General features: G+C 61.1%; 216 protein-coding genes, 11 tRNA genes and 4 pseudogenes (2 of these 231 only partly in view). 117 read left to right on the forward strand and 114 right to left on the reverse strand.

All coding sequences use genetic code 11. The features are described 5' to 3' along the window. Positions 1-63, forward strand: partial view of a LysR family transcriptional regulator gene (locus AB5Y47_RS16375; protein WP_049637266.1) — the final stretch only. Its footprint begins 822 nt before the window's first position; only the last 63 of its 885 coding nucleotides appear in the window; the start codon falls outside the window, past its left edge; the stop codon is at positions 61-63. Between the two features lie 71 nt (positions 64-134). Here the strand turns inward: AB5Y47_RS16375 and AB5Y47_RS16380 are convergent, their stop codons facing one another. Next, positions 135-1307, reverse strand: a complete 1173-nt coding sequence (locus AB5Y47_RS16380) for an MFS transporter (RefSeq protein WP_368220397.1) — start codon at positions 1305-1307, stop codon at positions 135-137. Between the two features lie 161 nt (positions 1308-1468). Here AB5Y47_RS16380 and AB5Y47_RS16385 point away from each other — a divergent pair, with 161 nt between their 5' ends. Together AB5Y47_RS16385 and AB5Y47_RS16390 are read left to right on the forward strand one after the other, a co-directional pair. Next, a complete protein-coding gene (locus tag AB5Y47_RS16385) occupies positions 1469-2608 on the forward strand; it encodes a MalY/PatB family protein (protein WP_049637268.1) in 1140 nt (379 codons plus the stop codon). A 148-nt stretch (positions 2609-2756) separates the two neighbouring features. Further along, positions 2757-4112 carry a TAXI family TRAP transporter solute-binding subunit gene (locus AB5Y47_RS16390; protein ID WP_049637269.1) on the forward strand — a complete coding sequence of 452 codons (1356 nt, stop codon included), beginning with the start codon at positions 2757-2759 and terminating at the stop codon, positions 4110-4112. A gap of 63 nt (positions 4113-4175) precedes the next feature. Here the strand turns inward: AB5Y47_RS16390 and AB5Y47_RS16395 are convergent, their stop codons facing one another. Then, positions 4176-5078: a LysR family transcriptional regulator gene (locus AB5Y47_RS16395; protein WP_041212603.1), complete on the reverse strand. Its 903-nt coding sequence runs from the start codon at positions 5076-5078 to the stop codon at positions 4176-4178. Between the two features lie 191 nt (positions 5079-5269). Here AB5Y47_RS16395 and AB5Y47_RS16400 point away from each other — a divergent pair, with 191 nt between their 5' ends. The 4 genes from AB5Y47_RS16400 (at position 5270) to ygjK (ending at position 10726) form a co-directional block, all read left to right on the forward strand. Continuing rightward, entirely contained in the window at positions 5270-6526 is a 1257-nt protein-coding gene (locus tag AB5Y47_RS16400; protein ID WP_103243546.1) for an adenylosuccinate synthetase, read from the forward strand. A gap of 177 nt (positions 6527-6703) precedes the next feature. Then, entirely contained in the window at positions 6704-7237 is a 534-nt protein-coding gene (locus AB5Y47_RS16405) for a YbhB/YbcL family Raf kinase inhibitor-like protein (protein ID WP_128297037.1), read from the forward strand. A gap of 11 nt (positions 7238-7248) precedes the next feature. After that, complete coding sequence (locus AB5Y47_RS16410; RefSeq protein WP_368220398.1) at positions 7249-8061, forward strand: helix-turn-helix transcriptional regulator; 813 nt, start codon at positions 7249-7251, stop codon at positions 8059-8061. A gap of 184 nt (positions 8062-8245) precedes the next feature. Then, positions 8246-10726: an alpha-glucosidase gene (gene ygjK / locus AB5Y47_RS16415; protein WP_368220399.1), complete on the forward strand. Its 2481-nt coding sequence runs from the start codon at positions 8246-8248 to the stop codon at positions 10724-10726. Between the two features lie 78 nt (positions 10727-10804). On the opposite strand, the gene tyrS is transcribed toward ygjK, so the two are convergent. Beyond that, a complete protein-coding gene (gene tyrS / locus AB5Y47_RS16420; RefSeq protein WP_039040151.1) occupies positions 10805-12004 on the reverse strand; it encodes a tyrosine--tRNA ligase in 1200 nt (399 codons plus the stop codon). A 114-nt stretch (positions 12005-12118) separates the two neighbouring features. Between tyrS and AB5Y47_RS16425 the strand changes: the two genes are divergently transcribed. Together AB5Y47_RS16425 and AB5Y47_RS16430 are read left to right on the forward strand one after the other, a co-directional pair. Further along, the gene (locus AB5Y47_RS16425; RefSeq protein ID WP_124244872.1) at positions 12119-13429 is read left to right on the forward strand and encodes a peptidoglycan DD-metalloendopeptidase family protein; all 1311 of its coding nucleotides are present in this window, start codon (positions 12119-12121) and stop codon (positions 13427-13429) included. A gap of 153 nt (positions 13430-13582) precedes the next feature. Further along, positions 13583-14707: an anhydro-N-acetylmuramic acid kinase gene (locus AB5Y47_RS16430; protein ID WP_368220400.1), complete on the forward strand. Its 1125-nt coding sequence runs from the start codon at positions 13583-13585 to the stop codon at positions 14705-14707. 111 nt (positions 14708-14818) lie between these two features. Here AB5Y47_RS16430 and AB5Y47_RS16435 read toward each other — a convergent pair whose 3' ends face one another. Both AB5Y47_RS16435 and AB5Y47_RS16440 read right to left on the reverse strand, forming a co-directional pair. After that, a complete protein-coding gene (locus AB5Y47_RS16435; RefSeq protein WP_223929890.1) occupies positions 14819-15220 on the reverse strand; it encodes a hypothetical protein in 402 nt (133 codons plus the stop codon). A gap of 376 nt (positions 15221-15596) precedes the next feature. Beyond that, on the reverse strand, positions 15597-16337 hold the full coding sequence (locus AB5Y47_RS16440) for a hypothetical protein (RefSeq protein WP_368220402.1): 741 nt from the start codon (positions 16335-16337) through the stop codon (positions 15597-15599). Positions 16338-17503: 1166 nt separating this feature from the next. Between AB5Y47_RS16440 and AB5Y47_RS16445 the strand changes: the two genes are divergently transcribed. Further along, a complete protein-coding gene (locus tag AB5Y47_RS16445) occupies positions 17504-18769 on the forward strand; it encodes a Rid family detoxifying hydrolase (protein ID WP_368220403.1) in 1266 nt (421 codons plus the stop codon). A gap of 199 nt (positions 18770-18968) precedes the next feature. Here the strand turns inward: AB5Y47_RS16445 and AB5Y47_RS16450 are convergent, their stop codons facing one another. From AB5Y47_RS16450 to tkt, 3 genes are all read right to left on the reverse strand, one after another. Further along, positions 18969-19673: a DUF4276 family protein gene (locus tag AB5Y47_RS16450; protein WP_368220404.1), complete on the reverse strand. Its 705-nt coding sequence runs from the start codon at positions 19671-19673 to the stop codon at positions 18969-18971. Beyond that, on the reverse strand, positions 19670-20788 hold the full coding sequence (locus AB5Y47_RS16455; RefSeq protein ID WP_368220405.1) for an AAA family ATPase: 1119 nt from the start codon (positions 20786-20788) through the stop codon (positions 19670-19672). Before AB5Y47_RS16455 ends, AB5Y47_RS16450 begins: the two co-directional genes overlap by 4 nt. 143 nt (positions 20789-20931) lie before the next feature. Next, entirely contained in the window at positions 20932-22923 is a 1992-nt protein-coding gene (gene tkt, locus AB5Y47_RS16460) for a transketolase (protein WP_039040146.1), read from the reverse strand. 340 nt (positions 22924-23263) lie between these two features. Here tkt and metK point away from each other — a divergent pair, with 340 nt between their 5' ends. The 7 genes from metK (at position 23264) to ruvX (ending at position 28955) form a co-directional block, all read left to right on the forward strand. Then, entirely contained in the window at positions 23264-24415 is a 1152-nt protein-coding gene (gene metK / locus AB5Y47_RS16465) for a methionine adenosyltransferase (protein WP_010673869.1), read from the forward strand. A 67-nt stretch (positions 24416-24482) separates the two neighbouring features. Further along, a complete protein-coding gene (locus tag AB5Y47_RS16470) occupies positions 24483-25022 on the forward strand; it encodes a SprT family zinc-dependent metalloprotease (protein ID WP_323913312.1) in 540 nt (179 codons plus the stop codon). Positions 25023-25095: 73 nt separating this feature from the next. After that, positions 25096-25788 (forward strand): endonuclease, encoded by a 693-nt coding sequence (locus tag AB5Y47_RS16475; RefSeq protein WP_039040144.1) that lies wholly within the window; start codon positions 25096-25098, stop codon positions 25786-25788. A gap of 129 nt (positions 25789-25917) precedes the next feature. Further along, positions 25918-26649 carry a 16S rRNA (uracil(1498)-N(3))-methyltransferase gene (gene rsmE / locus AB5Y47_RS16480; RefSeq protein ID WP_029304178.1) on the forward strand — a complete coding sequence of 244 codons (732 nt, stop codon included), beginning with the start codon at positions 25918-25920 and terminating at the stop codon, positions 26647-26649. Positions 26650-26771: 122 nt separating this feature from the next. After that, positions 26772-27722 carry a glutathione synthase gene (gene gshB, locus AB5Y47_RS16485; protein WP_109113215.1) on the forward strand — a complete coding sequence of 317 codons (951 nt, stop codon included), beginning with the start codon at positions 26772-26774 and terminating at the stop codon, positions 27720-27722. A 154-nt stretch (positions 27723-27876) separates the two neighbouring features. Then, on the forward strand, positions 27877-28431 hold the full coding sequence (locus AB5Y47_RS16490; protein ID WP_103261728.1) for a YqgE/AlgH family protein: 555 nt from the start codon (positions 27877-27879) through the stop codon (positions 28429-28431). A gap of 101 nt (positions 28432-28532) precedes the next feature. Beyond that, entirely contained in the window at positions 28533-28955 is a 423-nt protein-coding gene (ruvX, locus tag AB5Y47_RS16495; protein WP_010673863.1) for a Holliday junction resolvase RuvX, read from the forward strand. On the opposite strand, the gene yidZ is transcribed toward ruvX, so the two are convergent. The 4 genes from yidZ to AB5Y47_RS16515 form a co-directional block, all read right to left on the reverse strand. Next, complete coding sequence (yidZ, locus tag AB5Y47_RS16500; protein ID WP_128296578.1) at positions 28952-29992, reverse strand: HTH-type transcriptional regulator YidZ; 1041 nt, start codon at positions 29990-29992, stop codon at positions 28952-28954. The genes ruvX and yidZ overlap by 4 nt on opposite strands. 10 nt (positions 29993-30002) lie before the next feature. Beyond that, positions 30003-31169, reverse strand: a complete 1167-nt coding sequence (locus tag AB5Y47_RS16505; RefSeq protein ID WP_049636983.1) for an MdtL family multidrug efflux MFS transporter — start codon at positions 31167-31169, stop codon at positions 30003-30005. Between the two features lie 292 nt (positions 31170-31461). Further along, positions 31462-32613 (reverse strand): CMY-1/MOX family class C beta-lactamase, encoded by a 1152-nt coding sequence (blaMOX, locus tag AB5Y47_RS16510; RefSeq protein ID WP_368220406.1) that lies wholly within the window; start codon positions 32611-32613, stop codon positions 31462-31464. Between the two features lie 179 nt (positions 32614-32792). Beyond that, positions 32793-34223 carry a sodium:alanine symporter family protein gene (locus tag AB5Y47_RS16515; protein ID WP_043155782.1) on the reverse strand — a complete coding sequence of 477 codons (1431 nt, stop codon included), beginning with the start codon at positions 34221-34223 and terminating at the stop codon, positions 32793-32795. Positions 34224-34947: 724 nt separating this feature from the next. Between AB5Y47_RS16515 and tal the strand changes: the two genes are divergently transcribed. Together tal and AB5Y47_RS16525 are read left to right on the forward strand one after the other, a co-directional pair. Further along, positions 34948-35898 carry a transaldolase gene (gene tal, locus AB5Y47_RS16520; RefSeq protein WP_010673859.1) on the forward strand — a complete coding sequence of 317 codons (951 nt, stop codon included), beginning with the start codon at positions 34948-34950 and terminating at the stop codon, positions 35896-35898. A 180-nt stretch (positions 35899-36078) separates the two neighbouring features. Beyond that, complete coding sequence (locus AB5Y47_RS16525; protein WP_010673858.1) at positions 36079-36258, forward strand: DUF3545 family protein; 180 nt, start codon at positions 36079-36081, stop codon at positions 36256-36258. Positions 36259-36354: 96 nt separating this feature from the next. Here the strand turns inward: AB5Y47_RS16525 and AB5Y47_RS16530 are convergent, their stop codons facing one another. Both AB5Y47_RS16530 and ung read right to left on the reverse strand, forming a co-directional pair. Beyond that, positions 36355-36900 carry a hemerythrin domain-containing protein gene (locus AB5Y47_RS16530; RefSeq protein ID WP_041212588.1) on the reverse strand — a complete coding sequence of 182 codons (546 nt, stop codon included), beginning with the start codon at positions 36898-36900 and terminating at the stop codon, positions 36355-36357. Between the two features lie 160 nt (positions 36901-37060). Then, on the reverse strand, positions 37061-37741 hold the full coding sequence (gene ung / locus AB5Y47_RS16535; RefSeq protein WP_048207174.1) for a uracil-DNA glycosylase: 681 nt from the start codon (positions 37739-37741) through the stop codon (positions 37061-37063). A 608-nt stretch (positions 37742-38349) separates the two neighbouring features. Between ung and grcA the strand changes: the two genes are divergently transcribed. Continuing rightward, on the forward strand, positions 38350-38730 hold the full coding sequence (grcA, locus tag AB5Y47_RS16540) for an autonomous glycyl radical cofactor GrcA (RefSeq protein ID WP_010673855.1): 381 nt from the start codon (positions 38350-38352) through the stop codon (positions 38728-38730). Between the two features lie 79 nt (positions 38731-38809). Here the strand turns inward: grcA and AB5Y47_RS16545 are convergent, their stop codons facing one another. The 7 genes from AB5Y47_RS16545 to hemA form a co-directional block, all read right to left on the reverse strand. Next, positions 38810-40093: a dicarboxylate/amino acid:cation symporter gene (locus AB5Y47_RS16545; protein WP_041212586.1), complete on the reverse strand. Its 1284-nt coding sequence runs from the start codon at positions 40091-40093 to the stop codon at positions 38810-38812. A 289-nt stretch (positions 40094-40382) separates the two neighbouring features. Continuing rightward, complete coding sequence (gene kdsA / locus AB5Y47_RS16550; protein WP_039039605.1) at positions 40383-41237, reverse strand: 3-deoxy-8-phosphooctulonate synthase; 855 nt, start codon at positions 41235-41237, stop codon at positions 40383-40385. Positions 41238-41248: 11 nt separating this feature from the next. After that, positions 41249-42049 (reverse strand): SirB1 family protein, encoded by an 801-nt coding sequence (locus tag AB5Y47_RS16555; protein WP_041212584.1) that lies wholly within the window; start codon positions 42047-42049, stop codon positions 41249-41251. Between the two features lie 11 nt (positions 42050-42060). Then, the gene (locus AB5Y47_RS16560) at positions 42061-42444 is read right to left on the reverse strand and encodes a SirB2 family protein (RefSeq protein WP_039039603.1); all 384 of its coding nucleotides are present in this window, start codon (positions 42442-42444) and stop codon (positions 42061-42063) included. Positions 42445-42486: 42 nt separating this feature from the next. Then, positions 42487-43320 carry a peptide chain release factor N(5)-glutamine methyltransferase gene (prmC, locus tag AB5Y47_RS16565; RefSeq protein WP_039039602.1) on the reverse strand — a complete coding sequence of 278 codons (834 nt, stop codon included), beginning with the start codon at positions 43318-43320 and terminating at the stop codon, positions 42487-42489. Beyond that, a complete protein-coding gene (gene prfA / locus AB5Y47_RS16570) occupies positions 43320-44408 on the reverse strand; it encodes a peptide chain release factor 1 (protein WP_039039601.1) in 1089 nt (362 codons plus the stop codon). The genes prmC and prfA overlap by 1 nt, the downstream gene beginning before the upstream one ends. Positions 44409-44458: 50 nt before the next feature. Further along, positions 44459-45718, reverse strand: a complete 1260-nt coding sequence (hemA, locus tag AB5Y47_RS16575) for a glutamyl-tRNA reductase (protein ID WP_041212583.1) — start codon at positions 45716-45718, stop codon at positions 44459-44461. A gap of 125 nt (positions 45719-45843) precedes the next feature. Here hemA and lolB point away from each other — a divergent pair, with 125 nt between their 5' ends. From lolB to AB5Y47_RS16645, 14 genes are all read left to right on the forward strand, one after another. Next, positions 45844-46422, forward strand: coding sequence for a lipoprotein insertase outer membrane protein LolB (gene lolB / locus AB5Y47_RS16580; protein WP_039039599.1), 579 nt, complete (start codon positions 45844-45846; stop codon positions 46420-46422). Continuing rightward, positions 46422-47300, forward strand: a complete 879-nt coding sequence (gene ispE / locus AB5Y47_RS16585; protein WP_261999143.1) for a 4-(cytidine 5'-diphospho)-2-C-methyl-D-erythritol kinase — start codon at positions 46422-46424, stop codon at positions 47298-47300. Before lolB ends, ispE begins: the two co-directional genes overlap by 1 nt. Further along, positions 47280-47354 (forward strand) — tRNA-Gln (locus AB5Y47_RS16590). Before ispE ends, AB5Y47_RS16590 begins: the two co-directional genes overlap by 21 nt. A 239-nt stretch (positions 47355-47593) precedes the next feature. Further along, the gene (locus AB5Y47_RS16595) at positions 47594-48541 is read left to right on the forward strand and encodes a ribose-phosphate pyrophosphokinase (RefSeq protein ID WP_010673845.1); all 948 of its coding nucleotides are present in this window, start codon (positions 47594-47596) and stop codon (positions 48539-48541) included. 249 nt (positions 48542-48790) lie between these two features. After that, positions 48791-49387: an aminoacyl-tRNA hydrolase gene (gene pth / locus AB5Y47_RS16600; protein WP_041215615.1), complete on the forward strand. Its 597-nt coding sequence runs from the start codon at positions 48791-48793 to the stop codon at positions 49385-49387. 132 nt (positions 49388-49519) lie between these two features. Beyond that, positions 49520-50611 (forward strand): redox-regulated ATPase YchF, encoded by a 1092-nt coding sequence (ychF, locus tag AB5Y47_RS16605; RefSeq protein WP_010673843.1) that lies wholly within the window; start codon positions 49520-49522, stop codon positions 50609-50611. Between the two features lie 235 nt (positions 50612-50846). After that, positions 50847-50923, forward strand: a tRNA-Met gene (locus AB5Y47_RS16610). Between the two features lie 8 nt (positions 50924-50931). Beyond that, positions 50932-51006, forward strand: a tRNA-Gln gene (locus AB5Y47_RS16615). Between the two features lie 42 nt (positions 51007-51048). Further along, a tRNA-Gln gene (locus tag AB5Y47_RS16620) sits at positions 51049-51123 on the forward strand. 41 nt (positions 51124-51164) lie between these two features. Next, positions 51165-51239, forward strand: a tRNA-Gln gene (locus AB5Y47_RS16625). A 39-nt stretch (positions 51240-51278) separates the two neighbouring features. After that, a tRNA-Met gene (locus AB5Y47_RS16630) sits at positions 51279-51355 on the forward strand. Between the two features lie 46 nt (positions 51356-51401). Beyond that, a tRNA-Gln gene (locus tag AB5Y47_RS16635) sits at positions 51402-51476 on the forward strand. A gap of 36 nt (positions 51477-51512) precedes the next feature. Further along, a tRNA-Met gene (locus tag AB5Y47_RS16640) sits at positions 51513-51589 on the forward strand. 8 nt (positions 51590-51597) lie between these two features. Next, positions 51598-51681 (forward strand) — tRNA-Leu (locus tag AB5Y47_RS16645). Between the two features lie 211 nt (positions 51682-51892). On the opposite strand, the gene AB5Y47_RS16650 is transcribed toward AB5Y47_RS16645, so the two are convergent. Next, entirely contained in the window at positions 51893-53725 is a 1833-nt protein-coding gene (locus AB5Y47_RS16650) for an SLC13 family permease (protein ID WP_319910368.1), read from the reverse strand. 270 nt (positions 53726-53995) lie between these two features. Between AB5Y47_RS16650 and yqfB the strand changes: the two genes are divergently transcribed. From yqfB to AB5Y47_RS16665, 3 genes are all read left to right on the forward strand, one after another. Further along, positions 53996-54328 (forward strand): N(4)-acetylcytidine aminohydrolase, encoded by a 333-nt coding sequence (yqfB, locus tag AB5Y47_RS16655; RefSeq protein ID WP_042014549.1) that lies wholly within the window; start codon positions 53996-53998, stop codon positions 54326-54328. 87 nt (positions 54329-54415) lie between these two features. Continuing rightward, on the forward strand, positions 54416-55336 hold the full coding sequence (locus AB5Y47_RS16660) for an alpha/beta hydrolase (protein WP_319910369.1): 921 nt from the start codon (positions 54416-54418) through the stop codon (positions 55334-55336). Positions 55337-55397: 61 nt separating this feature from the next. Then, a complete protein-coding gene (locus AB5Y47_RS16665) occupies positions 55398-55784 on the forward strand; it encodes a DUF1622 domain-containing protein (protein WP_010673839.1) in 387 nt (128 codons plus the stop codon). Between the two features lie 104 nt (positions 55785-55888). On the opposite strand, the gene AB5Y47_RS16670 is transcribed toward AB5Y47_RS16665, so the two are convergent. After that, positions 55889-57253, reverse strand: a complete 1365-nt coding sequence (locus tag AB5Y47_RS16670) for an MDR family MFS transporter (protein ID WP_319910370.1) — start codon at positions 57251-57253, stop codon at positions 55889-55891. A gap of 164 nt (positions 57254-57417) precedes the next feature. Between AB5Y47_RS16670 and AB5Y47_RS16675 the strand changes: the two genes are divergently transcribed. Further along, entirely contained in the window at positions 57418-58044 is a 627-nt protein-coding gene (locus AB5Y47_RS16675; RefSeq protein ID WP_319910371.1) for a beta-phosphoglucomutase family hydrolase, read from the forward strand. 481 nt (positions 58045-58525) lie between these two features. Here the strand turns inward: AB5Y47_RS16675 and AB5Y47_RS16680 are convergent, their stop codons facing one another. The 4 genes from AB5Y47_RS16680 to AB5Y47_RS16695 all read right to left on the reverse strand — a co-directional run bounded on the left by AB5Y47_RS16680 (position 58526) and on the right by AB5Y47_RS16695 (position 61613). Further along, positions 58526-58876 (reverse strand): hypothetical protein, encoded by a 351-nt coding sequence (locus AB5Y47_RS16680; RefSeq protein ID WP_139737947.1) that lies wholly within the window; start codon positions 58874-58876, stop codon positions 58526-58528. A 292-nt stretch (positions 58877-59168) separates the two neighbouring features. Further along, positions 59169-59816: a hypothetical protein gene (locus AB5Y47_RS16685; protein WP_319910372.1), complete on the reverse strand. Its 648-nt coding sequence runs from the start codon at positions 59814-59816 to the stop codon at positions 59169-59171. A 323-nt stretch (positions 59817-60139) separates the two neighbouring features. Next, positions 60140-60805 carry a hypothetical protein gene (locus tag AB5Y47_RS16690; RefSeq protein WP_319910373.1) on the reverse strand — a complete coding sequence of 222 codons (666 nt, stop codon included), beginning with the start codon at positions 60803-60805 and terminating at the stop codon, positions 60140-60142. A 562-nt stretch (positions 60806-61367) separates the two neighbouring features. After that, positions 61368-61613 carry a hypothetical protein gene (locus tag AB5Y47_RS16695; RefSeq protein ID WP_139737944.1) on the reverse strand — a complete coding sequence of 82 codons (246 nt, stop codon included), beginning with the start codon at positions 61611-61613 and terminating at the stop codon, positions 61368-61370. 335 nt (positions 61614-61948) lie between these two features. On the opposite strand from AB5Y47_RS16695, the gene AB5Y47_RS16700 reads away from it, so the two are divergent. Then, a complete protein-coding gene (locus AB5Y47_RS16700; RefSeq protein WP_042017433.1) occupies positions 61949-62989 on the forward strand; it encodes an IS481-like element ISAs19 family transposase in 1041 nt (346 codons plus the stop codon). Positions 62990-63192: 203 nt separating this feature from the next. Here the strand turns inward: AB5Y47_RS16700 and AB5Y47_RS16705 are convergent, their stop codons facing one another. The 21 genes from AB5Y47_RS16705 to tapM all read right to left on the reverse strand — a co-directional run bounded on the left by AB5Y47_RS16705 (position 63193) and on the right by tapM (position 84227). Continuing rightward, on the reverse strand, positions 63193-63852 hold the full coding sequence (locus AB5Y47_RS16705) for a hypothetical protein (protein WP_324037283.1): 660 nt from the start codon (positions 63850-63852) through the stop codon (positions 63193-63195). A gap of 547 nt (positions 63853-64399) precedes the next feature. Next, on the reverse strand, positions 64400-65221 hold the full coding sequence (locus tag AB5Y47_RS16710; RefSeq protein WP_319910379.1) for a hypothetical protein: 822 nt from the start codon (positions 65219-65221) through the stop codon (positions 64400-64402). A gap of 279 nt (positions 65222-65500) precedes the next feature. Further along, the gene (locus AB5Y47_RS16715; protein ID WP_043155955.1) at positions 65501-65923 is read right to left on the reverse strand and encodes a hypothetical protein; all 423 of its coding nucleotides are present in this window, start codon (positions 65921-65923) and stop codon (positions 65501-65503) included. Between the two features lie 226 nt (positions 65924-66149). Next, positions 66150-66947 carry a DUF1338 domain-containing protein gene (locus AB5Y47_RS16720; RefSeq protein ID WP_039039589.1) on the reverse strand — a complete coding sequence of 266 codons (798 nt, stop codon included), beginning with the start codon at positions 66945-66947 and terminating at the stop codon, positions 66150-66152. 69 nt (positions 66948-67016) lie between these two features. Beyond that, the gene (gene astD / locus AB5Y47_RS16725) at positions 67017-68486 is read right to left on the reverse strand and encodes a succinylglutamate-semialdehyde dehydrogenase (RefSeq protein ID WP_043155956.1); all 1470 of its coding nucleotides are present in this window, start codon (positions 68484-68486) and stop codon (positions 67017-67019) included. 67 nt (positions 68487-68553) lie between these two features. Continuing rightward, positions 68554-69573, reverse strand: a complete 1020-nt coding sequence (gene astA, locus AB5Y47_RS16730) for an arginine N-succinyltransferase (protein ID WP_039039587.1) — start codon at positions 69571-69573, stop codon at positions 68554-68556. 75 nt (positions 69574-69648) lie between these two features. Beyond that, complete coding sequence (locus AB5Y47_RS16735) at positions 69649-70866, reverse strand: aspartate aminotransferase family protein (protein WP_134996615.1); 1218 nt, start codon at positions 70864-70866, stop codon at positions 69649-69651. A 279-nt stretch (positions 70867-71145) separates the two neighbouring features. Next, positions 71146-71727 carry an aminodeoxychorismate synthase component II gene (locus AB5Y47_RS16740; RefSeq protein ID WP_041215622.1) on the reverse strand — a complete coding sequence of 194 codons (582 nt, stop codon included), beginning with the start codon at positions 71725-71727 and terminating at the stop codon, positions 71146-71148. 321 nt (positions 71728-72048) lie between these two features. Beyond that, complete coding sequence (locus tag AB5Y47_RS16745; protein WP_010673831.1) at positions 72049-72264, reverse strand: hypothetical protein; 216 nt, start codon at positions 72262-72264, stop codon at positions 72049-72051. 119 nt (positions 72265-72383) lie between these two features. Then, positions 72384-73388 (reverse strand): tryptophan--tRNA ligase, encoded by a 1005-nt coding sequence (gene trpS / locus AB5Y47_RS16750; protein WP_010673830.1) that lies wholly within the window; start codon positions 73386-73388, stop codon positions 72384-72386. Between the two features lie 39 nt (positions 73389-73427). Further along, complete coding sequence (locus tag AB5Y47_RS16755; protein ID WP_049636543.1) at positions 73428-74093, reverse strand: phosphoglycolate phosphatase; 666 nt, start codon at positions 74091-74093, stop codon at positions 73428-73430. Next, the gene (gene rpe / locus AB5Y47_RS16760) at positions 74080-74754 is read right to left on the reverse strand and encodes a ribulose-phosphate 3-epimerase (RefSeq protein ID WP_041212569.1); all 675 of its coding nucleotides are present in this window, start codon (positions 74752-74754) and stop codon (positions 74080-74082) included. Before rpe ends, AB5Y47_RS16755 begins: the two co-directional genes overlap by 14 nt. A gap of 190 nt (positions 74755-74944) precedes the next feature. Next, a complete protein-coding gene (locus tag AB5Y47_RS16765; RefSeq protein ID WP_049636544.1) occupies positions 74945-75817 on the reverse strand; it encodes a Dam family site-specific DNA-(adenine-N6)-methyltransferase in 873 nt (290 codons plus the stop codon). Between the two features lie 70 nt (positions 75818-75887). Beyond that, positions 75888-77444 (reverse strand): SPOR domain-containing protein, encoded by a 1557-nt coding sequence (locus AB5Y47_RS16770; protein WP_319910381.1) that lies wholly within the window; start codon positions 77442-77444, stop codon positions 75888-75890. After that, complete coding sequence (aroB, locus tag AB5Y47_RS16775) at positions 77434-78516, reverse strand: 3-dehydroquinate synthase (protein ID WP_049636546.1); 1083 nt, start codon at positions 78514-78516, stop codon at positions 77434-77436. Before aroB ends, AB5Y47_RS16770 begins: the two co-directional genes overlap by 11 nt. 17 nt (positions 78517-78533) lie before the next feature. After that, positions 78534-79052, reverse strand: coding sequence for a shikimate kinase AroK (gene aroK / locus AB5Y47_RS16780; protein ID WP_010673824.1), 519 nt, complete (start codon positions 79050-79052; stop codon positions 78534-78536). A gap of 191 nt (positions 79053-79243) precedes the next feature. Further along, positions 79244-81469 carry a type IV pilus secretin PilQ gene (locus AB5Y47_RS16785; RefSeq protein WP_216943953.1) on the reverse strand — a complete coding sequence of 742 codons (2226 nt, stop codon included), beginning with the start codon at positions 81467-81469 and terminating at the stop codon, positions 79244-79246. Positions 81470-81485: 16 nt separating this feature from the next. Further along, positions 81486-82013: a pilus assembly protein PilP gene (locus AB5Y47_RS16790; protein ID WP_029314119.1), complete on the reverse strand. Its 528-nt coding sequence runs from the start codon at positions 82011-82013 to the stop codon at positions 81486-81488. Between the two features lie 2 nt (positions 82014-82015). After that, a complete protein-coding gene (tapO, locus tag AB5Y47_RS16795) occupies positions 82016-82612 on the reverse strand; it encodes a PilO family type IV pilus biogenesis protein TapO (protein WP_041212566.1) in 597 nt (198 codons plus the stop codon). After that, a complete protein-coding gene (gene tapN / locus AB5Y47_RS16800; protein ID WP_010673820.1) occupies positions 82609-83178 on the reverse strand; it encodes a PilN family type IV pilus biogenesis protein TapN in 570 nt (189 codons plus the stop codon). The genes tapO and tapN overlap by 4 nt, the downstream gene beginning before the upstream one ends. Further along, on the reverse strand, positions 83166-84227 hold the full coding sequence (gene tapM, locus AB5Y47_RS16805; protein ID WP_043155967.1) for a PilM family type IVa pilus assembly protein TapM: 1062 nt from the start codon (positions 84225-84227) through the stop codon (positions 83166-83168). Before tapM ends, tapN begins: the two co-directional genes overlap by 13 nt. Before the next feature lie 298 nt (positions 84228-84525). Between tapM and AB5Y47_RS16810 the strand changes: the two genes are divergently transcribed. Further along, entirely contained in the window at positions 84526-87015 is a 2490-nt protein-coding gene (locus tag AB5Y47_RS16810) for a penicillin-binding protein 1A (RefSeq protein WP_010673818.1), read from the forward strand. 70 nt (positions 87016-87085) lie between these two features. On the opposite strand, the gene oxyR is transcribed toward AB5Y47_RS16810, so the two are convergent. From oxyR to AB5Y47_RS16825, 3 genes are all read right to left on the reverse strand, one after another. Continuing rightward, a complete protein-coding gene (gene oxyR, locus AB5Y47_RS16815; protein ID WP_010673817.1) occupies positions 87086-87982 on the reverse strand; it encodes a DNA-binding transcriptional regulator OxyR in 897 nt (298 codons plus the stop codon). A 129-nt stretch (positions 87983-88111) separates the two neighbouring features. After that, positions 88112-88756: a DsbA family protein gene (locus tag AB5Y47_RS16820; RefSeq protein WP_043155970.1), complete on the reverse strand. Its 645-nt coding sequence runs from the start codon at positions 88754-88756 to the stop codon at positions 88112-88114. A 74-nt stretch (positions 88757-88830) separates the two neighbouring features. After that, positions 88831-89688, reverse strand: coding sequence for a Vmh family MBL fold metallo-hydrolase (locus tag AB5Y47_RS16825; RefSeq protein ID WP_010673815.1), 858 nt, complete (start codon positions 89686-89688; stop codon positions 88831-88833). Between the two features lie 120 nt (positions 89689-89808). Between AB5Y47_RS16825 and AB5Y47_RS16830 the strand changes: the two genes are divergently transcribed. Then, positions 89809-90723 (forward strand): LysR family transcriptional regulator, encoded by a 915-nt coding sequence (locus AB5Y47_RS16830; RefSeq protein ID WP_041212561.1) that lies wholly within the window; start codon positions 89809-89811, stop codon positions 90721-90723. 61 nt (positions 90724-90784) lie between these two features. Here AB5Y47_RS16830 and AB5Y47_RS16835 read toward each other — a convergent pair whose 3' ends face one another. Then, entirely contained in the window at positions 90785-91567 is a 783-nt protein-coding gene (locus AB5Y47_RS16835) for a BPSS1780 family membrane protein (RefSeq protein WP_045525644.1), read from the reverse strand. Positions 91568-91765: 198 nt separating this feature from the next. Beyond that, positions 91766-91927, reverse strand: a complete 162-nt coding sequence (locus AB5Y47_RS16840; RefSeq protein ID WP_368220408.1) for a hypothetical protein — start codon at positions 91925-91927, stop codon at positions 91766-91768. A gap of 137 nt (positions 91928-92064) precedes the next feature. On the opposite strand from AB5Y47_RS16840, the gene AB5Y47_RS16845 reads away from it, so the two are divergent. After that, the gene (locus AB5Y47_RS16845) at positions 92065-92892 is read left to right on the forward strand and encodes a M23 family metallopeptidase (protein WP_049636548.1); all 828 of its coding nucleotides are present in this window, start codon (positions 92065-92067) and stop codon (positions 92890-92892) included. An 87-nt stretch (positions 92893-92979) separates the two neighbouring features. On the opposite strand, the gene AB5Y47_RS16850 is transcribed toward AB5Y47_RS16845, so the two are convergent. Continuing rightward, positions 92980-94314, reverse strand: a complete 1335-nt coding sequence (locus tag AB5Y47_RS16850) for an MATE family efflux transporter (protein WP_368220410.1) — start codon at positions 94312-94314, stop codon at positions 92980-92982. Between the two features lie 153 nt (positions 94315-94467). Here AB5Y47_RS16850 and mscM point away from each other — a divergent pair, with 153 nt between their 5' ends. The 7 genes from mscM to frdD all read left to right on the forward strand — a co-directional run bounded on the left by mscM (position 94468) and on the right by frdD (position 104395). Further along, complete coding sequence (mscM, locus tag AB5Y47_RS16855; RefSeq protein WP_368220411.1) at positions 94468-97743, forward strand: miniconductance mechanosensitive channel MscM; 3276 nt, start codon at positions 94468-94470, stop codon at positions 97741-97743. 29 nt (positions 97744-97772) lie between these two features. Then, complete coding sequence (locus AB5Y47_RS16860; protein ID WP_053288722.1) at positions 97773-98450, forward strand: glycerophosphodiester phosphodiesterase; 678 nt, start codon at positions 97773-97775, stop codon at positions 98448-98450. A gap of 156 nt (positions 98451-98606) precedes the next feature. Further along, on the forward strand, positions 98607-100484 hold the full coding sequence (locus AB5Y47_RS16865; protein ID WP_010673807.1) for a methyl-accepting chemotaxis protein: 1878 nt from the start codon (positions 98607-98609) through the stop codon (positions 100482-100484). A 515-nt stretch (positions 100485-100999) separates the two neighbouring features. Then, positions 101000-102784, forward strand: coding sequence for a fumarate reductase (quinol) flavoprotein subunit (gene frdA / locus AB5Y47_RS16870; RefSeq protein WP_010673806.1), 1785 nt, complete (start codon positions 101000-101002; stop codon positions 102782-102784). Then, complete coding sequence (locus AB5Y47_RS16875; RefSeq protein ID WP_042065016.1) at positions 102777-103511, forward strand: succinate dehydrogenase/fumarate reductase iron-sulfur subunit; 735 nt, start codon at positions 102777-102779, stop codon at positions 103509-103511. Before frdA ends, AB5Y47_RS16875 begins: the two co-directional genes overlap by 8 nt. A gap of 16 nt (positions 103512-103527) precedes the next feature. After that, positions 103528-103926: a hypothetical protein gene (locus AB5Y47_RS16880; protein WP_010673804.1), complete on the forward strand. Its 399-nt coding sequence runs from the start codon at positions 103528-103530 to the stop codon at positions 103924-103926. Between the two features lie 112 nt (positions 103927-104038). Further along, positions 104039-104395 carry a fumarate reductase subunit FrdD gene (gene frdD, locus AB5Y47_RS16885; protein WP_010673803.1) on the forward strand — a complete coding sequence of 119 codons (357 nt, stop codon included), beginning with the start codon at positions 104039-104041 and terminating at the stop codon, positions 104393-104395. Between the two features lie 109 nt (positions 104396-104504). On the opposite strand, the gene AB5Y47_RS16890 is transcribed toward frdD, so the two are convergent. Beyond that, positions 104505-105203: a hydrolase gene (locus tag AB5Y47_RS16890; protein WP_319896395.1), complete on the reverse strand. Its 699-nt coding sequence runs from the start codon at positions 105201-105203 to the stop codon at positions 104505-104507. 93 nt (positions 105204-105296) lie between these two features. On the opposite strand from AB5Y47_RS16890, the pseudogene AB5Y47_RS16895 reads away from it, so the two are divergent. After that, positions 105297-105935 (forward strand): annotated as a pseudogene (locus AB5Y47_RS16895) (TetR/AcrR family transcriptional regulator); the annotation flags it as partial. 13 nt (positions 105936-105948) lie between these two features. On the opposite strand, the gene AB5Y47_RS16900 reads toward AB5Y47_RS16895, so the two are convergent. Next, positions 105949-107169: a winged helix-turn-helix domain-containing protein gene (locus tag AB5Y47_RS16900; protein ID WP_368220412.1), complete on the reverse strand. Its 1221-nt coding sequence runs from the start codon at positions 107167-107169 to the stop codon at positions 105949-105951. Positions 107170-107243: 74 nt separating this feature from the next. Then, entirely contained in the window at positions 107244-107885 is a 642-nt protein-coding gene (locus tag AB5Y47_RS16905; RefSeq protein WP_049636553.1) for a class I SAM-dependent methyltransferase, read from the reverse strand. A 187-nt stretch (positions 107886-108072) separates the two neighbouring features. Between AB5Y47_RS16905 and AB5Y47_RS16910 the strand changes: the two genes are divergently transcribed. The 7 genes from AB5Y47_RS16910 to AB5Y47_RS16940 all read left to right on the forward strand — a co-directional run bounded on the left by AB5Y47_RS16910 (position 108073) and on the right by AB5Y47_RS16940 (position 114573). Beyond that, positions 108073-108738 carry a thermostable hemolysin gene (locus AB5Y47_RS16910; RefSeq protein ID WP_042014526.1) on the forward strand — a complete coding sequence of 222 codons (666 nt, stop codon included), beginning with the start codon at positions 108073-108075 and terminating at the stop codon, positions 108736-108738. Next, positions 108735-110216 (forward strand): AMP-binding protein, encoded by a 1482-nt coding sequence (locus tag AB5Y47_RS16915; protein ID WP_368220414.1) that lies wholly within the window; start codon positions 108735-108737, stop codon positions 110214-110216. Before AB5Y47_RS16910 ends, AB5Y47_RS16915 begins: the two co-directional genes overlap by 4 nt. Next, positions 110213-110869, forward strand: a complete 657-nt coding sequence (locus AB5Y47_RS16920; protein WP_039039563.1) for a TenA family transcriptional regulator — start codon at positions 110213-110215, stop codon at positions 110867-110869. Before AB5Y47_RS16915 ends, AB5Y47_RS16920 begins: the two co-directional genes overlap by 4 nt. Beyond that, a complete protein-coding gene (locus AB5Y47_RS16925; RefSeq protein WP_039039562.1) occupies positions 110866-111714 on the forward strand; it encodes an SDR family oxidoreductase in 849 nt (282 codons plus the stop codon). Before AB5Y47_RS16920 ends, AB5Y47_RS16925 begins: the two co-directional genes overlap by 4 nt. Before the next feature lies 1 nt (position 111715). Continuing rightward, positions 111716-112363 carry a hypothetical protein gene (locus AB5Y47_RS16930; protein WP_319910388.1) on the forward strand — a complete coding sequence of 216 codons (648 nt, stop codon included), beginning with the start codon at positions 111716-111718 and terminating at the stop codon, positions 112361-112363. An 81-nt stretch (positions 112364-112444) separates the two neighbouring features. Further along, positions 112445-113137: a response regulator gene (locus tag AB5Y47_RS16935; protein ID WP_041215642.1), complete on the forward strand. Its 693-nt coding sequence runs from the start codon at positions 112445-112447 to the stop codon at positions 113135-113137. Next, complete coding sequence (locus tag AB5Y47_RS16940) at positions 113134-114573, forward strand: ATP-binding protein (RefSeq protein ID WP_049636556.1); 1440 nt, start codon at positions 113134-113136, stop codon at positions 114571-114573. Before AB5Y47_RS16935 ends, AB5Y47_RS16940 begins: the two co-directional genes overlap by 4 nt. A 67-nt stretch (positions 114574-114640) precedes the next feature. On the opposite strand, the gene AB5Y47_RS16945 is transcribed toward AB5Y47_RS16940, so the two are convergent. Beyond that, the gene (locus AB5Y47_RS16945) at positions 114641-115120 is read right to left on the reverse strand and encodes an ATP-dependent zinc protease (protein ID WP_041212542.1); all 480 of its coding nucleotides are present in this window, start codon (positions 115118-115120) and stop codon (positions 114641-114643) included. A gap of 391 nt (positions 115121-115511) precedes the next feature. Here AB5Y47_RS16945 and AB5Y47_RS16950 point away from each other — a divergent pair, with 391 nt between their 5' ends. The 3 genes from AB5Y47_RS16950 to efp all read left to right on the forward strand — a co-directional run bounded on the left by AB5Y47_RS16950 (position 115512) and on the right by efp (position 118459). After that, a complete protein-coding gene (locus AB5Y47_RS16950; protein WP_049636557.1) occupies positions 115512-116555 on the forward strand; it encodes a GMP reductase in 1044 nt (347 codons plus the stop codon). A gap of 95 nt (positions 116556-116650) precedes the next feature. Next, positions 116651-117847, forward strand: a complete 1197-nt coding sequence (gene earP / locus AB5Y47_RS16955) for an elongation factor P maturation arginine rhamnosyltransferase EarP (protein WP_049636558.1) — start codon at positions 116651-116653, stop codon at positions 117845-117847. Between the two features lie 45 nt (positions 117848-117892). Beyond that, the gene (efp, locus tag AB5Y47_RS16960) at positions 117893-118459 is read left to right on the forward strand and encodes an elongation factor P (RefSeq protein ID WP_010673788.1); all 567 of its coding nucleotides are present in this window, start codon (positions 117893-117895) and stop codon (positions 118457-118459) included. A 94-nt stretch (positions 118460-118553) separates the two neighbouring features. On the opposite strand, the gene AB5Y47_RS16965 is transcribed toward efp, so the two are convergent. The 4 genes from AB5Y47_RS16965 to AB5Y47_RS16980 are packed head-to-tail and all read right to left on the reverse strand — an operon-like array spanning position 118554 to position 121875. Beyond that, complete coding sequence (locus tag AB5Y47_RS16965) at positions 118554-119225, reverse strand: methionine ABC transporter permease (protein WP_368220415.1); 672 nt, start codon at positions 119223-119225, stop codon at positions 118554-118556. Further along, positions 119210-120004, reverse strand: a complete 795-nt coding sequence (locus AB5Y47_RS16970) for a methionine ABC transporter ATP-binding protein (protein WP_010673786.1) — start codon at positions 120002-120004, stop codon at positions 119210-119212. The genes AB5Y47_RS16965 and AB5Y47_RS16970 overlap by 16 nt, the downstream gene beginning before the upstream one ends. Further along, positions 120001-120813 carry a MetQ/NlpA family ABC transporter substrate-binding protein gene (locus AB5Y47_RS16975; protein WP_010673785.1) on the reverse strand — a complete coding sequence of 271 codons (813 nt, stop codon included), beginning with the start codon at positions 120811-120813 and terminating at the stop codon, positions 120001-120003. Before AB5Y47_RS16975 ends, AB5Y47_RS16970 begins: the two co-directional genes overlap by 4 nt. A gap of 21 nt (positions 120814-120834) precedes the next feature. After that, positions 120835-121875 carry an isopenicillin N synthase family oxygenase gene (locus AB5Y47_RS16980; RefSeq protein WP_039041093.1) on the reverse strand — a complete coding sequence of 347 codons (1041 nt, stop codon included), beginning with the start codon at positions 121873-121875 and terminating at the stop codon, positions 120835-120837. A gap of 309 nt (positions 121876-122184) precedes the next feature. Here AB5Y47_RS16980 and AB5Y47_RS16985 point away from each other — a divergent pair, with 309 nt between their 5' ends. Both AB5Y47_RS16985 and AB5Y47_RS16990 read left to right on the forward strand, forming a co-directional pair. Then, entirely contained in the window at positions 122185-122955 is a 771-nt protein-coding gene (locus tag AB5Y47_RS16985; RefSeq protein ID WP_039041094.1) for a DUF3530 family protein, read from the forward strand. Positions 122956-123076: 121 nt separating this feature from the next. Continuing rightward, positions 123077-124033, forward strand: a complete 957-nt coding sequence (locus AB5Y47_RS16990; RefSeq protein ID WP_323901932.1) for a D-2-hydroxyacid dehydrogenase — start codon at positions 123077-123079, stop codon at positions 124031-124033. 87 nt (positions 124034-124120) lie between these two features. On the opposite strand, the gene AB5Y47_RS16995 is transcribed toward AB5Y47_RS16990, so the two are convergent. Together AB5Y47_RS16995 and AB5Y47_RS17000 are read right to left on the reverse strand one after the other, a co-directional pair. Beyond that, positions 124121-124594: a YMGG-like glycine zipper-containing protein gene (locus AB5Y47_RS16995; protein ID WP_039041096.1), complete on the reverse strand. Its 474-nt coding sequence runs from the start codon at positions 124592-124594 to the stop codon at positions 124121-124123. Positions 124595-124835: 241 nt separating this feature from the next. Further along, the gene (locus tag AB5Y47_RS17000; RefSeq protein ID WP_319873025.1) at positions 124836-126380 is read right to left on the reverse strand and encodes a diguanylate cyclase; all 1545 of its coding nucleotides are present in this window, start codon (positions 126378-126380) and stop codon (positions 124836-124838) included. A 290-nt stretch (positions 126381-126670) separates the two neighbouring features. On the opposite strand from AB5Y47_RS17000, the gene AB5Y47_RS17005 reads away from it, so the two are divergent. Both AB5Y47_RS17005 and AB5Y47_RS17010 read left to right on the forward strand, forming a co-directional pair. After that, on the forward strand, positions 126671-127273 hold the full coding sequence (locus AB5Y47_RS17005) for a nitroreductase family protein (protein ID WP_010673779.1): 603 nt from the start codon (positions 126671-126673) through the stop codon (positions 127271-127273). A 107-nt stretch (positions 127274-127380) separates the two neighbouring features. Next, positions 127381-128841 carry a diguanylate cyclase gene (locus AB5Y47_RS17010; protein WP_368220416.1) on the forward strand — a complete coding sequence of 487 codons (1461 nt, stop codon included), beginning with the start codon at positions 127381-127383 and terminating at the stop codon, positions 128839-128841. A 21-nt stretch (positions 128842-128862) separates the two neighbouring features. Here AB5Y47_RS17010 and AB5Y47_RS17015 read toward each other — a convergent pair whose 3' ends face one another. Both AB5Y47_RS17015 and AB5Y47_RS17020 read right to left on the reverse strand, forming a co-directional pair. Beyond that, positions 128863-129534, reverse strand: coding sequence for an HAD-IA family hydrolase (locus tag AB5Y47_RS17015; protein WP_041215649.1), 672 nt, complete (start codon positions 129532-129534; stop codon positions 128863-128865). Beyond that, complete coding sequence (locus AB5Y47_RS17020; protein ID WP_010673776.1) at positions 129531-129755, reverse strand: hypothetical protein; 225 nt, start codon at positions 129753-129755, stop codon at positions 129531-129533. Before AB5Y47_RS17020 ends, AB5Y47_RS17015 begins: the two co-directional genes overlap by 4 nt. A gap of 114 nt (positions 129756-129869) precedes the next feature. Between AB5Y47_RS17020 and AB5Y47_RS17025 the strand changes: the two genes are divergently transcribed. After that, positions 129870-130751, forward strand: coding sequence for a LysR family transcriptional regulator (locus AB5Y47_RS17025; protein ID WP_039041099.1), 882 nt, complete (start codon positions 129870-129872; stop codon positions 130749-130751). 45 nt (positions 130752-130796) lie between these two features. Here the strand turns inward: AB5Y47_RS17025 and AB5Y47_RS17030 are convergent, their stop codons facing one another. Beyond that, the gene (locus tag AB5Y47_RS17030) at positions 130797-131372 is read right to left on the reverse strand and encodes a cysteine hydrolase family protein (RefSeq protein WP_042014506.1); all 576 of its coding nucleotides are present in this window, start codon (positions 131370-131372) and stop codon (positions 130797-130799) included. Positions 131373-131511: 139 nt separating this feature from the next. Continuing rightward, positions 131512-132675 carry an FAD-dependent monooxygenase gene (locus AB5Y47_RS17035; protein ID WP_368220418.1) on the reverse strand — a complete coding sequence of 388 codons (1164 nt, stop codon included), beginning with the start codon at positions 132673-132675 and terminating at the stop codon, positions 131512-131514. Between the two features lie 224 nt (positions 132676-132899). Between AB5Y47_RS17035 and miaB the strand changes: the two genes are divergently transcribed. From miaB to lnt, 5 genes are all read left to right on the forward strand, one after another. Continuing rightward, positions 132900-134333 carry a tRNA (N6-isopentenyl adenosine(37)-C2)-methylthiotransferase MiaB gene (gene miaB / locus AB5Y47_RS17040; protein ID WP_010673772.1) on the forward strand — a complete coding sequence of 478 codons (1434 nt, stop codon included), beginning with the start codon at positions 132900-132902 and terminating at the stop codon, positions 134331-134333. A gap of 50 nt (positions 134334-134383) precedes the next feature. Beyond that, complete coding sequence (locus AB5Y47_RS17045; RefSeq protein ID WP_010673771.1) at positions 134384-135442, forward strand: PhoH family protein; 1059 nt, start codon at positions 134384-134386, stop codon at positions 135440-135442. Then, on the forward strand, positions 135439-135903 hold the full coding sequence (gene ybeY, locus AB5Y47_RS17050; protein ID WP_043153196.1) for an rRNA maturation RNase YbeY: 465 nt from the start codon (positions 135439-135441) through the stop codon (positions 135901-135903). Before AB5Y47_RS17045 ends, ybeY begins: the two co-directional genes overlap by 4 nt. Positions 135904-135998: 95 nt before the next feature. Next, positions 135999-136880, forward strand: coding sequence for a CNNM family magnesium/cobalt transport protein CorC (corC, locus tag AB5Y47_RS17055; RefSeq protein ID WP_010673769.1), 882 nt, complete (start codon positions 135999-136001; stop codon positions 136878-136880). A gap of 180 nt (positions 136881-137060) precedes the next feature. Continuing rightward, the gene (lnt, locus tag AB5Y47_RS17060; protein WP_319891646.1) at positions 137061-138590 is read left to right on the forward strand and encodes an apolipoprotein N-acyltransferase; all 1530 of its coding nucleotides are present in this window, start codon (positions 137061-137063) and stop codon (positions 138588-138590) included. 85 nt (positions 138591-138675) lie between these two features. Here lnt and AB5Y47_RS17065 read toward each other — a convergent pair whose 3' ends face one another. Beyond that, positions 138676-139164 (reverse strand): zinc ribbon-containing protein, encoded by a 489-nt coding sequence (locus AB5Y47_RS17065; RefSeq protein WP_160838694.1) that lies wholly within the window; start codon positions 139162-139164, stop codon positions 138676-138678. A 251-nt stretch (positions 139165-139415) separates the two neighbouring features. Between AB5Y47_RS17065 and leuS the strand changes: the two genes are divergently transcribed. The 17 genes and pseudogenes from leuS to AB5Y47_RS17150 all read left to right on the forward strand — a co-directional run bounded on the left by leuS (position 139416) and on the right by AB5Y47_RS17150 (position 154974). Next, on the forward strand, positions 139416-141992 hold the full coding sequence (gene leuS / locus AB5Y47_RS17070; RefSeq protein ID WP_316286414.1) for a leucine--tRNA ligase: 2577 nt from the start codon (positions 139416-139418) through the stop codon (positions 141990-141992). Positions 141993-142104: 112 nt separating this feature from the next. Beyond that, positions 142105-142587 carry an LPS assembly lipoprotein LptE gene (gene lptE, locus AB5Y47_RS17075; protein WP_043153202.1) on the forward strand — a complete coding sequence of 161 codons (483 nt, stop codon included), beginning with the start codon at positions 142105-142107 and terminating at the stop codon, positions 142585-142587. Between the two features lie 27 nt (positions 142588-142614). After that, positions 142615-142722, forward strand: a pseudogene (locus AB5Y47_RS17080) (DNA polymerase III subunit delta); the annotation flags it as partial. A gap of 35 nt (positions 142723-142757) precedes the next feature. Continuing rightward, positions 142758-142865: pseudogene (locus AB5Y47_RS17085) on the forward strand (DNA polymerase III subunit delta); the annotation flags it as partial. A gap of 35 nt (positions 142866-142900) precedes the next feature. Then, on the forward strand, positions 142901-143935 hold the full coding sequence (gene holA, locus AB5Y47_RS17090) for a DNA polymerase III subunit delta (RefSeq protein ID WP_319910400.1): 1035 nt from the start codon (positions 142901-142903) through the stop codon (positions 143933-143935). Beyond that, complete coding sequence (gene nadD / locus AB5Y47_RS17095) at positions 143929-144582, forward strand: nicotinate-nucleotide adenylyltransferase (protein WP_319910401.1); 654 nt, start codon at positions 143929-143931, stop codon at positions 144580-144582. The genes holA and nadD overlap by 7 nt, the downstream gene beginning before the upstream one ends. A 211-nt stretch (positions 144583-144793) precedes the next feature. Next, on the forward strand, positions 144794-145135 hold the full coding sequence (gene rsfS / locus AB5Y47_RS17100; protein WP_010673762.1) for a ribosome silencing factor: 342 nt from the start codon (positions 144794-144796) through the stop codon (positions 145133-145135). A gap of 21 nt (positions 145136-145156) precedes the next feature. Continuing rightward, positions 145157-145624, forward strand: a complete 468-nt coding sequence (rlmH, locus tag AB5Y47_RS17105; RefSeq protein WP_005298242.1) for a 23S rRNA (pseudouridine(1915)-N(3))-methyltransferase RlmH — start codon at positions 145157-145159, stop codon at positions 145622-145624. 64 nt (positions 145625-145688) lie between these two features. Then, entirely contained in the window at positions 145689-147602 is a 1914-nt protein-coding gene (gene mrdA / locus AB5Y47_RS17110) for a penicillin-binding protein 2 (RefSeq protein WP_010673761.1), read from the forward strand. Continuing rightward, positions 147599-148702 (forward strand): rod shape-determining protein RodA, encoded by a 1104-nt coding sequence (rodA, locus tag AB5Y47_RS17115; RefSeq protein WP_010673760.1) that lies wholly within the window; start codon positions 147599-147601, stop codon positions 148700-148702. The genes mrdA and rodA overlap by 4 nt, the downstream gene beginning before the upstream one ends. Then, entirely contained in the window at positions 148702-149700 is a 999-nt protein-coding gene (gene mltB, locus AB5Y47_RS17120; protein ID WP_368220419.1) for a lytic murein transglycosylase B, read from the forward strand. Before rodA ends, mltB begins: the two co-directional genes overlap by 1 nt. Then, the gene (locus AB5Y47_RS17125; protein ID WP_368220420.1) at positions 149642-150565 is read left to right on the forward strand and encodes a septal ring lytic transglycosylase RlpA family protein; all 924 of its coding nucleotides are present in this window, start codon (positions 149642-149644) and stop codon (positions 150563-150565) included. The genes mltB and AB5Y47_RS17125 overlap by 59 nt, the downstream gene beginning before the upstream one ends. Before the next feature lie 165 nt (positions 150566-150730). After that, positions 150731-151960 (forward strand): D-alanyl-D-alanine carboxypeptidase family protein, encoded by a 1230-nt coding sequence (locus AB5Y47_RS17130; RefSeq protein WP_010673757.1) that lies wholly within the window; start codon positions 150731-150733, stop codon positions 151958-151960. A gap of 279 nt (positions 151961-152239) precedes the next feature. After that, complete coding sequence (ybeD, locus tag AB5Y47_RS17135) at positions 152240-152503, forward strand: DUF493 family protein YbeD (RefSeq protein ID WP_010673756.1); 264 nt, start codon at positions 152240-152242, stop codon at positions 152501-152503. Positions 152504-152596: 93 nt separating this feature from the next. Continuing rightward, the gene (gene lipB / locus AB5Y47_RS17140; RefSeq protein WP_010673755.1) at positions 152597-153289 is read left to right on the forward strand and encodes a lipoyl(octanoyl) transferase LipB; all 693 of its coding nucleotides are present in this window, start codon (positions 152597-152599) and stop codon (positions 153287-153289) included. Between the two features lie 85 nt (positions 153290-153374). Continuing rightward, on the forward strand, positions 153375-154340 hold the full coding sequence (lipA, locus tag AB5Y47_RS17145) for a lipoyl synthase (RefSeq protein WP_319862110.1): 966 nt from the start codon (positions 153375-153377) through the stop codon (positions 154338-154340). 145 nt (positions 154341-154485) lie between these two features. After that, positions 154486-154974: a GNAT family N-acetyltransferase gene (locus tag AB5Y47_RS17150; RefSeq protein ID WP_368220422.1), complete on the forward strand. Its 489-nt coding sequence runs from the start codon at positions 154486-154488 to the stop codon at positions 154972-154974. A 33-nt stretch (positions 154975-155007) separates the two neighbouring features. Here AB5Y47_RS17150 and nqrE read toward each other — a convergent pair whose 3' ends face one another. The 6 genes from nqrE to AB5Y47_RS17180 all read right to left on the reverse strand — a co-directional run bounded on the left by nqrE (position 155008) and on the right by AB5Y47_RS17180 (position 160687). Continuing rightward, positions 155008-155607 (reverse strand): NADH:ubiquinone reductase (Na(+)-transporting) subunit E, encoded by a 600-nt coding sequence (nqrE, locus tag AB5Y47_RS17155; protein ID WP_010673752.1) that lies wholly within the window; start codon positions 155605-155607, stop codon positions 155008-155010. Between the two features lie 202 nt (positions 155608-155809). Next, positions 155810-156103 (reverse strand): hypothetical protein, encoded by a 294-nt coding sequence (locus AB5Y47_RS17160; protein WP_010673751.1) that lies wholly within the window; start codon positions 156101-156103, stop codon positions 155810-155812. A 306-nt stretch (positions 156104-156409) separates the two neighbouring features. After that, a complete protein-coding gene (locus AB5Y47_RS17165; RefSeq protein ID WP_368220423.1) occupies positions 156410-156913 on the reverse strand; it encodes a GNAT family N-acetyltransferase in 504 nt (167 codons plus the stop codon). Between the two features lie 40 nt (positions 156914-156953). Continuing rightward, on the reverse strand, positions 156954-158135 hold the full coding sequence (locus AB5Y47_RS17170; RefSeq protein ID WP_368220424.1) for a MerR family transcriptional regulator: 1182 nt from the start codon (positions 158133-158135) through the stop codon (positions 156954-156956). A gap of 151 nt (positions 158136-158286) precedes the next feature. Further along, the gene (gene recJ, locus AB5Y47_RS17175) at positions 158287-160017 is read right to left on the reverse strand and encodes a single-stranded-DNA-specific exonuclease RecJ (RefSeq protein ID WP_113977473.1); all 1731 of its coding nucleotides are present in this window, start codon (positions 160015-160017) and stop codon (positions 158287-158289) included. Continuing rightward, positions 159983-160687, reverse strand: coding sequence for a disulfide isomerase DsbC N-terminal domain-containing protein (locus AB5Y47_RS17180; RefSeq protein WP_039041117.1), 705 nt, complete (start codon positions 160685-160687; stop codon positions 159983-159985). The genes recJ and AB5Y47_RS17180 overlap by 35 nt, the downstream gene beginning before the upstream one ends. A 259-nt stretch (positions 160688-160946) precedes the next feature. Here AB5Y47_RS17180 and mscL point away from each other — a divergent pair, with 259 nt between their 5' ends. Beyond that, positions 160947-161357 (forward strand): large-conductance mechanosensitive channel protein MscL, encoded by a 411-nt coding sequence (mscL, locus tag AB5Y47_RS17185; protein WP_010673746.1) that lies wholly within the window; start codon positions 160947-160949, stop codon positions 161355-161357. Positions 161358-161429: 72 nt separating this feature from the next. Here mscL and xerD read toward each other — a convergent pair whose 3' ends face one another. Continuing rightward, positions 161430-162329: a site-specific tyrosine recombinase XerD gene (gene xerD / locus AB5Y47_RS17190; RefSeq protein ID WP_368220425.1), complete on the reverse strand. Its 900-nt coding sequence runs from the start codon at positions 162327-162329 to the stop codon at positions 161430-161432. 183 nt (positions 162330-162512) lie between these two features. Here xerD and fldB point away from each other — a divergent pair, with 183 nt between their 5' ends. From fldB to AB5Y47_RS17220, 6 genes are all read left to right on the forward strand, one after another. Beyond that, positions 162513-163031, forward strand: a complete 519-nt coding sequence (gene fldB / locus AB5Y47_RS17195) for a flavodoxin FldB (protein WP_049636563.1) — start codon at positions 162513-162515, stop codon at positions 163029-163031. Positions 163032-163541: 510 nt separating this feature from the next. Beyond that, positions 163542-164942 (forward strand): TldD/PmbA family protein, encoded by a 1401-nt coding sequence (locus AB5Y47_RS17200; protein WP_049636564.1) that lies wholly within the window; start codon positions 163542-163544, stop codon positions 164940-164942. Continuing rightward, on the forward strand, positions 164942-165049 hold the full coding sequence (locus tag AB5Y47_RS17205; RefSeq protein ID WP_010673741.1) for a hypothetical protein: 108 nt from the start codon (positions 164942-164944) through the stop codon (positions 165047-165049). The genes AB5Y47_RS17200 and AB5Y47_RS17205 overlap by 1 nt, the downstream gene beginning before the upstream one ends. Beyond that, the gene (locus AB5Y47_RS17210; RefSeq protein ID WP_049636565.1) at positions 165049-166389 is read left to right on the forward strand and encodes a TldD/PmbA family protein; all 1341 of its coding nucleotides are present in this window, start codon (positions 165049-165051) and stop codon (positions 166387-166389) included. The genes AB5Y47_RS17205 and AB5Y47_RS17210 overlap by 1 nt, the downstream gene beginning before the upstream one ends. A gap of 141 nt (positions 166390-166530) precedes the next feature. Beyond that, positions 166531-166908, forward strand: coding sequence for a VOC family protein (locus AB5Y47_RS17215; protein WP_043153219.1), 378 nt, complete (start codon positions 166531-166533; stop codon positions 166906-166908). A gap of 223 nt (positions 166909-167131) precedes the next feature. Beyond that, positions 167132-167437 carry a type 1 fimbrial protein gene (locus AB5Y47_RS17220; RefSeq protein ID WP_174219044.1) on the forward strand — a complete coding sequence of 102 codons (306 nt, stop codon included), beginning with the start codon at positions 167132-167134 and terminating at the stop codon, positions 167435-167437. A gap of 72 nt (positions 167438-167509) precedes the next feature. On the opposite strand, the gene AB5Y47_RS17225 is transcribed toward AB5Y47_RS17220, so the two are convergent. Further along, entirely contained in the window at positions 167510-168436 is a 927-nt protein-coding gene (locus AB5Y47_RS17225) for a L,D-transpeptidase family protein (protein ID WP_041212511.1), read from the reverse strand. 443 nt (positions 168437-168879) lie between these two features. Here AB5Y47_RS17225 and yegQ point away from each other — a divergent pair, with 443 nt between their 5' ends. From yegQ to AB5Y47_RS17240, 3 genes and pseudogenes are all read left to right on the forward strand, one after another. Then, positions 168880-170244, forward strand: a complete 1365-nt coding sequence (yegQ, locus tag AB5Y47_RS17230; RefSeq protein WP_010675357.1) for a tRNA 5-hydroxyuridine modification protein YegQ — start codon at positions 168880-168882, stop codon at positions 170242-170244. 1 nt (position 170245) lies between these two features. Next, positions 170246-170494, forward strand: a complete 249-nt coding sequence (locus AB5Y47_RS17235) for a YfhL family 4Fe-4S dicluster ferredoxin (protein ID WP_010675358.1) — start codon at positions 170246-170248, stop codon at positions 170492-170494. 21 nt (positions 170495-170515) lie between these two features. After that, positions 170516-170611, forward strand: a pseudogene (locus tag AB5Y47_RS17240) (ferredoxin); the annotation flags it as partial. A gap of 191 nt (positions 170612-170802) precedes the next feature. Here AB5Y47_RS17240 and AB5Y47_RS17245 read toward each other — a convergent pair. Then, the gene (locus tag AB5Y47_RS17245; RefSeq protein ID WP_039041125.1) at positions 170803-171195 is read right to left on the reverse strand and encodes a DUF1090 domain-containing protein; all 393 of its coding nucleotides are present in this window, start codon (positions 171193-171195) and stop codon (positions 170803-170805) included. Positions 171196-171355: 160 nt separating this feature from the next. Between AB5Y47_RS17245 and AB5Y47_RS17250 the strand changes: the two genes are divergently transcribed. Further along, positions 171356-171709, forward strand: a complete 354-nt coding sequence (locus tag AB5Y47_RS17250) for a DsrE/DsrF/TusD sulfur relay family protein (RefSeq protein WP_043153224.1) — start codon at positions 171356-171358, stop codon at positions 171707-171709. Between the two features lie 3 nt (positions 171710-171712). Here AB5Y47_RS17250 and AB5Y47_RS17255 read toward each other — a convergent pair whose 3' ends face one another. The 16 genes from AB5Y47_RS17255 to rlmE form a co-directional block, all read right to left on the reverse strand. Then, entirely contained in the window at positions 171713-172924 is a 1212-nt protein-coding gene (locus AB5Y47_RS17255) for an MFS transporter (RefSeq protein ID WP_043153227.1), read from the reverse strand. A 142-nt stretch (positions 172925-173066) separates the two neighbouring features. Beyond that, complete coding sequence (pnp, locus tag AB5Y47_RS17260) at positions 173067-175205, reverse strand: polyribonucleotide nucleotidyltransferase (RefSeq protein ID WP_029314766.1); 2139 nt, start codon at positions 175203-175205, stop codon at positions 173067-173069. A 180-nt stretch (positions 175206-175385) separates the two neighbouring features. After that, positions 175386-175655: a 30S ribosomal protein S15 gene (gene rpsO, locus AB5Y47_RS17265; protein ID WP_010675364.1), complete on the reverse strand. Its 270-nt coding sequence runs from the start codon at positions 175653-175655 to the stop codon at positions 175386-175388. Positions 175656-175790: 135 nt separating this feature from the next. Then, the gene (truB, locus tag AB5Y47_RS17270; RefSeq protein WP_041215670.1) at positions 175791-176741 is read right to left on the reverse strand and encodes a tRNA pseudouridine(55) synthase TruB; all 951 of its coding nucleotides are present in this window, start codon (positions 176739-176741) and stop codon (positions 175791-175793) included. Position 176742: 1 nt separating this feature from the next. Further along, positions 176743-177177, reverse strand: coding sequence for a 30S ribosome-binding factor RbfA (gene rbfA / locus AB5Y47_RS17275; protein ID WP_010675366.1), 435 nt, complete (start codon positions 177175-177177; stop codon positions 176743-176745). Between the two features lie 55 nt (positions 177178-177232). Then, complete coding sequence (gene infB / locus AB5Y47_RS17280; RefSeq protein ID WP_041212506.1) at positions 177233-179935, reverse strand: translation initiation factor IF-2; 2703 nt, start codon at positions 179933-179935, stop codon at positions 177233-177235. Between the two features lie 20 nt (positions 179936-179955). After that, complete coding sequence (gene nusA, locus AB5Y47_RS17285; RefSeq protein WP_368220426.1) at positions 179956-181458, reverse strand: transcription termination factor NusA; 1503 nt, start codon at positions 181456-181458, stop codon at positions 179956-179958. A gap of 14 nt (positions 181459-181472) precedes the next feature. Continuing rightward, positions 181473-181931: a ribosome maturation factor RimP gene (gene rimP, locus AB5Y47_RS17290; RefSeq protein ID WP_048207078.1), complete on the reverse strand. Its 459-nt coding sequence runs from the start codon at positions 181929-181931 to the stop codon at positions 181473-181475. Between the two features lie 166 nt (positions 181932-182097). After that, a tRNA-Met gene (locus tag AB5Y47_RS17295) sits at positions 182098-182174 on the reverse strand. A gap of 91 nt (positions 182175-182265) precedes the next feature. After that, a tRNA-Leu gene (locus AB5Y47_RS17300) sits at positions 182266-182350 on the reverse strand. A 7-nt stretch (positions 182351-182357) separates the two neighbouring features. After that, a complete protein-coding gene (gene secG, locus AB5Y47_RS17305; RefSeq protein ID WP_010633113.1) occupies positions 182358-182684 on the reverse strand; it encodes a preprotein translocase subunit SecG in 327 nt (108 codons plus the stop codon). After that, positions 182685-183449, reverse strand: a complete 765-nt coding sequence (gene tpiA / locus AB5Y47_RS17310) for a triose-phosphate isomerase (RefSeq protein ID WP_368220427.1) — start codon at positions 183447-183449, stop codon at positions 182685-182687. A gap of 131 nt (positions 183450-183580) precedes the next feature. Beyond that, a complete protein-coding gene (glmM, locus tag AB5Y47_RS17315; RefSeq protein WP_039040289.1) occupies positions 183581-184915 on the reverse strand; it encodes a phosphoglucosamine mutase in 1335 nt (444 codons plus the stop codon). Positions 184916-184933: 18 nt separating this feature from the next. Then, positions 184934-185779: a dihydropteroate synthase gene (gene folP / locus AB5Y47_RS17320; RefSeq protein ID WP_029314768.1), complete on the reverse strand. Its 846-nt coding sequence runs from the start codon at positions 185777-185779 to the stop codon at positions 184934-184936. 84 nt (positions 185780-185863) lie between these two features. Next, positions 185864-187816: an ATP-dependent zinc metalloprotease FtsH gene (gene ftsH, locus AB5Y47_RS17325; RefSeq protein WP_041212504.1), complete on the reverse strand. Its 1953-nt coding sequence runs from the start codon at positions 187814-187816 to the stop codon at positions 185864-185866. Positions 187817-187861: 45 nt separating this feature from the next. Continuing rightward, entirely contained in the window at positions 187862-188491 is a 630-nt protein-coding gene (rlmE, locus tag AB5Y47_RS17330) for a 23S rRNA (uridine(2552)-2'-O)-methyltransferase RlmE (protein WP_010675375.1), read from the reverse strand. Positions 188492-188588: 97 nt separating this feature from the next. On the opposite strand from rlmE, the gene yhbY reads away from it, so the two are divergent. Further along, on the forward strand, positions 188589-188885 hold the full coding sequence (yhbY, locus tag AB5Y47_RS17335) for a ribosome assembly RNA-binding protein YhbY (RefSeq protein ID WP_010675376.1): 297 nt from the start codon (positions 188589-188591) through the stop codon (positions 188883-188885). 105 nt (positions 188886-188990) lie between these two features. Next, positions 188991-189584 (forward strand): PilZ domain-containing protein, encoded by a 594-nt coding sequence (locus tag AB5Y47_RS17340; protein WP_043153235.1) that lies wholly within the window; start codon positions 188991-188993, stop codon positions 189582-189584. A 47-nt stretch (positions 189585-189631) separates the two neighbouring features. Here the strand turns inward: AB5Y47_RS17340 and greA are convergent, their stop codons facing one another. The 3 genes from greA to pomA form a co-directional block, all read right to left on the reverse strand. Continuing rightward, positions 189632-190108, reverse strand: coding sequence for a transcription elongation factor GreA (gene greA / locus AB5Y47_RS17345; protein WP_010675378.1), 477 nt, complete (start codon positions 190106-190108; stop codon positions 189632-189634). 145 nt (positions 190109-190253) lie between these two features. Further along, complete coding sequence (locus AB5Y47_RS17350; RefSeq protein ID WP_042878323.1) at positions 190254-191147, reverse strand: flagellar motor protein MotB; 894 nt, start codon at positions 191145-191147, stop codon at positions 190254-190256. Between the two features lie 10 nt (positions 191148-191157). Beyond that, entirely contained in the window at positions 191158-191916 is a 759-nt protein-coding gene (gene pomA / locus AB5Y47_RS17355) for a flagellar motor protein PomA (RefSeq protein ID WP_029314770.1), read from the reverse strand. Positions 191917-192150: 234 nt separating this feature from the next. On the opposite strand from pomA, the gene xseB reads away from it, so the two are divergent. The 3 genes from xseB to dxs are packed head-to-tail and all read left to right on the forward strand — an operon-like array spanning position 192151 to position 195180. Continuing rightward, complete coding sequence (gene xseB, locus AB5Y47_RS17360; protein ID WP_010675381.1) at positions 192151-192402, forward strand: exodeoxyribonuclease VII small subunit; 252 nt, start codon at positions 192151-192153, stop codon at positions 192400-192402. After that, a complete protein-coding gene (ispA, locus tag AB5Y47_RS17365) occupies positions 192403-193293 on the forward strand; it encodes a (2E,6E)-farnesyl diphosphate synthase (protein WP_043153237.1) in 891 nt (296 codons plus the stop codon). A gap of 21 nt (positions 193294-193314) precedes the next feature. Continuing rightward, the gene (dxs, locus tag AB5Y47_RS17370) at positions 193315-195180 is read left to right on the forward strand and encodes a 1-deoxy-D-xylulose-5-phosphate synthase (RefSeq protein WP_043153238.1); all 1866 of its coding nucleotides are present in this window, start codon (positions 193315-193317) and stop codon (positions 195178-195180) included. A 220-nt stretch (positions 195181-195400) separates the two neighbouring features. Here dxs and AB5Y47_RS17375 read toward each other — a convergent pair whose 3' ends face one another. The 14 genes from AB5Y47_RS17375 to glyA all read right to left on the reverse strand — a co-directional run bounded on the left by AB5Y47_RS17375 (position 195401) and on the right by glyA (position 209641). Then, the gene (locus tag AB5Y47_RS17375; protein ID WP_043153239.1) at positions 195401-196342 is read right to left on the reverse strand and encodes an ABC transporter permease; all 942 of its coding nucleotides are present in this window, start codon (positions 196340-196342) and stop codon (positions 195401-195403) included. 4 nt (positions 196343-196346) lie between these two features. Beyond that, positions 196347-197321, reverse strand: coding sequence for an ABC transporter permease (locus AB5Y47_RS17380; protein WP_039040297.1), 975 nt, complete (start codon positions 197319-197321; stop codon positions 196347-196349). Between the two features lie 96 nt (positions 197322-197417). After that, complete coding sequence (locus AB5Y47_RS17385; protein ID WP_043153242.1) at positions 197418-198974, reverse strand: ABC transporter substrate-binding protein; 1557 nt, start codon at positions 198972-198974, stop codon at positions 197418-197420. Between the two features lie 58 nt (positions 198975-199032). Continuing rightward, the gene (locus AB5Y47_RS17390) at positions 199033-200757 is read right to left on the reverse strand and encodes an ABC transporter ATP-binding protein (RefSeq protein ID WP_010675387.1); all 1725 of its coding nucleotides are present in this window, start codon (positions 200755-200757) and stop codon (positions 199033-199035) included. Between the two features lie 647 nt (positions 200758-201404). Further along, positions 201405-201893 carry a phosphatidylglycerophosphatase A gene (locus AB5Y47_RS17395; protein ID WP_043153244.1) on the reverse strand — a complete coding sequence of 163 codons (489 nt, stop codon included), beginning with the start codon at positions 201891-201893 and terminating at the stop codon, positions 201405-201407. Beyond that, positions 201890-202849, reverse strand: coding sequence for a thiamine-phosphate kinase (thiL, locus tag AB5Y47_RS17400; RefSeq protein WP_043153245.1), 960 nt, complete (start codon positions 202847-202849; stop codon positions 201890-201892). The genes AB5Y47_RS17395 and thiL overlap by 4 nt, the downstream gene beginning before the upstream one ends. 57 nt (positions 202850-202906) lie before the next feature. After that, positions 202907-203320 carry a transcription antitermination factor NusB gene (gene nusB, locus AB5Y47_RS17405; RefSeq protein ID WP_010675390.1) on the reverse strand — a complete coding sequence of 138 codons (414 nt, stop codon included), beginning with the start codon at positions 203318-203320 and terminating at the stop codon, positions 202907-202909. A 14-nt stretch (positions 203321-203334) separates the two neighbouring features. Further along, entirely contained in the window at positions 203335-203805 is a 471-nt protein-coding gene (ribE, locus tag AB5Y47_RS17410) for a 6,7-dimethyl-8-ribityllumazine synthase (protein WP_010675391.1), read from the reverse strand. A 133-nt stretch (positions 203806-203938) separates the two neighbouring features. Next, positions 203939-205048, reverse strand: coding sequence for a bifunctional 3,4-dihydroxy-2-butanone-4-phosphate synthase/GTP cyclohydrolase II (ribBA, locus tag AB5Y47_RS17415; RefSeq protein ID WP_039040299.1), 1110 nt, complete (start codon positions 205046-205048; stop codon positions 203939-203941). 137 nt (positions 205049-205185) lie between these two features. Further along, a complete protein-coding gene (locus AB5Y47_RS17420; RefSeq protein WP_039040359.1) occupies positions 205186-205839 on the reverse strand; it encodes a riboflavin synthase in 654 nt (217 codons plus the stop codon). A gap of 55 nt (positions 205840-205894) precedes the next feature. Continuing rightward, entirely contained in the window at positions 205895-207004 is a 1110-nt protein-coding gene (gene ribD, locus AB5Y47_RS17425) for a bifunctional diaminohydroxyphosphoribosylaminopyrimidine deaminase/5-amino-6-(5-phosphoribosylamino)uracil reductase RibD (RefSeq protein ID WP_039040300.1), read from the reverse strand. 277 nt (positions 207005-207281) lie between these two features. After that, positions 207282-207731: a transcriptional regulator NrdR gene (gene nrdR, locus AB5Y47_RS17430; protein WP_010675395.1), complete on the reverse strand. Its 450-nt coding sequence runs from the start codon at positions 207729-207731 to the stop codon at positions 207282-207284. 134 nt (positions 207732-207865) lie between these two features. After that, on the reverse strand, positions 207866-208300 hold the full coding sequence (locus AB5Y47_RS17435) for a hypothetical protein (protein ID WP_045525814.1): 435 nt from the start codon (positions 208298-208300) through the stop codon (positions 207866-207868). A gap of 87 nt (positions 208301-208387) precedes the next feature. Continuing rightward, on the reverse strand, positions 208388-209641 hold the full coding sequence (glyA, locus tag AB5Y47_RS17440; protein ID WP_010675397.1) for a serine hydroxymethyltransferase: 1254 nt from the start codon (positions 209639-209641) through the stop codon (positions 208388-208390). A 341-nt stretch (positions 209642-209982) separates the two neighbouring features. On the opposite strand from glyA, the gene AB5Y47_RS17445 reads away from it, so the two are divergent. The 11 genes from AB5Y47_RS17445 (at position 209983) to AB5Y47_RS17495 (ending at position 221469) form a co-directional block, all read left to right on the forward strand. Continuing rightward, complete coding sequence (locus tag AB5Y47_RS17445) at positions 209983-210270, forward strand: hypothetical protein (RefSeq protein ID WP_069652090.1); 288 nt, start codon at positions 209983-209985, stop codon at positions 210268-210270. Between the two features lie 150 nt (positions 210271-210420). Next, positions 210421-211089 carry a molecular chaperone TorD gene (torD, locus tag AB5Y47_RS17450; RefSeq protein WP_039040303.1) on the forward strand — a complete coding sequence of 223 codons (669 nt, stop codon included), beginning with the start codon at positions 210421-210423 and terminating at the stop codon, positions 211087-211089. 7 nt (positions 211090-211096) lie between these two features. Continuing rightward, entirely contained in the window at positions 211097-211465 is a 369-nt protein-coding gene (locus AB5Y47_RS17455; protein ID WP_045525778.1) for a hypothetical protein, read from the forward strand. 106 nt (positions 211466-211571) lie between these two features. Further along, positions 211572-213359, forward strand: coding sequence for an EAL domain-containing protein (locus AB5Y47_RS17460; RefSeq protein WP_368220429.1), 1788 nt, complete (start codon positions 211572-211574; stop codon positions 213357-213359). Positions 213360-213534: 175 nt separating this feature from the next. Beyond that, positions 213535-215481, forward strand: coding sequence for an acetate--CoA ligase (gene acs / locus AB5Y47_RS17465; RefSeq protein WP_180911416.1), 1947 nt, complete (start codon positions 213535-213537; stop codon positions 215479-215481). 283 nt (positions 215482-215764) lie between these two features. Further along, positions 215765-216214 (forward strand): type II 3-dehydroquinate dehydratase, encoded by a 450-nt coding sequence (gene aroQ / locus AB5Y47_RS17470; RefSeq protein WP_039040307.1) that lies wholly within the window; start codon positions 215765-215767, stop codon positions 216212-216214. Between the two features lie 36 nt (positions 216215-216250). Continuing rightward, entirely contained in the window at positions 216251-216712 is a 462-nt protein-coding gene (accB, locus tag AB5Y47_RS17475; RefSeq protein WP_010675405.1) for an acetyl-CoA carboxylase biotin carboxyl carrier protein, read from the forward strand. Positions 216713-216727: 15 nt separating this feature from the next. Continuing rightward, a complete protein-coding gene (gene accC / locus AB5Y47_RS17480; protein WP_039040308.1) occupies positions 216728-218068 on the forward strand; it encodes an acetyl-CoA carboxylase biotin carboxylase subunit in 1341 nt (446 codons plus the stop codon). Between the two features lie 193 nt (positions 218069-218261). Beyond that, entirely contained in the window at positions 218262-218510 is a 249-nt protein-coding gene (locus tag AB5Y47_RS17485) for a YhdT family protein (RefSeq protein ID WP_039040309.1), read from the forward strand. Continuing rightward, a complete protein-coding gene (gene panF / locus AB5Y47_RS17490; RefSeq protein WP_368220430.1) occupies positions 218500-219957 on the forward strand; it encodes a sodium/pantothenate symporter in 1458 nt (485 codons plus the stop codon). Before AB5Y47_RS17485 ends, panF begins: the two co-directional genes overlap by 11 nt. A gap of 87 nt (positions 219958-220044) precedes the next feature. Further along, positions 220045-221469, forward strand: a complete 1425-nt coding sequence (locus AB5Y47_RS17495) for a PTS transporter subunit EIIC (protein ID WP_368220431.1) — start codon at positions 220045-220047, stop codon at positions 221467-221469. Here the strand turns inward: AB5Y47_RS17495 and AB5Y47_RS17500 are convergent, their stop codons facing one another. After that, positions 221470-222342, reverse strand: a complete 873-nt coding sequence (locus AB5Y47_RS17500) for a LysR family transcriptional regulator (RefSeq protein ID WP_042014452.1) — start codon at positions 222340-222342, stop codon at positions 221470-221472. It abuts the gene before it with no gap. A 100-nt stretch (positions 222343-222442) separates the two neighbouring features. Here AB5Y47_RS17500 and AB5Y47_RS17505 point away from each other — a divergent pair, with 100 nt between their 5' ends. The 3 genes from AB5Y47_RS17505 (at position 222443) to AB5Y47_RS17515 (ending at position 225848) form a co-directional block, all read left to right on the forward strand. Next, positions 222443-223459: a zinc-binding alcohol dehydrogenase family protein gene (locus AB5Y47_RS17505; RefSeq protein ID WP_368220432.1), complete on the forward strand. Its 1017-nt coding sequence runs from the start codon at positions 222443-222445 to the stop codon at positions 223457-223459. A gap of 531 nt (positions 223460-223990) precedes the next feature. Continuing rightward, the gene (gene prmA / locus AB5Y47_RS17510; protein ID WP_010675412.1) at positions 223991-224869 is read left to right on the forward strand and encodes a 50S ribosomal protein L11 methyltransferase; all 879 of its coding nucleotides are present in this window, start codon (positions 223991-223993) and stop codon (positions 224867-224869) included. A 430-nt stretch (positions 224870-225299) separates the two neighbouring features. Beyond that, positions 225300-225848, forward strand: a complete 549-nt coding sequence (locus AB5Y47_RS17515) for a sugar O-acetyltransferase (protein WP_336568136.1) — start codon at positions 225300-225302, stop codon at positions 225846-225848. 20 nt (positions 225849-225868) lie between these two features. Here the strand turns inward: AB5Y47_RS17515 and AB5Y47_RS17520 are convergent, their stop codons facing one another. Next, positions 225869-226948, reverse strand: coding sequence for a methyl-accepting chemotaxis protein (locus AB5Y47_RS17520; RefSeq protein WP_069652083.1), 1080 nt, complete (start codon positions 226946-226948; stop codon positions 225869-225871). Between the two features lie 538 nt (positions 226949-227486). Next, positions 227487-227772, reverse strand: partial view of an NAD(P)H nitroreductase gene (locus AB5Y47_RS17525; protein WP_010675416.1) — the 3' portion only. 263 nt of this gene lie beyond the right edge of the window; the window shows 286 of its 549 coding nt (coding positions 264-549); its start codon lies beyond the right edge, outside the window; its stop codon occupies positions 227487-227489.

The following is a 227772-nucleotide window of genomic DNA, read 5'->3' on the forward strand; positions in this document are numbered from 1 at the left end:
CCGGCGGCCGAGCTGCTGCTGCGCTGCCTGCGCATCGAATACCAGGGAGACAACCCCAGGTAAGGCCGCTTCTTCCCCGCACGACCGGGGCACTGGTGCCGGCACATCCGGGCATCGGCTCCCCTTTGCATCCCCTATACGTTGGGGACCCGCCAGCAGGCGGCCAGCGCCATCAGCGCCAGGGCCGCCGCCACCATGAAGACCCCGTGGAAGCTCCAGAGCTCCGCCACAGTCCCCGCGATGGCCCCCGCCATGATGGAGCCGGTGCGGATGCTGTTGGAAAAGAGCGTGGTCGCCACCCCGGCGCGCCCCGGCATCAAGTCCTGGAAATAGGACATGCCGATGCCGGCCACGATGCCGATGAAGATGGCATTGAGCAGTTGCAGCGCAATGAGGGCATGCTGGCTCGACAGGGTCACGAGACCGCCATAGAAACCGACCCCGGCCAGCACCGCCAGCAGCATCATGGGCCGCTTGCCGAAGCGCCGGGTGTAGTGACCCGCCAGCAGCATGAAGGGGATCTCCAGGGCCGCCGCCGTGCCCATCAGCAAACCGGCCAGCTTCTCCTCCAGCCCCAGCTCGCGGGTGATGTAGAGGGGCATGTTGATGAGGTACATGCTGTTGCAGGTCCACATCAGGGTGGAGGCGATGAAGAGCGCCCGCACCGACGGATCCCGCCAGCTGCTCACTCGCTCCACCTCGCTGTCCATCACCGGCAGCGGCAGGGAGGGAAGCCAGCGCCACACCACGAAGGCGCAGATGACATAGGCCAGCGCCGAGGCCAGATACATCACCTTGAAGCCGTAGCCGATGGCGAGCGCGAAGGCGATGGGTGGCCCTATCACCCAGGCCAGGGAGAACTGGGCCCGCAGCACCGAGCTGAACATGTCGGCCTGTTTGTTGCGGCTGTCGGCGTATTCCCGCGCCAGGGCGAACAGCTGCGGGCTGGCGGTGGCGGTCAGGCTCGCCAGCAGCACCCCCAGGCTCACCAGCAACCAGTACTGCCGGTTCCAGGCAAACAGCAGGGAGAGCACGATGCCGGCAAAGCAGCAGCGCAGGATCAGCTGCTTGCGATCCCCCTTGTTGTCGGAGCGGTGGCCGAGCCACTGGCTGATGAGGATGCCGATCACCGCGTTCACCGTGTAGAAGAGCCCCACCAGGAAGGGGCGCACCTGCACCTCCTCGGCCAGGAACAGGCTCAGGGTGGGCACCTGCAGCGCCACCGCCACCCCGGTCATGAAGGTCACGGCGAGAAACGAGAGAGAGACGGGATCCGGCCTCTTGCGGGCAGCAGTCAACAAGCGCATAGAATTACCACTGATTGGAGGGAAGAAAACTGGCCAAAATTCGGCAAGTGCATGAAATGGCGCCGCTTATTTTATGTCATTATCAAGAGTCACCTCAAGGCTTGCGACCCCGTCGCCGACCCCGTACAGTGAAAGCCCACTGGCCAGCATAAGGATTTCACATGTTTGATTTTGACCGGGAAATAGATCGCAGCGGTACCATGAGCCTGAAATGGGACAAATACAAGGGTCAGGATGTCCTGCCCATGTGGGTCGCAGACACCGACTTCGTCTCTCCCCCCGCCGTACTGGAGGCCCTCACCAAACGGGTCGCCCACGGCATCTTCGGCTATTCGCGCCCCTCTCCCCGGCTCATCGAACTCATCATCACGCGGCTGGCCAGCCGCTATGGCTGGACCATCCAGCCCGAATGGCTCGTCTTCCTGCCCGGGGTGGTGCCGGGCCTCAATCTCGCCTGCAAGGCCTGGAGCCAACACGGGCGCGGCATCATCACCCCCAAGCCGGTCTACTACCCCTTCCTGCAGGCGCCGGGCTTCAATGACCGCCCCCTGCTCACCGTCCCCGTGGTGGAGGAAGAAGGCCGCTGGGTGCTGGATCTCGAAGAGCTTGAGCGTCAGGCCCCCTCGGCGGATCTGCTGCTGCTGTGCAACCCCCACAACCCGGGCGGCACCGTCTTCACCCGGGAAGAGCTGCTGGCCATCGACGCCATCGCCGAGCGCCACAACCTGGTGATCTGCTCCGACGAAATCCACTGCGACCTGCTGCTGGACAAGGATGCCCGCCACATCCCCTATGGTGCCCTGAGCCCGGAGGCGGCCGAGCGCTCCGCCGTCATGATGGCGCCGAGCAAGACCTTCAACATCGCAGGGCTGTGCTGCTCCTTCGCCGTGATCCCCAATGCCCGCCTGCGGCTCAAGCTGCAACAGGCGATGCGCGGCATCAGCGCCGATGTCAATCTGCTGGGGTTCGTGGCGGCCGAGGCGGCCTATGAGGGGGGCGAGCAGTGGCTGAATGAACAGCTCGACTACCTGGCCGGCAACCTGGCCCTGATCGAGCAGGCCGTGGCCCGCTGGCCCGGCGTCAAGCTGGCCCGCAACCAGGCCACCTACCTCGCCTGGATCGACATGAGCGCCCTGGGCCTGGACGATCCCGTCGCCTTCTTCGAACAGGCGGGCGTGGGTCTCTCCCCCGGTGCCCAGTTCGGCAACGGCCAGTTCGTGCGGCTCAACTTTGGCTGCACCCGGGCCCGTCTCACCGAGGCCCTGGCCCGCATGGAGAAAGCCATTCTCCAGACCCGCTAGCGAACCGTCCCGGGCGGCGGCCCCAGGCCGCCCGATGCGCGCAAAAGCGGTAAAATCCGTTCAGCTTCCCGTCTGATACGGATAAGATGAGGCTCATCACCGGATGAGCCCGCCTCCTCCTCATGTTCAGCCACGGTTTCGGTCCACTATGCGCCCATTCGCCTTCTCTGCCCTGTTGCGTCTGTCACGTACCGCCCTGCCCTGGCTTGCGGCCGTGCTGGCGCCCTCCCTCTTCGCCTCCCCCGCCTATGTCACCATCGGCACGGGAGCCCTCAACGGCGTCTACTACCCGACAGGAGGCGCTATCTGCCGCCTGCTCAACGAGGAGAGTGCCCGCCACGGCCTGCACTGCACGGTGCAGAGTACCTCGGGCTCCATCGCCAATCTGGCGGCGCTCGCCAAGGGAGAGGTACAGCTCGCCCTGATGCAGTCGGATGTGCTCTACCATGCGGTGCACGGCAGCGGCCCCTTCGCGGGCCAGGCCCCGGACGATCAGCTGCGCAGCCTCTTGCGGCTCCACAAGGAGTCCCTGACCCTGATTGCCAGCGCCACCAGCAACATCACCACCCTGGCCGACATCAAGGGCAAGCGGGTCGATGTCGGCGCCCCCAACTCCGGGGACAGGGTCACCAGCCGGGCCCTGCTCGATGCCATGGGGTGGCGGATCGCCGACTTCAGCCGCCCGCCCGTGATCTCCCCGGGCAACCGGCTGGAGGGGCTCTGTGACGGCACCCTGGATGCCGCCTTCGTGGTCGCCGGTCACCCCAATCAGGCCATCGGCGATCTCACCGGCCGCTGTCAGGCCCGCCTCATTCCCATCGAGGGGGAACAGGTGGACAAGCTGCTCAAGCAGCACCCCTACTATGATCGCAGCCGCATCGGCGCCAACCTCTATCCGGGGCAGACAAGCAGCGTCAATACCTTCGCCGTCACCGCCGAACTGGTGGCGCTGGCAAGCCTGCCCGAGAGCGAGGTGCGCACCCTGCGGGACGTGCTGAACGAGCGGCTCAAGCAGTTCACCCGGCTGCATCCGGCACTGACCACCCTCACCTGGGAAGGCATGCAGGCGGGCAGCATCGCCCTGCTCCATCCCGGCATGCTGGATGCCGTGCCCACCCTCCCGGCGGACACCCTCACGGCATCCGGGGCAGGGGCGACCTCGGGCGCCCTGCCAACCTTGCCCCCGGCGAACAGCGCGGCCACACCGACCGATGGGACTGGCACGCAGGAAGGCACCGCGCCACTGGAGGGGTCCGACACCTTGCCGGAGCAGCCGGCCGCCGCGACCCTCTCAACCAGTTCGGGGGCGGCCTCCACCAACCAGGCCCCGGCACTGACCGAGCCGCCCACACCGGGCAGCACAACCCTGGCACCAGGCCATCCCCTGACCCCGCCTGAGGCGCCCGCCTCGTCGGCAACGCCGCTGGAGGCGCCATCACCGGAGGCCATGCCGGCCAGCCCGCCCAGCCACGCGGTGGAGACCACAGCCCCCGCCGGGCAATGAACACCAACCAAGAGGCCACCCCAGGGGTGGCCTCTTGGTTATCGGGAACGGGCGCCTGGCCTGTCACGGCGCCAGCAGCAGCGCCGGATTCTGGATCTCCTCCTCCACCCAGTGCAGCAGTTGCTTGATGGCCCGGGACAGCACCTGGTTCTGGCGCACCACGTACCCCAGGCTGGTACCGGGAAAATCGGTGAGCCGGGTCACCGGGGCGGTCAGCTTGAGCCTGGGGTGCAGGGAGAAATCCGGCACGATGGCGACGCCAAAGCCCGCCTCGGCCCAGTCGAGCTGGGCATCCACGCTCCCCACTTCCATGATGCGGCAGCTCGGCAGGCCGAGCAGGGGCAGGGAGGGGTCGATCAATGCCCGGGTCCGGGTGTCGTGCCCCAGCAGGATCAGGGTCGGCTCGTCCAGAGGATCGCTCTCCCCCGAGCTGGCCCGCGCCTGCCAGCGGGCCAGGCCGTGCCCCAGGGCACACCAGGTCACCTGCTGCAACTCGGTGTAGAAGAGCGGCTCGCTGCGCTTTTGTGCCATCACGAAGCCCAGATCCGCCTTGCCCGCCCGCACCAGATCCGCCGCCTGATCCGAGGTGGTGTTGAACAGGGTGAGGTCGATGCCGGGGAAGGCCTGCTTGAAGCGCTGGAACGGCTGGATGAGCAGCAGGCGCGAGATGATGTCGCTGGCGGCGATGGCGAGCGTCCCCTGGCTCAACTGGCTCAGGGCATTGAGATCGGACTGGCAGAGCTGCAACTCGTTGATGGCGCGCTCGGCGCTTTGCAGCAGCCGCTCCCCCGCCTGGGTCAGGCGAAACGGGCTGCGCTCCACCAGCTTGACCCGGGTCGCCTGCTCCAGGTTCTTGAGGTGCAGGCTCACATTGGGTTGCGTCATGTGCAGTTCGGTGGCCGTCTGGCCGAAGTGCTGCAACCGGGCCAGGGTGACGAAGGTGTGCAGCCAGTGAATGTCCAGCATGGGGTTCCTCTTCTCCCGGGTCGATGGCAGGGCCAGCGCCGCCAGGGCACGGGCACTACAAAAGGGAGCGCGGTGGTCGATAATTGCACCGGAATTATATGGCTTCCTTATCGGAATTATAAAGATAATTAATTTTTCTAATCCTCACGGGGCTCCTAGGATGGACGCCTAACGTCTTAGGAGAAAGAGTCATGTCGTCTATCGTAGTCGTAGGTGCTAACTGGGGTGATGAAGGCAAAGGCCGCATCGTCGATTATCTGGCAGGCCAGGCTGGCGCCAGTATTCGTTTCCAGGGCGGCAACAACGCCGGCCACACCGTGGTCAACGATCTGGGCACCTTCAAGCTGCACCAGGTGCCGAGCGGCGTCTTCAACCCGGATTGCCTGGTCGTGCTGGGCCCCGGCATGGTGATCAGCCCCGAGAAGCTCACCGTCGAGCTGGAAGAGGTCAAGGCCTCCGGCGTCATGCCCAAGCTCGCCATCTCTGACCGTGCCACCCTCTGCCTGCCGCTGCACGCGCTGGAAGACACCCTGGAAGAGCAACGCCTGGGTGACGGCGCCTACGGCTCCACCCGTCAGGGCATCGCCCCGGCTTACGGTGATCGGGTCATGAAAAAGGCGATCCTGGTGGGCTGGCTGAAACAGCCGGACGTGCTGGTCGAGCGCATCCAGTTCATGCTGGACTGGAAACTGCCGCAGATGAAGGCTCTCTATCCGGACTTCGAATTCACCCAGACCGCCCAGGAGATGGCCGACTGGCTGCTGGAAGTGTCCGCTCCCTGGCTGGACGCCGTCTGCAACGTCAGCATGCCCCTCAAGGCACTGCAAGCCGAAGGCAAGACCCTGCTGTTCGAAGCCCAACTGGGTGCCGGCCGTGATCTCATCTACGGCGAGTACCCCTGGGTCACCTCCTCCCACGTTTCCGGCGCCTACGCCGGCATCGGTGGCGGTCTGCCGGGCCTGCGCCCGGAGCGCGTCATCGCCGTGGCCAAGGCCTTCAGCTCCTCCGTCGGTACCGGCACCCTGCTGACCGCCATGGAGAACCAGGACGAGTTCCGCAAGATCACCAACGAGTTCGGCGCCACCACCGGCCGTCCCCGTGACGTGGGTTACTTCGATGCCGTTGCCACCAAGAACGGCGTCGAGCTGCAGGCGGCCACCGAAGTGGCCCTGACCAAGCTGGACTGCCTGACCGGTCTGCCGGATCTGAAGATCTGCGTGGCCTACGAAGGTGCCCACACCGAGAACCCGATCTGGCCGCAGACCGCCGCCCTCACCCCCGTCTACGAGAAGATGGAGAGCTGGAGCGAAGACATCAGCGCCTGCCGCACCTTCGCCGAGCTGCCCAAGGCTGCCCAGGACTATGTGCTGCGCATCGAAGCCCTGCTGGGCGTGCCGGTGCCCATGGTCTCCGTCGGCCCGGGCCGTGACGAGATGATCCTGCGCTAAGGCCCCTCGCCTCTCCCAAAAACCGGCATCCCAGGATGCCGGTTTTTTTATGCCTCTCAAAAGCCCCTAACAGCTCACAAAAGCCGTCTCCATGGCATAATTTGAGCCATATGGGCACTCTTTTTTGAGCCAGCCCCCTTAGAGTGAATGCCATATTCACACAAAGGAGTGCCCATCATGAGATCCCCCATTATCCCGCTGCTGCCCCTGTTCTGCCTCGCGGCTCTGCCCGCCGGCGCCATGACCCTCAAGAGTACCGACATCCGCGAGGGTGAATCCATGGACAAGGTCTTCAGCTTCAACGGCTTTGGTTGCAGCGGCGAGAACCGCTCCCCCCAGTTGAGCTGGCAGAGCCTGCCCGCCGGCACCCAGAGCGTCGCCATCACCGCCTATGACCCGGACGCCCCCACCGGCAGCGGCTGGTGGCACTGGCTGGTGGTGAACCTGCCGGCCAGCCAGAGCGAGCTGCCGAGCAATGCCTCCGGCAAGATCAAACAGGGGCTGGAGCTTGGCACCGACTACGGTACCCAGGGTTATGGCGGCCCCTGCCCGCCCGCCGGTCACGGCATGCACCGCTACCAGTTCACCGTCTGGGCCCTGCCCAAGGCGCTGGAGGTGAAGGCCAACACCCCGCCCGCCATGGTAGGCTACATGCTCAACAGCCTGGCCCTTGGCAAGGCCACCCTGACCGCCACCTTCACCACCCCCTAGGAGCCCGCCCGATGAGCACGCCCCTGCTGCAACTGAATCACTACTTCGGGATCCGCCAGCAGCCCCTGCGCCGGGTGCTCATCTACGCGCCGACCCTCATCTGGGTGCAGCAGGGCCGCAAGCAGCTGTGGTGGCGGGAGCAGCGCCTCTCCTTTGACAAGGAGAGCTGGCTGCTGATCCCGGCGGGTCACCGGCTCACCTTCGTCAACCAGCCGGAGCAGGGCACGTTTCGCTCCCAGGCGCTCACCCTGCTGGCCCCGCCACCGGCCGAGTGGCTGGCAGAGAGCACCCTCGATCTCCTCAAGCCACCGGCCATCAGGGTGACGCCGGCCCTCGCCTTCTGCTTCGATCTCGTCACCACCATGGCGCAGCGGCAGCTCTGCGAGACGGCCCAGACCCAGCTGCTGCAAGGGTTTTATGGCGAGCTCAGGGCAGCGGGGGGCCTTGGCCTGCTCTTTCCTGCCACCACCATGACCCTGGGGGAGCGGCTGGCCCGTTACCTCAGCGTGGAGCCTGGTCTTGATCACCGTCTGGAGACGGTAGCGACCCACTTCGCCATGAGCCGCGCCTCCCTGGTCCGCAAACTGGCCGCCGAGGGGCGCAGCTTTCGCCAGGTGCTGACCCAGGTACGCCTGGGGCACGCCCTCACCCTGCTGCAACAGGGGCTCACTCCGCTTCAGACCGCCCTCGCCTGTGGCTACGACTCCCCCGGCCGCTTTGCCGCGCGCTTCAAGGAGGAGTTCGGCCTGACCCCCCACCAATACCTGCGTACCTGCCCCTCCTCTCTCTCACTGACTGCCACCACAAAAGTAAATAATTACTAAAATACAAAGCTATGTAACCTCGTGTAACCGGGTGATCCGGCTCACACTCGCCCCTCCTGCACTGTGACACAGCGCCAATAATCCCGTCAGAATCGCCCTATAATGGCTCTCGCAAACGCTTTCACTAAAACAAATACTAAAAAACACCTTCCTTAACCTACAAAAACTGTCATTGGAGCGAGAGATGTTTCGTAAAAGTTTACTATCCGTCACCCTGAGCGTCGCCCTGTTCGGCCTCACTGCCTGCAACGGCAATGACTCCAGCAGCCCGGCCGCCCCCAGCGCCACCCTGGCGAACCAGTATCAGAACGTGATCGACCGCAGCGGCACCCCGCTCCAGTTCCGTGACTTTGACAGCTACGCCAACCTCAAATACAACCCGCTGCTCGATCTCGGTGCCTGGCACGGCTTCCTGCTGCCCGCCAGCGACAGCGAGTGGGGCGGCTTTACCGGCCCCATGGTCATCGCCGAGGAGTACAGCCTGTTCTTCGCAAGCGAATTGGACAAGCTGACCCTGAGCGACGAGAGCGGCCGCGCCTTTCCGCTCACCAGCGCCAGCAAGCAGGCGCTGTACGCCATCCCGGGGGCGCTGGTGCAACGCTTCGAATTCGACCCCTTCACCCTGGAGCTGGAGCTGCGCTACGGCGATGCCCGCACTGCGCTGGTTCGCACCCGCCTCATCAACCACACTGACGCCCCCCTCACCCTCAAGCTCAACTGGCAGGGGGAGCTGCTCAAGCAGTGGGATGCCAACAAGACGGTCGCCGAGCAGTACCCCGCCTGGACCCGCACCATCAGCCAGACCGAGCGCGGCGTGGCATTCCAGTTTGGCAAACTGCGCAGCACCTGGAACATCATGCAAAGCGGCAGCGCCCGCTATCGCATCGACCGCACCCTGCCCAGTCGCACCACCCTCGACGAGCAGGGGCTCGGCTACGTGAGCGAGGCCAGCCTCACCCTGGCAGCCAAGGGCCAGCAGGATATCTACACCCTGCAGAGCTATGTCCACAGCAGTGCTGACGCGAGTCGCTTCGAGCAGAGCCGCCAGGCGCTGCTGGCCGACCCCGCCAGCCATTTCGACGACGCCATCCGCCGCTGGGAGGATTACCTGGCGCGCGGCCTCTCCAATCAGGGGATCCCGGAGTCGGAGCGGCGCATCGCGGTCAAGGCGATGGAGACACTCAACGGCAACTGGCGCTCGCCGGCCGGTGCCATCCTGCACGACGGGGTGACCCCCTCCAACACCGCCCGCTGGTTCGACGGAGTCTGGGCCTGGGACAGCTGGAAGCACGCCTATGCCATGGCCCACTTCAACCCCGAGGTAGCCAAGAACAACGTGCGCGCCATGTATGACTACCAGATCCAGGCCGATGACCCGGTCCGACCCCAGGACGCCGGCATGGTGATCGACGCCGTCTTCTACAACAAGCTCGCCGATCGCGGCGGCGACGGCGGCAACTGGAACGAGCGCGACACCAAGCCGCCCCTCTCCGCCTGGGCCATCTGGGAGATCTACAGCGCCACCCAGGACAAGGCCTTCATCGCCGAGATGTACCCGAAGATCCAGACCTATCACGACTGGTGGTATCGGGCGCGGGACAACAACCGCAACGGCATCATCGAATATGGCGCCACCCGCCACGTCGAGCACAACGACGAGTTCGGCAACATCACCTTCAAGGTGCAGTACCCGACGGGGGCACCGGTCGGGCTGGATCTGTCGAGCTGTACCAATGAGGGAGATGGCTGGTATGGCTGCGCCGGCATGGCGCTCTATCAGCAGGTATTGAGCGTTGGCGGCTACGCCGACATGGATATCGGCGCCCAGCACGGTGCTGGCTGGGAGTCCGGCATGGACAACGCCGCCCGCTTCGGCTTTATCGAACCGGAGCAGCTCAAGCGCTATGCCGACAAGACCTATGGCGGCGACATGGCCAAGGCTCGCCAGGACTGGAACGTCTTCTTCTTTGAAAACCATCAGGACGATGGCAGCCTCATCGGCTTCTCCATCGATCAGGAGTCGGTGGAGCTCAACGCCTTCCTCGCCAAGGAGAAACGCATCCTGGCCGACATGGCCGAGCTCCTCGGCAAACCGGACGAGGCGAGCCGCTACCGCGAAGGGGCAACCCAGCTGGCCGATTACATCAACAGCTGCCTGTTCGATGAGGCCTCCGGCTTCTATTACGACCGCCAGATAGCCCAGGGGGATCTGCCCGACGCCAACGGCTGCGTCGGCAAGCTGTTGACCGCCCGCGGCCGTGGCCCGGAAGGGTGGAGCCCGCTCTGGGCCGAGGTGGCGGACAAAGAGAAGGCGGCGCGGGTGCGAGAGGTGATGCTCAATGCCCAGGAGTTCAACACCAAGGTGCCGCTCGGCACGGCGGCGCTGACCAACCCGGCCTACGACCCCGACATCTACTGGCGCGGCCGGGTCTGGCTGGATCAGTTCTACTTCGGGGTGAAGGGGCTGGAGAACTACGGCTATCGCAGCGATGCCCAACAGCTCGTCAACAAGCTGTTTAGCAATGCCGAGGGGCTGGCGGGCAGCGGCCCCATCCGCGAGAACTACAACCCGGAGACCGGCGCCATGCAGGGGGCCAGCAACTTCAGCTGGAGCTCGGCCCACCTCTATATGCTCTATCGCAACTTCCTGAAAACCGAGGGTTGATCCCTCTTTGCAGCAATGAGCCAACAAAAAGGCCTCCGCAAGGGAGGCCTTTCTTATGGCAGCGCCGCAGGTGGCGACTTACTTCACGGTCACCCGGGCAAACTTGCGCTTGCCGACCTGGTAGACGGCGGTACCGGCACCGATGAGGGCCTTGCCATCGTCCAGCTTCTCGCCATCAACCTTCACCGCGCCCTGCTTGATCATCCGCAGCGCTTCGGAGGTGGTGGCCACCAGATCGGCGTCTTTGAGCAGGTTGGCAATGGCCAGCCCTTCCCCTTCCAGTGCCAGCTCGACTTCCGGCATGTCGTCCGGAATGGCGTTCTTGGAGAAGCGCTGGGTGAAATCTTCGTGGGCCGCCTCAGCCGCCGCTTCGTCGTGATAACGGGCGATGATCTCCTTGGCCAGCCAGATCTTCACGTCGCGCGGGTTGAGGGTGCCGGCGGCGATACCTGCCTTGAACTCTTCGATTTCAGCCAGCGGACGGAAGGAGAGCAGTTCGTAGTAGTTCCACATCAGATCGTCGGTGATGGACATGATCTTGCCGAACATCTCCCCCGGGGCATCGTGTACGCCGATGTAGTTGGCAGCGGACTTGGACATCTTCTTGACACCGTCCAGGCCTACCAGCAGCGGCATCATCAGCACGCACTGGGTCGCCATGCCCGCATCTTTTTGCAGCTCGCGACCCATCAGCAGGTTGAACTTCTGATCGGTACCGCCGAGCTCGACGTCCGCCTTCAGCGCGACCGAGTCATAGCCTTGCAGCAGCGGATAGAGGAATTCGTGAATGGCGATGGACTGGCCGTTGCTGTAGCGCTTCTTGAAGTCGTCGCGCTCCATCATGCGGGCCACGGTCTGCTTGGCCGCCAGCTTGATCATGCCGGTCGCGCCCAGCTCACTCAGCCAGGTGGAGTTGTACTCGATGCGGGTCTTGGCCGGGTCGAGGATCTTGAACGCCTGCTCGGCATAGGTGAGGGCGTTGTGCTTGATGGCCTCTTCGGAGAGCGGCGGACGGGTGGCGTTCTTGCCGGAGGGGTCACCCACCATGGCGGTGAAGTCACCGATCAGCAGGATCACTTCATGGCCCAGATCCTGGAAGGTCTTCAGCTTGTTGAGGATCACGGTATGACCCAGGTGGATGTCCGGCGCGGTCGGGTCCATCCCCAGCTTGATGCGCAGGGGGCGCCCTTCCTTCAACTTGGCGATCAGTTCTTCTTCAACCAGAATTTCTTCCGCTCCGCGCTTGATCTCGGCTAGCGCCACCTCGAGCTGGGACATTTTTTGACTCTCCAATCACGATTCCACAGGGCCAGACATATTACTGGAATGGCGGGCCAATTGGAAAGGCGGTAAACTCCGACCTTCTTCCGGGTTCAACTTTGTCTGCTTCTCATGGTCCTTTGGCACGCCTTCAACTCTCTCCCTCACTGGCACCGCAAGATGGTGCTGATCCTGAGCATCATGGTGATGATGCTGGCGGCCTGGCCGAGCGAACAGGCAGTCGCCACCCGGGTCGATGACAACGACAACGAACTGGCCGTCGAGCAGCAGGTCGACGAGGAGGCCCAGCTGGCACGGGCCGAGCCCGTCACCCCGCCCAAACCGCGCTATGTCACCAGACAGGTGAAGGTGCGCAGCGGCGACAACATGGGGGTCATCTTCCAGCGCCTCGGCCTCAGTACCACGGATCTGCACCTCATCGACCAGCTCGAGGGCACGGATACCCTGCGCCTGCTCAAGCCCGGTCAGGAGCTCACCTTCAAGCTCACCAAGGGCGGCGAGCTGCACAGCCTCTATTACCCCCACAGCCTGGAGCAGGCGCTCAAGGTGAACCGCCGGGATGACGGCTTCGTGGCCAGGCCGGTGAAGATCGAGCTCGACACCCGCGAACAGGTGGCCCAGGGGGAGATCCGCTCCAGCTTCTGGGGCGCCGCCGTCGAAGCGGGCATGACGGAAGACCAGATCATGGATCTCGCCGCCATCTTCGGCTGGGACATCGACTTTGCCCAGGACCTGCAACCGGGGGACAGCTTCCGGGTGGTCTACCAGGACAAATACCAGGATGACGAGCGGGTTGCTTCCGGCGACATCCTGGCCGCCGAGTTCATCAACCAGGGGGCCATCTACCGCGCCGTGCTGAACACGGATGGCAACTACTACACCCCGGACGGCAAGGCGATGCGCAAGAGCTTCCTGCGCGCACCGGTCAACTTCAAATACATCAGCTCCAACTTCAATCCGCGCCGCCTTCACCCGGTCACCGGCAAGGTGCGTCCCCACAACGGCATCGACTACGTAGCGCCGGTGGGGACCCCCATCATGGCGGCGGGCGGCGGCAGCGTGGTGGCCGCCGGCTACAACCAGTTCAACGGCAACTACGTCTTCATCAAGCATGCCGGCAACTACGTGACCAAGTATCTGCACCTATCCAAGCGCACCGTCAACAAGGGGCAGCGAGTGAAGCAGGGCCAGACCATCGGCCTGCTCGGCGGCACCGGCCGGGTCACAGGCCCGCACCTGCACTATGAGTTCGTGGTGGGCGGCGTACACAAGAACCCGCGCACCCTCAACCTGCCCCAGGCGGAGTCTCTCAGCGGGCGGGCGCTGGCCAGCTTCAAGGCCCAGGCCATGCCCCAACTGGCCAAGCTGGACAGCCCCGAGCTGCAACTGGCCAGAAACAAGGGCAACGGCGACGACAGCTGACCGCTGTCGACCAAGGTGGAACACGGTATCAGACCGTTCCTCTGCATCATTGAAAGGGGGTTGTCATGACTGAGCTCTATATAGGCTGGATGTCCGGTACCAGAGCGGGGCATGGTATCGAACCGTTCCCCCGCATCATTGAAAGGGGTTGTCATGACTGAACGCTATATAGGCTTGATGTCCGGTACCAGCATGGACGGTATCGACGCCGTGCTGGTGCAGCTCGAGGGGGATGCACTGCGGGTCGAGGCGGCGCTGTGCCATCCCTGGCCTGTCGATACGGCTCGCACCCTGCATGAGCTTTGCACCCCGGGGGAGAACGAAATCGACCGCATGGGGGTCGCCGACAACCTGGTGGCCCGCGAGTTTGCCGCCGCCACCCACGCCCTGCTGGCCAAGGCGGGGCTGACTCCCAAGGAGATTCGCGCCATCGGCAGCCACGGCCAGACCATCCGCCACCGCCCCCAGCTCGGCTTTACCCTGCAGATCGGCAACGCGGCCCTGCTGGCGGCCCTGACCGGCATCGACGTGGTGGCCGATTTTCGCACCATGGACATGGCCCTCGGCGGCCAGGGTGCGCCTCTGGTGCCCGCCTTCCATCAGGCGCTCTTTGCCCGCCCCGACGCCCTTCGGGTGGTGCTGAACCTCGGCGGCATTGCCAATATCTCGGTGCTGCCCGGCCAGGCCGACGGGGGGGCGGGTTCAGGGGTATATGGCTTCGATACCGGCCCCGCCAACACCCTGCTCGACGGCTGGTATCGCCGCCACCAGCCCCACGGTGGCAGCTATGATGCCGGTGGCCAGTGGGCCGCCAGCGGCAGGCTTATCCCTGCGCTGCTGGAGCAGTTGCTGGCTCACCCCTACTTCGCCGCCCCCGCCCCCAAGAGCACGGGGCGTGAGATGTTCACCCTCGACTGGCTCGACGGCGAGCTGGACGGCTGCGCATACGCCCCCGCTGATGTGCAGCGTACCCTGCAATCCCTCACCTGCCACAGCATCGCCCGCCAGTTGCCCGCCCACAGTGGCGCGCCAACCCGGCCCGAGCTGTTTGTCTGCGGTGGCGGCGCCCACAACGCCCCGCTGCTGGCGGAGCTTGCTGTCCTGCTGCCCGACTGGCATCTGACCAGTACCGCCCAGCTCGGCCTTGCACCGGACTGGGTGGAAGGGGCCGCCTTTGCCTGGCTGGCACAACGCTTTATCCAGCGAAAGCCGGGCAACCTGCCTGCGGTGACCGGCGCGAGCCGCCCGGCGGTACTGGGCGCCCTCTATCCCGCCTGAGCCGCTCCCCGAGCGCCCTCCCCCTAATGGAACAAGCCCGAACAGGTGCACCTGATCGGGCTTGTTGTTATGCCTGGCGCCAGATGGCGCAGACCCGTCACTCTGTGCTCCCTACCCGAGCCGCTCTTTCAACCTGGCCGCCTGCGCCTTGAAGGTCTCATAATCGGCGACATGCCGACTCCTGGCGGCGGTGATCCACTGCACGCCCGTCTCGTCGGCGTGGGAAAATTCGATGCAAAACTCATATTTCGCGCTGGAGAGCAGCCCCATCAGGGCGCCAGACAGAAAACCCACCAGGGGCAGGAAGAGCACGATGAGCCAGTTGCCCGCCTGCTCGTAGGAAGGGGTGAAGTAAAAGAGCACACTGGAGGTGACCACTCCCAGCAACAAGGTCTTCTTGAGCCTATCCATCCAGCCGAGTGCTTTTACCTGCACGCCGACGATGCGGCCCAGATCGTAGCGATCCTTGTTCACCCTCAGTGTGTTGTCCGACTGTTCAATGGCAATGGCCATCCTGATACTCCGTCCTGTTGGCTATGGCGATAAGGGGTTGCCGTGGCGGCCCCGGATTGTGCATCCCGTGATCATGACGGACCAGCAGCCAGCCACGGGGGCGATGGGCGGCACCTCCCCCAACAGGAACACACGCTGCGCATGGTATCGTATGGCGCCAAACATCAAAAGACGTTCACATCAAAAGGCGAGGTGGATCACCTTCTACCCGCCCCTTGTCCCCCGTGCAGCCGTTGGCTTTTCTGGCCATCCCCTCTTGGGCAAGGTAGCCGGGGAGCAGGGGTCAGTGAGATAACAGCCCCGTGATGACCATCAGCAGGGGCGGGCCGATGGGATGGCACCATGGGCCCGCACCTCGAAAGCACTCCCATGGCCCCTAGAAGGCCCACTTCAGGAAGCGGTTTACCTGGCGCTTGACCGGTGCACAGAGCGGCGGTTTGGGAGGGTCCAGGTTGATCTGTCTGCGGCCCACCCTGGCTTCGCCCCGCAGCAGGATCTGGAGATAGTGGGGGTGATGACGCTGGATGAAACGGGAGATCTCATGGGCCCAGGGTTTGGGCACTCCCCACAGGGTCGAGGCCAGGGCGCCGACGATACAGAAGAAGGCGGGATCGCGCATGCCCATCCTGACGCCATTCTCCAGCGCCTCTTTGAGGGAGCCCGAATGAGCGATGCAGGTCATCACATTGACCATGAAGGCGGCATAGTCATCTTCCCCGCCGTGGCCCACCCTGGCCACCAGCCCGGCCTGCGGTCTGTAGCCGAACTGGTGGCCGATGTGCTCAAGCACTGCATTGCGCTGGCGAATGACCTTGGCATAGAACATCAGCATGGCGGTACAGTCGAGCGCCTGGCTCAAGGCCGCCTGATGGGGATGGGTCTGGGTGGGACGGGGCGTGGTCAGCAGCGCGATCTCCTCCGAGATGGCGAGCAGACCGATGGGCACCGCCGTGCTGATAAAGGCAAGATCGATGGCGATCGCCAGGTCCTGGCCCTCCTCCATCCGGCCAATGACCACCTGCTCGGCAAAGAGGCGACGCTGGCGCTCGATAAAGGCGCCATAGATCAGGGCCCTGAACTTCTTCTGGGGATAGGGGGTATCGAGCAGGGTCTCCATGGTCAGGATGGCGGCACCGGTGCGACCGCGCAGTTGATAGTCGGGGACGAGGGGGAAGTGCTTGCCTAGGCGGGGGGTGGCCGAAACCCGCTGGTGCGGCTGTACATGTCACCCAGAATGAATCCAAGCATAAAACCTCCGAAGTCAGATGACGGGGATCGCGATGCGATCGCATGTGCCACTCCCGGGCAGATGAGTGCCGATCCGTGCTGCTCGTCGGCAGGGTCCCTGATTTCATTATTAATCATACAGTTAATAATCCACCCAAACCCCGACCTAGGTCGCAATAACGGCAGTTGATGACAAAGAACACAAATAAGGGTGGTGCGGGGAAGATGAGCCGGCTGCATCGCAAGGAGTGCGGGATACGTCAGGGCGGCAAAGCAGGGCGGACTCCGGGGCCCCTTCACAGGGAGGGTCATAACAGGAGTGATATGAGGCCCCCTCCCCTTGCTTATGAGCCTTGTTGGCGGGGTGCGTTCGCGCCGCTGAAAAGATATGGCATAGGCGATGTGGCGACCCGCCCATGTCAGCCTCCGCCGCAGGGGCTAAAAAGCGCCCTCTCTTTCTCCCGTATTTATGTCATGACCTGTGGCCATGCAAAGAGGGTGAATGTTATTTCAGTGTGCTCACCGCAGCATATTTTGGCGGCGCTGAACAGGGCGTCGAGAGAGCGATAAATAGATAGCTATGCAAAACCGGGAGAATAAGCTGCAATGTCGCCAAAAGTATTAACGGAGGATTCACAGACTGTAACCCTGATGCGCGACAATATGGTGCTATCTGGTTCCACTTTCATGGTAAAGCGGGATCATCATCACCTTTATTTGCCATGCCCGTCATGAATTGAATCGCAAAATGAATATATTTCACTCTGTTGAGCCACCTCATAGAAACAGGATCCCGGTTTGCATCCCCGGATAACCGCCCCCTAGAATTCTCCCGTCTGAATCACCAGGCCAATTTCTCTCCCTTGTCTGTTGCACGCGCTGTCTGCATCGAAACAGGGCTCGACACTGTGATGATCGTTCTCCTTTTCTCCGTCGCCCTGCGGCGGGAACGGGCAACTGTTGCCGCAATATCACGAGTCATCAGCGTGCCGCATTCGGTCAGGGAAGAACAATGCGGCCCGGACCCTACATCAAAAACGAAAAAGGAGTATCGCCATGAGTGGTACCATCATCAAATCCGCCAGAAATACCCCCAATGCGCCTCAGGATCTGGGGCCCTATACCCAGAGCGTGGCCTTCTCCCACTACAACAATATTGCCGCCCAGCTGCCGGTCGATCCGAAAACGGGCGCGCTGGTCGCAGGGGATATCCAGGCGCAGGCCAGGCAGTGTCTCACCAATATCCAGGCCATCGTCCAGAGCATTGGCCACGGCATGGAGGACATGGTGAAGGTGACCCTGTTCCTCGCGGACATCGCCGACCTCGATGCCGTCAACGCCGTCTATCGGGAATTCTTCCCCCACTCGCTGCCGACCCGCACAGTGCTCGCCGTCGCCGGTCTGCCGCTCGGCGCCAGGGTGCAGATGGACGCCCTGCTCTCCAACGGGGAAGGCACCTGCCCCCAGGCTCCCTGCCCGCTGCTCAAGATCTCCCGCAATAGCGACCACGCCCCGCAGGATCCGCTCTCCAGCCAGAGCGTCGCCTTCTCCCATTACAACAATATCGGTGCCCAGCTGCCCCTCGACCCCGCCTCTGGCGCCCTGGTTGACGGTGGCATCCGCGAGCAGGCGGCCCAGTGCCTGCGCAATATCAAAACCGTGCTGGAGAGCATCGACGTGCCCTTCGACGATATCGTCAAGGTGACTGTCTATCTTACCAATCTGGCGGATCTCGACGCCGTCAACGAGGTCTACACCACCTTCTTCCCGGACTCCGCCATCGCCCGCGCCGTCGCCTATCTGCCCGCCCGCTCTGTGGTCAGTGCCGCCGCCCTGCCCATGGGGGCACGGGTGCAGATGGATGCGGTCATCTCCCACGGTGACGGCACCCCGCCCCAGCTGGTGGAAGACAGGCACAACCTGGTGATCCGTGCCCGCAATACCGACAAAGCGCCACGCAGCCCGCTGCATACCCAGAGCGTCGCCTTCTCCCACTACAACCATATCGCTGGCCAGTTGCCGCTCGACATGACCACAGACAAAGTGCTGACCGGTTGCGTCCGTGAACAGACCGCCCAGTGCCTCGGCCATATCAAGACCATCGTCGAGAGCATCGGCCATGTGATGGACGATATCGTCAAGGTCAATATCCAGCTGAAAAACATCGAGGATCTGGACGCGGTCAATGCCATCTACACCCAATACTTCCCGGGCTACCACCCCGCCCGCACCGTGATCGGCGTCAGCGAGCTGCCCGCCGGCGCCCTGGTGCAGATGGATGCCGTACTCTCCAATGCGGAAAGCACCCCGCCGCAGGGGTAAATGTTGCGTTCAATAATAAAAAGAGACCGGTTATATGCCGGTCTCTTTTTACGTAACGTGATGACATTTTCCTATTAACCCCAAGATTTAAAAACTGCCATATTATTGACTTATCGCAAGACCAGAAAAATAACACACCATCAAAGAAACTATTTAAGGTTAATATTAGACTATAGTATAACCTCACATAAATAAGACTTCACTCTACAAGAAAATCGTCAATTTCACCGATTAAAATCATCAAGGACTTCATATTTTCGCTAAGATTTAAGTATGTATTTTCCATATCTAATGCGTTAACTGTACGCTCAACATGCTTACGAGACTTTTTATAAGCAAAACCAACCAAATTATATATCTCATGTAGCATTGAACTAGGGTGTTCAATTATCTCAGTATTAATTGATGCAAGGTCAATATTCAATTTGTTTTTTATTTCACCTAAATTTAGAGCGTTATGAATTTTTTCATAATGATTAATCTCCGCAAGAAACCATGTTTCAATTTCTCGAACCGCGATCACAATATTAAAATCTATCGAATTCTTAGGTATTACATAGTTAGATGCACCCTCAACATCCTTGAGCTCATCTAAGGCAATCGGATACAAATCTCGCAGACCAATAACCTTCTCAAAACCTTCTTTTTGTAGGTTGTAAATATTATCCTTTACATCAGAGACGACTCTTGAATCACTTGAAGAATCCCTGATCAATACATAGTATTTTGTTTCTTCCTGACTCTTTACAATAATTTCATTAATTGCAGCTCTCGGCGATTGCGCACCACCTTGCAGCCGATCAAGTTGAATGGTTAGGTTCTTTTTCCCTGCAACTTCCTCAATCAACCTTTTAATAAATAACTGTTCTGTCTGCCCTTCAACAAATATAGCTAGCTTTCTCATTCTGCCCCCTGATAAAAATCAGTTGAGAAGAAATCAAAGTTATTTAGACCTGTGTATTTGAATTTCCTAAATATAGACTCAGAATTAAATTTATTTATTGCCCTACATGACTGCCCATTTCTCACCAATACAGACCAATAACTGAGATCAACCTGATTCATAACAAATCGATCATTTGACGTCATAATAATTTGATATTTTGCACTCTCTGCCTTTTCGCATATTTTTTTAATCAATGACGTTGAACGATCGAAATCCAATCCTTCACCTATATCATCAACTAACAAACAACATTTTTTATTATCAAGGATAATATAATTATAATGAACAATGACAGATATTGCTCTAAACATGCCTTGCGACATATTTTCTTGAAACACGGGTACTTTGATATCCTTTTCTTTCACAAAAATCTTGTAGACCTTTTGATTATTCGCAATGCCGGCTTCAACACAACCAATATCGTCTACGTCATAACCTATATATTTCAAATCTGTAATGATTTCAGACTTCAGTTTTTCAAAAATTCCTTTTCGCTCGGCATCTTTTAAATGTGTAGAAACTGCCTCTACATTTTTATAATCAGACAAAAACTCACTGTCAGGCGCAAACAAATATAATGTATTCTGACCAAGAGGCGTACCAAAACGGGTGTGAATAGTATTTAATGCCCAATTAAAAAGTGGTTCAAGATATGGCTTTTGAATAATGTCTCGTTGAGATGCACACAAAAAATTAGGAGTAAACTGGCTTTCCAAGTAGCTTTGTATCGTTTCGAAATAAACCTTCGTTGTGCTATCTGTTGGTCCTTTAATTATTTTATAATTATCTGAGACAATGAGTTTCTCGGTTAGAATAACTCCATTAAATACATCTAACTCATAGGTTGTTTCAAATTCAGAATCAAAAACCACTTTATAATAATAGGTTTGCCCTGGTAATAAAGGAGTGCCAGATATAATATTTGCCAAATGACTTATAATATTTAGCGTTCGTGATTTCCCAGTCGCATTTTTACCAACAATTAGATTTATAGCACCAAGAGATAAGTCTTTCAGTTCCCACTCTGTGGGTTGGCCTTTATTTTCTATGAAATAAATTGATTTCAATCTCATTTCTCACCCCCTTTAAATATTGCCTGAGTCGTAATGATATTGATTAAATGGAAAAAAACAATAAAAAAACGCCCCCCATCTTGCGATGGAGGGCGTTTTATTTTCCAGCTATTGGGCCAAGACGACCCAATAGTCAGCAGCTTTTACAGGGATTCTGCGGTCGCAACCACGTTTTCCACGGTAAAGCCGAATTCCTTGAACAGCAGCTCGGCCGGGGCGGACTCACCGAAGGTGCGCATGCCAATGATCTTGCCGCCAAAGCCCACGTACTTGTACCAGTAGTCGGCGATGCCCGCTTCGATGGCCACGCGCTTGGTGACGGCGGCCGGCAGGACGGACTCCTTGTATTCGGCGGACTGGGCATCGAACACGTCGGTAGACGGGATGGAGACCACGCGCACGGCACGGCCCTTGGCAGTCAGCTGCTCATAGGCGGCAACGGCCAGCTCCACTTCGGAACCGGTGGCGATCAGGATCAGTTCCGGGGTACCGGCGCAATCCTTCAGCACGTAACCACCCTTGGCGGCATCGGCCAGTTGCTGGGCGGTGCGGTCCATCTGGGCCAGGTTCTGACGGGAGAAGATCAGGGAGGTCGGGCCGTCGGTACGCTCGATGGCGTGTTTCCAGGCGATGGCGGACTCTACCTGGTCACACGGGCGCCAGGTGCTCATGTTCGGGGTCAGACGCAGGGAGGCGATCTGCTCCACCGGCTGGTGAGTCGGACCATCTTCACCCAGACCGATGGAGTCGTGGGTGTAGACGAAGATGGCGCGCTGCTTCATCAGGGCGGCCATGCGCAGGGCGTTGCGGGCGTACTCCATGAACATCAGGAAGGTGGCGCCGTAGGGGATGAAACCACCGTGCAGGGCGATGCCGTTCATGATGGCGGACATGCCGAACTCGCGCACGCCGTAGTGGATGTAGTTGCCTGCGGCGCTCTCGGGAGTCAGGGACTTGGAGCCGGACCACATGGTCAGGTTGGACGGCGCGAGATCCGCGGAGCCGCCCATGAATTCCGGCAGCAGCTTGCCGAAAGCTTCCAGGGAGTTCTGGGACGCTTTACGGGTCGCGATCTTGGCCGGGTTGGCCTGCAGGGTTTCGATGATCTTGGCGGATTCAGCAGCCCAGTTGGCCGGCAGCTCGCCAGTGGTACGGCGCTTGAATTCGGCAGCCAAGGCCGGGTGAGCGGCTTCATAGGCGGCGAACTTGGCAGCCCAGTCGGATTCGAGCTTGGCGCCCTTCTCCTGACCGTTCCACTCGGCGGCGATGTCGGACGGGATGACGAACGGCGCGTGGTCCCACTTCAGGAAGGCACGGGCGGCGGCGATCTCGTCGTTGCCCAGCGGTGCGCCGTGGCAGTCGTGGGAGCCGGACTTGTTCGGGGAACCGTAGCCGATGATGGTGCGGCAGCAGATCAGGGTCGGCTTGCCGGTCTCGGCCTTGGCGGCTTCGATGGCGGCGTTGATGGCTTCCGGGTTGTGACCGTCAACGGCCGGGATGACGTGCCAGCCGTAGGCTTCGAAGCGCTTGGGAGTGTCGTCGGTGAACCAGCCTTCTACGTGACCGTCGATGGAGATGCCGTTGTCATCCCAGAACGCGATCAGCTTGCCCAGACCCAGGGTGCCGGCCAGGGAGCAGGCTTCGTGGGAGATACCTTCCATCAGGCAGCCGTCGCCCATGAAGGCGTAGGTGTAGTGGTCAACGATGTCGTGACCCGGCTGGTTGAACTGCTCGGCCATGGCCTTCTCGGCGATCGCCATGCCCACGGCGTTGGTGATGCCCTGACCCAGCGGACCGGTGGTGGTTTCAACGCCCGGCGCATAACCGTACTCCGGGTGACCCGGGGTGCGAGAGTGCAGTTGGCGGAAGTTTTTCAGATCGTCGATGGAGAGGTCATAACCGGAGAGGTGCAGCAGGGAGTACAGCAGCATGGAGCCGTGGCCGTTGGAGAGAATGAAACGGTCGCGGTCGGCCCACTTGGGGTTGTTCGGGTTGTGTTTGAGGTGGCTGCGCCACAGCACTTCAGCGATATCCGCCATTCCCATGGGGGCGCCCGGGTGACCGGAGTTGGCTTTTTGAACGGCATCCATACTCAATGCACGAATGGCATTGGCAAGCTCTTTACGAGAAGGCATCTGTATCTCCTGCGATTGCTTCATTTGATGGCCAAGATTAAGGCGCGTTATTGTCCCAGCAGGGGGCGCGGCGTGCAAATATTATCTGGGCGAATAAAGTGGCTTTGGGAGCACAATCGCTTTTCTGAGCGGGGAAAACGATTCAATCCGCCCCCTGACTTACCTCCATGGAGGTGGATCCCTTCCCCATCCCGCCCCGGGCGGCTCCACCCCCAAATAGTGCTGGCAATCACCGGATGACCTATTTAAAATAGACGTCCAGATGTAGATACCTCTACAGTCATCCTGTCATTATCCGGTTATGGCCAAGGCGATAACCCTTACGAATCGAGAACCAAACATGGCAAAGCTGTTTACTTCCGAGTCGGTCTCCGAAGGCCATCCCGATAAAATCGCCGACCAGATCTCCGATGCGGTACTGGACGCCATCCTGCAGCAGGACACCAAGGCGCGCGTCGCCTGCGAAACCCTGGTCAAGACCGGCATGGTGATGGTAGCCGGCGAAGTGACCACCTCTGCCTGGGTCGACATCGAACAGATCGTGCGCGATACCGTGCGCGAGATTGGTTACACCCACTCCGACATGGGCTTCGACGCCGACTCCTGCGCCGTGCTGAACGCCATCGGCAAACAGTCTCCGGACATCAACCAGGGCGTCGACCGTACCGACCCGCTGGAGCAAGGTGCCGGTGACCAGGGCCTGATGTTCGGCTACGCCACCAACGAAACCGACGTGCTGATGCCCGCGCCCATCACCTACTCCCACCTGCTGGTGAAGCGTCAGGCAGAAGTGCGCAAGAACGGCACCCTGCCGTGGCTGCGTCCGGACGCCAAGAGCCAGCTGACCTTCGCCTACGACGACGCAGGCAAGATCCTGGGTGTCGATGCCGTGGTGCTCTCCACCCAGCATTGCGACTCCATCAGCCACAGCGATCTGGTGGAAGCGGTGCGCGAAGAGATCATCAAGCCGGTGCTGCCCGCCGAGTGGATCAACAAGGACACCAAGTACTTCATCAACCCGACCGGCCGTTTCGTCATCGGCGGCCCCATGGGTGACTGCGGTCTGACCGGTCGCAAGATCATCGTCGACACCTACGGCGGCATGGCCCGTCACGGTGGTGGCGCCTTCTCCGGCAAGGATCCGTCCAAGGTGGACCGCTCCGCCGCCTACGCCGCCCGCTACGTGGCCAAGAACATCGTGGCCGCAGGCCTCGCGGATCGCTGTGAAGTGCAGGTCTCCTACGCCATCGGCGTGGCCGAGCCCACCTCCATCAGCGTCGAAACCTTCGGCACCGGCAAGGTGGCCGAAGCCCTGCTGGTCAAGCTGGTGCGCGAGTTCTTCGAGCTGCGCCCCTATGGTCTCATCGAGATGCTGGATCTGAAGCGCCCGATCTACCAGGCAACCGCCGCTTACGGCCACTTCGGCCGCGACGAGTTCCCCTGGGAGAAGACCGACAAGGCCGAGCTGCTGCGCGCTGCCGCTGGCCTGTAAGGCTCGAGGTTGTGATAAAAGGGGAGCCTGGCTCCCCTTTTGCTTTTGTGTCCGTCCCGAGGATCCCATGCCTGCCACTGCCACCCGGCTTGACCCCGCCCTCATCGAGACGCTGCTCGCGCGCGTCGAAGCCTGCTTTGTGCAGGCCGAAACGCGCCTTGGCCGCACCTTCCCGCGCCCGCAAGTCCACTGCAACATGCGGGGCCGGGCGGCAGGATCGGCGCGGCTGCAAACCTGGGAGCTGCGTTTCAATCCGGCGCTCTATCAGGCCAATCAGCAGGCGTTTCTCAGGGAAGTGGTGCCCCACGAGGTGGCGCACCTGCTGGTCTATGCGCTCTGGGGAGAGGGGCGCGGCAAGAGCCGGGTACTGCCCCACGGTCGCCAGTGGCAGTCGGTGATGCGGGAGCTGTTCGGTCTCGAACCCAGCACCACCCACAGCTTCGATCTGGGGGTGCTGGCCCAGCGCACCTTCGTGTATGCCTGCGCCTGCCAGCAGCATCCCCTCTCGGTGCGCCGCCACAACAAGGTGATGCGCGGCGAGGCCCGCTATCACTGCCGCCGCTGTCGCCAGCCCCTGGTGTTGCAGCGCGACACGACGGCGGATTGAGTCACCCCGTGTCGCGCTCCTGTGATAGGGTGCGCGCTTACTTCATTCAACTGTCTCATTGCCAAGGATATTCATGTTTCGCCCTCTGCTCTCCCTCTGCCTGGCCCTGCTGGTCAGCGCCCCGGCCCATGCCGACAACATCCAGACCTTTCGCGCCGCCAAGCAGGATCTGAACAAGCTCTACCAGAGCCACCCCGTCACCTTCTACTGCGGCTGCAACATCAAGTTCAGCGGCAAGAAGATGGCCCCCGACTGGGAGAGCTGCGGCTACCTGCCGCGCAAGCAGGCCGAGCGGGCCTCCCGCATCGAATGGGAGCACGTGGTGCCCGCCTGGGAGTTCGGCCACCAGCTCCAGTGCTGGCAGGACGGGGGTCGCAAGAATTGCGGCAAGAGCGACGAGTTCAACAGGATGGAGGGAGACATGCACAACCTCTTCCCCGCCATCGGCGAGGTGAACGGTGATCGGGCGAACTTCCGCTTCAGCGACTGGAACGGCAAACCGAACCAGTACGGCAAGTGCCAGATGCTGGTGGACTTCAAGGAGCGCCAGGTGCAGCCGCCCAAGGGGCCGGTGCGTGGCCAGATCGCCCGCGCCTACCTCTACATGAGCCAGCAGTACGGACTGCGTCTGGCGGCCCAGCAGCGCAAGCTTTACGAAGCCTGGGACAGGCAGTATCCGGCTGATCGCTGGGAGTGCGAGCGCAACCGCCGTATCGGCAAGCTGCAGGGCAATACCAATCCCTTCATTGAAAAGCAGTGCCAATAACCCCATTTGACCAGGGAGGGGGAGCGTCCCCCTCCTCCTGAATCCCTTCACTCTCTGTCTCGCGAGCCTTGCTCGCCGCCGTGCAGTAGGGTATTGAAGGGTTTCCAAGCAAGAGACTGACTATCAGCCATGCGCATTCCACGTATCTATGAACCGGCCGCCCTGCAGGTGGGCCAGACCCTCGCCCTGTCGGAAGACGGTGCCAACCACATCGGCCGGGTGCTGCGCATGCAGCCGGGTCAGCAGCTCGAGCTGTTCAACGGCGACGGCAACCAGTACCCCGCCACCATCGCCAATGTGGGCAAGAAGTCGGTGGAAGTGACCATCGACAGCTGCGACACCCGTTCGGTGGAGTCCCCGCTGGCCATCCACCTGGGTCAGGTGATCAGCCGCGGCGACAAGATGGACTTCACCATCCAGAAATCGGTGGAGCTGGGCGTCACCTGCATCACCCCGCTCTTCTCCGAGCGCTGCGGCGTCAAGCTGCCGGCCGATCGACTGGAGAAAAAACGCGAGCAGTGGCAGAAGGTGGTGATCAGCGCCTGCGAGCAGTGCGGCCGCAATACCGTGCCCGAGGTGCGCATGCCAATGGAACTAGACGCCTGGCTGGCGGAAGAGACTCAGGAGCTCAAGCTCAACCTGCACCCGCGCGCCCCTTACAGCATCAACACCCTGCCCATCCCCGAGCACGGCGTGCGCCTGCTGATCGGCCCGGAAGGGGGCTTGTCCAGCGACGAGATCGCCCGTACCGTGCAGGAAGATTTCAAGGAGATGCTGCTGGGGCCGCGGGTGCTGCGCACCGAAACCGCCGCCCTGACGGCGATTACTGCACTTCAGTGCCGCTTTGGCGATCTGGCCTGACAGCCGACCCCACCCCGGCCCTCCCCTTCGCAGGGGAGGGAGCAACAGGCCCCTCCCCCTTGTGAAGGAGGAGGCAGGGAGGGGGTCATCACATCCAATCGAGCCACAAGAAGGATATTCGGATGACCATTAAACTCGGCATCGTGATGGACCCCATCTCGGCCATCAACATCAAGAAGGACTCCAGCTTCGCCATGCTCGAAGAGGCGCAAAAGCGCGGCTACGAGCTGTTCTATCTGGAGATGAAGGATCTCTACATGGAGGCCGGTCGCGCCTTCGGTACCATGCGCCCGCTCACCGTCAAATATGACTATGCCGACTGGTACAGCCTGGGCGAGGTGGTGGATCAGCCGCTCTCCAGCCTGGACGTGATCCTGATGCGCAAGGATCCCCCCTTCGACACCGAGTTCATCTACGCCACCTACATGCTGGAGCGGGCCGAGGATGAGGGTTGCCTCATCGTCAACAAGCCCCAGAGCCTGCGCGACGCCAACGAGAAGCTCTACACCGCCTGGTTTGCCGAGCACACCCCGACCACGCTCGTCACTCGCAGAGCCGACAAGCTGCGCGCCTTCCACGCCAAGCACAAAGACGTCATCCTCAAACCGCTGGACGGCATGGGCGGCGCCTCCATCTTCCGCATGAAGGAGGATGACGCCAACGTCGGCGTCATCATCGAGACCCTCACCGAACACGGTAGCCAGTACTGCATGGCGCAGACCTATCTGCCCGCCATCAAGGATGGCGACAAGCGGGTGCTGGTGGTGGACGGTGAGCCGGTTCCCTACTGCCTGGCCCGGATCCCGGCCCAGGGTGAGACCCGTGGCAACCTGGCGGCCGGTGGCCGTGGTGAGGCCCGCCCCTTGAGTGAAGCGGACTGGGCCATCGCCCGCGCGGTGGGCCCGACGCTGAAAGAGAAGGGGCTCATCTTCGTCGGCCTCGACATCATCGGCGATCGCCTGACCGAGATTAACGTCACCAGCCCGACCTGCATCCGCGAGATTGAGGCGGCCTTCGACGTCTCCATTACCGGCATGCTGATGGACGCCATCGAGCGCCGACTGGGCCGCTGACCCCTTCCCCAGCGACCCGTTGCCGCAGCGAGGAAACACACACAAGGGGCCGTGAAGGCCCCTTTGACTGCCGGCAAAAAGCGGTTTTGCCCGCCGCCATCAACTGCCATAATCACCCCAAATACCTTTGCACGCTAAGAGATACATACGCTCCATGCAAACACTGCAAAATCACTTTCTGCTCGCCATGCCGAGCCTCACGGACGCCTATTTCCAGCGCTCCCTGGTCTATCTGTGCGAACACAGCAGCGAAGGCGCCATGGGACTGGTGGTCAACATTCCGGTCGACATGGCCCTGGACGCCATGCTGACCAAGCTCAACCTCAATCCCCCCGCCACCGCCGAGATGAAACAGCCGGTGTTGCAGGGGGGACCGGTGCACGGGGATCGCGGCTTTGTGCTGCACAGCTTCCGCCCGGGCTTCAACTCCACCCTGCAGGTGAGCGACGAGATGATGGTCACCACCTCCAAGGACATCCTGGAGACCCTGGGCACCGACGAGGCGCCGGACCACTGGCTGGTGGCGCTCGGTTACGCCGGCTGGAGTGCAGGCCAGCTCGAGCAGGAGCTGGTGGATGGCGCCTGGCTGGTGATCCCCCCCAATCCCAAGCTGGTCTTCGACACCCCCATCCACCTGCGCTGGCAGCAAGCCGCAGCGAGCATTGGGGTCAACCCCCTGCACCTCTCCAGCCAGGTGGGCCATAGCTGACACCCGGCCCTCCCCTCCGCGGCACGCTCCCCCCTCACGAGCAGGGGGAGACAAGGAGGGGGCTTCCCCCTTCATTTATCCATCCATTTCGAGGAGACCCCATGTCATCACGCAGCATCATGGGCTTTGACTACGGCACCAAGAGCATCGGTGTCGCCATCGGCCAGGAGCTCACGGGCAGTGCCCGCCCCCTTCGCTCCCTCAAGGCCAACGACGGCATCCCCAACTGGGACGAGATAGAGAAGCTGATCAAGGAGTGGCAACCGGATCTGCTGATCGTCGGTCTGCCGCTCAACATGGATGGCACGGACCAGGAGATCACGGTGCGGGCCCGCAAGTTCGGCAATCGCCTGCACGGTCGCTTCGGCAAGCCGGTGGAGTTCAAGGACGAGCGGCTCACCACCACGGATGCCCGCGCCCGCCTGTTTGAACGTGGCGGCTACAAGGCGCTGGACAAGGGGAGCGTGGACGGCGTCTCCGCCCAGCTCATCGTCGAAGCCTGGATGGAAGAGCAGTACGACTAAACCGGGGTGCCTCCTCCACCTTGCTTCTCTTTCGCCTCCCCGCTCTCCATGGGCCCGCCCCAGGCAAAACGCGTCCTCCCCGCCGCGGCCAGGCCATAGAGCCGCCGGATCTCCCCCCGCAACCACATCACCTTGGCATCCTGATTGTGGCGCTTGTGCCACAGCAGGATGAAGGCGATCTCCAGCTGGGCATAGAGAGACTCTTCCAGCGGCAACGGCATGGGGATGAGGTCGGGGTGATGTCTGGCGGCATAGTCCGCGCAATATGAGGGCACCACGGCGATCAGCTCGTGGCTCTTTTGGGCGGCGATGTGCAGCGCCTGCTCGAAGCTCGCCACCATGATGGGCACCTGCCGCCTGTGGCCTTCGTCCTCCAGCAGATCATCCAGTGCCCAGCTGTCGCTGGCCTCCCACACCACGCTCACCTGGGGGCAGGCCAGAAAGCGGGTCAGCGACCACGTCTGCCCGAGCAAGGGGTGATCCTTGCGCAGGAACACCACGGGACGATCGCAGAACAGCACCTCGTGATCGATGTAATAGGGCAGCCGGTTGACCCTGGCATGGGAGCGGCCGTGGGTCTCCCGGGCGCAGAAGCCGAGATCCGCCTCTCCGTTGACGATGTCGTTGAGGGAGTGGTGATCCCAGCCCAGCATCCTGACCACGGAGTGGGGGTACTTCTGGTAGATGGTCGTGGGCAGCTCGCTCAGGAAGCTGATGCCAAAGGGGGACTCCATCACCAGACTGAAGCGGGCCCCCTCGGGGATCGCCTCGCGGTTGAGGGTGCTGATGCTCTCGGTGAGCTGGAACCAGGTCTTGAGCTCCTCTGCCAGGGTCAGGGAGAGGTTGGTCGGCTGCAAGCCCTGGCGCACGCGCACGAAGAGGGGATCCCCGAACCAGTCCCGCAGCTTGCCGAGCGCCTTGCTCACCGCCGACGGGGTGACACACAGCTTCTTGGCCGCCCCCGCCACGCTGCGCTCCTGCATCAGGTGCCTGAAGACCACCAGCAGGTTCAAATCGAGTTCACCCAGATTGCGCATCGCTTCTCTCCTATCCCCGAGCCCGGACTCGCCGTACCGCACGCCATGGTAGCAGCACCTTCACCACCAGGTAACCGAGCAGCGCCAGCAGGAGTGCCAGGATCAGCATCCAGAGCGCAGGCATCCCCAGATGGCCCATCCCCCAGATGAAGAGCCCGGACAACCCTATCTGCATGATGCAGAGCAGGGCACTGGCCGATGCCACCTGATCCCCGCACACATCCAGCGCCTCCCCCATCGCCACCCCGAACCCGCAGGAAAACCCGATGCAGACCAGGGCACACCCCGCCAGCAGCCAGGACAGGCCGCCTTCGGGCCCGCTGCTGCACAACAGGGCGAGCAAGGCCAGCAGGTAGGCGAGATGGGAGAGCGCCAGCACCCTTGCCTTGCCGAGCCAGCGCAGCAGCAAGGGGGTCAGGAAGGAAGCGGACATGCTCACCCCGGCCATCGCCATCATCAGCCGGGTGTACTGCTCGGGAGGCAGGCCGAACGTGGTCATCAGGACGAGGGGCGAGACGCTCACATAGACCAGGATGGCGGTCACGCTGGCGCTGGTCAGCAAGGCGCGCTGCATGAAGGGGGCCGTGCCCAGCAGGGCCAGCGGCGATGCCCCCGCAGGCTGGCGGGCGGGGCGGGTCTCCTTGAGCAGTCGCAGGTTGACCAGGGCACTGATGGCGGCCACCAGCGCCATGCCCACGAAGATGCCGCGCCACTCGAAGTGCGACAGGATGAGATAACCGAGTACGGGAGCCAGCACCGGAATGACGCAGATCACGCCGTTGATGAGGGAGAGAGCCATCGCGAGGCGCGCCTGGCTCAGCACATCCCGCAGCACGGTGAAGGTCATGATGTAGAGCGCTCCAGCGCCCACCCCTTGCCAGAAACGCCCCAGATAAAACTGGGCGATGCCGGTCGCCTCCGCCGCCACCAGGGAGGCGACCACGAAGATGAGGGCGCCCCCCAGAACCACGGGGCGCCTGCCATGGCGATCCGCCAGCATGCCCCCCGGCAGCACGGTAGCCGCCATGCCCAGCAGATAGATGGAAAAAGCGGTGTGGATCTGCGCCTCGCTCCCCTGCAGGGTTTGCGCAATGCGGGGCACGGCCACCAGATAGAGATCGATCCCGAGGGGATAGAGGATGATCATCAGAAAAGTACACAGCAGAAACATACCCATGAAGGCTCCATAGCAGCAGGTTTCACCATCACAGGTGCGCTGTCAGCGAGATTGACAACTCAATCCTGCAAAAGCAGAGGAAGATGCCGGGCACTATAGAGCGGGCGGCCTGCCGGGGCCTAGTGACGAGATGGCACTCGGTGGATGCCAATCCGGACATCTCCCGCAGGAGAGGTCCGGATTGGCATGCTCATCGACCCGCCCCCTGACAGGTCGCCCTTGAGGGGTCGGGTCCGAGGTAACGGGCACGCCGCGATGCGACGTGCCCTCAAGGCTCAGCGAAGGCGCACCATTACCTGGCCAGTTTCGTCAGGATGGCGTGAGCCGCCTTGATGCGCGCCTCGTTGGGGTAGTTGCGATTGGCCAGCATGACGACGCCGATCCCTTTGGCCGGCACGAAGGCCACATAGGCCCCGAAGCCGTTGGTCGAGCCGGTCTTGTTGAAGAGCACAGGGTGCCCTGCCGCAGCGGGCGCGGGCGCCGCCGGGTTCGCATTATAAATCATCGCCGGGGAGTTGCCCGCCAGCAGCGGCTGCTCGCTGACGGGATAGGCGTAACGCTCCCAGCCCAGTCCCTGGGTCATCTCCCCCACCGCATACTGGCCCTGGTGAGTCAGGTCGATGGCCTGCTGCATGGCCGCATTATCCACCCCGCTGATGTTCGCCTTCACAAAGCGCAGCAGATCCGCCGAGCTGGTCTTGATGCCGTAGGCCTCGTCCGCCAGCATGCCGGGAGTGACGCGGATGGGCTTGTCCTCCTTCGAGTAGCCGTAGGCGTAGTGCCCCATGGCCTGCTCGGGCACATTGAGGTAGGTATGGTACAGGCCAAGCCCCGGCAGGATCGTCTGCTCCATCAGGCGATCGAACGGCTGCTTCATGCTGCTCGCCGCCAGATAGCCAAAGAGCCCGATGCTGGGGTTGGCGTACTGGCGATGGGAACCCGGCGAGTAGGCTGGGGTCCACTGGCGGTAGTAGGCCTGCATCTTCTCGAGCGAATCCACCTCCTCGGGGAATTGCAGCGGCAAGCCGCCTGCGCTGTAGGTAGCCAGCTCCCCCATGGTGATGTTGTCAAAGGCGGATCCCTTGAGCCAGGGGGCGAACAGACTCGCCTTGTCATCGAGCTCGAAGCCCCCCTGCACCACGGCGTAGGCCCCCAGCGTCGCGGTCAGGGTCTTGCTCACGGAGCCTATCTCGAACAGGGTCTGCTCGCTGACACCGACCGCGCGCTCCCGATCGGCCACACCGTAGTTGAAATAGTGGGCCTTGCCATCCTTGAGCACGGCCACCGCCATGCCCGGGATCCTGTGCTCCTTGAGCAGCGGCCGGATGCTGGCATCCACCACGGGGCGCAGGGGATCGGTCGCCGCCTTGTCACCGGCATGAGCCAGGCCGGCCCACATCAGGGTGGCCAGAGCGCCCCACAGGATGGATTGTCGTTGTTGCATTGCATGTCTCCTGACTGTCGTTAGCAAGGTATCGCCATGGCGGCGAGTGATGAGCCCAGCATAGTCCCGCGAGGTGTGCTGCCGATGAGGCTCTGTGAAGTCTGTGTGAAGCCGCCCCCTCTTTTTACCCATGAAAAAGGGGAGCCATGGCTCCCCTTCAATCACCTTGCAATGCGGGCTTATTTCTTTCCCGGGTTGTCCCAGATCCCCTCTTCCAGCTGGCTGCGCAGCTCCGGGTATTTGTTGGCATCGAAGGTCGGCACGCGGCCCACCTTGAGCTGGTCGTTGTAGTCCTTGGCCAGCTTGATGGCGACGCCGGAGAGCAGCAGGATGGCCACCAGGTTGACGATGGCCATCAGCCCCATGGAGACATCCGCCAGAGCCCACACGGTCGGCAGCTCGCCCACGGAGCCGAACATCACCATGCCCAGCACGAACATCCGGAACAGCATCAGGCCGCCCTTGTGGTTGTGCTCGAGGAACACCAGGTTGGTCTCCGCATAGGAGTAGTTCGCCACGATGGAGGTGAAGGCGAAGAAGAAGATGGCCGCTGCGATGAAGATGTTGCCACCACCGCCCACCTGGGAGGAGAGCGCGCGCTGGGTCAGCTCGACACCGGTCACGCCGGAGCCCGGCTCGAACTGGCCGGACATCAGGATGATGGCGGCAGTACAGGTACAGATGACGATGGTATCGAGGAAGACCCCCAGCATCTGCACATACCCCTGGGAGGCCGGGTGCGGCGGATAGGGGGTGGCGGTGGCGGCAGCGTTGGGGGCAGAGCCCATGCCCGCCTCGTTGGAGAAGAGGCCGCGCTTGATGCCGTTGATCATCGCCTGGGAGATGGCATAGCCCATGGCGCCGGAACCTGCCTGCTCGATGCCGAACGCAGACTTGATGATGAGGGCGAAGATACCCGGCAGCTCGCTGATGTTCATGAACACCACGAACAGCGCCATCAGGATATAGGCGATCGCCATGAAGGGCACCACCAGCTCGGCAAAGCGGGCGATGCCGCGAATGCCGCCGAAGATGATGAGACCGGAGAGCACCACCAGGGCCAGACCGCTCACCCAGTCAGGGATGCCGAAGGCGACGTTCATGGCCAGGCTGATGGAGTTGGCCTGCACCGCGTTGAACACCAGACCGAAGGCCAGCAGCAGGCAGAGGGAGAAGACCACCCCCATCCAGCGCATGCCGAGGCCGCGCTCCATGTAGTAGGCGGGGCCACCCCGATAGTTGCCATCCTCATCCTTGACCTTGTAGAGCTGGGCCAGGGTGCTTTCCACGAAGGCGGTGGCCATGCCGATGAAGGCGATCAGCCACATCCAGAAGACGGCGCCAGGGCCACCCAGATAGATGGCGACGGCCACACCGGCCAGATTGCCCGTCCCGACGCGAGCCGCCAGGCTGGTACACAGAGCCTGGAAGGAGGAGATGCCGGCGCTGTCGGATTTGCGACTGTTGCGCAGGACCGAGAACATGTGGCCGAAGTGGCGGATCTGGATAAAGCCCAGGCGGAAGGTAAAGAAGATACCGACCCCGATCAGCAGGTAAATGAGCACGGCTCCCCACATCAGGTCGTTAATCATTGCAATCAAGGTGTCCATAATTCTCTCGTTGTTATCACATCCATGGCCAGTCTGCGCTGACCGCTCTCTGTCAATTTCCGAACCAGCATTGCGCCGAAGGGGCGGAATCTAGCATAGCGAGGGAATTCAGAATAGTGACAGGGCTCACTGGGGAGACAAAAAACGAGCAATTTGATGCAAAAAAGCTTCATTTAGCACGCAATAAATCAACAAAAATTGATGTGCAACCCAGCCCCTCACAAATTAGAGCCAATAGAGAACCATTTTACAACTCATCCCATGGGGGTAAAAACCGCTGAGTGAAACGACATCAGGGAGACAAGCGTTTGCCTCTCATGCCTCATCGGCAAGGGGTTGTAACGCAAAACGTTTTACACGTAATTAAATTTCAAGTAGCTGACAGAACTATTTATGTGACCTCCCGCACAAAATCATGAATCCACCAAAATAATTGCGCTTTTCCATGTCGGAGCCAGCCGCCACACCATGAATAAAACTCGTTTTTTATCAAACACTTTCACTCGACAGCCGGTACCGCTTTCACCACCTGGCTGATTCGCATACAAGCCCCCCTATTGCAGGATGCGCCACATCCGTATTAATTAGGCAGGCAATGACGATGGGGCCTGCCCATCGCCCCTTTCTGAGCCTGAGCCGCCGGGATCTTGTAATTTAATTTCAGAACTGCCGTCTCATGCCCACCACCCTGGGATTGCTCCCTCATAAAGAGATGATATTTGCCATGGCCGATAAATTGACCCAGCTGAAAGCCCTGACCACAGTGGTTGCCGACACCGGCGACATCGAAGCCATCAAGCGCTACCAGCCCATCGATGCCACCACCAACCCCTCTCTGGTACTCAAGGCCTCCGAGATCCCCGAGTACGCAGCCCTGATCCAGGACGCCATTGCCTGGGCCAAATCCCAGAGCCAGGACAAGGCACAGCAAATCATCGACGCAGGCGACAAGCTGGCGGTCAACATCGGCCTCGAAGTGCTGAAAATCGTTCCGGGCCGCATCTCCACCGAAGTGGACGCCCGCCTCTCCTTCGACACCGACGCCAGCATCGCCAAGGCCCGCAAGCTGATCCGCCTCTACAACGAAGCCGGCATCAGCAATGATCGCATCCTGATCAAGCTGGCCTCCACCTGGGAAGGGATCCGTGCCGCCGAGGTGCTGGAGAAAGAGGGTATCCAATGCAACCTGACCCTGCTGTTCTCCTTCGCCCAGGCCCGCGCCTGTGCCGAAGCCGGCGCCTTCCTCATCTCCCCGTTCGTGGGCCGCATCCTCGACTGGTACAAGGCCAAGAACGGCCGTGACTACACCGCCAGTGAAGATCCGGGCGTGGTCTCCGTCACCGCCATCTACAACTACTACAAGCAGCACGACTACCCGACCGTGGTCATGGGCGCGAGCTTCCGCAACACCGGCGAAATCCTGGAACTGGCCGGCTGCGACCGACTGACCATTGGCCCCGCTTTGCTGGAAGAGCTGAGCAAGGCCGAAGGCACCGTGGTGCGCAAGCTGGACTACACCGGCGAGCGCACAGCCAAACCGGCCCCGATGACCGAAGCCGAATTCCGCTGGGAGCTGAACCAGGACGCCATGGCCGTCGAGAAACTGGGGGAAGGTATCCGCCTGTTCGCCATCGACCAGGGCAAGCTGGAAACCATGCTGGCAAGCCACCTGTAAGGCCGCTCGCCACACGGCTCTCACAGAGCGAAGTGGCGCCGCAAAAACCGGGCTCCCGAAAGGGCAGCCCGGTTTTTTTGTGCCTGTTTCCGGTTGTCACAACTTCGTCATAAAAACGTTTTATTTTCAAAGGCGTCGTGTTATACGGATGGTGAAAACCATAAAACCAAGGAGGGAGCCATGGACATGTTCAACTTCGATTTTGACGAGGTCGTTGAGCTGGGTTCACGTAGCCGCGGGACAACGGGAAAAAAACGCAAATGGCGTGAGATTGAGGCGCTTAAAGACAAGCACCGCCTGCAAAAGGAGCTGCAGGCCATCGACATCGCCTATGAAGGATCGGACGACCTGGAGCTCTGATACGCCCACGTCGCCCATGTTTCACTCCAGCGAGTGGAGCCATAAAAACAGCGCCCCGGATTGACCGGGGCGCTGTTTTTATGGGTGAACCTCCTGTCAGGCTGCAGGCAGCGAGAGCTGTTTGGCCAGCGCCTGGAAGTGCTGGCTCACCTCCGCCCCGAACAGGGGATCATTGATGGCCCGGTTCTGCCAGAGCTGTTCGAGATGACGCCAGTCATCCTCGGTCAGGGAGTCGCGCAGATGGGGGAAGATGACCCCTTCCTCATAGTTCATGTGCGCCTCCTGCTGCTCGATGAACTGCTCCAGACGGGCCACGAACTGATCCAGCGGGATGACCGCATCCATCAGGATCATCTCCACCATCTCCTTGAGCTCGGTCCCTGCATCCAGCAGACGGGCGTGCTCCTCGTGCAGCCGGTTGGCCACCTCCCCCTCCACCACCCTGTATTTCAGGTAGTAGTCATAAATCATGTCTTCCTTCGGGTGGTGGTACTTGTCGGATACCTCGCGCAGATAATCCACCACATCCCGCAGCAGGAAGTAGCTCACCGGCTGCTCATTGCGAATGGCCGCCAGCTTTTGCTTGAGCAGCGTCAGCAACCGGGTGATGTTGAGGTGGTCCTTATGCAGACTGGATAACATGGGCACTCCTTGCACTGAAATGAGAAAACGTCTGTCTCGAGTATACGGTCATTTATTGCCTGAACTTTGCACTCAATCAAGTCGGATGCAGACAGCGGCTGCACCAGCCTCTCACCACAGGGGGCACAGGGGGCACCATTTCCCCTGTGCATGCACGGCGTCAGGCCGCCGGATCGGCGCAGACCGAGAGCCAGTCGATGGGACTGCGTCCTTGCTGGACCAGCAGGCGATTGGCCTCGGAGAAGTGGCCGCAACCGATGAAACCGCGATGGGCAGAGAGCGGACTGGGATGGGGGGCGCTCAGCACATGGTGGCGCGACCGGTCGATGAAGCGCCCTTTCTTCTGGGCATGAGCGCCCCACAGCAGGAAGACAACTCCCTGGCAATGGGCATTGATCCGCTCGATGACCCGATCGGTAAAGGTCTCCCACCCCAGGTGGGCGTGAGAATGCGCCATGCCCGCCTGTACCGTCAGCACCGTATTGAGCAGCAGCACTCCCTGTCTGGCCCAGGATTCCAGGAATCCGTGATGGGGTGTGACAAAACCCGGCAGATCCCGCTGCATCTCCTTGTAGATGTTGACGAGGGACGGCGGCGTGCGCACTCCGGGCAAGACGGAGAAACAGAGGCCGTGCGCCTGATCCGGGCCGTGATAGGGATCCTGCCCCAGGATCACCACCTTGACGTCATCCAGCTCGGTCAGTTTGAAGGCATTGAAGACCTCGGTCGCCGGGGGATAGATCACCTTGCCCGCCTCCCGCTCGGCCCTGACGGTGGCCAGGGTGTCCATGAAATACGCCTGCTCTTTCTCCGAACCAATCACATCTTTCCAGGTCAGCACACCCGTCTCCTCTCGTTGTGGATCCACTCCTTCCATCCTGGCTGGCATGCCAACCTCTCCCCACTCCCCGCCTTCTGTCCAGCTTGGCACCGCTATCTCCTCGGTCAATAGAGCAAGGGGCTCAGGATAGGGTCCTCGCCCCCAAGACGCAACCGCATGGAGGTCAGGCTCAGTCTGGCCAGCCTGGGAAGTGGCGGCGGCGTTCACGGGCAATGACCGGGTCTGCGTCGACACAGGAATAACAGGGCGTCCTTCGGACAAACCTCATGGGCAGGTCGGTTTTCGCTGACGCCAGAAATAAATCCTAAAGGTGTAGTTAAATTACTAGATATGAATAATAAAAAATGCATAATTCATATATCTTACAAAAACAGAAAAATGATCTGTTTTTGATTCAACTCAATGATTTAATCCCTTTCAATGCGCGCAAAGTGGGGTTTTATTGATTTGGATCAATTTTCGTAATATTACCATCGTGGTATATATGGCCCCAACGAAGTAAAGGTGTAAGGCAAGGCCCCGTTAAATCATTCCTTCCAAGAGGTGGTTTAAAAACATCAGGGTAATGTGCTTACCGTTGAATCCGCTTTCCTATGAGGAGTCATACCATGATCAAGGGCATCCAAATCACCCAGTCCGCCAACGCCGCTCTGCTGAACTCTTTCTGGCTGCTGGACGAAGAGAAACAACAGGCTCGCTGCATCTGCGCCAAGGGCGACAGCTTTGCCGCCGATCAGGAAGTCAGCCTCTCCGACCTGGGTCAATTCGAATACCGTGAACTGCCGGTTCAGCAAGAGCCTGTGGTCGAAGGGGGTCAGCACCTGAACGTCAACGTACTGCGCCGCGAAACCCTGGAAGACGCCATCGCCAACCCGGAAAAATACCCGCAGCTCACCATCCGCGTCTCCGGTTACGCCGTGCGTTTCAACGCCCTGACCCCGGAGCAGCAGCGTGACGTGGTCACCCGCACCTTCACCCAGAGCCTGTAAGGCGCCCTGCGTAAAGAGATAAAAAAACGGCCCCCTCGGGCCGTTTTTTCATGGGTGATGATCGCCGCCGGAACCTGGCTCAGCTTCGCAGGTCCACCGGCCTTGCCACCACGGGTTTCGCCAGGGCGTCCTGCATGGTGGCCTCGTCGAGCTGATCGCAGTAACGGGCCACCACCAGGGTCGCCACCCCGTTGCCGATGAGGTTGGTCAGGGCGCGCGCCTCCGACATGAAGCGATCAATCCCGAGGATCAGCGCCAGCCCGGCCAGCGGCAGATGCCCTACCGCCGAGATGGTGGCTGCCAGCACGATGAAGCCACTCCCCGTGACTCCGGCCGCCCCCTTGGAGGAGATAAGCAGCACCACCAGCAGGGTGAGCTGATGGAACAGGTCCAGCGGGGTGTTGGTCGCCTGGGCGATGAAGACGGCAGCCATGGTCAGATAGATGGAGGTACCGTCCAGGTTGAATGAGTAACCGGTCGGGATCACCAGACCCACCACCGATTTCTTGCAGCCCAGCGCCTCCATTTTCACCAGCATGCGCGGTAATACGGATTCCGACGAGGATGTTCCGAGCACGATCAACAGCTCTTCCCGGATATAGGCAATAAAGCGCACAATGCTGAAGCCATTGGCTTTGGCGATACTGCCGAGCACCAAGAAAATAAACAGCAGGCAGGTCAGATAGAAGCTAGCAATTAATTGCCCCAGCTGCACCAAAGAACCAATACCGTATTTCCCTATGGTGAATGCCATGGCGCCAAATGCCCCGATCGGCGCCAGTTTCATGATCATGTTGATGATGCCGAAAATAACCTGGGAGAAACCATCGATGATATTGAAGATGGGTTTTCCCTTCTCCCCGATATGATGCAGGGAAAATCCGAACAGGACGGCAAACAGCAACACCTGGAGTATATTGCCGCCGGCAAAGGCACCGATGACGCTGGCCGGTATCACATCCAGCAGGAAGGGAATTATCCCCTGGGACTGGGCCTGATCCGCATAGACGGAGATGGCGCTGGCGTCGAGTGAGGAGGGATCCACATTCATACCGGCCCCTGGCTGCAGCACGTTGACCACGCACAGACCGATGATCAGGGCCAGGGTGCTCACCACTTCAAAATAGATCAGCGCAATGGCACCGGTTTTGCCCACCGCCTTCATGCTTTCCATGCCGGCAATGCCGGTGACCACGGTACAAAAAATGACGGGGGCGATGATCATCTTGATTAATTTAACGAAGCCATCACCAAGGGGTTTCATATCTGCGCCCAGACTCGGATAGACATGTCCCAGACATATTCCGATGGTGATTGCCAATATCACCTGAAAATAGAGGCTACTGACAATTTTCTTGTGCATGCTCAACGTCCTGTTAATAAGTGTGACTCCACTGACAGCAAATAACGCATGCAGCAGTCTGCGGCGAGAAATAGGGTTATCTCACCCGCTTCATACCTTTTTGCCATCCTGACGGTCGCTACTTTTGCATGTCATAAGAAGCAAATAAGAGACATCAATCACACAATATATTTAACATCATTAACACCACGGAAACATGGTCGCAATGGACGCCGAAGAGCACCAAATGAAAATGACGGAAATAAAAATGCCCCGCATGGCGGGGCATTTTTGATAGTAAAAATCGCGATCAGGCGGAGGTATCGAGGGGCTCGAAGCCCTTGACGAGATCGTCGATGGCCTTCATCTGCTTGAGGAAGCCTTCCAGCTTCTCCAGCGGCAGGGCGCTCGGGCCGTCGCAGCGGGCAATTTTCGGATCCGGGTGGGATTCGATAAAGAGACCGGCCAGGCCCACCGCCATGCCGGCACGGGCCAGCTCGGTCACCTGCTCGCGGCGACCGCCGGAGGCCGCTCCCAGGGGATCACGGCACTGCAGGGAGTGGGTGACGTCAAAGATGACCGGATAGCCGCCGGTGCTCTTCTTCATGACGCCCAGGCCCAGCATGTCCACCACCAGGTTGTCATAGCCGAAGTTGGCACCGCGCTCGCAGAGGATCAGGCGATCGTTGCCACACTCCTCGAACTTGTCGGTGATGTTCTTCATCTGGCTTGGGCTCAGGAATTGCGGCTTCTTGATGTTGATGACGTTGCCGGTGCGGGCCATGGCCTCCACCAGATCGGTCTGGCGCGCCAGGAAGGCGGGCAGCTGGATGACGTCGACCACCTCGGCGACCGGTTTGGCCTGATGGGGCTCATGCAGATCGGAGATCACCGGCATGCCGAAGGTCGCTTTCAGCTCCTGGAAGATCTTCATCCCCTCTTCCAGACCCGGGCCGCGATAGGAGTGGATGGAGGAGCGGTTGGCCTTGTCCCAGCTCGCCTTGAACACGAACGGGATGCCGAGCTTGCTGGTCACTTCCACGTACTTCTCGCACACCGCCATCGCCATGTCGCGGGATTCCAGCACGTTCATGCCGCCGAACAGCACGAAAGGTTTGTCGTTGGCGACGTCGATCTGGTTGACCTTGATATTCTTCTGTTCCATCTCAGGGATCCTTAATGGAGGGGTTTGGGACTGAGGTCCAGGGTGGCCAGCTGGGTTTTCAGCACATCGGCCACGGGATCATCAGGGCATTGTTCAATAAAGTATTCGAAATCGTCGGCGGCAAAGCGCGGGCAATCGAGTTGCTCATAGATGAAGCCCCGATCCCGCGTCTCCAGCGGATCGCCGGGCTTCATGCGCAGCAGCAGCTCGCTGCAGCGCAGCGCCTCCGTCATGCGCTCCTCGCGCAGCAGGGCGCCCTTGCTGACATTGAGCAACCGCTCGATGATCTCCCACTGCCCCGATGGCTGCAGATGATCATCGCTCAGACTCGCCAGGTTGCCGAGGGCACCGCGCAGCAGCAGTTCGATGCGGTGCCGGCTCAGTTCATCACCGTTGAAGGGGTCCACATAGACCTCCCCGTCCAGACCGGCAAAACTCAGGAGGAAATGGCCGGGGAAGCAGATCCCCTCCACATCCAGCCCTATCTTGCGACCCAGCTGGATGAGGAGGATGCCGAGACTGACCGGGATCCCCTTGCGCCTTGCCAGCACCTGGTCCAGATCGCAGTTGGCGGACGAGAAGTAATCCTGCCAGTCGCCACGAAAGCCCAGGGTCTGGTAGAAACCCTGCAACAGCTGACGGCGCACCTCGTCGCAGTCTCCCTCGGCAATCGTCTCGTCCAGCCAGGCATCGAGGCGGGCAAGCTCGGCCTCTCCCGTGCCGCCATGGCCCCGGATCTCGTCGCTCACCGACAGCGCCAGCTCGGCCAGATCGTGAGCCTCGAAGTCGGTCCACTCATCCACACGTATCATCGTCATCCTTCCTAGCCGAACAGGCTGGCCTGCTTTTGCACCGCAAGCTTGGCGATAAAGAAGATCCACCCCAGTGCGCCCAGGAAGGCAAACCAGCGGATGCCGTTGCTGCGGGCCAGACGCAGCGCCATCATGGCCAGAAACGCCACCACCAGGATGGACGTCAGCTTCTCGGCCAGCCAGGGAATGGCATTGTTGAGGGGGTTGAGACCCAGCACCATGCAGAGCAGCACACCGGAGAGCACCACCAGGCCGTTGAGCCAGCCGCTGATCTTGAGGGTGCGGGCGCCCCCTGCCAGCGCGGAGCCGGTCTGCAACCAGTAAAAGCGCAGGATAAACATCAGCACGGCCCCGGCAATCAGGGTGAGGTGCAAATGCTTGAGAACAACATACATAAGATTTCCTTGAACAGGGGCAGACCGGGCCCGCCCGTCATATCACTGAGCCAGGCGCCCCAGGGTCACCCGCTCGTTATCGCCGTAATCGCGCACGGTTTCCACCTGGACGTAGCCTTGTTGCAGCAGGAGTTGACGCACCGCCTCCCCCTGATCCCAGCCGTGTTCCAGCAACAGCCAACCACCTGGCACCAGATGGGCGGGCGCCTGAGTGACGATGAGGCGGATATCCGCCAGCCCCTGCTCCTCCGCCACCAGGGCGGAGCGCGGCTCGAAGCGCACGTCCCCCTCGTGAAGATGGGGGTCCGTCCCGTCGATGTAAGGCGGGTTGGAGACGATCATCGCAAAGCGCGGTGCATCCGAGAGCGGCGCAAACCAGCTGCCGTCGCGCACCTCGATGGGCAACCCCAAGGCGGCGCTGTTGGTGCGGGCCAACGCGGCCGCGGCCGGCATCCTGTCCACCGCCCATACATCGGCATCCGGTCGCTCAGACTTGAGTGCAAGGGCGATGGCACCGGTGCCCGTGCCCAGATCCAGCAGGGCGCAGGGGCCGCCCGGCAGGCGGGCCAGCGCCTGTTCCACCAGCACCTCGGTATCGGGGCGCGGGATCAGGGTGGCCGGGCTCACTTTCAGCGGCAGCGACCAGAACTCCCGCTCGCCGATGAGGTGGGCAATGGGCTCACCATTGAGGCGACGGGCAAGCCAGCCCGCCAGGGTCGCCTGCTGGGCGGCATCGAGCTCGTGCTCCGGCCAGGTCATCAGATAGCTGCGCCGACAATCCAGCAGATGACAGAGCAGGGCATCGGCGTCGGCACGGGGGGATTCCCCGGAGGCCAGGGTCGCCATGATATGGGCGCGGGCCTGCTGGATCTGCATCAGTTGCTCTCGGCCAGGGAGGCGAGCTGATCCGCCTGATACTCCTGCACCAGGGGGGTGATCACGCAGTCCAGATCCCCTTCCAGGATGTCGCCCAGACGATAGAGGGTGAGGTTGATCCGGTGCTCGGAGAGACGCCCCTGGGGATAGTTGTAGGTGCGGATGCGCTCGGAGCGATCCCCGGAGCCCACCAGGTTGCGGCGGGTACTCTGCTCGGCGGCGCGGTGGCGTTCGTCCTCGGCCGCCTGCAGGCGAGCGGAGAGCACCGACATCGCCTTGGCGCGGTTCTTGTGCTGGGAGCGCTCGTCCTGGCACTCCACCACCAGCCCGGTGGGCAGGTGGGTGATGCGGATGGCGGAGTCGGTCTTGTTGACGTGCTGGCCGCCGGCACCGGAAGCGCGGAAGGTGTCGATCTTCAGCTCGGAGGGGTTGATCTCCACCTGCTCGGCTTCCGGCACTTCCGGCAGCACGGCCACGGTACAGGCGGAGGTGTGCACCCGGCCCTGGGATTCGGTCTCGGGGACTCGCTGCACCCGGTGGCCGCCGGACTCGAACTTGAGGCGGCCGTAGACGTGCTCGCCGTCCACCTTGGCGATCACCTCCTTGTAGCCACCGTGTTCGCCGTCATTGCAGCTGACGATGGAGACACGCCACCCCTGACGCTCGGCGTAGCGGGAGTACATGCGGAACAGATCCCCCGCGAAAATGGCCGCCTCGTCGCCACCGGCACCGGCGCGGATTTCCAGATAGCAGTTGTTGTCATCCTTGGGGTCGCGCGGCAACAGCATCACCTGAAGCGCCTGCTCCTGCTCCTCGAAGGTCGCCTTGGCGAGCGGCAGTTCCTCCTGTGCCATCTCCCGCAGCTCGGCATCCTCTTCCTCCAGCATCAGCCGGGTGGTGTCGAGGTTCTCTTCGGCCTGGCGGAAACGCTGGAAGGCGTGAACGATATCTTCCAGCTGGGCGTATTCCCGGGTCAGGGCGCGGTATCTGTCCTGATCCGAGGCGACCCCGGGCTCCCCGAGCAGGGCCTGTACTTCTTCATGGCGCTCGATGAGGCCTTCCAGCTTTCTGATCAATGAGGGGTTCATGACTCTTGGATTCTCGATGGAGGACGGGACGGCAAAGGGCCGTCCCAACACTATGATTCTTGTGACAATCCCAGCACCTGGCGCAGTTGGGCCAGCTTGTGGCTGTCCCCCTGGGCGGCGGCCTGGCGCAGGGCCTGGGTCGGTGCGTGGATCAGCTTGTTGGTGAGGCGATGGGCCATGGCCTTGAGCGCCTGCTCGGCATTTTCACCCTGTTGCAGGGCCAGCAGGGCCCGCTGCAACTCTTCGTCGGCGACCTGCTGTGACTGATGGCGATAATCGCGAATGAGATCCACCGAGTGCTGGCTGCGATACCAACCCATGAACTCGTCGCGCTCTTCCTGCACGATGAGTTCCGCCTCGGCGGCCGCCCGCTTGCGGGTCTCCAGGTTCTGCTCGATGATGCCCTGCAGATCGTCCACCGTGTAGAGATAGGCATCGGAAAGCTCGTCTACCTCGGCTTCGATGTCGCGGGGCACGGCGATATCCACCAGGAACATGGGCTTGAAGCGACGCGCCTTGAGCGCCCGCTCCACCATGCCCTTGCCGATGATGGGCAGGGGGCTTGCCGTGGAGCTGATGACGATGTCCGCCTCGTGCAGGTAGTCCGGGATCTCCTCCAGGGTCATTACCTGGGCACCGAACTCCTCTGCCAGCAACTGGGCCCGTTGCAGGGTCCGGTTCGCCACCATCATCCGGGTCACGCTCTGCTCGCGCAGGTGGCGGGCCACCAGTTCGATGGTTTCGCCGGCGCCCACCAGCAGCACCTTGGTCTGGGAGAGGTCGGAGAAGATACGGCGGGCCAGGCTCACGGCGGCGAAGGCTACCGACACCGCGCTGGCGCCGATCTCGGTGTCAGTGCGCACCCGTTTGGCCACCGAGAAGGATTTCTGGAACAGGCGCTCCAGGGATCCTTTCACCGCATCCGCCTGCTGGGCGTGGGCGTAGGATTGCTTGATCTGCCCCAGGATCTGCGGCTCCCCGAGCACCAGGGAGTCGAGGCCGCAGGCCACCCGCATCAGGTGTCGCACCGCCTCCTCGTCCTGGTGCCGGTAGATGGCGGAGAGCACCTCGCTCGCCTCCAGCGCGTGGAACCGCTGCAACCAGTTCAGCACCTGCTCCCCCTGCCCCTGCTCCAGGCTGCAATAGAGCTCGGTGCGGTTGCAGGTGGAGACGATCACCGCCTCGCTGACGCCAGGCTGCTCCACCAGCTCACGCAGGGCGCGATCGATGCGGTCCGGGCCAAAGGCGACCCGCTCCCGCAAGGCGACACTGGCGGTGTTGTGGTTGATTCCGAGGGCAAGCAGACTCATGGGTGGGTGATGATCGTTTCATGCACAGGGTGTAGAGGCCGACAATTGTACGAGAAAGGGTAAGTCTTTAAAAGCAATACGGCCGCCCCTTATACTGTCGCAAACCTCATCTGCGGAGCTCCACCTTGTTGTTGCGTATCTTCTCCCTCGCCTGCCTGCTGGTGCTGGCGGGCTGTACCACCACCCAACCCCAGCGGGATCAGGTCAACTGGCAGCAGGAGCGCGCCCGCCTCGAACGCCTCACACACTGGCAGTTGTCGGGCAAGATGGCCATCATCACCGCCCGCCAGAAGGGCAGCGCCCGCCTCAACTGGCAGCAAAACGGCGACGACTATCGCCTCAACCTCACCAGCCTCATCGGCACCCATATTCTGGAACTCTCCCGCACCGGCGGCGAGGTGACTCTGCTCGACAACGACGGAAAACAGCACCAGAGCCAGGATGCCGAGCTCCTGGTCTATCAGCTCACCGGCTGGCACATTCCGGTGGCCGGGCTGCCTGAGTGGATCAAGGGATTGCCGGGGCAGGCCGAATTCGAGCTCAACCCCGATGCCAGCCTCGCCAGCGTGCGCGACGGCCAGTGGCAGATCGTCTACGGGGACTATCGGGATCAGGACGGCTATCGCCTGCCCCACCTGCTCACCATGACCGGGCAGGAGAGCCGTCTCAAGCTGCAGATCAACGAGTGGACCCTGGCACCATGATGCACGACCAGGCGCCGATCCGCTGGCCCGCCCCGGCCAAGCTCAACCTCTTCCTGCACGTCAACGGCCGCCGCCCCGATGGCTACCACGAACTGCAGACCCTCTTCATCTTTCTCAACCACGGCGACTGGCTCGAATTCGAGCCGATCCCCGGCAGCGACCAGCTCACCTTGAGCCCGGCCATTCCCGGCGTGCCCGATGAACAGAACCTCATCATCCGGGCTGCGCGACTGTTGCAGAGCCGGTTGGCCAGTCCGCAGGGAGCCCATATCCGGCTGGAGAAGGTACTGCCCATGGGCGGTGGCATCGGGGGCGGCTCGTCGGACGCGGCCACCACCCTCGTGGCCTTGAACCACCTCTGGCAAGCCGGCTTGAGTGAAGACGAGCTGGCCGAGCTCGGCGTGCAGCTGGGCGCCGACGTGCCGGTGTTCGTGCGGGGCAAGGCCGCCTTCGCCGAAGGCGTGGGGGAGCGGTTGCAACAGATCGAGGTGCCGGATGCCTGGTACCTGGTACTCAAGCCGGATTGCCATGTGGCCACCGCCGCCGTGTTCCAGGATCCCGACCTGCCCCGCAACACCCCCAAGATGACCCTGGACAATCTGCTGGCAGGAGAGTGGAAAAACGATTGCGAGCTGCTGGTGAAAAAGCGCCACCCCGAGGTTGCCAATGCGCTCGGCTGGTTGCTAGAATACGCGCCGTCAAGAATGACGGGCACTGGCGCCTGCGTCTTTGCTCGATTTGAAGACGAAATGGCTGCTCGGAAGGTGTTGGCAAGAGTGCCGAAAGGCTGGGATGGGTTTGTCGCCAAGGGCGAGAACATATCACCACTCTTCGTCACTTTGCAACAAGTGAGTGATTGGGGTATCGCCAAGCGGTAAGGCAGCGGGTTTTGATCTCGCCATTCCTAGGTTCGAATCCTAGTACCCCAGCCAACTCTCTCCTTGTTGAGGCCGCATCGGGAGGTGTTGACCTCGTCGATGTGTCTTGGGCCAATCTGACGCGATGGCGCTCAAGGTGGATTCCCGTCCACCCACCCTGCGGGTGATGAGACGCCATCCTCGACATCGCCCAGAGACCTTGTCCGTCATCTTGCTAAATCGTTTGCCCCCAAACGATACGGGTCTAAAATCAGACTCCCCACATACTGGATGCAACCCCGAGGTTTCAAACCGTGCCTGACATGAAGCTGTTTGCTGGTAACGCAACGCCGGAACTAGCCCAGAAGATCGCAGATCGCCTGTTTATCAAACTCGGCAATGCTGCCGTAGGTCGCTTTAGCGACGGCGAGATCAGCGTACAGATCAACGAGAATGTACGCGGTGGCGATATCTTCATCATTCAATCCACCTGTGCCCCGACCAACGACAATTTGATGGAATTGATCGTCATGGTGGATGCACTGCGTCGTGCTTCAGCTGGCCGTATCACTGCCGTTATCCCCTACTTTGGTTATGCCCGTCAGGACCGCCGCGTCCGCTCCGCCCGTGTGCCCATCACCGCCAAGGTCGTCGCCGACTTCCTCTCCAGCGTGGGTGTGGACCGTGTGCTGACCGTTGACCTGCATGCCGAGCAGATCCAGGGCTTCTTCGACGTCCCCGTCGACAACGTGTTCGGCAGCCCGGTGCTGCTGGAAGACATGAAGGCCAAGAACCTCGAATCCCCCGTGGTCGTGTCACCGGACATCGGCGGCGTGGTCCGTGCCCGTGCCATCGCCAAGCTGCTGGACGACACCGACATCGCCATCATCGACAAGCGTCGTCCCCGTCCGAACGTCTCCCAGGTCATGCACCTGATCGGCGACGTGGCTGGTCGTGACTGCGTCATCGTCGACGACATGATCGACACCGGCGGCACCCTGTGCAAAGCGGCCGAAGCGCTGAAAGAGCGTGGTGCCAAGCGCGTGTTCGCCTATGCGACCCACCCTGTCTTCTCCGGCACCGCCGTTGAAAACATCAAGAATTCGGTCATCGACGAGCTGATCATCACCGACTCCATCCCGCTCACCCCGGAGATGAAGGCAGTCGGCAAGGTCAAGCAGCTGACCCTCTCCTCCGTGCTGGCCGAAGCGATTCGCCGCATCAGCAACGAAGAGTCCATCTCTGCCATGTTCGAGCATTGATAGACCCTGTCGTGACAAAAACCGCCGAATGGCGGTTTTTGTTTTTTTGGGTGCCTGGTGCCAGCCGCCAGCCTCCACTCGGCAAGAGACGAAAACCTCGGACGAGCCACCCCACCCGAGCCCTTCTGTCCTGCTTTTCCCCGACCTTGCCGCACTTTGGTTGAGTGATCGCCACTCGGCGGCTAGAATATTGCGTCCCATTGCCCCGGGTCATCCGCCCATGGCAAGTAGCGAGTGAAGACATCAAGCGTGACAAGTCAAATCAAACTGATTGTCGGGCTGGGTAATCCCGGCCCCGAATATGCCAAGACCCGCCACAATGCAGGCGCCTGGTATGTGGAGCAACTGGCACGCTGGCACAATGTCAGCCTGCGCGAAGAGCCCAAGTTCTTCGGCCACACCGCCCGCTTCCTGGTGGACGGGCAGGATGTGCGGCTGCTCATCCCGAACACCTACATGAATCTCTCCGGCAAAGCCGTGGCGGCGCTCGCGCGCTTCTACCAGATCGCCCCGGAAGAGATCCTGGTGGCCCACGACGAGCTGGACCTGCCTCCCGGCATCGCCAAGTTCAAGCAAGGGGGTGGTCACGGCGGCCATAACGGCCTCAAGGACATCATCGCCAGGATGGGCAACAACAATAACTTCTTCCGGCTGCGCCTTGGCATCGGCCATCCGGGCGCCAAGGAGCTGGTCGCCGGCTTCGTGCTGACCAAGGCGCCCAGCAGTGAGCAGAGTCTGATCGAGGCCGCGCTGGACGAATCCCTGCGCGCCACCGACATCCTGTTCAAGCAGGACATGACCAAGGCCATGAATCGCCTGCACAGTTTCAAGGCCGAGAAAGTCTAGGCCTTCAGCCTGCATCGCCAGGCAGTTCAAGATGACCGGCCCCTGGCGAGATCCCTCGCCTCGGGGTCAAGCAACACGACACGGGCCGCCCGCGCGGCCCCTTGAAGCATCCATCACGTAAGGTAACAATCCATGGGTTTTAAATGCGGTATCGTGGGCCTGCCCAATGTAGGCAAATCCACCCTGTTCAATGCGCTGACCAAGGCCGGCATCGAAGCCGCCAACTTCCCGTTCTGCACCATTGAGCCGAACACGGGTGTGGTCCCCATGCCGGATCCCCGCCTCGACCAGCTGGCGGCCATCATCAATCCGCAGCGTGTCGTGCCGACCACCATGGAGTTCGTGGACATCGCCGGCCTGGTGGCCGGTGCCTCCAAGGGCGAAGGCCTTGGCAACCAGTTCCTGGCCAATATCCGTGAAACCGAAGCCATCGGTCACGTGGTGCGCTGCTTCGAGGACGAGAACATCGTCCACGTGGCGGGCAAGGTCTCCCCGGCCGACGACATCGAGGTCATCAACACCGAGCTGGCCCTCTCCGACCTGGATGCCTGCGAGCGCGCCATCAATCGCCAGTCCAAGCGTGCCAAGGGCGGCGACAAGGATGCCAAGCTGGAAGTGGAAGTGCTGGAGAAGATCAAGGTTGCCCTGGAAAACGGCCAGATGATCCGCGGCATGAAGCTGGACAAGGATGAGCTGGACGCCGTCAGCCACCTCAACTTCCTGACCCTCAAACCCACCATGTACATCGCCAACGTGGCGGAAGATGGCTTCGAGAACAATCCCTATCTGGATCAGGTCCGTGAGATAGCCGCCGCCGAGAACGCCGTTGTCGTGGTCGTCTGCTGCGCCATCGAGGCGGACATCGCCGAGCTGGACGACGAAGACCGCGCCGAGTTCATGGCGGATCTGGGCATCGAGGAGCCGGGCCTGAACCGGGTGATCCGCTCCGGATACGAGCTGCTCAAGTTGCAGACCTACTTCACCGCCGGTGTGAAAGAAGTGCGCGCCTGGACCATTCCCGTAGGTGCCACCGCCCCGCAGGCCGCTGGCAAGATCCACACCGACTTCGAAAAAGGCTTTATTCGCGCCCAGACCATCGCCTTCGACGACTTTATCACCTACAAGGGTGAGCAAGGCGCCAAGGAAGCAGGCAAGATGCGCGCGGAAGGGAAAGACTACATCGTCAAGGATGGCGATATCATGAACTTCCTGTTCAACGTCTAACCCCATGAGAGGCCAGCATTTGCTGGCCTCTTTTTTATCTGGCCAGAGGCGCGATCTGGGTGCGAATGTCGTAAAAAAAACCAGATTGTTGGGCTTTTGCACGACAGCGGCCAATAACTCGCCAAACGCACCCAAATTCGTTTTTTCAAACAAAAAAAGGGTTGACGCCCCAGAGCCAGATACGCATAATTCCGGCCGCACAGTGACGAGGCAACGACTCACTGGAAGCACGGTTGGCTATGTAGCTCAGTTGGTTAGAGCATCGCACTCATAATGCGGGGGTCACAGGTTCGAATCCCGTCATAGCCACCATTTCTAGTTGGGGTATCGCCAAGCGGTAAGGCAGCGGGTTTTGATCTCGCCATCCCTAGGTTCGAATCCTAGTACCCCAGCCATTTTTTGAATGATGTTTGATGGTCTCTGTCAGGCATCGTCGTTGGGGTATCGCCAAGCGGTAAGGCAGCGGGTTTTGATCTCGCCATCCCTAGGTTCGAATCCTAGTACCCCAGCCATTTTTGAATGATGTTTGATAGTCTCTGTCAGGCATCGCTGTTGGGGTATCGCCAAGCGGTAAGGCAGCGGGTTTTGATCTCGCCATCCCTAGGTTCGAATCCTAGTACCCCAGCCATTTTTATGTTCTCTTCCACCTATGTGGTTGACAACAAACGGCTATGTAGCTCAGTTGGTTAGAGCATCGCACTCATAATGCGGGGGTCACAGGTTCGAATCCCGTCATAGCCACCATGTTTGAAAAACGTTCCTTCAATCATCCGATTGCAAAGAACACTGTTGGGGCATCGCCAAGCGGTAAGGCAGCGGGTTTTGATCTCGCCATACCTAGGTTCGAATCCTAGTGCCCCAGCCATTTTTGCTTGTATTCGACGCAAGTCGTGCACAAGACGGCTATGTAGCTCAGTTGGTTAGAGCATCGCACTCATAATGCGGGGGTCACAGGTTCGAATCCCGTCATAGCCACCATTATTCTTGCGGAAGTGGCGAAATTGGTAGACGCACCAGATTTAGGTTCTGGCGCCCTAGGCGTGAGAGTTCGAGTCTCTCCTTCCGCACCATCGAAAGCAGTACCAAACAGACCAGCTCAGGCTGGTTTTTTTGTATCCGGCGTTTGCCGCTCTTCTTCCCCTCTCCACGCCATCGCACGCCTGCAACGCCACCTCATGACGGCGCAATGCCCTGCTCCGGCGTGATGCCGCCCTTTTCATCTCGCAGAGCGCTGCGGGCAATAAAAAGGCGGCCCGCAGGCCGCCATATCGTTTGCTGTCGTCAGAACGGGAAGAACCAGGGGATGGCGATGACGCTCACCACCATCACCAGCAAGGTGAAGGGCACGCCAATGCGCACGAAGTCCATGAACTTGTAGTTGCCCGGGCCCAGCACCAGGGTGTTGACCGGCGACGAGACCGGCGTCATGAAGGCTGCCGAGGCGGCGATGGCGATGGTCATGGCAAAGGGATAAGGCGATACCCCCATCTGATGGGCCGTCCCCAGCGCGATGGGCGCCATCAGCACCGCCGTCGCCGTGTTGGAGATGAAGAGCCCGATGACGGCACAGAGCGCGAAGAGGCTGGCCAGCATCACCCTGGGGCCCATCTCCCCCACCGCCGAGATGAGCGCGCCGACGATGAGATCCACCCCGCCGGTCTGCTGCAATGCAAGGGCAAAGGGCAACATGCCCACGATGAGGATCAGGGTCGGCCAGTGGATGGACTTGTAGGCACTCTCCAGATCGATACAGCGGAACTTGCCCATCAGCAGGCAGGCGATGAGCGCCGCGATGACGTTGGGCACGGGATCCGTCACCATCAGTACTATCATGACCCCGAGGGCAATCAGGGCGTGGATGGCCTGGCTGCGGGCCGGCGCCATCTCGTCCACTTCCGCAGGCAGGCCCAGCAGCAGAAAATCGCGATGATGGGTCTGCAACTGACGAATGAGGCTCCAGTTCCCCACCACCAGCAGGGTATCCCCCATCTGCAGCGCCTCGTCCACCAGCTTGCCGGTCAGCGCCTCTCCATCCCGGCGGATCCCCACCACGCTCAGGCCGTAACGGGAACGGAAGGTCACCTCGCGGATGCTCTTGCCGAGCAGCCGGGAGCCGGGGATGAGGGAGACCTCCGCCATGCCCACCTCCCGCGCCTGGTCGGAGAAATACTCCCCGCGCAATATCATGGGCTCGAGCCGCGCCTCGCTGCAAAACTCCCGCACGTCCACCTCGGGATCCGACATGTCGATGAGCAGCACATCCTTGGCCTGGAACTCGGTCACCCCGGTGACACTGACCATCACCCGCCTGAACTTGCGCCAGCGCTCCATCCCGATGACGTTGGCCCCGAAGCGGGCACGCAATTGCAGCTCGTCGAGGGTCTGGCCGATCAGGGGGGAGTCGGGCCGGATCGCCAGTCGGCGTGCTCGCCCCGCCAGCCGGTAATCACGGATGAGATCCCGCATGGTGCTGCGTCCCATCTGCTTGCTCTTGCCCTCTTCCCCTTCACGCACCAGACGGTTGCGCATCAGCAGCATGTAGAGGATCCCCATCCCCAGAATGATGACCCCCATGGGAGTGAAGCCGAAGAAGCCGAACCCCTGGATGTCGTGGCGCATCAGTTCACTGTTCACCACCATGTTGGGAGGGGTTGCCACCAGCGTCATCATGCCGCTGATAAGGCCGGCAAAGCCGAGCGGCATCATCAGTCTGCCCGCCGGGATCCCCATCCGGTTCGCCACGCTCAGCACCACGGGGATGAAGATGGCCACCACCCCGGTCGAACTCATCACGGCCCCCAGGGTCGCCACCGCCACCATCAGCAGCACCAGCATGCGGGTTTCGCTGCTGCCGGCCACCTTCACCAGGGCATCTCCCACCTGATAGGCGATGCCGGTGCGCACCAGCCCCTCCCCCACCACGAACAGGGCGGCAATCAGAATGACGTTGGGATCACTGAATCCTGCCAGCGCCTGCGGCAGGGTCAGGGTGCCGCTCAACACGAACAGGATGATGATCAACAAGGCGACCACGTCCATGCGTACCTTGTTGGTAATAAACAGGAGAATGGCACCCACCAGCATGCTGAGCACCCAGATCAACTCGGAATTCACACTTGCTCCTTTTGTTCAACGTCAACCACGGCCGGCCTCGGACGCCATCAGACCACAGAGCCCGTCCCCCTGATTTGTTACATATCAAGAAAGAGGAGGCCGCATCATCTCACATTCAGGTTCAGTTGCGGCCATTTTACCGGACCGTGAACGCAGTCGGTCGCCCTTCACATGTCGGGGTAAAAAGTGCTGCACGCTCCCCCCGCCCCTCCTAAAATGGGCCCGCCGCGGCCTGAGCCGCCCTCTCACTCCTTGCCCTTCGGAGACGACATGACCCAGCACACCCCGGCCTACCCGGCATTCACCTTCTTCAGCCGCTTTGTCGCCGACATCCAGGCTGGCCGAAAGACCATCACCATCCGCGACGAGAGCGAGGCAAACTGGCGGCCCGGCCAGCGCCTGGCCCTGTTCACCAACCCGGAACACCAGCCTTTTGGCACCATTGAAGTCATCTCGGTCAAGGCGGTCGCCTTCGAGGCGCTGAGCGACGAGCACGCCCGTCAGGAGAACATGACCCTCCCCGAGCTTAAAGATGTGATCCGCGATATCTACCCCGCACTGCCGCCCCTCTATGTGATTGAATTCGTGCTGATTGAAGCCTGATTTTGTGAGCTGCCTCAGCTAACGCCGGTTGCGCTCACGGGCCAAAAGCGCACAATGACTGTTTTTATATACAGTCATTGGTGTCTTATGGAAAAACAACTCGAACCGGCCATCGCAGCCATGGTGGCAGACTTCATCGCCGCAGGTCGTCCCAAGGCGAGCCAGCTGAGCTGGCAGGCGCGCCGTGACGGCTACCTTGCCTCTGCCTTGTTGGGCGGTGAGCGGGAAGAGGTGGGCGCCATCGAAGAGTGGCAGGCCGATCACCACGCCATCCGCTGCTATCGGCCCGCAGACAAACCGGCCCCCGCGTATCCGGTGCTGATCTATTTTCACGGCGGCTGTTTTGTCAGCGGGGATTTCGAGACCCACGATCGCCAGATGCGGATGCTGTGCAACCGGGCCAGCGCCCTGATCTTCGCCGTACACACCCGCCTCGCCCCGGAACACACCTATCCTGCGGCTCACGACGATGCGCTGGCCGCCACGCGGGCCATCATGGCCGAGGTGGAGAAATGGCATGGGGATCCGGCACGTCTCGCCATTGCCGGCGACAGTGCAGGGGGTCATCTCGCCCTGATCACCACCTTGCGGCTCAAGGCTGCCAGCGCCCCCTTGCCCAAGGCCCTGCTGCTTCTCTATCCCATGCTGGATGCCCTCTGCGAGAGCCAAAGCTACCGCGATCTCGGTGACGACTACCTCATCACCCGGGACATGCTCGCAAGCGGTTTTCACGCCTACCTGGGCAGCCTGCCCCCCAGCCATCCCGAAGCCAGCCCGCTCCACCATCCCGCCCTGTCAGGATTACCGCCGACCCATATCGTCACGGCGGAATATGATCCGCTGCGCGACGAAGGGGAAGCCCTGTATGGCAAGCTGGTGCAGGCTGGCGTCGATGCCACTTGCCAGCGGCAGCATGGCGTCATTCATGGCTACTTCCAACTGGCGGCCATCAGCCCTGCCGCTCGTCAGCTCATCGACCAGATAGCCATGATGCTCAGAAGACTCTGAGTTGGAACCGGCCCCCATGCCGTGTTAAAAGTGTCTCTTTTGAATCAGAGAGGTAACCCGAGTGTTCGAGATAGCGAGCCTGAAAGAGGGTATGATGCACGGGGTGGAGTTGTTCCAGCTGCTGCTGGAAATCATCTCCATCGCCTGCGTGGTCATCGGCCTTGGCAAGACCCTCTGGCTGGCGGCCAGAGTGCGGGATCACGAGCCCGGCTTTCCCCGTATCCGCCTCTGCTTCGGCAGCTGGCTCATCCTGGCGCTGGAATTCCAGCTCGCTGCCGACATCCTGGCCACCACGGTGGCCCCCAGCAAGGAGGAGCTGGTGCGCCTCGCCATCATCGCGGTCATCCGCACCTTCCTGAACTACTTCCTCGGCAAGGAACTCGATGCTCAGGCCGAGCGCCAGCAACCCGAGCCTGTCAGGTCACCTTCCCGCCCCGACGCCCGATGAGTGGGCTGAGTGGCACAAGGCCACGACACGGAAGGAAAGGCACCTGCCTGATCCCATGAAGAGGGCTCCCCGCGGGGAGCCCTCTTTGTATCCGATAGCAACTATCAGACGTGCTTGCTGGCCAGCTCGTGGCGCTTCAATGCCAGCAAGGTGACCAGCAGGGCGGCGGTGGCGATCAGCGCCATGCCGATATAGGTGGCGCTGAAACCGGGTGCCAGTTCGGCCGGGCTCAGGCTGGCCAGATTGGGGCTGCTGCCTGCCGGCAGGGCGGCATGGAACAACACGGCGCAGATGGCGACACCGACCGCCCCACCCAGCTCCCGGCCGAAGTTGAACAGGGACATGCCGATGCCGCGATCTTCCCGCGGCAGGGCATTTTGCACCACCACCGACAGCGCCGGCAGCACCAGACCCAGCCCCAATCCGGCAAACCCCAGTCCCAGTCTGGCCCAGACGTCGAAGTGGATCTGCCACAGGGCCAGCGCTGCCAGGGCAAAACCTGCCACCACGAAACGCTTGTAGTGACCGGTGCGACCGATGAGCTTGCCGCCGACGAAGGCCCCCGCCGTGATGCAGACCATGAAGATCACCATGATCTCGCCACTGTCACTGGCGCTCATCCCCTTTTGCCACTGCATCTGCAACGGCAGGTAGACCAGCACGGCAAACATCAGCAACTGCGAAGCCAGCGCCAGCAGCACGCTCACCAGATAACCCGGCAGGCGCACCAGGTGGGCCGGCAGTATGGGGTCGTGGGCCCGCAGCTCCACCAGGATCAGCAGCAACAAGGCCGCCCCCAGCGCAGCCGCGAGCCAGACGGCGGGCAAGGCCGCCTCCGGCGAGAGCAGCAACAGGGTGAGGGTGGTGACCGTGATGAGCAGTGCCGCTCCCTTCCAGTCGAAGCGGCTGTAGCGGCGCACATTGAGGTGACCCAGATTGCGGTTCACCAGCCAGAGGGCGATAGCGCCGAGCGGCAGATTGATCCAGAAGATCCAGCGCCAGCTGAGCTGCTCGGTAAAATAGCCACCGAGCAGCGGGCCTGCGATGCTGGAGACCGCATAGACCGCCGAGATATACCCCTGATACTTGCCCACCTCCCGTGGCGGAATACAGTCGGCGATCACGGTAAAGGCGAGTGCGATCAGCCCCCCGCCCCCCAACCCTTGCAGCACGCGGGCGGCCAGTAGGGTTGGCAGATCCTGGGCCAGGGCGCAGGCCACTGATCCCGCCAGAAACAGGCCGATACCGATGTTGAGCATGCGTACCCGGCCGAACATGTCGCTCAACTTGCCATAGATGGGCAGGGCCGCTGTGGCCGCCAGCAGATAGGCGGTCACGACCCAGGTGAGGGCGGCACCGGCGTTCAGCTCAACCCCTATGATGGGCAAGGGGGTGGTGACGATGCTCTTTTCCAGTGAGCCCAGGGCGATCACCAGGGCCACGCTCGAGAAGACGGTTTTGGGGGACATAGGCAGGCTCGCTCATGTGAGATATCGGCACAGGGGGTGCAAGGCACATTATTGTCTCATAAATCATTAGCCGATGGTCAAAACCACTGCCAACCATGATGAAGGTCGCGACATCTGCGAGCCGGATCTGCTAGGGTGAGTCTTTGCCGAAGAGGACGCCCCCCATGCCCCAGTCATCCCCCTGCGATCATCACCAGAGTGAACAGCCCCGATTCGACGAGTACGACGCCCTGATCTTCGACATGGATGGCACCCTGGTGGACTCCATGCCTCTGCACCTGGATGCCTGGGAAATCACCAGTGCCGAGTTCGGCCTGCCGTTTGATCGGGCACAGCTCAACGAGTACGGCGGCATCCCCACCCGCAAGATAGTGGCCATGCTGGCACAGCAGCACGGGATGACCATCGACGTGGAAGCCTTTGCCCGGCGCAAGGTGGCCCTCTACCTGGCACGGATCGACGACGTCCGGGTGTTTCCCGCCATGTGGGAGCTGGTCAGGCAGTACCACGACAAGGTGCCCATGGGCATAGGTACCGGCTCAACCCGGGAACATGCGGCGCACATCCTGCGTCAGACCGGGCTCGATGCCTTCATCTCCGTGCTGGTGAGTGCCGATGATGTGGTCAATCACAAGCCCCACCCGGACACCTTCCTGAAAGTGGCCGAGCAGCTCGGCGCCAACCCGGCCAACTGCCTGGTGTTTGAAGACACCCGGATAGGCATTCAGGCGGGCAAGGCCGCCGGCATGACCACCTTGCTGGTCGATCAGGGCACACTTTACCCGCGCTAGTATGGGTAAACGTTCCTGACCACCAATAGAAACGCCTCTACAAAGGAGGCGCTTCTATATCTCGAATCATTAGCTTGATGTTCTCAAGGCCATGTGATGCGGATGATACCTAGACCTGTGCTCATTGTACCCATACAACTTTTATATAGGTCAATCGACATTTTATTTAAGGCCCTGCTTTCGCGATGATATACCAGTCATCTAAACTGTCATATCTAGGTACGTCTTATACCCCATCCTTCTGGCAGTATTAGTGGGTTAGATAAAAAAATCTATCCAGACTAACTTTCTCCATGACATAGTCACGACCAAAAATAACTTCACACCACCACACGCACTATAAAATGCGTCTAAATCCCTGGGAAATAATGAGTATTTTAATGTTCATCAAACCAGATAACCTCAAAACGTTCCCTTACGTTTTCGTCAACCACTCAGAAAACTGCTTCTCGTTATGAAAGGTTGATGGTTCATCATTCCATCACGAAATTCTATAATACCTAAACAACTCTGCAAGCTTACCTTTTGAGTACTCACCTCTCTGACAAAACTGGCTTTCAATTACTTCCCTATTCTCGACAAGAGCATTCGGCACTTCAGTTGTTTGGCTTTTGCTTGCAAGACCAATAATCGTTTGCAATATTTCGCAAGCGGTAGACTCATCATCTTCCCTGATTAAAAATTCGATAGTTTCACTTATAAAACAAAATGCTTCAGATGGACTCATTTTGCCGATGGCATCATCTCTAAACTTTTCAAAAAACCACTCATCCTCTATAGAGCCTGAGTTCCAATGCTGAATAGCCTCATTCAGTGCATCACGATATGACATAATCAACCCCTAATTTTGACACCACCCAAAAATCCTGACATCACATTTAAGAAGAGTTCAAATTTTCCAAGATCATTATCTATACTTATGAAAATATTAAACCATAAATCAATGCACTTCTGCATACTCTCTTCACAAAATCTCGACTACCCACATGGTCAAGATTTTAGATCTGCCCATATCTCTGTATAAAAACTCGCACATCTGGTACCCACAAAGGTGAAGTCCGTCACCATACCTTTCTTATTTATTATATCAGTACACTGCTCTCGTCCTTGACTCTCTTATAAAGTTACGCAACTAACACCTTCACCATCTCTGGCGTCCCTATTCCGACGAACCCTGACTCTGGATCATCAAAGGCACCAACCATTTTAAGAACCAGACCATTACTTTTAACAATCTCGCACAATAACCTTGTATCTATCAATTCACTAGCATTCCATCCTCTGCATATTAACGCATTAACTTCAAACTCTTCTGGCACAGCAATAAGATAGGAGCATGATTCCTCCTCCATCAAACTCACCACTGATTCAATTGACAACTCAGATAATTGAGCAGCACCAAATAACTTCAACTTTCCATCTGATTCTACTAGCTCTTCCAAAAAGTCAGCTGCGTGGCTTATCTCTACCCCTCGTTCCTTTAATCTCTTAAAAAGTTTATTGTGTCTTATAATCCGTGTATCACTTTGCCAAACTGAGTCACCAACAACACACCACAACTTAAATCCAGGTATTTTTTTAACAAAAAGACTAAAAATAAACCTTAAAACTATAATTCGCGCTTCAAGGCGATTTCGAGAAGAAATCTGCCATCGAACGGCAGCTACCTTCAAATTAACCATTTGAGAAATTTCACTGAGATTGTACGTTTCGTTTTCTCTTGAAACGTCCAACGTGCATACAACATTAATATTAGTCACCAATGTCTTCACCAGCCTTGTCATTCAAGTGGGCCATCTATTGTCATGATCGCCATGGGTCCTGTTCATGACCTACAGTATTATCACTGATTTTACCGTTCTGGTATTTATTCCAGAGCCTAAATCTCATGTTGCAACGCACCTTCTTTGCAACCCTCGTCACCTCCTATGTAATGCTGGCAACGTTAGCAGCACTCGCCGTTGATCCGGTAGCCTTGGTGTTGATTTTGACACTCACATCAACATTAATAGAATATTACTCTATGAGGAATCATATATAAAATCATGATGTATCCGACATTACCAATGTGCACCTATAATATACATAGACCGTATCAAACATTGTTAAATACATCCAGATGATAGTCACCGGTTTCTTCCCAAGCATAAGGGAAAATAGCGTGACTCCCTCGACTCAAAATTACTTTTATGGCATCGACTACATTTAGGTTGAAAGTAGATGTTTTAGTTTCTCTAGATATAAGAGACGACAATTCATCTATCAACAGAGTAAAATCACCATCATGAACGGTCTCTTTAACGATTTCTTTTGAAAACAAAATACCACTTTCACTCTCAGATATAAAATTCAATATGAATTGAGCATTTTCCCGCGTTAGCCTAACGACACCATAAAAGATTACGTAATTATCACTAAAAACTGTTCTCTCGAGAATAAAGCTCAATGGTTGTCCATCAACAAGTTTATTTATCGACCTACTTAGTCCATTGTATCGCACAATACGAGAGTCCAATCTCCAAGAAGGGCTAACGATAAAACAGTATATATCTATTTTTTTAGAAAGATATTTATCCTCTATATAATTAAATATTATAGGTGCAGAGTCTTTCCATGCCGAATAACTCTCACCATTTACATAGATTTTAGTAACACTTACAGTGTCTTTCAGAGACGACTTGTCAAACCGATTAAACTCATAGTCATCATCACTCACCATACAATGATCACAAAAAAGTTTATTCATAGTGTTAATATTCATGATAGTTACTCATTAACCCCTTACCACCATTATTTAAATACGCTTCTTTATATCCACTTACATCGGATAAATTATGGTCTTCGGGATGATATTGAACTTTATAACTGTCACCAAAGTCATACTCTATCGCCGTTCTTCTCGTACCTAACTTATCCGCGGGAAGACCTTTAAATGGGTTAAATGTGTTTGCGATGTCGGTATTTTTGCACCTCTTTTAGTAGCTCGAAAGGTCTGTCTCTTTGGCTTAAGCCGCTTTACATCCTTGGGATGTCGAATTTTTTCCCCCCGCAGCACCTTCTGTCTTGGTGGCAACTTTAGCAGCACTCGCCGTTGATCCGGTAGTCTTGATATCGATGAAACCAATATGAAGCATCTTGGCTCCTGAATCCAGCCTTGGAAGAGGGAAACTCTGCGATATGGCGATATGGATATGAGATTTACGATCAGGGATTACTTGTATTTTTCCATCCCCTCCCTTTACAACAGGATTTTCAGTGAAGTGTGAGAAAGAGTGATTCAGCAAGCTGCATATTAAAAACATCAAAGATATGAGCTTTAATAACTACAGGTTAATATCATCAAGAATTCTTTGAAGCTTATCGGGATCAGCAGCATTACCAAAATAATACTCTTTTCCTCCGTCAGCTTTAAATTCTTCAGGAGTTTTCATTTCATAAAGGACATCATATTTTCCTGACAATAAATCCTCCAACCCATCGGCATCATTCCAAGTTGATACTCTGATGTATGGACCTGAATCATCGTTGATCAATACAACTATTCGCTCACCTGTTTTTGAATCAATCATAGCCTTACCAATCAATACTCTTAAACCAACCTAGTTCTTCCTGGGCTGGGGCTATTTTCGTACTAAAACATCTTAATTCCGTTTAGGTCTTGTACGATCTGGTTTTTAGGAATTTACTTCCGTTTCTTTAACACGAGTTTTTGTCATATCGAACTCAGAGCCATCTTTGTATGTAATCTTAACTCCAAGCTCACCTGGTTGACCACCTAATAGAATTGTATTTTTTGTGTATGGAGATGGTATTCACCTGACAGTTGCCCACAAAAGGGAGTGGTCATACGGCTTCAAACCGGATAACAAAACGGTACCCCTACCGTGTTATCCGGAGTCACCGTATGACCACCAACGAGAAAGTAGCACGTCGTAAACTCAGCTTGCTAGAGCTCGCCAAAGAGCTCAATAACGTCAGCAAAGCCTGCAAGCTCATCGGCTACAGCCGCCAGCAGTTCTACGAGATTCGCCGTAACTACCAGACCTATGGGGCTGAGGGCTTGCTCGACAAACTCCCCGGCTGCAAAGGGGCGCATCCCAACCGGGTCGCTCCCGAGATTGAGCAGGCCATCCTCGATTACTCCCTCACCAGACCAACCCATGGCCCGCTGCGGGTCGCGCAAGAACTGGCTCTGCAAGGCATCAACGTCAGTGCGGGCGGTGTGCGTGGCGTGTGGCAACGTCACGACTTGCTCTCCAAGCATGACCGCTTGTTGCGCCTCGAGAAAACCCACCGGGAGCAGACCATTGAGCTCAATGACGAGCAGATCCGCCTGCTCGAGCGCTTCAGCCCCGAGTTTCGCGAACGCCAAATTGAGGTTCACTACACCGGGGAACTGGTGGCGGTCGACACCTTCTTCGTCGGCGCACTCAAGGGGGTGGGCAAGGTGTATCTGCAAACCGTACTGGACTGCTACAGCCGCCACGCCTGGGGACGGCTCTACACCAGCAAGCTGCCGGTGACCTCGGTCCATGTGCTCAACGAAACGGTCCTGCCGTTCTTCGAGGCTCACGAGGCGCGGGTCTATACCATCCTGTCGGACAACGGGCGCGAGTTCTGCGGGCGCCCTGACCATCACCCCTACGAGCTGTTCCTGCAACTGGAGGGGATTGAGCACCGGACCACCAAGGTACGCAGGCCGCAGAGCAACGGCTTTATCGAGCGGCTACATCGCACCCTGCTGGATGAACACTTCCGTATCAAGGGGAGGACAACCTGGTATGAGTCGGTAGAGCAGATGCAGACAGACCTGGACAGCTATCTGGATCACTACAACACCCAGCGGCCACATCAAGGCAGGATGATGGAAGGACAGACTCCCTACAGCATGTTCAAAAAGGGTCTGAAATTGATACCGAAGGAAGTGCGCACTAAAGTAGCGTAAACAAGACACCGGTTTGAGGCCGGTGTCAGGTGATAACTAGATCTGTACAAACCAGATTTTCAACTACACCCAACCAACTCGATTCTCGCTTCCTAGAATAGGAAACGGAGGCATCTTGCCATAATCGCAGTGATCTTTCTTTTCGTGAACTACTTTAGTGATAGCTATATCTGCACAATCATCGTAACTCTTTACAATGTCATTTAATCGGAGGTTACATCTCCAATATCAAACAGACCTAATTCTTTCTTATCCTTTGATTGATACCGAACAGTCGTTTTGTCACCCCATCTAATATCACCAATACGAGCATTAAATAAAAACTCATCCGGTTCTTCAGAGAAAAGGTGTTCATTAAGAAGCTCTTTACCATCATTATCTTTTATCACAATGAAACAGTTAAACGCTTCTTCATCATGACTTCCCACCAACTCAGCTGACATGCTTTTATTCCGACTTAACTTACGTTTTATTGTGTATAAATTCACAAAATTTTCTCGAACAACCATCTCGTACGCTTCATGAAAGGGGCTCTTCGGCCATCCTTCCATATCGCACAATGAAATAAGTGAGCTGTATAGTGCATCAAGAAGAAACCTTTTCTTGGCGATTATATTCAACCCCTCAAAATAGTCAAAATCGAACGTCTTATAATACTTAATCACTGAGCTACTTAACTCAGTGGTACCAACTCTTTCATCTGGCCCACAAAGTTTTACAACAACCCTATAAACACCATCTGTTTCTATAGGATCAAAGTGGCGCTCAAAATGGGCGCAAACACATCTGCTGAACAGCGTGAACTTTCGTGCCAAACCAAGTTCAAGTTTAAATGCCCACAAACTAAATTCTGTCAGTTTCATATCCATACAAACCTATATTGTTTGGCCTTTTTTGATCTGGCAGTTCATACTCTGGTTGGCGAATGCCTTCTTCAAAGTGGATTTTTCCTTCCTTGGATATTACTCCAAATTCAGTTGATGAGCCATCATCTTCAAGTTGATAATTGACTCCATGGGAAGCACTACTTTCATTAAGTCACTGACCGATGATGTCTTTCTTTTCACTATCGGTGTCCGCATTCTGAATCAGATAGAGAAACTGATTTTAAGTACTCATAATCGCATCTCAGTGTACTTCTTTTCAACTCAGCTGATTTCTCTTCCTTGACTGCAACACTAGTAGCCTCCCCAGCAAGCAGGTACGAAGGGGGCTGGCATCATCACGGTTATTCTTATTTTCCGAACAACGTCATTGACAAGATTTCTGATACCAGTTCGAGTGTTGGCAACATGCTCAGCAGATAATCGGCAAGATAAGATTGTGAGCAATCTTGACATACATAACTTTTCTTCCGGGTTGTAAGCTACCCTCAAAAAAAATGCATGAATATCATTCATGATTGATTACTCAAGATAACACTTCCATCACCTGTTCTCGGGTATGGGTGTAGTGACGTTTATTAGCAAACCACATTTTCTTTAGCGTTGGAATATCCAATAAGGAAGTCAGATCTCCATCTTCAATGGTTGTGTCCCCTATAAAGATGATACTTTCTAATGATTGGCTGTGTGCAAGTGGCCTCAAAGATTTAACTGTCCCACAGTCAGTTAATACAATCTCTTTGAGGTTTTTTAGCTCACTCAAAATAGCTATATCATAAACTCTTTTACAGTTTTCAATTTCTACAATCTCTATCTGCTGACACTTATCTATGCCTGAAAGATCTTCTAGCTTAGGACAGTCGGCCAAATCTAGAATGGATAACGAGCTAAGTTCCTCTATTCCTGACAATGATTTTATTTTTTTGGAGGTTAGTTGTAGACGTCTTAATAAAGACATTCTATTAAGTTTTTTCAAGTTTTCTGAAGGATAGTTAACAATATTTAGCAGATTCAATTCATCACAAGAGAAAATCGTCTTCGCTTTAGGCCTCCAAAAAAGCTTAAGTACTTTTAATTTTTTTAGTTTGGAAAAATCAGGAGCCTTCGTAAACTCACACTGTAATCCTAAATATTCAAGATTACTGATAGACTCTAATGGAGTGATATCCTTGACACCCCAAGAATAAATTTCAACGCCAGAAAGAGAAGGCAAGTAATTTATAAATGAAATGTCACTTCCATTCCAGCCTGCGGATTGACTTAAACGGAGCACTGAAATATTTTCTTTATCGATTATTGATTTAAAACTATCCGACCAAGGAGCTGTCAAGACAAGGCAACGTCCCATTCCATTTTCAACCTCATCGATGAAATATTTTTCATTATTTATCAGGGGATTAGCTCCTATTTATACCAATGGGGTAAATATTGTTTGATACGTTTTGGAGAAATGGGCAAACATACCACCCACGGTTCTTAATTCGATGTTCCTCCGCCTACTCTTCATCTATCTTCCAAGTAAAATTCTGTAACATGAACATATTGATTACAGCCTAGCTAACTTTTACACTTATCTTAATAATCATAGGACTTAACAAATACTTATCGAAATATCAACTGACTCGAATCAATCATAATAGCCATTTTCAAAGACGATAATACTTTCAGCAGGTAATGATGTGTTGTCATCCGCATCAGGAGCGTATGCGCCAATACCCAACACATGGGATGTTAGCGAATCAGACTCTACTTCTAGATCTTTGTCTTTATCTGAAAGATACGTGATCAAGTCCTTGAAATGAATTTTTAGCAAGTCCATTTCTTCGAACTCTGGAACCGCTGGTTCAGTAAACTCTATCGCCTCCAAAACGCCAGAGGCGTTGTAATATGCGAACACGCCTAAATTCTCAAAGTAATCACATGGGAACACATACTCCTCCGTTCTTTTAAAAGAATCAAATACTTCCCCTAATAATAATCTCACTTGGTCAGGAGTCATGCCAAACTTGATTTTCCCTGCCCCCACAAAGGGGGAAATTAAAAATCGCATAAAATACTCTCACTTAAAAATCAGTCACATGCTACAGACACATTTCAGCATTTCGTTCTGGCATCATCTCTTTAATGGAGTATTTCAATGATGTATATCAAATGACTTTATTCATTCTTTTGGGCAAGCGCTTAGCCCGACAGGGCACTACACCACAGCAATAATTTGACCGTATTTAATCCAAAATAAAAACGCCCCAGGCGGGGCGTTGTTTTCATGGCGGCCATTACATGGCGTTGGTGGATTCGAAGATCTTGTCGGCCGACGCTTCGACGAAGCCAGGGTAGAGCACGCCGTCGGCCTGCGGGTAGCGCAGGGCAAACTCGTAAAAGCAGCTCGGGATGGTGCGCACGCCGTCGCTGAAGGGCACCTCGGCCTTGTCTGCCATGGTGGAGGATTGCTCCAGCATCACCTCGGGATCGCCCTTCACCTCGCCGCCAACGGTGTTGAGCACGAAGCCTGCCGCCTTGAGCGCCGCATTCACCTGCTGGATGGTGTCGAAGTCCTTCAGGCGGTTGATGTTGACGGTGAAGTGGTTGGCACGATAACCCCAGGCGGCCATCCAGGCGGCATACTCGCTCTCTGCCAGCAGGGTCTGGTAGTCGGTGTGAGAGACCTGCCAGGGCGCGCCGGCGTAGAGGAAGGCCGGGGTGTCGGTGAGGTGATCGGGTACCTGATCCACCAGCTTGTGGATGATGGCCTGGGCACCTTCGGAGAGCTCTTCCACCTTCAGCTCGCTGATGAACACCTTGGGCGCATCAGGATCTTTATGCTCGAAGTGTTTGGCATAGAGCTTCTTGGCCTTGAACACATACTCGCCCTTCTCTTCGTACCCCAGGGCGCGGAAGTGGGCCGCCAGTTTCTCGAGACCGAGCTTGGGCAGGTTGTAGGTCCGAAACGCCACGTGATCGTTGATGATGGGGGCACCGCCGCCCAGCAGTTGATGAACCTTGTGAGCACTGGGGGTGACCTGAATGTAGTTGTCCCACAGATGGCCAAACAGGGTGTCGATATCCTTTTGCATCTCTCTTTCCTTTGATTGCGGGTACAGACAGGGGCACCTGTTCAGTGCCCCTCTTTTATTTTCTTGTTATCAGAAGGTCAGACCGGGAGACAGCTGATCCGGCATAGCAGCCTTGCTGTCTTCGACGGAGGCGACCGGGTAAGCACAGTAGTCGGCGGCGTAGTAGGCGCTCGCTCTGTGGTTACCAGAGGCACCGATGCCGCCAAAGGGCGCGGCACTGGAGGCACCCGTGATGGGCTTGTTCCAGTTGACGATACCGGCACGGATGCGCTTGAAGAAGTGGTTCCAGTCCGCTTCATTGTCACCGAGCAGGCCGGCCGAGAGACCGAAGCTGGTGGCGTTCGCCTTCTCGATGGCCGCATCGAAGTCGTCGTAGCGAATGAGCTGCAGCAGCGGGCCGAAGTACTCCTCATCCGGCAGCGCGCTGACCGCGGTCACGTCTATGATGCCCGGGGAGACAAAGCCGGTGCCCGCTTCCAAGTGCTTGAGGGCAAGCAGGCTTTCACCACCGAGGCGCTGCAGGTTGGCTTGCGCCTCGACCATGCCGAGTGCGGCCTTCTCGCTGATCATGGCGCCCATGAACGGCTGCTCGGCGGCGTCATAGAGGCCGACCTTGATCTGGCCGACCACCTCCACCAGGCGCTTGACCAAGGCATCGCCCCGCTCGCCGCGCTCGACAAACAGACGGCGCGAGCAGGTGCAGCGCTGACCGGAGGTAATGAAGGCGGACTGCACGATGGCATGGACGGCGCCGTCGATGTCGCTCACATCTTTCACGATCAGCGGGTTGTTACCACCCATCTCCAGTGCCAGGATCTTGCCCGGCTGGCCGGCAAACTGCTGATGCAGGAAGTGGCCGGTACGGGAGGAGCCGGTGAAGAAGAGGCCGTCGATGTCCGTATTGCCCGCCAGCGCCTTGCCGGTGTCGACCTCCCCCTGCACCAGGTTGAGCACCCCCTTGGGCAGCCCCGCCTCCTGCCACACCTTGACCATGGCTTCAGCCACCATGGGGGTCAGCTCGGAAGGCTTGAACACGACCGCATTGCCGGCGATGAGCGCTGGCACAATGTGGCCGTTGGGCAGGTGGCCCGGGAAGTTGTAGGGGCCGAACACGGCCACGACGCCATGGGGCTTGTGGCGCACGAACGCCTTGGCGCCCGGCATGGGGTTTTCCACCGTACCGGTACGCTCGTCATGGGCACGGATGGAGATGGCAATCTTGCCCTGCATGGCCGCCACTTCAGTGCGGGTCTCCCACAGAGGCTTGCCGGTTTCACGGGCGATGGTCAGGGCCAGCGCCTCCTTGTGCTCGCCGAGCAGGTCGGCATAGCGGCGCACGATGGCAAGGCGCTCTTCAAGGACCAGATCGGACCAATGGTAGAAGGCCGTGCGGGCCGCCTTGACGGCAGCATCCACCTGGGACTGGCTTGCCGCCTCACCACGCCAGATCACCTCGTTTTTGGCCGGGTCGATGGATTCGAACGGCTTGCCTTCACCGGCCAGCCACTGGCCATCGATAAACTGGACTAAAGACATCATCAATTCACTCCCTGTGGGTACGCAGGCCGCCTCGGCAGCCTGTCTCAATGCTGTGCTGCGGGGCGGGTCAATCCAGATCGACGACGCGCACCATGTCGCCATTTTCCACCTTGAGGGCGGCCGCCATCTTGGGCGGAATGATGGCTTCGTGCTTGTCCAGATCGACCCGGATGTTGCCGTAGCAGGCGCGGTATTGCTCGAACCTGGTGTTGCAGATGAGGTAGGTATGGCCACCGATGGGCTCACCCACCAGCACCGCCAGCTTCTGGCTGCGGCGCACGCTGCGAATGTTCTTCACCTCGCACTCGACGGTGGGGCCGGCGTCGAAGATGTCGACATAACCGCGATTCACGAACCCCTCATCCTGCAGCATCTTGAGGGCAGGCCGGGTCTTTTCGTGGGTCTTGCCGATGACGGCGCGCGCCTCGTTGCTCAGCAGATTGACGTAGATGGGGTACTTGGGCATCAGCTCGGCGATGAAGCGCTTCTTGCCGATGCCAGTCAGATAGTCGACGGTGGGAAAATCCATCGAGAAGAAATGTTTTTGCAGCCACTCGTAGAAGGGGCTGTGGCCGTTGCCATCGGAGACACCACGCATCTCGGCAAAGACGGTACTGTCAAACAGCTCGGGGTGTTCGGCCATGAACAGGAAACGGTGCTTGGAGAGCAGACGGCCGTTGAGCCCCTCGCGAGCGCATTCACGCAGAAACAGGGTGCAGAGCTCGGAATTGCCGGTGTAGTCGTTGGAGAGGGTGAGGGTTTCCACGACATTGTAGATGCCGAGCTTGGGGGAGGAGTGCACCACCTTGCCGATGTGATAGTTGTAGAACGCCTGGGACAGGCCGACCGCCGCGTCGATGGCGCAGGTACCGACCATCTCCCCGGTCTCCAGATCCTCGGCCACGAAGAAATAGAGGCACTCGCCCTTGCCGGCGGGCTTGTCCAGGAAGGTCTGAGTCGAGGCATCGATCTTGCGTTGCAGCAGCTCGTCGTTGACCGGCAAGGATGTCATGCCGGTGCCGGATTCGATGGCACAGGTCTTGAGGCCGGCGAAGTCGCGCTGCTCGATAGGACGGATAACCAACATAAATGACAACTCCCTTTCATTGACGACAGGTGGGGTCCCGGCTCCTGCCGGGAGGGCTCCCCACCTCAATTTGGATCAGGCGTTGACCACCTGAGCGACCGCTTTCTCGAACCGTGCCAGCCCTTCCTTGATGTCCGCTTCCGGGATCACCAGGGAGGGGGCAAAACGCACCACGTTGGTACCGGCAACCAGCGCCATCAGGCCCTGATCGATGGAGGCGAGCAGGAAGTCTCGGGAGCGGCCCTTGAAGTCATCGTTGAGCACGGCGCCCAGCAGCAGGCCCTTGCCGCGCACTTCGCTGAAGCAGTGGTACTTGGCGTTGATGGCTTCCAGCCCTTCGCGGAACAGCTGCTCGCGCTGCTTGATGCCGCTCAGCACTGCCGGGGTGTTGACCACGTCGATCACCGCCTCGGCCACGGCACACGCCAGCGGGTTGCCGCCGTAGGTGGAGCCGTGAGTGCCCACTTTCAGGTGGGAGGCGATCTCGGTGGTGGTCAGCATGGCCCCGATGGGGAAGCCGCCGCCCAGCGCCTTGGCGCTGGTGAGGATGTCCGGGGTGATGCCCAGACCCATATAGGCAAACAGCTCGCCGGTACGACCGACACCGGATTGCACTTCGTCATAGATCAGCAGGGCATTGTGCTTGTCGCACAACTCGCGCACACCCTTGGCAAACTCGTCGGTGGGGCTGATGATGCCACCCTCGCCCTGCAGCGGCTCCATCACCACGGCGCAGGTGTTGTCGGAGATGACGGCAGCCAGCTCCTCCAGGTTGTTGTAGGCGACGTGGGTGATGTCGGCAGGCTTGGGACCGAAGCCATCGGAGTAGGCAGCCTGGCCACCCACGCTGACGGTAAAGAAGGTACGGCCGTGGAAGCCCTGGTGGAAGGCGATGATCTGGGTCTTGTGGGCCCCGAACTTCTCGATGGCGTAGCGGCGGGCCAGCTTGAGGGCCGCTTCGTTCGCTTCGGCGCCGGAGTTGCAGAAATAGACCTTCTCGGCGAAGGTGGCGGCGACCAGTTTCTTGGCCAGGCGCAGGGCCGGCTCGTTGGTCATCACGTTGGAGAGGTGCCACAGCTTCTCACCCTGGGATTTCAGGGCCTCGACCAGTTTGGGATGGCAATGGCCCAGACCATTGACCGCGATCCCGCCCGCGAAATCCACATACTCGCGGCCTTCCTGATCCCAGACACGTGACCCCTCGCCGCGCACCGGGATGATTTTGGCCGGCGCATAGTTGGGAACCATCACTTCATCAAACACTTCACGTGTCACTGCCAACAACTCTGACATATTGCTCTCCTGCTATCTCGCGGCAGAATAATCCACCGCCCAAAAGTTAAATCCGTGTAAACGTGGCGGAATTATCACAGAAAAAAAGTAAAAAGTCTGTAACTTAACCGCCTATAAGGAACAATGTTCGATTGCCTTTGAGATTTTAGGCAACCGCATTGCATAACGGCTCAGGGGGTGTTGGCAAGAGATAATTTGGACAGGGAGGAGGGTGAATAAAGTCTCAGGGAAATTTTTTTTTGCCTCATGACGGTTTTGAGACAGACATCGCAATTTTTTTCAGGAAACGGCCAAAAAGTTGGCCAGCAACTGGTGCCCCTGTTCGCTCAAGATGCTTTCCGGATGGAACTGCACTCCCTCCAGCGCCAGTGTTTTATGCCGCAGCCCCATGATCTCGTCCTGGCTGCCGTCGGCATGTTCGCTCCAGGCGGTGACCTCGAAACAGTCGGGCAGCGACGCCGCCTCCACCACCAGAGAATGATAGCGGGTCACCCGCAGCGGGTTGTTGAGCCCCTTGAACACCCCCTCCCCTTTGTGACGGATGAGAGAAGTCTTGCCGTGCATCACCTGACGGGCACGCACCACCCGGGCACCAAAGGCCTGTGCCAGCGACTGATGGCCGAGACAGACACCGAGGATGGGGATCTCGCCGGCAAAACGGGAGATGGCGGCCAAAGAGATGCCCGCCTCGTTTGGCGTGCAGGGGCCGGGAGAGATCACCAGATGACGGGGGGCAAGCCGGGCTATCTCCTCCAGGCTCAGCTCATCGTTGCGCCTGACCACCACCTCTTGCCCCAGAGCGCCGAAGTATTGCACCAGGTTCCAGGTAAAGGAGTCGTAGTTGTCGATGAGTAGCAGCATGCAAACACCCTGGGAATAAGACAGAGACGGTGATCGGACAACCCGTTGCGAGCGCGGGCAGACAAACGCCGCGCATTCTGGCATGTCTCTTTGCGTTAATAAACCGGCGATCACCTCACCTGCTGTGCAGTCTGTTCGCTCTTCAATGGCGATCCGGGCCTGTCGACCCCACCCGGCGGTGGGCCTGTCCCCGACCGAGCAGCATCAGCCGCTCCATGTCAGGATGGCTAGGTAAAAGAGACGGGAGGCGACCGGGAAAAGGGCACAGGACGTGACAGGCAAATGGGAAGGAGTCACCTTGGCAAGGGCAGGCAACGGACCTCAGCGGTCCAGATAGCGGCCCTGTTCCAGTTCCCGTTCCCGCTGGCACTCGGCCAGATAGATGGCAGCCGCGATGGCCGGGGTCTTGTGGTGCTTGTCGATGGCGTTGGAGACCATCAACTGCAAGGTATTGAGGCTCTTGGCCTTGCGAAACTTGCGCAGCCAGTGACCCTTGTCACCCAACTCTTCACTCAGGGTTTGTGATTCGACAGACATGCTTTCTCTTGGGGCAAAGCCCGTGTTTGACATTGGGGAGGTTGCGACAAACCGGAAGGTGTAAAACAAAGAAAGCCAGGCATCCACCCAGCTCTCTTCTACTACACCTTCCCAGTATGTCAGGCTCGAGGAACGAAGCCGACGACATCATATACGCTGATCAGGGTTTTTTCAGCCCTTTCACGCGCCTTTTGTGCGCCAGCCGCCAAAATGGCCTGCAGATGGGCCTCATCCTGACGCAGCTCGCGGAAGCGCGCCTGGATGGGTTCCAGCAAGGCGACCACGGCATCGGCCGTTTCACTCTTGAGGTGGCCGTACATCTTGCCTTCGAAGTGTTGCTCCAGCTCCGGGATGGAGCGGCCGGTCACACCGGACATCAGGGTCAGCAGATTGGAGACCCCCGGCTTGTTTTCAGGATCAAAACGCACCACGGCCGGCTCGTCGGAGTCAGTCATCGCCCGCTTGATCTTCTTGACGATCTGCTTGGGATCTTCCAGCAAGCCGATGAAGTTGGCCTCGTTGTCGTCGGACTTGGACATCTTCTTGGTCGGGTCCTGCAGGCTCATCACCCGGGCCCCTTCGGTCGGAATGAAGGGTTCCGGCAGGGTGAAGACTTCGCCATAGAGGTTGTTGAAGCGGGTGCAGATGTCGCGGGTCAGCTCCAGATGCTGCTTCTGGTCATTGCCAACCGGCACCTGATTAGCCTGATAAAGCAGAATGTCGGCCGCCATCAGCACCGGATAACCGAACAGGCCGACGTTGACGTTGTTCTCGAAACGGGCGGACTTGTCCTTGAACTGGGTCATGCGCGACAGCTCGCCCATCTGGGTGTAGCAGTTCAGGATCCAGCCGAGCTCGGCGTGCTGGGGCACGTGGGACTGGATGAAGACGGTGCTCTTGGCCGGGTCGATGCCCACCGCCAGATAGAGGGCGGCTGCGTCGAGGCACGCCTTGCGCAAGGCGGCCGGATCCTGGCGGGTGGTGATGGCGTGCAAATCGACGATGCAATAGAGGCAGTCGAAGTCATCCTGCATGCTGACCCACTGACGCAGGGCGCCCATGTAGTTGCCGATGGTCAGCTGGCCCGAGGGTTGGGCACCGCTCAATACGATTGGTTTAGTCATCAGAGTAGTAATCCTTGTTATCCGCCAGCCCGGTCTGGATCAGACCAGCAGGGCGTCGAGTTCGGCAAACTGCTCGCAAACCCAGTCGGGGCGGGAGTCTGCGATAGGGCGGCCATAGTTGTAGCCATAGGTGAGCCCCACCACCTTCATACCGGCGGCCTGGGCGGCCAGCACGTCATTTTCGGAATCCCCCACCATCAGGGTGCGGGACGGGCTGACACCCAGCTCGTGGCAGGCGTGCAGCAGCGGCTCCGGGCTCGGCTTCTTCACGGGTACGCAGTTGCCCCCGAGCCAGAGTGCGAAACAGTCGCTGATGCCGAGGGCCTCCAGAATGGGCTGCACGAAGTGACTGGGTTTGTTGGTCACCACGGCCTGCTGGTAACCCAGCCCCTGCAGACGGCGCAGGCTCCGGGCCACTCCGTCATACATGGCCAGGCCTTCCAGCAGACAGGCCTGATAGTGACGGTCGAACAGGGGGCGGGCCTTGGCAAACTGCTCCGGGGCGTCGCGGTAATCGAGAGCCCGCTGGATCAGCTTGTCGGCGCCGTTGCCGACCCAGGTACGCACCACGGCCTCGTCGGCCTCGGCCAACCCCAGCTCCGCCAGGGTACGGTTGACCGCCAGCGCCAGTTGCGGGGCGCTGTCAATCAGCGTGCCATCCAGATCGAACAGCACCAGGTCAAAGGGGCGATCAGCGACGGACATGGGCAAGCTCCGCGCGCATCTGGTCGATCACCGCCTTGTAATCCGGCTTGCCGAAGATGGCAGAGCCCGCCACGAACATGTCGGCACCCGCCTCGGCAATCTCGCGAATGTTGTCGACCTTGACCCCACCATCGATTTCCAGGCGAATGTCGCGGCCGCTCTCGTCGATCAGGCGGCGCACCTGGCGCAGCTTGTCGAGGGTGCCGGGGATGAAGCTCTGACCGCCAAAGCCCGGGTTGACAGACATCAGCAGGATCACGTCCAGCTTGTCCATCACGTACTCCAGGCAGCTGAGCGGGGTCGCGGGGTTCAGCACCAGACCGGCCTGGCAACCCTGCTCCTTGATGAGGCCCAGGGTGCGATCCACGTGATCGGAGGCTTCCGGGTGGAAGGTGATCAGGCTGGCACCGGCCTTGGCAAAATCAGGCACGATGCGATCCACCGGCTTGACCATCAGGTGCACGTCGATGAGCGCTTCGATGCCGTAATCGCGCAGCGCCTGACAGACCATGGGGCCGATGGTCAGGTTGGGGACATAATGGTTGTCCATCACATCGAAATGGACCACGTCGGCCCCGGCGGCCAGCACCTTGGCCACATCCTCACCCAGACGGGCAAAGTCGGCGGAGAGGATAGAGGGGGCAATCAGAAAGTCTTTCATCAGCGTCATCCATTGGCAGCGTGGCAGAAAAAACGGCGCAATTTTATCGTAAAAGGGCGATGAAAACGACCCGCATCTACAGAACACGCCGCTCCGGCACCATGGCTGGCACACGATGCCAGGCGCGGCTCACGGAATGCCAGCGGCAGCATCAGAAATGACAACGGCCCCCTCAGGGACCGTTGTTCACTCAGCTGGCGGCAACCAGCTCCGCCTCACCGGGATAATAGCCCTGTTCGGGCTCGATGCCGGGCGGATAGAGCGCCAGCAGCTCGGCCACCTTGTTGCGACCACCGCCGTTGCGGCTGATGGTACGCTTGACCAGGATCTCGTCGAGCCGGGCGCCACGATAGAGCTCGCGGGTCAACTCGATGTCATGGTTGCTGATGAGCACGGGCACCCCTTTATGGGCGGCGGTGTGGCGAGCCAGCCTGGCCAGCAGCGCCTGATCGTCCAGGGTGAAACCGCCTGCCGAATAGGTGGTGAAACTCGCCGTGGTGGAGAGGGGGGCATAGGGCGGATCGCAGTAGATCACCCAGTCTTCCTCTGCACGGGCCATGGCGTCGGCATAGCTTTCGCAGATGAACGTCGCCTTCTGCGCCTTCTCGGCAAACGCCCACAGCTCTTTCTCCGGGAAGTAGGGTTTCTTGTAGGAACCGAAGGGAACGTTGAACCCCCCCTTCTTGTTGTAACGGCACAAGCCGTTGAAACCATGGCGATTCAAAAACAGGAACAACTGAGCCCGTTCAAACCCGGCAGCGGTCTGGTTGAACTGGGTACGCAGCCGATAATAGGCGGTCTTGTGGTTGTGCTCGGCCACGAACAGCTTGCGGGCCTCGCTGATGAAGCTGTCCGGCTGCTGCTTGAGGTGGTTGTAGAGGCCAATAAGATCCGGATTGATGTCGTTGAGCACATAAGCGTCGTAATCCGTGTTGAGAAACACGGATCCCGCCCCGACGAAGGGCTCCAGCAACACACGCCCGGCCGGCAAACGCTCGGCGATCTCTTCGACCAGGGAGTATTTTCCCCCGGCCCATTTTAAAAACGCGCGTGTTTTTTTCATGGAAGTCCGGTGTTGACAAGGCTATGCCCAAAAAAGGGGGGTGATTCTACCCCCTTCTTCGGGTGGCTGGCTATTGCTTCAATTCTTTTTGTATCTGGGCGAATGACTTGGGCCAGGGTTGTCCCTTGAGCAAGGCAGGCGACAGCTTGCGAATGGCCGCCTTGGCCTGGGCACTGCTGGCGTAGTCTCCCTGCACCACTACATACCAGGGACTGCCACGGAAACGGGTCTTGTAAACCCACACCTTGCCCGCCAAGCCATGCTCGGCCACAAAGCTGTCTACCGCCTTGGTGTTGCTCGCCCCCATCAACTGGATGCTGTAGTGATTCTTCGGCTTCTTGTTGAGAGTCGCCACCGGCGTCAACGCCACCTTGGCCGCTGGGGCCGCGACCGGCGCTGTCTGCGCGCCACTGGCCGGTTGAGCCTCTGTCCGGGCGGGGACACTGTTCGGGGCCGGATTCTTGACCTGGGCCGTCGTTCCGGTCGGGACCGCACGGGAACCGCTCCCCACCAGCTCATCCACCACGGCCGTGGGCAAGGCGCCGCTGACGTTCGGCTGGTTCATCAATTTCTCGACCACTTCGTCGGAGATGACGACCCGGCGCCCCTCATAGTTGGTTGACTCCGTGGTGACCGTCTCGCTCTCGACCTTCTTGGGCAAGGGCTTGGCATCGGACTGCCAATCGCGGGCAACCTGATTCCCTGACGGGATGGCAGTGGCGCCACTGCTCGTCTGAGTACTCAAGGCCCCGCTCGCCGCACCGACGTTCACAGGATCGCTTGAGACGGGATCGGGCAACGCCGTCCCCTGGGACGGTGCCTGGGCGGGGTCCTGGCCTGCATTGTCGAACAGGGGCAGATAGCTCAAGGCCAGCAACCCGCCCGCCACCAGGGCAAGCACGATCGCTATCTTCTTGACGGGCAACTCGGCCTGACGTTTCTTGGGCCTTCTGTCGGTCATGGTATCCTCCAGTAACTGCATGATGGCTGACGGATGTCCGCCCGCCCCATTCAGGATCTCTTCCACTTTCGGCTTGGGCAAGAGGGCTGTCGGGATCTTGAGCTCTTTGGCCTTCTCATACAAGAAGATACGTTGCTCAGGAGCGCTCAGTGGCGCGACTTCCAGCTCGAGGGCTGGCATGGCTCGTCCCTTGAGGAGCGCCTTCTGGTTGCGACACCAGGCGTCATCACCCGAGAGCAGGATGGCCAGTTTATGAGGAGATGCCAGGGTATCGTTGTGACGACAGAGCGCCCACAACTCCCCCACCAGCTCGGCAGGCAAGGTATCGGCACGTTCGATGATGAGCAGCAGTCTGGCAGGCTTGTCACCCACCATGCGAAAGAAGCTGTCCGCCAGGGCATCCTGCGCGTTGAACAGGGGACGTACCACTACCTGCTGCAGCAGCAACTGGCGCACATCCGCCATCTTCATGGACGGGCTGCCGATGAGGCTGGCCACCCGCACCGCATCGGGCAGTTGGGCAAGCAGCGACTCGCACAATGTGCCACGGCCACTGCCTGGCTTGCCGGAGAGAAAAACAAAGGGGTGGTTGAACTCGATCAGGTGCAGCAGCCGGTCAACCAACTGCCGCTGAGAAGGCAGTTTGAGCAATTTATTAGTGGTCACGACCAGACTCGATCACCGCCATCAATTGCTCGTCTGTCACATCGGCCACGACCTGGGCCTGTCCGATCCCGATCGGCAGCACCAGCCTCAGTTTGCCTTCCAGCACCTTCTTGTCACGGCGCATATGGCGAATGAAGGCGGCAAAATCCATATCGGACGGTGCCTTGACCGGCAAATCGGCGGCCAACAGCAGCTCGCGGACTCGTGCCACCTCTTTCGCCGTCATGTCGCCACGGGCCAGGGCCGTCTCGGCCGCCAGCATGGTTCCCGCCGCCACGGCTTCACCGTGCAGCCAGTTGCCATAACCCTTCTCCGCCTCGATGGCATGGCCGAAGGTATGTCCCAGGTTCAGCAAGGCGCGCACGCCGTGCTCGGTCTCGTCCTGACCGACCACATCGGCCTTGATCTCGCAGCAGCGGCGAATGGCATAGGAGAGTGCATCACCGTCGAGGCGCTGCAGGCGGGTCATGTTGGTTTCAAGCCAGGAGAAGAAGGCGGCATCCCAGATGATGCCGTATTTGATCACCTCGGCCATGCCGGCGGCAAATTCCCGGGCAGGCAGGGTCTTGAGGCAGTCGGTATCGATGATCACATGCTTGGGCTGATAGAAGGCACCCACCATGTTCTTGCCGAGGGGATGGTTGACGGCGGTCTTGCCGCCGACGGAAGAGTCAACCTGGGAGAGCAGCGTGGTAGGCACCTGAATAAACGGAATGCCTCGTTGGTAGCTTGCCGCAGCAAAGCCGACAACATCGCCTATCACACCGCCCCCCAGAGCGATCAGAGTGGTATCACGACCATGACTGGTTTCCAGCAGAGCAGACATGATCCGCTCGAAGGTCGCCAGGGTTTTGTAGGCCTCGCCATCGGGCAGGATCAGGTGTTCCACCTGAAAACCGGACAGCAACTGAATGACCTGTTCAAGATACAGGGGCGCGACCACGGTATTGGTCACTATCATGACCCGCTTGCCCTTGATCGTCTGCGCCAGTACCTCGGGGCGTTGCAGCAGACCGGCAGCTATCTCTATCGGGTAGCTGCGTTCACCCAGTTCGACCTTCAACCTTTCCATGGACGTCCTCTAATGAATTACATACCAATCAACTTGACGATTTGATTAGCGACAACTTTGGCACTCTGGTCATCCGTCTGGATGACAAAATCGGCAACCTCTTCGTACAGGGCGTTGCGCTCTTGCGCAAGACGCTCAAGCACTTCACGGGGCGGCTCTTCGGTTTGCAGCAAGGGACGACGCTTGTCTCTCTGGGTTCGCGCCAATTGCTTTTCAATGGTGGTTTCGAGGTAGACCACGATGCCGCGTGCGGAGAGTTTGTTGCGGGTTTCACGGCTCTTGATGGCACCGCCACCCGTTGCCAGCACGATACCCTGCTGTTCGGCGAGCTCACCGATCACCTTCTCTTCGCGGATCCGGAAGCCTTCTTCGCCTTCAACATCGAACACCCAGCCGATATCGGCACCACTGCGGCGCTCAATCTCATGATCTGAGTCGAAAAACTCCATGTGCAGTTGTTCTGCCAGATGTCTACCTATGGTGCTCTTGCCCGCACCCATGGGACCTATCAGGAAAATATTGCGTTTCTCAGCCATGTCTTTTCGTTAGTAATTACAAACTGTATGGCCCCGGTAAACACTCGACCGGGGTACCTATGAACCTTATCTTGCGTTGGATCAGGAGGGGGATTATCTCAGTAGAAACCAGGACTGGCAACCGCAGCCCTTACGCCCCAGCCTCATCGGGGCGTAAGGTTATATGTGTTTTACTCTCACAAGTAAAGTTTTCAGAGGGCGTCGGTCACTATCCTCGGGGTCACGAAGATCAGCAGTTCACGCTTCTTGTTTTCACTGGTGGTTTTCTTGAACAGATAGCCCAACCCGGGGATATCCCCCAGCAGCGGCACCTTACTGACATCGCTCTTGATGGTCTGTTGATAGATGCCGCCAAGCACCAGAGTTTCACCGTTGTTGACCAACACCTGGGTGGTGATGGACTGGGCGTTGATGGACACCGCATCCCCGGTTCCGGTCGGCACGGTTTCCCCCTTGGTATCCTGAGTCACGGTCAAGTCCAGGATCACCCTGTTGTCCGGGGTGATCTGCGGCGTGACCTTGAGGCTCAGTACCGCCTTCTTAAAGGTGACCGAGGTCGCCCCGCTGGAAGAGGACTCCACATAGGGGATCTCGGTCCCCTGCTCGATCAGGGCCGGCTTCTGGTTGGCCGTGGTGACACGCGGACTGGCGATGATCTCGGCCTTGCTCTCCTTTTCCAGAGCCGAGAGCTCAAGATCCAAAAGGGTGCCATTGGCAAGACGGGCAACCTGGAACGCCAGCGTGCCGGCCGCGTTGGTCACCGGCAGGTTGACGTTGAGTCTGTCTTCTACGTTGGGGCGAGTGATGGTGGAACTGCCATCATTGTTTCCGGCGCCATCATTACCCTCTATGGTGCCCGAGGTGCCGTTGCCATGACCGTCTGTCTTGGTCACCCCCCAGCGCACCCCCAGAGCCTCATCGAAACCATCATCAATGGTCACCATGCGCGCCTCGATCACCACCTGCTTGACCGGGATATCGAGGATATCCAGCATCCGCTTGACGTTGCTGATGACATCCGCCGTGTCCTTGACCACCAGCACGTTGGTACGTTCATCCACGCTGACCGCCCCTCTGGGGGAGAGCAGCTTGGTACTCTCGGAGGAGAGCAGGGCCGCCACTTCCGATGCCTTGGCATAGTTGATCTGCAGATACTCGGTGTAGAGGGGAGCGAGATCCGCCACCTGGTTGCGGCTCTCCATCTGCTGTTTCTCGCGAGCGGCAATCTCGTCCGCCGGCGCCACCAGCAGGATGTTGTTGTCCAGCCGTTTGTCCAGCCCTCTGACCTTGAGGATGATGTCCAGCGCCTGCTCCCAGGGCACGCCATCGAGACGCAGCGTGATGTTGCCGGAGACCGAGTCCGTGGTCACCAGATTCAGATTGTTGAAATCGGCGATGATCTGCAGCACGGTACGAACAGGAATATCCTGGAAGTTCAATGAGATGGGCTTGCCTTGGTACTGCTTCGCTGCCGTGGTGGCCACCCGTTTTTTCACCTCGATGATGAACATCTTGTCGGCCTGATCGTAACGGTAGTCAAATTGGCCGTTCACCGAGAGCTCGAACAGGGTGTCATTGCCCTGGCGGAACACCTCCACTTGGGAGACCGGGGTAGCAAAGTCCTGCACATTGATGAGGTTGAGCTGATCATCAGGCACCCGGGTACCGTGGAACTTGGCCAGCACTTTCTGACCACGGCTGCTGACATCCACCGCCGCCGAACTGTTGTCCAGCGTCACGAGGAATTCCCCCTGCCCCTCCTTGCCACGGCGAAAATCCACGCCCTTGACCGAGTTGAAGTAGGCGCCACCCATGTTTGCCTGAGGCACGGACAACACCGGCTTGCCGGGGGCAACGGGCGAAGGAGCCACAGTAGGTGTGGAAGCCATGGCCGGCTGAGCCTGATACTGGGACTGGTTCTGGGCAACTCGCTGGGTGTCAATCAGCGCAGATTGGGTCACCGGCTGGCTTCTGACGAGCGCAGACTGGCTGGCTGCAACAGGCGCCGCCGAGGAAGCGACCGGCTGCCCTGCCTTGTCTCCCAGCGCCACCAGCAATTTATTGCCCTGCTGATGGACCTGATAGGGGGTGAGCTGATCGAGGGCGATCTTGATGTCGAGCCCCTGCCCCTTCCCCTCCACCAGGAGGTTGTTCACCCCTTGCTGCTTGATGGGCAGGGGATTGACCGTCAGGGCACCGATGGCCCCGGGTACGTGCAGCAGAAGCTGATTGGGTTCATAGGTCAACCTGTCCGTAAAACCGCTGACCGGTTCGCTGAAGCTGAGCTCCAGCAGGAGTTGATCGGCCAGCAGGGGATTCACCTTGACCTCCTGCAACGCGGGTACTGCCCACACCTGAGTGCATCCGCCCAGCCACAGCAGCGCCACACCGGTCATCCTTCTTATTGTTGTTCTCATCTCTGCTCATCCCTGATCATAGTTTTGCGTCGAGATTGGCCATGGCCAGCTGGGTTTCTCGGGTGACCCAGCATCCTTTGCCATCCGGTACCGTCTCCATCAAGTCAACATGCGTGTTCGTTATCTTGATGACCCTGCCCTGATCCAGCCCCATGTGCTGGTTGAGCCCGACGCGCACGGCTTGCCCGTCCGGGGTTTTGATCAATGCCCACAACTGCCCCTGCTTGCCGATGGAGCCTTTCATGCTCAGGCTGGCAAGCGAGTAGCGTTCCAGCACCTCCTTTTCCCGATTGGCCACTATCTGGGCACAGTCCGGCTTGGCCTTGGCATCCAGCCTGGAACTGGTTTCCGGCTGGGGTGCAATGAACGGACTACGCTGATCGCTGCGTTGATAGACCATGGGAGAGAAGGGCTTTATCTCCGGCAAAGATTCGATCGGTACCGGCTTTCTGGCCTTGGTCTGTTTGACATACTCATCCATGTCCTCCTGTCCCCCACAGGCCGTCAACAGCAGCGCCGACAAGAGAAGTACGCCCGCTCTCATGCTCATGGCTTTTTCTCCACGGTTTTGCCGTTGTACTTGTAGGTCTTGGCCTGCATGGACATACCGATCAGCTCACCCCCCTTCCCCTGGCTGAGCTGGAAAGAATCCAGGATCACGATGCGCGGCAAAGCAGCCATGTCCGCCGTGAACTTGCCAAGTTCGTGATAGGTGCCCACGACCTCGATGCGCATGGGCAGCTCGGTGGAGAACTCGTGTTTCACCTCTGGCTCCCAGTTGATCCTGTTCAATGTCAAACCGTTGTCGGTGGCAATGAAGCTGATGTCATCCAGCAAACCGGCGACTTCGTGGGTGTTGGGCAGCTGTTTGAGCTGGGTGTCGACCAGATGTTCCAGCTGGACCATCTGCTTTCTGTATGCTTCCAGGTTCGCGGCCAGCATGGCCTTGCTCTCGAATTGTCCCTTGAGCTCGGTCTCTTTTGCGGCTTCACGACCCAGAGCGGCCAGGGAATTGGCAATCACGTAGTAATAGAGTGCCCCGCCAAGCAGAGCACAGCAGAAGAAGACAAAGATGCCCTTGGCGATCGGCGGCCAGCGGGCAATGTCATTGAGATCTAGGTCGTTGAGTTGTTGCAGGTTCATTTTTGCCCCTTAGCCGCGTTGGGTAGCGCCGTGGCAATCTGGAACATCATGGAGAACTGGCTCAGGGCGATGGGGGCCACCTCGGCCGTGAAAATGGTGCTGAGCTGGGATTGTGTCAGCCAGCCGGAACCGTCGATTCGGCGCATCATGCTGGCAACCCTGCCATAGGCTTCGGTCTTTCCCTTCACGTCTATCTTGTTGTTTTGCAGAGCAAGGCTATCAAGATACACCCCGTTGGGGACCAGCACCGGCAGCTGATTGAACAGACGCACAGGGATGTTGCGGCGCATCTGCAACTGCTCGATGAGTTGCATGCGGTCAATCAACTCCTTGCGCCGCTCCTTGAGAAGCCTGATCTCCCCAAGCTGGGTGTCCAGGGTTGCCATCTCCTGCTGCAACCGCTGATTGCGCTGCTGCTGGTAGCCGATCTGCTGCTGCACCAGCCAGTCTGCGGCAAAGGCGATGGCTGCCGTCCCCGCCAGGAACAGACCGAACAGGATACCGAATTGTTTCTTCTGACGCTGCGCCCGAGCCTGCCGCCAGGGTAGAAGGTTTATATTTGACATGGTGTGAAGCTCCTCAGTGCCAGCCCGAGCGCCGTCATGTACTTGGCCCCATGAGTCAGCCCCCCCTCTCCCTGCGGCTTGCCAAAGAGTGCAAAGGGATCGGGGTGCAGCACCTCGCAGTTGAGCTCGCTGCCGATTTGTCCGGCCAGCCCCGGCAACAGGCTCCCCCCTCCGGTCAACACCAGCCTGGAGAACTCCTTGTTCCCCGAAGAGCTGCAAAACAGCTGCACGTTGCGCCGTATCTGCAACACCAGGGTGCTGAGATGAGGCAACAGGACATCCACCTCATGATCCGCAGGCAAGGAGCCCTGGAGCTTGGCCAGTTCCGCTTCTTCCATACTCATGCTGTAAAAAGAGGCCAATGCCTGGCTGTATTGATCACCACCAAAATTCTGCAACCGAGAATAGATGACCTGGCCCCGTAGCAGGGCGGCGAAAGTCAGGGCGCTGGCACCGATGTCGACGATGCCAACCGGTTTCTCCGAGGTTTGCAGGTCGGGCAGGCAAGCCAGCACGGCGCGTCCGAGCGCATGGGCCCCCACATCCACCACCATGGTCGTCATGCCTGCCTCCGTCAGGGCACTGACCCGGCCACTGACGCTCTCGGTCCGCGCGGCACTGAGCAGGACCTCCTGACGCCCGTTGTCGCCCGCCATGCCGAGGATTTCAAAATCCAGGCTCACTTCATCAAGGGGAAAGGGGATGAGCTGCTCAGCCTCCAGGTGAACCTGGTTCTCCAGCTCGCTCTCGTTGATGTTGGTATCGACCTGAATGATCTTGGTGATGACGTTGGAACCGGTCACGGCCGTGGCCACGTTCTGGCAATCCCCTTGCACGAGCCGCTTGAGCGACTTGAGGGACTGACTGACCCGTTCAATGTCCTGAAGTTGATAGTCGACCAGCGTTCCTCTTGGCATGGGGATCTCGGCAACCGAGCCGAGGTGCACCTTGCCGGGACGTCCGCTGATGGTGACGGCCTTGATGGTTTGACTGCCAAAATCAATGCCCGCCATGGAGACGAGGGATCCCTTACTTAATAGCCCAAACATATACACATCCATGCGTTATTGGGTTTTCGGACTTATTGTAGGACAGCGCGTCATGATGTGACGGCTTAACTCAATATAATGCTCTATCTATCAATGTCATAAAGTTTGTGTCAAAAGTTGACGCCCCTCTCCTTTCGGCCTTGATTGCGGCCCCCTTGGTAATTGTGCCCTGGAGTGCTACCCTCCCGCCTCTTCTCGGGGTCGCCTGTTTGCGGACAGGAAAACCTCGAATCCGCGAGGGTAAAAAGGCTATACTCTGCGCCCGTTGGCTAATTTTAAGACGATTGGTAGTTCTTCCATGCTGAAATGGCTCGTTCGCCTGTTTATTGTCATGATGCTGGGTGCTGTGCTGGGCGTTGCCAGCCTCATCGGCATCTACTTCTACATCAAGCCCCAGTTGCCGGACGTCAGCGCCCTGCGCGATGTCAAACTGGCTACCCCCATGAAGGTCTACAGCCGGGACGGGGAATTGATCTCCCAGTTTGGCGAAATTCGTCGCATCCCCCTGCGGCTGGACGAAATTCCCCAGTCCATGATCGATGCCGTACTCGCCACCGAAGATGCCCGCTTCTATGAGCACCCGGGCATAGATCCCATCGGCATCATCCGTGCCGCCACCGTCTGGGCCGTCTCCGGCCAGGCGCGTCAGGGCGCCAGTACCATTACCCAGCAGGTGGCCCGCAACTTCTTCCTGAGCAACGAGAAGACCCTGGTACGCAAGATCAAGGAAGTGTTCCTCGCCTGGCGCATCGAGCAGAACCTCTCCAAGGACGAGATCCTCACCCTCTATCTCAACAAGATCCCCCTCGGCTACCGGGCATTCGGGGTCGGCGCGGCCGCCCAGGTCTACTTCGGCAAGGAGGTCAAGGATCTGACCCTGGACGAGATCGCCATCATCGCGGGTCTCCCCAAGGCACCCTCCATGCTGAACCCGATCCGTTCCCCGGAGCGCGCCTTCGCCCGCCGCAACGTGGTGCTGGGTCGCATGCTGGAAACCGGCAAAATCACCCAGGCCCAGTATGACGAAGCCTCCAAGATGCCGGTCAAGGCCCGTTTTCACGGTGCCGAGACCACGCTGAACGCCCCTTATCTGAGCGAGATGGTGCGCCAGAAGATGGTGGAGCAGTTTGGTGAAGATGCCTACACCATGGGGCTGCACGTCTATACCACTGTCACCGCCAAGCGTCAGCGCGCCGCCCATCAGGCGCTGCTGGACGGTGTCTTCGACTACGACACCCGCCACGGCTACCGTGGCCCGACCGCCTTGCTGTGGAAAGCCGGTGAAACAGCCTGGGACTACGAGCAGATCATGGCCCATCTGGCCAAGCAGCCGACCTATCAGCCCCTGATGGCCGCCGTGGTCACCCAGCTCGGCGACAAGAGCGCCACCCTGGTGCTCAAGAATGGCAAACAGGCCGAACTGGGCTGGAATGGCATCAAGTGGGCGCGTGCCTTCATCACCGACGATCGCCAGGGCTTTGCCCCGAAATCGGCGCGGGATGTACTCAAAGTCGGCGCCCAGATCTGGGTCAGGGAGAAAGGGGAAGAGTTACTGCTCTCCCAGATCCCCGACGTCAACGCCGCCCTGGTGGCCATGAACCCGCAAGACGGCGCCATCGAGGCCCTGGTCGGCGGCTTCAGCTTCGAGCTCTCCAAGTTCAACCGGGTCGATCAGGCCCGTCGTCAGGTCGGCTCCAACATCAAACCGTTCCTCTATGCCACCGCGCTGGAGCAGGGCTATACCCTGGCGTCCCTCATCAACGATGCACCGATCAACCAGTGGGATCCTGCCAAGGGCCCCATGTGGCAGCCCAAGAACTCGCCCGCCATCTATGAAGGGCCGACCACCTTGCGCCTCGGCCTTGCCAAGTCCAAGAACGTGATGTCGGTCCGGCTGATGCGCGCCATCGGGCTGGATACCTATATCGACGGCCTGACCCGCTTCGGCTTCGCCCGTGATCACATTTCCGCCAACGAATCCCTGGCGCTGGGTGCGGCGGAGTTTACCCCGCTGGAAGTGGTGCGCGGCTACTCGGTGCTGGCCAATGGCGGCTTCCAGGTCACCCCCTACTTCATCACCGAAGTGACTGACAGCTTCGGCACCCCCCTGTTCGAGGCCAACCCGGCCGCCGCCTGCCGCGACTGCGGCGTGCTGGCCGCCGCCGGTCTCGACAGCGCGGATGCCTATGCCAATACCACGGCAGACTGGAAGGCCCAGTGCCCCATCGATCCTGTCGTGCCCAACAACATGGCACCGCAGACCATCAGTGCCCAGAGCGCCTTCCTCATCACCGACACCCTGACCACCGCCATCTGGGGTGGCAATGGCTGGCGTGGTACCGGCTGGCGGGCAGCCCGTGACCTCAAGCGTCACGACATCTCGGGCAAGACGGGGACCACCAACGAATCCCGGGATGCCTGGTTCTCCGGCTATACCCCGAATCTGGTGGCCACCTCCTGGATCGGTTTTGACAACCACCAGCGCGGTCTGGGCCGGGCCGAGTTTGGCGGTGGTGCCGCCCAGCCCATCTGGATTGACTTCATGAAGACGGCTCTGCAACAGGTGCCCGAGCGCAAGATGCCGGTCCCCGAAGGGATCATGCAGGTCCGCATCGATCGTGAAACCGGTCTGCTGACCAATCGCGCCGATGGCAGTACCACGGAGGAGTTCTTCAAGGAGGGCACAGAGCCCACCCGCTACGCGAGCCAGATCTCCGATGGCAACCAGGTGTATGGCGGTGACGATGCGACCACAGACGGTCCCGTCTCCACCGACGACATCTTCTAGGTCCCCCTGGAAACAACAAAAACCGGCGCCCAGGCGCCGGTTTTTGTTTCGGGATGACGAGCGGGCTGCGTCAGCCCAGCAGGGCTTTCATCAGACTCGAGATGCGGGCCGCCAGCTCATTGAAGCAGGGGCGGCGCACCGAGTAGTGACGATAGAGCAGGGAGATGGTGCGCCCCGGCACGGGGTTGATCACCGGGCGATAGCTGACGCCCCCCTCCTCCGGGTTGGCGGGCACGGCGAGCCTGGGCACCAGCGTCATGCCGCTGCCAGCGGCGACCATGTTGCGCAAGGTCTCCAGACTGGTGCCCTTGAAGCGCTGATCCTCACCGATGCCCGCGGCAAAACAGAAACCCATCGCCTGATCCCGCAGACAGTGACCGTCGGCCAGCATCAGCAATTTCTTGCCCTTGAGATTGTGCAGGGGCACCGCCTTGGCGCTCGCCTCCGGGTGATGCTGGGGCACGGCCAGCCACATGGGCTCCTGATAGAGGGGGATGGCGCCAAACCCCTCCATCCCTTCCAGCTCCGCCAGCACGAGGCAATCCAGCTCCCCCTCCTCCAGCCGCTTGAGCAGCACCTGGGTCTGATCTTCGTAGAGGTAGAACTCCAGCTTGGGGAAGTGTTCACGCAGATCCTGGATGATGTGGGGCAGCAGGTAGGGGCCCACGGTGGGAATGAAACCGATGTGGATCTCGCCGGACATGGGCTCGGCGAAGTGCTGGCCTATGCTCTTGAGCTCTCGCGCCTCTTTGAGCACCTTGCGCGCCTGACGGGCCATGGCATCGCCGGCGGGCGTGAACAGCACCTTGCGGGAGGTGCGCTCGATGAGGATCACTCCCAGTTCATCTTCCAGCTTGCGCAGCTGGCCACTCAGGGTCGGCTGGCTGACAAAGCAGCGCTCCGCGGCCTTGCGAAAGTGTTTCTCCTCTTCCAGCGCTACCAGATATTCGAGATCGCGAAGGTTCATAGGTACTGCATCCTGCCGTTCAATGAGGCCGATAGCATGCACAAGAACGGTGCGGGGGACAAGGGAGGCGCGCAGACGGGTCTGCCCTCTCCCTCTCCTTTGACAAGCCACAGGCGATGGGCGAGAGACTCACCCCATCAGGGAGGTGATGTGATCCGCGAACGCCGCTGGCTCTCCCAGATAGGAGGAGACAGGCAGCGCAACGACGCGCTCCCCTTGCATCAATCCCAGGGTCGGGAACCCCTGCCCGCCGAGCCGGCGCAGCCACGCCTGGCTTGTGGCCAGATGGCCCACAAGATCGACCCGACCAAAGGCCAGGGCGAATGCTTCCGGTGTCAGCCCCTGCTCCCGCGCGAGCGCCGCCAGCCGTGTCGGGGAACCGACCCATTCCCCATCCCGGTAGTGGGTTTCCTGGATGCGGTGCAACAAGGCAAGGCCGTCGCCGCCAAGCTCGCTCACCGCCAGAACGGCGCGTATGGGCGGCTCGGAGTCGAGGAGCAGTGACTCGTTGAGCAGAAGCTCGTTGAAGTAGCGCTCACCAAAGCGCTGTCCGGTGAGGGCATGGATGCGCTCGTCATGGGGGCGCACATAGTCCCGCAGGGGCTGTCCCATGGCCTGGCGCCTGGCGCCCATCCAGAGGCCCCCCCCATGCAGTTCGATGCGAAGGCCCGGGATCTCGGCAGCGGCTTTCAGCAGGGGGGCGGCACCATAGCACCAGCCACAGAGGGGGTCATAGACATAATGGAGGGTTGTTTGCGCTTCGTTCATCATCATTCTCGCTTCAATGCTGGATAAAAAACCGGGCCCTCGGGCCCGGAAAAAAACACAGGGATGTAGGCGTCAGGGAGTTACCACTTCATCTCGCCGGTATTGACCTTGGCACCGATGGCCAGGCCATCATCGACCGGCAGGGAGGGGTAAGCCTTCTTCAGCGCTTCAATCAGCTGGCCGGAGTGCTTGGTCTTGGCCAGCTCTTGCTCAAAGCGCTGCACGTAGTCACGGGTGAAGGTCACGGCTTCGGTACCCTTGGGCGCAGTCCCCAGGAAGTGACCCGGCACCACGCGCTCAGGTTTCAGCGCCAGCAGATTGTTCAGCGCCTTGACCCAGTGGCTGCGAGCGGCCTTGGACTGGCTGTCCGCCATCCAGACGTGCACGCCGCTGTAGACCGGCACACCACCAAAGGCCGTCTTGATGGAAGGGGCCCAGAGGTAGGCATTCGGGGTGTTCATCTCTTTGATTTCAATCTTCTCGCCATCCAGCGTCAGGTGGCTGGCCGTCATCACTTGCGGCACGGTAAGGCTCTTGGGTGCATCCTTGCCCAGGATCGGGCCCCAGTAGCTCAGCTTGGCATCCTTGGTCTGCTTGATATGGTCGACCACATGCTGGTCGGCCAGCACCTTGACATCCGGGAACGCAGCCATGACGGGTTCCAGACCGAAGTAGAAGTCGGGGTCACCGGCACTGATATAGACAGTGGTCAGCTTCTTGCCGCTCTTCTTGATCATGTCCACCAGCGCCTGACCATGTTGCACATCGAACTGGGCATCGATCAGGATGGCCTCTTTGTCACCGGTTACCAGTGAGGAGGAGACGGGGAAGATCGCCTTCTCGCCGGGGTTGTAGACGGTCACGGTCAGGGGGGCCGCCAGGGCGGAACCCGTCATCAGGAGGCTGGTCAGGGTCAGGGTACGCAGTGTGTTGTTCATCAGATAACGCTCATCGGTGTGGATTAATGGAATGAGCGCAGTTTATTGCATCACCATCGATACAAATACCGCATAATGGGCGCATCACTGTTGCACAAATCGAGCATATAGGGGCACAAGATGGATAGGCTGACCGCATTGCGGGTCTTTGTCTGCGTAGTGGAACAGGGCAGCCTGAGCGGCGCCGGGGAGAAACTGGAGATGTCCCGCGCCATGGTGTCGCGCTACCTGGCCGAGCTGGAACGCTGGATGGGGGCCAGATTGCTGCACCGCACCACCCGCCGGCTGAGCCTGACCGGGCCGGGAGAAGAGGCGCTGAACCGGGCCAGAGCCATGCTGGCCCTGGGGGAAGAGATGGAACACCTGGCCATCCGCCATGACGAGGCCCCCAAGGGGCAACTGCGCATCACCTGCAGCTACTCTCTCTCCGAAGCCCTGCTGGTCGGGGCGGCGAACGACTACCTGGCCCGTTACCCCGGCACGGCGATCGACATCCTGCTGCTGGACCGGACGGTCAATCTGGTGGAGGAGCGAATCGATCTCGCCCTGCGCATCACCAACGACCTCGATCCCAACCTGGTGGCCCGCAGGCTCGGCACCTGCCACTCGGTGGTGTGCGCCAGCCCCGCCTACCTGGCCCGCCATGCCCTGCCGCAGCAGGTGCAGGATCTGGCACTGCACAACTGCCTCACCTACACCTATTTCGGCAAGAGCCTGTGGGAGTTTCTGGGGCCCGATGGTCCCGAATCCGTCCCGGTGAGCGGCAACCTCAGCGCCAACATCTCCAACCTGCTGCTGGCCGCCACCCTGGACGGGGCGGGGATCAGCCTGCAACCCGCCTACTCGGTTCACCCCCATCTGGCAAGCGGCGCTCTGGTCCCCCTGCTCACCCCGTGGCAGCCCAAGCGCCTCGGCGTCTATGCCGTTTATGGCACCCGCAAACAGATGTCCCCCCTGCTGCGCAGCTTCCTCGACTTTCTCGTGGAGCGGATGGCGGACGATCCCCTGTGGCAGGAAGCCCCTCCCTCTCTCTGATCCCTGCGAGCCGCACAAAAAAGGGGCCTCGCGGCCCCTCTTTGCTCCATCCTGTGCCCGGTCAGGCTTCGAAACCGAATGCCTTGACCGGGGTCTCTCCCTCCTCGGCCTCCTGATCCTCCAGATAGATGTCGTGATAGGCGGCATAGATGGAGTAGTTGATGGCAGGCAGCACCACCAGCAGGCCCACCAGCATCAGGAGTGCGCCAAAGAAGATCAGCACGGCCCCGAGCAGCCCCCACCAGAGGAAGGGCCACATGTTGCGCAGACATCCCTTGAAGCTGAGCCTGGCTGCCTGCCAGACCCCGACCTGATGGAAGAGGATAAGGGCGGGGGCGAAGGTGATGGCCATCAGCACGGGAACGAACAGTGCCAATCCCACCAGGGCGCAGACGAGGAAGCCCTGTGCCTGCTCCGGGGTCAGCGCCAGGGAGCCCGGATCCGCGGACAACAGGCCGGTGAGTCCCCACTGGTGCAGCAGGAACACGCAGATCATCAGGATCCCCATGATGAGGCCGAGCACCATCAGGCCCCCCAGCATCAAGGGGGTCAACCGATGGCGGAAACCGGCAAAGAAGTCGCCAAATTGCAGCGCCTCGCCATGGTGACCCCGCCGCGCCACCGCCACCCAGCCAGCCCCCCACACCATGTAGAGCAACTGGGAGATCAAGCCCCCCGCTGGCAGCTGATCCAGCACGATGCCCACCACAAACCAGAGCACTATCATGGCCACGCTGGCACCCATCCCCTTGTTGAAGATGTCGAATCCGGTGCGGATCCAGATCCAGCCCTGTCCTATGCCATGGCGTTTGGGTTCGTGGCGCAGGGCCCTGTCACTGTTCATCATTGACCTCGTCGAAAAATAGGGGCGAAGCGGCGTCTCCTCAGGGCACGCTCACCGTGACCATGATGGTGCCGGTGTAGGGGCCGGTGCGTACTACCTGGCCCGGCAGCCGGGTCGGGTAGAGCCTCACCTTGTGGTCGGTGGCCTGGGTCGCCGCCGAGTAGGGTACCGCGATGGCGGTATCGAATGGAATAGGGGTCAGGGCCCCTGTCCGGCCATGCCCACCCCGACACCGGCCAGGCTGGTGGTGATGAAGCGGTTGTCGCTCGCGAGCACCCCCGAGAAGCTGTAGCGCAGCGGCCCCCTGCTCAGGCTGGCAAGGTCGAAGGGAAGGCTGGCACCCGCAACCAGAGCATTCACCTCGCTGCAATGGCGTGTCCGTTGCGTCCTTCTGGGCCGCAGCCGATGAGTTTATCGGCCACGGTTGACGGACAGCACCGCCAGAATGTGGCATCATCTCCCCCCTCTTGCTTTCCCCCTGATCCGATGGAGCCATCATGCGCCGCCTCTTCTTTCTTCTCCTGCTGCTCGGCAGCCCTGCGCTTCACGCCGAACCGGGGTTTATCAGCCGCCTGCTCAACCACCCGGTGCCGGGGGGCGTGGCCGTGGTACCACTGGGAAGCGGGGCCAAGGCGCCCGCAGTGCGCTATCAGGACAAGCCTGTGCTGGTGGTACAGGAAGACGGGAAGACGTGGATCGCCATCGTCGGCATCCCGCTCAAGAGCGCGCCCGGCCCCCATCAGGTAACCACCAGCGATGGCCGCACCTTGAGTTTCACGGTCGGCACCAAGCACTACCGTGAGCAGCACATCAAGCTCAAGAACAGCCGCCAGGTCAATCCGCTGGCCGAAGACATGACCCGCATCAACCGGGAGCTTGCCGAACAGACCCGCGCCTACCAGACCTTCAGCCCGGCTCAGCCGAGCAACCTGCTGTTTGACAAGCCGGTCCAGGGCCCGCTCTCCAGTCCCTTCGGGCTGCGCCGCTTCTTCAACGGCGAGGAGCGCAACCCCCACTCCGGCCTCGACTTCGCGGTCGGAGCCGGCACTCCCATCAAGGCACCAGCTGCTGGCAAGGTCATCCTCATCGGCAACTACTTCTTCAACGGCAATACGGTGTTCGTCGACCACGGCCAGGGCCTCATCAGCATGTTCTGTCACATGTCGAAGGTGGACGTGAAACTGGGCCAGAGCCTGCCCCGCGGCGGCATCGTCGGCCGGGTCGGCTCCACCGGCCGCGCCACCGGTCCCCACATGCACTGGAACGTCAGCCTCAACGACGCCCGCGTCGACCCCGCCATCTTTATCGGCGCCTTCAAGCCCTGAGTCCGGCGACCTACTGCCCACAGGCAGGGGCACTCAAAATGAAAAAGGCAGCCGAGGCTGCCTTTTTCATGGACGCATGACCACATCTCAGGCAGCGCTGTGCTGGCGCCCCTCCCTGTTCATCGCCCGCCACATCACCAGGACCAGCAGAGTGCTGCAAGTGGGCAGCGCCAGCCAGACACCGGCCACTCCCCACAGGGAGGAGAAGCCCCACAGGAAACCGCCGATCAGCACCAGCTTGCCGCCGGTGAGCAGGGAAGCGATGCGAGCCCGGTTGATGGCCTGGAAATAGGTGGCCCCCACCAGCAGCAAGCCTTCCATGGGCAGTCCCCAGAAGTAGAGCCAGATACCGAGGCTGGCCACCGGCAACAGGGCAGCATTGTCCCCCGCAAACAGATAAACCACTGCCTCCGGCCACAGATACAGCGGGATCATCCCGCACAGTGCCACCGCCATGGTCACTCCCAATGCCTGGTTACGCACCCGCAGCACCCGTGCCCAGTTGCCCGCCCCGGCATTGAAGCTGGCGATGGGTTGGATGCCCATGGCGATCCCCTCGAAGATGAGATAGAAGAAGGCCTCGCTGTAGCTGATGACCCCATAGGCGGCCACGTGCAGCGAAGTGCCCACCGAGAGCAGCGCCTTGTTGTGCAGCGCCAGCACCACCGAGAGGTAGAGGTACATCAGAAAACTCGACACCCCGAGTCGCAATGTCTCCCCCATCAGCCGCCAGTCGGGCACCAGGGTATCCCAGCGAATGCGCAACTGGCTGCGGGGGGTGAAGAAGTGCCACAGGCACAGGCCCCCGGTGACCGCCTGGGAGAGCATGGTCGCGATGGCGGCCCCCGCCAGCCCCCAGGGGATCACCGCCATCAGCAGGTAGTCGAGCAGCACGTTGAGCACGCCGCCCCCCACCAGGATCCAGGTGGTGAGGCCGGGTCGCCCGTCGTTGCGCAGCAGGGCGGTAAAGGCCATGGAGAGCACCGCGAACACCCCGAGCCAGGCGTACCACTGCAGATAGGCGAAGCCTGCGTCGAAGATGACCCCCTGCGCCCCCATCCAGACAAGCATGGCCTTGCCGTAACGAATGCCAATGAAGGCGAGCAGCGCGGAGGCGATGAGCACCATCACCAGGGCATTGCCGACGATGTGGCGCGCCCTGGCCTGCTCCCCCTTGCCCAGATAGAAGGAGGCCAGCGACGAGGATCCCATGCCGATCAGGGCACCCACCGCGTAGAGCACGGCGCAGATGGGGTACGCCAGCATCATGCCGGCCAGCCCGTCCTGGCCCAGGATATGGCCGACGAAGATGCCGTCTATGGTGACATAGATGCCGGTGACCAGCATGGCGGCCACCGTGGGGGTGACGTAACGCAAGAAGAGGCGGGAAAGGGGGGCCGTGCCCAGATCGACGGAGGACATAAATTGCTCAATGAAGGGGAACGGCCAGAATAATAGCCAAACAAGACCCGGATCACCCGTTATTTGTGCCGTGGATCATTCATCTTGAGGGCTTTACCCGCCCCGGCCCCTGCTTTAGGCTAGGGCGACTTCTCCTGAACGGAAACGTGCGCCATGTTGCAACGCCTGCTCTGTCTGATGCTCTGTCTCAGCCTGTTCCCCTTCTCCGCTGTCCAGGCTGATGATGCCATCACTCAGGTAGAGGAGCTGCTGCAAAGCATCCCCAAGACGGATACCCCGGAAAATCAGCAACTGCGGGAGAGCTACCAGCAGGCCCTGCAATATGCCCGGGATGCCCAGCGCTACCGGGAACAGGGCAAGACCTACCAGCAGATCCTCATCGACTACCCCAAGGAGTCCGCCCGTCTCAAGGAGGGGCTGCACAACTATCAGCCCCAGTCCCGCCCGTCCCTCTCCTCCCTCAAGGAGGATGCCCTGCGCCAGGCCATCAGCCTGAGCAGCAACCGCCAGCTCAACCTGCGCAAGGAGCGTCAGGCGGTGACCGACAGCCTCAACCAGCTTGAGAGCACGGGCCAGGAATATCACCTGCGGGTCGACGAGTTGCGCAAGCAGTTGCTCCAGACCCGCTCCCTGCTCGATCGCCTGAGCTTCAGCAACGAGTCGGACAGGTTGCAGGAGGCCCAGCAACTGGCCACCCGACTCAAAGAGCAGAGCCTCTCCGACCGGATCCAGATGCTGGAGCTGGAGCAGCTCTCCGCCCAGCAGCGCAACGATCTGGGCAAGCTCAAGCTGCAGGAGCTCAACCTCGCCATCACCGACGAGGATGAGTGGCAGACCAGTCTGCTTGCCCAGCAGAACCAGCTGCGCCGGGACAAGACCGAGCAGACCCTGGCCGAGAGCGAACGCCTGCGCCGCCAGCTCACCTCTGACCTCCCCCTCTTGCAGGAGCAACAGCAGCAAAACCAGGCCCTCTCCCTGCAACTGGGGGCCCTCGAGGACCAGATTGAACGGGTGCAGGACGAGCAGCGGGGGGTGGACACCTCCCTCTCCGGGCTCAACGAGCTGGTCAATTCGGTGCGCGAACAGCTGGAGTGGTTGCAGATAAGCAACGCCTACGGCGAGAACCTGCGCAGCAAGCTGGCCGATCTGCCCGCCTACTTCCCGCTGGAGCGGCTGGAGTCAGCCATCGTCAAGGCGCGTATGGCCAAATACCAGTACGAGACCGAGCAGGATGCCCTGAAGGATCCGGTGCAACTGCGCAACAGCCTGCTCAGTGGAGACGGCATCACCCTGGACAGGGCCCAGCGCGCCGTGCTGGACAACCTGCTCAAGGCAAGGCGGCAACTGCTGACCCGGCTCAACGATGCCTCCGACACCCTCATTCAGGAGCAGACCCGCCTCAAGCTGCTCTACAGCCGTCAGAACAGCAAGATCGACGAGATCCGCGAACTCAGCGCCAGCCATCTGTTCTGGATGCCGGACGTGCGCCCCCTGAGCCCGGCGGTGCTGCTCGGCGTCCCGGCCGCCCTCGGCCTTGCCTTCAACCCGGCCAACTGGCTGCAACTGCCCAGGGCCATCGCCGAGAACAACCCCCTGAGCCTGACCCTGGCTGGCCTCGGGCTGCTGGGGCTGGCCTGGTGCTGGCTGAAACTGGCCCGCCACCTCATTCAATACAGCCAGTACATTGCCCCGCGCATCGGCAAGGTAACCCAGGACAAGTTCAGCCTCACCAGCCGGTTGCTGGTGCGCTCCGTGCTCGCAGCCCTGCCGCTGCCCGCCATGGTGCTCATGGTGCACGGCCTGCTGGACGGCGCCTGGCAATATCCCTTCGCGGTGGCGGTGGCCCGGGGCCTGGGTGAAATCTGGTTCCTGCTGCTGGCCCTGCTGGTGGCGCGCCACCTCACCCTGGAGAAGGGGATCCTCATCCTCCACTTCCGCTGGCAAAAGGAGCGGGTGCAGCGAGTGTGGGGACAGTTTCGTACCCTGCTGCTGGTGCTGATCCCGAGCTTCTTCGTGCAGGGCATGGCGAGCAGCTATCAGGAGCACGCCTTCTACGACTCCCTGGGACGCCTCGCCTTCATCATCGGGGCCCTCTGGCTGCTGCTCTTCTTTGCCCGCCTCAACCGGGAAAAACTGCCCCTCACCTGGGGTCAGGCAGACATGACCAAGCCCCATCTGCTGCACCACTTCATCTGGAACAGCCTGATGCTGGCCCCGCTGCTGGCGGTGCTGGGCGCCCTGTTCGGCTACTTCTACACCTCCCGCACCCTGCTGCGCCAGCTGGAGCTGAGCCTGCTGGCGGGGCTCGGCTGCCTGCTCGTCTACTATCTGGCCCACCGCTGGATGCTGATCCAACGCCGCCGACTCGCCTTCGATCGCGCCAAGCAGAAGCGGGCCGAGATCCTGGCGCAGCGGGAGCGGGAAGAGGACGATCTCAGCTCCGAGATCCCCGATGTGGTGGAGGAGCCCGAGCTGGATCTGGATACCATCAGCGCCCAGTCCCTCGGCCTGGTGCGCACCCTGCTGATGCTGGGCTTCACCATGCTGGTGGTGGTGCAATGGTCGGATCTCAACTCGGCATTCAGCTTCCTCAGCAGCATCGAGGTGTGGCAGGTGAGCAGCAAGGTGGCCGGCATCGAGCAGCTCTCCGCCATCACCCTGCAGGATCTGATGCTGACCGTCTTCGCCTTCATCCTGACGGTGGTCACCGCCCGCAACCTGCCAGGGTTGATGGAGCTCACCCTGCTCCAGCACCTGAGCCTCTCCCCAGGCACCGGCTTCGCCCTCACCACGGTGAGCAAGTACCTGGTGCTGCTGATTGGCGCCCTCACCGGCTTCTCCATGCTCGGCATCGACTGGTCCAAAACCCAGTGGCTGGTGGCAGCACTCTCCGTGGGGCTGGGCTTCGGGTTGCAGGAGATCTTCGCCAACTTCGTCTCCGGCCTCATCATCCTGTTCGAAAAACCGATCCGCCTGGGTGACACCGTCACCATCAGGGATCTCACCGGCACCGTCACCAAGATCAAGACCCGCGCCACCACCATAGTGGACTGGGACAGGAAGGAGATCATCGTCCCCAACAAGGCCTTCATCACCGAGCAGTTCATCAACTGGTCCCTGTCCGATGCCATCACCCGGGTCCGCTTGCGCATTCGCATCGGCCTGACCCAGAATCCCAAGCAGGTACAGCAACTGCTGGAGCAGAGCGTGCGCGAGTCCACCCTGGTGCTGGATACGCCCGCCCCGGAGGTGTTCCTCATCGAGTTCACCGACTCGGCCCTCATCTACGAGATCCGGCTCTACGTCAACAACATGGATCACCGGATGCCCATTACACACGAGGTACATTCCCTGATCCTGGAGAAACTCGGCCAGGTCGGCATGCATCTGCCACATCAGCAGATCGACATCCGGATGAGCCGGGGATGAAGCCCCCAAAGACGACAACAGGAGCCATCATGCAGATCATTGCCCATCGCGGTGCCAGCGGCCTGGCCCCGGAGAATACCCTCAAGGCGATGAGCCTGGCGCTGGATCTGGGTGCCAAAGCCATCGAACTGGACGTGCAGTGGGCCGACGGAGAGCTCTGGGTCTTCCACGACCGGCGGCTGGAGCGCTGCACCAACGGCCAGGGTGTGCTGACCGGGCAATCCCGGGAGTACCTGGCGAGCCTGGATGCGGGGGACGGGGAGCGGATCCCGACCCTGTGGCAGGTGATGGCACTGGTGGCGGGGCGCTGCGAACTGCACATCGAGCTAAAGGGCGCCCACACCGCCGAGCCGGTGGCCGCCCTGACCAGGCGGGCCGAGGCCGAGCTTGGCTTTACCCAGGCGCACTGGATCGTTTCCTCCTTTCATCATCCCGAGCTGTTACGCTTCAAGGGACTGCGACCGGAAATCAGGATCGGCGCCCTCACGGCCAGCCTGCCCCTCGACGGCGCCGCCTTCGCCGAGACGCTGGGGGCCTGGTCACTGAACTGCGACGTGGATTTCGTCGACGAGACCCTGGTGGCGGATGCCCATCGCCGGGGGCTCAAGATCCTGGTCTATACAGTCGACGAAGTGAGTGATGGGATCGCCCTCGCCAGCATGGGTGTCGATGGCATCTTCACCAACCGGCCAGATCGATTCAGCTGAGTATCGGCGCGGCCTGGCAGGCCACAAGGAGGTGAAAAGAATTGAAAAAATGCGGTGCACCGGGATACATAAAGTCCATAGCCAGCCGATACAGAGTTGGCTCATAACAATAACAAACACCATGGATCTCTGACTGACGCTCACAAGGATGTAAACATGAACCTATCCATCAAGAACAAGCTGGTCCTCTCCATCGGGGCCATCATTCTGGTCATCACCGGCCTGCAGGTCTGGTACAACACCTCCCAGTTGCGCAGTGAAACACAGCGGCTGATCTGGAGCTTCATCGACGACAGCTCGGTCGCCAACGTCAAGGGGATCTCCCGCTGGCTCGACGCCCGCATCAATCTCGTCACCGCCACCAAGGAAGCCTTCGCCAAGGAAGACGAGCCCCTCAGCCACCTGGCCCAGTCCATGAATGCGGGCAACTTCGATCTCGTCTACGTGGGCACCAAGGATGGCCGGATGATCCAGAGCAAGCCGACCGATCTGCCGGCTGGCTATGATCCTCGCCAGCGCCCCTGGTACAAGGACGCCATGGCCGCCGGCAAGCTCGCCATCACGGCCCCCTATGCCGACATCACCACCGGCCAGCTCATCATCACCATCGCCGAGCCCTTCAGTCGCGGCAACACCGACGGCGTCATCGCCGGTGACGTCTCCATCGACGGTCTGGTGAAAGACGTGCTCGCCATGAACTCGGAAGGCACCTATGCCATTCTGGTGGACAGCAACGGCACCATCATCGCCCACCCGGACAAGGATCTGACCCTCAAACCCGCCACCGCCATCTCCCCGGAACTGACGGCAGCCAAGGTCAACGAGCTTGCCCATGACAACACCATCTCCGAGATGGATATCAGCGGCAAGGCGAGCGTATTCGACCTCACCGAGATCCCCAACACCAACTGGTATTTCGGCATCGTGGTGGATGAAGCGGTCGCCTACCAGTCCGTCTCCCGCATGGTCACCTCCGCCCTCATTCAGGGATTGCTGACCATCCTCATCGTGGCGGGCTTCTCCTATGTCGCCATCAACGGCTCCCTGGCGCCGCTGAAAACCCTGGGCGAGGCAATTGCCGATCTCTCCCGCGGCAACGGCGATCTCACCCGTCGCATCAAGATCGAGCGTGAAGACGAGGTCGGTACCGTCGCCAAGCACGTCAACACCTTCATCGAGCGCATCCACGTCATGGTGCAGGACATCTCCAACTCCTCCACCCAGCTCAACCAGCAGGCCAGGTCTTCCCACGACATGGCGGAGAAATCCAACCAGGGGCTGGCCCGCCAGCAAAACGAGATCTCCCAGATTGCGACCGCAGTGCACGAGATGTCCGCCACCGCCGTCGAAGTGGCCAGCAACGCCGAGCAGACCGCGGAAGCGGCCCGCAGCTCCTCCAGCAGTTGCGAGCACGGCAAGCAGGTGATTGCCCGCAACCAGCGCTCCATCACGGATCTGGCCACCCAGGTCAAGCAGGCCTCCGGCATCATTCAGGAACTGGAGAAGAACGCCCAGGAGATCAACACCATCCTCTCCACCATCCAGGGCATCGCCGAGCAGACCAACCTGCTGGCGCTCAACGCCGCCATCGAGGCCGCCCGGGCTGGCGAGCAGGGACGCGGCTTTGCCGTGGTGGCCGACGAGGTGCGGGTGCTTTCCCAGCGCACCCACAGCTCCACCGTCGAGATCCGCAGCATGATCGAGACCCTGCAGCGCAACACCCAGGGCGCCGTCAGTACCATGCACGAGGGTCAGCTGCTGGCCCAGAACAGCGTGGAAGATGCCAACGATGCGACCCAGGCGCTGGAGCAGATCACCACCTCCATCAACCAGATCTCCGACATGGCGACCCAGATCTCCAGCGCCGCCGAGGAACAGCGTGCCGTCACCGACGAGGTGAGCCGCAACATCCAGGCGGTCAAGGATGTCTCGGACGAGCTGGCAGTGGATGCGGACAGCTCCCGCAATCTGTCGGCCCAGCTTAAAAATATTTCAGGTGAATTGAATAATCAGGTCGGCATGTTCCGCATCTGATCGACCATGGGAAGAAAGGGGCCGTTCAGGCCCCTTTTTTTATAAACCCTTTTTGTTTCAACGGTTATAATCCCCTTTCGAGACCCTCAACCCTGTGATCGACATCTCCTTTTGCCCATGTGTGGGAGACGGGCCCAGTCTGTCATGGCTATATTCGCATTACTTTTTTGATGCCTAACCTCGATATGTCATCGTGATAATAGTTATCATTAAACTGTTTTGATAAAAAACTTAAAAACTTTATGGGTAATACCCAAAAAGAGAGGCATTTCTCATTTTTTTGAAAGAAAACTACGTATAATCTTGGAGTTAAAATCACCAGAGTAGCGAGTACGGCTGATCCAGATCACTGATGGATGGCGATAATGACGGCATTTTCATCCAAGGAATGGGGTGGTTGTAATAAAAATCACCGTTGCCAAGCACTAAAACAAAGCAGTTTGACTTGCATCAAGCCTGAATTTTTTTCATAGAGCAAAATCGTGCCCAGCAAATCTATCCCTAAGGAGGCAGATGTGGATATTATCAAGACCGATGTTGCCATCATCGGTGCCGGTGGCGGTGGCCTGCGTGCCGCAATCGCCATTGCAGAAGCCCACCCGGAGCTGGAAATCGCCCTGATTTCCAAGGTCTATCCGATGCGCAGCCACACAGTGGCCGCCGAAGGTGGCGCCGCAGGCGTCGTCCGTGATGACGACTCCCTGGAAAACCACTTCAACGACACCGTCTCCGGTGGTGACTGGTTGTGTGAGCAGGACGTAGTCGAGTACTTCGTCAACAACGCCACCAACGAGATGATCCAGCTGGAGCACTGGGGTTGCCCCTGGAGCCGCAAACCGGACGGCAAGGCCAACGTTCGCCGTTTCGGCGGGATGAAGATCCCCCGCACCTGGTTCGCCGCCGACAAGTCCGGCTTCCACATCCTGCACACCCTGTTCCAGACCTCCATCAAGTACCCGACCATCAAGCGCTTCGACGAGCACTTCTGTCTGGATCTCATCGTGGAAGATGGCCGCGTCCAGGGTGTCGTCACCTTTGACATCCAGAACGGCATCACCCGCTTCATCCAGGCCAAGTCCGTGGTGCTGGCCACCGGCGGCGCTGGTCGTGTCTATCGCTACAACACCAACGGTGGCATCGTCACCGGTGACGGCATGGCCCTGGCCTACCGCCACGGCGTACCGCTGCGGGACATGGAGTTCGTCCAGTATCACCCGACCGGTCTGCCGGGCACCGGCATCCTGATGACCGAAGGTTGTCGTGGTGAGGGTGGCATCCTGCTCAACAAGGATGGCTATCGCTACCTGCAAGATTACGGTCTGGGCCCGGAAACCCCGGTCGGCCAGCCGAAGAACAAGCACATGGAGCTGGGTCCGCGCGACCGTCTCTCCCAGGCCTTCTGGCAGGAGCAGCAAAAAGGCCGCGTGATCCAGGGCCCCATGGGCGACGTGGTTCACCTCGACCTGCGCCACCTTGGCGAGAAGTACCTGAAAGAGCGTCTGCCCTTCATCTGCGAACTGGCCAAGGCCTACGTGGGTGTGGATCCGGTGAAAGAGCCGATTCCGGTACGTCCGACCGCCCACTACACCATGGGTGGCATCGAAACTGACGGCAAGTGCGCCACTCGTCTGGCCGGTCTCTATGCCGCTGGCGAATGTGCCTCCGTCGGTCTGCACGGCGCCAACCGTCTGGGTTCCAACTCCCTGTCCGAGATCGTGGTCTTCGGCAAGGTGGCCGGTGAGCAGGCAGCCGAGTTTGCCGCCACCCAGCAACACGGCAACACCCAGGCGCTGGTCGCCAAGGCCGAGGCGCTCATCAAGCAGCACCTCTCCCTGCTGGACATCGACGGCACCGAAAACCCGGCGGATATCCGCAACGAACTGGGCATGTCCATGGAAGCCGGTGTCGGTATCTACCGTACCGAAGAGCTGATGCAGGGCACCATCGACAAGATCAACGAGCTGAAAGCCCGTTACAAGAAGATCAAGATCAACGACAAGTCCTCGGTCTTCAACACCGACCTGCTGTACGCCATCGAGCTGGGCTACATGCTGGACGTGGCGGAAGCCATGGCGCACTCCGCCATCAACCGCAAAGAGTCCCGCGGTTCCCACCAGCGTCTGGACGGTTACGAGGAGCGCGATGACGTCAACTTCCTCAAGCACACTCTCTCCTTCTACAACGGCGAAGGGGCCCCGACCATCGACTATTCCGATGTGAAGATCACTAAATCCCAACCGGCCAAGCGCGTGTACGGTTCCGAGGGTGAGAAACAAGACGAGGCTAAGAAGAATGGCTGAGATGATCGAAATTGAAATCCTGCGCTACCGTCCCGAGCAGGATAACGAGCCCTGGATGCAGACCTTCCAGGTGCCCTACCTCAAAGAGATGTCCCTGCTGGATGCGCTGCAATACATCAAGGATCATCTGGACTCTACCTTGAGCTTCCGCTGGTCCTGCCGGATGGCGATCTGCGGCTCCTGCGGCATGATGGTCAACGGCATTCCGAAACTCGGTTGCAAGACCTTCCTGCGGGATTACCTGCCGGGCAAGATGACTATCGAGCCGCTCAACAACTTCCCCATCGAGCGCGATCTGGTGGTCGACATGTCCGACTTCATCGAGAAGCTGGAGAGCATCAAGCCCTACATCATCCCGTCCGAGCCGCGCAGCCTGTGCGATGGCGAGTACACCCAGACGCCGGCTGACATGGCGAAGTATCACCAGTTCTCCATGTGCATCAACTGCGGTCTGTGCTACGCGGCCTGCCCGCAATATGGCATCAACAAGAAGTTCACCGGTCCGGCGGCCCTGGCACTGGCCTATCGCTACAACGCCGACAACCGCGACAGCGCGTCCAGGGAGCGGATGAAGATCATCAGCCAGGACGAGGGCGTCTGGGGCTGTACCTTCGTGGGCTACTGCTCCGAAGTGTGCCCGAAAGGCGTGGATCCGGCCGCCGCCATCCAGCTTGGCAAGGTCGAGAGCGCCAAGGACTACATGATCGCCATGTTCAAGCCGGATTGAGACCAGGAGTGAGACCATGAACAACACTGAGAGCAAACGTAAGCCTTACGTGCGCGAGATGAAGAAAGACTGGTGGCTGAAGAATGCCTTCTACACCGGTTACATGATCCGCGAAGGCACCAGCATCTTCGTTTCCATCTACGCCGTCGTGCTGATGTGGGGTCTGCTGCGCCTGGTACAGGGTCAGGAGGCATTCAACGGCTGGCTGGAATCCCTGCAAAGCCCCATTGCCATCCTGTTCCACGTCATCGCCCTGGCAGCCTGCCTGTTCCACGCCAAGACCTGGTTCGCCCTGGCTCCGAAAGCCATGCGCATCTTCCGTGGTGAAGACCTGGTGCCGGAGAAGCCGATCGTCATCGCCCAGTATGTGGCGCTGGCGGCGGTATCCCTGCTTGTCCTGATCATCGTGGCCTGAGGAGAAAACCATAAGACGTTCTGACGAACCCGGTTATTGGTGTCTGTTTGGTACCGGGCTCTCACTCAGAAACGTTGGCCACGATCACTCAATCATGATTTGAGGAAAAAATATGAGACGTTCTGACGAGCCAATTTACTGGGGTCTGTTTGGTGCGGGTGGCATGGTGGTTGCCATGCTGCTGCCGGTCATTGTCCTCATCACAGGTCTGCTGGTGCCCATGGGCATCATGGACGTGGAGACCATGAGCTACGAGCGCGTGCTGGCATTCGCCAGCTCCTGGTGGGGTGCCTGCATCCTGCTGGTGATCATCGCCCTGCCCGTCTGGCACGGCATGCACCGCATCTACCACGGCCTGCATGACTTGGGGATCCACACCACCAAGCTGCACCACTATGTGTTCTATGGCTTCGCCTTCCTGGTGTCCGCCATCACCGTCGGCCTGCTGATGGTACTGGTGCTCCAGTAAGCACATCCTGACTGCATGACAAACCGGGCCCAGTGCCCGGTTTTTTTATGACCATCTTCTGCGGTTCATCTCCACCCGGCAGCTGGCCTGCGCGCTCGTTCGGCATCCGTCACCAGAGTCGCGGTGCCGGTTCACGGCCGTTTTCCGCGTAGTAGAGCGACGGCAGAAACTGCGCCAGATAACTGAACTCGCTGTAGCAGTGGCGCATCAGGTTGAAGCCTATCTCGTCCGGCACCTCGTCAAACGGGTTGGCGCAGGCTTTGCCCAGCAGAAAGCGACTGCGCAGCACACAGCCATAGGGGGTATCGCGCGCCAGGTGCAGCATCTCGCCATCCAGCGGCGCATCGTTGTCATCCAGCGCCACCTCGTTGCCAAAGCCGATACGGGCGCAGATGGCGGCAGAGAGAGCCTGCGTCTCCCGCGCCTCGTGTAGCGATTGCGGGGCGAACACCTCTTCGGCACCGTGGAACTTGAGGCGAGCTGCCACCGGCGGCAGCTCGGCAAGCCACTCCACCGCCTCTATGCTGGCTCCCACATAGCGCTCCCCTTTTTTCCAGTGATGATCCCAGCCCCGGTGCTCGACATGATCGTGGGGGTGCCACCACCTGATGTGCTGGGTCGTCTCGAAGAAGGTGAACCACCAATCCAGCATGCGCCCCTTGCAACCGTGCAGATCGGTGCGGATGGCGACCGTCAGCAGGCCGTCGGTGCTGCGGGTCAGACCCATTTCCAGGCGAAGGGGTTGCGGCCTGAGCAACTCATTGATGTCATTGACGCCCCAAGGGGCAAACAGGGCAGAAGGATGCATGATATGACTCCCATAAATTTAGGAAACGAAGTTCGTTTCTTAAATTACGCTATGCCTGTATGCTGGGTCTGTCAATGCTTTCCAGGAGCCCATATGTCGCACCAGAACGATGAAGAAACACGCTCACGAGGCCGTCCGGTCACCCCGGAAGCCGACCTTCGCGCCGCCCTCGCCGAGGCGACGCTGACCTTGTTGCTCAAGGGGGGCTACGGCGCTGCGACCGTGGATGCGGTGGCCAAAGAGGCGGGGGTTGCCAAGAAGACCCTCTACCGCTTCGCCGCCAATCGCGACGAGCTGGTAGCGCAGGCGGTGCGCAGCTGGACCGATGCCTTTCAACCGGCCTTCGAGCAGGATGCAACCCACCCCGAGGTACTGGGAGAGATGCTGGTGCAGGGCTTGCAAGCCATTGCCAGCCAGGTGCTGAGCGCACCGGCGGTGGGCATGTTCCGACTGCTGCAGCATGAGTTCGCGGGGCGCGATGCCCTGCTGGCGGCCTATCAGGAGAACGGCATTGCCCGCGGCAGAGCGACGCTGGCGGCGTGGCTACAGCGCCAGCAGCAACTGGGCTGGCTGCGCGAGCTGGATACCGCCCAGACCAGCGACCTGCTGCTGGCGATGACCATGGCGGAGCCGCTGCGCCAGATGGCGCTCGGCTTGCTGGCGCCGGGCAGCGACATCCGCGCGCGCATCGCCGCCGCCGTAGCCCTGGTCCTGCCCGGCTTGATGCGAGGGTCGGCGTCCTTCCTCAGCGTGCCACCTCCTGCCATTGAGCCAACAAGGGAGCAGGAACGTTGCCATAACGCACCAGCGGGGTCTGGTGCCACTCCGCCAGCTTCTGGATGGCCTTGCCCAGATTCTGGGCCAGGGTCCGGGTCACCCTGACCCCGTCTTCCAGATAGAGGCTCTTGACCTCAAACACCCCCTCCTTGCGATGGGCCTTGGCGTCCATCCTGCCCACCAGCTTGCCGCGATGCAGCAACGGCAGCACGAAATAACCGTACTGGCGCTTGGGGGCCGGGGTATAGCACTCGATGCGATAGTCAAAGCCAAACAACTCGCTGGCCCGCTTGCGATCCCACACCAGCGGGTCAAAGGGCGAGAGCACGGCGGTGTGGCTCGCCTTGAGGGTGCCCGCCTGGGCCCGGACCAGCTCATCGGCCAGGGAGGCGTGAACGAAGGCTCCGTGCTGCCACCCCTCCACTCGTACCGGCAACAGCTCCCCCTCGTCCGCCAGCTGGTGGAGCAGGGCGTCGTATTTCCCCCGTTTAAGGCGATAGTAATCCGCCACCCAGCCGGTCTTGACCAGCCCCAGCGCCCGGCAACTGGCTCGCACCATGTCCCGCCGGGCGAGATCAGGACTCGGCAGATCCCGCTCGTCATTCCACTCCGGCATGACCCGCTCGGCGAGATCGTAGACCCGCTGGAAATTGCGCCGTTCGCGCACCATTAGCTGACCTGCGGTAAACAGCACCTCCAGGTGGCGCTTTTCGGGCTTCCAGTCCCACCAGCCGTTGCCCTTGCCCCCCTTGCGCTCGAAGTCTGCCGCCCGCACCGGGCCATCCTGGCGTATGCGCTCGACTATCTGCGCTATCTCGCCGCCGTGGGTCTTGAGCCACTGGGCGGAGAACTTCCAGCCCATGGCGGCGGGATCCAGCATGCGATGGCGCAGCAGCCGGTAATCTTCCCGGGGGACGAAACAGGCCTCGTGGGCCCAGTATTCGAAAAGATCACCATCGGCCAGCAGTTGTTCCAGCCAGCGCGGATCGTAGTGGCCAAGGCGGCTGAACAGCACCAGATAGGGGCTGCGGGCCACCACGGAGATGGTGTCTATCTGCAGCAACGCCATGCGGCGAATGCAGGCGAGCAGGTCGGCGGGGGTTGCTCTGGCGCGGCGCGGGGTCAGCAGCCCCTGGGCCGCCAGTTGCAGGTGGCGGGCGTCTTGCAATGAGAGGTGGGGGATCGACATGGAGATAGGGGCATCCGTTCCTGGGTATCAGGCCACCAGCATGCCCAACTCATGGCCAAATGAAAACGCCCGGCTCAGGGTTTGGTGAACACCGCCACATCCGCATGAGGAAACTCGACCTCTGCCTGCCAGCGGACCGCCAGGGCACGGAACGAGGCCTCGGCGAAGAAGACGATGTGGGTGGGATCGTGGCGATAGCGCCAGGTCTTGAAGCGCTCGTCCCCCAGCACCCGCTGGGTCTGCAACACCAGCACCCCGCCGGGCTTGAGGCAGCCCCAGAGCGTGTCCAGCACGGCGCGGGGGGTGGCGATGTGCTCTATCACCTCGGTGCTGGTGATGAAGTCGTATTGCCTTGCCAGGCACTCGGGGTCGTCGGCATAGAACTTGTCGTAGCCCGCCATCTCGAAGCCCGCCTCCCGCCCCATGGCGATAAGGGCAGGTCCGGGGCCGCAGCCAAAATCGAGGCCGCTGGCAGAAGGCGACACCCGGGCCAGCACCTCGCCAAAGGCACGCATCAGAAAGGCCCGGTAGCGGGGATCGTCCACCCGGTTGTCGTGCCCGTCATAGACCGCCTTCTCAGCCCCCTCGTCCAGGTGGTCCGCCTCGTCCATCCAGACCAGCTCGCACGCCAGGCAGCGGTAATAGCCCTTGCCCGCCACCGGCAGGGCATGGTGCCAAGGGGAGAGACACAGGGGACAGTGAATAGGGGATGACATGGCAGCTCCTCGGGTGGCGACAGCGGGGCAGATTGCCTGCCACGCCCGCTGCTGGCAACTGTTTTGTCTGGTGCCCCCATCGCCCACCGTTCACCCCCCGCCAGTTTTTTTCGTCTTTTTTTGCGCCTTAAGGGTTTCTTAAGTTTGCCCTTTTACTCTCATCCCATCGCAAGAGAAGGAGCCAACCATGACCATCGAGATCCAAGCCCCCTACCGGTTGATCCTGGCCGAATCCCCGCAGCAGGTCATGGCGCTGCAAACCTATATCCAGGCCGCCTACACCCTCGAGTTCAACGCCCGCATTCCCCATTTCCTGCCCTGCCTGCTCGGGCTCTACCGGGCAGATGGCGTGCTGGTCGGTGCCTGCGGCCTCAATCAGGCCTGCCATGGCGAGCACGAGCAACCGCTCTATCTGGAGCAATATCTGGAGCAGCCTGTCGAGGCCGCCATCGAGACCCGTCTCGGGGTACGTCCGGCCCGCCACCGCATCATCGAAGTGGGCAATCTTGCCTGCAGCGAACCGGGCCACGCCCGCCTGATGTTTGCCGCGCTGTGCCGTCTGCTGTGTGACAACGCCCTGGACTACGTGGTGTTCACCGGCACCGCCAAGCTGCGCAACAGCTTTACCCGCCTGCGTCTCAACCCGGTGGAGCTGGCCCCCGCCCAGGCCCATCAGGTGGGAGAGGATGCCAGTGCCTGGGGCGAATACTACCGCTGCCAGCCCAAGGTGATGGCAGGCGACATCAACCAGGGGCGCGAGGTGCTCGCACAGAGCAGCCTGCTGCTCAACCTGCTGGGGCCCATGCCCCGCCTTTTTAACCATGCCGACATCGACAGGAGGTGCGCGCAATGACGCTGTTCGACACCATCGCCCACCATGCCAGCCAGACCCCGCACCAGCCTGCGCTGCTAGGCAGCCAGGGTGAGCTGGATTACCAGAGCCTGTGGCAGCAGATCCAGCAACTGGCTGGAGTACTGCAAGGGGCCGGCATCCGCCGCCTGGCCCTGCAACTCGACAACGGCCTGCCCTGGGCACTGATCGATCTCGCCTGCACCTGGGCCGGCATCGTGGTCATCCCGGTTCCCCACTTCTTCAGTCCGGCGCAGCAGACGTGGCTGCTGGAAAGCAGCGGAGCAGACGCCCTGGTCGGCCCGGAGCACCAGGGGTGGCAGGCCGCCTCGCCCCTCGTGCTCATGGCAGGCAGGCCCGATGAGCAGGCCGTGCCCCTGTGGCGCCGCATCCCGGCCCGCCTCCCCGAGCTGCCGGCGGGCACCGCCAAGATCACCTATACCTCGGGCACCACGGGGCAACCCAAGGGCGTCTGCCTGTCGCTGGAACAGATGACGGCGGTCTGCGGATCCCTTGCCCTGCGGGTGGCCCCTGCCCGGGTTGAGAAACACCTGACCCTGCTGCCCCTCACCACCTTGCTGGAGAACCTGACCGGCTTGTATGTCCCGCTGCTGACCGGCGCCTGCAGCCGCATCCCCTCCCTGGGGGAACTCGGCTTCTCGGGCTCCAGCAAGCTGGATCCTGCGGCCCTGGCCCATGTACTGCTGCGCTGGCCCAGCCACAGCCTGGTGCTGGTACCCGAGTTGCTGCGCCTGCTGCTGGCCCTGTGCCTCAATACCCCTGCCCTGGCGACACAGCTCGGCACTCTGCGCTTCGTCGCCGTGGGCGGCGGCAAGGTCGCCCCCGAACTCATCGCTCACGCCCGTGCGGCGGGGCTGCCGGTCTTCGAGGGATACGGTCTCTCCGAATGCGGCTCCGTGGTCGCCCTGAACGGCCCCCACGGGGATCGTCCCGGCAGCGTCGGCCTGCCCCTGCCCCACTGCCAGGTGACGATCGCCGCAGACGGCGAAGTCATGGTCAGCGGCAGCGCCATGCTGGGCTACCTGGGGGAAGAGGGCGAGACGGGCAGTCAGATCGCCACAGGGGATCTGGGTCGGCTCGACGAGGAGGGCTATCTCCATATCACGGGGCGCAAGAAGAACGTGCAGATCACCGCCTTTGGTCGCAACTTCTCCCCGGAGTGGGTGGAAGCCCAGGCCCAGCTCTGCCCGGCCATCGCCCGCATCGTCATCTTCGGTGACGGTCAGCCCGCCAACGTGGCCCTTATCCAGCCGCTGCCGGGCAGCCAGTCCCAATTGCCAGAGCAGATTGCCCGGCTCAACCAGCAGTTGCCCGATTACGCCCGCATCCATCACTGGTTGCCGGTCGCCCTGGATCAGCTCCCTGGCCTCCTGACGGCCAACGGGCGCCCCCGTCGCAACGAGATTTATCACCATTTTTCCCGGCAGATCAGCCAATGCCTCACAGGAGAGACCTCATGAGCTTCTACCAGACCCTGCAACAAGCCACCGCCTGCGAGCGCGAACGCCTGTTCAACGCCCCCATCATCGAGGCCTGCCGCCGCGGCGACATCAGCCGTGACACCTACCTCGCCTTCCTGGCACAGGCCTACTACCACGTGCGCCACACGGTGCCGCTCCTGATGGCCACCGGCGGCAAGCTGGGGCAGGAGTACGAATGGGTGCGTGGCGCCATCAGGGAGTACATCGACGAGGAGTACGGCCATCAGGAGTGGATCCTGAACGACATCCGTGCCTGCGGCGGTGATGCCGAGGCGGTGCGCCACGGCCAGCCGGGCCTGCCCATCGAGTTGATGGTGGCCTTCCTCTACGACCAGATCCAGCGCGGCAACCCCATGGGGTTCTTCGGCATGGTGCAGGTGCTGGAAGGCACCAGCGTCGCCATCGCCCTGACCGTCGCCGACCAGCTCAAGAGCGGTCTGGGTCTGCCGCCCCAGGCCATGAGCTACCTGAGCTCCCACGGGGCCCTGGACCAGGAGCACCTCAAGTTCTTCGAATCCCTGATGAACCGGGTGGAAGATGCTGCCGATCAGGCCGCCATCATTCACGCCGCCAAGGTGGTCTACCGCCTCTATGGCGACATGCTCTATCAGCTCACGGGATCCTGCCAATGAAGCTTGAAGGCAAACGCATACTGCTGACTGGCGCCAGTGGCGGCATTGGTGAAGCCCTGGCCCATGAACTGGCGGCCCAGGGTGCCCATCTGCTGCTGCACGGTCGTCGGGCCAGCGCCCTGGAGCGCCTGCGCCGGGAGCTGCCTCATCCGGATCGCCACCAGACGGTGACGGCCGATCTTGGCTCTCCCCATGAGCGGGCGCAGCTGCTGCAACATCCGGCCCTGGACGAGGGGCTGGACGTGCTCATCAACAGTGCGGGCTGCAACCAGTTCGCCTGGCTGGAAGATCAGAGCAGCGAGCAGGTGACACGCCAGTTGCTGCTCAACGTCGAGGCGCCCATCCAGCTCACCCGAGCCCTGCTGCCCCGGCTGCGCAAGCCCGCCATCATCATGAACATCGGCTCCAGCCTCGGGGCTATCGGTTTTGCCGGCTACAGCGTCTATTGCGCCAGCAAGTTCGCCATGCGCGGCTTCAGCGAGTCCCTGGGGCGGGAGCTGGAGGGAACCGGCATCAAGGTGCTGCACTTTGCCCCTCGCGCCACCCGCACCCACCTCAACTCCGAGGCGGCCTATGCCATGAATGCCGAGCTTGGCACCCGGACCGACAGCCCACAGGACGTGGCCGAGGAGGCCGTCATCGCCCTGTGCAACGAGACACGCCGCCGCTGGCTCGGCTGGCCGGAAAAGCTCTTTGTGCGGCTCAACGGCCTGCTGCCCGCCTTGGTGGACATGGCCCTGGCCAAGCAGCGCCCGATCATCGAGCGCCACGCCCGCCGCACCGCCTCCCCAGCCCCCGATCACAGGAGCGATCCCGCCTGTGCGACAAACGAGAAGGAACATTGAGATGAAGCACGCCACTTTCCGTCCCCGATTTGGTCACGGCCCCCTGTTGCTCGCCCTGGGAGGCCTGCTGGCAAGCGGTCTGGCCCAGGCCGCCGATGCCCTGCCCACCATTCAGCAGGAGTGGGCCCACTGCCAGTACCAGCAGACCGGAAAAGCCAAGGAGAGCTGCCTGGAGAACCTGAGTGCCAAGGCCGATGAGGCGAGCGCCAAGGAGGCATTTCGCACCGATCTGCTGATCTGGTCCGCCATCGTCAAGAGCACCTGGGCGGGGGCCAAGGGCGGCCTCGGCGCCCTTGGTCTGGTGAAGGAGGCCAAGGCCAAGCTCGAGATCGCCATCAAGCAGGATCCCAAGGCGCTGGAAGGCTCGGCCTACACCAGCCTGGGCTCCCTCTACTACCAGGTACCGGGCTGGCCGGTGGGCTTTGGTGACGACGAAAAGGCGGAGAAGCTGCTCAAGCAGGCGCTGGTCATCAATCCCACCGGCATCGACCCCAACTTCTTCTACGGCGACTTCCTGCTGGATCAGGGTGACAAGGCACAGGCGAAGGTCTATCTGGACAAGGCCCTGGCCGCCCCGGCGCGCCCTGGCCGCGAGGTGGCTGACGAGGGCCGCAGAATGGAAATTCGCGAGCGTCTCGCCAAGCTGTAAACACAAGCAGCACAGTGTGCTATTTCAACTCTGCCCACCAGCTTGCATACTGGTGGGCAGTGTCGTTTGAGGGAGAGAACAATGCGGATCCTGTTGGTGGAAGATGATGTGATGCTGGGAGACGGCATGGTGGATGCCCTGCGCAGCAGCGGCTACACGGTGGACTGGCTCCAGCAGGGGATGCCGGCCCTCTCGGCTCTCAAGAGCGAGGAATTTGCCGCCCTTGTCCTGGATCTCAACCTGCCGGACATCGACGGCATCAGCCTGCTGCGCAAGTTGCGCCGGGAGGGGCAAACCCTGCCCGTGCTCATCCTGACCGCCCGTGATGCCCTGGACGACCGGGTGCTGGGGCTGGATGCAGGCTCCGACGACTACATGGTCAAACCCTTCGCCCTGCAGGAGCTCAACGCCCGGCTGCGCGCCCTGGTGCGGCGCAGCAAGGGGCAGGCCCAGGCGGTGCTGGAGTACGGGGAGCTGCAGCTCTTCCCCGCGTCACAACAGGTCACCTATCGGGGCGAGCCGGTCAAGCTCACCCCCCACGAGTACAAGCTGTTGCAGGAGCTCATCACCCAGAGCGGCCGGGTATTGAGCCGGGATCAACTGCAACAGAGCCTCTACGGCTGGGACGAGGGGGCAGAGAGCAACGCGGTGGAGGTGCACATTCACCATCTGCGCAAGAAATTCTTCCCCGAGCTCATCCGCAACATTCGCGGCGTCGGCTACATCGTGCCCCAGCTCGACGTCCAGGGCGCAAGAGGAGCCTCCGCCCCATGAGCCGTGTCCGTTCCATCCGCCGTTTTCTGCTCTCCGGCATCCTGGCCCTGGTCAGCCTCAGCCTCGCCATCAGCGGCCTTATCGGCTACCTGCAGGCCAACCACGAAATGGAAGAGCTGTTTGATGCCCGTCTCGCCCAGTCCGCCCGCATCACCAACCAGTTGCTCAGCCGCTATCTCAAGCAGAGCGGCGAGCTGCCGCGCAACGGCACCGTGTACCAGGAGTGGGTGCAGGCCGTCCCCGAGACGCCCCACATCGAGAAGGGTGGCTTCTTCCAGTTCGGCCAGGACAACGAGTTCACCCCCTATGGCCATGAATTCGAGCACAACCTCTACTTCCAGTTGCTGAGCGAGCAGGGCGCCGTGCTGCTGCGCTCGCCCAATGCCCCGGCCCAACCGTTGACCACCCTGGAGCGGGGCTTCAACAGCGAGACCAAGGATCATCACGAGTGGCGCACCTTTACCCTCTACAACGAAGGTGAACAGACCTGGCTCATCGTGGCGGAGCGGGATGACGAACGCAGCGAGCTGGCCAGCAAGATGGCCACCCTCACCATGCTGCCCCTCTTCATCACCCTGCCCTTCCTGCTCGGTCTGCTGTGGTGGCTGATCACCCGGGGACTGTCACCGCTGCACCAGCTGGCGCAAGCCATCGGCGAGCGTCATCCCGCCAACCTGAGCCCCCTCAATCTCGCCATCAAGGCCGAGGAACTGACGCCGCTGGTGGGGGAGATCAACCGGCTGATGCACGCCCTCGCTGACACCCTGGATCGGGAGAAACAGTTCACCAACGAGGCCGCCCACGAGCTGCGCACGCCCCTCGCTGTACTGCGCATCCACAGCGAGAACGCCATGACGGCCGAGGATGATCAGAGCCGGGAGCAGGCCCTGCGCAAGATGCTCTTGGCCCTCGATCGCAGCGATCGGCTGATCCGCCAGTTGCTGACCCAGGCCCGCATCGACAACCAGCAGAGCCCGGCCCTCACCGCCCTCCCTCTGCACCCCCTGTTGCAGAGCCCCCTGGCGACCCTGGCCCCCATCGCCCTGAAAAAGGATCAACAGCTGTCCCTGGAGGGCGCCGAACAGGTGCAGGTAATGGGACAGGCGATGTTGCTGGAGCTGATGTTCGGCAACCTCATCGACAATGCGCTGCGCTACACCCAGGTGGGCGGCGAGGTCGCCGTGGTGGTGAGCCAGGTGGGCAACCGGATCCGGGTGGATGTGCGGGACAACGGCCCCGGCATCCCCACCGCCGCCCTCTCCCGGTTGTGCGAGCGCTTCTTCCGGGTCAATCCCCAGCAGGGGGATGGCGTGGGCCTTGGCATGGCCATCGTTTCGCGCATCGCCCAGCTTCACGGAGCGGATCTCGACATCCACAATCGGCCTGAAGGGGGGCTCGAAGTGAGCGTGCTGCTTCCCGCCTCGCGCCAGGCATGAGGGGTCAGCCTTTGCGCACGCCATGAAAAACGGGGGCCAGGCCCCCGTTTTTCATGGCACCACCACCCTAGTCGCAGGTGGGCTGTACCGTGAAGGTCCGGCTCGAATCCACCGGTCCCAGCTCCGCCAGCAGACGGCGCCCCAGCAGCACCGGGTAGATCATCTTGCTGCGATCCCGCAGGGTGAACCACTCCTTGTAGACCTGGTCCCCGACGCAGACGGACATGGTCACCGTCGGGCGCTCCTCCATGCCGCCCGCCCCGCGCACCGTCACGCTGCGCTCCACCGGCCGCTCCACGCTCCGGCGCACCACCTTGTCGGTATTGGCATCGGTCAGCACCAGGTTGAAGCGCACCCAGGGCTTGCCATCCTTCTTGAAATGCTTCAGGTCGCGGGCATCCAGCGACGAAGTGAGGGCACCGGTATCGAGCTTCATCTTGACCGCCACCCCGTAGGGCATCAGCACCCCCTTCTCGATCCAGCCATAGCTGGTCTGGGCCGCCATCGCGCTGCCGCACAGCGCCCACATCATGGCTGCCGCCACCATTCTCTTGCCCATCTTGCTCTCTCGCCTTGTCAGTCTTGCGCCCAGATGTATCACAGCCAACTGCCGGGTCAACCGGATTCTGGCGCGCAGGGGAGCAGGCTCTGGACGCGGTGCCAACAGGCGACAATCCATGCCAGGCACGGCGCGTGAGTGGGGAATGCAGCAGGAAAACGAGGGGAGAACAGGGTGCGGGATGACGCTGGCGGCCATCCTCAGGTTGTGACGCCAAAGGCTACCACAGCGGTGCGTGAATTATCAGTCTTGTTCTGACGGGATTTTTGCCTACACTGCTGTAAACCGGAGGGCCTGAAAACCACCGGTTTTTTTGCGCCTGCCGAAAAGTTGCCACTGCAAAGTGAGCTCTCACACAAGGCTCAATAAGGAATTCGCAATGCGTATCGAAGAAGACTTGAAGCTCGGTTTCAAGGATGTCCTGTTTCGCCCCAAGCGCTCTACTCTCAAGAGCCGTTCCCAAGTCAGCCTGACTCGCCAGTTCACCTTCAAGCACACCCAGACCCGATGGCAGGGCGTGCCCGTCATCGCCGCCAACATGGATACCGTCGGCAGCTTCGCCATGGCGCGTACCCTGGCCAGCTTCGAGATGATGACGGCGGTGCACAAGCACTACAGCCTTGCGCAGTGGCAAACCTTCGTCAATGAGACCGACCCGGCCCTGCTGGGCCACGTAATGGTCTCCACCGGCACCTCGGAGGAGGACTTCACCAAGACCCGCCAGATCCTCGCGATGTCCAGCGCCCTGCGCTTCATCTGCGTGGACGTGGCCAACGGTTACTCCCAGCACTTCGTCGAGTTTCTGCGCAAGATCCGCGAGGCCTGCCCGAACCACGTCATCCTCGCTGGCAACGTGGTGACCGGCGAGATGGTGGAGGAGCTGATCCTCTCCGGCGCCGACATCGTCAAGGTGGGCATAGGCCCGGGCTCGGTCTGCACCACCCGGGTCAAGACCGGGGTCGGCTACCCGCAGCTCTCCGCCATCATCGAGTGTGCCGATGCGGCCCACGGCCTGGGTGGCCAGATCGTCGGTGACGGCGGCTGCACCTGCCCGGGGGATGTGGCCAAGGCATTTGGCGGCGGCGCCGACTTCGTGATGCTGGGGGGCATGCTGGCCGCTCACGAAGAGTGCGGCGGCGAAGTCGTCGAGGTCGATGGCGAGCCCTTCATGAAGTTCTACGGCATGAGCTCGGCCAGCGCCATGGACAAGCACGCCGGCGGTGTCGCCGAGTATCGCGCCTCCGAAGGCAAAACCGTGCTGCTGCCCTACCGCGGTCCGGTGGAGAACACGGTGCGCGACATCCTGGGCGGGGTGCGCTCCACCTGCACCTATGTGGGGGCCAGCCAGCTGAAAGAGCTCACCAAACGCACCACCTTCATCCGGGTGCGCGAGCAGGAGAACAACGTCTACGGCAAGGAGTAACCTGCCACAGACCCCGTCACGCGCTGACGGTTAGAAGCCGACCAACCGGTGTGCTACCCTGCGCACCGGTTTTTTTGCATCTGGGATCCCGCGCCATGACAAGCCCTCTCCCCCCCTTCGACTGGGACATCTTCTGCTGCGTCGTCGACAACTTCGGTGACATCGGCGTCACCTGGCGACTCGCCCGCCAGCTCAAACAGGAAGGCGCGCTCCCGGCGCAGAAGAGTGAGGTGCAGGTGCGGCTCTGGGTGGACGATCTGGCTAGCTTCGCCCGCATCTGCCCGGCGCTCGACCCCGCACAGGACGGTCAGTGGGTCGATGGCATCTATGTCCAGCACTGGCACGAGCGCCTCCCCGCCGACATGACCCCGGCCAGGGTGGTCATCGAGGCGTTTGCCTGCGAGCTGCCCGCCCCCTTTATCGAACGCATGGCCGAGCAGACCACGCCCCCCTGCTGGATCAACCTCGAATACCTCTCGGCCGAGAGCTGGGTCGAGGATTGCCATGGCCTCGCCTCGCCCCAGCAGGTCGGCAGCCGGCGCCTCGACAAGTACTTCTTCTTCCCGGGTTTCACCGCCAGAACCGGCGGCCTCTTGTGCGAGCACGGCCTCATCGTCGAGCGCGAGCGCTGGCAACAGGATGAAGCGGGACTGGCCGCCTACTGGGCCAGCCTCGGCTTGCCACCCCAACGAGAAGACGAGCTGCGGGTCAGCCTCTTTACCTACGAGAGCGAGGCGCTCAGGAGCCTGGTCGAGGGCTGGCGCCAGAGCGTCACCCCCGTCACCCTGCTGCTGCCGCTGGGGCGCTCCCTCGACGACGTGCTCATCGGCGCAGGGCTGGTAGAGGCCATTCCGACGGCCAAGGCAGGCGCGCTGCTCCAGGCGGGCAACCTCACCGTCAAGCTGCTGCCGATGACCGATCAGAGGGGCTACGATCGCCTGCTGTGGAGCTGCGATCTCAACCTGGTGCGCGGGGAGGACTCCTTCGTGCGGGCCCAGTGGGCAGGGCGCCCCTTCCTCTGGCACATCTACCAGCAGGAAGAGGATGCCCACATGGTCAAGCTGGACGGTTTTCTCGACCACTACCTCTCCCCCTTGCCAGCGCCGGCCGGTCAGTGGCTGCGCCGCTTCAACCATGCCCTCAACCGGGGGGAACACACCGGTGAACTCTGGGCACAATGGCCGCAATACGCGGCCATATGGCAGCAACATGGGCGCACCTGGCCACAGAGGCTGCTGGCGGACGGGGATCTCGTCACGAGGTTGGTGAAATTTTTAGAAAGCCGTATATAATCTGGCAGTTTTTATCCGTCCGTTTCACGAACAGGAATTTTTTACATGAAAACCGCACAGGAAATCCGCGCTGGTAACGTAGTCATGATCGGCACCGAGCCGATGGTGGTCCAGAAGGCTGAATTCAACAAATCCGGCCGTAACTCCGCCGTGGTCAAGATGAAGCTGAAGGGTCTGCTGAACGGCAGCGCCACCGAGACCGTCTTCAAGGCCGACGACAAGCTGGAAGTCGTTCAGCTGGAGCGTAAAGAGTGCACCTACTCCTACTACTCCGACCCGCTGTATGTCTTCATGGACACCGAGTACAACCAGTACGACGTCGAGAAAGACAACCTGGGTGATGCCCTGAACTACCTGGTAGACGGCATGGAAGACCTCTGCGAAGTGACTTTCTACAACGAGAAAGCCATCTCCGTAGAACTGCCGACCACCATCGTGCGTGAAGTCGAGTACACCGAGCCGGCCGCCCGTGGCGACACCTCCGGTAAAGTGACCAAGCCTGCCCGCCTGAAGGGCACCTCCTACGAGCTGGCCGTTGCCGCCTTCGTGGAGATCGGTGACAAGATCGAAATCGACACCCGTACCGGTGAATTCAAGCGTCGCGTCAACTAAGTTGACCCCTTGATGTGATTGCAAAAAAAGCGAGCCCAGGCTCGCTTTTTTATTGGCTGGCACCTCACGGCCGGCCTGATGAGAAGCCGTGCCCCTAGCGGCGATGGGCCAGTGCCCGCACCAGCCTGTCCCCCACCCCCTGTACCAGTTGCACCAGCAGCAGCAACATGACCACTGTCCCTGCCATCACCTTGTCGTCAAAGCGCTGGTAGCCGTAGCGGATCGCCAGATCCCCGAGCCCCCCGCCACCGACCACCCCCGCCATGGAGGAGAAGCCAATGAGCATCACCACCGTCAGGGTGAGCCCGGCCAGCAGCGCCGGCAAGGCCTCGGGCAGCAGCGCCTTGACGACCACGTGCCAGCCGCTGCCCCCCATGGCGAGCACGGCTTCGACGCGCCCCTTGTCCACCTCATCGAGGGCACTCTCCACCACCCGGGCAAAGAAGGGGAAGGCCCCCAGGGTAATGGGAACGATGGCGGCGGTGCTGCCCAGTGAGGTGCCGACCACCAGCCGGGTCAGGGGGATCAGGGCGATCAGGAGCACCACGAAGGGGAGCGACCGCCCGATGTTGATACCGATCCCCAGCACCATGTTGAGACGGGGCAAGGGCAGCACGCCCCCGGGACGGGTCACCACCAGCAGCACCCCGGTCGGCAGCCCCAGCAACAGGGTGAGCACGGCCGCCACTCCCACCATGTAGAGCGTTTCGAGCGACCCCTGATACATCAGTTCGAGCAAGGCATCGACACTCAGGCGACTCTGCATAAACGCACCTCCTCTGTGACTCCGTGACGCGCCATGAAACGCCGCAGGATCTCGGGATCCGGCAACAAGGCCTGCCGCACGCGGGAGTCTGGGTTGGCCAGCAGGGTGCCCAGAGCGCCGCTTTCCACCAGCTGACCCCGTTCAAGCAATGCTGCGTGATCGCAGATGGCCCTGACCACCTCCAACTCGTGGGTGATGAGCACTATGGTGATCCCGAGGCGGCGGTTGATGTCGGCAAGCAGCGCCAGCACCGACTCCGTGGTCTCCGGATCCAGGGCACTGGTCGCCTCGTCACAGAGCAAGTGGCGCGGATTGGCGGCCAGGGCGCGGGCGATGCCCACTCGCTGCTTCTGTCCCCCCGACAACTGGGAGGGAAAGGCGCGACGGTGCTCGCCAAGCCCCACCAGTTCCAACAGCTCGCTGACCCGGGCCGCCCGCTCCCGGCGCGCCACTCCGGCGATTTCCAGCGGGACCGCAACGTTCTCCTCCACGCTGCGGGCGTGCAGCAGATTGAAGTGCTGGAAAATCATGCCGGTCCCCTGACGGTGGCGGCGCAAGGCCGCCCCCTCCAGGGCCGTGATGTCGCGGCCATCGAACAGGATGCGGCCCCGGCTTGGCCGCTCCAGCAGATTGAGGCAACGAATGAGCGTGCTCTTGCCCGCGCCGCTGCGCCCGAGAATGCCGTAGATGGCTCCATCCGGTATCTCGAGCGACACTCCCTCCAGAGCGGGTTGCCCGTGCCCCGGGTACTGCTTGCCGAGCCCCTCCAGCACTATCATGACTGCCGCCCGGCCACCGGGATCACCGACCCCTTGTAGCTCTTGCGAATGAAGTCGGCGATCGCCCTGGACTCCAGATCCCGCGCCAACTGGCGGATCCGCGGATCATCCTTGAGCGCCGGGGTGGTCACCAGGATGTTGGCGTAGGGATTGTTCTGGGCGCTCTCCAGCCCCAGGGCATCGCGAGCAGGCTCCAACCCCGCCTCCAGGGCATAGTTGCCATTGATCACCGCCAGATCCACGTCGTCGAGGGAGCGCGGCAGCTGCGGCGCCTCGATCTCCAGGATCTTGAGCGCCTTGGGGTTGGTGGCGATGTCGTGCACCGTCGCCAGATCCCGCGCCGGATCTTCATGGCCGGCCTTGAGGGTGATGAGCCCCTCGTGCTGCAACAGATAGAGGGCCCGGCTCAGGTTGGTGACATTGTTGGGCAGGGCGATCACCGCCTTTTCCGGTACCTCCCTCAGGTGCTTGAACTTCTTCGAATAGATGCCAAGAGGCTCCACGTGTACGGTCGCGGCCACCACCAGCTCGGTGCCGAGCGCCTTCTCCTGATCCCGCAGGTAAGGGACGTGCTGGAAGTAGTTGGCATCCACATCACCCGCCACCAACAGGGCATTGGCATTGATGCCGCCGCTGAGCTCGATCACCTGCAGATCCAGCGAAGGGTCCTGGCGTTTCACCTCGCCGAGGATATCCGCATGGGGCAGTGGATCCGCGGCAACCCGCAGCGCCTGGGCTGCCTGGGCGGAGAGAGAGAGTCCGAGGGCCAATACCAGGCCGCTCAGGGAAAACAGTCCGTGCTTGTTCATCTTGTGCTCCTTGCCATGCAATCAATGGGTGGTTTCGCCGACCGCCAGCGCCCGGGGCGCCGGCAACAGATCGGCATGGTGGCGCAATGCCACATCAGGGTGGGAACGCAGCCGCCCCTTGAGGTAGTTCCAGCCCACCTCCCGCAGCAGCGGATTGTGCGGGTCGGTGGCAGGCCCCCTGGCTTCACGGGCCAGTGCCTCGGGCAGCGGATAGACGGGCACCACGGCGTCGAGCTGGGCCCCCAGGAAGAAGGCGATGGAGAGACGCTCCTGCCCCGGCGCCGACGGCACCACCCGGTGCACGGTCGCCCGCAGGTAGCCGTTGCTGGCGAGCTCCAGCAGCTCACCGATGTTGACCACGAAGGTGCCGGGGAGCGGGAGCGCATCGATCCAGTGATCCGGCGCCACCTCCACCTGCAGGCCGGGCTGGTCATCCTGCAGCAGGAAGCTCAGGAAGCCCGAATCCTTGTGGGGACCGACCCCCTGGGTGGCGCCCCGCTCACCGGGATAGCGGATCAGCTTGATATGTTCGTTGGGACGCTCTCCGTGCAGGGCATCGAAGGCATCTGGCGACAGTGCGAGCGCCTCGGCAAAAGCCCCGAGCAGGGTACGGGACATGCGGGTCATCTGCCCACGCCAGCGCGTCAGCACGGGTTGCAGTGTCGGCAGCGCCTCCGGCCACTGATTCGGCCCCTGCAACCGCCACCAGGGCGGGTCGCCCGCCGCGCGCGGCAAGGCAGGGCGATCGGCACCGATATCAAACTGCTCTCGCCAGTCGGGTTGACCCCGGGTCAGCTCCGCCCCCGGTCGGTTGTAGCCACGAAAATGGGGAGAGTGGATCATGGCGACCTGCTGCTTGGCCGCCAGAGGCAGCGCAAAGAAGGCCCGCGACAGCTGCTGCACCTCCTGTTGCAGCTCGGGATCGATGCCGTGGCCGGTCAGGTAGAAAAATCCCGTCTCTCTCGCGGCATCGCGCAACGATGCCAGAAAATCGGCCCGAGCGTCGGGCGAGGCATCCAGCTGCCTCAGGTCGAGGATGGGCAAGTGAACCAAGGTGCTCATGGCGATAACGCTCCCTGTCGATGGAAAGTGAGGGTGAACCTCTCGTTCTGACGAGACAGGGGGGAGAATTCTCCGCCTGCGGCCAGTGGCGACATGCCCCGGCCCCCTGTCTGTCTGCCCTTACTGAACCATGTATGGGTCACGGGATGGAACAATCAAAACCGGGAATGCTTTGCCATTTGGAACAATCCCGGGCCCGTGTTCGGCCCGCCGGTCAGACCCTCTTCGCCACCGCCGATGCCGATGTGCCCCCTTGCCCTAAAGAAACCCCCGGCGAGGCCGCTATGAGGGAGTGCTGGAGGATCCCCCATGACATTTCGCCCCTATCTGCTGCTGACCCTGCTTGCTTTTGCCGCCCACGGCGCCGGGCAGGCACCGTCAGGCGCCGCCCCGGATCCAGCCCCCCTGGTTCCCCCCGACTACTGGCAGAGCAGCGACTGGCAGGGGATACCCGACAGCACCAGGGTGGACAAGCAACAGGTACTGTTTGCAAAGCACGACAGCGACAACTACGTGGGTCTGGTCATCCTGCTGCCCGACTGGCAGCGCAGCGGCCAGCTGTGGCAACTGACCCGGGAGCTGGGGCGCCTCGGTTTCGATACCCTGCTGCTGCTCCCCTCGCCGCAGCAGACCGAGCTCGACCCCGCCGCCGAGAAGAAACAGCAGGTCATCGACGATTTTCGCAAGCAGTTTGCCTCCCGCATCAGCAAGCTGGGGGATGCCAAGCTGCAGGAGGGGGGCTTCAAGCTGCTGCTGGCCCAGGGTACCAGCGCCGCCTGGGCCGCCAACCTCATCGCCAGCGAGCAGTTGCCCGCCCCCGATGCCCTGGTGCTGCTCGACGGCTTCTTCCCCAACCAGCTGAGCAACCAGACCCTCGCCAAGCAGATAGCCCAGGGCAGCATCCCTACCCTGGATCTCTATCAGGAGGAGGGAGGACGCTGGCCCCTGCTGGCGGCCGAAGCCCGCAGAAGCGAGAGCCGCCGCAGCCACAAGCTCAACTACCGCCCCTATGCCCTGATGGACCTGGAGGAGACGCCGGGGCGCATCCAGGGCTGGCTGACGCACCTGGGCTGGATCTGAGTCCCTCCGAGGCACAGCCACCCGCCTTTTGCCTTCCCCATCGGACTTGGTCCGATGCCACCGTGCTGGTCAGCCGCCCTCCATGTTTGGCATCATGTCCGAACCAATGGCAGGAGGCTTCATGCAGCAAATCGTGTTTCTCGACAGCGACACCCTGGACACCGGCATCAATCTGCGCCGCCCCGATTTTCCCCATCACTGGCAAAGCTACCCGACCACGGCGCCGGATCAGGTGGTGGAGCGGCTCAAGTGCGCCAGCATCGCCATCATCAACAAGGTACGCATCGGGGCCGATGAACTGGCCCAGCTGCCCGAACTGCGCCTGATCGCCCTCGCCGCCACCGGCAGCGACAACCTGGATCTGGAGGCGTGCCGCGCCGCCAATGTTGCCGTGTGCAATATCCGCAACTACTCGGGCCCTTCCGTCCCCGAGCACGCCATGGCCCTGATGTTCGCCCTGTCGCGCAACCTGTTCGCCTGGCGCCAGTCCCTGCTGGAGGGGCGCTGGCAACAAAGCGGCCAGTTCTGCTTCTTCGACCACCCCATCACGGATCTGCATGGCAAGCGCCTCGGGATCATCGGCAAGGGAACCCTGGGACAGGCACTGGGACAGCGGGCCAGCGCCATCGGGATGGAGGTTTACTATGCCCAGAGCCAGGTCGGCTCCCCGGGGGATGACGACAGGCTGCCCCTGGATGCCCTGCTGCAAAGTTCGGATGTGATCAGCCTGCACTGCCCGCTCACCCCCTACACCCGCCATCTCATCGGGGAGCGGGAGTTGGCCCTGATGAAACCGGGCGCCCTGCTCATCAACGTGGGCCGTGGCGGCCTGGTGGACGAGCAGGCGCTGCTCGAAGCCCTCGGCAACGGCCGTCTGGGGGGCGCCGGCTTCGATGTGGCGAGTGTCGAGCCGCCACCTCCGGATCACCCCCTGATGCAGGCCCTGCGTTACCCCAATTTCATCCTGACTCCCCACGTGGCCTGGGCCAGCGAAGAGTCGATGCAGCGCCTCGCGGATCAGCTCATCGACAACATCAACGCCTTCTCCCTTGGCAGGCGCCAGCACCGGCTGGTGTAAGAGGCCGCTCGCCGCCCCTTACGGGCCGGCAGCGGGATCAAAAAAAGGGGCCAAAGGCCCCTTTTTGTCGATCAGCTTGCCGCGGCATCAGTCGTCATGCCATCTGTGCTTGCGGTGCTTTTTGTGTTTCTTGTGGTGCTTGTGATAGCGCCTGTCATCGTAATAGCGATCGCCGCGGCTCTCGTGACCATCCCCGGTCCTGGCGCCGATGGCGGAGCCACCGGCACCACCGATACCGGCGCCGATCAGCTGGCCCGTGCTGCCACCGACGCTCTTGCCGATGGCAGCCCCGCCCAGGGCACCGACGGCGCCGCCGAGCGCAGCTTCGTTCTTGTTGCCCCTATTGGCCGTGGCCGCACCACCGGCCGCGCCCCCCAGGGCTGCCCCCACCAGGGCGCCGGTGTCGCCACCCAGCTCCTTGCCGATCATGGTGCCCGCCACCCCGCCGGCTCCGCCGCCGAGAATGGTATTGAGGGTCTCGGATGCCTGCACCTGTCCTGTGCCCAACAGCAACGCCCCCAGCAGCGCCAGTGCGCTCATGCCAAACGGTTTCATTTTCATGGGGTACTCCTGTCAAACCTGATGATTGATTATTTTTCCCTGCACTATACAAAGCCCCCTGACCTGCGCCACTGCCGCAAGGGGCACCTCACGGCCAGCCCTCCCTGTCTCCGGTTCGCGACACGATGCAAGAAAGCAGGCTAACCACCTGAAACCACATCAAAAAAAAAGGTCACACGAGAAATCATCCCCGTCATGACCCTTTTCCCGGCCCAAAGGCCCTTTTTTGCAGCGATCACCGTCAGACAGATACTGTCACAACCTCCCCGTCAACGGGCGACGACGCCGCCAGATGCCAGCAATCCCGCCCCTGGTGCTTGCTCTCGTAGAGGCAGGCATCCGCCCGCTCGAGCAGCGTCAGGGCATCATCCGGATAGCGCGCTCCGCCAGCGCTCAGGGTGATGGCGTCGGCGAACTCCCGCCATTTCAGGGCCTTCACCCGACCGAGCAGGTGGGTCAGGCGACATTCCACCTCCGCCTGCTCCCAGGGCAGCAAGGCCGCAAATTCATCGCCCCCGATGCGGTAGACCTGCTCATCCCCCAGGGTTCTCGCCATGATGGTGGCTACCCGAAACAGCACCGCATCCCCCACACCGTGTCCCCAGCTGTCGTTGACGCGCTTGAAGTTGTCCACATCGAACAGCACCAGCCAGTAGGGCCTCCCCGCCTGCTCCAGCCCCGCCCGCTGCTGATCGAAGGCTCGCCGGTTCAGGATGCCGGTGAGAGGGTCGTGGAGCAGGGCATCCTGCCCTTGCAGCAGGCTGTTTCGCACCTGTTCTATCTCCCCCAGGCTGCCGTGCACGAACCAGGTTCGCTGACGCCGCTGGATCTCCTTTCGCGCCTCATCCTGGATGAGGCCGCTGAGCGAGCCCTGCACCAGCGCCTGCTCCTGGCGAAAGATCCGCACCAGAAACCACTGGCTGCACAGCCAGATGCAGAGCAATGCCAGGGCGGGCAGCACCACCATCAACAGGGTGTCTTGCAGGTTTTCATGAAAATGGGAGGGGGGGAGATAGACGTTGAGATCCCACTCCATCCCCTCCAGAGCGTGTTGCAGGTGGCGACCTGCCCAGAACCCGTCCAGGCCGGCCGCCTGCGTCTCCCGCTCTAGGCGGGGCGGCAACAGCGACAAATTGTGCCCCACCACCAGCTTGCCGCCCTTGCGCTCGGTGATGTAGAGGGCCACCGGATCCTCACCCACCGCCCGGTGCAACGCCCCCTGCAAGGCGCTGAACGACATGTCCACCATCAGCAGTCCAAGCAGCTGCCCCTCATGATCCTTGACCCGCTTGATGAGGGTCAGTACCTGCCGGACCGAATCGAACTCCGGGTAGGGACCGAACCAGACGAGATCATCGCCCTCGCCGGACAGGGTCTGGTACCAGGGCCGCGCCTGTGCCCGGTAGCCCTCTGGTTGCTGCCAGTCGGGATAGCCGTCGAGCCGATGGGTGCGCGCGTTGTAGAAATAGAGGAAGTGGGCGTCGTACTTGAATTGATGGGCAATGGCCCAGATGGGATTGATGGCCGATGCCCCGGCAGCGATGGCCTGCTTGTCCAGGGACGCCTCCAGTACGCCAAGCTGGCGGCGGTTGTCCTGCGCCATGTCCTGGAGCAGGGTGGCGTCGAGGGCGGCCAGCATGTGACCGTAACCCGCCACCGTCTTGTCGATGCTGCTCAGGTAGCTGGCTGCCGCCAGCAACAGGGTGGCGATCAGCACCAGCCCTCCCAGGAGAAACGACAGCGGAGTCAGTATGTAATAGCGTTCCTTGATCAGCGCCGCCGTCATGTCAATCTCTATAAAATGTCATATTGGATGAATTTTATAGATTAAAAATCTGCAAAAGATATTGATTGAAGTCATTAACATCCACTGCTAATGATAAAAAAGATATCAAGGTGTCTCACGGCCATATTCACATCCGTCATGTGAATATCCATAAAAAGTAGAAACAGTCATTACTCCTCGTTGACGGTTTATTGCCCGCAAGGTGATATAGTCGATGACTCGAGAAATCGGAGCCAGATGACCTTTGTCGGCAACGCTGGCGGTGATGATTCATCAACCAAGGAGATGTTATGAGCAGTCCGTTTATCGAACAGATCAAAGCACGTCGTACCATCTATGCCCTGGGCAACCGGGTGACCCACTCCGAGGCCCAGCTGACCGCCCTCATCAAGGATGCCGTCAAGCACAGCCCCTCTTCGTTCAACTCCCAGAGTTCCCGCGCCGTCATCCTGTTCGGCGAGCAGCACCACAAGCTGTGGGACATCGTCAAGGCGGAGCTCAAGAAGATAGTGCCGCCGGAGGCCTATCCCCAGAGTGAAGCCAAGATCAACGGCAGCTTCCGCGCCGGGGCTGGCACCGTGCTCTTCTTCGAAGACACCGCCGTCATCGAGGATCTTCAGCAGAAATTCGCTCTCTATGCCGACAACTTCCCCATCTGGTCCGAACATGCCACCGGGATCGCCCAGTTCGCGGTCTGGACCACCCTGGCCCAGGAGGGCATCGGCGCCTCCCTGCAACACTACAACCCGCTCATCGACGATGCGGTGCGCAAGGAGTGGGACCTGCCCGCCAGCTGGCTGCTTCGTGCCCAGATGCCTTTTGGCAGCATAGAGCAACCTGCCGGCGACAAGACCTTCATCGACGACGACGTGCGTTTCCGGGTCTTCAAGTAAGCCTTCACGCCCCCTCCACCAGGGGGCGTTTTCTTCTCTCCCCCTCGTTCACCCTTGTCACGTGCCAGCCATACTCTGAACAAACCCCCTCTTGTCAGGAGGTCCCCATGGGGGACATCGCACGCCAACGTACCTCATGCACATTGACGCCCTTGTCCGCTCTGTTGTGTGTCGCCGCCCTGGTACTGCTGTTCTCGCTGATCGGCATCTTCACCCGCCCCCCCAACCTGCTGGCGGCCTTCTGGCCTGCCAATGCGGTCCTGCTCGGCTGCATGGTGCGCTATCCACGCCTGGCCACCCCGGCGGGCTGGGCCGGCGGCATACTGGGCTTTTTTCTCGCCGCCCTCTTCACCGGCGAGCCCCTGTTCAAAACCATCCTGCTGACCTGCGGCAACCTGGCCGGCATCGGCGTCGGGTATCTGCTGATGCATCGGCTCGCGCCTGCCGACAAGCTCCTCAGGCGCCCCACCTCCCTCGTGCTCCTGCTGCGAAACACCCTGGCCGCCTCCCTCGCCGCCGGCGTGGTCGGCGCCATCATCAATCCCATCCTGTCTCTGGGCCCCCCGCTCTACGGGCTGGGCTTCTGGTTTGCCAGCGAGCTGGTGAACTACATGACCATACTGCCGGTGCTCCTGACACTGCCTCCCCATGACAGCGTGCCCCCCTGGCGCACCCTCCTTTACCGCACCGAGTTCTCCTGGACCAGATTGATGCCGCTGCTGAGCCTGGTGGCCTCCCTGCTGCTCACCCTGCTCGTCGAGGGGCCGGGATCCATCGCCTTCCCGGTACCGGCGCTGCTCTGGTGCGCCGTCACCTACTCCGTCTTCGCCACCAGCCTGCTGACCCTGAGTTACAGCACCCTGATCCTGATCGCCCTCTCAAACGGCCACCTCGTCATCAATCACGATGTCCAGACCCAGTACTGGATGTTCTCCGTCCGGATAGGGGTCATGTTGATCGCACTCACCCCCCTGACCGCCGCCAGCATCATGGCGGCCCGCAACAGCCTGCTGCGGGAGATGAGACACCTGGCCCACCACGATCACCTGACCGGTGCGCTGAACCGGGCCGGCTTCTGGTCGGCCGCCAACGAACTGCTCCAGCACCTCACGGTGCAGCGCTACCCTGTGGCGATCTGCATGCTGGACATCGATCATTTCAAACGCATCAATGATCGTCACGGCCACGAAGAGGGTGACAACCAGTTGAGCAACTTCGCGGCCCGGGTGCGCGACCAGCTTCGACCGGGGGATCTCTTCTGTCGCCTGGGGGGAGAGGAGTTCGTGGCCATCTGGCCCGGCCTCAGCGAGGAGCAGGCCATGGCGGTAGCCGAGCGGCTGCGAAAAATCGTCGCGCAGCCAGGGGAAGAAAAGGGAGCCGAGCCCGCCGTCTGCATCACGGTCAGCATCGGTATCGCCTCCCAGAGAGAGGGCCCCTTCAATCTGGACGAGCTGCTCTCTCGCGCCGATCAGGCGCTCTATCTGGCCAAGCACAATGGCCGCAACCGGGTGGAACGCTATTCGGCTGAGCAGGCTTCCCCCAGCATCGGGCAATCTTGCGGCGCCTGAATGGCGTGCCCCTTGTCGTCATCATCCTGCCTCTGCCGGCAGCGGGGCGGGCAGATGAAGATGGAGCCCGTCCGGTGCCACCTCGATCTCGATCCCGCGCCAGTCCCGCAGCCAGCCCTTGAGCCTGTCGTCATACCGCCTTGTTCCCCCCATCTGCACCACCTGGCAACCCGCCTGCAGGGCGCTGGCGATGCCCGCTGGTGCATCCTCGAACACCAGGCAATCGGCCGGAGCCAGTCCCAACCGGCTGGCAGCCAGCAAATAAGGCTCGGGATCCGGCTTGCCCCGTACCACATCCCCGGCGCACACCAGGAGACGGGGCAGCGGCAATCCGGCGTGCAGCAGCCGGTGCTCTGCCACCCTCCGGCTTGCGGAAGTCACCAGCGCCCAGCGCGTCGGCGGCAGCTGTTCGAGCCGTCGCCGGGCACCGTCCAGGGGCATCGGCGCCGCAGCGTATTCCATCTCCAGATCGTCGAGCAGGGCCACCTCCACTGCCATGTCCAGCTGGGGAGCCAGGGCCCCTATCACCTCCCGTGAGCGCACGCCGTGACACATGGCGAGCACGGGAGCGGGATCCAGCCCATGGTGCTGACACCAGCGCCGCCACACGACTTCCACGTCGCCGGTGGAGTGGACCAGGGTCCCGTCCATGTCCAGCAGCAGGGCCGCGGCCTTCACGCGCACCGCGCTCACAGGGCTCTCCCCGCCAGCGCATCGGCAAAGACCTGCCGCTGGGCTGCGGCCTCGTAACAGGCGAGCGCCTGCTCCGCATTGCTGGCCCACACCGGCAAGGGGGCGACGACGAACCCCTGCTGCAACAGGCTGGTCAGCAGCTCCCCGGTCTCCGGTGCGGCCAGCGGCTGAGCCATCACCAGGCTCCCCTTGATCAAAAACAGATAGCGTTCGCTCGACATGACATGACTCCTTGTGGCTGAACAGCGGGCAAGCAGGCCCGTTTCGAGACCATTAGAACAAGGAGATTAGATAATTTATAATCAATAAATCGCCACATTGGATAACCAAATGGAATGAGATTCGACCTGAGACAATTGCAGGCCTTCGTCATGCTGGCCGAGAGTGCCAACTACCGGGAAGCGGCCAGCCGGCTTTTTGTGACGCAACCGGCCCTGACCAAGCAGATCCAGGGGCTGGAGCAGGCCCTCGGCAGCACCCTGTTCAACCGGGGCCGCCACGGGGCCGAGCTGACCGCCATCGGCCTCCAGTTGCTGCCCCAGGCCAGGGCTCTGGTGGATCACGGCAAGGGATTCGAGCGGCATGCCCTGGCGTTGGCAAGCGGTGCCGCCGGACGCCTCAACATCGGGTTCGGGCTCTCCAGCTTCGCACTGGCCCCCTCCCTGGTGGCCCGTTTCAAACAGCAGGCCCCCGACGTGCTGGTCCACCTGCGGGACACCACCTCCGCCATCCAGCAGGAACACTTGCTGGCGGGTCGGCTGCAACTGGGCTTCATGCGACGGCCTGATGCGCCGCAGCTGAGGGAACACAGGTTGCTGACGGACAGACTGGTGCTGGCCGTCCCCACCCAGGTGGCAGGGCCGGACTTCGACCTGGAGCGGGCGCTGATCCGCGATCCCTTGCTGCAGATGGTGGGCCATCGCTGCCCGGGTCTCAGCCAGCAGATCGCCCGCTTTCTCGGCGCCAACCGGCTGACCGGTCTCATCCAGGAGGCGGAAGACATCCAGACCCTGGTGGCCCTGGTGGCCGCCGGTATCGGCAACGCCATCCTGCCGCGCAGCGTAGGGTTCATCGCGGGCAAGGAGGTGACCCTCTACCCTCTCTCCGGCCCCTGGTCGGAATGGGAAATCAGCCTGGTGTGGAACCCGGAATTTGCCGATCCCATTCGGGATCGCTTCCTCGCCATGGTGAGAGAAACGCACCCCGAGCCCGCATGAGATGCATGAGATGCATGAGATGCCTGCAGGAGAGGATGGCCGGGCTCAGTCCCGTTCCGCCAGCTCCGCGACCTTGATGATCTCGGCAATGCGACCGAGCATGCGCAGGGAAGCCTGGTGTTCTGCGGCATCCGCCGCCGCGCAGGCATCTTCCAGGATGGTGATGGCGTAGTCCCGATCGTGACCATCTCGCACCGCCCCCTGAATGGCCCAGCTGGTGCTCACGCCGCACACATAGAGATGCTCGATGCGATTGGCCCGTAGCGCCGGCTCCAGCGCCGTGCCGTAGAAGGGGCTGACCCTGGGTTTGGTCAGCACCAGATCCCCGGGTTGCACATCGAGCTCCGGGTGAAAGTCGGTGCCGCTGTCGGCCAGGGAGAGGGCCCCGAACTGCCGGGCACGGCCAAACATGGGGGAGCCCTTGGGTTGCAGCAGATAGCCCTCGTCAAACCCCACCTTGATGAGCACCACCAGCCAGCCGTGAGCGCGGGCATGAGCCAGCGCTTGGTTGGCGTGCGCAATGGCGTCCTGCTCGATCACCTGGGCCGCCGAGGCGGCGATGCGCCCGTCCGGGTGGGCGATGTCGTTGATGAAATCGATCACCAGCAATGCCTTGTTCATGGTGTGCTCCCCCCTTGCCTGAGGCCGTTTTGCCCCTGCGCCGCCAGGATCACTCCTCGCGGCCATATAAAAAACCGGCTGGCACCATCACACGGATTGATATGCACCCGATTGGCACCTGGCAGTGCCACGCACTGCCTCATACCAGCCCAAGCGCATAGCGTAGCGCCATCTCCTTGAGGGGGCCCGCCTTGTCCGCCAGATTCAGCGCCAGGTTGCGGGCAAGCCTGAGGGGGCCTATCTCGTTGCTGAAGACCCCGTAGAAGAGATCCATCCCCGACTGCATCAGCAGGTTGTCAGGGCGGCGTCGCCCCTCGTAACGCCCGGCCAGCGCCAGCTCATGCCACTGTGCCCCCGCCTTGCCGAGCAACCCGGCCCAGCAGGCCACGTCCTTGAAACCGAGGTTGACCCCCTGCCCCGCCAGCGGGTTGATGGTGTGGGCCGCATCCCCGAGCAGCACCACTCGCCCGGCGTGATAGTCGTTGGCGTGGCGGCGCACCAGGGGGAAGCTCCCCTTGGCCGTCACGGTGAAACCGCCAAGGCGGCTCGGGAAGTGGCGGCGCACCTCGACGGCCAGGGCCTCGTTGCTCATGGCGGCCAGCGCCCGGATGCGGGCCGGGCTGTCATACCAGACCAGGGAGCCATGGCGGCCCGGCAGCGGCAGGAAGGCGCGCGGGCCGCTCGGGGTGAACTGCTGCCAGGTGATGTCTTCCTGGGCAAAATCGGTGTCGATGTTGATCAGCATGCAGTGCTGGCGGTACTCGAAACGCGACACCCCGATGCCGGCCAATCGCCGGGTGTGGGATTCGGCACCGTCGCAGGCCAGCACCCAGTGCGCCTGCAGCTCGGTGCCGTCATCCAGGGTCAGCACCGCGTCATCCGCACTCTGGCGCAGGCTCGTCACCGCCGCCGGGGTATGGGTCTGGATGGTCGGGAAATCCTCCATCCTTTTCAGGAGCGCGAGCTGGATCAGCCGGTTTTCGATGATGTAGCCGAGCTGGGGCAGCCCGAGATCCACCGCGTCGAAGCGGGTAGCGAAGCCGTCCAGCTCCCAGGTCTCCAGCCGGCGATAGGGGCACAGCCGCATCTGCTGCAGATATTGCCAGGCACCGGCCCGGGTCAGCAGCGCCACCGAGGCCTGACTGATGGCGGAAACCCGCAGATCCAGCGGCTGCTCGGGGGCATAGGGCTCGGGCAACCGGGTCTCGATGACCCGTACCGAGAGCCCCTCTGCCGCCAGCAGGCAGGCGGTGGCGGCGCCCACCATGCCGGCGCCGACGATGGCGATATCACACTGTTCCATAACTTGATTCCTGCAAGGAGTCCCCGCGATAAGGGGCAAGGGCCGAACCGAATGGGGCATGATAACGCAAGGAGGCGGCAGAAACAGTGAGGGGGATGCGCAATTGCCGACGACAAGCCGGCCCTGATGGCGACGGGCGGCCCCAGACTGGTCAGCACCGGGATTGCGGAGTAAAATGGCCGGTCCTTTGACCCTGCCGATTTCAAAACCAGTCACGAGAAGCAATGAGCAAGAAACTTCATATCAAGACCTGGGGCTGCCAGATGAACGAGTACGACTCGTCCAAGATGGCGGACCTGCTGGATGCCAGCAATGGCTACACGCTTACCGAGGAGCCGGAAGAGGCAGATGTGCTGCTGCTCAACACTTGTTCCATCCGCGAGAAGGCCCAGGAGAAGGTGTTCCACCAGCTCGGTCGCTGGAAGAAGCTCAAGGCGAAAAAACCGGGGCTGGTGATCGGGGTGGGCGGCTGCGTCGCCTCCCAGGAAGGGGAGAACCTGCGCAGCCGGGCGCCCTATGTGGACATCGTCTTCGGACCCCAGACCCTGCACCGCCTGCCGACCATGATCAAGCAGGTGCAGGAGGGGCGCGGTGCCCAGGTGGACATCGCCTTCCCCGAAATCGAGAAGTTCGACAACCTGCCCGAACCCCGTGCCGAGGGGGCGACCGCCTTCGTTTCCATCATGGAAGGCTGCTCCAAGTACTGCTCCTTCTGCGTGGTGCCCTACACCCGTGGCGAGGAGGTGAGCCGGCCACTGGATGACGTGCTCTATGAAATCGCCCAGCTCGCCCAGCAAGGGGTGCGCGAAGTGAACCTGCTCGGCCAGAACGTCAACGCCTACCGGGGGCCGACCTTCGACGGGGAGGTCTGCACCTTCGCCGAGCTGCTGCGCCTGGTGGCTGCCATCGACGGCATCGACCGCATTCGCTACACCACCAGCCACCCGGTCGAGTTCACCGACGACATCATCGAGGTCTATCGTGATACCCCCGAGGTGGTCAGCTTCCTGCACTTGCCCATCCAGAGCGGCTCGGATCGCATCCTGACCATGATGAAGCGCCCGCACACCGTGCTGGAGTACAAGTCCAAGATCCGCCGCCTGCGCGCCGTGCGTCCCGACATCACCATGAGCTCCGACTTCATCGTCGGCTTCCCGAACGAGACGGACGAAGACTTCGAGGCCACCATGAAACTCATCGAGGAGATCAACTTCGACATGAGCTTCAGCTTCATCTACAGCCCGCGCCCCGGCACCCCGGCCGCGGACCTGCCGGACGACGTCGACATGGAAGTGAAGAAGGCCCGCCTGACCCGACTGCAAAACCGCATCAATCACCAGTCCATGCTCATAGGCCGCGCCATGTTGGGCTCGGTGCAGCGCATCCTGGTGGAGGGGCCCTCCAAGATGGATCCCATGCAGCTCAGTGGCCGCACCGAGAACAACCGGGTGGTCAACTTCGAAGGGCCGCACCGCCTCATCGGCGGCTTCGCCGACGTGGAGATCACCGACGTACGCCCCTACTCCCTGCGCGGCCGCTTCATCCGCGGCGAGGACGAAATGAACCTGCGCATCGCCACGGCCCCGAGCGAGATCCTCGCCCGTCGTCCTGACAACGTGCCCGATGATCTGGGCGTTGCGGCCTTCAGACCCCATTGATGACTCTCTCCCCCGCCCCGTGGCGGGGGAACAACCGATAAGAGGACACCTTGAGCCGACACATCTCCACCCTGAATCTGCATCTGGAACCCGCCGACAACCAGCGCCTCGCCAGCCTGTGCGGACCCTTTGACGACAACCTCAAGCAGCTGGAGCGACGTCTCGGCATCGAGATAAGCTACCGGGACAACCACTTCCAAGTGATCGGCAAGCAGGCCCAGGTGGAGGCGGCTGCCGTCATCCTCAAGCACCTCTATGTGGAAACCCAGCCCCTCAAGGGGAGCAAGGTGAGTGACATCACCCCCGAGATGGTGCACCTGGCGGTGCAGGAGTCCCGCGTGCTGGAGCAGGACGACGAACCCGCCCCTTCCCTGCCGTATGGCAAGGAGGTCACGGTCAAGACCAAGCGCGGTCTCATCAAGCCCCGCAGCCCGAACCAGGCCCAGTACATCGCCAATATCGTGCGCCACGACATCAGCTTCGGCATCGGGCCCGCCGGGACCGGCAAGACCTATCTCGCCGTGGCCGCCGCCGTGGATGCCCTGGAGCGCCAGGAGATCCGCCGCATCCTGCTGACCCGCCCGGCGGTGGAAGCCGGTGAGAAGCTCGGCTTCTTGCCCGGCGATCTTTCCCAGAAGGTGGACCCCTACCTGCGCCCCCTCTACGACGCCCTGTTCGAGATGCTGGGCTTCGAACGGGTGGAGAAGCTGATGGAGCGCAACGTCATCGAGGTGGCGCCGCTCGCCTACATGCGAGGCAGAACCTTGAATGACGCCTTTATCATCTTGGACGAGGCCCAGAACACCACCACGGAGCAGATGAAGATGTTCCTGACCCGCATCGGCTTTAACTCCAAGGCGGTGGTGACCGGCGACATCACCCAGGTAGACTTGCCTCGCAGCACCAAATCCGGTCTGCGCCACGCCCTGGAGGTGTTGCAGGGGGTCGATGGCCTCTCCTTCAACTTCTTCGAGTCCAAGGACGTGGTGCGCCATCCCGTGGTGGCCCGCATCGTGCAGGCCTACGAGGCATTCGATGCCCAGCAGGCGGCCGAGAAGAGCGCAGCCACTCCCCGCAACGAGAACACCAGCAAAGAGAGTGCCCAATGAGCGTGACCCTGGATCTGCAACTGGCCTGCGCCAGCCCGGACGGCCTGCCGACCGAGGCCCAGCTGCAATGCTGGCTCGATGGCACCATTCTGGGCTTCCAGCCCGAGGCCGAGGTGACGGTACGTCTGGTGGACGAGGCGGAGAGCCGCGAGCTCAACCACACCTATCGCGGCAAGGACAAGCCCACCAACGTGCTCTCCTTCCCCTTCGAGGCGCCACCGGGTCTCGAGCTGCCCCTGCTCGGGGATCTGGTGATCTGCCGCCAGGTGGTCGAGGCCGAAGCCGTCGAACAGGGCAAGCCCCTGATGGCCCACTGGGCTCACATGGTTGTGCATGGCAGTCTGCATCTGCTAGGTTATGACCATATCGAGGACGAGGAAGCCGAGGAGATGGAGCTGCTCGAGCGCGACATCATGCAGGAACTGGGCTTCGCCGATCCTTATCTGAACGACGAAGTGTAACGAACCGGATGGTCATCGTCTTGAAACAGCCGATGCCCATCCTCATATAGCCACAACGATTTCAAGTGTGTTCATACGAGTAACCAAGAGAGAAAATGACCGACGATCACCCTAGTACCGGCTCGCCGAAGAAAACCTGGCTCGACAAACTCAGCCAACTCTTCCAGGGCGAGCCAAAAGACCGCAACGATCTGGTAGAGGTCATCGCCGATGCCGAAGAGCGGGACCTCATCGATCAGGACACCAAGGACATGATCGAGGGCGTGCTCGAGATTGCCGAGCTGCGCGTGCGTGACATCATGATCCCCCGCTCCCAGATGGTGACCATCGAGAAGTCCCAGCCGGTGGACGAGTTCCTGCCGGTCATCATCGAATCCGGCCACTCCCGCTTCCCGGTGATCAACGAAGACAAGGATCACGTGGAGGGCATCTTGCTCGCCAAGGATCTGTTGCCGTTCGGTTTTGGCGGCCAGCATGCCAGCGAACCGCTCCAGCTGGAGAAGATCCTGCGTCCCACGGTGATCGTGCCGGAGAGCAAGCGGGTCGATCGCCTGCTCAAGGAGTTCCGGGAAGAGCGCTACCACATGGCCATCGTAGTGGACGAATTTGGCGGTGTCTCTGGCCTCGTGACCATCGAGGACATTCTGGAGCTCATCGTCGGCGAGATTGACGACGAGTTCGACGACATCGAGGATGAGCCGGAAGAGATCCGCCGCATCAGCAAGCGGGTCTTCTCGGTGAGCGCGCTGACCGAGATCGAGGACTTCAACGACTTCTTCGGCACCCAGTTCAGCGATGAAGAGGTGGACACCGTCGGCGGTCTGGTGATGCACGCCTTCAGCCACCTGCCCAAGAAGGGTGAAGAGATCGAACTCGACGGCTACCTGTTCAAGGTGATGCACGCCGATCGCCGTCGCCTGCAACAGTTGCAGGTGAAGATCCCCGAGCATCATGCGGCGGCGCAGCCGGAGTCCTGATCCCGCCCAGCACCACGCACATCCCGCGCCCCTCTCGTCAGGGGCGCTTTTTTTGCCTCTCTCCCGCCGCGCGACCGCCCCTGGACCCACGCCGACCGCGAGGCTCGCCGTTGACCCGGTTTGCGGTTAAGATGTCGGCCATTGTGTTTCCATTCAGTCCAATTCGAGCCCCGATCCCCCGTGAAATCGAAACTCCTGACCAGCCTGTTTGCCATTGTCAGCGGCGCCATCGCCGTGCTGGCCTTCTCCCCTTTCGGCTACTGGCCCCTGGTGATCCCCTCCCTGCTCGGCCTTTACGCCCTGCTGGACAAGGCCACCCCCAAACAGGCAGCCTGGCGCGGCTTCGGCTACGCCATGGGTCTGTTCCTGCCCGGGCAGTGGTGGATCCACGTCAGCATGACGGAGTTTGGCGGCATTCCGCTGCCGGCCGCCTTCGTGCTGCTGGCCGGGCTCTGCGCCTATCTCTCCCTCTACCCGACCCTGGCCTGCTGGCTCTTCGCCCGCTTCTTTGCCGGCCGCCACTGGAGTCGCTGGCTGCTCGCCTTCCCGGCGCTCTGGCTGATGGCCGACTGGCTGCGGGGCTGGGTGATGACCGGCTACCCCTGGCTCTGGTTCGGCTACACCCAGATAGACGGCCCCCTCAAGGGCTTCGCTCCCCTTCTCGGGGTGCAGGGCATCACCCTTGCCCTGCTGCTCACCGCCTCCGCCCTCTGGCTGGCATGGCAACACCGCAAGCCGGCCTGGCTGCTGCTCCCCGTCGCCCTGGTGGGCGCCGCCCAGGGGCTGATGCAGCTCAACTGGGTGACCCGGGGTGAGCCGGTCAAGGTCGCGCTGGTGCAGGGCAACATCGAGCAGTCCCTCAAGTGGGATCCGGAGGCCCTGGTGCCGACGGTGCGCAAGTATCAGGATCTCAGCCGCGAGAACCAGGATGCCGACATCATCGTCTGGCCGGAGTCCGCCATCCCGGCCATCGAGAAGGAGATGGGTACCTATCTGGAGAGCCTGGACAAGGCGATGAAGGTGAACGACACCGGCCTGCTGGCGGGGATCATCCATTACGATCTGAAACAGCAGCGCTTCTTCAATACCGTGCTCGGCATGGGGGTGCAGGATGCAGAAGGCAAGGAGTCCTACTACTACGAGCACAAGAACCGCTACTACAAGTACCACCTGCTGCCCATCGGCGAGTTCGTGCCCTTTGAAGATCTGCTGCGTCCCATCGCCCCCTTCTTCAACCTGCCCATGTCCTCCTTCAGCCGGGGTGACGAGGTGCAGCCGAACCTGATCGCCAAGGGGCTCAAGTTTGCCGCCGCCATCTGTTACGAGATCATCTTCCCGGACGAGGTGCGCCGCAACGTGCAGCCGGATACCGACTTTCTGCTGACCGTCTCCAACGACGCCTGGTTCGGCACCAGCATCGGCCCCTGGCAGCACATGGAGATCGCCCGCATGCGCGCCCTCGAGCTGGCCCGCCCGCTGCTGCGCGACACCAACACCGGCATCACCATCGTCACCGAGATAGACGGCAGCATCATCGCCCAGATCCCGCAATTCGAGGCTGGAGTATTGCGTGCCGAGGTACGCCCCGCCCACGGCCAGACCCCCTATCTGCGTTTTGGCAGCTGGCCCATGTATGGCCTAGCCGCCGCCCTGCTGGGGCTGGCCCTGTGGCTGCGCCCACGTGCCCACCCCTGGGCACGCAAGGGCTAAGACCACACAACGCCGATAAACAAAAGAGGCGCCCTTGGGCGCCTCTTTTTATGGTTTGGCTTATGGCTTGGCACAGTCTGGCGGCTCAAGGAGACAGCGGCTCACGGTGATACTCATCGGCCCCGCACTCGGGGCAGGTGGCAAGCTGCTCCGGGTGCAGCACGGTATGGCGCCACTCGCAGTGATCGCACACCAGCACCCCGAGTCCCACCCAGTCCCCCGCCCGGTAGACCCCCTTGTGTTCCAGCTCGTCCGCCAACTCCTGCCACTCCACCTGGGTGCGGTCGGTCACGTCTGCCAGCCAGGACCAGGCGGTGTCCTTGAGCGCCAGCATGAAAGCGGACTCCTCCACCTGCTCATCCTTGCGCCCTTCGTCATAGTTGCCCAGATCCCGCTTCACATACTCGGCGATCAGCGCCAGCTCGTCCTGGGTCAGATCCCCGGCCGCCTCCAGATAGGCCTGCACCTTGGCGATCATCCGGTTGAGGCGCTCTCCCTGAAACGCTTCCGTCTCTTCCCACTGCTTCTTGAGCTGGGCGATAAAGGCTTCATACCCTTGTCGACGTTTGTCCATGGCCATCACTCCTCTGCTGAATCCCGATCGAGCCAGACCCTGACCTCGGGCTCGGCGGATACGGGCGGCGGTTGCCATTCTCACTTCGTTGCGACTCTCGCGGCTCTTGCGGCGCTGCAAATCCTCGCGGGTACCGGACCTGGCCCGAGACCGGGCGGATGCTGGCGGTTGTTGCCGCCGCAGGATATGGGTATTCTATCGGGATTTCCCAGCCGTTTTATCTATTCATTTCACAGATCCGGATGTCACCAATGCAAGAGCAATACGTTCCCCAATCCATAGAACCAGCAGTGCAGAAGCACTGGGATGCCAAGAAAACCTTCAAGGCGGTGGAGAAAGTAGACAAGGAAAAGTTCTACTGCCTCTCCATGTTCCCCTATCCGTCTGGTCGTCTACACATGGGGCACGTTCGCAACTACACCATAGGTGATGTGATCTCCCGTTATCAACGGCTCAATGGCAAGAACGTGCTGCAACCCATCGGTTGGGACGCCTTCGGCCTGCCGGCGGAAAACGCCGCCATCAAGAACAACACGGCACCGGCCCCCTGGACCTACGAAAACATCGAATACATGAAGAACCAGCTGAAGATGCTGGGTCTGGGTTATGACTGGGATCGCGAGCTGGCCACCTGCAAGCCGGACTACTACCGCTGGGAGCAGTGGTTCTTCACCAAGCTCTACGAAAAGGGCCTGGTCTACAAGAAGACCTCCTCCGTCAACTGGTGCCCGAACGACATGACGGTGCTGGCCAACGAGCAGGTAGTGGACAACTGCTGCTGGCGCTGTGACACCCCGGTGGAACAAAAAGAGATCCCTCAGTGGTTCATCAAGATCACCGACTACGCCGAAGAGCTGTTGAACGACATCGACAATCTGGAAGGCTGGCCGGAGATGGTCAAGACCATGCAGCGCAACTGGATTGGCCGCTCCGAAGGGGTCAACATCAGCTTCAATATCGACGGTCAGGCCGAGCACCTCGAGGTCTACACCACCCGTCCGGACACCTTCATGGGTGTGACCTATGTGGGCATCGCCGCCGGTCACCCGCTGGCGCTGCAAGCAGCCCAGAACAATCCGGAGCTGGCCGCCTTCATCGAAGAGTGCAAGAACACCAAGGTAGCCGAAGCTGAACTGGCCACCATGGAGAAGAAGGGCATGGCCACCGGCCTCTACGCCATTCACCCGCTGGATGGCCGCAAGGTGCCCATCTGGGTCGCCAACTTCGTGCTGATGAACTACGGCACCGGCGCCGTGATGGCGGTACCGGGTCACGACCTGCGTGACCACGAATTCGCCACCAAGTACGGCCTCGAGATCAAGCCTGTCATCAAGCCGGTTGATGGTGACGTCGACGTGAGCGAAGCGGCTTATACCGAGAAGGGCGTGCTGTTCAACTCCGGCGAGTTCGACGGCCTCGACTTCCAGGGTGCCTTCGATGCCATCGCCAACAAGCTGGAAACACTGGGTAAGGGCAAGCGCACCGTCAACTACCGTCTGCGCGACTGGGGGGTTTCCCGTCAGCGCTACTGGGGCGCCCCCATCCCCATGCTGACCCTGGCGGATGGTACCGTGGTGCCGACCCCGGAAGATCAACTGCCGGTCCTGCTGCCGGAAGATGTGGTGATGGATGGCATCCAGAGCCCCATCAAGGCTGACGCCGAGTGGGCCAAGACCACCTACAACGGCCAGGAAGCATTCCGCGAGACCGATACCTTCGACACCTTCATGGAGTCCTCCTGGTACTACGCCCGCTACTGCTCCCCGGACTACGACAAGGGCATGTTGGATCCGGCGGCCGCCAACCACTGGCTGCCGGTGGATCAGTACATCGGCGGCATCGAGCACGCCTGTATGCACCTGCTCTATGCCCGCTTCTTCCACAAGCTGCTGCGCGATGCGGGCCTGGTGAACAGCGACGAGCCGTTCAAGCGTCTGCTTTGCCAGGGCATGGTGCTGGCCGACGCCTTCTACTACAAGGATGAGAAGGGCGGCAACGTCTGGGTCAGCCCCCTCGACGTCAAGGTGGAACGTGACGACAAGGGCCGCATCACCAAGGCTGTCGACCTTGAGGGTCGTGAAGTGATGCACTCCGGCATGACCAAGATGTCTAAGTCCAAGAACAACGGCATCGACCCGCAGTTGATGGTGGAGCGTTACGGCGCCGATACCGTCCGTTTGTTCATGATGTTCGCCTCCCCGGCCGAGATGACCCTGGAGTGGTCCGACTCCGGCGTGGAAGGTGCCCAGCGCTTCCTGCGCCGCCTGTGGCGCATCACCTTCGAGCACGTATCCGGTGGCGCCGTTGCCGCACTGGACGTCGCCGCCCTCACCAGCGACCAGAAAGCCGTGCGCCGCGAGCTGCACAAGACCATCGCCAAGGTGAGCGACGACGTGGGTCGCCGTCAGACCTTCAACACCGCCATCGCTGCCATTATGGAGCTGATGAACAACCTGGCAAAACTGGGCAGCGACGCTCAGGATCGCGCCCTGATGCAGGAAGCGCTGGAAGCGGTCGTGGTCATGCTCTACCCCATCACCCCGCACATCGGCTTCGAGCTGTGGAAGATGCTGGGCAAGGAAGGGGACATCGATGTCGCGGCCTGGCCGGTGGCTGACGAAGCGGCCATGGTCGAGACCGAGAAGCTGGTGGTGGTGCAGATCAACGGCAAGATGCGCGGCAAACTGACCGTACCGGCCGAGATAAGCCAGGCCGACGTCGAGAAGCTGGCCATGGCCGATGCGTCCGTACAGAAGTTCACCGACGGTCTGACCGTGCGCAAAGTCGTGTACGTGCCGGGCAAGCTGCTCAACATCGTGGCCAACTGATGACGCCTCCCCTGGCGGCGGCCGACGGTCCGGGCCAGGGGCTGACGACACACGGATGATGACGGCGGGCCTTGCGCCCGCCGCTCTTCCCTTCATGCAAAGAGGATTTTTTATGGGCACCATCTTCACGCGCTGGATGGCCATCGTGCTGGCAGGACTGCTGCTGCAGGCCTGCGGTTTTCAGATGCGGGGCACCGCCATTCCCCCCGAGCTGATGACCATGAAAGTGGTCGGTGACAACAAGAGCGACTTCTACCGACTGGTCACCACCCGTCTCAAGGCCGCTGGCGTCGAACTCGCCGACAAGGAGGGCATCCCGGTGCTGACCCTGGCCGGGGTACGTAGCCGCAGCCAGGTCGCCTCGGTCGACTCCATCGGCCAGGACCGCGAATACCTGCTGAGTTACAGCACCCAGTTCACCGTGGTCATGCCGGGCAAACCGACCCAGGTCTTCCCCATCACCTTCAACCGCAGCTTCCTGAACAAGCCGGATGCGGCACTCGCCTCCTCCCGCGAGCAGGAGCAGCTGGGCAAGGAGATGCAGGAGCAGGCCGCCAACCTGGTTATTCGCCAGCTCAGTCAGGTCAAGTTCTGATGCGCGTATCTTGATGAGAGGGTGTTGATGAGAGTCTATCCCGAGCAGTTTGCGGATCACCTCAAGGCAGGGCTCAAGCCCTGCTATCTCATTTTCGGGGACGATCTCCTGTTCAAGAATGAGCAAGCCATCGACCGTGCATCCTTCCCCCTCAACCAGGCCAGGTTCTGATGCGGATTTACCCTGAACAACTCGCGGATCACCTCAAGGCAGGGCTCAAGCCCTGCTATCTCATTTTCGGGGACGATTTCCTGTTCAAGAATGAGCAAGCCATCGACCGTGCATCCTTCCCCCTCAACCAGGCCAGGTTCTGATGCGGATTTACCCTGAACAACTCGCGGATCATCTCAAGGCAGGGCTCAAGCCCTGCTATCTCATTTTTGGGGACGAGCCCCTGCTCAAACTGGAAGCTGTCGACGCCGTGCGTCAGGTGGCACGCAAACAGGGCTTCGATGAACGCCACAGCTTCGTGGTGGAACAGGGGCTGGACTGGAACCAGGTCTACGATGCCTGCCAGGCCATGAGCCTGTTCTCGGCCCGCCAGATCATCGAGCTGGAGCTGCCCGCCAAGATCGACAAGGATCTCGCCGCCCGCATCAGCGACATTGGCAAGCAACTCCACCCCGACCTGCTGCTGGTCCTGAGTGGTAATCGCCTCAACCAGACCCAGATGAAGGCGTCCTGGTTCGACAAGCTGAGCCAGAGCGGCACCTATGTACCGGTCAACCACCCCGAGCCCCGTTTCTTCCCGCGCTGGATGAGCGCCCGCTTTCAGCGCTTCGGCCTCAAGGCACTGCCGGATGCGCTCAATTTCATGTGCCACGCCTACGAGGGCAACCTGCTGGCCGCGAGCCAGGAGATCGAGAAGCTGACCCTGCTCTCGCCGCCCCAGCCCATCAGCGTCGCCTATCTGCAGGAGACCATCATCCGCCACGCCCACTTCACTCCCTTCCAGCTCGTCGATACCCTGCTGGAAGGAAAGGTGAACCGGGCCCAGCGCATCCTGCTGGCCCTGCGCGCCGAGGGCACCGAACCCGGCATGCTGGCCTGGACCCTGTGCCGCGAGCTGGAGCAGCTCACCGAGCTGGCGCTGGCCGCCCGCGCCGGACAGCCCCTGGTGGAGCATTTCAGCCGCCTGCGCATCTGGCAGAGCCGCCAGCAGCTCATCCAGCAGGCGCTGACCCGGCTTCCCTTCCCCAAGATCCGGCAGCTCTGGCAACTGATGGCCCAGCTGGACCATGCCCAGCGCCATTTCGACACCGAGCAGGCCTGGCTGATGCTGCAAACCATCGCCCTCGGCTTTCGTGACGGTACCCCGCTCCCCCTGCTGGAGACGGAATCATGCTGACACCGCCCATCGGGATCCTCGGCGGCACCTTCGATCCCATTCACATCGGTCACCTGAGGCCCGCCATCGAGGCACGGGACGCCCTGGGTCTGGCCGAGGTGCGCCTGCTCCCGAACCATATCCCGCCCCACCGGGCCAATCCGCTCTGCTCCAGCGAGCAGCGACTCGCCATGGTCGCGCTGGCTGCGGCGGACAACCCGGGCTTCGTGGTGGATGAGCGGGAGCTCAGGCGCGACACCCCCTCCTGGACCATCGACACCCTTGTCGAGTTGAGGAGCGAGCTGCCGGACACCCCGCTCTGCTTTTTGATGGGGATGGATTCCCTGCTCGGCCTGCCGGGCTGGCACCGCTGGCAGGAGCTGCTCGATTACGCCCATCTGGTGGTGAGCTGCCGCCCAGGCTGGCAACCGGATTATTCCGTCCAGGTTGCCGAGCTGCTGGCCCGCCACCAGACCCGGGACATTCAGGATCTCCATCGCCAGCGCCACGGTCATGTCTGGCTTTGTGACAACCTGCCCGTCGAGCTGTCGGCCACACGCCTGCGTGCCCTGCTCGCGGCAGGCCAGGATCCCAAATACCTGCTGCCCAACCCGGTCGCCGACTATATCCGGCACCACGGGCTCTACCGCTCATCGGCAACGCAGTAAACGGCGTCACGCAGGCTGGTCAGCCGACACGTCCGGGCGCACCGGGCCCGGCCCTGACTATTGCCAGGCCGGGTTGCACACTATAGTGATCGTCAAGGGCCCCTCCCCCACGGGACGGCTCCCCGGGCGATGCTCCCTTTGCCAGGCTGGGAAACGGGAGTGACCATGATATAATCCGCCGCCCTCTGGCGCCGGAAGATAGGAGAAGACATTGCAAGGCCAAGAATTGCTCGCCTTTATCGTCGACAAGATCGATGACATGAAAGGCCGCGACATCATCACCCTCGATGTGCGCGGCAAATCCAGCATCACGGACACCATGATCATCTGCTCCGGCAACTCCAATCGTCACGTCAGTGCCATCGCCCACAACCTCGCCAGCGAGGCCCGTCATGCGGGGCTCGACCTGCTGAGCGTGGAAGGGGAACTCACCGGTGAGTGGGTGCTGGTGGACATGGGGTCGGTCATCGTCCACGTGATGCAGGATGAGTACCGCGACTTCTACCAGCTGGAAAAACTCTGGAGCGGCGCCGCCCAGGTCAATTCGCAATAAAGGGCGACAGCGTAACCAAAGATGAAGATCCAGTTGATTGCCGTGGGCACCAAGATGCCTGCCTGGGTAGAGCATGGCTTCGAAGAGTACCGTCGCCGCTTCCCCAAAGACATGCCGTTCGAGCTGGTCGAGATCGGCGCAGGCAAGCGCGGCAAGAATGCCGACATTCCCCGCATCCTGCAAAAGGAAGGGGAAGCCATGCTGGCCGCCGCCGGCCGCTCCCGCATCGTGACCCTGGACATTCCGGGCAAGCCCTGGACCACGGAGCAGCTCGCCGTGCAACTGGAAGCCTGGAAGCTGGATGGCCGGGATGTGGCGCTGCTGGTGGGTGGCCCGGAGGGGCTCTCCCCCGAGTGCAAGGCTGCCGCGGAACAGAGCTGGTCGCTCTCGCCCCTGACCCTGCCCCATCCCCTGGTGCGGGTACTGGTGGCCGAGAGCCTCTATCGCGCCTGGAGCATCACCACCAATCACCCTTATCACAGAGAGTGACCCATGCCGACCCTGAGCATGCATTTCTCCTCTCTCACCCGCACGTCAGCCACAAGGTAACGGCATGCTGAAGAATCGCATTGAAATGCGCGATCACAGTGCCGAGGGACGTCTGTTCTTCCGGCGCACCCTGGTCGCCTACATCGGCATGGTCACCCTCATGCTGGTGCTGCTGGCTAACCTCTACTACCTGCAAGTAGAGTCTTACGAAACCTATCAGACCCGATCCAACGACAACCGCATCCGTGTGGTGCCGGTGGCGCCGCCCCGTGGTCTCATCTACGACGCCAACGGTGTCCTGCTGGCGGAAAACCGCCCGGTCTACAGCCTGGAGATCGTGCCCGAAGAGACCGAGAACCTGGAGAAGACCGCGGACGACCTCATCACCCTGCTGGCCCTGCCGGAGGGGACCAAGGAGAAGTTCCTGGCCGAGGTCAAGCGTCAGCGCCGCTTCAAGCCCGTGCCCCTGTTCGAGAAGCTGACCGAATACCAGGTCGCCCTCTTCTCGGTCAACCAGCATAACTACCCGGGGGCCAGCATCGAGGCCTACCTCAAGCGCTACTACCCGTTCGGCGACACCCTCACCCATGCTCTGGGCTACGTGGCCAAGATCAACACCCGTGACGTGGAGCGCCTCGAGAAGGAGGAGAAGCTCGCCAACTATGCCGCCACCAAGGACATCGGCAAACAGGGGGTAGAGAAGTACTACGAGGATCAGCTGCACGGCGTGGCGGGTTATCAGGAGGTCGAGGTGAACAACCGCGGCCGGGTGGTGCGCACCCTGAAATTCCAGCCCCCCGAGCCCGGCAAGGACATCTACCTCAACATCGACATCCGCCTGCAGTTGAAAGCCCAGGAGCTGCTGGCCGGCCGCCGGGGCGCCATCGTGATGATGGAGCCCAACACCGGCGCCATCCTGGCCATGGAGTCGAGCCCGAGCTACGACCCCAACCTGTTCGTGACCGGCATCTCCAGCGCCAACTACTCGGCGCTGCTCAACGATCCCGCCCGGCCGCTGGTGAACCGCACCACCCAGGGCATCTATGCCCCCGCCTCCACCGTCAAGCCCATGATGGCGGTGATGGGGCTCAACGAGGGGGCGATCACCCCCAATTACCGCTACTTCGGCGGGCCCAGCTTCTCCATCCCGGGCACCACCAAGAAGTTCCGGGACTGGCGCCGCTGGGGCCACGGCTGGCTCGACGTCTATCGCGCCATCGAGGTCTCGGCGGATACCTATTTCTACGATCTCGCCTACCGGGTCGGCATCGACAAGATCAACAGCTACATGACCAAGTTCGGCTTCGGCCAGTACAGCGGCGTGGACCTCTATGAAGAGACCCGGGGTGTCATGCCCTCCCGGGACTGGAAGATGGCCCGCTGGCGTCAACCCTGGTACCAGGGGGACACCATCTCCATCGGCATCGGCCAGGGCTACTGGAGCGCCACCCCGATCCAGCTCGCCAAGGCCATCAGCATCCTGACCCAGAACGGTCACGATGTGACGCCGCACCTCCTCAAGAGCACCGCCTCCTCCGATGGCGTGGTCAACGCCCCCATCAACCCGAACGTGGCCATCGCCGCCAAGAGCGATACCTACTGGCAGGTGGCCAAGGACGGCATGTGGCGCGTCATCAACGGCCACGAAGGGACGGGGCGCCGCGCCTTCGCCAATACCCCCTACAAGGCGGCGGGCAAGTCCGGCACCGCCCAGGTGGTGGGCCTCAAGGAGAACCAGGTCTACAACGCGGCCACCACCAAGGTGGAGCACCGCGACAACGCCCTGTTCGTCGCCTTCGCCCCCTTCGAGGCCCCCAAGGCGGTGGTCGCCCTGGTGCTGGAGAACGCCGGGGGCGGCAGCGCCATGGCGGCACCGGTCGCCCGCCACATGCTGGATGCCTATCTGCTGCCGCCGGAACCCCAGTTGCCACCGGCACCGGAAAAGCCGTCCCAACCGAGTGAGGTCGTTTCCCAATGAGTAATTCTGCCCGCCAGCAGAGCATCTGGTACAAGCTGCACATCGACCTGCCGCTGCTGCTCGGCCTGCTGACCCTGATGGCCCTCTCCATGGTGGTGCTCTACTCCGCCTCGGGCCAGGATCTCGACTCCATCGTGCGCCAGCTGGTGCGCGGCGCCCTGGCCTTCGGTCTGATGATCGGCATGGCACAGCTGCCGCCCTCCCTCTATGCCCGCTGGTCGGTGCCCCTGTTTGCGGTGGTGGTGCTGCTGCTCATCGCGGTGGACGTGTTCGGCCATATCGGAAAGGGGGCCCAGCGCTGGCTCGATCTCGGCTTCATGAAGTTCCAGCCCTCCGAGGTGATGAAACTCTCCATGCCCATCATGGTGGCCGCCTGGCTCAGCCGGCACTCCCTGCCGCCAAAGTTCAGCCATGTGATGATCGCCCTGGTGATGGTGCTGCTGCCCACCCTGCTGATCGCGGCCCAACCCGATCTCGGCACCTCCATCCTGGTGGCCGCTTCCGGCTTCTTCGTCATCTTCCTGGCGGGGATCAGCTGGTGGCTCATCGGGCTCGCGGTCTTGCTCATCTGCGCCTTCATGCCGGTACTCTGGTTCTTCCTGATGCACGACTACCAGCGCCAGCGGGTGCTGATGCTGCTGGACCCGGAGAAGGACCCGCTCGGTCGCGGCTATCACATCATCCAGTCCAAGATTGCGATCGGCTCCGGCGGCGTGTTCGGCAAGGGGTGGCTGCAAGGCACCCAGTCACAGCTCGAATTCCTGCCAGAGCGCCACACCGACTTCATCTTCGCCGTCTTCAGCGAGGAGTTCGGTCTGGTGGGCGTGGCCCTCTTGCTGGTCATCTACCTCTACATCATCAGCCGCTGCCTGTTTATCTCCATGCAGGCCCAGAACAGCTTCGAACGCCTGCTGGGAGGCGCCCTGACCCTGACCTTCTTCGTCTATGTGTTCGTCAACATGGGCATGGTAAGCGGCATCCTGCCGGTGGTAGGGGTTCCCCTGCCACTGGTGAGCTACGGCGGCACCTCTATGGTGACCCTGATGGCGGGCTTCGGCGTTCTGATGTCCATCCAGACCCACAGGCGGCTGCTCGCCTGATGCGGCTCGGCTGGCTGGCTCTATCTCTGTGCACCCTGACGGCGGGTGCTGCCGTCTCGCCGGCCCGGCTCAGCCTGCTGGCCGAGCAGCAGCAGGTGCCGCTGGCAGAGTTGCAGGCCGCCGCCGCCCAGGCCAGCCTGCGCCAGGAGGTGCTGGACACCATTCGCCGCCCCTGGGAAGCCAAGCCCTGGCACCGCTACAGGCCGCTGTTCGTCACCCCGGAGCGCATCCGGGACGGAGTGGGATTCTGGCAGCGCCATGCCTCCACCCTGGCACGGGCCGAGCAGACCTACCAGGTCCCCGCCTCCCTCATCGTCGCCATCATCGGCATCGAGACCTTTTACGGTCGACAGATGGGCCGCCATCCGGTGCTCGACAGCCTTTACACCCTGGGATTCCACTACCCCGAACGGGCGGATTTCTTCGCCAAGGAGTTTGCCCAGCTGGTGCTGATTGCCCGGGAAGAGAAGTGGCCGCTCACCACCCTCAAGGGCTCCTATGCCGGCGCCATGGGCATGGGCCAGTTCATGCCCTCCAGCTACCGCCACTACGCGGTCGACCTCGACGGAGACGGCAAGCGGGATCTCTTCGCCAACCCGGCAGATGCCATCGGCAGCGTGGCCAACTACTTCGCCCTGCACCACTGGCGCTGGGGCGAGCCGGTGGTGGAGCCCGCCTTGATCGGATTGGCGCCAGTAGGTACCCTGCTTGCACCCGAGCCCGAGCTAAGGCACCGCTGGGCAGAGCTGGCCGCTGCGGGCATTGAAGTCGCCACACCGCCGTCACCCGAGACACCGGTAAAACTGCTGGCGATGGAGCAGGCCGAAGGACCGGAATACTGGGTCGCGCGCCACAATTTTTACGTGATCACCCGCTACAATCGCAGCCCTCTCTATGCGATGGCGGTGCATCAACTCAGTCAAGCAATCCAGGACGCTTATGCATTACAGCCACAAACTTCTTCCCCTCAGCCTGACCTTGTTGCTGGCCGCCTGTAGCAGCCAACCCGAACCCCAGACGCTGCCCCCGGAGCCCGTTCCCCAGGAGAAGCCCCAGGTCATCGAGATCCCCCAGGCGACCGGCGCCATTCCCCGCCCCGAACCCATGAGCGAGAGCGGCAACAGGGACTACTGGATCGGAAAGCAGAAGTTTGAGGTGTGGCGCGACATCAAGCACTACAGCGAGGAAGGCACTGCCAGCTGGCTCTCCCGGGATCTGGACGGCAACAAGACTGCCAACGGCGACGTGCAGGACAGCACCCTGTTCAGCGCCGCCCACCGCAACCTGCCCCTGCCAAGCTACGTGCGGGTCACCAATCTGGACAACGGTCTGGAGACCATAGTACGCGTCAATGATCGCGGCCCCTTCGGCAGCGATCGCCTCATCGATCTCTCTCACGCCGCCGCCGCGCAACTGGAGATGGTGGAAGGGGGTGAGGCCCGGGTGCGCCTCGAACTCATCACCGATCAGCCGGATCAGATGGTGGAGATGGTGCCCATGACCCCGATGACGCCCATGGAGCCTGCGGCGCCAGCCGCCAATTCCTTCGTGAACGAGACGCCGGCCCCCACGGCACCGGCCAAGGCCGCGCCTGCTCCTGCCGCCACGACGACCACCACCGTCTCCCCTCCCAAGGCCGGTGCGACCCAGGGCAAGATGATCCAGGTGCTCGCCAGCGGCTCGCAGGCGCGGGCCGAGGCCATGGGCAAGGTGATGACCCAGCGCTATGGCGTGCCGTACCAGGTGGTGGCACATGGCGCCGTCTTCCGCGTCCTGCTCGGACCCGTGGCCAGCGACAAGCAGGCCCCTCTGCTCGAGCAGATCCGCCAGGGTGGGTTGGAGCAGGCTTTCATCGTGCCCTGATACCCGCCCCGACCTCGCGCCGGGATACGACGCGAGGTCGGGGGCCATCCCATAAAATCCCGTCCAGGTCGCATCTCGGACTATGACCGACACGCACATCTGGTATAGTGGGGCCCGCTTTTTTTCAACTTGGGTACATCCCATCCAGGCACCAGGAATTTCAAGATGTCCAAATTTGCCCGCTCCGTTATTCTGGCCTCCCTGTTAAGCGCCACCGCTCAGGCCAACCAGCCTGTTCCGACCCCGGATTCGGCCCTGCCGAGTGCCCAGCCGGTCCCCACTTTGAACAGCGCCCCCATGGTGGTACCTGCCGCGCCCGAGATCTCCGCCAAGGCCCACATCCTGATCGACTACTTCTCCGGACAGGTGCTGGCCGAGCAGAACGCCGACGAGCGTCTGCCCCCCGCCAGCCTGACCAAGATGATGACCTCCTACATCGTCGGCGACGAGCTGCACAAAGGGAACATCAAGGGCACCGACATGGTGACCATCAGCCAGAACGCCTGGTCCAAGAACTACTCCGACTCCTCCAAGATGTTCATCGAGGTGGGCAAGCAGGTCTCCGTCGATGATCTCAACAAGGGCATCATCATCCAGTCCGGCAACGACGCCTGCGTCGCCATGGCCGAGCACCTGGCAGGCAGCACCGACTCCTTCGCCAGCCTGATGAACGCCTGGGCCGCCAAGCTCGGCATGAAGGACTCCCAGTTCAAGAACCCCCACGGCCTGGATGAAGAGGGCCACTACAGTACCGCCCGCGACATGGCCCGCCTGGGTCAGGCCCTGATCCACGATCAGCCGGAGGAGTACAAGATCTACTCCCAGAAGTCCTTCGTGTTCAACGGCATCACCCAGCACAACCGCAACCGCCTGCTGTGGGACCAATCCCTGCAGGTTGACGGCATCAAGACAGGTCACGTCAGCCAGGTCGGCTACAACCTGGTCTCTTCCGCCACCAACAACGAAGGCATGCGCCTGATCGCCGTGGTCATGGGGGCCAACAGCGAGGCCTCCCGCGCTGCCGAGAGCAAGAAGCTGCTCACCTACGGCTTCCGCTTCTTCCAGAGCCTGACCCCCTACAAGGCGGGCACCGAACTGGTCACCCAGAAGATCTGGATGGGCGACAAGCCGGAAGTGAAGCTGGGGGTCGACAAGGACGTCTCCGTGCTGGTCACCCGTGGCCAGGGCAACAACCTCAAGGCGGACTTCCAGCTGGAGAGCGAGCTGAAGGCGCCCCTGGCCAAGGGCCAGCGCGTCGGCACCGTGTACCTCAAGCAAGGGGACAAGGAGATCAAGCAGGTTCCCCTGGTTGCCCTGGAAGAGGTGCAGGAAGGTGGCCTGATGAGCCGCCTGTGGGATTACCTGGTCATGCTGGTCTCCAGCTGGTTCAAGTAACAGACCCTTCCTCAAGCAGCGGCGCCAACAGGCGCCGCTGCTGTCTTTTGCGGTCTGTCCAGTCAATAACCCTGTAATCTGCAGGTTCCGCCGACTGACGATTTGTGGTAAAAAGCAGCATTTCCACGTCTTGCCGCACCGCCGGGTCTTGATCCCGAGGCTGCTCATGCCCATATAGACTGGGAACTGTCCCCTGGGGGCAGATGAGGGGACCGTTTCGGCGGCCCTCAAAGACGTAAAGATGACGTCGCGTCCCGGCGACCCAGAAAGGTGAAGTAGATGAATACCAAGTTTGATGAACTGCTGGAGTTCCCCTGCAAGTTCCCGTTCAAGGTGCTTGGCGTGGCCGATCCCGCCCTGCCCGACATGGTGGTGGAAGTGCTGCAGCAACATGCTCCCGGCACCTACAGCCCGACCGTTCAACCTAGCTCCAAGGGCAACTATCACTCGGTACGGGTGACGGTCACCGCCCAGAGCAAGGAACACATCGAGGCCATGTATACCGCCCTTGGCAAGATCGAGCTGGTTCGTTACGTCCTGTAAGTTGCCTCTCTCGCCCCGCCACCGGGGCGACTGATTATTTGCCGCCCGGTCGCAGCGGCGACCGTACCGACACCGCGCCGCCAGTGAGGAAAGATGTCACTCGAAACGCCCGCCGAGCCACAACCGTCAGCCGGCCAACTGCTCGTCAGACAGCTGGGCCGTCGCCCCTACCAGCCGGTGTGGGACGCCATGAAGGCGTTCACCGACAATCGCACCCCCGACACCCCGGACGAGTTCTGGGTGGTGGAGCATGACCCCGTCTACACCCAGGGTCAGGCCGGCAAGGCCGAACACCTGCTCGCCCCCGGCAACATCCCGGTGGTGCAGAGTGATCGCGGTGGCCAGGTGACCTATCACGGCCCGGGCCAGCTGGTGCTCTACGTGCTGGTGGATGTGCGCCGCAGCAAGCTCTCTGTACGGGAGCTGGTGACCTGCCTCGAAACCGCCATCATCAACACGCTCGCCAAAAGCAATATCGAGGCCTACGCCAAGGCCGATGCCCCGGGCGTCTACGTGAAGAGCGATCTGGGCATGGAGGCCAAGCTGGCGTCCCTGGGCTTGCGCATTCGCAAGGGGTGCTCGTTCCACGGGTTGGCTCTCAACGTCAACATGGACATGACCCCCTTCCTGCGCATCAATCCGTGCGGCTATGCGGGCATGGCCATGACCCAGACCAGCGCCCTGGGCGGCCCGCAGAGCGTCGCCGAGGCACAGTCCCTGCTGGTGACGGAGCTGGCCCGCCTGATTGGCTACCAAGAGATCACGAATACCGAAGAGGCGGCATGAGCAAGCCCATGCTGCCTGGCCATGAGGGCACAGAGATGACCCTGGTGGCTATCAACCAGACAATAACAAACACCGAGAGTGAATCATGAGCAAACCCGTTCGTATGGAGCCGGGCGTCAAGCTGCGCGATGGCGACAAGATGGCCCTGATCCCGGTGAAATTCATGCCGGATCCCAACGAGGAAGTGCTGCGCAAGCCGGAGTGGATGCGGATCAAGCTGCCGCCGTCGAGCCAGAAGATCGAGCACATCAAGAGCACCCTGCGCAAAAACAAGCTGCACTCTGTGTGTGAAGAGGCTTCCTGCCCCAACCTGGCGGAGTGCTTCAACCACGGCACCGCGACCTTCATGATCATGGGCGCCATCTGTACCCGCCGCTGCCCCTTCTGCGACGTGGCCCACGGCCGTCCGTTGCCGCTGGATCCGGAGGAGCCGAAGAAGCTGGCACTCACCATCAAGGAGATGGGGCTCAAATACGTGGTGATCACCTCGGTGGACCGCGACGATCTGCGGGACGGCGGTGCCCAGCACTTCGCCGACTGCATCAAGCAGATCCGCGAGCACAGCCCGCAGACCCGCATCGAGATCCTGACCCCGGACTTCCGTGGCCGGATGGAGCAGGCGCTGGAAGTGTTCCGCGAGACCCCGCCTGACGTGTTCAACCACAACCTGGAAACCGCCCCGCGCATGTACCGGGTCGCCCGGCCGGGTGCCGACTACAAGTGGTCCCTGGAGCTGCTGCGCCGCATCAAGGAGATGCACCCCCACGTGCCGACCAAGTCCGGCGTCATGATGGGTCTGGGCGAAACCAACGAAGAGATCGTGCAGGTACTCAAGGACTTGCGCGAGCACGGCGTCAACATGCTGACCCTGGGCCAGTACCTGCAACCGAGCCGCCACCACCTGCCGGTGAAGCGTTATGTGCCGCCCGCAGAGTTCGACGAACTCAAGGATGTGGCCATGGAGCTCGGCTTCAGCCACGCCGCCTGCGGTCCCTTCGTGCGTTCCTCCTACCACGCAGACCTGCAAGCCAAGGGGGAAGAGGTCAAATAAGCCTCTTTTCCTGCTGGCAGAAAAAAGAGCGCCCCTGGGCGCTCTTTTTTTATCGCCGTCACCTCGCAGGCAGCGGTTGTCCCTTTGTGATTGGCGCCGTTCTGGCGTAACGTGGCCACTCCCCTTCTCTGGAGTGCTGTGCCGGATGCCGACTCTCACCGTTCGCCTGATCCCCCTGCGTGACGCAGACTTTCCCGCCTATCGCGACTACTTCATCGAGGATTACGCCCAGGATCTTGCCAACAACCACGGGATGGCGCTGCCTGACGCCCACCGTCAGGCCGACGCCTCGTTGCAGCAGCTCCTGCCACTGGGTGTCGCCACCCCGGGTCATCACCTGCTCGCCATGGTACCTGAAGCCTCGAACGCACCGGGCGAGCCTCTGGGCTATCTCTGGCACGCCATCGACGGCGCCGCCGGCACCTCCTTCATCTACGACTTCTATGTGACACCGCCCCATCGTGGTCGCGGCCTCGGCAAGGCAGCCATGGCCGCCCTGGAAGCGCAGCTCGCCCCCCTAGGCATCCACCAGATCAAGCTGAGGGTGGCCCATGACAACCCGAGGGCACTGGCGCTCTATCAGGCGCTGGGCTTCACCATCACGGGCTACAACATGGCAAAGCGTCTGGATTGAGCACCTTCATTGGGCCACCACCCGGCCCATGGCTCAGAGCGAGATGCCGGAAAAAGACATGAAGCCGAGGGACATCAGCCCGGCCACGATGAAGGTAATGCCGATACCCCGCAGCCCCTCGGGCACATCCGAATACTTCATCTTCTGACGCAATCCCGCAATGGCGACGATGGCCAGCAGCCAGCCCAGCCCTGAGCCCGCCCCGTAGACCACGGATTCGATGAAGTCGTAATCCCGCTGCGCCATGAACATCACCCCACCGAAGATGGCACAGTGCACCGTCAGCAGCGGCAGATAGATGCCGAGCGCGTGATGGAGCGCCGGGAAATGTTTGTCCAGCACCATCTCCATCACCTGCACCAAGGCCGCCAGCACCCCGATGTAGACGATGAAATCGAGAAAGCCCAGATCAAACTCCCCGAGGAAGGTACTCTCGGGACGCAGGATATGGCGGTAGATCAGGTTGTTGAGGGGGATGGCGATCACCATGACCACCAGCACCGTCATGCCCAAACCGAAGGCCGTGTTGATGTTTTTCGAGACGGCCAGGAAGGTGCACATGCCAAGGAAGAAGGCCAGCGCCAGGTTTTCCACAAAGATCGACTGGATGAAGAGATTGACGTAATAGTCCATGAATGAGCTCACCACTTGGTTGCAATAAGAGCACGTCCGCGCCCGGCCAACGGCCAGTCGCGAAGATGACGTCACGGATGACGTTTACAGAGAGAGCTGGCGCAGCACCCAGAATGACCACGGCAGCCGCCAGACTGCCGAGCAGCCCGGTCAGCGGTACTCAATGACGGGGATCAAACGGGCAGGCGCCCGGCTGGTGAACCTAGTCGCCCTGACAGAAGCGATATTGCAGGTGGTGGCAGCGAAGCCGCCGTGTGTGCAGAGCGCCGAAGTAGTCGGGCCGCTGCCTGAGATAGATGAGAGGCAGGAAGAACAGCAGGCCGCAGAGCAGGCCGAGGATCTCGTGCTGGAACCAGGCCAGCAGCATCTGGTAGAGCTCGGCATGAGCGGCCCCTTCCAGTCGCCGTCCCTGCTCGAAACCGAGCCGCCACTGGGAGGCGGGCGGCAGGCTGACGTTGTCGGCAAGCCCCGGGTTCGCTGGCTCATGGAACAGCATCGGCCGCTCCTGCCCTTGCGTATCCATTCCCTTAGTTGCAACGACCCCTGCCGCCGCCGCAGCGGCAAGCCAGAGAAGGCAGGCGATGGCAAGCACCATCGGCCATGACGAGGGGCGGCGAGAGGATGACAAGGGGGCGGTCCGTCAAGAAAAATTACAGGTGGAATATATCACAATACCGTCACTTATTGCATTTTCCACCATGAGATATTAACAGGAGCGATATTAAACACCGCCCCATTCCCTAAAACCGGCAAGGTTGCACCACCTTGAGAAAGCGACTTGCATCTTCCTCAAGGTGAGGGCTTAGCCCTGCTCGAAGGCCGGGTGATAGCGCACTTCACCACTGGGCATGGCAGCGCCGAACGAGCGGGCCATGAAGTACTCGGGCGGCACGCCGGGCAGCGTCAACCCCGGCTCGGACACGAAACCAAAACGGCCGTAGAAGCCGGGATCCCCCAGCACCACGCAGCCGGCCGCTCCCATCCCCTTGAGCTCGGCCAGACCCGCGTCCATCAGCCGTGACCCCAGCCCCCTGCCCTGAAGCGCAGGGGAGACGGAAATGGGGCCAAGGCCATACCAGTGCGGGCTGCCATCGCTGATGGTGACCGGCGAGAAGCAGAGGTGGCCGACCACCCGCCCCGCCTGCTCCGCCACCAGCGACAGGCTGAGTGCCCCGGCCTGGCGCAAGGCGCGCACGATCAGCTGTTCGTTGTGATCGGTATGGGGGGCATTGAGGAACGCGGCCACGGTCAGCGCTTCAATGGCGTCGTGATCGGCGCCCGTTTCAGGTCGAATGAGAATATTCATAAGGTTTTCTCCGTTTGTTATCTTGCAATGGATGGCCTGATCAGACTGTCTGCAGGCAGCAGATCACATAGCCATAGCTGCCCAGGTATTGGCGGTGGATGGCCACTTCCCGGCTCAGATCCTGCCAGGCTGGGCTATCCCCCAGCTCGGCACGGTGGCGCGCCAGATTGCGCTCGATGGGATCCAGATAGTTGTCCCAGGCCCTTTGCGGCAACGGGGTATGCCACAGACAGCGATAACCCGCCTCCTGCACCGTTTTGAGCAGGCCCGCCAGGGTCTGCATGGCGGGATAATCTCGCTGCCAGAACGCCAGCGCCTCCTCTGGGGGCGTGTCAGTCAGCCACACCAGGTCGCTCAGCACCAGGCAGGCAGCAGGGCCGGCAAGGTACGGCCGCCATGCCTGCAAGGCGTTGGCCACCCCGATGGTGTAGGCACTCCCCTCGGCCCAGATGAGATCGGCGGGGGCAAGGTCTGCCGGCAGCGCCGCCATGTTGGCGCACAGGGTAGTGACCTGACTCAGCCCCGCCGCACTGGCCGATCTCGCCACGGCGGCCAGCGCCTCCTCGTCCAGATCGATGGCTACGATGGTGGCGTCCGTCACCTGTGCCAGCGCCAAGGTGGCGGCGCCGCGCCCGCAGCCCATGTCGAGGATCCGGCGAGGCTGGCTGGGCAGCGCGGCAAACTGCTGCTGGGTGAAGAGGCTATCGCCCGGCCCCCAATAGCTCATGCCGTCCAGCAGCAGCTTGAAATCCCGGATGTAGCGCTCATGTTCGTTCATGTCTTTGCTGAGCCACTGCAGGTGGTAACGCTCTTTTTCACTGAATCCCTGCTTCATCACCCAGGCAAAGTAGGCCTGCGGGGCTTGATGCTGCAGTTGCCGCTGCCAGGCCTTGAACTCGTCGCCGGAGTGCGCACGCAAACCGGCGAGATCCGCCAGCAGATCCCGGGCGCGTTGCATCCGCGCCAGCTCTTCATCCAGCTCCCTGACCCGGGTTTCCAGCGTTGCCTGCTCCAGCTCGCCCGCCAGACAGGCGAGGCACTGCTTGAGGCTGAGCCCGCCGGCCTGCAGAGCCTGTACCATCCGCAGCCGCTGCAGATCGTCATCGTCGTAGTGGCGATAGCCGTTGGCGCCCCTCGTGCCCGCAATCACCCCCAGCTTCTCGTAATAGAGCAGGGTGGAGCGGGCCAGGCCGCAGCGCCGGGCCAGTTCGGATATTTTCATGACAGCAACTCGCTGAGGGGTCCGTGACCCGATGAAGGGAAGCTTAAACTGTGAAGCAATAGACGGGTCAACGACAACATCCGGGTTAACACCATAAAAAAACGGCCACCCTGAGGTGGCCGTCATCGGCAGCAAGAGAGACTCGCGGGAATCAGAGACCGGCAGCTTCCAGATGCTCCACCAACAGCTGCACGCTGCGGTTGCCGCGCCACTCGTTGACGTCGAGCCGGTAGACCAGCCGCACCCGCTTCACCGAAGCATCGGGCCAGCGCTGCAAGTCGACGCCAAAGGCGATGGCATCCACCGCGTGGCCGGAATCCGTGGTCAGCATCATCTTGAGGTGCTTCTCCCCCACCAGCCGCTGCTGCACCAGTACGAATTCCCCGTCAAACAGCGGCTCGGGGAAGGCCTGACCCCAGGGGCCGGAGGCGCGAATCAGCTCCGCCAGCTCCAGACTCAGCTCATCGGGCAGCAGCTCGCCATCGGTGAGCAGCACCCCGGTCAAGAGCTCAGGGGTCACCAGCTCGCCGATGACCGCCTCGAAGGCCCGACCGAAGGCCTCGATATTGGCCTTGGGCAGGGTCAGCCCGGCCGCCATGGCGTGGCCGCCAAACTTGCCCATCAAACCGGGGTGGCGGGTATCGAGCAGTTCCAGCGCATCGCGCAGGTGCACCCCCGGGATGGAGCGCCCGGAGCCCTTGAGCTCGGTCTCGCTGCTCTCGGCAAAGGCGATGACCGGGCGGTAGTACTTCTCCTTCACCTTGGAGGCCACCAGCCCCACCACCCCCTGATGCCACTCGTTTCGGTGCAGCACGATGCCGGAGGGCACCTCGCCGTCACGAAAACGGATCTGCTCCAAAGTGGCGAGCGCCTCCTGCTGCATCCCCTGCTCGATCTCCTTGCGCTCCTGGTTGAGGCTGTCCATTTCGGAGGCGAACTGGCGCGCCAGGTTGATGTCGTCACAGAGCAGACAGGCGACCCCGAGGGACATGTCATCGAGCCGGCCCACCGCGTTGAGGCGCGGCCCCAGCGCAAAGCCGAGATCGGCAGCGCACAGGCGACGACCGTCGCGGCCCGACACATCCACCAGCGCCTGGATGCCGGGGCGACAACGGCCGGCCCGGATCCGCTGCAAACCCTGATGGACCAGAATGCGGTTGTTGCCATCGAGCGCCACCACGTCGGCCACGGTGCCGAGGGCCACCAGATCCAGGTAATCCGCCACGTTGGGGGCGCGCAGCCCCTGGCGCTCATACCAGCCGCTCTGGCGCAGATGGGTGTTGAGGGCCGCCATCAGATAGAAGGCGACCCCGACCCCGGCCAGGGACTTGGAGGGGAAGTCGCAGCCATGCTGGTTGGGGTTCACTATCGCGTCGGCGTCAGGCAGCTCCTGACCCGGCAAATGGTGATCGGTAACCAGTACCTGCATGCCTGCCGCCTTGGCCGCCGCCACCCCGGCGATGCTGGAGATGCCGTTGTCCACCGTGATCAGGAACTCGGCGCCGCGGGCCACCGCCAGCTCGACGATCTCCGGGGTGAGGCCATAACCGAACTCGAATCGGTTGGGCACCAGAAAATCGATGTGGTGCCCCCCCATGGCGCGCAAGGCCAGCACGCACAGGGCCGAGCTGGTGGCGCCATCGCAGTCGAAGTCACCGACGATGAGAATACGTTTTTGCGCCGTCAGCGCCTCGGCCAGCAGCGGCACCGCCTGCGCCATGCCGAACAGACGCTGGGGCGGCAGCAGCTGGTTGGCGCTGCGCTCCAGCAGGGCAGGGTCTTCTACCCCGCGGCTGGCGAAGATCTGGCGAAGCAGCGGGTGCAGGGTGGCGGGCAGATGGGAATCATCAACTCGCGGACGACGACGGATTTGCAGGGGCATTGATGTGATCCAGTATCTTGAGCAGTTGTTCGGGGCTCTGGTAACCACGCACCAGGTCGCCATTGGGCAGGACCCAGCTCGGTGACGCCTTGATCCCGAGCCATTGGCTCAGGCCGATATGATGGGCAAGGATCGCATTACAGCCGCTCTCAGGCAAACGATCGCTGAAGTTGAGTTCGCGCAGCAGCCCGGGATCGCACCAGCTAGCCTGATCCGAGGCGGCGACAGGCGCAGGCAGCAGTTGCACGCTCACGCCCCTCGCCTGCAAGCGGGGCAACTCCTCCAGCGCGATGCGGCAAGGACCGCAGGCGAGATCGGTAAACAGGGTGAGGCGGTGGCGTTCAGGGGTGGCCTTGAGCCAGAGCCGGGCCTCCCCTATCTGGGAGAGCGCCAGCCTGCGTTGCTGCTGCTGGCTGAGCCGGGTGAGGTTTCTCATGTCGTGGGCCAGATCCAGCATGGAGCCCTGCAGCACATAGTCTCCCCTGGCATCGCTGTAGAGCAGTCCCTGGGCCGTGCCCAGCAGATAGAGGCCCGGCATGGGGGTCTCGTCCACCAGGTAGACCTGCACACCGAGGCGCTGCTCTATGGTCTGTTTCAACACATGGGGGTCCATCCCCGCGCTGGCCGCAAAAGCGCACAGCAGCATCATTCCCAGCAGTAAATATCGCATCAGCTCATTCACTTGGCATGATTGAAGGGTCTCATAAGGTAACCCAGACAATTCCCTCTCCCAAAGACCTTAATTAGTGATCGATTAATAATGTCCGCAAGAAAAAATCACGGGATGACAGGTTGCCAATCGGGCTTGAGCCCCGCAAGCTAATCAGGACGACGGGAGACATCTTTAGTCATCCCTCTGTTTTGCTGATGTTTTATTATTCAAATCGACGTGCGCTCAGGTGGCACGTCGTCCATTTCTAGGGGGAAAAATGAGTCTGATTCAAGAGTTCAAGGCCTTTGCATCCAGGGGCAATGTGATCGACATGGCGGTCGGTATCATCATAGGTGCCGCCTTTGGCAAGATTGTCTCCTCCTTCGTGGGAGACGTGATCATGCCCCCCATCGGGCTGATCCTGGGGGGCGTGGATTTCAGCGATCTCGCCGTGACCCTGAAGGCCGCCGAAGGGGATGCCCCTGCCGTGGTCATCGCCTACGGCAAGTTCATCCAGACCTGTATCGACTTCCTGATCATCTCCTTCGCCATCTTCATGGGGCTCAAGGCCATCAACACCCTGAAGAAGAAGCAGGAAGAGGAAGCCGCCGCCCCGGCCGGCCCCACCAAGGATCAGGAGCTGCTGACCGAGATCCGCGACTTGCTGAAATCCCAGCAGGGGAAATAACCGTTTCCTCCCTGTCGTGTGCTGAATAAAACCGCCTTCGGGCGGTTTTTTGTTGCAGGGCAGGTGAGGCGATCAGGCTCTGGGGTGGTGCTGGCCGTGCAGTACCTTGAGCCGCTCGTTGGCCACGTGGGTATAGATCTGGGTGGTGGAGAGATCCGCGTGGCCCAGCAGCATCTGCACCACTCGCAGATCGGCGCCGTGATTGAGCAGGTGGGTGGCGAAGGCGTGACGCAGGGTGTGGGGAGAGAGTTCCCCCCTGATGCCGGCTCTCAGGGCATAGAGCTTGATGCGGTGCCAGAAGGTCTGGCGGGTCATCATCCGGGCCCGCTTGGAGGGGAACACCACGTCCGAGCTGGTGCCACCCAGCAGCAGGGTGCGCCCCTCCCGGTAGTAGCGCTCCAGCCAGTGCACCGCCTCCTCCCCCATGGGCACCAGGCGCTCCTTGTTGCCCTTGCCCACCACTCGCACCAGCCCCTGGCGCAGGCTGACGTGTTCGGCGGTCAGCCCCACCAGCTCGGACACCCGCAGCCCGGTGGCGTAGAGCAGCTCGAGCATCGCCTTGTCCCGCAGTTCCAGCGGGTCGTCCACCAGGGGCGCTTGCAGCAGCGCCTCCACCTCGGCTTCGCTCAGATCCGAGGGCAGCTTTTTGGGGAGCTTTGGCCCCTCCAGCAGCACAGTGGGATCGTCGCTGCGCAGCTTCTCGCGATTGAGGTACTGGTAGAAGCGGCGCAGGGCCGAGAGGAAACGGGCCGTGCTGCTGGCCGCGAACTGATGGTTCACCCGCCAGGCGAGGTAGTGCTGGATGTCATCCAGCCCCGCCAGCAGCAGGGAACCGCCTTGTTCATCGAGCCAGAGGGCAAATTTTTCCAGGTCGGTGCGATAGGAGCTGACCGTGTTGTCGGAAAGCCCCCGCTCCAGCCAGAGGGCGTCGAGAAACGGCTCGATCAGGGGATGGGATTCTGCTTTGCTCATGGTGCGCCGCGCTCAGGGAAACAGGTCGCCATTGTAACGTGCCGACCCACCCGGGCCGCAAGGCAAGGCTGCACATCCCCTCAGGCGGTGAAGAGCCCGGCGCAATCTGCTAGACTGGCGCCCTCCCCCCGGGCGCCGCTGTGCCGGTCACGCCCCTTGCCGACTGCGATCAAGAGAAGAGCGATGAAGATAGGTTTGTTTTATGGCTCCACCACCTGCTACACCGAGATGGCCGCCGAGAAGATCCGCGCCCTCATCGGCCCCGAGCTGGTCGATCTCCACAACATCAAGGATGTGCCCCTCGCCCGCATGCAGGAGTACGACATCCTGATCCTGGGCATCTCCACCTGGGACTTCGGCGAGCTGCAGGAGGACTGGGAATCTCGCTGGGAAGACATCGCCGACCTGCATCTGGAGGGACGCATCATCGCCCTATTTGGCATGGGCGATCAGCTGGGCTATGGGGAGTGGTATCAGGATGCCCTCGGCCTGCTGCACGATCAGCTGGTCCCCAAGGGGGTCAAGCTAGTGGGCTACTGGCCCAACGAGGGGTACGAGTTTGACGCCTCCAAGGCGCTCATCGACGATGGCCGTCACTTCGTCGGGCTGGCCCTCGATGACGCCAACCAGTACGACCAGACCGAGTCCCGTATCGAGCAGTGGGTCGACCAGATCCTGAACGAGATCCACGAACTGCTCTGATCCTGATCGCCTGGATGTTCGACGACGCCAGCCAATGGACGACCAGACCGACCCCGCATCGAGCAGTGGGTCGACCAGATCCTGAGCGAGATCCACGAACTGCTCTGACCCTGATCGCCTGGATGTTCGACGACGCCGGCCAATGGACGACCAGACCGACCCCGCATCGAGCAGTGGGTCGACCAGATCCTGAGCGAGATCCATGAACTGCTCTGATCCTGGCCGCCTGGATGTTCGACGACGCCAGCCAATGGACGACCAGACCGACCCCGTATCGAGCAGTGGGTCGACCTCATATCAAGCGATCGCCATGAGCGGCGCCAACCTCCCCTGCCGGTAGCCTGCGCTCGGGCTGCCGGGCGCATAAATCGCACCGATTTTCTCGTTTGGTATCATCGGCTGACGCTATAGCGACTTTTTGCTTCTGGTCTGCAACAATGAGGTCGACACCCCATAACAACACAACGCCGGGTGTCGGAAGCAAACGGACAGACCAGAAAAGGATATTCTATGACTTCATTCTCCCTGTTGGCCCCCGCCATCGCCCGCGACGTGCTCGATCACGCGCTGGCGCTGGGTGCCGATTTCGCCGAGCTGTTTGTGGAGCGCAAGCGCCGCAGCCAGCTCAGCCTGCTCTCCAGCCAGATAGAGAACATCAGCGGTGGTCTCGACTTCGGTATCGGCGTTCGCCTGTGCTACGGCCACAAGGTGCTCTACGGCTACACCAACCTGGCCGATCGCAACGAGCTCTTGCGCATCGTTACCCTGCTGGCGGCCAAGGACAGGCGTGACCCCGTGGTCACCGTCACCGCCTTTGACTTCACCCGCCTGACCGACCGCAACCCGATCGCTCTGCCGCTGTCGGCCGACAAGCTGCTGGAGCAGAAGATCGCCTACCTGCATGCCATGGACGCTGCGGCCCGCGCCGAGAGCGACAAGGTGAGCCAGTTCTCGGGCAACGTGCTCGGCTGGGAGCAGGAGGTGGAGATCTTCAACAGCGAAGGGGTGCAGGTGAGCGATCGCCGCCACTACAACCGCATCATGGCCCAGACCATCGCCCTGGACGGGGGCGAGCAGAGCGTAGGTTATGAAGCCCCCGGTGCCATGAAGGGATGGGAGCATGCCGAGAGCATCGATCCCCGCGAGCTGGCTCTCACCGCCACCCGCCAGGCACTGGTGAAGCTGGGAGCCGCCCCCTGCCCGAGCGGCAAGCTGCCGGTCATCATGGAGAGCGGCTTTGGCGGCGTCATCTTCCACGAGGCGTGCGGTCACCTGCTGGAGACCACCTCGGTGGCCAAAAAGGCATCCGTGTTCCACGACAAGATGGGCCAGCTCATCGCCAACCCCGCGGTCAGCGCGGTGGACGAGGGCTTGCAGGGCAACGCCTGGGGCTCCATCAACGTCGATGACGAAGGGATGGCGACCCAGCACACCCAGCTCATCAAGGACGGCGTGCTGACCGGCTTCCTGGTGGACAGAATGGGGGCCCTTCGCACCGGCTACGCCCGCACCGGTTCCGGGCGCCGGGAATCCTACAAGTTCGCCCCCGCCTCCCGCATGCGCAACACCTATATCGAACCGGGCAACTACAGCCTCGACGACATGCTGGCAACCGTGGAACACGGCATCTATGCCAAGCGGATGGGGGGTGGCTCTGTGCAGCCCGGTACCGGCGAGTTCAACTTCAACGTGCAGGAGGCCTACCTCATCGAGGGGGGCAGGATCACCCGGCCCCTCAAGTCGGCCACCCTGATCGGCACCGGCCCGCAGGTATTGAAGGAGATCTCCATGGTGGGGCGCGATCTGGCCCTCTCCGCCGGCATGTGCGGCTCGGTCTCCGGCTCCATTCCCGCCTCGGTCGGCCAGCCGCCGCTCAAGGTTGACAATATCCTGGTCGGAGGGAACGCCTGATGAACATCCATGACACTCTGTGCGGTTCCATCTCCCGCCTCATTCGCGTTTCAGTCGGCCAGCCACCGCTCAAGGTTGACAATATCCTGGTCGGAGGGAACGCCTGATGAGCCAACTCGACATGAACCAACTGCTTGCCCGTCTGCTGGACCAGGTCGCCGATCTGGGTGCCGAGGCAGACGTCATCGCCAATCAGGAGAAGGCCTTCTCCCTCAAGGCCGACAAGGGCGAACTCAGTGAATACAAGGTCACAAGCAGCCAGCAGATCGGCATTCGCCTCATCAAGGAAGGCCGGGTCGGCATCGCCTATTCCGAGTCCCTCGACGCGTCGGCCCTGGACGCCATGGTGCAGGATGCGCTCGATGCGAGCCGCTTCGCCAAGGTGGACCCGGATCAGCGCATCACAGTGCAGCAGAGCAGGCTCATCACCGACTGCGCCGAGATACATCAGGCCGACACCACGGCGGTGGAAGAGAAGATCGCCCTGACCCTGCGCCTCGAGTCCGACATGCTGGCCCTGCCGGACGTGACCGGCGCCCCCTACAACGGCTTCTTCGAGGGGGAGAGCCGCTTCTGGCTTGCCAACAGCCAGGGCAGCGTCTGCGAACATCAGGAGTTCAGCGTCGGCTGCCACAGCTCCGCTCTCATCGAGCGAGAGGGCCGCCAGTCCATGCACTACCAGGGACAGTACGCACGGCGCTTCGACGAGTTGGAGAGCCAGCCTCTCATCCGCCAGATCCACGCCGTGGCCGATGGCCTGCTGATGGGTGAGGCGGTGCCGAGCGGTCGCTACAGCGTCATCTTCAGCACCCACTGCTTTGCCAGCCTGTTTGGCTGCTTCCAGTCCGCACTGTCTGGCAAGTGGGCCCAGCAGGGGATCAACCCCTGGCGCGACAAGCTGGGCCAAAGCGTGGCTTCTCGCTGGCTCACCCTGGAGAGTCGTGCCTATATGCCGGGGGGCATGAAGATCAAGGCGTTTGACGGCGAAGGGGCCGCCACTTCGGATCTCCTGCTCATCGGCGAGGGGGAGCTCAAGACCCTGCTGCACAACAGCGCCACCGCCCGCCACTTCGGCGTGACGAGCAACGGTGCAGCCGCCCGCAGTGCCCGCAGTGCCCTGGACGTGGCCCCTCGTCACCTGGTGTTCGGGCTCGGCCCCCACGGCGAGGCCGAGGTACAAAGCGGTGAGTACCTGGAGCTGGTCAAGCTGGACGGCCTGCACTCCGGGGCCGATGCGGTGAGCGGCGACTTCTCGTTCGGCGCCTCCGGCTTCCTCTGCCGAAATGGCGAGCGCGTGGCACCGGTACGCGGCATCACGGTGGCGGGCAACTTCTATCGTCTGCTCGGGGAGCTGGAAGCGGTCGGCAACCAGCTGCACCACGACGATGGCAAGGACTTCTATGCCCCGCTGATCCGCTTTGGCGGGCTCAGCATTGCCGGCAAATAAGAGGGGAGCCTTACTCGGCTCTTCCCCCTTCAAGCGGCGCCATCAGGCGCCGCTTTTTTTATCCATGGCGCCCCCCGACAGCCACTTCTAACCTCAAAGAGCCACCGACCGCGTTGGCCGGGAACTCTGGAGAATACGACGATGGACAACACCCTGGTCTGGGCCGACATTCCGACACGGGATCTGGATCGCGCCATGGACTTCTACTCGGCCCTGCTCGATGTGCAGGTCACCCCCATCCAGGAAGAGACCATGCGCTTTGCCATGCTGCGCCACGACGGCAGCAACGCGGCGGCCTGTCTCGGCCCCATGGACAAATATCACCAGCCCGGCGGTGCCGGTCCCCTCATCTATCTCTCCCTCGGTGACAGGCTGCAGGAAGCGGAACTGCTGGTCCCCCGGCTCGGCGGGCGGGTGCTGGAGCCTCTGCACAGCATCGGCAGTGGTCATGGCTCCCGGGTCATCATCGAGGATACCGAAGGCAACTGGCTGGCCCTCTATGCCCCACCGACCACCTGAGGAAGATGAAAGCTTCCTCGGGATACCCTCTGCCTGGTCACTCGCAGCCGGCCATAGCAAGGGCAATCCCTGGGTTGCCCTGTTTTGTCATTTAACCCACCAGAGTCGGGCTGCGTTGCAGCCACTCAAATAACACTCACATTCTCACTGACCGGGTCGATATTGGCAGTACAGGCCATGAAAAGTGGTTTCTACCTGCGAGCAAGACAATTTGGAGGTCTGCATGAAGCCAATCGTAGTAGCACTCACCTGCGCCAGCTTGGGTATATCGATGGCACAGGCGAGGTCGGCAACCAGTACTGGGCACATTACCTTCAGCGGAGCAATCGTTGAAGATGCCTGCCACATCAAGCAGCAACAGGATCGGGTGCAGGTCACCTGTCTCTCGGGTCCACAGCAAACGACAGATACCCTCAATCTGAGACAGTTGGCACAACAGTCGCCACAGCGTCTCGCCACCAACCAGGTTTCCTATCGGTGGATTGACTCGCGCCAAACCATGGCGATTATCACAATCAGCTACGAATGAACCTCACCAATCCCAGAAACAACAACGGCGACCTGATGGTCGCCGTTGTTGTTTAACTGCACTTGCCGGCCATTACGCCTCTGGATTGAGGCGGGTCGGGATGCCGGTACGCTGTTCCAGCACCTGCTTGACCACGTTGGAATCGCTGTCAGCATGGGCGATGAAGCGGGTGGTAGCCGGGGTCATGGGCAGCGGCACGGAGGCGGTGGAGTTGAACTCTTCCTCGGTGCGCGACAGCGGCTCGTGCACTTCCATGTAGCGACCGCCATCCGGCTCGACCGTGGTCTTGACCGGCTGGTTGACGAACTGGACGCGGGTGCCGACCGGCACGTGATCGAACAGGTACTTGATGTCGTCGGCGCGCAGGCGCACGCAGCCGCTGCTCACCCGCAGACCGATGCCGAAGGTGGCGTTGGTGCCGTGGATGGCGTACAGGTTGCCGATGTAGAGCGCGTGCAGGCCCATGGGGTTGTCCGGGCCGGCCGGCCAGACCGCGGGCAGGGTCTTGCCCTGGGCGGCGTAGCGGCGACGGATATTCTCGGTCGGGGTCCAGGTCGGGTTGGCACGCTTGCGCTCAACCTTGGTGATCCAGTTCTCCGGGGTGTTGACCCCGAGCTGGCCGATGCCGATGGGCAGCACATGCACCACGTTCTTGCCCTTCGGGTAGTAGTAGAGACGCATCTCCGCCACGTTGATGACGATCCCTTCGCGGGGAGCGTTGGGCAGGATCAGCTGATGGGGAATGATCAGCGTGCTGCCCGCCTTGGGCAGGTAGGGGTCGACGCCGGGGTTGGCTTCCATGATGTTGGTCAGACCCAGCTGGAAGTCGGAGGCGATCTGCTCCAGCGGACGGTTGTCTGCGGGCACCACGTATTCCTGGTTCTCACCGATCAGGCGGCTGTTGGCTGCAGGCAGCTGGTATTCAACGGCGGCGGCCTGCTGGCTGACCAGCGCCAGCGTACATAAAAGAGCCGAAGCGGCAATGCGAAGGGGATTCATAAAATTCCTGTATGGTTTCCTGTTCCTGTGGGCCTTTGCCCTGCTCATCATCGGTCTCTTGTGGGCCCGTCACCGGGGACCAACAACCGAGCGCGCATTCTTTCCCGAGCAGGGCAAAATTTCAACTTGGAGATGGTCTTTTTCGCCGAAAAGATCCATTTCACAGCCAACTCAGGGGCATCTTTCACCCCTTGCACTCTAGCAACCCCAGTCTGAGCGTAAAATGAACATGGCGCAGACATGCCAAGGCCGTCCCAAATTGCATGACGAGGCGGTCACGAGTACAATCTCGCACCCCGTATATCCGGAGTATCGAGTCACCTCCTGCTCCGATGTGCCCCCATCGGATGGCCGTGCGTCGAAGACGGTCGCGCCACCGATGAACCCACACGACGCCATCAGGTGGCGCCGTCCTGATTTGCAATCAGATAAAAGAGTCCAACATGTTCAGACCAGAATTGCTCTCCCCTGCCGGGACCCTCAAGAACATGCGCTACGCCTATGCCTATGGCGCAGACGCCGTCTATGCGGGCCAGCCGCGCTACAGCCTGCGGGTACGCAACAACGAATTCGATCACGAGAATCTGCAGCTCGGCATCAACGAGGCCCATGCCCTCGGCAAGCAGTTCTATGTGGTGGCCAACATCCAGCCCCACAACTCCAAGCTCAAGACCTTCATCCGCGACATGCGCCCCGTGGTGGACATGAAGCCGGATGCACTCATCATGTCCGACCCCGGCCTCATCATGATGATGCGCGAAGCCTTCCCCGACATGCCTATCCACCTCTCGGTGCAGGCCAACGCGGTCAACTGGGCCACGGTGAAGTTCTGGCATCAGATGGGACTGACCCGTGCCATCCTCTCCCGCGAGCTGTCTCTCGACGAGATCGAGGAGATCCGCATGCAGGTGCCGGAGATGGAACTGGAAGTCTTCGTCCACGGGGCGCTGTGCATGGCCTACTCCGGCCGCTGCCTGCTCTCCGGCTACATCAACAAGCGTGACCCCAATCAGGGCACCTGCACCAACTCCTGCCGCTGGGAGTACAAGGTGCACGAGGGCAAGGAAGATGACGTGGGCCAGATCGTCCACCGCCAGGAGCCCATCGCCGTGCAGAAGGTGGATCCGACCCTGGGCGCCGGCAAGCCGACCGATGCCCTGGTGCTGCTGGAAGAGTCCAACCGCCCGGGCGAGTTCATGACCGCGTTTGAAGACGAGCACGGCACCTACATCATGAACTCCAAGGATCTGCGCGCCGTCGAGCACGTCGAGCGCCTGACCAAAATGGGCGTTCATTCGCTGAAAATCGAGGGCCGTACCAAGTCCTTCTACTACTGCGCCCGTACCGCACAGGTCTATCGCAAGGCCATCGACGATGCGGTGGCTGGCCGTCCGTTCGATCCGACCCTGATGGGCACCCTCGAGAACCTGGCCCACCGCGGCTACACCGAGGGCTTCCTGCGCCGTCACAACCACAGCGAATACCAGAACTACGACTACGGTTACTCCGTCTCCGACACCCAGCAGTTCGTCGGCGAGATCACCGGTCGCAACGGTGACATGGTCGAGGTCGAGGTGAAGAACAAGTTCCTGCTGGGCAACAGCCTGGAGCTGATGACCCCCCAGGGCAACCTCAGCTTCAACCTGGAGCAGATGCAGAACCGCAAGGGCGAGCTCATCGACACCGCACCGGGCAACGGCCACGTGGTCTACGTGCCGGTACCCAAGGAGATCGACGTGAATTACGGCATCCTGCTGCGCAACCTCGGCGAGCGCGAGGATACCCGTCAACCTCACTCGGCGGCCTGAGATGGCACTGCTCATCACCGACAAGTGCATCAACTGTGACATGTGCGATCCGGAGTGTCCGAACCAGGCCATCACCCTGGGGAGCAAGATCTACGAGATAGACCCGGATCGCTGCACCGAATGCGTCGGCCACTATGAGAAGCCCACCTGCATCAGCGTCTGCCCTATCGACTGCATCATCTGGGATCCCGCCCATGTGGAGACCGAAGATCAGCTGATGGAGAAATTCGTGCGGATGCACAGGCAGTAGCTGTAGCACCTGCATCAGCGTCTGCGCCCCATGGACGGCATCCTCCGGGATCCCGTCCATAGGGTGGAAACCGAAGATCAGCTGATGGAAAAGTTTGTTCGGATGCACAGGCAGTAAGCCTGTATCAGCGTCTGCGCCCCATGGACGGCATCCTCCGGGATCCCGTCCATAGGGTGGAAACCGAAGATCAGTTGATGGAGAAGTTCGTGCGGATGCACAGGCAGTCAGCGTCTGACACTCGCGGGTGCATTATCCAGAAATAGAAAAAGCCGGGCATGCCCGGCTTTTTCTATTGCGCTGCCCTTCCCTCAGGGTTTGACCAGTTTTTGCAGCGCCTCGAGTTCGCGCTGGGCTTCCAGCAACTCGGCCTGGGACTCCTCCAGCTTGGACTGCTTCTTGGCAATCTTGTCCGGCTTGCCCGATACCCGTGCGCTCTGCAACTCGGCCAGCCGCTCTTCCACTTCTTCCCTCTGCTTGACCACCTTGCGTTGCTGCTCCTCAAGGAGCCCGGCATCGGTACAATGGGCCTCCAGGTTGCGCAGTGCCCGCTCAAGGCCGGCTACCTGCTCCTGATTGTTGTGCGCCCTGGCGAACGCAAGCTGATCCGTCACGGCCTGCTGTCTGGCCTTGCAGCCGATGTTTTCACTACCATAGGCTTGTCCGGCCAACAACAATAAGCCTATTCCGGCGATCTTCCACATAACAACCTCTTTGTTCTGTCATACTGGATGGCCGTCCATGAGACCTGACTCCCTGTGTGAGGTCAAGACACATGGGGCCGGGCTACGACAGAGTGTGCTCTGCATCATGCCGGGCCGCTTTCGCCGAGGCTACAATGGCCCTTTCAATCAGGAGAGCCACATGACCCAACACATTCTCATCATTGCCAACGGCGCCCCCTATGGCAGCGAGTCCCTGTTCAATGCCCTGCGCCTCGGCATCGCCCTTAAAGAGGAGGCGAAGGTAGACCTCAACCTCTTCCTGATGTCGGATGCCGTCACTGCTGCTCTGGCCGGGCAGGCTCCGGCCGAGGGCTACAACCTGCGCCAGATGCTGGAGATACTGCTGGCTCAGGGCACCCGGATCCGGCTTTGCAAGAGCTGCACCGATGCGCGCGGCATCACCCCGCTACCCCTTGTCGAGGGTATAGAGATAGGCACCCTCCCCTTGCTGGCTCAATGGACTCTGGCCGCCGACAAGGTGCTGACCTTTTAGCCGTCAGGGCCCGGCCCGGACCAGCGCAGTGCGCGAGGTCCGGGTACTCAGACCATAGAGCATCAGGATCACCAGGCAGAGCAGCGCCATCAGGGCATAAAGCCAGCTCCCGCCCCAGTGGGCCAGCACCCAGCCTCCCAGCAAGGCCCCCATGGCCACCCCGAGTCCGGAGATGGAGGCCGCCCCGAAATAGCTCCCCTTCAAATGACCAGGCGCCATCTGATCGATCAACACATTGAGCAAGGGGAAGAGGATGCACTCCCCGACGCTCAAGAGGATCACCGCCACTATCCAGTGCCACCAGATGGCGGTATCCCCCAGCGCAAACTGCAACTGGGCACCGAGAAAGAGCGCCACCCCGAGTTGCAGCTTGCGCCGCGTGGACCAGCGGGCAGTCAGGTGCAGCAGGGGGAACTGCAGCATCACTATGGTCAGCGCATTGGTCGTCACCAGCCAGCCGATGAGCCGCTCCACTTCCGGCGTCCCCGCGCGGGTCAGATACTGGATGAGGGGCGACTCGAACTGGGCATAGACCAGCATCAGCAGCAGATTGGCCATGATCAGCAGCAGAAACCCCCTGTCCTGCCAGAGCACCCGCAGCACGGCACGCATGCCGGGCCCGGCCGCCTGGCTGGTGTGGCAACCCGCCAGCCTGAACCCGATGACAAAGACCATGCCAAGCAGCAGATAGCTGGCACTGAGCAACAGGAAGGTCTCCTGACGCGCGCTCAGGCCATAGGTGACGCCGAGCAGAGGACCGATGGCCGCCCCCAGGTTGAGCAGGAAATAACGCAGGTGCAGCGCCAGCTCACGGGCTTTGGGCTCGGCCAGATTGTCGGCCATCAGTGCCTTGCCCGGTGAGTCGATGAGTCCGTAGGAGAGTCCGCTGCCGATCACCCCGAGTGCCAGCCAGCCCACCTGGTGGGAGAGGCCGAGCAGGGCCACACTGGCGGCGGACACCAGGCAGCCGAACAGCAGGATGTTGCGCCGCCCCCATTTGTCCGAGAGCCAGCCGCCATAGAAGCTGACAAGCGTGGAAAGCGCCGCCGTGGCCCCCAGGATCAGGCCTATCAGGGTCGCCGAAAGTCCGTAGTCACGGTAGAGCAGGATGGAGAGAAAGGGCCAGACCATGAAGAAGGTGGTACGCACCATGAAAGTGCCCAGGATGACGATCCAGACCAGGGAAGGAAACTGCCTGAGGTAGGCCCATGACATGCTGCAATTCCTTTTGCCAACGAAGCGGGGCCGTCCCTTATATCAAGGGGCGCCAAAAGGAACAAGGAGACAATCTGCGCCATGCCGGGCGACAGGCACAAAAAAGCCGACCCAAGGGTCGGCTCTTTCACATACGGCAGCCTTATTCGGCAGCCGGCTCTTCGACGGCAACGGCAGCAGGAGCAGCAGCCGCTTCTGTCGGTGCGTTCGCTTCCTTGATGGAGAGACGCACACGGCCCTGACGGTCCACTTCCAGTACCTTCACCTTCACCACGTCACCGATTTTCAGGAAGTCGGCCACGTTCTGCACGCGGGCATCGGTGATCTGGGAGATGTGCACCAGACCGTCTTTACCCGGCAGGATGTTGACGAAGGCGCCGAAGTCAGCCAGGCGCACGACCTTGCCTTCGTAGATGCGGTTCACTTCGATCTCGGCGGTGATGGCCTCGATGCGGCGGATCGCTTCCATGGCGGCTTCGTTGGCCACGGCGGAGATGCGAACGGTACCGTCATCATCCAGCTCGATGTTGGTGCCGGTCTCTTCGGTCAGGGCACGGATCACGGAACCACCCTTGCCGATCACGTCCTTGATCTTCTCAGGATTGATCTTGATGGTGTGGATGCGCGGTGCGAAATCGGAGATCTGGGCACGGGGAGCCTGGATAGCTTCGTCCATCACCTTCAGGATGTGCAGACGAGCGCCACGAGCTTGCTTCAGCGCAATCTCCATGATCTCTTTGGTGATGCCTTCGATCTTGATGTCCATCTGCAGCGCGGTCACACCTTCGCTGGTACCGGCTACCTTGAAGTCCATGTCGCCCAGGTGATCTTCGTCACCCAGGATGTCGGACAGCACGACGAAACCTTCTTCTTCCTTCACCAGACCCATGGCGATACCGGCAACGGAGGCCTTGATCGGCACACCGGCATCCATCAGCGCCAGGGAGGAACCACAGACAGACGCCATGGAGGAGGAACCGTTGGATTCGGTGATTTCAGAGACTACGCGCACCACGTACGGGAACTCGGCGGCGCTCGGCATCACGGCAGCAACGCCGCGCTTGGCCAGACGACCGTGACCGATTTCACGACGCTTCGGGCTGCCCATCATGCCGGTCTCGCCGACGCAGTAGGGCGGGAAGTTGTAGTGCAGCATGAAGCGATCGGCGCGGTTGCCGGTCAGCTCGTCGATGTTCTGGGCGTCACGCTCGGTACCCAGCGTGGCGACCACGATGGCTTGGGTTTCACCACGGGTGAACAGGGCAGAACCGTGGGCACGGGGCAGGATGCCGGTACCGACGGAGAGGGCGCGGATCATTTCCGGATCGCGACCGTCGATACGCGGCTCACCACGTACGACGCGACCACGGACGATGCGGCTCTCCAGGCTGTGGAACTCTTCGCCGATCTTCTTGGCATCTTCTTCCACGCCGGATGCGATGACTTGCTCGACCACGCGGCCCTTGATGGCAGCGATGGTTTCGTAACGAACAGCCTTCTCGGTGATACGGTAGGCTTCACCCAGTTCAGCTGTGGCCAGTTCGGCAACTTTGGCTTTCAGCGCTTCGTTGACGGCAGGCGGGGTCCAGTCCCAGGGCTTGGTACCGACGTCGGCAGCGAATTCATTGATGGCGTTGATCACGGTCTGCATCTGCTCGTGACCGTAGACCACGGCGCCCAGCATCACCTCTTCGGAGAGGATGGCCGCTTCGGATTCCACCATCAGCACCGCATTGGCAGTACCGGCAACCACCAGATCCAGATCGCTCTGGGGCAGTTCGGTGGTGGTCGGGTTCAGCACGTACTGGCCGTTCATGTAACCCACGCGGGCTGCACCGATCGGGCCGCCGAACGGGATGCCGGAGATGGCCAGGGCCGCGGAGGCACCGATCATGGCAACGATGTCGGGAGAAACGGCCGGGTTCACGGACATGACGGTGGCAACCACCTGAACCTCATTGAGGAAGCCTTCCGGGAACAGCGGACGGATGGGACGGTCGATCAGACGGGAGATGAGGGTCTCACCCTCGCTCGGACGGCCTTCACGACGGAAGAAACCACCCGGGATACGACCAGCAGCATAGGTACGCTCCTGATAGTTGACGGTCAGCGGGAAGAAATCACGGCCGTGATCGGCCTCTTTCTTGCCAACGACAGTCACGAAGACACAGGTATCGTCCATGCTGACCATAACGGCCGCAGTGGCTTGACGGGCCATCACACCGGTTTCCAGTGTGACGGTGTGTTGACCGTACTGGAATGACTTTACAATAGGATTCACGTGAATTTCCTTTTAACAATTTGGCGCTTTAAATTCGCGTGCAAGTATACTTGATTCGCATCAAAAGGTAAGCGCGGACGTCAATTCTGTGAGGCAGGCAACGGCCTGCATCCTGTTTGAAACGGGCAATAAAAAAGGGGAACCTCGCGGTTCCCCTTTTTTGCGAAATCTGATGGTCGATTAACGACGCAGACCCAGCTTGGCGATCAGAGCAGCGTAACGCTGAACGTCTTTACGCTTCAGGTAGTCCAGCAGCTTACGACGCTGGGAAACCATGCGCAGCAGACCGCGACGACCGTGGTGATCCTTGGCGTGCTCCTTGAAGTGACCTTGCAGATGGTTGATCTGGGCAGTCAGCAGGGCAACTTGCACTTCGGGGGAACCGGTGTCGTTGGCGCCACGAGCGTTGTCGGCAACGATTTGAGCTTTGATCTCAGCATTTAGAGACATGGTATTACTCCAGTAGAGTGTTTAAAGGTTCACAGCCAATCTCTAATTCAGCCGTGAAATGAGGGCGGTATCATAATCGTCCCCGCCCCTTTTCGCAACGGGAAAGACGCGTGACAGACCGATACCGCCTGAGGATCACTCCTCGTCGTGGTAGCGAACAAGACGCTTGGGCGCCACGCGCCCCTCGTCATCGATCTCGCCAACCCCGATGAATTCGCGCTCCGGGCCAACCGTCATGCGGACCTGGCCGCTTTGGGGGCTACCTGCCACCTGCACGGCCTGACCCTGGTTCACATAGGCGGCCACGGCGACCAGCATGTTCACCTCGGGCAGAGAGGCCACGGCGGTGTCCATCGGCAGCAACAGGGGATCCAGCTGCTCCCGTGGCGGAATGCTTTCGGCCTTGGCCTGCTCGAAGATACACTCGAGCTGCTCCAGGGTCAGCATCCGCTCGTAGGGGTAGCTCGCCACCTGGGTGCGACGCAGCTGGGTGACGTGAGCGCCACAGCCCAGCACTTCCCCCAGATCGTCCACCAGGGAACGGATATAGGTACCCTTGCTGCAATGCACTTCCAGCTTCACCTCGTTCCCCTCGAAGCCGAGCAGCTTGAGTTCGAAGATGGTGATGGGACGGGCTTCCCGCTCGATCTCGATCCCTTCACGGGCATATTCGTAGAGCGGACGGCCGTTGTGCTTGAGGGCGGAGTACATGGACGGCACCTGCATGATGGGGCCGCGGAACTGGTCCAGCGCCTCGATCAGGGTACCCACGGCCACGTTCACCGGACGGGTGGAGACCACCTCGCCGTCGGAGTCGCTGGTATTGGTGCGCTCGCCCAGCTTGGCGGTCACCTCATAGCGCTTGTCCGCTTCCAGCAGATACTGGGAGAACTTGGTGGCCTCCCCGAGGCAGATCGGCAACATGCCGGTGGCCAGGGGGTCCAGGGCGCCGGTATGGCCAGCCTTGGCGGCGTTGTAGATCCGCTTGACCTTCTGCAACACATCGTTGGAAGTCAGGCCGGTCGGTTTGTCCAGCAGCAGGATGCCGTGTACGTCACGGCCTTTGAAACGACGTCTACGAGACATCTCAGGCGTTATCCTCAGTCGTGTCATCCGGTGCGGATTGCTCTTCGTCACGACCGGCTTCAGTCATGCGACGCTTGTCTTCACGCACAGTGTTGGTCACCAGGTTGGAGAGGCGCATCCCCTCGACCAGGGTCTGGTCGTAGTAGAAACGCAGCTCGGGCACCACCCGCAGACGCATGGCGCTACCCAGCAGGCTGCGGATGTAACCGGCAGCCTCGGTCAGGCCCTTGAGCCCTTCCTTGATGCGCTCGGCGTCATTCTCCAGTTGCAAGAAGGTGACATAAACCTTGGCATAGTTGAGGTCCTTGGAGACCTCCACGTCGGAGACGGTCACCATGCCGATGCGCGGGTCTTTCACCTCGCGCTGCAGGATCAGCGCGATTTCACGCTGGATCTGCTGTCCGACCCGACGGGTCCGGCTGAATTCTCTGGCCATATTCTATCCTGCGATAAAAGGGGGCCGCGGCCCCCTATTTTGTCTAACTCTCGGCTTACAGAGTCCGTTGGATTTCAACGGTCTCGTACACCTCGATCTGGTCGCCTTCGCGCACGTCGTTGTAGTTCTTGACCGCGATACCACACTCGTAGCCGTTGCGAACTTCGTTGACGTCATCCTTGAAGCGGCGCAGGGATTCCAGCTCGCCTTCATAGATAACCACGTTGTCACGCAGAACGCGAATGCGGTTGGAACGCTTGACCACACCTTCGGTGACCATACAGCCAGCAACGGCGCCGAACTTCGGCGACTTGAAGACGCTACGCACTTCAGCCAGACCGATGATCTCCTGACGATACTCAGGAGCCAGCTTGCCGCTCATGGCCTGCTTCACTTCGTCGATCAGGTCATAGATGACAGAGTAGTAACGCAGATCCAGGCTCTCGGATTCGATGACCTTGCGCGCAGAAGCGTCGGCACGGACGTTGAAGCCCACCAGGATGGCGCTGGAAGCCGCGGCCAGGGTCGCGTCGGTTTCGGTGATGCCACCTACGCCGGAACCCACGATCTTCACCTTCACTTCGTCGGTGGAGAGTTTGACCAGCGCATCGCAGATCGCTTCCACAGAGCCTTGTACATCGGCCTTGATCACCACGTTCACTTCGGACACTTCGCCCTCGGTCATGTTGGCGAACATGTTTTCCAGCTTGGCCTTCTGCTGGCGAGCCAGCTTGACTTCGCGGAACTTGCCCTGACGGTAGAGCGCCACTTCACGGGCTTTCTTCTCGTCACGCACGACCGTGGCTTCGTCACCGGCAGAGGGAACACCGGACAGGCCGAGGATTTCCACCGGCAGGGACGGACCCGCTTCCTTGATCTCGCGACCCAGTTCGTCACGCATGGCGCGCACCCGGCCGTATTCGAGACCGCACAGCACGATGTCGCCCTGACGCAGAGTACCTTCCTGTACCAGCACGGTGGCAACCGGACCACGACCTTTATCCAGGAAGGATTCGATCACGACGCCGTTGGCCATGCCGTCAACCACCGCTTTCAGCTCCAGCACTTCGGCCTGGATCAGGATGGCTTCCAGCAGGTCGTCGATGCCTTCGCCAGACTTGGCGGAGACGTGCACGAACTGGCAATCGCCACCCCAGTCTTCGGACATGACGTTGTAACGGGCCAGCTCGGTCTTGACGCGATCCGGATCCGCTTCAGGCTTGTCGATCTTGTTCACCGCAACAACCAGCGGCACACCGGCCGCCTTGGCATGCTGGATAGCTTCGATGGTTTGCGGCATCACGCCGTCGTCAGCTGCAACAACCAGCACAACGATGTCGGTCGCCTTGGCACCACGAGCACGCATGGAGGTAAACGCCGCGTGACCCGGGGTATCCAGGAAGGTGATCATCCCGCTGTCGGTCTGTACATGGTACGCACCGATGTGCTGGGTAATGCCACCGGCTTCGCCCGCGGCAACCTTGGCCTTACGGATATAGTCCAGCAGCGAGGTCTTGCCGTGATCGACGTGACCCATGATGGTCACGACCGGCGCACGCGGCTTGGCTTCGGAGGTCTCGTCACGATCGCTAAGTACCGCCTCTTCCAGCTCGTTCTCACGGCGCAGCACTACCTTGTGACCCATCTCCTCGGCGACCAGCTGAGCGGTCTCCTGGTCGATCACCTGGTTGATGGTGGCCATGGCACCCATCTTCATCATCACCTTGATGACTTCAACGCCCTTGACGGCCATCTTGTTGGCGAGCTCCGCCACTGTGATGGTCTCGCCGATGACGACGTCACGGTTGACCACGGCAGCCGGCTTGTTGAAGCCGTGTTTCATGGCGTTCGGCATGGCCATCTTGCCACGCTTGCCTTTGCGGGCACGGGGATCGCGGGAGTTGCGGTCATTGCGGTCGTCTTCGCGACGGCCGACTTTCTTCGGCGCCTTGGCAGCGGCAGCCGTGCGACGGCTGGTCTCTTCCTTACGATCCAACTCATCTTCGGCCGCTTGCGCGTGCTTGTTGGTGGTCAGATGGTAATCGCTGCTCTCTTTGGCGCGAGCCGCTTCTTCTTCAGCCCAGCGGGCCGCATTCTGTTCCGCCATGATGCGAGCCTCTTCGGCTTTCTTCGCGGCGAGTTCTTCAGCTTTTTGCAAAGCTGTCTGTTCCTGTTGGCGCTTCAGTTCTTCTGCTTCGCGCTTGGCCATCTTTTCTGCCTCTTGCTGAGCTGTGCTAACGGCTGCTTTGGCGGGCTGTTGAGCCTGTCGAGCCTTCTGTTGTGCCTCGATCCGCGCCTTTTCCTCAGCTTCACGACGAGCCTGCTCAGCCTCACGGCGAGCCTTCTCTTCAGCGTCGAGGCGGGCCTTCTCTTCGGCCTCGCGACGAGCTTTTTCTTCTGCTTCCAAACGCGCTGTTTCCTCGGCTTCCGCCTGGCGCTGTTCATCTTCCAGCGCCGAGCGTCTTACATAGGTGCGAGACTTGCGCACTTCTACCTGCACTTCCTTGTTCTTGCCACCAGTCCCCTGAACACTCAGGGTGCTCTTGGTCTTGCGCTGCAAGGTCATGCGAGCAGGTGCGGTGACCTCGTCACCTCCATGCTGTTTCTTCAGATGTGCCAGCAGAGTCTGTTTCTCCGACTCGCTGACCATGTCGTCGGCCTTGCTCTTCACGATGCCGGCATCGACAAACTGCTGGAGAAGACGATCAACCGGCGTGTCGATGTCAGTGGCAAGTTGCTTAACTGATACTTCTGCCATTCATTTTCCTCCGTTTGACCTTATTCAGACTGCTCTTCTCCGAACCAACAGATATTGCGAGCAGCCATAATGAGCTCACCAGCCTTCTCGGCGGTCAACTCTTCGATGTCGGCAAGGTCATCGATACCTTGCTCTGCCAAATCTTCCAGGGTGCCGACACCGCGAGCGGCCAGGGCATAGGCCATTTCACGGCCGAGGCCGGAGAGATTGAGCAGTTCTTCGGAAGGCTCGACGCCTTCAAAGGATTCTTCTTTGGCCAGGGCCTTGGTGGTCAGGGCATCCTTGGCACGCTTGCGCAGCTCTTCGACCATGTCTTCATCCAGACCGTCGATGGCCAGCAGCTCGTTGACCGGCACGAAGGCGATCTCTTCCAGAGTGGAGAAACCCTCTTCCATCAACAGGCTGGCGAAATCGTCATCGATGTCCAGAGTGCTGGTGAACAGCGTCAGGATGCGGTCGTTCTCGGCCTGGTGCTTGGCACGCATGTCCTCGACGGTCATCACGTTCAGTTCCCAACCGGTCAGCTGGGAGGCCAGACGCACGTTCTGACCGTTGCGGCCGATGGCCTGGGCCAGGTTGGCGGCTTCCACGGCGATGTCCATGGTGTGGTTGTCTTCATCAACGATGATGGAAGCCACATCGGCTGGCGCCATGGCGTTGATCACGTATTGGGCCGGGTTGTCATCGTACAGCACGATGTCGGCACGCTCACCGCTCAGCTCGGCGGAGACGGCCTGAACGCGGGCACCACGCATGCCGATACAGGCACCGATCGGGTCGATACGACGATCGTTGGTCTTGACCGCGATCTTGGCGCGGGAACCCGGATCACGGGCAGCGCCCATGATTTCAATCATCTCTTCGCCGATTTCCGGCACTTCGATGCGGAACAGCTCTTTCAGGAAGTCCGGGCTGGAGCGGCTGACGAACAGCTGGGAACCACGGGCTTCCGGACGCACGGCGTAGAGCAGGCCACGGATGCGGTCGCCGGGACGGAAGGTCTCACGGGGCAGCATGTCGTCACGGAAGATCACGGCTTCGGCATTGCTGCCCAGATCCAGGATCACGTTGTCGCGGTTGCTCTTCTTGACCACGCCGCTGATGATGGTGCCTTCCTTGTCCTTGAACTGGTCAACGACCTGGGAACGCTCGGCCTCGCGCACTTTCTGCACGATGACCTGCTTGGCGGTCTGGGTGGTGATACGGTCGAAGGTCACAGAGTCAATCTGGTCTTCAACATAGTCGCCGATCTGGATATCCGGCTGCTCGATCTGAGCGGCTTCGAGAGTGATTTCCCCGTACGGGTTCTCCATGGAAGCCTGATCGGCCACCACGACCCAACGGCGATAGGTGTCATAGTCACCGGTCTTGCGATCGATCTCGACACGCACTTCAATCTCGCCTTCGTATTTTTTCTTGGTCGCAGTCGCCAGCGCAGTCTCCAGAGCCTGGAAAATCTTCTCGCGGGGGACAGCCTTCTCGTTGGACACAGCGTCAACGACCAGCAAAATCTCTTTATTCATATCCGATAGCCTCGTTAACCAAAGTTCGGCACTATGTTCGCTTTTTGGATATTGGTGAAAGCCAACACCTCGTCCTTACCATCTACCGTCAGAGTGATCATGTCCCCCTGCACGGTTTTGATTACGCCTTTGAACTTGCGGCGGTTGTTTGTTGCCATCCGAAGCGTTACCGCCGCCTCCTGGCCAACGTATTTTTCGAACTGGGCGACCTTGAACAGTGGACGATCCAGACCCGGGGAAGACACCTCAAGGTAGTACTCCTCGGTGATGGGATCTTCGACATCCATGATGGCGCCGACCTGGCGGCTCACCTCGGCACAGTCTTCCACCGTCACGCCTTGCTCCGAGTCGATGAAAACGCGCAAGGTCGAGTGCTTACCCGCACGGATAAACTCGATACCCCACAGTTCAAAACCCAAGGCAACGACCGGAGCCTCGAGCAGATCGGTCAAACGTTGTTCCAACGTAGCCAAAGTCACCCTCCGAAAAACGAAAAAAGGGCATATAGCCCAGATAGAAATAGATTCAGAGTAAATTGCACATAACAAAAAGCCCCGATGTCAAATCGGGGCTTGGCGCTTTACCCTGATTGTCGCCTCGCAGCGACCGCCTTCCTGAGCGTAGGAAATGCGTGAAATTTGGTTGCGGGGGCCGGATTTGAACCGACGACCTTCGGGTTATGAGCCCGACGAGCTACCATGCTGCTCCACCCCGCGTCCGAAATCGTGCGAGATTATAGCCACTTCACTCTCGTGAGACAAGACTCAGCGGCTATAACATCCCGGTTACCCGGGTTCACTGCTTAATTGGTGCCGTGGGCGGGACTCGAACCCGCACACCCTAGAGCACTACCCCCTCAAGATAGCGTGTCTACCAATTCCACCACCACGGCAAAACTCTTATTCGGGAACGTCAGTATCTTTCTTGACTGGCGCTTTGCTCTGCTCAACTTGTTGAGTCTGTTGCAGATTTTCCCATTCACTACCCTGTTTGACCTTGTTGCTGGACATGGAACCCAGAACCAGACTAATCAAGAAAAACAGAGTAGCCAAAATTGCTGTTGTGCGGGTCAGGAAACTGCCTGAACCACCGGAGCCGAATACAGTATTCGATGCCCCTGCGCCGAAGGAGGCGCCCATATCAGCCCCTTTACCTTGCTGAATCATCACCAGACCAATCAGAGCCAGCGATACCAGCAGATAAACGACCAAAAGAATCTCGTACATTTAACTTGCACCCTTTGCCGCTTCAACTATTCCTAAAAACGCCTCGCAATCAAGACTTGCCCTGCCTATCAGACCGCCATCAATATCGGGCTGCGCAAACAAATCTTGTGCATTGGCCGGTGTCACGCTCCCACCATAGATGATTCTTACTTTCTCACCTATTACCGGAGTATCCTCCGCCAAGCGACTGCGAATAAAGGAATGAACCTCTTGTGCCTGCTCGGGTGTGGCGCATTTACCTGTACCTACAGCCCAGATTGGCTCGTAGGCGATGATAGCATTATCGAAAGCCATCGCGCCATTTTTCTCTATGACGATGTCCAGTTCCTCGGCAATCACCTCAAAGGTTCTTCTTGCCTGCCTCGCCGCGCCTGACTCACCCAGACAAAGTATGGGTATCAGACCTGCTGCTCTGACTGCAGCAAACTTCTCTGCGACGATAAAACTGGTCTCACCAAAGAGACGCCTGCGCTCGGAGTGGCCAACAAGTACATATCGGCAACCTGCCTCAACCAGCATCTCACACGAGATTTCACCCGTATAAGCGCCCTGTCTGTGCTGGCTCACGTTCTGAGCCCCTAGCTTCACTCTTCCCTGCTCACCGAGCAGTTCGGCTGTGAAACCGAGATGCACATGGGATGGACACAAGACCACATCTACGCCTTCATCAATGCGCTCTGTGCACTGACTCGTAAACTGCTCTAACTGCGACCTACTACCGTGTAACTTCCAGTTGGCTGCTACAAACGGCTTGCGATGTCCCATCGGCAACTCCCTTGCGAAAGCGGGGCTGATAATATCCAGAGGATGCTCAGCTGACAAGTGCTATTTTCAAATTTTCGAATCGTTTGAACAAGATACAACCAAGGCGACTAAAAAGCCGCCTTGGTTGTTCATTAAAACGCCGATTCGACCTGTTTGGCGATGCGCTCTGCCATATCGCGCACCTGCTGTTCGTGTTCACCTTCGACCATGACCCGGATCAGGGGCTCGGTGCCGGATTTGCGCAGCAGCACCCGGCCACGGCCGGCCAGTTCCTGCTCCACTGCCGCCACTTCCTGCTGAACGGCACTGGAGGTCAGCGGATCCTTGCCTTCGGCGAAGCGCACATTGACCAGCACTTGCGGGAACTTGCTCATGCCCGAACGCAATTTGGCCAGCGGCATCTCGGCACTGCGCATGGCCGTCAGCACCTGCAGAGCGGCGACGATACCATCCCCCGTGGTGGTCTGATCCAGGCAGATGATGTGACCGGAGTTTTCGCCCCCGATGCGCCAGCCCTTCTCGTTCATCATCTCAAGCACGTAGCGGTCACCCACCTTGGCACGGGCAAAGGGGATGCCCAGGGTCTGAAGCGCCAGCTCCAGCCCCATGTTGGCCATCAGGGTGCCCACCACACCGCCCTTGAGGCGGCCATGGCGCAGGGCATCCCGGGCGATGATGTAGAGGATCTCATCCCCGTCGATGATGTAACCAGTGCTGTCCACCATCACCAGACGGTCGCCGTCACCGTCGAAGGCGACGCCGAGATCTGCCTTGCATTCCTGGACCTTGGCGGCCAGCGCCTCCGGTGCGGTGGAACCGACACCGTCATTGATGTTGAGCCCATCCGGGCTGCAGCCGATGGCGATGACTTCGGCACCCAGCTCGCGGAAGACGGAAGGGGCGATGTGGTAGGTGGCACCATGACCGCAATCCACCACCATTTTCAGCCCTTCCAGGCTCAGATTGGAGGGGAAGGTGCTCTTGCAGAATTCTATGTAGCGACCAGCCGCATCATCGATGCGCTGCGCCTTGCCAAGCTCCGCGGACTCCACGCACTTGAGTTCGTTGTCGAGCTCGGCTTCGATGGCCAGCTCGACATCATCGGGCAGCTTGGTGCCGTCGGCGGAGAAGAACTTGATGCCGTTGTCGTAATAGGGGTTGTGGGATGCACTGATGACGATGCCGGCTTCGGCACGGAAGGTGCGAGTCAGGTAGGCAACCGCCGGGGTGGGCATGGGTCCCATCAATATGGCTTTGAGACCGGCGGCGGAGAGCCCCGCCTCTAGTGCCGACTCCAGCATGTAACCGGAGATACGGGTATCCTTGCCGATCAGCACCTTCTTGGTCCCTTTCTTGGAGAGCACCTTGCCGGCGGCCCAGCCCAGTTTCATGACGAAATCTGGGGTGATCGGGTATTCACCCACCTTGCCGCGCACGCCGTCGGTGCCGAAGTACTTTCTGGTCATTGTCTGTTTCTCGTTTTTCTATTTGGATATGAAATCTTGTCCCGTCATGGTCATCCAGCCTGTACGCAAGACATCCATGGTGGCCCGCACGTCGTGCACCCGGATGATCCTGGCGCCATGTTGCAACCCGATCAGGGCACAGGCCAGACTACCAGCCAACCGCTCGGCTACCGGGCGGTCAAGCAGGTTGCCTATCATAGACTTTCGTGACATGCCCACCAAGAGCGGAAGTTGGTAATCGAGCAGTGACGCCTGCTGTGCCAGCAGCTGATAGTTGTGCGCCAGCGTCTTGCCAAAGCCATAGCCTGGATCCAGTACCAGATGCTCACGCGGGATACCGGCCCCCAGACAAGCGGCAATCCGCTCGTCAAAGAAGGCTCTCACCTCCCCCAGCAAATCGTCATAGTGCGGCTCCACCTGCATGGTACGGGGCTGCCCCTGCATGTGCATGAGGCATACCGGTACGCCAGCCTCGGCCGCCGCGCCCAGCGCTCCCGGCTCTTGCAGAGCGCGGACATCATTGATGAGGTGACCACCTGCAGCACAACCCTCCCGCATGACAATCGCCTTGGAGGTATCGAGGGAGATCATCACATCCAGCTCGGCGACCATGCGCTCCACCACGGGGATGACCCTGTCCAGCTCCTCCTGCTCGCTCACGTCGGGGGCGCCCGGGCGGGTCGACTCGCCACCTATATCGATAAGGGTGGCCCCATCGGCCACCATGTCGCGGGCATGACCCAACGCCAGATCGATCTGCTTGAAGCGGCCACCATCTGAAAAGGAGTCCGGCGTCACATTGAGAATGCCCATGACATGGGGACGGTCGAGAGAAAGGGGACGTCCCTTGCTGATTAACTGCATTGCTTCAACTACCTCCAACAAGAGCGGCAAACTCTTCGTGCAAAGAAAAACCCCGGGCAAGCCCGGGGTTTGTATCATGACAACTTATTTGGCCGGGACATCGTTCGCCTTGTCGATGTCACTCAGAGGTGCACTGCCCTCTTCAGCCGGCGCCTTGGCCTCCGGCCCGTTGTTCACGCTGGCACCACCTTGCGGGGTGTCACCGTGCTCATCATGCCAGTTGCTGGGAGCACGGACCTCGCGACGCGCCATCAGATCATCGATCTGCTTGGCATCGATGGTCTCGTACTTCATCAATGCATCTTTCATGGTGTGCAGCACATCCATGTTGTCCAGCAGGATCTGCTTGGCACGATCGTAGTTGCGATCGATGACCTGCTTGACCTCGGCATCGATGATGCGGGCGGTATCGTCAGACATGTGCTTGGCCTTGGCCATGCTACGGCCGAGGAAGACTTCACCGTCCTCTTCTGCGTAAAGCATGGGGCCGAGACGCTCGGACATGCCCCACTGGGTCACCATCTTGCGGGCGATGTCGGTGGCACGTTCGATGTCGTTGGATGCACCGGTCGATACCTTCTCGGCACCGTAGATCAGCTCTTCCGCCAGACGACCGCCATACAGGCTGGAGATCATGGACTCCAGATGCTGCTTGGAGTGGCTCCAGCGGTCCTGTTCCGGCAGGTACATGGTCACACCCAGCGCACGGCCGCGCGGAATGATGGAGACCTTGTAGACAGGGTCATGATCCGGCACCACGCGACCAATGATGGCGTGACCCGCTTCATGATAGGCCGTCATCTCCTTCTCGGACTCTTTCATCACCATGGAGCGACGTTCCGCCCCCATCATGATCTTGTCCTTCGCCTTTTCGAACTCCAGCATGGAGACCACTCGGCGGCTCTCGCGAGCAGAGAAGAGGGCAGCCTCGTTCACCAGGTTGGCCAGATCGGCACCGGAGAAACCAGGGGTACCACGGGCAATCAGCGCCGGATTGACGTCATCCGCCAGCGGTACCTTGCGCATGTGCACTTTCAGGATCTGCTCACGACCGCGAACATCCGGCAAGCCGACCACGACCTGGCGGTCGAAACGACCTGGACGCAGCAGAGCAGGATCCAGTACGTCGGGACGGTTGGTGGCGGCGATGACGATGATGCCCTCATTGCCTTCAAAACCATCCATTTCAACCAGCATCTGGTTCAGGGTCTGCTCACGTTCGTCGTGACCACCACCCAGACCGGCGCCACGCTGGCGACCGACCGCATCGATCTCATCAATGAAGATGATGCAGGGGGAGGATTTCTTGGCCTGTTCGAACATGTCACGTACCCGGGAGGCACCGACACCCACGAACATTTCCACGAAGTCCGAACCTGAAATGGTGAAGAACGGCACCTTGGCCTCGCCTGCAATGGCTTTGGCCAGCAGGGTCTTACCGGTACCGGGAGGACCTACCAACAGGACGCCGGTCGGGATCTTGCCACCCAGCTTCTGGAATTTGGTCGGGTCACGCAGATAGTCGACCAGCTCCTTGACCTCTTCCTTTGCCTCGTCACAACCAGCTACGTCGGCGAAGGTAGTCTTGATCTGATCTTCGCTCATCAGGCGAGCCTTGCTCTTGCCAAACGACATGGCACCCTTGCCGCCGCCGCCCTGCATCTGACGCATGAAGAAGACCCAGACACCGATCAGCAACAGCATCGGGAACCAGGAGATGAAGATGGACGTGATCAGAGATGGTTCTTCCGGCTTCTCACCCATCACTTTGACGTTATGGTTGAGCATGTCGTTGAGCAGTTGGGGATCCGGCGCAGGAATGATGGTGGTGAAACGTTCACCGGTGCGCTTGACGCCATTGATGACCTTGCCATCCATCCGCACTTCACGGATCTGCTCCTGGGTCACTTCTTTCACGAAGCTGGAATAGTCCAGCTGGCGACTGGTGGTATCGCTGGGGCTGAAGCTATTGAACACCGACATCAGCACGACGGCGATGACCAGCCACAGGATTAGGTTTTTCGCCATGTCACTCAAATCAATGACCTCGCAGACTGACAGTTAACGATGAGGGTTAGGGTACTACAGTTTAAAACCGGTAGCCACAATGTAGACTTCTCGTGAACGGGCACGGGACGAGTCTGGTTTTCGAATCTTGACGACAGAGAAAAGTCTACGTATTTCATTGAGATAGGCATCAAACCCTTCCCCCTGGAACACCTTGACTACAAAACTGCCATTACTGCTTAGGACCTGATTGCACATGTCCAGCGCCAGTTCCACCAGGTACATGGCACGGGCTTGATCCACCTGCTGGGTACCGCTCATGTTGGGCGCCATGTCGGACATGACGACATCCACCTTGTCGGGGCCGACTCGCTCCAGCAAGGCGCCGAGTACAGTTTCCTCCCGAAAGTCCCCTTGCAGGAAATCGACACCGGCAATGGAATCCATCGGCAAAATATCACACGCAATGACGCGCCCCTTGTCACCGACCTGGTCGATGGCAAATTGGGACCAGCCACCGGGAGCAGCCCCCAGGTCCACTACCGTCATCCCCGGCTTGAGCAGCCGGTCTTTGCCCTGGATCTCGTCGATCTTGAAAACGGCGCGAGAGCGCAGTCCCAACTTCTGGGCTTTCTTGACGTATTGGTCGTCGAAATGTTCTTTTAACCAGCGGGTTGAACTGGGGGAACGTTTTTTCTGGGTCATGATTGTCGACTTTAAAAAACCACAAGGGTTATTAGTATTAAGGGCTAAGTGGGGGTAGAATACGCCCCTTTCAACCCTGACTTATGAAGAAATTGCCATGATTCTCAACAATAAACAGAAACAGTACCTCAAGGGCCTGGCCCACAGTCTGAAGCCGGTCGTCCTGCTGGGACAACACGGTCTGACCGAAGGGGTGCTGGCCGAGATCGATCTGGCCCTGAACCACCACGAGCTGATCAAGGTTAAGGTTGCGTCTGAAGATCGTGAGATGAAACAGCTGGTGATGGATGCCATCGTTCGCGAGACCGGCGCCATCAAGGTACAGAGCATGGGCCATGTACTGACCATCTACCGTCAGGCCAAAGAGCCCAAGATCCAGTTGCCACGCAAGTAACAGGAAAGAGCATTCGCTCTTTCCTTCATTTCCCTTCTTCCCAAGTCGCTTGCCAAAATAGTTGCCAGGCCCTTAACCTGCGATGAATAGCCGTGGACACCCACTATGGACAAGCATCAGCTCCTCACCGATGAAGAACTGGCCATGCTGCGGGACCTGGGAAACGATGAAGACATTGCCACCAGCCAATACCTGCGCGGCACCCTGCCCCTTCCTCTCCAAAGCCTGTTGCAGCGAGCCAAGCCTCTGACACTCGAAGCCCGCATCGCCGGCTACCAATTGCGTTTCCCGCTCCACTGCACCCAGGCAGAGGAGGGCCACGCCGAGCTGCGCATCGCCGCGCCGACCATTACCGAGCTGGGTTCGCCCCATCTGCGCGCCTGGCGACTCGACGAAAAGGCCGTGCTCTGCACCGAAGACGCGGAGTACGAGGTATACAGCCTCTCCCTTGGCGGTCTCATCGTGGCCGGCTTGCCGGACTCCTCTGCCAAGGGAGATCCACTTGGCGGATACCTTCGCATCGAGGATCTCCCTCCCCTGGCCATGACAGGCACCCTCGTCAGGCACGTGGATGCCAATCAACATTACCATGACTGGGCCGTCCAGTTCCGGCTGGGCAAGGAGGATCAGGAACAATTGCGGGACTGGCTCTTCCAGCGCCACCAGGACGCCTTCGTCCAGGCCTATCAGGGTGACTAAAGACAACAGGGGAGCCCGGCTCCCCTGTCTCTTTCCCCGACGTTCAATCAGAGATAGGCAACTTCCAGGATCTCGTACTCCACATCGCCACCCGGCGTCTTGACGATGGCAACGTCATCCACTTCCTTGCCGATCAGGGCGCGGGCAATGGGGGAATTCACGGAGATCATGTTCTGCTTGATGTCCGCCTCGTCGTCTCCCACGATGCGGTAGACCACTTCCTCTTCCGTTTCACTTTTGAGCAGGGTCACGGTTGCGCCGAAGATGACGCGGCCATTGTTGGCAATCTTGGTGACATCGATAATCTGGGCATTGGAGAGCTTGCCTTCGATTTCCTGAATGCGGCCTTCACAGAAACCCTGCTGCTCGCGGGCGGCATGGTATTCGGCATTTTCTTTCAGATCGCCATGTTCACGGGCATCAGCAATCGCTTCGATAATCTGGGGACGCAGCTCGGTCTTGAGATAATCGAGCTCTTGACGCAGCTTTTCAGCGCCGCGAACAGTCATCGGAGTATGATTCATAGTCGAAACCTGGGTTGCTTTATAAAGAGAAGCTGCGGCAATCAAAAGAGAGCCGCAGCTGTCGGTTCGGATGGGGCATCTTAATATGAAGCCGCCACAAAATCCATGTCAGCCCCTGCGAGCGGGATCCCGCTTTGGGCCAGCGTTACTTGGATTCCGAGACGCCAAGCGGAGCCGACACCGTCGGTTTGCCCTGCATGATGGCGATCTCGACACGTCGATTCATGCGCCGATTCTCCGGGCTGTTGTTGGGCACCAGCGGCTGGGAATCCGCCATCCCTTGCACCACCAGACGATTGCCGTCAAAACCGGGCACCTTGATCATCTGGTGGGCAACCGCCACCGCCCGCTGGGACGAAAGCTCCCAGTTGGACTGGAACAACTCATCCTCGGTGGCCACATTGTCGGTGTGGCCGGAGACGGTGATCTCCCCCGGCACATCCTTGAGCAGCGCAGCCACCTTGCGGATCACCGGCCAGAACTGGGGTTGCAGGAAGGCGGATCCCGCCGGGAACGCCGCTTTCTCGCGAATGCGAATGATGATCTGCTGACCCAGCGCCTCTATCTCGATGGCCCCATCCTGGATCTGGGCCTGCATCTGCTCCGCCAGAGCCTTGGCCAGGGTGTTGGACTGTTCCTGCGCCTTCTGGGCCTCCTGGGCGGTATCGCCACCGCTCTGCTGGCCTTCGGTCTTGTCATGTCCACCCGCCTTGTCCGCATCCCCAGGCTGGAAATCCAGCTCGGTCTGGGTCATGTCGATGGTCTGCTGCATGATGGTGTCAATAGGCGTCGGCTCGGGGCGACCAGGACGAAACTCCTGGGCGATGACGGAGGTTCCCTTGGGAATATCCTTGACCTCCAGGATGTTCTGCACCCCGAACGCCTTCTCCATGGAACCGGCGATCTGCTTGAACTTCTGCACATCCATCTCGGCAAAGGAGAGCAAGAGCACGAAGAAGCACATCAGCAGGGACATGAGATCCGCGAAGGTTCCCATGTAACCGGGCAATCCGGGAGGCGGGCACTTGCACTTTGCCATCTGTGCGCTCCTATTCGGTCCCGTTGTTGCGTTTGGACTGATTCAGGTAGTTCTGCAACATGGCCTGGATCACCCTCGGGTTCTGTCCATCCTGGATCCCCATGATGGCGTCGAGGATCAGGGTGCGGCTCAACTGTTCCTCGCCGCTGCGCAGTTCCAGCTTGTCCGCGATGGGGATGGCAATCATGTTGGCCTCGATGGCGCCATACAGGGTCGTCAGCAAGGCCACCGCCATGGCCGGACCGATGGATTTGGGGTCGCTCATGTTGGCCAGCATGGCCACCAACCCCACCAGGGTACCGATCATGCCCATGGCCGGGCCGAGATCCCCCAGGGAGCGGAACACCTTGATGGCCGTGGCGTGACGCTCGGACGTCAGTTCGATGTCCTTCTCCATCACCGCACGCACTACGTCGGCATCATGACCGTCCACCAGCATGTCGATGCCCTTCTTCATGAAGGTATTTGGGATCTCCGCCGCCTCCAGAGCCAGAAAGCCCCCCTTGCGGGCAGCATCCGCCAGTTCCACCGCCTTGGTGATGAGATCGTCGAGCTTGTCCCCCTTGTACATGAAGGCCTTGCCCGCGACCTTGAAGGCCATCAGAAACTGACCGAGGTTGAATTTCATCATGCAGATGAACACGGACCCCAGTATGGTGATGTAGACCGATGGCATGTCCACATACATGCTCATGGGGCCGCCCAGCAACATGCCGTACACCACGACCCCGAACCCCAGCACTAAGCCTATCAGACTCCCTAAATCCACATCCCTACTCCTGTCGCCGAACGTGCCGTCTAATTATATTGCGTTGAATTTTCTGCTATTGCGTCCCCGGCAGCAAGCCCGGTACACCGCAATCGCCGATCGGCAATGCGTGGTTGCATGCCCGTTCTTATCGGCCAGGGTCAGGATAGTTTGAGGACGCCGCGTTTTTCTGCCTCCCCCCTGTGGCCGGTCGATGTTAAGATGAGCCGTTTTTTTCAATCCCCGAGGATGGACATGGCCAGTAAAAAAATCGACCGTCTGAGTTTTGATGCCACCCTGGAAGAGCTGGAAACCATAGTGCATCAACTCGAACAGGGCTCGCTCCCCCTCGAGGAGGCACTCAAACAATTCGAACAGGGCATCCATCTGGTGCGTGCCGGCCAGCAGAAGCTGGAACAGGCCGAACAGAAGATCCAGATCCTCCTGACCCAGGCCGATGGCAGCGAGCAAGCGGTCCCCTTTCGAGCAGAACAAGGAGAGGAGTGAGTGACCCTGGACGATTTCTCCCGCCTGCATCGGCGCCGCATCGACGATTGCCTCTCGGCACAGCTTGACGCCCTGCCCGCCATGGCGCCACGTCTGCGGGACGCGATGAAATACGGCCTGCTGCTCGGTGGAAAACGGGTGCGCCCCTTCCTGGTCTATGCCGTTGGCGAGATGCTGGGCGTCAAGAGCGAACTGCTGGATGGCCCCGCCGCCGCAGTGGAGTGCATTCACGCATACTCCCTCCTGCACGACGACTTGCCCGCCATGGACGACGACGACCTGCGTCGTGGTCAGCCCACCGTACACAAGGCCTTCGATGAAGGCACAGCCATCCTGGCGGGCGATGCCCTGCAGACCCTGGCGTTTTCCATTCTGGCCGACCACCCCATGCCCGATACATTGATGGCCAACCGGGTGCGGATGCTGAGTGCCCTGGCCCGCGCGTCCGGCTATCTCGGCATGTGCGGCGGTCAGGCACTGGATCTGGACGCCGAAGGACGCCGGATCAGCCTCGGCGAGCTGGAGCAGGTGCACCGCCACAAGACCGGGGCCCTCATCGAGTGCGCCGTGACCCTCGGCGCCCTGTGCAAGGCTGACGTGGAACCCGCCACCCTCACCGCCCTGCAAACCTTTGCCGCCGCCATCGGACTCGCCTTCCAGGTGCAGGACGACATCCTCGACATCACGGGCGATACTGCCACCCTGGGCAAGCCGCAAGGCTCGGATCTGGCGCTGGAAAAGAGTACCTATCCGGCCCTGCTCGGACTCGACAATGCCCGTGAGCTGGCTCGCGAACTGCATGACAAGGCCTTAACAGCCCTGCAATCCTTGCCCTACAATACCGACATTCTGGAAGCGTTTGCCGATTACATCATCGAGCGAACCCACTAAACGCTGGATAACAGTAACAATATGAGCGTTGATATTAGCGATTTCCCCAACCTGGCCCTCGCAGACACGCCGGTCGATTTGCGATCCCTCCCCTTCGAGCGGCTGCCCGTGGTGTGCAACGAGCTGCGCGAGTATCTGCTGCGCTCGGTGAGCCGCTCCAGCGGCCACTTCGCCTCAGGCCTTGGCACCGTCGAGCTGACGGTCGCCCTGCACTATGTCTACAACACCCCCTTCGATCGGCTGGTGTGGGACGTGGGCCACCAGGCCTATCCCCACAAGATCCTGACCGGACGACGGGAGCGCATTCACACCATTCGCCAGAAAGATGGCCTGCACCCCTTCCCCTGGCGGGAAGAGAGCGAGTACGACGTGCTCAGCGTGGGCCACTCCAGCACCTCCATCGGGGCAGCGCTCGGCATGGCGGTGGCGGCCGAGAGCGAAGGGCTTGGCCGCAAGGTGGTCGCGGTCATCGGTGATGGCGCCATCACCGCCGGCATGGCCTTCGAAGCCCTCAATCACGCCGGCGACGTCCACAAGGACATGCTGGTGGTGCTCAATGACAACGAGATGTCCATCTCCGAGAACGTGGGGGCCCTGAACAATCACCTCGCCAGGCTGATGTCCGGCAAGCTCTACACCACCATTCGCGAGGGGGGCAAGAAGGTGCTGGCGGGGCTGCCGCCGGTCAAGGAGCTCGCCAAGCGGGCCGAGGAGCACCTCAAGGGCATGGTGGTACCCGGCACCCTGTTCGAGGAGTTCGGCTTCAACTACATCGGCCCCATCGACGGTCACGACATCCATGCCCTGGTCGAAACCCTGCGCAACATGCGCAACCTCAAGGGTCCCCAGCTGCTGCACGTCAAGACCAAGAAGGGCAAGGGGTACGAGCCGGCGGAAAAAGATCCCATCGGCTATCACGCCGTCCCCAAATTCAACCCGGATGACTGTGCCCTGCCCAAGAGCGCCGGTGGCAAACCCACCTTCTCCGCCATCTTCGGTCAGTGGCTGTGCGATATCGCCGCCAAGGACGAGCGCGTGGTCGGTATCACCCCCGCCATGCGCGAAGGCTCCGGTCTGGTGAAATTCAGCCAGCAATATCCGGATCGCTACTTCGATGTGGCCATCGCCGAGCAACATGCGGTCACCTTCGCCGCCGGTCTCGCCATCGCCGACCAGAAACCCGTGGTCGCCATCTATTCGAGCTTCCTGCAGCGGGCCTATGACCAGCTGATCCACGATGTGGCGCTGCAGAACCTGCCGGTGCTCTTCGCCATCGACCGGGCCGGTCTGGTGGGGGCCGACGGCCCGACCCATCAGGGGGCGTTCGACATCAGCTTCCTGCGCACCGTGCCCAACATGGTGGTGATGACCCCGTCCGACGAGAACGAGTGCCGCCAGATGCTCTACACCGGCTATCTGTGCAACGGGCCAGCGGCGGTGCGCTACCCTCGTGGCAGCGGCACCGGTATCCAGGCCGAGAGCGAGATGCAGGCCCTGCCCCTCGGCAAGGGACGTGTCGTTCGTGAGGGCAAGGGGACCGCCATCCTTGCGTTCGGCACCCTGCTGCAACAGGCCAGAGCAGCCGCAGAGGCGCTCGATGCCACCCTGGTGGACATGCGCTTCGTCAAACCCATGGACGAGGCGCTGGTGCTCTCTCTGGCCGCCTCCCACGATCAGTTCGTCACCCTCGAGGACAACGCCATCATGGGCGGTGCAGGCTCTGCGGTGAACGAGTTGCTGATGGGCTGCAAGCAGTGCAAACCGGTGCTCAACCTCGGCCTGCCGGACCGCTTCATCGAGCAGGGCACCCAGGATGAGATCTACGCCCTGCTGGGGCTGGACAGCGTGGGCATTCAGACCCGCATCGAGAGCTGGCTGCAGGCCTGACAAGGGTTATTGCAAGCAATAAAAAGGGCGCCTGATGGCGCCCTTTTTTTGTTATTCACTGTGCCAAACCAAACCTGCTCACACACTGTCGCGAGAAGGCCGTCAACAAGGTTACAAGCCGCTCAGGAACCGAGACATACATGAGCACTCCTGATTCCACATAAGTGAGCAGCACATGAACCTTGATCACGGCCTCGCAGCCAGTTCGTGGATAGGTTTATCAGCCCTTGTAGATCTTCGGGTTGAACACATCCCGCAGCCAGTCACCCAGCAGGTTGATCACCAGCACCAGCACCACCAGGCAGAGGCCCGGGAAGGCGGTGATCCACCAGGAGCCGGAGAAGATGTAGTTGAAGCCCACGCTGATGAGCGACCCCAGGGACGGTTGATCAACCGGCATCCCCAGACCCAGGAAGGAGAGGGCCGCCTCGCTCATGATGGCGTTCGCCACCTGCACGGTGGAGATGACCAGGATGGGTGACAGGCAGTTCGGCAGAATGTGGCGGAACATGATGCGCGGGGCGCGGAACCCCATCACCTGAGCTGCTTCCACATACTCCTTCTTCTTCTCCGCCAGCACGGAGGCGCGTACCGTCCGGGCATACTGGGGCCACTCGGCGATACCGATGATCACCACCAGCATCAGGATGGCGAACTTCGAGTAGAACTCGGAGCCAAAGGTCGCCTGGAAGATGGCGGAGATGATGATCGCCACCATCATGGTGGAGAACGACAGCTGCACATCGGCAAAGCGCATCAGCAGGTTGTCGATGCGACCACCAAAGTAACCGGCCATCAGACCGATGACGATACCGAGCACCAGCTGCAGCCCCACCGCGAACAGACCAATGGTCAGGGAGATGCGGGCGCCATAGAGGATGGTGCTCCAGATGTCGCGTCCCTGGTTGTCGGTCCCGAGCCAGAAGCGGGCCTCGCCCCCTTCCAGCCAGGAGGGGGGCAGCTCCGCATCCATCAGATCGAAGCTGGTCTGGTCATAGACGTTGTGCGGTGCGATCCAGGGTGCCAGCAGAGCCGCCAGCACGAAGACCACAAACACCGCAAAGCTGAACATGGCTACCTTGTCCCGCAGGAAGTAGTAGACGATGTCGGAATTTTTGAAGCGTGCCCAACGACTCGGGCTCGCAGTCACTGCGTTACTCATGTGCTTACCCCTTGGCGGTCAGGTTGACGGTCGGGTTGATCAACCCGTAGAGCAGGTCGACCAGGGTATTGGTCACCACGAAAATGAGGCCGACGAAGATGACGTAGGCGGTGATCAGCGGCGTATCGACCCGGTGGATCGCCTCAAGGAACAGGAAGCCGGTCCCCGGCCACTGGAACACGCTCTCGGTCAGGATGGTGTAGGCCACCATGGTCCCGATCTGCACACCGCCCACCGTGATGACCGGCAGCATGGTGTTCTTCAGGGCGTGCTGGTAGTAGACCTTGTTGTTGTCCAGCCCCTTGGCACGGGCAAACTTGACGTACTCGGAGGAGAGCTGCTCCAGCATCTCCGAGCGCACCAGCCGGATGAACAGCGGCAGCATGATGGAGGAGAGGGAGACAGCTGGCAACACCAGGTGCAAGATACCGTCCCAGGTGAAGAAGCCCGACTCCCAGCCCAGCAGGTTGTAGGTCTCGCCACGGCCATAGGCCGGCAGCCAGCCCAGCTGGATGGAGAAGAGGTACATCAGCATGATGGCGGTCAGGAAGACCGGGATCGATATGCCGATGCTGCTCACCGCCATGATGACCTTGGTGAGGATGCTGCGCGGTCTTATCGCCGAATAAACCCCCAGCGGAATGGAGACCACGACGATGATGAGCGCGGCGGCAAACACCAGCTCAAGGGTAGCCACCAGCTTGTCGAGGATAACCTCGAGGGCTGGTCGCTTGAAGAAATAGGAAGTGCCCAGATCCCCGTGTACCGCGTTCTTCAAGAAGCGGCTGTATTTCACGAGGAAGGGATCATTGAGTCCCATCTTGTCGCGCAGCTCCTGGCGCACGGACTCGGAGACGGATTGTCCCACCAGCTCGCGCAGCGGATCCCCCAGGTTGTCCTGGATGGAGAAGGCGACCAGGCTGATGACGAACATCACTATCACGGCCTGATAGAACCGTTTCAGCAGGAATGTAAACATGCTTGTCCTTCTACGTGGCCTGTGTCTTGGCACAGGCTTCTGTTAATGGCGGGGCAACCATGGGTGCCCCGCCGGGTCCTTCCTTAAACGCTTCGCTTACTTGTTGACCACCAGGTCACCCAGATAAGGGAAGTTCATCACGTTGACCACCGGCTTGATGTCGACGTTATTCTTGGCACCGTAGGCCAGGTCTTCCCAGTGCAGCGGCACATAGGCAGCGTCGTCGATCAACATGGCTTCCACCTTCTGCAGGATGGCGGCACGCTTGGCAGGATCGGTCTCGGTGTTGGCTTCCATCACCATCTTGTCAGCTTCTGCGTTGGCATAACCGCCGCAGTTGTACTGACCCATGCCGGTCTTGGCATCCTTGGTGAAGGTCAGGAACTCGAAGAAGTTCGCACTGTCTTCGGTGTCGGAGTGCCAGCCGATCAGCTGCATGTCAGCGGCGCACTTGTCAAACTCCGGCCAGTACTGGGCCACCGGCATGGTCTTCAGATCCACCTTGATGTTGATCTTGGACAGCATGGCGGAGACGGCCTGGGCAATCTTGACGTCGTTGACGTAGCGGGCAGCCGGGGAGATGAAGCTCATCTTGAAGCCCTTCTCGTAACCGGCTTCCTTCATCAGCTCCTTGGCCTTGGCCAGATCATACTGGGGCTTGAGCGCCTCGTTGTAGCCTGCGTAGCCTTTCGGGCTCAGCTGGCCGGCCGGGGTACCGAAGCCCTTGTTGATCTTGTCGACGATGCCCACCTGGTTGATGGCGTAGTTGATCGCCTGACGCACGCGCTTGTCTTTCAGCGCCGGGTTGGTGTTCTGGTTCAGCTCGATGATGATGGCACGGGTACCGGACAGGGTGACCAGCTGGGAATCCTTGCCGTTCTTCACGCGCTCCAGATCGTTCGGGGCAACCGGGTAGATCATGTCCACGTCGCCGCCCAGCAGGGCTGCAACACGGGTGGCGTCTTCCTTGATCGGTACCACGGTCAGGTTTTCGACGTTGCCCTTGGAGGCCTTGTCCCAGTAGTTGGCGTTGCGCACGTATTCCAGCTTCACGCCCTGCTCGCGGAACTTGACGCTGAACGGACCGGTACCGGAGACATTGGTGGAGGCGAAGGAGTCACCGTTCTTCACGATCTCGGCCTTGTCCTTGCCCGCCTCGGTCTTGCCGCTATAGAACTTGGAGTCCATCGGGAAGATGTAGGTGACGGTCTGCAGCACCAGCGGGAACGGCTTGGCGGTGACGAGATCCACGGTGAAATCATCCACCTTCTTGGCTTCGGCGATGGGGTCGAAGATCGCCTTGAAGTCCGGGGAGGCCTTCAGACGGTTGACGGTCCATACCACGTCATCGGCGGTGAAGTCGTTGCCGGAGTGGAACTTCACACCCTTGCGCAGGTGGAAACGGACGGTCTTGTCGTCGATGCGCTCATACTTCTCGGCCAGACGCGGCTCGAACTGCAGATCCTGGGTGTAACGCATCAGGGGGTCGAACACCAGGTGAGACATCTCCAGGGTCTGACCGGAGAGCTGCTCCTGCGGGTCCAGAGAGGTGGCGTCGGACGCGACGGCGACCTTGATGTCGGCAGCAGAAACGTTGAACGCGAGACCAGCGGCGAACAGCGCCATGGCGATCTTGGATAATCCTTTCTTCATGTCTTTCTCCATGCTTTTGGCTTTTTATTGACAGACAAACCGGCGAACCGGTGCTTTCCTAGCTTGCGATTTCCAGCCCCTCGCGGGACATTCCCTTGAATTCCGGCATGAGGGAGATCAGCTTGCGGCTGTACTCATGCTCGGCATTGGTGAACAGTTTCTCGGTCTCGGCCACTTCCACCAGATGACCGTGCTGCATCACACCGATACGGTCGCACATCTGGCGGATGACCGGCAGATCGTGACTGATGAACAGCATGGTGAGCCCAAGCTCCTGTTGCAAGTCTTTGAGCAGGTTGAGGATCTGGGCCTGCACCGAGACATCCAGCGCCGAGGTGGGCTCGTCGCAGATGAGGAAGCGCGGGCGGGTCGCCAGGGCGCGGGCAATGGAGATGCGCTGGCGCTGACCACCGGAGAATTCGTGGGGATACTTGACCCCGGCGCCGCGGCCCAAGCCCACGTGATCCAGCAGGTCTCCGACGATCTGCTCTATCTGCCGCTCGCTCTCGGCGAGGCGGTGGAAGCGGATCGGCTCGGCGATGATGTCACGCACCTTCATGCGCGGGTTCATCGAAGAGTAGGGATTCTGGAACACCATCTGCATCTGGCGGCGCAGGGGGCGACGCTCGTGCTCCCCTTTCAGGGCGGTGAGATCGATCCCCTCGAAGACAATCTTGCCGGTGTCGGGCGGATAGAGCCCGGTGATGGCACGGGCGATGGTGGACTTGCCGGAGCCCGACTCCCCCACCAGACCGAAAGTCTCACCCTCGAAGATCTCGAAGCTGATGTTGTTGCAGGCGCGCACGTACTGGCGGCGGCTCGGGAAGATGGAATCCTTGGTGACGAACTTCAGATCCACGTTCTCCACCCGCAACAGCGCGCCTTCATAGGTGCGCTCGTCCTGACTCTGGCCGAGCCAGTGGGTCTTGAGATCGATGCTGGTATCCGCCGCACCGGCATCCTCGATATAGGAGACCAGGGGGAAGCGCACCAGCTTGACATCCGAGCGGGGAACCGCCGAGATGAGGCTGCGGGTATAGGGGTGATTGGGGCGGCCCAGCACCTGTTCCGTGGTGCCGAACTCCACCAGATCGCCGCGGTACATCACCGCCACCTTGTCGGTGACGTTGGAGACCACCCCCATGTCATGGGTCACCAGCATGCAGCCGACCTGGCGCTCTTTGCACAGGTTGCGGATGAGCTGGAGGATCTGATCCTGGATGGAGACGTCCAGCGCCGTGGTCGGCTCATCGGCGATGATGAGCTCGGGATCCCCGGAGAGGGCGATGGCGATCACCACCCGCTGGCGCATGCCACCGGAGAACTGGTGAGGATACTGCTTGATGCGCACGTCCGGGTTCGGGATCCCCACCGCCCCCATCAGCTCGAGGGCCTTGGCAAAGGCCGCCTCGCGGGACAGGTCGGTGTTGGCGAGGATGGTCTCCACCAGCTGCTGCTCCACGGTGAACAGCGGGTTGAGGGAGGTCATGGGATCCTGGAAGATGAAACCGATGCGCGAGCCGCGAATGGCCCGCATCTCGTTCTGGCTCTTCCCGGAGATGAGCTCGCCGTTGAGGTAGATGTCACCACGGGCGATGCGACCGGGCGGGCTCAGCAGATCGATGACGGCGTTGCCGATGGTGGATTTGCCAGCGCCGGACTCACCGACGACGCCGACGATCTCGCCCTTTTCAACAGAAAAAGAGAGATCCTTGACCGCGGCAAGCACCCCGTAGCGGGAGGGGTACTCGATCCGCAAGTTTTTGACTTCAAGCAAGGACATGGTTACCTCTGCGGGGGACATCCGTCCCAAATAATTCGTCCGTAAATCAGCCGCAGATGCTGGTTGTGCCTTGGTACTGCTCGAGAGCCGTTGTTGTGTAATTAACGCTCAATCCATGAGGCAGCCAAACCAGCGATCCGGGCGGGTTTTTTGCATTTTTTTGGAATAACCCGCGAGTAAGTTAGTCGGTTTGCCCGCGGGTGTAAATGATCCAGTTATACAATTTCGCAATACTTTGCCCAGAGAATGCCGACACCCTGGGGTTAAAATGTCGATAAAAGTCACATTACCAGAGATTACGCTGGCATTGCGAGACCATCAACCAATTATGTTTCAACAAAATAGCAACAAACCATCTTATTCACTATCAGCATTATGCTGACCAGCTTCGAATGAGTAGTGAATATTTATGTGAAATGATTTTTTGACGGCAGCATATCTGGAGTAAGGAAAAATAGGCAGAGCTAAATAGGGACAATGCAGAAGGATCAACCTGGGCCACAGGCCCGCCGGCACGGCAAGCCGGGAGGGATTGCATACAAAAAAACGCAGGCCCCTCAGGGCCTGCGTGTGCGGTATATCCGGCCTCTTTGCAAGAGGAGAGCAGTGAAAAAACAGCGAGACGGGCGTTCGGGAGCAGCCTCCCCTCACCAGTGGGCAAGCAGTTGCATGCAGGCCAGGGCGAACAGGCCGGCGATGAGATCGTCCAGCATGATGCCAAGCCCGCCGTGAATGCGGCGATCGAACCAGGAGATGGGCCAGGGCTTGAGCACGTCGAACAGGCGAAACAGCACGAAGCCCGCCAGCACCCACTCCCAGCCGGCCGGGGCCGCAATCATGGTGACCCCGAATCCGATCACCTCGTCCCAGACGATGGCCCCGTGATCCGGCATCCCGATGGCGTCGGTGGCGCTCTGGCAGATGCGGATGCCCGCCACGAAACCCACCACCAGCAGGACGATGAACCAGGAGGTCGGCAGCCCGCTCACCAACAGATAGAGCGGGATGGCTGCCAGGGTCCCCATGGTGCCCGGCGCCTTGGGGGAGAGGCCGGAGCCAAACCCAACCGCAAGGAAGTGGAGCGGGTTTTTAAGGTTCAGCCGCGTCAGTTCGGGCTTTATCTTGAAAGACATCATGCGAAGTGATCCCAGCCCTTGAGGTGCAGTTCGACGGGTTGTTCGTCCTGCAGGTAGTCGATACCAGGCTCCCCGGCCAGGATGCGACCGATGCGGGTGAACTTCACGCCGCAATTGGCCAGCGCCGTGTCCAGGGCGCCGTGATGCTCCTGGGGCACGGTGAAGCAGAGCTCGTAGTCGTCGCCCCCGGCCAGGGCCAGCTGCCAGGCATCCATGGCCGGCACTGCATCCTGCAACACGGGGGAGAGGGGCAGCAGGTTGAGATCGATCTGGGCCCGCACGCCGGACGCCTTGAGGATGTGGCCGAGATCGGACGCCAGGCCGTCGGAGAGATCCAGGGCGCTGCTGGCCAGCCCGCGCAGGGCCTGACCGGCCAGGATGCGGGGATGGGGATGGTCGAGGCGCGGCAGCACGGCCGCCAGCTGGTTCTCGTTGAGGGTGCGCTTGCCCAGCAGGTGGGAGAGCGCCAGGGCGGCATCTCCCAGGGTACCGGTCACGTAGACCCCGTCACCGGCCTTGGCGCCGCTGCGCAGCAGGGCGCGACCTGCCGGGACCGATCCTTTCACCGAGACGGTGATGGAGAGGGGCCCGCGGGTCATGTCCCCCCCCACCAGCGCCACGTTGTAGTACTCGGCGAGCTCGAGGAACCCTTCGGCGAAACCGGCGACCCAGCGCTCGTTGATGGCGGGCAGGGTCAGGGCCAGGGAGACCCAGCGCGGCTCGGCACCCATGGCGGCCAGATCGGAGAGATTGACCGCCAGCGCCTTGTAGCCGAGATCCACCGGATCCATGTCGGGGAAGAAGTGCACGCCGCTCACCAGGGTGTCCGTGCTCACCGCCAACTGGGCGTCGGGGGGCAGGGTCAGCAGGGCACAGTCATCTCCAGGGCCCATCACCACGTCCTTGCGGGCGTGGGGGACCTTGAAGTACTTCTCAATCAGCTCAAATTCACCCATACAGTAAAAAGCCAGCAATAAGCTGGCTCCTCTCTTAATTGCTGACGGACAGCAGGATCAGCGCTTGGGCAGCGTCTTGATCACCTTGTCCAGGACGCCGTTGACAAACTTGTGGCTGTCATCGGCGGCGAAGGCTTTGGCCAGCTCGATCGCTTCGTTGATCACCACGCGCGGCGGCACATCTTCACGACGGGTCAGCTCGTAGGTCGCCAGACGCAGGATCGCCTTGTCCACCATGTCCACTTCTTCCAGCGGACGGGAGAGGAAAGGCGCGAACACCTTGTCCAGCTCGTTGCAGTGGACCGCTACCCCGAACAGCAGATCGCGGAAATAGTTCAGGTCCACACCCTTGGTGTCCTGATCGATCTTGAACTGCTCTTCGATGTCGCCCACGTTGGCCTGGGTCATCTGCCACTGGTAGATGGCCTGGGTGGCGCAATGGCGGGCCTTACGGCGCTCGGACGGTTTCAATGCATTTCTCCTCGTTACACGTCCAGTTGTTTCAGGACGTTGATCATTTCGAGCGCGCTCAGTGCAGCCTCTGCACCCTTGTTACCCGCCTTGGTACCGGCGCGTTCGATGGCTTGTTCAATGTTTTCGGTGGTCAGCACGCCGAAGGCAACGGGAATGTCGTATTCCATCATTACCTGGGCCAGACCCTTGCCGTTCTCGCTCGCTACCAGTTCGAAGTGGTAGGTACCGCCGCGGATGACGGTGCCGAGTGCGACGATGGCGTCGTATTGACCGCTCTTGGCCAGCTTCTTGGCCGCCAGGGGAATTTCGACGGCCCCCGGTACGCGCACCAGGGTCAGATTGCTCTCCTGGACCTGACCTTGACGCTTCAGCACGTCCAGCGCGCCGTTCACCAGGCTGTCATTGATGAAGCTGTTGAAACGGGCAACGACAATAGCAACACGCGCCTCGGGAGCGGCGATATTTCCTTCGATAATCTTCATTGGAAATCCTGTCTCTGTGCAATCAATTAGGGGCCGGGCTCAAAAGTGCACGCATTCTAGCACAACAGAGCCGCGACAAAAAACCATGGCCGCAACGGGCGGCCATGGTGATGAATTCAACCGTACGCAGCGCTTACTCGCCGACGTACTCCACCACTTCCAGACCAAAGCCACCGAGGGCATGGTACTTCTTGGGGGAGCTCAACAGGCGCATCTTGCCGACCCCCAGCGCCTTGAGGATCTGGGAACCGACGCCGACCCGGCGCGAGGTGCCCTGCCACTTGGCCCCTTCCGGCGCCAGCCCCTTGTCGGCGGCTTCAAAACCCTTGACCCTGGCCAGCAGCTCGGCGCCATGGGCTTCCGCCCCCAGGATCACCAGCACCCCGCCCTCGTCGGCGATGCGGGCCATGGATTTGGGCAGCGGCCAGCTGCGGGCGCTGTGGCGGTCGGTGAGCAGCAGATCGCTCAGCACGTCGTGCAGGTGCACCCGTACCAGGGTCGGCTGGTCGGCCTTCACGTCCCCTTTCTTCAGGGCGAAGTGGACCTGGTTGTCGATGGTGTCGCGGAAGGTGACGAGGTCGAACTCGCCGTATTCGGTGGGCAACTTGCACTCGGCCACCTTCTCTACCGTGGTCTCGTGCTGGTTGCGGTATTCGATAAGGTCGGCAATGGTGCCGAGCTTGATGCCGTGCTGCTCGGCGAAGATCTCGAGATCCGGGCGCCGGGCCATGGTGCCGTCTTCGTTGAGGATCTCGACGATGACGGAGGCAGGCTCGAAGCCGGCCAGCCGGGCCAGATCGCAGCCCGCTTCGGTGTGGCCGGCGCGGGTCAGCACGCCGCCATCCTGCGCCATCAGCGGGAAGATGTGGCCGGGCTGCACCAGATCGGCGGCCTTGGCATGGGGCGCCACCGCGGCCTGCACGGTGACGGCGCGGTCGGCGGCGGAGATGCCGGTGGTCACCCCTTCCGCCGCCTCGATGGAGACGGTGAAGGCGGTGGAGAACTGGGCATTGTTGCGATCGACCATCAGCGGCAGCGCCAGCTGCTTGCAGCGATCCCGGGTCAGGGTCAGGCAGATGAGGCCACGACCGTAGCGCGCCATGAAGTTGATGTCTTCCGGGCGGACACAGGAGGCGGCCATGATCAGGTCCCCTTCGTTCTCCCTGTCTTCGTCATCCATCAGGATCACCATCTTGCCAGCCTTGATATCGGCAATGATTTCCTGGGTCGTGCTCAGCGCCATGGGCTACTCCATCAACATGCTTGGGGATTGAGCCAGTCGGCTCGACTTGATACTGCGTATTGTGCTCTAGATGGGGGCACGCGGCCCCGTTTCAATCCGCGCGGGATCACAGAACCGCGTTTTCCCGTCAAAACGGCTCACAAGAATCCGGACTGGGCCAGCTTTTCCAGGGTCAGGGTAGAGGCACTGCTCTCCTCGCGCTTGCCCGTCATCAGCCGCTCCAGATAGCGGGCTATCTGGTCCACCTCGAGATTGACCCGGTAGCCGGGTTTCCAGCGGGCGATGGTGGTCTCCTGGGCGGTGTGGGGCACAATGGTCAGCCGGAACAGATCCCCCTGAACCGCATTGACGGTGAGGCTGATGCCATCCACCGCAATGGAGCCCTTCTCGGCGATGTAGCGCGAGAGCTCCCCCGGCGCCTTGATCCAGTATTCGATGGCGCGGCCGCTGGACGATTTGCTCTTCACCTCGCCGATGCCGTCCACGTGGCCGGAGACCAGGTGGCCGCCGAGGCGGGAGGTGGGCATCAACGCCTTCTCGAGGTTGACCGGATCCCCCACCTTGGCGGCAGAAAAACCGGTGCGGGAGAGGGTCTCCAGGGAGACGTCGGCGGTATAGCTGTGATCCCCGAGCGCCACCACGGTGAGGCAGACGCCGTTGGTGGCGATGGAGTCGCCCAGCTTGACGTCACTGAAGTCCAGGGTCGGCGCGTGCACGGTGAGGGCCATGTCCTCCCCCTGGCGACGCAGCTCGGCCAGGGTTCCCACCGCTTCGATAATTCCGGTAAACATGCAGATCACCTTGCTGATGACGGGGGCGACGGATGCCCCCGTGAACATTGAAAAATCAGGCTATTTTCGCAGTGATGCGAATATCCTGGCCAAGCATGCGCACATCCTTGAGGTTGAGTTTGGGGGCCTGGAACAGCCGGGTCAGCCCCGGCAGATGGAACAGACCGCGCCCCTCATCCCCCATCAGTTTGGGCGCCTGATAGAGCACCAGCTCGTCCACCAGCCCCTTCTCCAGCAGGGCGCCGCACAGCCGCGGCCCCGCCTCCACCAGTACCGAGTTGACGTTCTGTTTGGCCAGCAGCATGAAGAGGCTGACCAGATCCAGCTTGCCATCCAGCAGCGGCACCTCCAGCTGCTGCACCCAGGCGGGCCACTCACCGGATGCCTTGTGGCGGGCCAGCAGTACCGGGCTCTCGCTCTGGAACAACGGCAGATCCGGGGTGAGCCGGTTTTGCGAATCCACGATGACCCGCAGTGGCTGGCGCAGGGTCTCTTTGGGATAGACCGCCTTGACCGAGGGAGGCAGCTCGTCCCAGCGCACGGTGAGGGAGGCGCCATCTGCCAGCACGGTCTCGGCGCTGGAGAGGACCGCATCGTGACGGGCCCGCAGTCGCTGCACGTCCCGGCGCGCCTCCGGAGAGGTGATCCACTGGCTCTCGCCACTCGCCATGGCGGTGCGACCATCCAGGCTCGCCCCCAGCTTGACCGTCACCAGCGGAAACGCGGTGCGCATCCGCTTGAAGAAACCGGGATTGAGGGCCTCGGCTTCCGCGGCCAGCAGGCCGAAATCGGTCTTGATCCCCGCCTCGGAGAGCATCCGCAGGCCACGCCCGCCCACCTGGGGATTGGGATCCACCATGGCAGCCACCACCCGGGTCACCCCGGCCTTGATGAGCGCCTCGGCGCAGGGCGGCGTGCGACCATGATGGGAGCAGGGCTCCAGGGTCACATAGGCGGTGGCACCGCGGGCCTCTTCCCCTGCCGCGTGCAGAGCATAGACCTCGGCATGGGGCTCACCGGCCCGCTTGTGCCAGCCCTCCCCCACCACCACGCCGGCCTTCACCAGCACGGCGCCGACGCAGGGGTTGGGAGCCGTGGTGTAACGGCCGCGCCGGGCCAGTTCGAGGGCCCGGCTCATCCATTGGTAATCGTCTTGACTAAACATCCGGGCTCCTGTGTCCAGCAACCTGTCCCCCGTGGCACGGCCATCCGATGGGACAAGAAAATAGGGTGTACGCGCTTGCAGCACGCCTTCTCGGGCAGATCGGCCATGGCATCTGACGCCATGGCGACGGGCACACACATCGCAGGATGCGGCCGCACGCCCTCATACTTTTTCACCAGTGCAACGATGCGCTATCTGGATGTCTCACTGGTGTAACAACTGGCGCTGCCGCAACGGCAACCCCTCTCTTATTCACATAGGGAGCGACCGGCCGGCGTTACTTCTCCAGCTTGGCGATCTCTTCCCCGAATTCGCGAATGTCTTCAAAGCTGCGGTAGACGGAGGCAAAGCGGATGTAGGCCACCTTGTCCAGGCTCTTGAGCTCATCCATCACCAGATTGCCCACCAGCTGGGAGGCCACCTCCCGCTCACCGGTGGCCCGCAGGCGGGACTTGATGTGGTTGACCGCCTTCTCGATGGCCTCCATGCTCACCGGCCGCTTCTCCAGCGCCCGCAGAATGCCGGCCCGCAATTTGTCTTCGTTGAAGGGCTCGCGGGAGCCGTTGGACTTGATGACGCGGGGCATGACCAGTTCGGCCATTTCGAAGGTGGTAAAACGCTCGTGACAGAGCAGGCATTCGCGACGGCGGCGCACCTGATGGCCCTCGGCCACCAGACGGGAATCGATCACCTTGGTATCAACGGCACTACAGAAAGGGCAATGCATCTGACCTCCGGCGTGGATGAAAATGGGCGCAGGCCCCGGGGGCTGGCGCTAGGCCGGCCAGTGTAACACGGCCATCCAGAGCCGGTAAAAGCCCATGAAAACAAGGGACAACCTGCCAGGCCTTCGGGCAGGACTCAGTCGTCATAGGGCAACGCCTCGGGGTCGCAATCCTGGTAATCGGGGGCAGGATCCGCCGCGAACCGGCGAGCAGCCACATGGCTGTGGCCCAGCATCAGCGCCTTGCCCACCCGGTGCATGCCATCCATCACCCGACCGGCGCTGTCCAGCAGGATGGGATAGGCGAGATCCGCCGCCATCATGAGCTGGCAGTGCGCCACCACGCTGCGCACCGTGGGCGTGGCGTCGCCATGGCCGTACCAGTGGTCGCGGTCAAGCTCGGCAATCTCGCCGAGTGCCACCGCCTGCACCGGCAGGTTGCGGCTCAGCCGGATCAAGCGGCGCACATCCCAGGCAAGCAGCCCCTGTTCGCTGGCGCGAAAGTGGTACTGGGCGCGAACCGTCTGCCGCAGTGACGCCTCCAGCACGTCCTCTTTCATGTCATTGCACATGGTCACCTCTGTCTCATCTTGCCAGGCGCTGCAAAAAACAATGCCACCCGAGGGTGGCATTGGTCTTCAACCTGAAGGTCAGGCTGATTATGCGTAGACCGGGAAGCGGCGGCAGATGTCCAGCACCTTCTCGCGCACGGTCGCCAGCACTTCTTCGTTGTCGTGGCTGTCCAGCACGTCGCAGATCCAGTTGGCCAACTGGATGGACTCGGCTTCCTTGAAGCCGCGGCGGGTGATGGCCGGGGTGCCGATACGCACGCCGGAGGTCACGAACGGGGAACGCGGGTCGTTCGGTACGGAGTTCTTGTTGACGGTGATGTTGGCCTTGCCGAGGGCTGCGTCGGCATCTTTGCCGGTCAGCTCGCGACCGATCAGGTCAACCAGCATCAGATGGTTGTCGGTACCGCCGGAGACGATCTTGTAGCCGCGCTCGATAAAGGTCGCCGCCATGGCCTTGGCGTTCTTCACGACCTGGGCCTGGTAGGTCTTGAACTCGGGCTCCAGCGCTTCCTTGAAGGCTACGGCCTTGCCGGCGATGACGTGCATCAGCGGGCCGCCCTGACCACCCGGGAAGACGGCGGAGTTCAGCTTCTTGTACAGATCTTCGTCGTCGGCGGCGGAGAGGATCAGACCACCGCGCGGACCGGCCAGGGTCTTGTGAGTGGTGGAGGTGACCACGTGAGCATGGGGCACCGGGTTCGGGTAGACGCCGGCGGCAATCAGACCGGCCACGTGGGCCATGTCCACGAACAGGTAAGCACCGATCTTGTCGGCGATTTCGCGCATGCGGGCCCAGTCGACGATGCCGGAGTAGGCGGAGAAGCCGCCGATCATCATCTTCGGCTTGTGCTCAACGGCCAGGCGCTCCATCTCGTCGTAGTCGATCTTGCCGGACTCGTCGATGCCGTAGGGGATGATGTTGTACAGCTTGCCGGAGAAGTTGACGGGGGAGCCGTGGGTCAGGTGACCGCCGTGGGCCAGGTTCATGCCGAGCACGGTGTCGCCCGGTTGCAGCAGGGCCATGTAGACGGCGCTGTTGGCCTGGGAGCCGGAGTGCGGCTGCACGTTGGCGTAGGTGGCACCGAACAGCTCTTTGGCGCGCTCGATGGCCAGGGTTTCAACCACATCCACATACTCGCAACCGCCGTAGTAACGCTTGGCCGGGTAGCCTTCGGCGTACTTGTTGGTCAACTGGGAGCCCTGGGCTTCCATGACGCGGGGGCTGGTGTAGTTCTCGGACGCAATCAGCTCGATGTGCTCTTCCTGACGACGGGTCTCGTCTGTGATGGCCTGCCACAGCTCTGGATCATAGCCGGCGATGGTCATGTCACGTTTCAACATCCGTTTATCTCCTGAAAATCGTTTGCGCGATAGGTGAAGTGGGCCCGCGCATTGTAACGTGAGCTGGATCAAAGAGACAGTCCAACCACCCAAAAAATTGTTTATAAAATGTAAAATACGTCGCAAATTTCGAATCCCGCCCCCTGGCTTCGCTCATCCCCCCGGCCTCCCCACACCCGCAATCCGGCTCCAGCCATCGTCCCCGCTTCCCGGGCAAAGCGATAGAAACCAGAGCCAGATCATGGATATAGCATTTACTAACAGATAACATCTTTAGGCCATGGGACATCTGCACGAGCGGGTGTCGCTCCCTGCCATCCCGGAACACAAGGGGAAACGCCATGATGGATCATCTGATGCTGTTCGTGATTGTCGCGGTCTTCGCTCTCTTCTACTGGGTCTACTACACCGGCAGCCGCAAGGGTGCCTGCACCGCCAACTGGGAGACACTTCCCACCCGGGAGCAGTACCTGGCGGCCCACCCCGGCGCCGCCGACGGGGATCTCATTTTCTGCATCCATTGCGGTCATCATCAGCAGCGGGAAGTCGGCCTGGTGCACCAGATGGATTACCGCCGCCAGCACATCTGCCCCCGTTGCAAGCAGGTGCTCTATCGCGTCGAGGAGTAAGTCGGCCTCCTCGTCGCCCACGGTCATCCCGCGAATGCGACCCCCTCTCCTGGCGCTATCCGGCCAAAAGGCCCCATGAGTTTCCTTTATTTTTAAAGTCGTTAGAATCGGGGGCCATCAAGGCTCCCGATTGTCATCCACGGAGGAAAAATGCAGGAATTCATGGCGACCAGCGAACGCCGGGCCGAGCTTTACTGGTGGTTTTCCACCCTGTTTGCTGCCGAACTCAGTGATGCACAGATCGCTGAATACGACACTTATGACGTGCGCAGCTTCTTGAAGAGCCTCTCCACCCTCGATCCCATGCGCGAAGCCGTGGCCGAGCTCAACGATGCCATCGCCCGCCTGCTGGTGCGCCCCGAGCGCCAGACGGCCCTGGCCGCCGACTTCGCAGGCCTGTTCCTGAGCGCTCCCGGGCAGGGTGCCCTGCCCTACGAATCCCTCTACCGGGGCGAAGGCAAGCAGCTGATGCAGGCCCCCATGACCGAGATGCAGGCACGCCTCGATCGCCTCGGCATCAACGTCAGCGACAAATACAATGAGCCTGCCGATCATCTGGCCATCGAGCTGGATCTGATGGGCAGCCTCATCATCCGCGCCGCCGAGTCGACCACCGCCGACCAGCGCGAGGCGTGGCTTGGCGAGCAGGAGTCCCTGCTGCACGGCCACCTGCTGGGCTGGTTCGAGCGCTTCGAGCAGGCCTGCCGGGCCGCCGACACGTTTGGCTTCTACGGTGCCAGTGCCCGCCTGCTGGGGGTGTTCCTCAAGATGGACGCCAACTACCTCTCCCTGGTCAAACCGGCACCGTCCGCCGACTGAGCCCGGCATGAAGACAGCCCTGCTTCTTATCGCATGCTGGCTGTTGGCCCTGATCCCGCTGGATCAGGGTCTCACTCCCCTCGTGACACTGCTGTTCAACCCGGACCGCGCGCTCTACGGCACCGCCCAGCTCACCGGCTTTGCCGGCATCCTGCTGACCCTCTACCTCGCCAATCTCGGGGTGGAAGTGGTGCTGCGTCGCCGCTTCCAGATAGCGGGCATGCTGGCCCTGCTCGCCGCCTGGACAGATTTCATCAACAGCAGCGGCACCGAGAGCCACTGGCTGGTGCTCTACGCCATGGCGTTGCCGTTTCATCTGGTGGGCTGGCTGGTATTTGTTCGCGGGATCCAGGCGTTTGGCCGCCAGAAAGGCTGACATCTCGTTGATTTCACACCCTTCTCACACTTTCTTTCTCTCCTGACACTTCCTGCCATACTGACACAGTCGTCCAAATGACAAAGCAATCAATTCAGGAGCCTCCATGGAAAAAGTGCTACCCGAATCGGTTCCGACACGGCATTTGTCAAGCCCGCTCTCTCCCCACGAGTTGCAACAGCTGTTCGCCCAGGCGCCCTTCGGGATTGGGGTCTTCGATCACGAATTCAGGTGTCGCGACGTCAACGGACGCTTTGCCGAACTGACCGGCCTCGCGCGGGCAGAGCACCCGGGCAAGACGCTGTTCGACATTGTCCCTGCCCAGACTCCCCAGCTGCTCCCGCTGTTTCAGCAACTGCGGCAAGGTCCCCCCCGATGCACATTTGAGGTGGAAATGGTCGGTCTCTCCCGCGCGGCCTCCCCGGCACGCTGGCAAGTGAGCGTCAGCTCCGTGCTGGATGAGGAGGGTTCCTTCAGCGGCATCTTCCTCGTGATGAGGGAATCCGCGCAGACAGGCCCCCACCTCGACGCACCCGCGTCACCCGGCCTGCAGGAGATGACCCACCTTCATGCACTGCGTCTCTATCAGGCCGAAGCCCGCTTGCAGCACCTCTCCTATTACGATCCTCTCACCGATCTCGGCAATCGCCATCTGCTGCAAGAGCGCCTCACCCTGGAGATAGAGACGGCCAGGGTGAACCGCCACGTCCTGGCGCTGCTGTTCATCGATCTCGACGGCTTCAAGCTCATCAACGACAACCTGGGGCACAGTGCCGGCGATCTGCTGCTCAAGCTGTCGGCAGACCGCATTCGCCACTGCCTGCGCCCCGGAGACATCGCCATCCGGCTGGGGGCAGACGAATTTCTGGTGTTGCTGCCAGCCATCAGAGACACCCAGGATCTGCTGGGTCTCATCGAGGGGTTGCAACGCAGGCTGCACGATCCCGCCGACATCGGCCAGGAGCGGGTGAGGCTCTCCGCCAGCATCGGCGTCTCCCTCTATCCGGAGCATGGCCAGACCCCGGACAGCCTCATCAGCGCGGCGGACAACGCCATGCATGAAGCCAAGCGCCGTGGCCGCAACGGCTATCTGTTCCACTCCCCCGACATGACGGCACAGACCAGGGAGCGGATGCTGCTGGAGCAGGGACTGCTCAAGGCCATTGAGCAGCAACAGTTTCGCCTGCTCTACCAACCCATGACGGATCTGGCGGATGGTCATCTCAGCGGCCTGGAGGCCCTGATCCGCTGGCAGCATCCCAGCCTTGGCATGATATCCCCGGACCGTTTCATTCCGGTGGCAGAGGAGTGCGGTCTCATCGAACCGATGGGCGAATGGGTGATGCGCACCGCCTGCCGGCAAGGGCAGCAGTGGCTGGCCGAAGGGCGCGCCGTGCCCAGGCTCTCGGTCAATGTGTCGGTCAGGGAGATGCGCTCCCACGACTACGTGGAGCGGGTGACAGCCATTCTGGCCGAGACCGGTTTTCCTGCCGAGCGGCTGGAGATCGAGGTGACCGAGAGCATCATCCAGAGCGTGGATCACAGTCTGCGGCTCTTCACCCGTCTCAAGGCGCTGGGGGTGCAGATCGCCATCGACGACTTCGGCACCGGTTTCTCCTCCCTGAGCCTGCTCAGGAGCCTGCCCATCGATCGCATCAAGATAGACAGGGCCTTCGTCCAGGCATTGCCCGACGACAAGCACAGCCGCGAGCTGTGCCGTACCATAGTCCAGCTGGCCAGCTCCCTCGGCATGGCCGTCACGGCGGAAGGGATAGAAACCCAGCCCCAGCGCCAGTTCCTGCAATCCCTGCGTTGCGAGGAGGGACAGGGCTACCTGTTCAGCCATCCCCTGCCAGAACCCCACCTGCCTTCCCTGCTCCCCGTCCGCCATTGAGCCTTGGCCGCGCCACCACGAAAGCAAAGAAGGGAGCCCATGGCTCCCTTCTGCTTCATCATCATGGCTTCCCGCCCGCTATCTTCGTCGCTATCCAAAAGTCTAATTGCCCTCGGGAACCAAAGGTATAAGTTGTTACTCAATCATTAAGAAAATGTATTCACAGGAGTGAGAGATGAGCGAGAGCAAGGTCTACCCGGTCAAGGCCCACATCGGCAACGGCGCCCTGCTGGACAAGGAAGGTTATGAAGCCATGTATCAGGCGTCGGTGCAGGATCCGGACGCCTTCTGGGGGGAGCAGGGCAAGATCCTCGACTGGATGACCCCCTACACCCGCGTCAAGAACACCTCCTACGATCCGGGCCACGTCTCCATCAAGTGGTATGAGGATGGCCTGCTCAACGTCTCGGCCAACTGCCTGGATCGCCATCTGAGCGAGCGCGGCGACAAGGTCGCCATCATCTGGGAAGGGGACAACCCGGCTGAAGATCGCAAGATCACCTATCGCGAACTGCACGCCGAAGTGTGCAAGTTTGCCAACGTGCTCAAAGCCCAGGGGGTCAAGCGTGGCCACATGGTCTGCCTTTATATGCCCATGGTGCCGGAGGCGGCCATCGCCATGCTGGCCTGTACCCGCATCGGGGCCGTGCACAGCATCGTCTTCGGCGGCTTCTCGCCGGAGGCGCTCTCGGGCCGCATCATCGACTCCGGCGCCTCCGTCGTCATCACCGCCGATGAGGGGTTGCGAGGCGGTCGCCCCATCCCCCTCAAGAAGAACGTGGATGAGGCCCTTACCCACCCGGATACCAAGGTCAGCAAGGTGATCGTCCTCAAGCGCACCGGTGGCAACGTGGCCTGGCACGAGCACAGAGACATCTGGTGGCATGATGCGGTCAACGCCGCCAGCCCGGATTGTCCGCCCGAAGCCATGGGCTCCGAAGATCCCCTGTTCGTGCTCTACACCTCCGGCTCCACCGGCAAACCCAAGGGTGTGCTGCACACCACGGGCGGCTATCTGGTCTATGCCGCCCTCACCTTCAAATACGTGTTCGACTACCACGAAGAGGACATCTACTGGTGTACCGCCGACGTGGGTTGGGTCACCGGTCACTCCTATCTGGTCTACGGGCCGCTGGCCAACGGCGCCACCACCGTCATGTTCGAAGGGGTGCCCAACTACCCGGCTACCAACCGCATGAGCCAGGTGGTGGACAAGCATCAGGTCACCATCCTCTATACCGCCCCCACCGCCATTCGCGCACTGATGGCCAAGGGCAAGGAGGCTGTCGAAGGCACTTCCCGCACCAGCCTGCGCATCATGGGGTCGGTGGGTGAACCCATCAACCCGGAAGCCTGGGAGTGGTACTACCGCACCATCGGCGACGAGCGCTGCCCCATCGTCGACACCTGGTGGCAGACCGAAACCGGCGGCATCCTCATCACTCCGCTGCCCGGCGTCACCGCGCTCAAGCCCGGCTCGGCCACTCGTCCCTTCTTCGGAGTACAGCCTGCTCTGGTGGACAACCTGGGTGAGCCGCTGGAGGGCGCCACCGAGGGCAACCTGGTGATCACCGACTCCTGGCCCGGCCAGATGCGTACCGTGTTCGGCGATCACGAGCGCTTCGAGCAGACCTACTTCTCCACCTTCCCGGGTCGCTACTTCACCGGCGACGGTGCCCGTCGCGACGAGGACGGCTACTACTGGATCACCGGCCGGGTGGATGATGTACTCAACGTCTCCGGCCACCGCATGGGCACCGCCGAAATCGAGTCCGCTCTGGTGGCCCATCCGAAGATCGCCGAAGCGGCGGTGGTGGGTGTTCCCCACGAGATCAAGGGACAGGGCATCTACGCCTATGTCACCCTGATCGCCGGGGAAGAGCCGAGCCGCGAGCTGCACAAGGAAGTGAAGGAGTGGGTGCGCAAGGAGATTGGCGCCATCGCGACCCCGGACGTGATCCACTGGGCCGAAGGGCTGCCCAAGACCCGATCCGGCAAGATCATGCGGCGTATCTTGCGCAAGATCGCCACCGGCGAAACCGACAGCCTGGGGGATATCTCCACCCTGGCGGATCCGGGGGTCGTGGACAAGCTGATCCGCGAGAAGTCGGAAGCGGCGTGAGTCTCTTCCCCACGTCAACAGAGCCGGCCACGTGCCGGCTTTGTTGTCTTCGGGATCCGGACAGGGCAGAGTTCGGTGGCAGGCAGGGCTTGCGGGCAAAACAGACCAATAAATAGCCAGATGTAGAGATTAGACCAGTAAAATGCTGCTAATTTTCACGAAATCAATATAATTGCGAAATCTGTGTGTCAGGGCACACCGATTTGTGCAAAAATTGGCTAGATTTTTGGTAGTCCAAAGATAGCTGATAGATAGCAGCATAATCATCGAGGATGTACTCAATATGTCGCAACATCACCGAATCCTCCTGCTTAACGGCCCCAATCTGAATCTGCTGGGCAAACGGGAACCGGGAATCTACGGCAGCAAGACGCTCGATGAGATCGTCGCCGATCTGACTCGCAGCGCCAGCGAACTCGGTGTCACCCTGGAACATCTGCAATCCAATGCCGAGCACGAGCTGATCGGCCGCATCCATCAGGCCATGGGCCAGGTGGATTTCATCATCATCAATCCCGCCGCCTTCACCCATACCAGCGTTGCCCTGCGCGATGCCCTGCTGGGTGTGGCCATCCCCTTTATCGAGGTTCACCTGTCAAACGTTCATGCCAGGGAGCCCTTCCGTCATCACTCCTATCTGTCTGATGTCGCCAAGGGGGTGATCTGCGGGTTGGGTGCCGATGGTTACCAATTCGCTTTAACCGCGGCCGTGCATCAGTTGCGCGCGGCTTGATAATCACTGATCAGATAAAGAAGAAAGAGAATGCTAATGGATATCCGCAAAATCAAGAAGCTGATTGAACTGGTTGAAGAGTCCGGCATCGCCGAGCTGGAAATCTCCGAAGGGGAAGAGTCCGTTCGCATCAGCCGTAATTTCTCCGGCCAGGTTAGCGTTGCCCCGCAGATGATCATGCCCCAGGCCGCAGCTCAGGTTGCCGCACCGGTTGCCGCAGCTCCGGCAGCAGCCGCTGCACCTGCTGCCGATGCCGCCCCGAGCGGTCATCTGATGCGCTCCCCCATGGTGGGCTCCTTCTACCGCTCCTCCAGCCCGGAAGCCAAGCCGTTCGTGGAAGTCGGTCAGCACGTCAATGTCGGCGACACCCTGTGCATCGTCGAAGCCATGAAAATGATGAACCAAATCGAGTCTGACAAGGCCGGCGTGATCAAAGCGATCCTGGTTGAAAATGGTCAGGCCGTCGAGTTTGACGAGCCGCTGTTCATCATCGAATAAGGGAAAATGCCACCCATGTTGGACAAAGTAGTCATCGCCAACCGCGGTGAAATTGCCCTGCGGATCCTGCGCGCCTGCAAAGAGCTCGGGATCAAGACAGTGGCCGTTCACTCCACTGCCGATCGGGAGCTCAAGCATGTGCTCCTGGCGGACGAAACCATCTGCATCGGCAAACCTGCCAGCGGTGAGTCCTACCTCAATGTGCCGGCCATCATCGCCGCCGCCGAGGTGACCGGTGCCGTCGCCATCCACCCGGGCTACGGCTTCCTCTCCGAGAATGCCGACTTCGCCGAAGTGGTCGAGAAATCCGGCTTCATCTTCATCGGCCCGCGCGCCGAGACCATTCGCCTGATGGGTGACAAGGTCTCCGCCATCGAGGCGATGAAGAAGGCGGGCGTGCCCTGCGTACCCGGTTCCGACGGCCCGGTGGACAACGATGCCAAGCGCAACGCCGCCATCGCCAAGCGGATCGGGTATCCGGTGATCATCAAGGCCGCCGGTGGCGGTGGTGGTCGCGGCATGCGCGTGGTGCGCAACGAGGCCGAACTGGCCTCCGCCATCGCGCTGACCAAATCCGAAGCGGGCCAGTTCTTCAAGAACGACATGGTCTACATGGAGAAGTACCTGGAGAACCCGCGCCACATCGAGATCCAGGTGCTGGCTGACGGTCAGGGTACCGCCCTCTATCTGGGTGAGCGGGACTGCTCCATGCAGCGCCGTCACCAGAAGGTCGTGGAAGAGGCGCCGGCCCCCGGCATCACCGAGGAGATGCGCAAGTTCATCGGTGAGCGCTGTGTGCGCGCCTGTCTCGAGATCGGCTACCGCGGTGCAGGTACCTTCGAGTTCCTGTACGAGAACGGCGAGTTCTATTTCATCGAGATGAACACCCGTATCCAGGTGGAGCATCCGGTCACCGAGATGGTCACCGGCGTCGACCTCATCAAGGAGCAGCTGCGCATTGCCGCCGGTCAGCCCCTGTCGATCACCCAGCAAGACATCCGCATTCGTGGCCACGCCATCGAGTGCCGGATCAATGCCGAAGATCCGGCCACCTTCCTGCCCTCTCCCGGTCTCATCCAGCGCTTCCACGCGCCGGGCGGCCTGGGCGTGCGCTGGGAATCCCACATCTATGCGGGTTACAAGGTCCCCCCCTACTACGACTCCATGATCGGCAAGCTGATCTGCTACGGGGAGAACCGCGACGTGGCCATCGCCCGCATGCGTCACTCCCTCGACGAGCTGGTGGTGGAAGGGATCAAGACCAACATCGCCCTGCAAAAAGAGATCATGAAGGACGAAAACTTCCAGCACGGTGGCACTAACATCCACTACCTGCACAAGAAGTTGGGTCTGTAATGGCTTGAGGCCCGACCCATTGAGCACGGTGGCAGCACAGAACAGCCACCACCTGCACAAGAAGTCGGGTCTGCAAAGACCCCTTTCATCGGGATATTGCGCGATCCACCCGGATCGCCAACGTAAAAAAGGGCCATGGCGACATGGCCCTTTTTTGTTATTCTTGCGCCCCGCTCACTCGTCGGAGGCCACAGTGAACCGTTTCGCACTCGCCCGTCGGGAAGCAGCCTTCTGCCTGCTGCTGACCCTGCTCTACTTTGTCGCCTGGTATGGCTCGGCTTATTTCATCCCCGAGGATCTCGAGCTGTGGGACCTGCCCCTCTGGTTCCTGCTCAGTTGCATCCTGATGCCCCTGCTGTTCATCGGCCTCTGCGCCCTCATGGTGGATCGCCTGTTCGTCGATATTCCCCTGGATAGCGAGGTACCACCCCATGAATCTTGAGCTGATGCTGCCGCTCTGCATCTATCTGGTGCTGGTACTGGGGGTCGGTTTCTGGGCCAGTCGCCACCGGACCGGCGGCAACTTCATGCAGGAGTACTTCATCGGCAACCGCAGCATGGGGGGGCTGGTGCTCGCCATGACCCTGGTGGCCACTTATACCTCTGCATCGTCCTTCATCGGCGGGCCGGGTGCCGCCTACAAGGTCGGCCTCGGCTGGGTGCTACTGGCGATGATCCAGCTGCCCACCGTCTGGCTCACTCTGGGGGTGCTTGGCAAGAAGTTCGCCATCATCGCCCGCCGGGTCAATGCGGTGACCATCAACGACATGCTGTGGGCCCGCTACCAGAGCAGGGCGGTGGTCGTGCTGGGCTCGGTCACCATCATCCTCGCCTTCATTGCCACCATGGTGGTGCAGTTCATCGGCGGCGCCCGCCTGCTGGAAACGGCGACCGGCCTCAGCTATCAGCAGGGGCTCTTCCTGTTTGCTAGTTGCGTGCTGCTCTACACGGTGATCGGCGGCTTTCGCGCCGTGGTGATGACGGATGCCCTGCAGGGCATTGTCATGCTCATCGGCACTGGCGCCCTGCTGGCGGGCATCCTCATCGCCGGTGACGGGTTGCCGAATCTTGTCCACCAGCTCAAGGAGATAGATCCCAAGCTGGTGAGCCCCCAGGGGACCGGCGACATGCTGACCCAGCCCTTCATGCTGAGCTTCTGGGTGCTGGTCTGCATCGGGGTGGTGGGCTTGCCCCACTCGGCGCTGCGCTGCTTTGGCTACCGGGACAGCAAGGCGCTGCACCGGGGCATCCTCATCGGCACCATCGTCTGCGCCCTGCTGATGTTCGGCATGCACCTGGCCGGGGCACTGGGCCGCGCCATCCTGCCCGGCATGGACAGCCCGGACAAGATCATGCCCTCCCTGATGATGGAGGTGCTCCCCCCCTGGCTGGCCGGGGTCTTCCTGGCGGCCCCCATGGCGGCCATCATGTCCACTATCGACTCCCAGCTGATCCAGGCCTCCGCCACCCTGGTGAAAGATCTCTACCTCAATTACCTCAACCCCAGGCAGGAGAAGCTGGAGGTCCGGGTGCCGCGCCTCTCCCTGCTCTGCACCCTGATCCTGGGTACCCTGGTACTGCTGGCGGCGCTCCAGCCCCCCGAGATGATCATCTGGCTCAACCTGCTCGCCTTCGGCGGCCTGCAGGCGGTCTTCCTCTGGCCCCTGGTGCTCGGCCTCTACTGGTCCAGGGCCAACGGCCCGGGAGCCCTCGCCAGCATGGTCTGCGGCATCCTCTGTTACGGTACCTTGAGCCAGTGGGGGATCAAGCTGGCCGGTCTGCACGCCATCGTCCCAAGCCTGGCCCTTGGCCTGGCGGCCTTTGTCCTGGCCAGCCTGCTCACTCCGGCCCCGGATCAGCGTGTCCGTCGATTGTTTGATCAAAATTAAGAAAAGGATCAATAAAGGAAGGCTCGCCTATTCCCAAATGGGGGCTCACGGGTAAAATGTGCGCCACGTCACAAATACCGTGCCCCCATGCCAGTCCAGAACGCCAGAAAGATCCTGACCCAGTCCCTGCAGCGCCTCGGCTATGCCCTGTTGCTGCCCGTCTCCATCCTGCCCCTGGCCGCCCTGCTCCACCGGCTCGGCCAACCGGACGTGCTGGATCTGGCGGTGCTCTCCCTCGCCGGTCGAGCCCTCTTCAGCCAGATGCCGCTCATCTATGCGGTGGCCATTGCCTTCGGGTTGAGTCGCCAGGGGCAAGGAGCTCAGGCGCTCGCCGGTGCGGTCAACTTCCTGCTGCTGAGCTCGGCGCTGGGCACCCTGGTGCCCGGGCTGCATGCGGACATGATCTGCGGCCTGCTGGCCGGGCTCGTCACCGCCATGGTCTGCTCCCGGGCCCGCGCTCTGCGGCTGCCGGGCTGGTTGCGCCCCCTGCAGGAAGATCTGCCGGGCATGTTGCTCTCGGCGCTGGCCTGCCTGCTGCTGGTGATCCCCCTCTCCATCCTCTGGCCGCTGCTGGAACAGGGGCTCACCCTGCTCGCCTCCGATCTGCTCACCACGCCATTTGGCGCCTTCTGCTACGGCGTGCTGAACCGGCTGCTGATCCCCCTCGGTCTGCACCAGGTGCTGGGCAGCCTCATCGGGCTCGGGGAGAGCAACCTGCAAGCCCTCTCGACCGCCCAGCCGCTGCATGAAGGCTATGTGGCCGGGCTCTATCCGGTCATCATGTTCGGCCTGCCCGGTGCCTGTTTTGCCATCTGGATCCATCGCCAGCGGATGCAACAACTGCCCCAGGGAGGGCTGCTGCTCACCCTGGCGCTCACCTCGGCACTGGTGGGCATCACGGAGCCCATCGAGTTCCTGTTTGCCTTCACCGCTCCCTGGCTGTTTCTGGCCCATGCCCTGCTGACCGGGCTGTCGCTGGCCATCTGCAGCGGGCTCGACATCCAGGTGGGCAGCTACTTTTCTGCCGGATTGCTGGACCTGGTGCTGAGCTACCACGCCGGTCTGCACAGCTTCTGGCTCATCCCCCTGGGCATCCTCTTCTTCGTCGTCTATGCCCTGCTCTTCTCCCGGCTGCTGGAACACGCCCCCCTCAGTCTGCCGGGCAAACCCATCGCCGAGGATCTCTCCCGGCTCGCGACCGTGGCCCCCACCGATCCCCAGATGCTGGCTATCCAGTACCTCAAGATGCTGGGGGGCATGGACAACCTGCAAGCCATGAGCGTCTGCCTGACCCGCCTCAGCCTGCGGGTTCGCGACATGGCGCTGGTGGATCAATCCTGCCTGGCCAGACTGGGTTGCCTCTCCTGGATCGTGCTCAACGAACATCAGCTGGTGCTGGTGCTCGGCCCCCATGCCGGCCTCATCGAAGGGCAGATCCGCATGCTGGCGGAACGCCAGTCGGTCCCGCTCGGTCTCGAACCGACTCAGGCTCCCCTTGGCCAGCACCAGTGATCAGGCGAAGGGAAGACGTTCGGCCACGAAGTCCATCAGGCTGCGAAGGGCGGGGGCCAGGTGTTCCCGGCTCGGGTAGATGAGATAGAAGGGGTTCACCGGAACCAGGAGATCCGGCAGCACCTTGAGCAGTCGCCCCGCCGCCAGATCGTCGCCGCAGACATGGGCCGGCAGCAGGGCAATCCCCCCGTCATGGAGTGCCAGCTCCCGCAGCGCCAACAGGCTGTTGCTCTGGCAGGCCCCGCGAGGGCGCCAGCCCCCCTCCTGCAATGGCCACACCGGCAAGGAGCCATGTACCAGGCAGGCGTGTCCGGCCAGCTCCGAGAGTTGGAGCGGCGTCCCGTTGGCCGCCAGGTAACCGGGAGATGCCACCAGATGGCGCGCCACCTGGCCGATGCGCCGGCAGATGAGGCTGGAATCTTTCAGCGGCGCCGCCCGCAGCGCCAGATCGTAACCTTCCCCCACCAGATCAAGCTGTTCATCGCAAAGGGTCAGCTCCAGCACCACCTCGGGGTAGAGGGCGCGAAATTCGGCCAGTATCCGGCCAAGCAGCAAGGTTCCCGTGGCTTCGGGAGCAGTGATCCGCACCCGCCCTCCAGGAGCCGCGCGTAACCGCGCCATCGCCAGATTGGCGCTGCGCGCCAGTGCCAGCAGCTCCTGACAATGGGCCACATAGACCTCCCCTTGGGGCGTCAGGCTGAGCCTGCGGGTGGTGCGTTGCAGCAACCTCACCCCGAGCCGGGATTCGAGGCGCGAGATCTTCTGGCTCACCGAGGACTTGGGCATGCCGAGCACCTCGGCCGCCCCGGTGAAGCTCCCCTGCTCCACCACGGTGGCGAACAACCCCATCAACTCCAGTTCGACATTGTTCATATATTCAAACAGTCTTTACCAATTACCCATCTTAATCTTGATAATCATCCAGACTAGAGTGAGTGGCAATCCCGAACACTGCTATTTGAAAGGAAAAGCCATGAAAGCCATCGCCCTGACTCACTATCTGCCAAGCAACCACCCCCACTGCTTCATCGAGAGCGATCTGCCCGATCCGACACCGGGCCCGCGGGATCTGCTGGTACGGGTCAACGCCACCTCCATCAATCCGGTCGACACCAAGGTACGCGCCCCCAAGGACAAGGTCGAAAGCAACCCCCGCGTGCTGGGCTGGGACGCCGTGGGCGAGGTGATCGCCGTCGGTAGCGACGTCACCCTGTTCAAGGCCGGTGACAGGGTCTGGTATGCCGGCGACATCAGCCGCCCGGGCAGCAACAGCGCCCTGCAACTGGTGGACGAGCGCATCGCCGCCATCGCCCCAGTCACCCTGTCCGATCTGGAAGCCGCCGCCCTGCCGCTCACCGCCATCACCGCCTGGGAAACCCTGTTCGAGCGCATGAGCCTCACCCGCGAAAGCACCGGGCGACTGCTGATCATCGGGGGCGCCGGCGGAGTTGGTTCCATCGCCATCCAGCTCGCCCGCCAGCTCACCGGCATGGAGGTGATCGCCACCGCGTCGCGCCCCGAAACCCGGGAGTGGTGCCTGGACATGGGGGCCCACCAGGTGGTGAGCCATCACCATCTGCAGGCGGAGCTCAAGGCGCTCGGCATCAGCGAGGTGGATGCCATCTTCTGCACCAACGCCACCGAGCAGCACTGGAACACCATGGCCAGCCTCATCCGTCCGTTTGGTCATATCTGCACCATCGCCGAGTCCAGTGAACCCTGGGATCTGGGTCTGCTCAAACCCAAGAGCGTCACCTTCAGCCAGGAGTTCATGTTTACCCGCTCCCTGTTCCAGACCCCGGACATGATAGAGCAGCACAACCTGCTCGGCCGGGTCGCGGCCCTGATCGATGAAGGGGTGCTCAAGACCACCCTCAGCAAGGTGGTGCCCGAACTGACGCCCCTCACCCTGGCCCGGGCTCATGCCGAGCTGGAAGCGGGTCGCATGGTGGGCAAGCTGGTGATCGACATGAGCGGTTTCCATCGCTGAGGCGCCGCCAGAGCGGGTATCGTCGTCCTGACTATTCCCTTGTAGGTAAATAAATGCACCATCATGGGGTGAAATCACCAGTGACAAGCCCCAAGAGTGCACAGCCCCACAGGTGACCTTTGTCCCTGACGGGGCATCTCCCCCGAAAAAACCATAAAAAAGAGGCCATCCCGTCGGGATGGCCCTAAAAACCTGAACGTTGGGGTAACAATCACACACATATCCTTATGCAGGACATCTGTAACTTTGCAGATAGCGTGCCAATCTCTGCTTTTCCCTCCCAATTAACCGCTTTTCAGCGCACCGGCATAAAAAAAGCCACCCGAAGGTGGCTGAAAAAAGATGACGGAACTTCATAGAGCAAAGCATTCAGCGGGAACAAGTTGCTTCCCGTCACCCATGAAGGAATACATTAACCGTGCCAACTTGGCAGAGTTACCTCCCTTCCCCATGAGGCCATGGTCAAACCACGACAGCACGGGCCCATGATGATAGAATCCCGCGGTTTCACATTTATGAAGAGCCGACGCCATGCCCTGGATACAAATTCGAATCAACGCCACTGCCAAGACCGCAGACAAGGTGAGCAACATGCTGCTGGGGCGTGGGGCCCAGGCGGTGACCTTTATGGATGCCAAGGATGTGCCCGTCTATGAGCCCATGCCCGGTGAAACCCCGCTCTGGGGCGAGACCGAAGTAATGGGACTGTTCGACGCCGAAACCGATCCGGCTCCCACCATCGCCTTCTTCCAGCAGATCTTCGGTGAAGACGTGGGCTACAAGGTCGAACAGCTGGAAGACAAGGACTGGGTGCGCGAGTGGATGGATCACTTCCACCCCATGCAGTTCGGCGAGCGGCTCTGGATCTGTCCGAGCTGGCGCGACGTGCCGAACCCCGATGCGGTCAACGTCATGCTGGACCCGGGCCTGGCCTTCGGTACCGGTACCCACCCCACCACGGCGCTCTGCCTGCAGTGGCTGGACGGGCTGGATCTGGCCGGCAAAACCGTGGTCGACTTTGGTTGCGGCTCCGGCATCCTCGGCATCGCCGCCCTGAAACTGGGGGCCGCCCGTGTCATCGGTATCGACATCGATCCTCAGGCCATCCAGGCCAGCCGTGACAACGCCGAGCGAAATGGCGTTGCCGACCAGATCGAACTCTACCTGCCGGCGGATCAGCCGCAAGACGTCGAAGCGGACGTGGTGGTCGCCAACATCCTGGCCGGCCCGCTGCGGGAGCTGGCGCCGCTGATCGCCGGTCACGGCAAAGCGGGCAGCCTGATGGCCCTCTCCGGCGTGCTGGAAAGCCAGGCGCCGGAGCTGGAGACCATCTATGGCCAGTGGTTCGAGATGGACCCGACCGCCGTGAAAGAGGAGTGGTGCCGCCTCTCCGGCCGCAAACTCGGCTGATAAGCAACAAGCCACGGCAGTTGCCAACCCATCAGCCGCACACTCGGCTGATAAGCAACAAGCCACGGTGGCTGCCAACCCATCGGCCGCACACTCGGCTGATAAGCAACAAGCCACGGCAGTTGCCAACCCATCGGCCGCACACTCGGCTGATAAGCAACAAGCCACGGCAGTTGCCAACCCATCGGCCGCAAACTCGGCTGATAAACAACAAGCCACGGCAGTTGCCAACCCATCAGCCGCACACTCGGCTGACAAGCAACAGGCCATGGCGGCAACACTTAGGTCGTTGAACGACAAGGGCACCCCAGCAGGGTGCCCTTGTCGTTTCCGGACGCCGTTCTCCTTCTGCCCACTCTGGGGAGAGCCTCACGCTTCTCTGCCTCCCGATGGCTTATCCTCTCTTCCTCCACCCCATCGAGGCCCAGTCATGACCGAATACGAGAAGATGATCGCCAGCCAGCCTTACAACTGCATGGCGCCAGAGCTGGATCTGTTGCGCCGGGAGACGGCCCGCCTGTACCGCCGCTTCAATCGCAGCGACGAGGAGGATGAACAGCTGGCACTGCTGCTGCAGATCGTCGGCGAGCTGGCACAGGGTGCCTTCATCTGCCCACCCTTCTACTGCACCTATGGCCGCCACATCCACCTTGGCAAGGGCAGCTACATCAACATGGGGGCCACCCTGCTGGACAATGCCCCCATTCGCATCGGCGCCGAGGTGATGATTGGGCCGAACGTGCAGATCTACACCGCCGCCCATGCGCTGGATGCCGATGAGCGCATTCAGGGGGTTGAGACGGCGCTGCCGGTCACCATCGAAGACAGGGTCTGGATAGGCGGCGGCGCCATTCTGCTGCCCGGCGTCACCATAGAGCGGGAAGCCGTCGTGGGTGCGGGCTCGGTCGTGACCAGAGATGTACCGGCCGGTGCCAGGGTGGCAGGCAACCCGGCACGGCTGCTGCCAGTCAAAGGTTGAGCGGAAGGCCCGAGGCTCGCTCAGGCGCTTTCCAGCAAGCGGTCGATGCAGTGCACCACCTGCATGCTGGCGTTTTCCATGGTCTTGAGCTGCTCGACCATGCTTTTGATATCCCCCTGCTCGCGCGCGTGCAGGGCGGCCTTGCCGCTCTCGTGGACCCGCTTGTGGGGCCCGTCCAGTTCACGAAAGCCCGGCTTGTGGGCGAAGAGCTCCGCACCCTGCCCCTCGAAATACCATTTGCCCAGCCTGCACTGAGCGTGGTCGCTCACCGGCTCGTGAAAATGCTGCTGATCGATTAGCCGATAGATGGTGTTCTTCCAGACGGCGTGATCCAGCTTGGTGGTATTGAGGAAGGAGGTGGAGGCCGCACTGTGGATCACCTGCTGCATCCGGCCTGATTGTGCCAGCACCTGGGTCACCACCACATCGATCTGGGAGGAGGAGGTCGCCACCTCGGCGGCACTGGCCTGGTTGTCATCGATGATGGACTTGATCTCCTGCGCCTGGGCCACTATCTGTCTGACCAGCACCTCGATCTGGCTGCTGGCTTCATGAGCCTTGCTCGCCAGCTGACGCACCTCATCGGCGACCACGGCGAATCCTCGACCGGCTTCACCGGCCCTGGCCGCCTCGATGGCCGCATTGAGTGCCAGCAGGTTGGTCTGATCCGAAATGCCCTGGATGGCGGTCACGAACTGGTTGATGGCGGATGTGCTGGCATCGAGCTGATGGACGGCTGCGAGGCTGCGAGCCGCCTCATCCGTGATGGCATGGGCACGATTGGAAAGACGGGTGATGGCGCCCCGGGTCTGGGCAAAGAGCTGATCCAGCTCGCTGAGCGCTCCCTTTTCCGCCATCAGGTGTTCGGCACTGCCGGCCAGCGCTTCCCGCACGCTCTGCAGCATCTCACCTCCCTGATTCTGGCAGGAGATCACCTGATTGAAGAGATCGCCACGCTCCCGGCTGGTGCGCTGCATGTGCTCGTATTCACCGATGGTGGCACGCAATTCGGCCAGCTCGCTCTGGTGCTGCTGCTCTTTGAGAAGCATCGCCTCCCTGAGCTGTTGATTCTCTTTTTCAAGCTTGCGGTTGAACCACATATCGCCTCCGGATGGCATAGGTGCGGGCAGTCGACGTCGAAGGGAAGCCTCTGGCTCTCTTGTCTCTGCCGATGCTGGCGGATCCCGGGCCGGATTTCACCTGCAAATGCAGGATATTTGACCCTGATCCTGATTCCAATCGAGGCCACATCAATGGCTGTGCAAAAGATCGCCACAAAGAGGCCGGGTGAGGTAGAGAAGAGGCAAAGGAGAAAGAACGCTGACGTGCCGATCCCGCAAAAAATGAAGCCCAATGTCATCAAGACGTTGGGCTCTAAAAAGGTGCTACGGAATTGCGACTCTCATCGCAGAAAATTAGAAGGGGTCACCTTCTAAACTGGCAGTGGGATAATAACGTGGCGCAAACGTTTTACATAGCGTAATAAACCAGGAGTGAGAAGAATCTCTCACAATTCAAAAAATGTCCGGCCAACCCCCTTCTACCCTCTTGGCAAGTGCGCATTTATCAGTACAGCCTGACGGCTTTGTCAGAAAACAAAAAAGCCCTGAATAATCAGGGCTTTTGGCGTTCTGTGCTTCAGAAGCTGCGCACGAAGTCCTGGATGGGCAACTCGCGCAGCTTGCGGGCCTCCAGCATGGGGGTGCCAAGGTAGAGGAAGCCCACCAGTTGATCCTCCGGTGCCAGCCCCAGTGCACCATGGATCTGCTCGTCGAAGATGAACCAGCCGGAGCGCCAGATGCCGTTGAAGCCCTGGGCCTGGGCCGCCATCTGCATCGCCATCAGGGCGCAACCGGCAGAGAGCTCCTGCTCCAGTTTCGGTACCTTGGGGTGCGCCTGATAACGGGTCGCCACCGCGATCACC

The organism is Aeromonas sp. R7-2, assembly GCF_040908105.1.
Taxonomy (GTDB): Bacteria; Pseudomonadota; Gammaproteobacteria; order Enterobacterales; family Aeromonadaceae; genus Aeromonas; species Aeromonas caviae.

Bases quoted from the DNA above. Each gene is read 5' to 3' on its own strand.
- AB5Y47_RS16380 (WP_368220397.1), bottom strand. From the start codon at position 1,307: ATGCGCTTGTTGACTGCTGCCCGCAAGAGGCCGGATCCCGTCTCTCTC.
- AB5Y47_RS16385 (WP_049637268.1), top strand. From the start codon at position 1,469: ATGTTTGATTTTGACCGGGAAATAGATCGCAGCGGTACCATGAGCCTG.
- AB5Y47_RS16390 (WP_049637269.1), top strand. From the start codon at position 2,757: ATGCGCCCATTCGCCTTCTCTGCCCTGTTGCGTCTGTCACGTACCGCC.
- AB5Y47_RS16395 (WP_041212603.1), bottom strand. From the start codon at position 5,078: ATGCTGGACATTCACTGGCTGCACACCTTCGTCACCCTGGCCCGGTTG.
- AB5Y47_RS16400 (WP_103243546.1), top strand. From the start codon at position 5,270: ATGTCGTCTATCGTAGTCGTAGGTGCTAACTGGGGTGATGAAGGCAAA.
- AB5Y47_RS16405 (WP_128297037.1), top strand. From the start codon at position 6,704: ATGAGATCCCCCATTATCCCGCTGCTGCCCCTGTTCTGCCTCGCGGCT.
- AB5Y47_RS16410 (WP_368220398.1), top strand. From the start codon at position 7,249: ATGAGCACGCCCCTGCTGCAACTGAATCACTACTTCGGGATCCGCCAG.
- ygjK (WP_368220399.1), top strand. From the start codon at position 8,246: ATGTTTCGTAAAAGTTTACTATCCGTCACCCTGAGCGTCGCCCTGTTC.
- tyrS (WP_039040151.1), bottom strand. From the start codon at position 12,004: ATGTCCCAGCTCGAGGTGGCGCTAGCCGAGATCAAGCGCGGAGCGGAA.
- AB5Y47_RS16425 (WP_124244872.1), top strand. From the start codon at position 12,119: ATGGTCCTTTGGCACGCCTTCAACTCTCTCCCTCACTGGCACCGCAAG.
- AB5Y47_RS16430 (WP_368220400.1), top strand. From the start codon at position 13,583: ATGACTGAACGCTATATAGGCTTGATGTCCGGTACCAGCATGGACGGT.
- AB5Y47_RS16435 (WP_223929890.1), bottom strand. From the start codon at position 15,220: ATGGCCATTGCCATTGAACAGTCGGACAACACACTGAGGGTGAACAAG.
- AB5Y47_RS16440 (WP_368220402.1), bottom strand. From the start codon at position 16,337: ATGGAGACCCTGCTCGATACCCCCTATCCCCAGAAGAAGTTCAGGGCC.
- AB5Y47_RS16445 (WP_368220403.1), top strand. From the start codon at position 17,504: ATGAGTGGTACCATCATCAAATCCGCCAGAAATACCCCCAATGCGCCT.
- AB5Y47_RS16450 (WP_368220404.1), bottom strand. From the start codon at position 19,673: ATGAGAAAGCTAGCTATATTTGTTGAAGGGCAGACAGAACAGTTATTT.
- AB5Y47_RS16455 (WP_368220405.1), bottom strand. From the start codon at position 20,788: ATGAGATTGAAATCAATTTATTTCATAGAAAATAAAGGCCAACCCACA.
- tkt (WP_039040146.1), bottom strand. From the start codon at position 22,923: ATGCCTTCTCGTAAAGAGCTTGCCAATGCCATTCGTGCATTGAGTATG.
- metK (WP_010673869.1), top strand. From the start codon at position 23,264: ATGGCAAAGCTGTTTACTTCCGAGTCGGTCTCCGAAGGCCATCCCGAT.
- AB5Y47_RS16470 (WP_323913312.1), top strand. From the start codon at position 24,483: ATGCCTGCCACTGCCACCCGGCTTGACCCCGCCCTCATCGAGACGCTG.
- AB5Y47_RS16475 (WP_039040144.1), top strand. From the start codon at position 25,096: ATGTTTCGCCCTCTGCTCTCCCTCTGCCTGGCCCTGCTGGTCAGCGCC.
- rsmE (WP_029304178.1), top strand. From the start codon at position 25,918: ATGCGCATTCCACGTATCTATGAACCGGCCGCCCTGCAGGTGGGCCAG.
- gshB (WP_109113215.1), top strand. From the start codon at position 26,772: ATGACCATTAAACTCGGCATCGTGATGGACCCCATCTCGGCCATCAAC.
- AB5Y47_RS16490 (WP_103261728.1), top strand. From the start codon at position 27,877: ATGCAAACACTGCAAAATCACTTTCTGCTCGCCATGCCGAGCCTCACG.
- ruvX (WP_010673863.1), top strand. From the start codon at position 28,533: ATGTCATCACGCAGCATCATGGGCTTTGACTACGGCACCAAGAGCATC.
- yidZ (WP_128296578.1), bottom strand. From the start codon at position 29,992: ATGCGCAATCTGGGTGAACTCGATTTGAACCTGCTGGTGGTCTTCAGG.
- AB5Y47_RS16505 (WP_049636983.1), bottom strand. From the start codon at position 31,169: ATGGGTATGTTTCTGCTGTGTACTTTTCTGATGATCATCCTCTATCCC.
- blaMOX (WP_368220406.1), bottom strand. From the start codon at position 32,613: ATGCAACAACGACAATCCATCCTGTGGGGCGCTCTGGCCACCCTGATG.
- AB5Y47_RS16515 (WP_043155782.1), bottom strand. From the start codon at position 34,223: ATGGACACCTTGATTGCAATGATTAACGACCTGATGTGGGGAGCCGTG.
- tal (WP_010673859.1), top strand. From the start codon at position 34,948: ATGGCCGATAAATTGACCCAGCTGAAAGCCCTGACCACAGTGGTTGCC.
- AB5Y47_RS16525 (WP_010673858.1), top strand. From the start codon at position 36,079: ATGGACATGTTCAACTTCGATTTTGACGAGGTCGTTGAGCTGGGTTCA.
- AB5Y47_RS16530 (WP_041212588.1), bottom strand. From the start codon at position 36,900: ATGTTATCCAGTCTGCATAAGGACCACCTCAACATCACCCGGTTGCTG.
- grcA (WP_010673855.1), top strand. From the start codon at position 38,350: ATGATCAAGGGCATCCAAATCACCCAGTCCGCCAACGCCGCTCTGCTG.
- AB5Y47_RS16545 (WP_041212586.1), bottom strand. From the start codon at position 40,093: ATGCACAAGAAAATTGTCAGTAGCCTCTATTTTCAGGTGATATTGGCA.
- kdsA (WP_039039605.1), bottom strand. From the start codon at position 41,237: ATGGAACAGAAGAATATCAAGGTCAACCAGATCGACGTCGCCAACGAC.
- AB5Y47_RS16555 (WP_041212584.1), bottom strand. From the start codon at position 42,049: ATGATACGTGTGGATGAGTGGACCGACTTCGAGGCTCACGATCTGGCC.
- AB5Y47_RS16560 (WP_039039603.1), bottom strand. From the start codon at position 42,444: ATGTATGTTGTTCTCAAGCATTTGCACCTCACCCTGATTGCCGGGGCC.
- prmC (WP_039039602.1), bottom strand. From the start codon at position 43,320: ATGCAGATCCAGCAGGCCCGCGCCCATATCATGGCGACCCTGGCCTCC.
- prfA (WP_039039601.1), bottom strand. From the start codon at position 44,408: ATGAACCCCTCATTGATCAGAAAGCTGGAAGGCCTCATCGAGCGCCAT.
- hemA (WP_041212583.1), bottom strand. From the start codon at position 45,718: ATGAGTCTGCTTGCCCTCGGAATCAACCACAACACCGCCAGTGTCGCC.
- ispE (WP_261999143.1), top strand. From the start codon at position 46,422: ATGCACGACCAGGCGCCGATCCGCTGGCCCGCCCCGGCCAAGCTCAAC.
- ychF (WP_010673843.1), top strand. From the start codon at position 49,520: ATGGGTTTTAAATGCGGTATCGTGGGCCTGCCCAATGTAGGCAAATCC.
- yqfB (WP_042014549.1), top strand. From the start codon at position 53,996: ATGACCCAGCACACCCCGGCCTACCCGGCATTCACCTTCTTCAGCCGC.
- AB5Y47_RS16660 (WP_319910369.1), top strand. From the start codon at position 54,416: ATGGAAAAACAACTCGAACCGGCCATCGCAGCCATGGTGGCAGACTTC.
- AB5Y47_RS16670 (WP_319910370.1), bottom strand. From the start codon at position 57,253: ATGTCCCCCAAAACCGTCTTCTCGAGCGTGGCCCTGGTGATCGCCCTG.
- AB5Y47_RS16675 (WP_319910371.1), top strand. From the start codon at position 57,418: ATGCCCCAGTCATCCCCCTGCGATCATCACCAGAGTGAACAGCCCCGA.
- AB5Y47_RS16680 (WP_139737947.1), bottom strand. From the start codon at position 58,876: ATGTCATATCGTGATGCACTGAATGAGGCTATTCAGCATTGGAACTCA.
- AB5Y47_RS16690 (WP_319910373.1), bottom strand. From the start codon at position 60,805: ATGAATATTAACACTATGAATAAACTTTTTTGTGATCATTGTATGGTG.
- AB5Y47_RS16695 (WP_139737944.1), bottom strand. From the start codon at position 61,613: ATGATTGATTCAAAAACAGGTGAGCGAATAGTTGTATTGATCAACGAT.
- AB5Y47_RS16700 (WP_042017433.1), top strand. From the start codon at position 61,949: ATGACCACCAACGAGAAAGTAGCACGTCGTAAACTCAGCTTGCTAGAG.
- AB5Y47_RS16705 (WP_324037283.1), bottom strand. From the start codon at position 63,852: ATGAAACTGACAGAATTTAGTTTGTGGGCATTTAAACTTGAACTTGGT.
- AB5Y47_RS16710 (WP_319910379.1), bottom strand. From the start codon at position 65,221: ATGGGACGTTGCCTTGTCTTGACAGCTCCTTGGTCGGATAGTTTTAAA.
- AB5Y47_RS16715 (WP_043155955.1), bottom strand. From the start codon at position 65,923: ATGCGATTTTTAATTTCCCCCTTTGTGGGGGCAGGGAAAATCAAGTTT.
- AB5Y47_RS16720 (WP_039039589.1), bottom strand. From the start codon at position 66,947: ATGCAAAAGGATATCGACACCCTGTTTGGCCATCTGTGGGACAACTAC.
- astD (WP_043155956.1), bottom strand. From the start codon at position 68,486: ATGATGTCTTTAGTCCAGTTTATCGATGGCCAGTGGCTGGCCGGTGAA.
- astA (WP_039039587.1), bottom strand. From the start codon at position 69,573: ATGTTGGTTATCCGTCCTATCGAGCAGCGCGACTTCGCCGGCCTCAAG.
- AB5Y47_RS16735 (WP_134996615.1), bottom strand. From the start codon at position 70,866: ATGTCAGAGTTGTTGGCAGTGACACGTGAAGTGTTTGATGAAGTGATG.
- AB5Y47_RS16740 (WP_041215622.1), bottom strand. From the start codon at position 71,727: ATGCTGCTACTCATCGACAACTACGACTCCTTTACCTGGAACCTGGTG.
- AB5Y47_RS16745 (WP_010673831.1), bottom strand. From the start codon at position 72,264: ATGTCTGTCGAATCACAAACCCTGAGTGAAGAGTTGGGTGACAAGGGT.
- trpS (WP_010673830.1), bottom strand. From the start codon at position 73,388: ATGACTAAACCAATCGTATTGAGCGGTGCCCAACCCTCGGGCCAGCTG.
- AB5Y47_RS16755 (WP_049636543.1), bottom strand. From the start codon at position 74,093: ATGTCCGTCGCTGATCGCCCCTTTGACCTGGTGCTGTTCGATCTGGAT.
- rpe (WP_041212569.1), bottom strand. From the start codon at position 74,754: ATGAAAGACTTTCTGATTGCCCCCTCTATCCTCTCCGCCGACTTTGCC.
- AB5Y47_RS16765 (WP_049636544.1), bottom strand. From the start codon at position 75,817: ATGAAAAAAACACGCGCGTTTTTAAAATGGGCCGGGGGAAAATACTCC.
- aroB (WP_049636546.1), bottom strand. From the start codon at position 78,516: ATGGAAAGGTTGAAGGTCGAACTGGGTGAACGCAGCTACCCGATAGAG.
- aroK (WP_010673824.1), bottom strand. From the start codon at position 79,052: ATGGCTGAGAAACGCAATATTTTCCTGATAGGTCCCATGGGTGCGGGC.
- AB5Y47_RS16785 (WP_216943953.1), bottom strand. From the start codon at position 81,469: ATGAGAACAACAATAAGAAGGATGACCGGTGTGGCGCTGCTGTGGCTG.
- AB5Y47_RS16790 (WP_029314119.1), bottom strand. From the start codon at position 82,013: ATGAGAGCGGGCGTACTTCTCTTGTCGGCGCTGCTGTTGACGGCCTGT.
- tapO (WP_041212566.1), bottom strand. From the start codon at position 82,612: ATGAACCTGCAACAACTCAACGACCTAGATCTCAATGACATTGCCCGC.
- tapN (WP_010673820.1), bottom strand. From the start codon at position 83,178: ATGTCAAATATAAACCTTCTACCCTGGCGGCAGGCTCGGGCGCAGCGT.
- tapM (WP_043155967.1), bottom strand. From the start codon at position 84,227: ATGTTTGGGCTATTAAGTAAGGGATCCCTCGTCTCCATGGCGGGCATT.
- AB5Y47_RS16810 (WP_010673818.1), top strand. From the start codon at position 84,526: ATGCTGAAATGGCTCGTTCGCCTGTTTATTGTCATGATGCTGGGTGCT.
- oxyR (WP_010673817.1), bottom strand. From the start codon at position 87,982: ATGAACCTTCGCGATCTCGAATATCTGGTAGCGCTGGAAGAGGAGAAA.
- AB5Y47_RS16820 (WP_043155970.1), bottom strand. From the start codon at position 88,756: ATGATGATGAACGAAGCGCAAACAACCCTCCATTATGTCTATGACCCC.
- AB5Y47_RS16825 (WP_010673815.1), bottom strand. From the start codon at position 89,688: ATGAACAACACACTGCGTACCCTGACCCTGACCAGCCTCCTGATGACG.
- AB5Y47_RS16830 (WP_041212561.1), top strand. From the start codon at position 89,809: ATGGATAGGCTGACCGCATTGCGGGTCTTTGTCTGCGTAGTGGAACAG.
- AB5Y47_RS16835 (WP_045525644.1), bottom strand. From the start codon at position 91,567: ATGAACAGTGACAGGGCCCTGCGCCACGAACCCAAACGCCATGGCATA.
- AB5Y47_RS16845 (WP_049636548.1), top strand. From the start codon at position 92,065: ATGCGCCGCCTCTTCTTTCTTCTCCTGCTGCTCGGCAGCCCTGCGCTT.
- AB5Y47_RS16850 (WP_368220410.1), bottom strand. From the start codon at position 94,314: ATGTCCTCCGTCGATCTGGGCACGGCCCCCCTTTCCCGCCTCTTCTTG.
- mscM (WP_368220411.1), top strand. From the start codon at position 94,468: ATGTTGCAACGCCTGCTCTGTCTGATGCTCTGTCTCAGCCTGTTCCCC.
- AB5Y47_RS16860 (WP_053288722.1), top strand. From the start codon at position 97,773: ATGCAGATCATTGCCCATCGCGGTGCCAGCGGCCTGGCCCCGGAGAAT.
- AB5Y47_RS16865 (WP_010673807.1), top strand. From the start codon at position 98,607: ATGAACCTATCCATCAAGAACAAGCTGGTCCTCTCCATCGGGGCCATC.
- AB5Y47_RS16875 (WP_042065016.1), top strand. From the start codon at position 102,777: ATGGCTGAGATGATCGAAATTGAAATCCTGCGCTACCGTCCCGAGCAG.
- AB5Y47_RS16880 (WP_010673804.1), top strand. From the start codon at position 103,528: ATGAACAACACTGAGAGCAAACGTAAGCCTTACGTGCGCGAGATGAAG.
- frdD (WP_010673803.1), top strand. From the start codon at position 104,039: ATGAGACGTTCTGACGAGCCAATTTACTGGGGTCTGTTTGGTGCGGGT.
- AB5Y47_RS16890 (WP_319896395.1), bottom strand. From the start codon at position 105,203: ATGCATCCTTCTGCCCTGTTTGCCCCTTGGGGCGTCAATGACATCAAT.
- AB5Y47_RS16900 (WP_368220412.1), bottom strand. From the start codon at position 107,169: ATGTCGATCCCCCACCTCTCATTGCAAGACGCCCGCCACCTGCAACTG.
- AB5Y47_RS16905 (WP_049636553.1), bottom strand. From the start codon at position 107,885: ATGTCATCCCCTATTCACTGTCCCCTGTGTCTCTCCCCTTGGCACCAT.
- AB5Y47_RS16910 (WP_042014526.1), top strand. From the start codon at position 108,073: ATGACCATCGAGATCCAAGCCCCCTACCGGTTGATCCTGGCCGAATCC.
- AB5Y47_RS16915 (WP_368220414.1), top strand. From the start codon at position 108,735: ATGACGCTGTTCGACACCATCGCCCACCATGCCAGCCAGACCCCGCAC.
- AB5Y47_RS16920 (WP_039039563.1), top strand. From the start codon at position 110,213: ATGAGCTTCTACCAGACCCTGCAACAAGCCACCGCCTGCGAGCGCGAA.
- AB5Y47_RS16925 (WP_039039562.1), top strand. From the start codon at position 110,866: ATGAAGCTTGAAGGCAAACGCATACTGCTGACTGGCGCCAGTGGCGGC.
- AB5Y47_RS16930 (WP_319910388.1), top strand. From the start codon at position 111,716: ATGAAGCACGCCACTTTCCGTCCCCGATTTGGTCACGGCCCCCTGTTG.
- AB5Y47_RS16935 (WP_041215642.1), top strand. From the start codon at position 112,445: ATGCGGATCCTGTTGGTGGAAGATGATGTGATGCTGGGAGACGGCATG.
- AB5Y47_RS16940 (WP_049636556.1), top strand. From the start codon at position 113,134: ATGAGCCGTGTCCGTTCCATCCGCCGTTTTCTGCTCTCCGGCATCCTG.
- AB5Y47_RS16945 (WP_041212542.1), bottom strand. From the start codon at position 115,120: ATGGTGGCGGCAGCCATGATGTGGGCGCTGTGCGGCAGCGCGATGGCG.
- AB5Y47_RS16950 (WP_049636557.1), top strand. From the start codon at position 115,512: ATGCGTATCGAAGAAGACTTGAAGCTCGGTTTCAAGGATGTCCTGTTT.
- earP (WP_049636558.1), top strand. From the start codon at position 116,651: ATGACAAGCCCTCTCCCCCCCTTCGACTGGGACATCTTCTGCTGCGTC.
- efp (WP_010673788.1), top strand. From the start codon at position 117,893: ATGAAAACCGCACAGGAAATCCGCGCTGGTAACGTAGTCATGATCGGC.
- AB5Y47_RS16965 (WP_368220415.1), bottom strand. From the start codon at position 119,225: ATGCAGAGTCGCCTGAGTGTCGATGCCTTGCTCGAACTGATGTATCAG.
- AB5Y47_RS16970 (WP_010673786.1), bottom strand. From the start codon at position 120,004: ATGATAGTGCTGGAGGGGCTCGGCAAGCAGTACCCGGGGCACGGGCAA.
- AB5Y47_RS16975 (WP_010673785.1), bottom strand. From the start codon at position 120,813: ATGAACAAGCACGGACTGTTTTCCCTGAGCGGCCTGGTATTGGCCCTC.
- AB5Y47_RS16980 (WP_039041093.1), bottom strand. From the start codon at position 121,875: ATGAGCACCTTGGTTCACTTGCCCATCCTCGACCTGAGGCAGCTGGAT.
- AB5Y47_RS16985 (WP_039041094.1), top strand. From the start codon at position 122,185: ATGACATTTCGCCCCTATCTGCTGCTGACCCTGCTTGCTTTTGCCGCC.
- AB5Y47_RS16990 (WP_323901932.1), top strand. From the start codon at position 123,077: ATGCAGCAAATCGTGTTTCTCGACAGCGACACCCTGGACACCGGCATC.
- AB5Y47_RS16995 (WP_039041096.1), bottom strand. From the start codon at position 124,594: ATGAAAATGAAACCGTTTGGCATGAGCGCACTGGCGCTGCTGGGGGCG.
- AB5Y47_RS17000 (WP_319873025.1), bottom strand. From the start codon at position 126,380: ATGACGGCGGCGCTGATCAAGGAACGCTATTACATACTGACTCCGCTG.
- AB5Y47_RS17005 (WP_010673779.1), top strand. From the start codon at position 126,671: ATGAGCAGTCCGTTTATCGAACAGATCAAAGCACGTCGTACCATCTAT.
- AB5Y47_RS17010 (WP_368220416.1), top strand. From the start codon at position 127,381: ATGGGGGACATCGCACGCCAACGTACCTCATGCACATTGACGCCCTTG.
- AB5Y47_RS17020 (WP_010673776.1), bottom strand. From the start codon at position 129,755: ATGTCGAGCGAACGCTATCTGTTTTTGATCAAGGGGAGCCTGGTGATG.
- AB5Y47_RS17025 (WP_039041099.1), top strand. From the start codon at position 129,870: ATGAGATTCGACCTGAGACAATTGCAGGCCTTCGTCATGCTGGCCGAG.
- AB5Y47_RS17030 (WP_042014506.1), bottom strand. From the start codon at position 131,372: ATGAACAAGGCATTGCTGGTGATCGATTTCATCAACGACATCGCCCAC.
- AB5Y47_RS17035 (WP_368220418.1), bottom strand. From the start codon at position 132,675: ATGGAACAGTGTGATATCGCCATCGTCGGCGCCGGCATGGTGGGCGCC.
- miaB (WP_010673772.1), top strand. From the start codon at position 132,900: ATGAGCAAGAAACTTCATATCAAGACCTGGGGCTGCCAGATGAACGAG.
- ybeY (WP_043153196.1), top strand. From the start codon at position 135,439: ATGAGCGTGACCCTGGATCTGCAACTGGCCTGCGCCAGCCCGGACGGC.
- corC (WP_010673769.1), top strand. From the start codon at position 135,999: ATGACCGACGATCACCCTAGTACCGGCTCGCCGAAGAAAACCTGGCTC.
- AB5Y47_RS17065 (WP_160838694.1), bottom strand. From the start codon at position 139,164: ATGGACAAACGTCGACAAGGGTATGAAGCCTTTATCGCCCAGCTCAAG.
- leuS (WP_316286414.1), top strand. From the start codon at position 139,416: ATGCAAGAGCAATACGTTCCCCAATCCATAGAACCAGCAGTGCAGAAG.
- lptE (WP_043153202.1), top strand. From the start codon at position 142,105: ATGGGCACCATCTTCACGCGCTGGATGGCCATCGTGCTGGCAGGACTG.
- holA (WP_319910400.1), top strand. From the start codon at position 142,901: ATGCGGATTTACCCTGAACAACTCGCGGATCATCTCAAGGCAGGGCTC.
- nadD (WP_319910401.1), top strand. From the start codon at position 143,929: ATGCTGACACCGCCCATCGGGATCCTCGGCGGCACCTTCGATCCCATT.
- rlmH (WP_005298242.1), top strand. From the start codon at position 145,157: ATGAAGATCCAGTTGATTGCCGTGGGCACCAAGATGCCTGCCTGGGTA.
- mrdA (WP_010673761.1), top strand. From the start codon at position 145,689: ATGCTGAAGAATCGCATTGAAATGCGCGATCACAGTGCCGAGGGACGT.
- rodA (WP_010673760.1), top strand. From the start codon at position 147,599: ATGAGTAATTCTGCCCGCCAGCAGAGCATCTGGTACAAGCTGCACATC.
- mltB (WP_368220419.1), top strand. From the start codon at position 148,702: ATGCGGCTCGGCTGGCTGGCTCTATCTCTGTGCACCCTGACGGCGGGT.
- AB5Y47_RS17125 (WP_368220420.1), top strand. From the start codon at position 149,642: ATGCATTACAGCCACAAACTTCTTCCCCTCAGCCTGACCTTGTTGCTG.
- AB5Y47_RS17130 (WP_010673757.1), top strand. From the start codon at position 150,731: ATGTCCAAATTTGCCCGCTCCGTTATTCTGGCCTCCCTGTTAAGCGCC.
- ybeD (WP_010673756.1), top strand. From the start codon at position 152,240: ATGAATACCAAGTTTGATGAACTGCTGGAGTTCCCCTGCAAGTTCCCG.
- lipB (WP_010673755.1), top strand. From the start codon at position 152,597: ATGTCACTCGAAACGCCCGCCGAGCCACAACCGTCAGCCGGCCAACTG.
- lipA (WP_319862110.1), top strand. From the start codon at position 153,375: ATGAGCAAACCCGTTCGTATGGAGCCGGGCGTCAAGCTGCGCGATGGC.
- AB5Y47_RS17150 (WP_368220422.1), top strand. From the start codon at position 154,486: ATGCCGACTCTCACCGTTCGCCTGATCCCCCTGCGTGACGCAGACTTT.
- nqrE (WP_010673752.1), bottom strand. From the start codon at position 155,607: ATGGACTATTACGTCAATCTCTTCATCCAGTCGATCTTTGTGGAAAAC.
- AB5Y47_RS17160 (WP_010673751.1), bottom strand. From the start codon at position 156,103: ATGCTGTTCCATGAGCCAGCGAACCCGGGGCTTGCCGACAACGTCAGC.
- AB5Y47_RS17165 (WP_368220423.1), bottom strand. From the start codon at position 156,913: ATGAATATTCTCATTCGACCTGAAACGGGCGCCGATCACGACGCCATT.
- AB5Y47_RS17170 (WP_368220424.1), bottom strand. From the start codon at position 158,135: ATGAAAATATCCGAACTGGCCCGGCGCTGCGGCCTGGCCCGCTCCACC.
- recJ (WP_113977473.1), bottom strand. From the start codon at position 160,017: ATGCCCCTGCAAATCCGTCGTCGTCCGCGAGTTGATGATTCCCATCTG.
- AB5Y47_RS17180 (WP_039041117.1), bottom strand. From the start codon at position 160,687: ATGCGATATTTACTGCTGGGAATGATGCTGCTGTGCGCTTTTGCGGCC.
- mscL (WP_010673746.1), top strand. From the start codon at position 160,947: ATGAGTCTGATTCAAGAGTTCAAGGCCTTTGCATCCAGGGGCAATGTG.
- xerD (WP_368220425.1), bottom strand. From the start codon at position 162,329: ATGAGCAAAGCAGAATCCCATCCCCTGATCGAGCCGTTTCTCGACGCC.
- fldB (WP_049636563.1), top strand. From the start codon at position 162,513: ATGAAGATAGGTTTGTTTTATGGCTCCACCACCTGCTACACCGAGATG.
- AB5Y47_RS17200 (WP_049636564.1), top strand. From the start codon at position 163,542: ATGACTTCATTCTCCCTGTTGGCCCCCGCCATCGCCCGCGACGTGCTC.
- AB5Y47_RS17205 (WP_010673741.1), top strand. From the start codon at position 164,942: ATGAACATCCATGACACTCTGTGCGGTTCCATCTCCCGCCTCATTCGC.
- AB5Y47_RS17210 (WP_049636565.1), top strand. From the start codon at position 165,049: ATGAGCCAACTCGACATGAACCAACTGCTTGCCCGTCTGCTGGACCAG.
- AB5Y47_RS17215 (WP_043153219.1), top strand. From the start codon at position 166,531: ATGGACAACACCCTGGTCTGGGCCGACATTCCGACACGGGATCTGGAT.
- AB5Y47_RS17220 (WP_174219044.1), top strand. From the start codon at position 167,132: ATGAAGCCAATCGTAGTAGCACTCACCTGCGCCAGCTTGGGTATATCG.
- AB5Y47_RS17225 (WP_041212511.1), bottom strand. From the start codon at position 168,436: ATGAATCCCCTTCGCATTGCCGCTTCGGCTCTTTTATGTACGCTGGCG.
- yegQ (WP_010675357.1), top strand. From the start codon at position 168,880: ATGTTCAGACCAGAATTGCTCTCCCCTGCCGGGACCCTCAAGAACATG.
- AB5Y47_RS17235 (WP_010675358.1), top strand. From the start codon at position 170,246: ATGGCACTGCTCATCACCGACAAGTGCATCAACTGTGACATGTGCGAT.
- AB5Y47_RS17245 (WP_039041125.1), bottom strand. From the start codon at position 171,195: ATGTGGAAGATCGCCGGAATAGGCTTATTGTTGTTGGCCGGACAAGCC.
- AB5Y47_RS17250 (WP_043153224.1), top strand. From the start codon at position 171,356: ATGACCCAACACATTCTCATCATTGCCAACGGCGCCCCCTATGGCAGC.
- AB5Y47_RS17255 (WP_043153227.1), bottom strand. From the start codon at position 172,924: ATGTCATGGGCCTACCTCAGGCAGTTTCCTTCCCTGGTCTGGATCGTC.
- rpsO (WP_010675364.1), bottom strand. From the start codon at position 175,655: ATGTCTCTAAATGCTGAGATCAAAGCTCAAATCGTTGCCGACAACGCT.
- truB (WP_041215670.1), bottom strand. From the start codon at position 176,741: ATGTCTCGTAGACGTCGTTTCAAAGGCCGTGACGTACACGGCATCCTG.
- rbfA (WP_010675366.1), bottom strand. From the start codon at position 177,177: ATGGCCAGAGAATTCAGCCGGACCCGTCGGGTCGGACAGCAGATCCAG.
- infB (WP_041212506.1), bottom strand. From the start codon at position 179,935: ATGGCAGAAGTATCAGTTAAGCAACTTGCCACTGACATCGACACGCCG.
- nusA (WP_368220426.1), bottom strand. From the start codon at position 181,458: ATGAATAAAGAGATTTTGCTGGTCGTTGACGCTGTGTCCAACGAGAAG.
- secG (WP_010633113.1), bottom strand. From the start codon at position 182,684: ATGTACGAGATTCTTTTGGTCGTTTATCTGCTGGTATCGCTGGCTCTG.
- tpiA (WP_368220427.1), bottom strand. From the start codon at position 183,449: ATGGGACATCGCAAGCCGTTTGTAGCAGCCAACTGGAAGTTACACGGT.
- glmM (WP_039040289.1), bottom strand. From the start codon at position 184,915: ATGACCAGAAAGTACTTCGGCACCGACGGCGTGCGCGGCAAGGTGGGT.
- folP (WP_029314768.1), bottom strand. From the start codon at position 185,779: ATGCAGTTAATCAGCAAGGGACGTCCCCTTTCTCTCGACCGTCCCCAT.
- rlmE (WP_010675375.1), bottom strand. From the start codon at position 188,491: ATGACCCAGAAAAAACGTTCCCCCAGTTCAACCCGCTGGTTAAAAGAA.
- yhbY (WP_010675376.1), top strand. From the start codon at position 188,589: ATGATTCTCAACAATAAACAGAAACAGTACCTCAAGGGCCTGGCCCAC.
- AB5Y47_RS17340 (WP_043153235.1), top strand. From the start codon at position 188,991: ATGGACAAGCATCAGCTCCTCACCGATGAAGAACTGGCCATGCTGCGG.
- greA (WP_010675378.1), bottom strand. From the start codon at position 190,108: ATGAATCATACTCCGATGACTGTTCGCGGCGCTGAAAAGCTGCGTCAA.
- AB5Y47_RS17350 (WP_042878323.1), bottom strand. From the start codon at position 191,147: ATGGCAAAGTGCAAGTGCCCGCCTCCCGGATTGCCCGGTTACATGGGA.
- xseB (WP_010675381.1), top strand. From the start codon at position 192,151: ATGGCCAGTAAAAAAATCGACCGTCTGAGTTTTGATGCCACCCTGGAA.
- dxs (WP_043153238.1), top strand. From the start codon at position 193,315: ATGAGCGTTGATATTAGCGATTTCCCCAACCTGGCCCTCGCAGACACG.
- AB5Y47_RS17375 (WP_043153239.1), bottom strand. From the start codon at position 196,342: ATGAGTAACGCAGTGACTGCGAGCCCGAGTCGTTGGGCACGCTTCAAA.
- AB5Y47_RS17380 (WP_039040297.1), bottom strand. From the start codon at position 197,321: ATGTTTACATTCCTGCTGAAACGGTTCTATCAGGCCGTGATAGTGATG.
- AB5Y47_RS17385 (WP_043153242.1), bottom strand. From the start codon at position 198,974: ATGAAGAAAGGATTATCCAAGATCGCCATGGCGCTGTTCGCCGCTGGT.
- AB5Y47_RS17390 (WP_010675387.1), bottom strand. From the start codon at position 200,757: ATGTCCTTGCTTGAAGTCAAAAACTTGCGGATCGAGTACCCCTCCCGC.
- AB5Y47_RS17395 (WP_043153244.1), bottom strand. From the start codon at position 201,893: ATGATGTCTTTCAAGATAAAGCCCGAACTGACGCGGCTGAACCTTAAA.
- thiL (WP_043153245.1), bottom strand. From the start codon at position 202,849: ATGGGTGAATTTGAGCTGATTGAGAAGTACTTCAAGGTCCCCCACGCC.
- ribE (WP_010675391.1), bottom strand. From the start codon at position 203,805: ATGAAGATTATCGAAGGAAATATCGCCGCTCCCGAGGCGCGTGTTGCT.
- ribBA (WP_039040299.1), bottom strand. From the start codon at position 205,048: ATGGCGCTGAGCACGACCCAGGAAATCATTGCCGATATCAAGGCTGGC.
- AB5Y47_RS17420 (WP_039040359.1), bottom strand. From the start codon at position 205,839: ATGTTTACCGGAATTATCGAAGCGGTGGGAACCCTGGCCGAGCTGCGT.
- ribD (WP_039040300.1), bottom strand. From the start codon at position 207,004: ATGTTTAGTCAAGACGATTACCAATGGATGAGCCGGGCCCTCGAACTG.
- nrdR (WP_010675395.1), bottom strand. From the start codon at position 207,731: ATGCATTGCCCTTTCTGTAGTGCCGTTGATACCAAGGTGATCGATTCC.
- AB5Y47_RS17435 (WP_045525814.1), bottom strand. From the start codon at position 208,300: ATGTGCAATGACATGAAAGAGGACGTGCTGGAGGCGTCACTGCGGCAG.
- glyA (WP_010675397.1), bottom strand. From the start codon at position 209,641: ATGTTGAAACGTGACATGACCATCGCCGGCTATGATCCAGAGCTGTGG.
- AB5Y47_RS17445 (WP_069652090.1), top strand. From the start codon at position 209,983: ATGATGGATCATCTGATGCTGTTCGTGATTGTCGCGGTCTTCGCTCTC.
- torD (WP_039040303.1), top strand. From the start codon at position 210,421: ATGCAGGAATTCATGGCGACCAGCGAACGCCGGGCCGAGCTTTACTGG.
- AB5Y47_RS17455 (WP_045525778.1), top strand. From the start codon at position 211,097: ATGAAGACAGCCCTGCTTCTTATCGCATGCTGGCTGTTGGCCCTGATC.
- AB5Y47_RS17460 (WP_368220429.1), top strand. From the start codon at position 211,572: ATGGAAAAAGTGCTACCCGAATCGGTTCCGACACGGCATTTGTCAAGC.
- acs (WP_180911416.1), top strand. From the start codon at position 213,535: ATGAGCGAGAGCAAGGTCTACCCGGTCAAGGCCCACATCGGCAACGGC.
- aroQ (WP_039040307.1), top strand. From the start codon at position 215,765: ATGTCGCAACATCACCGAATCCTCCTGCTTAACGGCCCCAATCTGAAT.
- accB (WP_010675405.1), top strand. From the start codon at position 216,251: ATGGATATCCGCAAAATCAAGAAGCTGATTGAACTGGTTGAAGAGTCC.
- accC (WP_039040308.1), top strand. From the start codon at position 216,728: ATGTTGGACAAAGTAGTCATCGCCAACCGCGGTGAAATTGCCCTGCGG.
- panF (WP_368220430.1), top strand. From the start codon at position 218,500: ATGAATCTTGAGCTGATGCTGCCGCTCTGCATCTATCTGGTGCTGGTA.
- AB5Y47_RS17495 (WP_368220431.1), top strand. From the start codon at position 220,045: ATGCCAGTCCAGAACGCCAGAAAGATCCTGACCCAGTCCCTGCAGCGC.
- AB5Y47_RS17500 (WP_042014452.1), bottom strand. From the start codon at position 222,342: ATGAACAATGTCGAACTGGAGTTGATGGGGTTGTTCGCCACCGTGGTG.
- AB5Y47_RS17505 (WP_368220432.1), top strand. From the start codon at position 222,443: ATGAAAGCCATCGCCCTGACTCACTATCTGCCAAGCAACCACCCCCAC.
- prmA (WP_010675412.1), top strand. From the start codon at position 223,991: ATGCCCTGGATACAAATTCGAATCAACGCCACTGCCAAGACCGCAGAC.
- AB5Y47_RS17515 (WP_336568136.1), top strand. From the start codon at position 225,300: ATGACCGAATACGAGAAGATGATCGCCAGCCAGCCTTACAACTGCATG.
- AB5Y47_RS17520 (WP_069652083.1), bottom strand. From the start codon at position 226,948: ATGTGGTTCAACCGCAAGCTTGAAAAAGAGAATCAACAGCTCAGGGAG.